Source organism: Pelovirga sp. C15f (assembly GCF_057178085.1).
On record NZ_JBXUCV010000001.1, the window covers coordinates 1 to 230,686 of the forward strand.

At 52.1% G+C, this 230,686-nt stretch carries 218 protein-coding genes, 1 tRNA gene, 1 rRNA gene, 2 pseudogenes, 1 riboswitch and 1 other annotated feature (1 of these 224 cut by a window edge); of the genes and pseudogenes, 173 read left to right on the forward strand and 49 right to left on the reverse strand.

All coding sequences use genetic code 11. The annotated features are described in order from the left end of the window. Positions 1-86: ribosomal RNA gene (gene rrf, locus AC1931_RS00005) — 5S ribosomal RNA — on the forward strand; the annotation flags it as partial. Positions 87-148: 62 nt separating this feature from the next. Here rrf and AC1931_RS00010 read toward each other — a convergent pair. The 12 genes from AC1931_RS00010 to AC1931_RS00065 all read right to left on the reverse strand — a co-directional run bounded on the left by AC1931_RS00010 (position 149) and on the right by AC1931_RS00065 (position 13,643). Next, complete coding sequence (locus tag AC1931_RS00010) at positions 149-1,513, reverse strand: sigma-54-dependent transcriptional regulator (RefSeq protein ID WP_483875175.1); 1,365 nt, start codon at positions 1,511-1,513, stop codon at positions 149-151. 26 nt (positions 1,514-1,539) lie between these two features. Then, entirely contained in the window at positions 1,540-3,777 is a 2,238-nt protein-coding gene (locus tag AC1931_RS00015; RefSeq protein ID WP_483875176.1) for a sensor histidine kinase, read from the reverse strand. 152 nt (positions 3,778-3,929) lie between these two features. Beyond that, positions 3,930-4,859 (reverse strand): UDP-3-O-acyl-N-acetylglucosamine deacetylase, encoded by a 930-nt coding sequence (gene lpxC / locus AC1931_RS00020; RefSeq protein ID WP_483875177.1) that lies wholly within the window; start codon positions 4,857-4,859, stop codon positions 3,930-3,932. A gap of 201 nt (positions 4,860-5,060) precedes the next feature. Next, positions 5,061-6,749, reverse strand: coding sequence for an ABC1 kinase family protein (locus AC1931_RS00025; protein ID WP_483875178.1), 1,689 nt, complete (start codon positions 6,747-6,749; stop codon positions 5,061-5,063). A 20-nt stretch (positions 6,750-6,769) separates the two neighbouring features. Then, entirely contained in the window at positions 6,770-7,117 is a 348-nt protein-coding gene (locus AC1931_RS00030) for a phasin family protein (RefSeq protein WP_483875179.1), read from the reverse strand. Between the two features lie 90 nt (positions 7,118-7,207). Next, complete coding sequence (locus AC1931_RS00035) at positions 7,208-7,735, reverse strand: epoxyqueuosine reductase QueH (RefSeq protein ID WP_483875180.1); 528 nt, start codon at positions 7,733-7,735, stop codon at positions 7,208-7,210. A 55-nt stretch (positions 7,736-7,790) separates the two neighbouring features. Beyond that, positions 7,791-9,785, reverse strand: a complete 1,995-nt coding sequence (locus AC1931_RS00040; RefSeq protein ID WP_483875181.1) for a hypothetical protein — start codon at positions 9,783-9,785, stop codon at positions 7,791-7,793. A gap of 10 nt (positions 9,786-9,795) precedes the next feature. Continuing rightward, complete coding sequence (gene ruvB, locus AC1931_RS00045) at positions 9,796-10,821, reverse strand: Holliday junction branch migration DNA helicase RuvB (protein ID WP_483875182.1); 1,026 nt, start codon at positions 10,819-10,821, stop codon at positions 9,796-9,798. A gap of 19 nt (positions 10,822-10,840) precedes the next feature. Then, a complete protein-coding gene (gene ruvA, locus AC1931_RS00050; RefSeq protein ID WP_483875183.1) occupies positions 10,841-11,440 on the reverse strand; it encodes a Holliday junction branch migration protein RuvA in 600 nt (199 codons plus the stop codon). Then, positions 11,440-11,958, reverse strand: a complete 519-nt coding sequence (gene ruvC / locus AC1931_RS00055; protein WP_483875184.1) for a crossover junction endodeoxyribonuclease RuvC — start codon at positions 11,956-11,958, stop codon at positions 11,440-11,442. Before ruvC ends, ruvA begins: the two co-directional genes overlap by 1 nt. 28 nt (positions 11,959-11,986) lie before the next feature. Continuing rightward, the gene (locus AC1931_RS00060) at positions 11,987-12,733 is read right to left on the reverse strand and encodes a YebC/PmpR family DNA-binding transcriptional regulator (protein ID WP_483875185.1); all 747 of its coding nucleotides are present in this window, start codon (positions 12,731-12,733) and stop codon (positions 11,987-11,989) included. A 103-nt stretch (positions 12,734-12,836) separates the two neighbouring features. Continuing rightward, on the reverse strand, positions 12,837-13,643 hold the full coding sequence (locus AC1931_RS00065) for a cytidylate kinase family protein (RefSeq protein ID WP_483875186.1): 807 nt from the start codon (positions 13,641-13,643) through the stop codon (positions 12,837-12,839). A gap of 274 nt (positions 13,644-13,917) precedes the next feature. Here AC1931_RS00065 and AC1931_RS00070 point away from each other — a divergent pair, with 274 nt between their 5' ends. Beyond that, complete coding sequence (locus AC1931_RS00070; RefSeq protein WP_483875187.1) at positions 13,918-15,096, forward strand: class I SAM-dependent methyltransferase; 1,179 nt, start codon at positions 13,918-13,920, stop codon at positions 15,094-15,096. Positions 15,097-15,163: 67 nt separating this feature from the next. Beyond that, positions 15,164-15,388 carry a NifU family protein gene (locus AC1931_RS00075; RefSeq protein WP_483875188.1) on the forward strand — a complete coding sequence of 75 codons (225 nt, stop codon included), beginning with the start codon at positions 15,164-15,166 and terminating at the stop codon, positions 15,386-15,388. 87 nt (positions 15,389-15,475) lie between these two features. On the opposite strand, the gene AC1931_RS00080 is transcribed toward AC1931_RS00075, so the two are convergent. Then, positions 15,476-16,531, reverse strand: a complete 1,056-nt coding sequence (locus AC1931_RS00080) for a DUF362 domain-containing protein (RefSeq protein ID WP_483875189.1) — start codon at positions 16,529-16,531, stop codon at positions 15,476-15,478. 159 nt (positions 16,532-16,690) lie between these two features. Continuing rightward, positions 16,691-17,533, reverse strand: coding sequence for an esterase/lipase family protein (locus AC1931_RS00085; RefSeq protein WP_483875190.1), 843 nt, complete (start codon positions 17,531-17,533; stop codon positions 16,691-16,693). 157 nt (positions 17,534-17,690) lie between these two features. Here AC1931_RS00085 and xerC point away from each other — a divergent pair, with 157 nt between their 5' ends. After that, positions 17,691-18,590 carry a tyrosine recombinase XerC gene (gene xerC, locus AC1931_RS00090; protein WP_483875191.1) on the forward strand — a complete coding sequence of 300 codons (900 nt, stop codon included), beginning with the start codon at positions 17,691-17,693 and terminating at the stop codon, positions 18,588-18,590. 100 nt (positions 18,591-18,690) lie between these two features. Next, positions 18,691-19,293: a peroxiredoxin gene (locus tag AC1931_RS00095; protein WP_483875192.1), complete on the forward strand. Its 603-nt coding sequence runs from the start codon at positions 18,691-18,693 to the stop codon at positions 19,291-19,293. 142 nt (positions 19,294-19,435) lie between these two features. On the opposite strand, the gene AC1931_RS00100 is transcribed toward AC1931_RS00095, so the two are convergent. Further along, a complete protein-coding gene (locus AC1931_RS00100; RefSeq protein WP_483875193.1) occupies positions 19,436-19,645 on the reverse strand; it encodes a hypothetical protein in 210 nt (69 codons plus the stop codon). On the opposite strand from AC1931_RS00100, the gene pilM reads away from it, so the two are divergent. The 17 genes from pilM to AC1931_RS00185 all read left to right on the forward strand — a co-directional run bounded on the left by pilM (position 19,646) and on the right by AC1931_RS00185 (position 37,971). Next, positions 19,646-20,371, forward strand: a complete 726-nt coding sequence (gene pilM, locus AC1931_RS00105) for a type IV pilus biogenesis protein PilM (RefSeq protein WP_483875194.1) — start codon at positions 19,646-19,648, stop codon at positions 20,369-20,371. Further along, positions 20,368-20,976, forward strand: a complete 609-nt coding sequence (locus AC1931_RS00110) for a PilN domain-containing protein (protein ID WP_483875195.1) — start codon at positions 20,368-20,370, stop codon at positions 20,974-20,976. Before pilM ends, AC1931_RS00110 begins: the two co-directional genes overlap by 4 nt. Continuing rightward, positions 20,976-21,626 carry a type II secretion system protein GspM gene (gene gspM / locus AC1931_RS00115; protein ID WP_483875196.1) on the forward strand — a complete coding sequence of 217 codons (651 nt, stop codon included), beginning with the start codon at positions 20,976-20,978 and terminating at the stop codon, positions 21,624-21,626. The genes AC1931_RS00110 and gspM overlap by 1 nt, the downstream gene beginning before the upstream one ends. A 1-nt stretch (position 21,627) precedes the next feature. Continuing rightward, positions 21,628-21,996, forward strand: a complete 369-nt coding sequence (locus AC1931_RS00120; protein ID WP_483875197.1) for a hypothetical protein — start codon at positions 21,628-21,630, stop codon at positions 21,994-21,996. A gap of 25 nt (positions 21,997-22,021) precedes the next feature. Continuing rightward, positions 22,022-23,716 carry a pilus (MSHA type) biogenesis protein MshL gene (gene mshL / locus AC1931_RS00125; RefSeq protein WP_483875198.1) on the forward strand — a complete coding sequence of 565 codons (1,695 nt, stop codon included), beginning with the start codon at positions 22,022-22,024 and terminating at the stop codon, positions 23,714-23,716. Between the two features lie 56 nt (positions 23,717-23,772). After that, the gene (locus AC1931_RS00130; protein WP_483875199.1) at positions 23,773-24,681 is read left to right on the forward strand and encodes an ExeA family protein; all 909 of its coding nucleotides are present in this window, start codon (positions 23,773-23,775) and stop codon (positions 24,679-24,681) included. Continuing rightward, positions 24,678-26,027, forward strand: coding sequence for a tetratricopeptide repeat protein (locus AC1931_RS00135; RefSeq protein ID WP_483875200.1), 1,350 nt, complete (start codon positions 24,678-24,680; stop codon positions 26,025-26,027). The genes AC1931_RS00130 and AC1931_RS00135 overlap by 4 nt, the downstream gene beginning before the upstream one ends. Before the next feature lie 20 nt (positions 26,028-26,047). Further along, positions 26,048-27,859 carry a GspE/PulE family protein gene (locus tag AC1931_RS00140; protein ID WP_483875201.1) on the forward strand — a complete coding sequence of 604 codons (1,812 nt, stop codon included), beginning with the start codon at positions 26,048-26,050 and terminating at the stop codon, positions 27,857-27,859. Beyond that, complete coding sequence (locus AC1931_RS00145; RefSeq protein ID WP_483875202.1) at positions 27,859-29,082, forward strand: type II secretion system F family protein; 1,224 nt, start codon at positions 27,859-27,861, stop codon at positions 29,080-29,082. Before AC1931_RS00140 ends, AC1931_RS00145 begins: the two co-directional genes overlap by 1 nt. A 73-nt stretch (positions 29,083-29,155) precedes the next feature. Further along, entirely contained in the window at positions 29,156-29,701 is a 546-nt protein-coding gene (locus AC1931_RS00150; protein WP_483875203.1) for a type II secretion system protein, read from the forward strand. A gap of 70 nt (positions 29,702-29,771) precedes the next feature. Continuing rightward, positions 29,772-30,185: a prepilin-type N-terminal cleavage/methylation domain-containing protein gene (locus tag AC1931_RS00155; protein ID WP_483875204.1), complete on the forward strand. Its 414-nt coding sequence runs from the start codon at positions 29,772-29,774 to the stop codon at positions 30,183-30,185. A gap of 71 nt (positions 30,186-30,256) precedes the next feature. Further along, a complete protein-coding gene (locus AC1931_RS00160) occupies positions 30,257-32,164 on the forward strand; it encodes an O-antigen ligase family protein (protein WP_483875205.1) in 1,908 nt (635 codons plus the stop codon). Positions 32,165-32,216: 52 nt separating this feature from the next. Further along, positions 32,217-32,666 carry a GspH/FimT family pseudopilin gene (locus AC1931_RS00165; protein ID WP_483875206.1) on the forward strand — a complete coding sequence of 150 codons (450 nt, stop codon included), beginning with the start codon at positions 32,217-32,219 and terminating at the stop codon, positions 32,664-32,666. Beyond that, positions 32,663-33,127, forward strand: a complete 465-nt coding sequence (locus tag AC1931_RS00170) for a type IV pilus modification PilV family protein (protein WP_483875207.1) — start codon at positions 32,663-32,665, stop codon at positions 33,125-33,127. Before AC1931_RS00165 ends, AC1931_RS00170 begins: the two co-directional genes overlap by 4 nt. A gap of 1 nt (position 33,128) precedes the next feature. Then, on the forward strand, positions 33,129-33,962 hold the full coding sequence (locus tag AC1931_RS00175) for a prepilin-type N-terminal cleavage/methylation domain-containing protein (RefSeq protein WP_483875208.1): 834 nt from the start codon (positions 33,129-33,131) through the stop codon (positions 33,960-33,962). Next, positions 33,959-34,345, forward strand: coding sequence for a hypothetical protein (locus AC1931_RS00180; protein ID WP_483875209.1), 387 nt, complete (start codon positions 33,959-33,961; stop codon positions 34,343-34,345). Before AC1931_RS00175 ends, AC1931_RS00180 begins: the two co-directional genes overlap by 4 nt. Then, positions 34,342-37,971: a DUF6701 domain-containing protein gene (locus tag AC1931_RS00185; protein ID WP_483875210.1), complete on the forward strand. Its 3,630-nt coding sequence runs from the start codon at positions 34,342-34,344 to the stop codon at positions 37,969-37,971. Before AC1931_RS00180 ends, AC1931_RS00185 begins: the two co-directional genes overlap by 4 nt. 135 nt (positions 37,972-38,106) lie before the next feature. Here AC1931_RS00185 and scpC read toward each other — a convergent pair whose 3' ends face one another. Further along, positions 38,107-39,693 carry a succinyl-CoA:acetate CoA-transferase ScpC gene (gene scpC, locus AC1931_RS00190; protein ID WP_483875211.1) on the reverse strand — a complete coding sequence of 529 codons (1,587 nt, stop codon included), beginning with the start codon at positions 39,691-39,693 and terminating at the stop codon, positions 38,107-38,109. Between the two features lie 326 nt (positions 39,694-40,019). Then, positions 40,020-40,766, reverse strand: a complete 747-nt coding sequence (locus AC1931_RS00195; protein WP_483875212.1) for an outer membrane protein assembly factor BamD — start codon at positions 40,764-40,766, stop codon at positions 40,020-40,022. 190 nt (positions 40,767-40,956) lie between these two features. Between AC1931_RS00195 and crcB the strand changes: the two genes are divergently transcribed. The 4 genes from crcB to AC1931_RS00215 are packed head-to-tail and all read left to right on the forward strand — an operon-like array spanning position 40,957 to position 43,490. Next, positions 40,957-41,331, forward strand: coding sequence for a fluoride efflux transporter CrcB (gene crcB, locus AC1931_RS00200; protein WP_483875213.1), 375 nt, complete (start codon positions 40,957-40,959; stop codon positions 41,329-41,331). Positions 41,332-41,353: 22 nt separating this feature from the next. Continuing rightward, a complete protein-coding gene (mnmM, locus tag AC1931_RS00205; RefSeq protein ID WP_483875214.1) occupies positions 41,354-41,995 on the forward strand; it encodes a tRNA 5-(aminomethyl)-2-thiouridylate-methyltransferase MnmM in 642 nt (213 codons plus the stop codon). Next, positions 41,992-42,909, forward strand: a complete 918-nt coding sequence (locus AC1931_RS00210; RefSeq protein WP_483875215.1) for an MlaA family lipoprotein — start codon at positions 41,992-41,994, stop codon at positions 42,907-42,909. Before mnmM ends, AC1931_RS00210 begins: the two co-directional genes overlap by 4 nt. Further along, a complete protein-coding gene (locus tag AC1931_RS00215) occupies positions 42,900-43,490 on the forward strand; it encodes an MlaC/ttg2D family ABC transporter substrate-binding protein (protein ID WP_483875216.1) in 591 nt (196 codons plus the stop codon). Before AC1931_RS00210 ends, AC1931_RS00215 begins: the two co-directional genes overlap by 10 nt. A 156-nt stretch (positions 43,491-43,646) precedes the next feature. Here AC1931_RS00215 and AC1931_RS00220 read toward each other — a convergent pair. Further along, positions 43,647-43,723: transfer RNA gene (locus tag AC1931_RS00220), tRNA-Pro, on the reverse strand. A 344-nt stretch (positions 43,724-44,067) separates the two neighbouring features. Continuing rightward, a complete protein-coding gene (locus AC1931_RS00225) occupies positions 44,068-44,421 on the reverse strand; it encodes a c-type cytochrome (protein WP_483875217.1) in 354 nt (117 codons plus the stop codon). 242 nt (positions 44,422-44,663) lie between these two features. On the opposite strand from AC1931_RS00225, the gene AC1931_RS00230 reads away from it, so the two are divergent. From AC1931_RS00230 to AC1931_RS00250, 5 genes are all read left to right on the forward strand, one after another. Further along, positions 44,664-47,615 (forward strand): insulinase family protein, encoded by a 2,952-nt coding sequence (locus AC1931_RS00230; protein ID WP_483875218.1) that lies wholly within the window; start codon positions 44,664-44,666, stop codon positions 47,613-47,615. An 87-nt stretch (positions 47,616-47,702) separates the two neighbouring features. Then, positions 47,703-49,874 (forward strand): bifunctional 23S rRNA (guanine(2069)-N(7))-methyltransferase RlmK/23S rRNA (guanine(2445)-N(2))-methyltransferase RlmL, encoded by a 2,172-nt coding sequence (gene rlmKL / locus AC1931_RS00235; RefSeq protein WP_483875219.1) that lies wholly within the window; start codon positions 47,703-47,705, stop codon positions 49,872-49,874. Positions 49,875-49,895: 21 nt separating this feature from the next. Next, the gene (locus tag AC1931_RS00240; RefSeq protein ID WP_483875220.1) at positions 49,896-50,318 is read left to right on the forward strand and encodes an HIT domain-containing protein; all 423 of its coding nucleotides are present in this window, start codon (positions 49,896-49,898) and stop codon (positions 50,316-50,318) included. Then, positions 50,315-50,920: a penicillin-binding protein activator LpoB gene (locus AC1931_RS00245; RefSeq protein ID WP_483875221.1), complete on the forward strand. Its 606-nt coding sequence runs from the start codon at positions 50,315-50,317 to the stop codon at positions 50,918-50,920. The genes AC1931_RS00240 and AC1931_RS00245 overlap by 4 nt, the downstream gene beginning before the upstream one ends. Before the next feature lie 17 nt (positions 50,921-50,937). After that, on the forward strand, positions 50,938-52,176 hold the full coding sequence (locus tag AC1931_RS00250) for a COG3014 family protein (protein WP_483875222.1): 1,239 nt from the start codon (positions 50,938-50,940) through the stop codon (positions 52,174-52,176). 120 nt (positions 52,177-52,296) lie between these two features. On the opposite strand, the gene ettA is transcribed toward AC1931_RS00250, so the two are convergent. From ettA to AC1931_RS00275, 5 genes are all read right to left on the reverse strand, one after another. Next, positions 52,297-53,973: an energy-dependent translational throttle protein EttA gene (ettA, locus tag AC1931_RS00255; protein WP_483875223.1), complete on the reverse strand. Its 1,677-nt coding sequence runs from the start codon at positions 53,971-53,973 to the stop codon at positions 52,297-52,299. Positions 53,974-54,118: 145 nt separating this feature from the next. Further along, the gene (locus tag AC1931_RS00260) at positions 54,119-55,252 is read right to left on the reverse strand and encodes an HD-GYP domain-containing protein (protein ID WP_483875224.1); all 1,134 of its coding nucleotides are present in this window, start codon (positions 55,250-55,252) and stop codon (positions 54,119-54,121) included. Further along, complete coding sequence (locus AC1931_RS00265) at positions 55,249-57,396, reverse strand: hypothetical protein (protein WP_483875225.1); 2,148 nt, start codon at positions 57,394-57,396, stop codon at positions 55,249-55,251. Before AC1931_RS00265 ends, AC1931_RS00260 begins: the two co-directional genes overlap by 4 nt. A 121-nt stretch (positions 57,397-57,517) precedes the next feature. After that, the gene (locus tag AC1931_RS00270; RefSeq protein ID WP_483875226.1) at positions 57,518-58,657 is read right to left on the reverse strand and encodes an HD-GYP domain-containing protein; all 1,140 of its coding nucleotides are present in this window, start codon (positions 58,655-58,657) and stop codon (positions 57,518-57,520) included. After that, entirely contained in the window at positions 58,654-60,810 is a 2,157-nt protein-coding gene (locus AC1931_RS00275; protein ID WP_483875227.1) for a HEAT repeat domain-containing protein, read from the reverse strand. Before AC1931_RS00275 ends, AC1931_RS00270 begins: the two co-directional genes overlap by 4 nt. 164 nt (positions 60,811-60,974) lie before the next feature. On the opposite strand from AC1931_RS00275, the gene AC1931_RS00280 reads away from it, so the two are divergent. The 25 genes from AC1931_RS00280 to metK all read left to right on the forward strand — a co-directional run bounded on the left by AC1931_RS00280 (position 60,975) and on the right by metK (position 84,382). Continuing rightward, a complete protein-coding gene (locus tag AC1931_RS00280; RefSeq protein ID WP_483875228.1) occupies positions 60,975-61,988 on the forward strand; it encodes a PhoH family protein in 1,014 nt (337 codons plus the stop codon). Positions 61,989-61,999: 11 nt separating this feature from the next. Next, on the forward strand, positions 62,000-64,408 hold the full coding sequence (locus tag AC1931_RS00285; protein WP_483875229.1) for an HD family phosphohydrolase: 2,409 nt from the start codon (positions 62,000-62,002) through the stop codon (positions 64,406-64,408). After that, on the forward strand, positions 64,350-64,772 hold the full coding sequence (ybeY, locus tag AC1931_RS00290; RefSeq protein ID WP_483875230.1) for an rRNA maturation RNase YbeY: 423 nt from the start codon (positions 64,350-64,352) through the stop codon (positions 64,770-64,772). Before AC1931_RS00285 ends, ybeY begins: the two co-directional genes overlap by 59 nt. A 42-nt stretch (positions 64,773-64,814) precedes the next feature. Then, complete coding sequence (locus tag AC1931_RS00295) at positions 64,815-65,678, forward strand: hemolysin family protein (RefSeq protein WP_483875231.1); 864 nt, start codon at positions 64,815-64,817, stop codon at positions 65,676-65,678. Further along, on the forward strand, positions 65,671-67,191 hold the full coding sequence (lnt, locus tag AC1931_RS00300) for an apolipoprotein N-acyltransferase (RefSeq protein ID WP_483875232.1): 1,521 nt from the start codon (positions 65,671-65,673) through the stop codon (positions 67,189-67,191). Before AC1931_RS00295 ends, lnt begins: the two co-directional genes overlap by 8 nt. A gap of 13 nt (positions 67,192-67,204) precedes the next feature. Further along, a complete protein-coding gene (gene kdsB, locus AC1931_RS00305) occupies positions 67,205-67,969 on the forward strand; it encodes a 3-deoxy-manno-octulosonate cytidylyltransferase (RefSeq protein ID WP_483875233.1) in 765 nt (254 codons plus the stop codon). A 135-nt stretch (positions 67,970-68,104) separates the two neighbouring features. Continuing rightward, positions 68,105-69,706: a CTP synthase gene (locus tag AC1931_RS00310; RefSeq protein WP_483875234.1), complete on the forward strand. Its 1,602-nt coding sequence runs from the start codon at positions 68,105-68,107 to the stop codon at positions 69,704-69,706. Between the two features lie 4 nt (positions 69,707-69,710). Next, complete coding sequence (kdsA, locus tag AC1931_RS00315) at positions 69,711-70,550, forward strand: 3-deoxy-8-phosphooctulonate synthase (RefSeq protein ID WP_483875235.1); 840 nt, start codon at positions 69,711-69,713, stop codon at positions 70,548-70,550. Then, positions 70,551-71,513 carry a KpsF/GutQ family sugar-phosphate isomerase gene (locus AC1931_RS00320; RefSeq protein ID WP_483875236.1) on the forward strand — a complete coding sequence of 321 codons (963 nt, stop codon included), beginning with the start codon at positions 70,551-70,553 and terminating at the stop codon, positions 71,511-71,513. Next, the gene (locus AC1931_RS00325; protein ID WP_483875237.1) at positions 71,513-72,043 is read left to right on the forward strand and encodes a KdsC family phosphatase; all 531 of its coding nucleotides are present in this window, start codon (positions 71,513-71,515) and stop codon (positions 72,041-72,043) included. Before AC1931_RS00320 ends, AC1931_RS00325 begins: the two co-directional genes overlap by 1 nt. A 37-nt stretch (positions 72,044-72,080) precedes the next feature. Beyond that, positions 72,081-72,659 carry an LPS export ABC transporter periplasmic protein LptC gene (gene lptC / locus AC1931_RS00330; protein WP_483875238.1) on the forward strand — a complete coding sequence of 193 codons (579 nt, stop codon included), beginning with the start codon at positions 72,081-72,083 and terminating at the stop codon, positions 72,657-72,659. Further along, positions 72,649-73,149, forward strand: coding sequence for a lipopolysaccharide transport periplasmic protein LptA (lptA, locus tag AC1931_RS00335; protein WP_483875239.1), 501 nt, complete (start codon positions 72,649-72,651; stop codon positions 73,147-73,149). Before lptC ends, lptA begins: the two co-directional genes overlap by 11 nt. Continuing rightward, positions 73,146-73,871, forward strand: a complete 726-nt coding sequence (gene lptB / locus AC1931_RS00340) for an LPS export ABC transporter ATP-binding protein (RefSeq protein ID WP_483875240.1) — start codon at positions 73,146-73,148, stop codon at positions 73,869-73,871. Before lptA ends, lptB begins: the two co-directional genes overlap by 4 nt. Positions 73,872-74,105: 234 nt before the next feature. Continuing rightward, the gene (rpoN, locus tag AC1931_RS00345; protein ID WP_483875241.1) at positions 74,106-75,569 is read left to right on the forward strand and encodes an RNA polymerase factor sigma-54; all 1,464 of its coding nucleotides are present in this window, start codon (positions 74,106-74,108) and stop codon (positions 75,567-75,569) included. Positions 75,570-75,682: 113 nt separating this feature from the next. Beyond that, positions 75,683-76,231 carry a ribosome hibernation-promoting factor, HPF/YfiA family gene (gene hpf, locus AC1931_RS00350; protein WP_483875242.1) on the forward strand — a complete coding sequence of 183 codons (549 nt, stop codon included), beginning with the start codon at positions 75,683-75,685 and terminating at the stop codon, positions 76,229-76,231. Positions 76,232-76,310: 79 nt separating this feature from the next. After that, entirely contained in the window at positions 76,311-76,772 is a 462-nt protein-coding gene (locus AC1931_RS00355; RefSeq protein ID WP_483875243.1) for a PTS sugar transporter subunit IIA, read from the forward strand. Positions 76,773-76,850: 78 nt separating this feature from the next. Continuing rightward, complete coding sequence (hprK, locus tag AC1931_RS00360) at positions 76,851-77,825, forward strand: HPr(Ser) kinase/phosphatase (RefSeq protein ID WP_483875244.1); 975 nt, start codon at positions 76,851-76,853, stop codon at positions 77,823-77,825. Next, positions 77,822-78,682 carry an RNase adapter RapZ gene (gene rapZ / locus AC1931_RS00365; RefSeq protein ID WP_483875245.1) on the forward strand — a complete coding sequence of 287 codons (861 nt, stop codon included), beginning with the start codon at positions 77,822-77,824 and terminating at the stop codon, positions 78,680-78,682. The genes hprK and rapZ overlap by 4 nt, the downstream gene beginning before the upstream one ends. A 3-nt stretch (positions 78,683-78,685) precedes the next feature. Then, complete coding sequence (locus AC1931_RS00370; protein ID WP_483875246.1) at positions 78,686-79,084, forward strand: PTS sugar transporter subunit IIA; 399 nt, start codon at positions 78,686-78,688, stop codon at positions 79,082-79,084. Positions 79,085-79,112: 28 nt separating this feature from the next. Then, entirely contained in the window at positions 79,113-79,607 is a 495-nt protein-coding gene (locus tag AC1931_RS00375; RefSeq protein WP_483875247.1) for a PTS sugar transporter subunit IIB, read from the forward strand. Further along, the gene (locus AC1931_RS00380; RefSeq protein ID WP_483875248.1) at positions 79,607-80,302 is read left to right on the forward strand and encodes a PTS sugar transporter subunit IIC; all 696 of its coding nucleotides are present in this window, start codon (positions 79,607-79,609) and stop codon (positions 80,300-80,302) included. Before AC1931_RS00375 ends, AC1931_RS00380 begins: the two co-directional genes overlap by 1 nt. After that, on the forward strand, positions 80,299-81,072 hold the full coding sequence (locus AC1931_RS00385) for a PTS system mannose/fructose/sorbose family transporter subunit IID (protein WP_483875249.1): 774 nt from the start codon (positions 80,299-80,301) through the stop codon (positions 81,070-81,072). Before AC1931_RS00380 ends, AC1931_RS00385 begins: the two co-directional genes overlap by 4 nt. Positions 81,073-81,085: 13 nt before the next feature. Beyond that, positions 81,086-81,352 (forward strand): HPr family phosphocarrier protein, encoded by a 267-nt coding sequence (locus AC1931_RS00390; RefSeq protein ID WP_483875250.1) that lies wholly within the window; start codon positions 81,086-81,088, stop codon positions 81,350-81,352. After that, complete coding sequence (gene ptsP, locus AC1931_RS00395; protein ID WP_483875251.1) at positions 81,333-83,114, forward strand: phosphoenolpyruvate--protein phosphotransferase; 1,782 nt, start codon at positions 81,333-81,335, stop codon at positions 83,112-83,114. Before AC1931_RS00390 ends, ptsP begins: the two co-directional genes overlap by 20 nt. Before the next feature lie 98 nt (positions 83,115-83,212). After that, entirely contained in the window at positions 83,213-84,382 is a 1,170-nt protein-coding gene (metK, locus tag AC1931_RS00400) for a methionine adenosyltransferase (protein WP_483875252.1), read from the forward strand. 37 nt (positions 84,383-84,419) lie between these two features. Here metK and AC1931_RS00405 read toward each other — a convergent pair whose 3' ends face one another. The 5 genes from AC1931_RS00405 to AC1931_RS00425 form a co-directional block, all read right to left on the reverse strand. After that, the gene (locus AC1931_RS00405) at positions 84,420-85,199 is read right to left on the reverse strand and encodes an alpha/beta hydrolase (RefSeq protein ID WP_483875253.1); all 780 of its coding nucleotides are present in this window, start codon (positions 85,197-85,199) and stop codon (positions 84,420-84,422) included. After that, positions 85,196-86,362 (reverse strand): ATP-grasp domain-containing protein, encoded by a 1,167-nt coding sequence (locus tag AC1931_RS00410; protein ID WP_483875254.1) that lies wholly within the window; start codon positions 86,360-86,362, stop codon positions 85,196-85,198. Before AC1931_RS00410 ends, AC1931_RS00405 begins: the two co-directional genes overlap by 4 nt. 197 nt (positions 86,363-86,559) lie before the next feature. Further along, positions 86,560-87,444, reverse strand: coding sequence for a carbon-nitrogen hydrolase (locus tag AC1931_RS00415; protein WP_483875255.1), 885 nt, complete (start codon positions 87,442-87,444; stop codon positions 86,560-86,562). Further along, positions 87,441-88,481, reverse strand: coding sequence for an agmatine deiminase family protein (locus tag AC1931_RS00420; RefSeq protein ID WP_483875256.1), 1,041 nt, complete (start codon positions 88,479-88,481; stop codon positions 87,441-87,443). The genes AC1931_RS00415 and AC1931_RS00420 overlap by 4 nt, the downstream gene beginning before the upstream one ends. Positions 88,482-88,489: 8 nt before the next feature. Then, positions 88,490-89,056: a manganese efflux pump MntP gene (locus AC1931_RS00425; protein WP_483875257.1), complete on the reverse strand. Its 567-nt coding sequence runs from the start codon at positions 89,054-89,056 to the stop codon at positions 88,490-88,492. 524 nt (positions 89,057-89,580) lie between these two features. On the opposite strand from AC1931_RS00425, the pseudogene AC1931_RS00430 reads away from it, so the two are divergent. Both AC1931_RS00430 and AC1931_RS00435 read left to right on the forward strand, forming a co-directional pair. Next, positions 89,581-89,686 (forward strand): annotated as a pseudogene (locus AC1931_RS00430) (prepilin-type N-terminal cleavage/methylation domain-containing protein); the annotation flags it as partial. Between the two features lie 121 nt (positions 89,687-89,807). Beyond that, positions 89,808-90,185: a hypothetical protein gene (locus tag AC1931_RS00435; RefSeq protein ID WP_483875258.1), complete on the forward strand. Its 378-nt coding sequence runs from the start codon at positions 89,808-89,810 to the stop codon at positions 90,183-90,185. 110 nt (positions 90,186-90,295) lie between these two features. Here AC1931_RS00435 and AC1931_RS00440 read toward each other — a convergent pair whose 3' ends face one another. Next, positions 90,296-90,454, reverse strand: a complete 159-nt coding sequence (locus AC1931_RS00440; protein ID WP_483875259.1) for a hypothetical protein — start codon at positions 90,452-90,454, stop codon at positions 90,296-90,298. A 58-nt stretch (positions 90,455-90,512) separates the two neighbouring features. On the opposite strand from AC1931_RS00440, the gene AC1931_RS00445 reads away from it, so the two are divergent. The 5 genes from AC1931_RS00445 (at position 90,513) to AC1931_RS00465 (ending at position 95,653) form a co-directional block, all read left to right on the forward strand. Continuing rightward, entirely contained in the window at positions 90,513-92,111 is a 1,599-nt protein-coding gene (locus tag AC1931_RS00445) for an O-antigen ligase family protein (protein ID WP_483875260.1), read from the forward strand. Positions 92,112-92,269: 158 nt separating this feature from the next. Beyond that, positions 92,270-93,193, forward strand: a complete 924-nt coding sequence (locus AC1931_RS00450; RefSeq protein ID WP_483875261.1) for an ABC transporter ATP-binding protein — start codon at positions 92,270-92,272, stop codon at positions 93,191-93,193. Further along, the gene (locus tag AC1931_RS00455) at positions 93,190-94,005 is read left to right on the forward strand and encodes an ABC transporter permease (protein ID WP_483875262.1); all 816 of its coding nucleotides are present in this window, start codon (positions 93,190-93,192) and stop codon (positions 94,003-94,005) included. Before AC1931_RS00450 ends, AC1931_RS00455 begins: the two co-directional genes overlap by 4 nt. Continuing rightward, a complete protein-coding gene (locus AC1931_RS00460) occupies positions 94,005-94,880 on the forward strand; it encodes a tetratricopeptide repeat protein (protein ID WP_483875263.1) in 876 nt (291 codons plus the stop codon). Before AC1931_RS00455 ends, AC1931_RS00460 begins: the two co-directional genes overlap by 1 nt. Before the next feature lie 116 nt (positions 94,881-94,996). Next, positions 94,997-95,653 carry a putative Ig domain-containing protein gene (locus AC1931_RS00465; RefSeq protein ID WP_483875264.1) on the forward strand — a complete coding sequence of 219 codons (657 nt, stop codon included), beginning with the start codon at positions 94,997-94,999 and terminating at the stop codon, positions 95,651-95,653. 88 nt (positions 95,654-95,741) lie between these two features. Here AC1931_RS00465 and AC1931_RS00470 read toward each other — a convergent pair whose 3' ends face one another. Both AC1931_RS00470 and AC1931_RS00475 read right to left on the reverse strand, forming a co-directional pair. After that, positions 95,742-96,869, reverse strand: coding sequence for an NAD(P)/FAD-dependent oxidoreductase (locus AC1931_RS00470; RefSeq protein ID WP_483875265.1), 1,128 nt, complete (start codon positions 96,867-96,869; stop codon positions 95,742-95,744). A 48-nt stretch (positions 96,870-96,917) separates the two neighbouring features. Further along, positions 96,918-97,163, reverse strand: coding sequence for a hypothetical protein (locus AC1931_RS00475; RefSeq protein ID WP_483875266.1), 246 nt, complete (start codon positions 97,161-97,163; stop codon positions 96,918-96,920). A 301-nt stretch (positions 97,164-97,464) separates the two neighbouring features. Here AC1931_RS00475 and pyrC point away from each other — a divergent pair, with 301 nt between their 5' ends. The 11 genes from pyrC (at position 97,465) to AC1931_RS00530 (ending at position 106,050) form a co-directional block, all read left to right on the forward strand. Continuing rightward, positions 97,465-98,499, forward strand: coding sequence for a dihydroorotase (gene pyrC, locus AC1931_RS00480; protein WP_483875267.1), 1,035 nt, complete (start codon positions 97,465-97,467; stop codon positions 98,497-98,499). 132 nt (positions 98,500-98,631) lie between these two features. Continuing rightward, positions 98,632-99,513 carry a glutathione-dependent disulfide-bond oxidoreductase gene (gene yghU, locus AC1931_RS00485; protein ID WP_483875268.1) on the forward strand — a complete coding sequence of 294 codons (882 nt, stop codon included), beginning with the start codon at positions 98,632-98,634 and terminating at the stop codon, positions 99,511-99,513. 73 nt (positions 99,514-99,586) lie between these two features. Further along, positions 99,587-99,829 carry a hypothetical protein gene (locus AC1931_RS00490; protein ID WP_483875269.1) on the forward strand — a complete coding sequence of 81 codons (243 nt, stop codon included), beginning with the start codon at positions 99,587-99,589 and terminating at the stop codon, positions 99,827-99,829. Positions 99,830-99,922: 93 nt separating this feature from the next. After that, positions 99,923-100,171, forward strand: a complete 249-nt coding sequence (locus AC1931_RS00495; RefSeq protein WP_483875270.1) for a MoaD/ThiS family protein — start codon at positions 99,923-99,925, stop codon at positions 100,169-100,171. 35 nt (positions 100,172-100,206) lie between these two features. After that, positions 100,207-102,063, forward strand: a complete 1,857-nt coding sequence (locus AC1931_RS00500) for an aldehyde ferredoxin oxidoreductase C-terminal domain-containing protein (protein WP_483875271.1) — start codon at positions 100,207-100,209, stop codon at positions 102,061-102,063. Positions 102,064-102,180: 117 nt separating this feature from the next. Continuing rightward, positions 102,181-102,360: a Rho termination factor N-terminal domain-containing protein gene (locus tag AC1931_RS00505; protein WP_483875272.1), complete on the forward strand. Its 180-nt coding sequence runs from the start codon at positions 102,181-102,183 to the stop codon at positions 102,358-102,360. Between the two features lies 1 nt (position 102,361). Next, entirely contained in the window at positions 102,362-102,838 is a 477-nt protein-coding gene (locus AC1931_RS00510) for a nitrous oxide reductase accessory protein NosL (RefSeq protein WP_483875273.1), read from the forward strand. Beyond that, on the forward strand, positions 102,835-103,164 hold the full coding sequence (locus tag AC1931_RS00515) for a hypothetical protein (RefSeq protein WP_483875274.1): 330 nt from the start codon (positions 102,835-102,837) through the stop codon (positions 103,162-103,164). Before AC1931_RS00510 ends, AC1931_RS00515 begins: the two co-directional genes overlap by 4 nt. Then, the gene (locus tag AC1931_RS00520; RefSeq protein WP_483875275.1) at positions 103,161-104,318 is read left to right on the forward strand and encodes an ABC transporter permease; all 1,158 of its coding nucleotides are present in this window, start codon (positions 103,161-103,163) and stop codon (positions 104,316-104,318) included. The genes AC1931_RS00515 and AC1931_RS00520 overlap by 4 nt, the downstream gene beginning before the upstream one ends. A gap of 2 nt (positions 104,319-104,320) precedes the next feature. Further along, positions 104,321-105,046 carry an ABC transporter ATP-binding protein gene (locus AC1931_RS00525; protein WP_483875276.1) on the forward strand — a complete coding sequence of 242 codons (726 nt, stop codon included), beginning with the start codon at positions 104,321-104,323 and terminating at the stop codon, positions 105,044-105,046. Next, positions 105,043-106,050 (forward strand): hypothetical protein, encoded by a 1,008-nt coding sequence (locus tag AC1931_RS00530; protein ID WP_483875277.1) that lies wholly within the window; start codon positions 105,043-105,045, stop codon positions 106,048-106,050. Before AC1931_RS00525 ends, AC1931_RS00530 begins: the two co-directional genes overlap by 4 nt. Positions 106,051-106,053: 3 nt before the next feature. On the opposite strand, the gene AC1931_RS00535 is transcribed toward AC1931_RS00530, so the two are convergent. The 3 genes from AC1931_RS00535 to ilvC form a co-directional block, all read right to left on the reverse strand. Beyond that, on the reverse strand, positions 106,054-106,428 hold the full coding sequence (locus AC1931_RS00535; RefSeq protein WP_483875278.1) for a YajD family HNH nuclease: 375 nt from the start codon (positions 106,426-106,428) through the stop codon (positions 106,054-106,056). Further along, positions 106,425-107,960 carry an acyl-CoA dehydrogenase family protein gene (locus tag AC1931_RS00540; RefSeq protein ID WP_483875279.1) on the reverse strand — a complete coding sequence of 512 codons (1,536 nt, stop codon included), beginning with the start codon at positions 107,958-107,960 and terminating at the stop codon, positions 106,425-106,427. Before AC1931_RS00540 ends, AC1931_RS00535 begins: the two co-directional genes overlap by 4 nt. 265 nt (positions 107,961-108,225) lie before the next feature. Further along, positions 108,226-109,698 (reverse strand): ketol-acid reductoisomerase, encoded by a 1,473-nt coding sequence (gene ilvC, locus AC1931_RS00545; protein WP_483875280.1) that lies wholly within the window; start codon positions 109,696-109,698, stop codon positions 108,226-108,228. A gap of 181 nt (positions 109,699-109,879) precedes the next feature. Between ilvC and ilvY the strand changes: the two genes are divergently transcribed. Continuing rightward, positions 109,880-110,773 (forward strand): HTH-type transcriptional activator IlvY, encoded by an 894-nt coding sequence (ilvY, locus tag AC1931_RS00550; RefSeq protein WP_483875281.1) that lies wholly within the window; start codon positions 109,880-109,882, stop codon positions 110,771-110,773. A gap of 166 nt (positions 110,774-110,939) precedes the next feature. Here ilvY and AC1931_RS00555 read toward each other — a convergent pair. Both AC1931_RS00555 and AC1931_RS00560 read right to left on the reverse strand, forming a co-directional pair. Beyond that, positions 110,940-111,122: pseudogene (locus AC1931_RS00555) on the reverse strand (SelT/SelW/SelH family protein); the annotation flags it as partial. Between the two features lie 56 nt (positions 111,123-111,178). Next, positions 111,179-111,850, reverse strand: a complete 672-nt coding sequence (locus AC1931_RS00560; RefSeq protein ID WP_483875282.1) for a 3'-5' exonuclease — start codon at positions 111,848-111,850, stop codon at positions 111,179-111,181. A 172-nt stretch (positions 111,851-112,022) separates the two neighbouring features. On the opposite strand from AC1931_RS00560, the gene AC1931_RS00565 reads away from it, so the two are divergent. From AC1931_RS00565 to AC1931_RS00580, 4 genes are all read left to right on the forward strand, one after another. After that, entirely contained in the window at positions 112,023-113,057 is a 1,035-nt protein-coding gene (locus AC1931_RS00565) for a helix-turn-helix transcriptional regulator (RefSeq protein WP_483875283.1), read from the forward strand. Next, positions 113,054-113,662: a Maf family protein gene (locus AC1931_RS00570; protein WP_483875284.1), complete on the forward strand. Its 609-nt coding sequence runs from the start codon at positions 113,054-113,056 to the stop codon at positions 113,660-113,662. The genes AC1931_RS00565 and AC1931_RS00570 overlap by 4 nt, the downstream gene beginning before the upstream one ends. Before the next feature lie 73 nt (positions 113,663-113,735). After that, a riboswitch (cyclic di-GMP riboswitch) is annotated at positions 113,736-113,815 on the forward strand. Positions 113,816-114,098: 283 nt separating this feature from the next. After that, positions 114,099-116,768, forward strand: a complete 2,670-nt coding sequence (locus AC1931_RS00575; protein WP_483875285.1) for a fibronectin type III domain-containing protein — start codon at positions 114,099-114,101, stop codon at positions 116,766-116,768. A gap of 12 nt (positions 116,769-116,780) precedes the next feature. After that, on the forward strand, positions 116,781-118,028 hold the full coding sequence (locus AC1931_RS00580) for an Ig-like domain-containing domain (RefSeq protein ID WP_483875286.1): 1,248 nt from the start codon (positions 116,781-116,783) through the stop codon (positions 118,026-118,028). 38 nt (positions 118,029-118,066) lie between these two features. On the opposite strand, the gene AC1931_RS00585 is transcribed toward AC1931_RS00580, so the two are convergent. Together AC1931_RS00585 and AC1931_RS00590 are read right to left on the reverse strand one after the other, a co-directional pair. Next, positions 118,067-119,389, reverse strand: a complete 1,323-nt coding sequence (locus AC1931_RS00585; RefSeq protein ID WP_483875287.1) for a DUF3422 family protein — start codon at positions 119,387-119,389, stop codon at positions 118,067-118,069. A 78-nt stretch (positions 119,390-119,467) separates the two neighbouring features. Next, positions 119,468-120,505, reverse strand: a complete 1,038-nt coding sequence (locus AC1931_RS00590; protein ID WP_483875288.1) for a GMP reductase — start codon at positions 120,503-120,505, stop codon at positions 119,468-119,470. A 154-nt stretch (positions 120,506-120,659) separates the two neighbouring features. Between AC1931_RS00590 and dnaE the strand changes: the two genes are divergently transcribed. The 9 genes from dnaE to AC1931_RS00635 all read left to right on the forward strand — a co-directional run bounded on the left by dnaE (position 120,660) and on the right by AC1931_RS00635 (position 132,208). Next, a complete protein-coding gene (gene dnaE / locus AC1931_RS00595; RefSeq protein ID WP_483875289.1) occupies positions 120,660-124,130 on the forward strand; it encodes a DNA polymerase III subunit alpha in 3,471 nt (1,156 codons plus the stop codon). A 184-nt stretch (positions 124,131-124,314) separates the two neighbouring features. Then, complete coding sequence (gene accA / locus AC1931_RS00600) at positions 124,315-125,271, forward strand: acetyl-CoA carboxylase carboxyl transferase subunit alpha (protein WP_483875290.1); 957 nt, start codon at positions 124,315-124,317, stop codon at positions 125,269-125,271. A gap of 18 nt (positions 125,272-125,289) precedes the next feature. Next, the gene (locus tag AC1931_RS00605) at positions 125,290-126,045 is read left to right on the forward strand and encodes a septal ring lytic transglycosylase RlpA family protein (protein WP_483875291.1); all 756 of its coding nucleotides are present in this window, start codon (positions 125,290-125,292) and stop codon (positions 126,043-126,045) included. A gap of 132 nt (positions 126,046-126,177) precedes the next feature. Beyond that, complete coding sequence (locus AC1931_RS00610; protein WP_483875292.1) at positions 126,178-127,119, forward strand: AAA family ATPase; 942 nt, start codon at positions 126,178-126,180, stop codon at positions 127,117-127,119. A 101-nt stretch (positions 127,120-127,220) separates the two neighbouring features. After that, positions 127,221-127,973, forward strand: coding sequence for a DUF58 domain-containing protein (locus AC1931_RS00615; protein WP_483875293.1), 753 nt, complete (start codon positions 127,221-127,223; stop codon positions 127,971-127,973). Beyond that, the gene (locus AC1931_RS00620; protein WP_483875294.1) at positions 127,966-129,918 is read left to right on the forward strand and encodes a transglutaminase TgpA family protein; all 1,953 of its coding nucleotides are present in this window, start codon (positions 127,966-127,968) and stop codon (positions 129,916-129,918) included. The genes AC1931_RS00615 and AC1931_RS00620 overlap by 8 nt, the downstream gene beginning before the upstream one ends. A gap of 31 nt (positions 129,919-129,949) precedes the next feature. Then, positions 129,950-130,171, forward strand: a complete 222-nt coding sequence (locus tag AC1931_RS00625; RefSeq protein ID WP_483875295.1) for a tautomerase family protein — start codon at positions 129,950-129,952, stop codon at positions 130,169-130,171. 13 nt (positions 130,172-130,184) lie between these two features. Beyond that, positions 130,185-130,406 (forward strand): hypothetical protein, encoded by a 222-nt coding sequence (locus tag AC1931_RS00630; RefSeq protein WP_483875296.1) that lies wholly within the window; start codon positions 130,185-130,187, stop codon positions 130,404-130,406. Positions 130,407-130,798: 392 nt separating this feature from the next. Further along, the gene (locus AC1931_RS00635; protein WP_483875297.1) at positions 130,799-132,208 is read left to right on the forward strand and encodes a dihydrolipoyl dehydrogenase family protein; all 1,410 of its coding nucleotides are present in this window, start codon (positions 130,799-130,801) and stop codon (positions 132,206-132,208) included. 107 nt (positions 132,209-132,315) lie between these two features. Here the strand turns inward: AC1931_RS00635 and tgt (AC1931_RS00640) are convergent, their stop codons facing one another. Further along, positions 132,316-133,431, reverse strand: a complete 1,116-nt coding sequence (gene tgt, locus AC1931_RS00640) for a tRNA guanosine(34) transglycosylase Tgt (RefSeq protein ID WP_483875298.1) — start codon at positions 133,429-133,431, stop codon at positions 132,316-132,318. A gap of 91 nt (positions 133,432-133,522) precedes the next feature. Here tgt (AC1931_RS00640) and cas6 point away from each other — a divergent pair, with 91 nt between their 5' ends. Both cas6 and AC1931_RS00650 read left to right on the forward strand, forming a co-directional pair. After that, positions 133,523-134,416, forward strand: a complete 894-nt coding sequence (gene cas6 / locus AC1931_RS00645; protein WP_483875299.1) for a CRISPR system precrRNA processing endoribonuclease RAMP protein Cas6 — start codon at positions 133,523-133,525, stop codon at positions 134,414-134,416. Positions 134,417-134,545: 129 nt separating this feature from the next. Beyond that, positions 134,546-134,938 carry a hypothetical protein gene (locus AC1931_RS00650; protein WP_483875300.1) on the forward strand — a complete coding sequence of 131 codons (393 nt, stop codon included), beginning with the start codon at positions 134,546-134,548 and terminating at the stop codon, positions 134,936-134,938. Positions 134,939-134,991: 53 nt separating this feature from the next. Here AC1931_RS00650 and eno read toward each other — a convergent pair whose 3' ends face one another. Then, a complete protein-coding gene (gene eno, locus AC1931_RS00655) occupies positions 134,992-136,284 on the reverse strand; it encodes a phosphopyruvate hydratase (RefSeq protein WP_483875301.1) in 1,293 nt (430 codons plus the stop codon). 143 nt (positions 136,285-136,427) lie between these two features. Here eno and AC1931_RS00660 point away from each other — a divergent pair, with 143 nt between their 5' ends. Both AC1931_RS00660 and ahcY read left to right on the forward strand, forming a co-directional pair. Continuing rightward, positions 136,428-137,492 carry a TIGR04283 family arsenosugar biosynthesis glycosyltransferase gene (locus AC1931_RS00660; RefSeq protein WP_483875302.1) on the forward strand — a complete coding sequence of 355 codons (1,065 nt, stop codon included), beginning with the start codon at positions 136,428-136,430 and terminating at the stop codon, positions 137,490-137,492. 142 nt (positions 137,493-137,634) lie between these two features. Continuing rightward, positions 137,635-139,107, forward strand: a complete 1,473-nt coding sequence (gene ahcY, locus AC1931_RS00665; RefSeq protein ID WP_483876147.1) for an adenosylhomocysteinase — start codon at positions 137,635-137,637, stop codon at positions 139,105-139,107. 172 nt (positions 139,108-139,279) lie between these two features. Here the strand turns inward: ahcY and lptG are convergent, their stop codons facing one another. Both lptG and lptF read right to left on the reverse strand, forming a co-directional pair. Continuing rightward, positions 139,280-140,362 carry an LPS export ABC transporter permease LptG gene (gene lptG / locus AC1931_RS00670; RefSeq protein WP_483875303.1) on the reverse strand — a complete coding sequence of 361 codons (1,083 nt, stop codon included), beginning with the start codon at positions 140,360-140,362 and terminating at the stop codon, positions 139,280-139,282. Beyond that, positions 140,359-141,543, reverse strand: coding sequence for an LPS export ABC transporter permease LptF (gene lptF / locus AC1931_RS00675; RefSeq protein ID WP_483875304.1), 1,185 nt, complete (start codon positions 141,541-141,543; stop codon positions 140,359-140,361). Before lptF ends, lptG begins: the two co-directional genes overlap by 4 nt. Before the next feature lie 272 nt (positions 141,544-141,815). Between lptF and rpsB the strand changes: the two genes are divergently transcribed. The 19 genes from rpsB to leuD all read left to right on the forward strand — a co-directional run bounded on the left by rpsB (position 141,816) and on the right by leuD (position 159,990). Next, complete coding sequence (gene rpsB, locus AC1931_RS00680) at positions 141,816-142,619, forward strand: 30S ribosomal protein S2 (protein ID WP_483875305.1); 804 nt, start codon at positions 141,816-141,818, stop codon at positions 142,617-142,619. 123 nt (positions 142,620-142,742) lie between these two features. Continuing rightward, complete coding sequence (gene tsf / locus AC1931_RS00685) at positions 142,743-143,651, forward strand: translation elongation factor Ts (RefSeq protein WP_483875306.1); 909 nt, start codon at positions 142,743-142,745, stop codon at positions 143,649-143,651. Positions 143,652-143,677: 26 nt separating this feature from the next. Continuing rightward, a complete protein-coding gene (pyrH, locus tag AC1931_RS00690) occupies positions 143,678-144,409 on the forward strand; it encodes a UMP kinase (RefSeq protein ID WP_483875307.1) in 732 nt (243 codons plus the stop codon). Beyond that, positions 144,402-144,959 (forward strand): ribosome recycling factor, encoded by a 558-nt coding sequence (frr, locus tag AC1931_RS00695; protein ID WP_483875308.1) that lies wholly within the window; start codon positions 144,402-144,404, stop codon positions 144,957-144,959. Before pyrH ends, frr begins: the two co-directional genes overlap by 8 nt. Positions 144,960-144,991: 32 nt before the next feature. Beyond that, positions 144,992-145,159, forward strand: a complete 168-nt coding sequence (locus AC1931_RS00700) for a DUF362 domain-containing protein (RefSeq protein ID WP_483875309.1) — start codon at positions 144,992-144,994, stop codon at positions 145,157-145,159. A gap of 164 nt (positions 145,160-145,323) precedes the next feature. Further along, positions 145,324-146,067, forward strand: a complete 744-nt coding sequence (locus AC1931_RS00705) for an isoprenyl transferase (protein ID WP_483876148.1) — start codon at positions 145,324-145,326, stop codon at positions 146,065-146,067. Positions 146,068-146,105: 38 nt separating this feature from the next. Then, on the forward strand, positions 146,106-146,891 hold the full coding sequence (locus AC1931_RS00710) for a phosphatidate cytidylyltransferase (protein WP_483875310.1): 786 nt from the start codon (positions 146,106-146,108) through the stop codon (positions 146,889-146,891). Positions 146,892-146,900: 9 nt separating this feature from the next. Then, positions 146,901-148,061, forward strand: coding sequence for a 1-deoxy-D-xylulose-5-phosphate reductoisomerase (locus tag AC1931_RS00715; RefSeq protein WP_483875311.1), 1,161 nt, complete (start codon positions 146,901-146,903; stop codon positions 148,059-148,061). Then, a complete protein-coding gene (rseP, locus tag AC1931_RS00720; protein WP_483875312.1) occupies positions 148,058-149,377 on the forward strand; it encodes an RIP metalloprotease RseP in 1,320 nt (439 codons plus the stop codon). The genes AC1931_RS00715 and rseP overlap by 4 nt, the downstream gene beginning before the upstream one ends. Before the next feature lie 4 nt (positions 149,378-149,381). Beyond that, on the forward strand, positions 149,382-150,110 hold the full coding sequence (tsaB, locus tag AC1931_RS00725; RefSeq protein ID WP_483875313.1) for a tRNA (adenosine(37)-N6)-threonylcarbamoyltransferase complex dimerization subunit type 1 TsaB: 729 nt from the start codon (positions 149,382-149,384) through the stop codon (positions 150,108-150,110). 71 nt (positions 150,111-150,181) lie between these two features. Next, complete coding sequence (locus AC1931_RS00730; RefSeq protein ID WP_483875314.1) at positions 150,182-150,400, forward strand: DUF465 domain-containing protein; 219 nt, start codon at positions 150,182-150,184, stop codon at positions 150,398-150,400. Between the two features lie 138 nt (positions 150,401-150,538). Next, a complete protein-coding gene (ilvD, locus tag AC1931_RS00735; protein ID WP_483875315.1) occupies positions 150,539-152,206 on the forward strand; it encodes a dihydroxy-acid dehydratase in 1,668 nt (555 codons plus the stop codon). A gap of 199 nt (positions 152,207-152,405) precedes the next feature. After that, entirely contained in the window at positions 152,406-154,103 is a 1,698-nt protein-coding gene (ilvB, locus tag AC1931_RS00740; protein WP_483875316.1) for a biosynthetic-type acetolactate synthase large subunit, read from the forward strand. A 50-nt stretch (positions 154,104-154,153) separates the two neighbouring features. Beyond that, complete coding sequence (gene ilvN, locus AC1931_RS00745) at positions 154,154-154,645, forward strand: acetolactate synthase small subunit (protein ID WP_483875317.1); 492 nt, start codon at positions 154,154-154,156, stop codon at positions 154,643-154,645. Positions 154,646-154,679: 34 nt separating this feature from the next. Next, entirely contained in the window at positions 154,680-155,324 is a 645-nt protein-coding gene (locus tag AC1931_RS00750; protein WP_483875318.1) for a phosphatidylserine decarboxylase family protein, read from the forward strand. Then, positions 155,324-156,091, forward strand: coding sequence for a CDP-diacylglycerol--serine O-phosphatidyltransferase (gene pssA, locus AC1931_RS00755; RefSeq protein WP_483875319.1), 768 nt, complete (start codon positions 155,324-155,326; stop codon positions 156,089-156,091). The genes AC1931_RS00750 and pssA overlap by 1 nt, the downstream gene beginning before the upstream one ends. Before the next feature lie 97 nt (positions 156,092-156,188). Continuing rightward, positions 156,189-156,412: a binding site (T-box leader), on the forward strand. A 170-nt stretch (positions 156,413-156,582) separates the two neighbouring features. Continuing rightward, on the forward strand, positions 156,583-158,124 hold the full coding sequence (locus AC1931_RS00760) for a 2-isopropylmalate synthase (protein ID WP_483875320.1): 1,542 nt from the start codon (positions 156,583-156,585) through the stop codon (positions 158,122-158,124). Between the two features lie 35 nt (positions 158,125-158,159). After that, on the forward strand, positions 158,160-159,440 hold the full coding sequence (locus AC1931_RS00765; RefSeq protein ID WP_483875321.1) for a 3-isopropylmalate dehydratase large subunit: 1,281 nt from the start codon (positions 158,160-158,162) through the stop codon (positions 159,438-159,440). Between the two features lie 19 nt (positions 159,441-159,459). Beyond that, positions 159,460-159,990 carry a 3-isopropylmalate dehydratase small subunit gene (gene leuD, locus AC1931_RS00770; RefSeq protein WP_483875322.1) on the forward strand — a complete coding sequence of 177 codons (531 nt, stop codon included), beginning with the start codon at positions 159,460-159,462 and terminating at the stop codon, positions 159,988-159,990. 108 nt (positions 159,991-160,098) lie between these two features. Here leuD and AC1931_RS00775 read toward each other — a convergent pair whose 3' ends face one another. Next, positions 160,099-160,848, reverse strand: a complete 750-nt coding sequence (locus AC1931_RS00775) for a DsbC family protein (protein ID WP_483875323.1) — start codon at positions 160,846-160,848, stop codon at positions 160,099-160,101. Between the two features lie 215 nt (positions 160,849-161,063). On the opposite strand from AC1931_RS00775, the gene leuB reads away from it, so the two are divergent. The 19 genes from leuB to AC1931_RS00870 all read left to right on the forward strand — a co-directional run bounded on the left by leuB (position 161,064) and on the right by AC1931_RS00870 (position 181,810). Then, a complete protein-coding gene (gene leuB, locus AC1931_RS00780) occupies positions 161,064-162,155 on the forward strand; it encodes a 3-isopropylmalate dehydrogenase (RefSeq protein WP_483875324.1) in 1,092 nt (363 codons plus the stop codon). Positions 162,156-162,176: 21 nt separating this feature from the next. Beyond that, positions 162,177-162,932, forward strand: coding sequence for a tRNA pseudouridine(38-40) synthase TruA (truA, locus tag AC1931_RS00785; RefSeq protein ID WP_483875325.1), 756 nt, complete (start codon positions 162,177-162,179; stop codon positions 162,930-162,932). A gap of 109 nt (positions 162,933-163,041) precedes the next feature. Continuing rightward, the gene (rplM, locus tag AC1931_RS00790; RefSeq protein WP_483875326.1) at positions 163,042-163,488 is read left to right on the forward strand and encodes a 50S ribosomal protein L13; all 447 of its coding nucleotides are present in this window, start codon (positions 163,042-163,044) and stop codon (positions 163,486-163,488) included. Position 163,489: 1 nt separating this feature from the next. Then, positions 163,490-163,882 (forward strand): 30S ribosomal protein S9, encoded by a 393-nt coding sequence (gene rpsI / locus AC1931_RS00795; RefSeq protein WP_191156051.1) that lies wholly within the window; start codon positions 163,490-163,492, stop codon positions 163,880-163,882. Positions 163,883-164,102: 220 nt separating this feature from the next. Beyond that, complete coding sequence (gene argC / locus AC1931_RS00800; RefSeq protein WP_483875327.1) at positions 164,103-165,140, forward strand: N-acetyl-gamma-glutamyl-phosphate reductase; 1,038 nt, start codon at positions 164,103-164,105, stop codon at positions 165,138-165,140. A gap of 114 nt (positions 165,141-165,254) precedes the next feature. After that, a complete protein-coding gene (locus AC1931_RS00805; protein WP_483875328.1) occupies positions 165,255-167,372 on the forward strand; it encodes a serine/threonine protein kinase in 2,118 nt (705 codons plus the stop codon). Beyond that, on the forward strand, positions 167,372-168,709 hold the full coding sequence (locus AC1931_RS00810; protein ID WP_483875329.1) for a L,D-transpeptidase family protein: 1,338 nt from the start codon (positions 167,372-167,374) through the stop codon (positions 168,707-168,709). Before AC1931_RS00805 ends, AC1931_RS00810 begins: the two co-directional genes overlap by 1 nt. A 203-nt stretch (positions 168,710-168,912) precedes the next feature. Then, a complete protein-coding gene (queA, locus tag AC1931_RS00815; RefSeq protein ID WP_483875330.1) occupies positions 168,913-169,950 on the forward strand; it encodes a tRNA preQ1(34) S-adenosylmethionine ribosyltransferase-isomerase QueA in 1,038 nt (345 codons plus the stop codon). Positions 169,951-169,966: 16 nt separating this feature from the next. Beyond that, positions 169,967-171,088, forward strand: a complete 1,122-nt coding sequence (gene tgt / locus AC1931_RS00820) for a tRNA guanosine(34) transglycosylase Tgt (protein ID WP_483875331.1) — start codon at positions 169,967-169,969, stop codon at positions 171,086-171,088. A gap of 67 nt (positions 171,089-171,155) precedes the next feature. Continuing rightward, positions 171,156-171,458 carry a preprotein translocase subunit YajC gene (yajC, locus tag AC1931_RS00825; RefSeq protein ID WP_483875332.1) on the forward strand — a complete coding sequence of 101 codons (303 nt, stop codon included), beginning with the start codon at positions 171,156-171,158 and terminating at the stop codon, positions 171,456-171,458. A gap of 102 nt (positions 171,459-171,560) precedes the next feature. After that, positions 171,561-173,159: a protein translocase subunit SecD gene (gene secD / locus AC1931_RS00830; protein ID WP_483875333.1), complete on the forward strand. Its 1,599-nt coding sequence runs from the start codon at positions 171,561-171,563 to the stop codon at positions 173,157-173,159. Positions 173,160-173,172: 13 nt separating this feature from the next. Next, complete coding sequence (gene secF / locus AC1931_RS00835; protein ID WP_483875334.1) at positions 173,173-174,078, forward strand: protein translocase subunit SecF; 906 nt, start codon at positions 173,173-173,175, stop codon at positions 174,076-174,078. Between the two features lie 32 nt (positions 174,079-174,110). Next, positions 174,111-174,698, forward strand: a complete 588-nt coding sequence (locus tag AC1931_RS00840; RefSeq protein ID WP_483875335.1) for a tetratricopeptide repeat protein — start codon at positions 174,111-174,113, stop codon at positions 174,696-174,698. A gap of 71 nt (positions 174,699-174,769) precedes the next feature. Continuing rightward, the gene (gene recJ, locus AC1931_RS00845; protein WP_483875336.1) at positions 174,770-176,497 is read left to right on the forward strand and encodes a single-stranded-DNA-specific exonuclease RecJ; all 1,728 of its coding nucleotides are present in this window, start codon (positions 174,770-174,772) and stop codon (positions 176,495-176,497) included. After that, positions 176,497-177,480, forward strand: a complete 984-nt coding sequence (gene murB / locus AC1931_RS00850; RefSeq protein WP_483875337.1) for a UDP-N-acetylmuramate dehydrogenase — start codon at positions 176,497-176,499, stop codon at positions 177,478-177,480. The genes recJ and murB overlap by 1 nt, the downstream gene beginning before the upstream one ends. A 680-nt stretch (positions 177,481-178,160) precedes the next feature. After that, positions 178,161-179,192, forward strand: a complete 1,032-nt coding sequence (locus AC1931_RS00855) for a hypothetical protein (RefSeq protein WP_483875338.1) — start codon at positions 178,161-178,163, stop codon at positions 179,190-179,192. Between the two features lie 150 nt (positions 179,193-179,342). After that, complete coding sequence (locus AC1931_RS00860; protein ID WP_483875339.1) at positions 179,343-179,921, forward strand: flavodoxin family protein; 579 nt, start codon at positions 179,343-179,345, stop codon at positions 179,919-179,921. Positions 179,922-180,005: 84 nt separating this feature from the next. Beyond that, positions 180,006-180,461, forward strand: a complete 456-nt coding sequence (locus AC1931_RS00865; protein WP_483875340.1) for a DsrE family protein — start codon at positions 180,006-180,008, stop codon at positions 180,459-180,461. A gap of 746 nt (positions 180,462-181,207) precedes the next feature. Next, on the forward strand, positions 181,208-181,810 hold the full coding sequence (locus AC1931_RS00870; RefSeq protein ID WP_483875341.1) for a superoxide dismutase: 603 nt from the start codon (positions 181,208-181,210) through the stop codon (positions 181,808-181,810). A 175-nt stretch (positions 181,811-181,985) separates the two neighbouring features. On the opposite strand, the gene AC1931_RS00875 is transcribed toward AC1931_RS00870, so the two are convergent. Next, a complete protein-coding gene (locus AC1931_RS00875; RefSeq protein WP_483875342.1) occupies positions 181,986-183,176 on the reverse strand; it encodes a pyridoxal phosphate-dependent aminotransferase in 1,191 nt (396 codons plus the stop codon). Positions 183,177-183,377: 201 nt separating this feature from the next. Between AC1931_RS00875 and pheA the strand changes: the two genes are divergently transcribed. The 10 genes from pheA (at position 183,378) to AC1931_RS00925 (ending at position 193,269) form a co-directional block, all read left to right on the forward strand. Further along, positions 183,378-184,481: a prephenate dehydratase gene (pheA, locus tag AC1931_RS00880; RefSeq protein WP_483876149.1), complete on the forward strand. Its 1,104-nt coding sequence runs from the start codon at positions 183,378-183,380 to the stop codon at positions 184,479-184,481. Continuing rightward, positions 184,481-185,350: a prephenate dehydrogenase gene (locus tag AC1931_RS00885; protein ID WP_483875343.1), complete on the forward strand. Its 870-nt coding sequence runs from the start codon at positions 184,481-184,483 to the stop codon at positions 185,348-185,350. Before pheA ends, AC1931_RS00885 begins: the two co-directional genes overlap by 1 nt. Before the next feature lie 90 nt (positions 185,351-185,440). Beyond that, complete coding sequence (aroA, locus tag AC1931_RS00890; protein WP_483876150.1) at positions 185,441-186,733, forward strand: 3-phosphoshikimate 1-carboxyvinyltransferase; 1,293 nt, start codon at positions 185,441-185,443, stop codon at positions 186,731-186,733. 4 nt (positions 186,734-186,737) lie between these two features. Next, positions 186,738-187,457, forward strand: coding sequence for a (d)CMP kinase (gene cmk, locus AC1931_RS00895; RefSeq protein ID WP_483875344.1), 720 nt, complete (start codon positions 186,738-186,740; stop codon positions 187,455-187,457). Between the two features lie 129 nt (positions 187,458-187,586). Beyond that, a complete protein-coding gene (locus AC1931_RS00900; RefSeq protein ID WP_483875345.1) occupies positions 187,587-189,305 on the forward strand; it encodes a 30S ribosomal protein S1 in 1,719 nt (572 codons plus the stop codon). Between the two features lie 60 nt (positions 189,306-189,365). After that, the gene (gene sppA / locus AC1931_RS00905; protein ID WP_483875346.1) at positions 189,366-190,256 is read left to right on the forward strand and encodes a signal peptide peptidase SppA; all 891 of its coding nucleotides are present in this window, start codon (positions 189,366-189,368) and stop codon (positions 190,254-190,256) included. Positions 190,257-190,292: 36 nt separating this feature from the next. Then, positions 190,293-190,574 carry an integration host factor subunit beta gene (locus AC1931_RS00910; protein WP_483875347.1) on the forward strand — a complete coding sequence of 94 codons (282 nt, stop codon included), beginning with the start codon at positions 190,293-190,295 and terminating at the stop codon, positions 190,572-190,574. A gap of 331 nt (positions 190,575-190,905) precedes the next feature. Next, positions 190,906-191,847: an RluA family pseudouridine synthase gene (locus AC1931_RS00915; RefSeq protein WP_483875348.1), complete on the forward strand. Its 942-nt coding sequence runs from the start codon at positions 190,906-190,908 to the stop codon at positions 191,845-191,847. Further along, positions 191,844-192,632, forward strand: a complete 789-nt coding sequence (gene lgt, locus AC1931_RS00920) for a prolipoprotein diacylglyceryl transferase (RefSeq protein ID WP_483875349.1) — start codon at positions 191,844-191,846, stop codon at positions 192,630-192,632. Before AC1931_RS00915 ends, lgt begins: the two co-directional genes overlap by 4 nt. Continuing rightward, positions 192,619-193,269 (forward strand): HAD family hydrolase, encoded by a 651-nt coding sequence (locus AC1931_RS00925; protein ID WP_483875350.1) that lies wholly within the window; start codon positions 192,619-192,621, stop codon positions 193,267-193,269. The genes lgt and AC1931_RS00925 overlap by 14 nt, the downstream gene beginning before the upstream one ends. On the opposite strand, the gene AC1931_RS00930 is transcribed toward AC1931_RS00925, so the two are convergent. From AC1931_RS00930 to AC1931_RS00945, 4 genes are all read right to left on the reverse strand, one after another. Continuing rightward, complete coding sequence (locus tag AC1931_RS00930) at positions 193,263-193,685, reverse strand: ATP-binding protein (protein ID WP_483875351.1); 423 nt, start codon at positions 193,683-193,685, stop codon at positions 193,263-193,265. The genes AC1931_RS00925 and AC1931_RS00930 overlap by 7 nt on opposite strands. A gap of 35 nt (positions 193,686-193,720) precedes the next feature. After that, entirely contained in the window at positions 193,721-194,059 is a 339-nt protein-coding gene (locus AC1931_RS00935) for an STAS domain-containing protein (RefSeq protein ID WP_483875352.1), read from the reverse strand. Between the two features lie 95 nt (positions 194,060-194,154). After that, positions 194,155-197,379 (reverse strand): sodium:solute symporter family transporter, encoded by a 3,225-nt coding sequence (locus tag AC1931_RS00940; protein WP_483875353.1) that lies wholly within the window; start codon positions 197,377-197,379, stop codon positions 194,155-194,157. A gap of 28 nt (positions 197,380-197,407) precedes the next feature. Beyond that, on the reverse strand, positions 197,408-197,668 hold the full coding sequence (locus AC1931_RS00945; protein WP_483875354.1) for a hypothetical protein: 261 nt from the start codon (positions 197,666-197,668) through the stop codon (positions 197,408-197,410). 253 nt (positions 197,669-197,921) lie between these two features. On the opposite strand from AC1931_RS00945, the gene AC1931_RS00950 reads away from it, so the two are divergent. The 33 genes from AC1931_RS00950 to AC1931_RS01110 all read left to right on the forward strand — a co-directional run. Next, positions 197,922-199,673 (forward strand): tetratricopeptide repeat protein, encoded by a 1,752-nt coding sequence (locus tag AC1931_RS00950; RefSeq protein WP_483875355.1) that lies wholly within the window; start codon positions 197,922-197,924, stop codon positions 199,671-199,673. Beyond that, positions 199,670-200,425 (forward strand): hypothetical protein, encoded by a 756-nt coding sequence (locus AC1931_RS00955; protein ID WP_483875356.1) that lies wholly within the window; start codon positions 199,670-199,672, stop codon positions 200,423-200,425. Before AC1931_RS00950 ends, AC1931_RS00955 begins: the two co-directional genes overlap by 4 nt. A 20-nt stretch (positions 200,426-200,445) precedes the next feature. Beyond that, positions 200,446-202,074: a peptide-binding protein gene (locus AC1931_RS00960; RefSeq protein WP_483875357.1), complete on the forward strand. Its 1,629-nt coding sequence runs from the start codon at positions 200,446-200,448 to the stop codon at positions 202,072-202,074. A 6-nt stretch (positions 202,075-202,080) separates the two neighbouring features. Beyond that, positions 202,081-203,076 carry an ABC transporter permease gene (locus AC1931_RS00965; RefSeq protein ID WP_483875358.1) on the forward strand — a complete coding sequence of 332 codons (996 nt, stop codon included), beginning with the start codon at positions 202,081-202,083 and terminating at the stop codon, positions 203,074-203,076. A gap of 27 nt (positions 203,077-203,103) precedes the next feature. After that, entirely contained in the window at positions 203,104-203,712 is a 609-nt protein-coding gene (locus tag AC1931_RS00970; protein ID WP_483875359.1) for a GspE/PulE/PilB domain-containing protein, read from the forward strand. Continuing rightward, on the forward strand, positions 203,712-204,569 hold the full coding sequence (locus AC1931_RS00975) for an ABC transporter permease (protein WP_483875360.1): 858 nt from the start codon (positions 203,712-203,714) through the stop codon (positions 204,567-204,569). The genes AC1931_RS00970 and AC1931_RS00975 overlap by 1 nt, the downstream gene beginning before the upstream one ends. Further along, positions 204,566-204,985, forward strand: a complete 420-nt coding sequence (locus AC1931_RS00980) for a hypothetical protein (RefSeq protein WP_483875361.1) — start codon at positions 204,566-204,568, stop codon at positions 204,983-204,985. Before AC1931_RS00975 ends, AC1931_RS00980 begins: the two co-directional genes overlap by 4 nt. Before the next feature lie 2 nt (positions 204,986-204,987). Then, a complete protein-coding gene (gene mutM, locus AC1931_RS00985; protein ID WP_483875362.1) occupies positions 204,988-205,803 on the forward strand; it encodes a bifunctional DNA-formamidopyrimidine glycosylase/DNA-(apurinic or apyrimidinic site) lyase in 816 nt (271 codons plus the stop codon). Between the two features lie 5 nt (positions 205,804-205,808). Beyond that, a complete protein-coding gene (locus AC1931_RS00990; RefSeq protein ID WP_483875363.1) occupies positions 205,809-206,222 on the forward strand; it encodes an acyl-CoA thioesterase in 414 nt (137 codons plus the stop codon). Positions 206,223-206,337: 115 nt separating this feature from the next. After that, complete coding sequence (lysS, locus tag AC1931_RS00995; protein ID WP_483875364.1) at positions 206,338-207,825, forward strand: lysine--tRNA ligase; 1,488 nt, start codon at positions 206,338-206,340, stop codon at positions 207,823-207,825. Positions 207,826-207,838: 13 nt separating this feature from the next. Then, positions 207,839-209,086: a lipoprotein-releasing ABC transporter permease subunit gene (locus AC1931_RS01000; protein ID WP_483875365.1), complete on the forward strand. Its 1,248-nt coding sequence runs from the start codon at positions 207,839-207,841 to the stop codon at positions 209,084-209,086. Further along, positions 209,079-209,771, forward strand: coding sequence for an ABC transporter ATP-binding protein (locus tag AC1931_RS01005; protein WP_483875366.1), 693 nt, complete (start codon positions 209,079-209,081; stop codon positions 209,769-209,771). The genes AC1931_RS01000 and AC1931_RS01005 overlap by 8 nt, the downstream gene beginning before the upstream one ends. A gap of 59 nt (positions 209,772-209,830) precedes the next feature. Continuing rightward, positions 209,831-212,071, forward strand: coding sequence for an outer membrane protein assembly factor BamA (bamA, locus tag AC1931_RS01010; RefSeq protein WP_483875367.1), 2,241 nt, complete (start codon positions 209,831-209,833; stop codon positions 212,069-212,071). A 19-nt stretch (positions 212,072-212,090) separates the two neighbouring features. Then, the gene (locus tag AC1931_RS01015; RefSeq protein ID WP_483875368.1) at positions 212,091-212,594 is read left to right on the forward strand and encodes an OmpH/Skp family outer membrane protein; all 504 of its coding nucleotides are present in this window, start codon (positions 212,091-212,093) and stop codon (positions 212,592-212,594) included. 28 nt (positions 212,595-212,622) lie between these two features. Next, entirely contained in the window at positions 212,623-213,666 is a 1,044-nt protein-coding gene (lpxD, locus tag AC1931_RS01020) for a UDP-3-O-(3-hydroxymyristoyl)glucosamine N-acyltransferase (protein ID WP_483875369.1), read from the forward strand. Further along, positions 213,659-214,096: a 3-hydroxyacyl-ACP dehydratase FabZ gene (fabZ, locus tag AC1931_RS01025; protein ID WP_483875370.1), complete on the forward strand. Its 438-nt coding sequence runs from the start codon at positions 213,659-213,661 to the stop codon at positions 214,094-214,096. Before lpxD ends, fabZ begins: the two co-directional genes overlap by 8 nt. Positions 214,097-214,115: 19 nt before the next feature. Beyond that, positions 214,116-214,889 carry an acyl-ACP--UDP-N-acetylglucosamine O-acyltransferase gene (gene lpxA, locus AC1931_RS01030; RefSeq protein WP_483875371.1) on the forward strand — a complete coding sequence of 258 codons (774 nt, stop codon included), beginning with the start codon at positions 214,116-214,118 and terminating at the stop codon, positions 214,887-214,889. Positions 214,890-214,969: 80 nt separating this feature from the next. After that, positions 214,970-216,148, forward strand: coding sequence for a lipid-A-disaccharide synthase (gene lpxB, locus AC1931_RS01035; RefSeq protein ID WP_483875372.1), 1,179 nt, complete (start codon positions 214,970-214,972; stop codon positions 216,146-216,148). A 4-nt stretch (positions 216,149-216,152) separates the two neighbouring features. Beyond that, entirely contained in the window at positions 216,153-217,883 is a 1,731-nt protein-coding gene (gene msbA / locus AC1931_RS01040) for a lipid A export permease/ATP-binding protein MsbA (protein WP_483875373.1), read from the forward strand. A gap of 5 nt (positions 217,884-217,888) precedes the next feature. Then, the gene (locus AC1931_RS01045; RefSeq protein WP_483875374.1) at positions 217,889-218,554 is read left to right on the forward strand and encodes a lysophospholipid acyltransferase family protein; all 666 of its coding nucleotides are present in this window, start codon (positions 217,889-217,891) and stop codon (positions 218,552-218,554) included. Continuing rightward, complete coding sequence (locus AC1931_RS01050; protein WP_483875375.1) at positions 218,538-219,833, forward strand: 3-deoxy-D-manno-octulosonic acid transferase; 1,296 nt, start codon at positions 218,538-218,540, stop codon at positions 219,831-219,833. The genes AC1931_RS01045 and AC1931_RS01050 overlap by 17 nt, the downstream gene beginning before the upstream one ends. Further along, positions 219,830-220,897 (forward strand): tetraacyldisaccharide 4'-kinase, encoded by a 1,068-nt coding sequence (gene lpxK / locus AC1931_RS01055; protein ID WP_483875376.1) that lies wholly within the window; start codon positions 219,830-219,832, stop codon positions 220,895-220,897. Before AC1931_RS01050 ends, lpxK begins: the two co-directional genes overlap by 4 nt. Before the next feature lie 3 nt (positions 220,898-220,900). Next, positions 220,901-221,083 carry a Trm112 family protein gene (locus tag AC1931_RS01060; RefSeq protein ID WP_483875377.1) on the forward strand — a complete coding sequence of 61 codons (183 nt, stop codon included), beginning with the start codon at positions 220,901-220,903 and terminating at the stop codon, positions 221,081-221,083. Positions 221,084-221,087: 4 nt separating this feature from the next. Next, entirely contained in the window at positions 221,088-222,038 is a 951-nt protein-coding gene (locus tag AC1931_RS01065; RefSeq protein WP_483875378.1) for an ELM1/GtrOC1 family putative glycosyltransferase, read from the forward strand. After that, complete coding sequence (locus AC1931_RS01070; protein ID WP_483875379.1) at positions 222,038-223,156, forward strand: glycosyltransferase family 4 protein; 1,119 nt, start codon at positions 222,038-222,040, stop codon at positions 223,154-223,156. Before AC1931_RS01065 ends, AC1931_RS01070 begins: the two co-directional genes overlap by 1 nt. Before the next feature lie 65 nt (positions 223,157-223,221). Then, positions 223,222-224,262: a glycosyltransferase family protein gene (locus tag AC1931_RS01075; protein WP_483875380.1), complete on the forward strand. Its 1,041-nt coding sequence runs from the start codon at positions 223,222-223,224 to the stop codon at positions 224,260-224,262. After that, positions 224,259-224,963: a YrbL family protein gene (locus tag AC1931_RS01080; protein WP_483875381.1), complete on the forward strand. Its 705-nt coding sequence runs from the start codon at positions 224,259-224,261 to the stop codon at positions 224,961-224,963. Before AC1931_RS01075 ends, AC1931_RS01080 begins: the two co-directional genes overlap by 4 nt. Then, positions 224,960-226,000, forward strand: coding sequence for a glycosyltransferase (locus AC1931_RS01085; RefSeq protein ID WP_483875382.1), 1,041 nt, complete (start codon positions 224,960-224,962; stop codon positions 225,998-226,000). Before AC1931_RS01080 ends, AC1931_RS01085 begins: the two co-directional genes overlap by 4 nt. A 12-nt stretch (positions 226,001-226,012) precedes the next feature. Beyond that, positions 226,013-226,819, forward strand: a complete 807-nt coding sequence (locus AC1931_RS01090) for a glycosyltransferase family 25 protein (protein ID WP_483875383.1) — start codon at positions 226,013-226,015, stop codon at positions 226,817-226,819. A gap of 15 nt (positions 226,820-226,834) precedes the next feature. Then, the gene (locus AC1931_RS01095; protein WP_483875384.1) at positions 226,835-227,941 is read left to right on the forward strand and encodes a glycosyltransferase family 4 protein; all 1,107 of its coding nucleotides are present in this window, start codon (positions 226,835-226,837) and stop codon (positions 227,939-227,941) included. After that, positions 227,919-229,349 carry an O-antigen ligase family protein gene (locus tag AC1931_RS01100; RefSeq protein ID WP_483875385.1) on the forward strand — a complete coding sequence of 477 codons (1,431 nt, stop codon included), beginning with the start codon at positions 227,919-227,921 and terminating at the stop codon, positions 229,347-229,349. Before AC1931_RS01095 ends, AC1931_RS01100 begins: the two co-directional genes overlap by 23 nt. Positions 229,350-229,542: 193 nt before the next feature. Next, a complete protein-coding gene (locus AC1931_RS01105) occupies positions 229,543-230,454 on the forward strand; it encodes a lysophospholipid acyltransferase family protein (protein ID WP_483875386.1) in 912 nt (303 codons plus the stop codon). 117 nt (positions 230,455-230,571) lie between these two features. Further along, positions 230,572-230,686, forward strand: partial view of a ComEA family DNA-binding protein gene (locus AC1931_RS01110; protein WP_483875387.1) — the beginning only. The gene runs 164 nt beyond the window's last position; the window shows 115 of its 279 coding nt (coding positions 1-115); its start codon is at positions 230,572-230,574; the stop codon falls past the right edge of the window.

A 230,686-nucleotide genomic window follows, 5' to 3' on the forward strand; every position in this document is an offset into this window, starting at 1 on the left:
TTCCCATCCCGAACACAGAAGTTAAGTCCTACCGCGCCGATGATACTGCATTGGAAACGATGTGGGAAAGTAGGTCGCCGCCGAAATTATACCCCAAAAAGCCCTCCAGTTACTGGAGGGCTTTTTTTTTATCTTTATTTCTGGCTACTTAGTCGGGGTTAAGTTGATAGTATTTGATTTTTCTGTGAAGGTTGGAGCGCTCCAGACCGATTTCTTCGGCGGTACGCGAAATGTTCCAGCTGTTCTTTTTTAATTTTTCAATCAGAAACTGTTCCTCAAAAATTTCTTTTGCTTCCTTATATGAGTCCGGCAGGTCTTCCACAAGTGTTGCAGTCAGAGTGTCAGAAGGCCTTAAGTGGCTGATATCCTGTGGTAAATCAGAGGGTTTTATCTCTGTTCCCGGGGTCATTATCACCAAGCGTTCAATCAGGTTTTTTAACTCTCTGACATTTCCAGGCCAATCGTAAGCCATCATGCATTGCAGGGCATCATCGCTGATCGTTTTATTTTCCCGGCTTTCTTTACTGCAGAAAAAATGCAAAAAGTGGTTGCACAAAAGGGGAATATCTTCTTTGCGATGGCTTAGTGATGGCACCACAAAAGGGAGAACATTGAGGCGGAAATATAGATCTTCACGGAAGTTTCCACTTTTTATCTCCTGCGGCAGGATCTTATTGGTTGCCGCAATCACCCGCACATCAACCACGATAGTACGGTTGCCACCAACCCGCTCAAACTTGTGTTCCTGCAGGATCCGCAGAATTTTTGCCTGGGTTTTCAGGCTCATGTCACCTATTTCATCAAGAAACAAGGTGCCGCCGTTGGCCTGATCAAACTTTCCACGTCGCGCCGCTGTTGCTCCGGTAAAGGCGCCTTTTTCATGCCCAAATAATTCAGACTCAATCAGCTCTTCCGGAATCGCAGCACAATTAACTTCTACAAAAGGCTTGTCACTCCGGCCGGACTGTTGATGAATGGCACGTGCCACCAGTTCTTTGCCGGTACCATTTTCACCGGTAATCAATACCCAGCCGGAACTGGGTGCCGCGACCTTGATTTGAGCTTTAAGTTTTCTGATCGCCTGGCTTTCTCCAATCATCTGATAATCGCGCGCCAATTTTTCTTTAAGGGCCGTGTTTTCAGCAACTAATTGTCCGATCTTCAAGGCATTTTCAATGGATAACAGGACTTTTTCCAACGACAGGGGTTTTTCAATAAAATCGAAGGCTCCAAGGCGGGTTGCCTTGATGGCGGTTTCAATTGTTCCGTGGCCGCTCATCATGACAACCAGTTGCTGTGACCTGGTCTGTTTGATTCTTTTCAGGGTTTCAAGTCCGTCAATTCCGGGCATCCAGATGTCGAGAAGAATCAGGTCGGGATCTTCAGCATTCATCATCTGCAGGCATTGTTCGCCATTGGCCGCAAAGGTGGTTTTAAAGCCTTCATCTTTTAGTATTCCTTCAAGGCTTTGACGTATACTCTCTTCATCATCAACGATAAGGATATGTTTCATCAGTAGGTATTCCTGTCGGTCAGTGCTCAGACGCTATCGTCTGCCGGTAATTCGATAATAAACTGGGTGCCCTGAGGCTCGTTATCTTTGACCCGGATATAACCGTTGTGGTCGGCAACGACGGTAGAAACAATCGCAAGGCCGAGACCTGTGCCGGTTTTTTTAGTGGAAAAGTAGGGTTCAAACAGGCGCGGCTTGTTTTGCACCGGAATGCCGCAGCCGGTGTCTGAAACTGTCAGGGTAATAATATTGATCTCCTGATTAAAGCTGGAACCCAGTGTGATCGACCCATTGGCGGGGGTAGCACTGACAGCATTTTCCAGCAAATTGATCAGTACCCGTTTGATCTGCTCACGGTCAAATTTACTGTTGGGCAGATTGTTGTCAAGGAGTGTATCAAACCTGATATCCTTATGGGCCTGACGATAGAGGGTCAGACATTCGAGGATAACGTCATTCAGGTTATTCAGGGTAGGATTGGTGGCCGGCATGCGGGCAAAGTTGGAAAACTCGTTAACCAGATTCTTCAACTCATCAACCTGTTTGCTGATCATGCTGGTACACTCGTCAAAGACATCGTCCTCGGCATTGAAGCGATCAAGATAGCGGCGGCGTAGACGCTGTGCGGAGAGCTGGATGGGGGTTAACGGATTTTTGATTTCGTGGGCAATGCGGCGTGCCACCTCTCGCCATGCGGCCATGCGCTGAGCCTTGTATAGTTGCGTAAGATCATCAAAAACAACAACAGTTCCCATAAAATTATTTTCATTGTCCCGCAGCGTGGTCAGGTTGATCATCAAGGTGTATTTTTCAGCACCTATGGGAATGGTCATGTGCTGACGCACCGTGCCTTTTTCTGAATAGAAGAGATCTTTTAGCAGAGTCATGATCTGAGGCATATATACATTGGGGATAACTTCTCTGAAGTCCCTGCCAAGGACCTTGTCTGCTTTCATGTGCAGGAGGTTTTCCGCCGATTTGTTTACCGTGGTCAAGCAGCCATGGCGATCAATGGAAATAACCCCGGCAGTAACGTTCGCCAGAACAATTTCCATGTAGTTGCGGCGCCGGTCAAGTTCGAGATTGGAGCGCTTGAGTTCCAGGTTGGCGGCGTTTATTTCCTGGCGACCATAACGTAAATCGCCGGTCATTTTGTTGAATGCCTGTACCAGGGCACCAATTTCGTCGGTACTGGTGGTTTCCAGCTGAATGTCAAGATCTCCCGATGCTACCCGTGTTGTTGCGCTTACCAACTCCTGGATCGGGACGGTAATGCCGCGGGCCAGGTGGAAGCCGAACCAGGTGGCCAGAAACATGATGATCAGTGCGATCAGCAGCAAAACAATGACGTAGCTCTGCTGAATCTGTCCCTTGATGGATCGAGTGGTTTTATACTGTTCGACCGAAGAGGCAATCTCCTTCATTTTGACAATGAGGGAGTAGGGAACGTAATAGTTGACAACCACAACACCGACGATGTCCCTGGAATCCCAGTTTGATTGTACCGGAACAATACCACGGATCAAATCGGCCTGGCCGACCGTTGTAATCTGCGAAAATCGTATTCCCTGCAGACCTTCTCGCACCGGGTCTGAAGTAGCCGGCGTAATGTCGAAAATTGGCAGCTTCGGGTTGGCAACCCGCACCAGTTCTTCATGGGTTGCCGAGAAAACTTCAACGATGCCTAAATTGTATTCCTCCTGCTTTTCCTTGATGAGTTCGCGCAGTTGTGGAAGATTTTCCTCATTGAGAAGGCGCTCGCGGCGGATTCGTTGACTCAATTGGTCAGCATAATACAGGGCGTTGGCTTCTGAATTACGGTAGTAGGTTTGCGCAACCTCAAGGGATTCATCCAGAGCCATCTCGACCTGGGTGCTGAACCAGTTGTCAATACTGTTGCGAATAAAGCCGGCCGATACCAAAAAAAGCAACAGGGTAGGAATCAGGGATAGCGCAATGAATGCTCCAACCAGCTTACTGCGGAGCTTGGCGCCGGGGACACCACGGCGGCGTTCCAGCAGCAGTTTGAACAGGTTGCGAAAAATCAGGAACAAAAACAGCAGGATCAGCAGGATATTCAGATTGATCACAGCCAGGGCGATGATGCTGTTGCTGATCGGTAGTTGTGATGTCAGATCTACCAGATGTACTTCAAGTTGGGGAATGAGCAGAAGCAGTATGAGCGCTAAAAGAATCGCGAACCAATCACGACTTTTACGCCGAGGCTTGGATGTTTCGTCAGAATGTGAGTCGGTAGTTGTCATGCAAGCCTGCCTCGCTGGAACATTATCGCTGCGCTTGCTGATTTTAGAGAATGCGTGCCGACAACACAAGCATGATAGGTGGTTTCTTCCGGATAAAAAAAGAGCAGCCGGATACGGGCCGCTCTTTTGTGGATCTGCGAAGGCTTATTGTTTTATGCTTTGTTGAAAACAAGTTCAGTAGCACGGGCACCGGAAAAAACGCGCTGGGCCTCGCGCAAGGCTTCTTCAGTGAAATCGACATAGACCCAGTGGTCAGGATGATTTTCAATCAGCCTGACCATTTTGGCGTTAAGATCATGGCCGGCTTTGAATGCGCGGATATGGCCGAGCAGCGGCGCCCCCAGCAGACTGAAGTCGCCCACAGCGTCAAGGATCTTATGGCGCACAAACTCGTTATGGTAGCGTAATCCTTCGGGATTCATCACCCCGTTGTCGTCGATCACCACGGCGTTTTCGAGGGAACCACCACGGGCCAGACCGTTAGCTTTGAGGTATTCTACCTCATGAAGAAAGCCAAAGGTGCGGGATGAGGCAATCTCTTTGCAGAAGCTTTCGGTGTCAAACTTGAAGCTGTGATTCTGCACTGAAATAGCCGGATGATCAAAGGCGATATCAAAAGTGATTCTGAAAAAGCGTGAGGGGATAAGGCTGATCCGTTTTTCCCCTTCAATGATTTCCAGCGGTTTGCGAATCGCTATGAATTTGCGTGGTTCGCCCAGCGTGGTAAATCCCACCTGTTGAAATTCGCGCACAAAATGAGCAGCGCTGCCATCCAGCACCGGTACTTCCGGGCCGTCGATGTCGATATGCAGATTGTCGATAGAAAAAGCTGCTAGTGCAGCCATCAGGTGTTCAATGGTCGACACGGTGACACCATTGTGCCCGATCACGGTCGCCATGCGGGTATCGACAACATTTTTTGAACAGGCCTTGATGCTGACGTTCGTGTCACCATCAGTGCGATGAAAAATAATACCGGTATTGGCTGTAGCCGGGCGCATGCGCATATTAATGCGCGCACCGCTATGCAGGCCGATTCCGGAAATGTTGATGTTTTTAGAGAGCGTGCGCTGAAAAATCATTGAGATTCCGATCTGCTGGATATTTATAGCATTTAACCTGATCCTAACATTAAGCAAAAGTTGTGCCATCTGCTAGATGTCTTAAACTGCTGAATTTATTGAAGGCAGATGTCTGGATTTTTTTAGAGTGTGGCGGGTTCGTGATGGAATCAGAAATTTGCTGTGGTGATTATGCCACAGTTACATGCCGTCACCAGCCTGTTACAGTCGGCCGGATCTGAGAATGGCGATGGCCAGACCAAAGCCGAGAAAGCCGGCAACCGAATATCCAAATAAACCAATAACAGGGAATCCCATCAGGCTTGGACCTTTATCGATTTGCATAACGACAGAGGAACCGATAATCAGCGCAGCAATCACCATGCTGAAGGAAATCCGGTTGGTCGATTTTTCCAGGTCAGTAACCAGCCGCTCCAGACCACGGTGTTCCAGATCTATTTTGAACTGATTACGATTGATACGATTGATGAATTCTTTGATGTCTTTTGGCAGGCTTTTGCTCAGAGCGTGGTATTCGCGGATGGTACCGGCAATATCCCTGGTCATGTTACCGGGAGAGTAGCGTTTTTTGACTATCTCCTCAGCAAAAGGTCGCAGTTGCTCAACCATGTTGAAGTGTGGATCGAGCTGTCTGCCAATGCCCTCCATGGCAATCAGTGAGCGTGACAGCAGCATCAGATTGGAAGGAAACTTGATCTGGTAGTGCGAAAGGATCTGGATAAAATCAAACAGCAGCTTGCCGACCTTGATGTCCTGCAGCAGGGTGTCGTAATAGTCTTCAATAAATTCAGAAAGTTCATGGCGCAGACTTTTACGGTTTGACTCGTCGTTAAGATCCCCTGAGTATAATAACTGTGTGATGATGTGGTCGGCATCACGGCGCAATACGGCCAGGAGCAGTTCAGTGAGATGAAGTTTGAGTTCATCGTCCAGTCGCCCGACCATGCCGAAGTCGAAGATACAGATGACATCATCTTCCAGAATGTGCAGATTACCGGGATGAGGATCTGCATGAAACAGTCCGAATTGAAAAACCTGCTTAAGAAAGCTGTTTGCTCCGCGCCGGGCGATCAGTTTAAGATCATGTCCGGCACGGTTTAATTCTTCAAAGTTGGAGATCTTGATACCGGATACGTATTCCATAGTCAGGACCGTGTGCCCGGTATACTCCCAATAGACGGCGGGAATATGAACCGTTTCGTCCTCCTCAAAATTTTTCCGAAAACGATCAATGGTTCGTCCTTCTCGGGAGAAATCGAGTTCGCGTTGAATCGATCGACGAAATTCCTTGACGATGCCCACCGGGTCGTACATGTCGGCCCCCGGCAGGTGCTTGTTGGCCAGGTAGGCGAGCCCCATCATAATATCTACGTCGGTAGTGATTAACGCCTCGATCCCTGGGCGGCGAATCTTGCAGACAACCTTGGTGCCGTCTTTCAACGTTGCCCGGTGAACCTGGGCCATGCTCGCGGTAGCCAGGGGAATGGTCTCAAAGGAGGTAAAGAGGTCTTCTGCCGGATATCCGAGCTCGGAATGGATCTGTGCCTGGACTTCATCAAGGGGCACTGCCGGAAGGTGGTCCTGAAGTTTTTTGAGTTCGTTGATGATATCTTCGGGAACCAGATCGGGGCGGGTGGATAGTAACTGCCCAAGTTTGATGAAGGTCGGCCCCAGTTCTTCGAGAGCCAGACGAAAACGCGCGCCGTGGGGAAGTCGTTGCAGGTCCCGCGAGGTTGACCCGAAAGTAACCGCGCGTTTGCCGAGTTGAATATAATAATCGATATTGAGCTGTTCGATGATATGGCCGAAGCCATACTTGAACAGCACAGAAAGTACCTGACGGTAGCGCTTAAGCGACCGGACATTGCGGTTGAATCGATTAAAAGGCAAAATTGTGTCCTGCCGGCAACCTATTGCTCAATTGCTTTGAGTTTTTTTTCCAGGGCATCCACCTTTTTCTCGAGGGTATCCGCCTTTTTCTCCAGGGCCGTCGCCTTTTTCTCCAGGGCATGAAATTCTTCTTCTGTTACGACGCCCATCCGTTCAAGGGCTTTTTTGACCTCTTCCTGTGCTACTGACTCCAGCTTGCGCTGGTTTTCCTTGGCTGTTTGTTGCAACTTGTCCAACAGCTTTTTGCCTTCTTCTTCACTTAAGTTAAGACGTTCCTTGAGGTCGCACACTAACTCTTCTGCTTTTTTTTGTGACATGGACAGAGCCCCAAGACCGGTAAGTAATGTTTTTTCGATGATTTCAATCATAATAAACTCCTTGCGACTGTTTGAAGTGACCTGTCGTTGCGTTTGATTATAACAGTTGGGCTGGATGCTTCAACCATGAACAGAGGGGGATCATCCGGCGTAGCGATCCCGCTCAGAATAAATGCAGCCACAGTATTGCTGGCGGTAGAGACCCAGCTGCTTGGAAATTCTGATCCCTTCGTTCCAGCCGCGACGATAATCCTCGTAAAAAAAAGTTAACCGGAATTCTGCCGCCAGCTGCCGACCATAATCAACAATTGCATCATGCTGCTGGTAACGTGAATAGAGCAGGGTCGTGGTGAACGCTTCAGCACCTGTCTTGTGCGCCTGCTCGGCCGCTACGCGCAAGCGCGACTGATAGCAATATTTGCAGCGTTGTTCGGGCTTCTGGGCAACATGTGCGAGAAACTCATCGAGAAGATAGTTGTCATTAACCACCAGCGGCAGTTTGACCTGATTGGCGTACTCACGAGTGGTAGCCAGGCGTTTACGAAATTCCTGATAGGGATGGATATTGTGATTGTAGAAAAAGCCTGTTACCTCGTGCTCTTGCTGACGCAGCATGGTGACCGGGTAAATGGCGCAGTTGGCGCAGCAGATGTGGAGTAGAATGTTCATAGCTTCCGTTTTTTTCTAGGGATGTTAACCATGTTGAGTCATCTGCAGGCCGCTGTCAATTTTTAAACCAGTCCGGATCGGGCAGTTCAAGTTTTTTCCAGATATTGCGGACCAGATTGCGCGCCGCCTGTGGCTTTTCCATCTGTCTGTAGCTTAAGTCGCTCAACAGTTGATGCAGGTTGTCGAGATCCTTGCGGTAGCGTTGCAGGATCTGCTCCAGCTGCTTGCGATCGCTGGGCAGATCGAAAGCCGTTTTGCCCAGGCGGGAGCAGATCAGCAACGCCTGCTCAAGCTCTTCCCCGTAACCGTTTAAGGGCCGACCTTCTCCATCGACCATATCGAATTGACCAAGGAGCTTGGAAACGACTTTAAGGGGCGGAGTGATGACATAGTTTAGCATGTCGGGATGGTCAAGAAAATACAGGTACTGATCCGGAAAATTGGGAATGCCGTGGGCTTGTAGTTGTTCGATGATCTGCTGTTTGACGTTTTTTGATGCTTGAACGGTAGTTTTGCCGGCAGGTGCTTCTTTGTCTGTTTTGGGCTCAGGTAACCGCAGGGCACTGATTAATTGCTGGCGAAATTGCTCCGGTTCAGTAAAAACAAGGGACACTTCAGCCTTGTCGGCGGCGGCCTTAATTAGTGTCGGCTCGGTATTCAGCGGGGAGCGAGAAAGTGATAAGCACAAGCTGAGCTCACTCTTGACGATTTCACGCAGATGGAAATGTTCACACAAAAGTGACCACAGGGGATCATCAGCAGCGGTCTCGACCAGGTCAACAGGGCATTCAATCTGCAGGTGTTGTTGCGGCTGAGAAATACCGAGGAGGTGGATCAATTGCCATTTCCAACGTGGTTGATCGGTCAGGATCTTGAAATTGCGATGTGGCCACGATGTGCGCAGTCGGGCACTAAACAGGGCTCTTTCGTTGCGGGAGATGGGGATCGGGCTCAGTAACCAGGCCGAAAGATTGCCGCGACAGATAGTTTCCGGGGTTAATGACATCAATGAGTCGTAGTAGAATGTCGGCAGTGGCAGGCTGGCAAGCTCGCGCGTAATAGCGGTGCCGGCCAACAGTAAGGGCGAATCAGACAGAACCGCACGCAGGTTGGGACTAACGGCCGGGGTGCGGGGGTACACTAATATGTTGGCCTCTTCCATCGGGCAATTGCCACTCTCCGGATACCAGAGATCAAGAAGATTGCGCAAGCTTTGCTCCATGCGCTGGGTCGGTGTCGTCCAGCATAACTGTTGCAGGCGCAAAAGCAGGTGATGATAGCAGACGGCAGTTTCGTTGGGCAGAGACAGGGGCGCCGCATCCCAGCGGTAGACCAGGCTGGTATTAAAAGGCTCGGGCGCTCGTTCCAAAGCTGTCGTGATAACTTCACCGAGATCTTCAGGAAGCAGGATGTCAGGTAGCAGACCAAATCTCAATGCAGTGAGAAGTTGGAGCAGGAACAGGCGGTTGGCCTCGAGGGCGCGCTGATCGACATCAAAGGCAATTCCCTCAAATTCCTCGGCCCGCTGGCTACGAAAGGCATCGGTCAGGGCGGGCAAAGCAAGTTCTTCGGCAATATTAAACAGGTTGTGAAAGTAATGGTGTGAGAGTTGGCCCCGGGGGATGGCGCCGGTGACCGCAGGAATTTTCAATGCGTCAATAAGATCACGAAGTAGGTGACGAAAAAAATCAGGGTGATCAGTTCCCGGCAAAGGGAAACGTTTCTCTTCACTGATATCACCGTCGCTGATTCGCCATAAACGAACCTGTTCAGTTTCCCAGGTGACAAAGTGACCAAGACCTAAGGCCTCGGTACAGTGTCTGCCCCGTTCCAGTTCTTCAGCCAGATTTTTTTCAGGTAGAAGGACTATCCCGCCGGCCATCATGCTCTGGCGATTGATCCAGAATATCAGTGGTGGTCGAACAACGCCGGCTTCAGTAACGATAGCCGGCAGGCAATCGACGCGGCGAAAAGGCGTGCGCCCATGGTCAATAATATCTTGTGCCCAATTTTTAAGCTGCAGGGCAAACTGTTCGAGATGCTTGGTCATGAACAGATAATCAGTCCTTGAACAGGGAGTCGCTGACAGGGTGTGGCTTTTCGCGATGAAAATGCTGCAGGCAGCTTTCTGTTGCCACGCGCCCACGTGGCGTACGGTTTAAAAAGCCCTTTTGAATCAGATAGGGCTCAATCACTTCTTCAATCGTATCACGCTCCTCGCCGATGGCAGCTGCCAGAGTATCAAGGCCGACGGGACCGCCACCAAACTTGTCGATCATGGTGAGCAGCAACAGCCGGTCCATGTGATCGAGTCCTTGCTGATCAACCTCCAGTCGGCCAAGAGAACGATCAGCTAATTTCTGGCTGATGACACCGTCACCTTCAATTTCAGCAAAATCCCGTACCCGTCGTAACAAACGATTGACAATGCGCGGGGTACCACGACTGCGACGGGCAATCTCCCAGGCCCCTTTTTCGTCAACCGGGATATTCAGGATGCCGGCACTGCGTTTAACGATAGTGGTCAACTCTTCGGTTGAATAAAATTCCAGTCGACAAATAACCCCGAAGCGATCACGCAAGGGGGAAGACAGCAGCCCGGCGCGGGTTGTGGCCCCGACCAGGGTAAACCGCGGGATGTCGAGTTTAATGGTGCGCGCAGAAGGTCCCTGCCCAATGAGGATATCAAGCTGGTAGTCTTCCATTGCCGGGTAGAGGATCTCTTCAACGACTGGCGAGAGGCGGTGGATTTCGTCAATAAAAAGGACGTCACCTTCTTCGAGATTGGTCAGTACCGCAGCCAGATCGCCGGTTTTTTCGATGACCGGCCCCGAAGTGCTCTTGATATTGACCCCCATTTCATGGGCAATAATATTGGCCAGGGTGGTTTTGCCAAGGCCCGGTGGTCCATAGAAAAGGACATGATCGAGGGCTTCGCGGCGGTTACGGGCCGCATCGATGAAAACCTGAAGGTTGCCCCGGGCTTTGGCCTGACCGACATAATCTTTAAGAGAACGGGGGCGCAGCGACAGATCAAGTTGATCTTCTGCCGGCTGACCGGCGGGGTTAATCAGGCGATCATCCATGGACTCTCCGTCAATGCGATTATTTCAGCAGAATCTGCAGCGCTGCTTTAAGAATCTGCTCCAGCGGTGCTCCCGGTGCTGACTTAAGGTTTTTCAGGGCCTGTTTAGCCAGAGACTCTTTATACCCCAGGTTAATCAATGCCGAGAGGGCATCCTGATGGTGTGAGTCGGTCGTATCGGTGTCGGTGTGCGGGACGCTGATAGATGCAGAAATTGCATAAGTGCTGGCTTTGTCCTGTAATTCGAGGACCAGGCGTTCGGCACTTTTCTTGCCGATCCCCGGAATGGCGATCAGGCGGTTGACGTCCCCCTGGCTTAAGGCCAGAGCCAGTTCGGCTGGAGCAATGTGCGAGAGGATGGTGATGCCCAGCTTGGGACCGACACCGGAAACAGATATCAACAGGGTGAATAGATCTTTTTCCGCAACGGTAAAAAACCCGAACAGGGTAATGGCATCCTCCCTGACGTTGGTATGAACCTGCAAACGCACCGATCCGGTTTCCGGCAGACGATAAAAGGTCGACAAAGGAATATGCAGTTGATAGCCGACGCCGCCAACATCAACAATGATATGATCGGGGGCGCGATGAGCCAGTTGGCCGCTAAGCAGGGCAATCATCAGGAGGGTCTCCGTTGTAGCTTGTGCTGGTCCGGTTTTATCTTGTTGTTCAGGTGATGACTATGGGCATGACAAATAGCGACCGCCAGGGCATCGGCGGCATCTTCCTGGGCAATTTCAGGGAGGTTTAGCAGGACCTTGGTCATCTGCTGTACCTGGTTCTTGCCGGCCCGACCATAGCCGACGACCGCTGATTTCACCTGCAGCGCGGAATATTCAAAGACCGGCAAACCGGCATTGACCCCCGCCAGCAGGGCGATGCCACGGGCATGACCAAGCTTGAGCGCCGATGCCGGGTTACGTGCCATGAAGACCTGTTCAACCGCAACCGCATCGGGGTGGTAGCAGGCGATCAAACGACAGATTTCGCTGTAGATGCGGTGCAATCGTAGCGCCAGTTCGGTCTTGCTGTCGGTAAAAATGGCCCCGTTGTCGAGATGGCGCAGGTTGTTACCGCGTTGTTCAATAAAACCGTAGCCGGTGGTTTTGCTCCCCGGATCTATTCCCAGTATGCGCATGCTTCTCGTCAATTCGTGGCTGAATAGCTCAGCCCATAAGTTTTTCCATCTCGTCGTCGTCAATATCGAAGTTGGCGTGGATGTTCTGAACATCATCGTTATCTTCCAGAACGTCAATCATCTTCATCAGGGACTCAGCCTGACTCCCGGTAACTGCTGTCATCGTTTGTGGAATCATGGTGACTTCAGCCGACAGGTAGGTCAGGCCCCGGGCACTTAAGTGATTGCGTACCGCTTCATAGCCAGCTGGTTCAACAATCACTTCAATACAGTCGCCATCATCCTTGACATCCTCTGCGCCGGCTTCAAGTGCAGCTTCAAAGATGGTGTCAAAGTCGTTGCTCTTGTCAAAAATAATCTGTCCCTTGCGGTCAAACATAAAAGCCACTGAGCCACTGACCCCCAGGCTGCCACCGTATTTATTAAAGGCGTGGCGCACCTCTGCTACCGTACGGGTGCGATTGTCGGTCATGAATTCGACCATTACTGCAACGCCGCCAGGACCATAGCCCTCGAACGTGCCCTCTTCGTAGGTGACACCGTCAAGGTCGCCGGTCCCTTTTTTGATTGCCCGCTCGATATTGTCTTTGGGCATGTTGGCTTGTTTGGCTTTGTCAACGGCCAGACGCAGACGCGCGTTCGCTTCCAGGTCCGCTCCGCCGATACGCGCGGATATGGTAATTTCCTTAATCAGTTTGGTGAATATTTTGCCGCGTTTTGCGTCCTGAGCGCCTTTGCGGTGTTTAATGTTTGCCCATTTGCTATGGCCGGCCATCGATCATGCTCCTTGAAACAATTGTGGTAAGGAAAGAAAACGCCGGCAATGCCGGCGTTTGATCTGACAATAAATATGGCACCGGAGCCTGTGACACCGATGATCAGTAGTGAACCACCTTCAGTTTGTCAACAACACTTTTGACCCCTTCGACCTGTTTGGCATTTTCGAGGGCCGCCTGGCGTTCTGCATCGCTGTGGATGTGGCCGGAAAGGACCACTTTGCCGTCGCTTACGTCGATATTAAACCAGATGTCATCAATGCGCTCATCCGCCAGGCGGACAATCTGAATCTTTTTCTGGATGATCAGATCTTTGATGGTCTTTTCGCACAGATGCTGCATTTCTAACAAGTAAGGATCCTCAACCGCGGTTTTGATCAGTTTGACCGCGCAGTCGTTGGTCATGCGTACAGTATTGATGACCAGATCATAGTCGAGGGGGTTTTCCCAGTCACGATCAAAGTAATACTTGATAAATCCGGCGCGCTGCTGGTCACTTCTGCGCACCAGGAAGCGGGCGAGATCCGGATCAATCCACTCCCGTTCGGCCCAACGCCCAACCCGCTCCTCAAAAGGAGCAATGACACGAACCCGCAGGACACTTTGAATGCCTGGGAGCAGATCCTGCCCGCCACGCCCGTAGATGATGACATTCCCCTGCAATGCCCGTTCAAGCACAAAGAGTTGGATGCGGTGAACACTCAGATCAATTTGACGATCGAGGGCGTCGACGAATGCCGGTGGCTTCTCATCGGCCTGTTGCAGTGCAGCTTCGGTCAGGTCATAGGCTGATGCGGCTTCTCTGAGTGCGTCACCATCGACCAGCTCGTAACCGATTTCTTCAGCCAGTTGCTGAGCGATAGGAATCCCTCCGCTGCCCATTTCTCTGGAAAAGGTAATGATTGCCATTTGTTCAATCTCTCCATCATTGGTGAAATCTGTGGTTGCCGGAACCTGTTTTTGTTCCGGAGCTTGTCAGGCGCCCAATATTCGCATGATTTTTCTCATAATTCAATAGCCGTGATAGGGTTGCGGGGGCTTATATGACGTGACCGGTGAGCCGCCGGGTGGTAGCAGCCACTTGACGCCCCTGACTTGCCTTGGAGACATTAAGGGTTGTAATTGGCAAAGCGGGATGGAATAATCCGCGTCTTTAATAAATAATCGGGCCTGGATAACAACGATGACAGTAACATCAGTAGAAGAAAAACCGGAATTTGTCACCTGGTTGCGTCGGCAGATCGAAGCACAACAGGGGATAACCTTTGCGCGCTTCATGGAACTGGCACTCTACCATCCTGACTATGGTTACTATACCTCGGCGCGCACCCGTATCGGTAAACAGGGTGACTTTTTTACCTCTTCCAGTGTGCATCCCGGTTTCGGCCGTTTGATTGCGCGCCAGTTGGAGCAGATGTGGCAACTGCTCGGTCGTGGTAATTTTGTTGTTGCTGAGCAGGGCGCCGGTGAGGGGCATCTGGCAATTGATGTGCTGGATGCCATCAAGGAAGATTTCCCCTCCTGCTACCAATCATTAGCCTATCGCATTGTCGAGATCAGCCCTGATGCCCGCCGACGCCAGCAGGCAACCCTGCACCAGCATGTCGCCGCCGGCCTCGTTGAATGGTGCGCTCTTGACGATCTGGCGGGAATGCGCGGCTGTCTGTTGAGTAATGAACTGGTCGATGCTTTCCCCGTTCATCTGGTTCAGACCGTTGATGGTAAACTGCAGGAAGTTTTTGTGGTGAGCCAACAAGGGGCCTTCGCCGAAGAATTGCGTGCGCCGTCGACTCGGCAGCTGGTGGAATATTTTGAGCAGATCGGTATTGCCCCGGCAGAAGGCAACCGCTGCGAGGTTAATCTGGCGGCGCGTGACTGGATGACGGAGGTCGCCGGCGTCCTTGCCGAAGGTTTTGTGCTGACCATCGACTACGGTTACCTGGCCAAGGACCTTTATGCACCGGAACGCCACGCTGGCACCTTGCTCTGTTATCATAAGCATCAGACCAACGAAGACCCTTATCGGCATATCGGCTGTCAGGACATGACCGCCCACGTCGATTTTACTGCCTTGCAACAGGTCGGGAAAGAAAATGGACTTGAACCCCTTTATTTTGGTCACCAGTACCAATTCCTTATGGGGTTAGGTTTTCTTGAGCTGTTGATGCAGATGCAGAGCCGTGAAACCGATGCCCTTAAAGCGCAAGCGCTGCGCATGAGCATGAAACGCCTGATTCTACCTGAGGCCGGGATGGGGGAAAGTTTCAAGGTGTTGATTCAGGGAAAAAATGTCGGCCATCCTGACTTGCTGTGTGGCCGGCGGATCCAGGATATCCCGTTGCCGGTAACCGGTTTGATCTGATACTTGCACTGGAAATTTGAACGCGTCTATAATGGACTATACAACAACCAAGGGAGGATATAAGCAGATGAAACAACGTGTACAAGATGTGTTGGATATGATTCGCCCGGCACTCCAGGCTGATGGTGGTGATGTCGAGCTGGTGGATGTTTCGGACGAAGGGGTTGTCAGTGTCAAACTGACCGGTGCCTGTGGTTCTTGTCCCATGTCAACCATGACCCTGAAAATGGGTATTGAGAAAAACCTGATGGAGCAGATTCCGGAAGTTAAAGAGGTTGTCCAGGTTCGCTAGGTACTCCCGGACAGCATCCTCATAACAACAGAAGGCCCGTGCACAATGCACGGGCCTTCTGTTGTTAAAACGTCAATTGCCATCCTTTTATGTGCGGCTTGATCGGCGCAGACGACTTGATAACCGTAACAGCAATCCCTGGTGGGTTGTCAGGGCGGCATGAGGGCACAGCTCCTGACAGCAGAAGCAGCGGATGCACAGATCGTAATCAATGTTGAGGCAGTTTTCCTCTATAGCCATGGCCTGGGGCGGGCAATGTTTAACGCAGGCATGGCAACGAACGCAGCGTTGATGATCAACCTGCGGATGTGCGGTCAGCAGATGTTTGAGGCGCCGACCGAAATAGCCGGGGATGCCGAAGTTAACATCGGTCATTTTAGCGGCACGAAAGTGATCGATCTGCAGTTCAACCAGGGGTGTGCCGACCAGTTCAAGCTCGGTCAGATTTGCCAGCGGGCGCCCGCTGGCCAGCGCCTGTTGTTGGGTGAACACCTGCTCCGGCCGCATTTTAACCAGCGCGGTCGCAACCGTATCAACCGCCTGGGCCGAGGTGCCGGCGAGTAGTGCGCCGATCTTTACCGGATCACCGCTGCCCGGGCCTTCCCCCTCCATGCCGATGACTGCGTCAACAATGTTCAGGGTCGGGGGCAGGGCCTCACAGATCTCCAGCAGCATGCGGGCAAACAGATTTTTGTCAGCACCGGCCTGCAGATGCATGCCCGGCTTGCGCATCCCGACTAGAGCACCGAACATGTTTTTAACGGCGCAGGTTAATCCCATCATCTGGTGGGTTTTGAGCTTTGGTACGTTGATGACGACATCGGCATCAAGGATGTCTTTTGCGACTTCAAGCTGGTTAAGAGTTTTACCCTTCGGGTGGACGATGACTGATTCGGAAAAAGGGGCAAACTGGGCTCCGGTTTCTTCAATCACCTCAAAGATCCCGGTTTTGCGGGCCACTGCAGCCGGGCTGCCAATCCCCGGAGAATCTCCGACCGAGACCTGGCCGCCGGCAGCAATGGCCTGTCTGATGATAGCGCGGACGACCTGCGGGTGGGTGGTTACTGCCCGTGCCGGGTCCTTTCCTGACAACATGTTGGGTTTGATGAGGACCCTCTGCCCCGGTTTGATAAAGTTTTTCATGCCACCCAAAGGGGCTAGTAATGTCCGTACAGCATCATCAACTGAGGCAGAATCGTAGTTATCTAGAGCTGTCAGGCTGACCCGGTTTCGTGGTGGAGGGGCGCTTGTGCTCAGATATTGATGCCGGGCTGGTGCGGGAGTAAGCGGCGTAGCCACTATTTAAGCCGCAGGATTTACATTAAGGGCAGTAGCGGTCGCATCAATGGCGGCGGCACGATAGATCAGGGAGGTGTGTCCCATGTCATCGAGTTCAACCTGACTTCCCCAGGTCAGCTGTGCCGAGGTGTTAGGCAGAACCATGTTGTCCTTGCGCGTATAGATATTAACTGTCTGCACCCCGGCAGGTGCAGGCTCGCTGTTCAGCCGACTGAGGAACTCAGATCCGGGCATCAGCAGTTTGCCCAGGGGCATAAAAGAAAAGGGGGTGAGCTTTGAACCCTGATGGGGGGTGCCGAGAAAGATCAGGCGGTCAACCTTGTCCTGCCCGCCGCGGCGCTGGACGTAGTTGCGAGCGATGATTCCACCCATGGAATGGCCAACCAGGTTGACTTTATTAACTCCCAGGCGATGGCGCAGCTCATCAATCTTTTTGGACAACAGCTCTGTCAGAACCTCTTCACTGTGAAAGCCTGACAGGTTGATGGTAACAATATTTTCACAGCCATGACGTTTTAGACGTGATCTGAACCAGAACCAGCAGGCGCGGTTGACAAAGAGGCCATGAAGCAGCAGGGTCGGAGTTACTCCGCGTTTAAGCTGAGGACGGCCCGCAGAGAAAATGCCAAAAGGCACCGTGAGCAAGGTAGTGAAATTGTAAAAAAACTCTGGAAAGAGTAATCGCGGAATGCGCCGCAGATTCTCGCTGCTACAGCGATTTTTTACCAACTCCGGATGGGCATTGGCATATTCATACCAGAGGATACTGAAACTTAGCAGCACAACCAGAAGGTCAAAAAACAGCAGCAGAAACAGCAGAAAAATCAGCACATACAGCAGGCTCATGGTGTTACCTTTTTTATGACGGTGAGCTGAACATCCCGGGCCGGGTTGGTGGGCCGAATAATCCTCGACGGCAACCAGTGTAACGGCTTAAGATGATGGGATTATGCCATGCTCCAGGTCAATCGTCAATCAGCCTCCAGGATGAAAAGGCCCATCAATGGAACATTACCTGACCCTGTTTCAACGGCATCTGGAGGTCGAGCGTAACCTCTCTCCCCATACGGTCAATGCCTACCTGCGCGATCTTCAGCAGTTTTGTAATTTTATAGAAAAGGCCCATGGTGCGCCGGTCGATGCAGACAGCCTTGCCCGCGTTGATGTGTTACTTCTTCGCCGTTTTCTGGCAAATCTGCAAAAAAGCTGTCAGCGTTCCAGCATCGTGCGCAAGCTCTCCTCACTCAAAACCTTTTATCGTTATCTCGAGCGTCGGGGGGTGATCGACTCCTCGCCCATCGCTGCGGTCATGGCGCCACGGCGTCAGCGTTATCTGCCCCGCGTTCTCAGTGCTGAGCAGACCGGTGCCCTGCTTGACACCCCGGTCGATATCTATCCGCAACTGGTCCGCGATCTGGCCATCTGCGAACTTCTCTATTCTTGTGGTTTGCGGGTAAGTGAATTGGCGAGTCTGGATCTTGGTTCCATCGATTTTGAACAACGTCAGGTGCGGGTGGTGGGAAAGGGCAACAAGGAGCGCATTCTACCGGTGGGGCGGACTGCCTGTCACGCTCTTCAACTTTATCTGGAGCAGCGCCCGATGGGGGAAGAAAGAGGGCTGTTTCTCAACTATCGCGGCGGTCGTCTCACCACCCGCAGTATCCAGCGCCTGCTCAAGCGGCGCTTGCTGCAGTTGAATCTGCCAACCGATGTAACCCCTCATGCGTTGCGTCATTCCTTTGCTACTCATCTACTTGATGCCGGCGCTGATTTGCGGGTGATTCAGGAGTTGTTGGGACATGCCTCTCTATCGACCACCCAGCGCTATACCAGTGTCAGCTTTGCTCATCTGACCAGTGTCTATGACCGGGCACATCCGCGCAGTCGAAAAAATAAACCATAATGGTCATCTTTGTTCTTGACTCGCAGGGGAGGATCACTAGAATGACGTCTGATGTCTTTGGTCAACTATTTGTCGTCAATAAAAACAAGGAGTTTTTTCAATGAGCGTGCTTGTAGGAAAGAAAGCCCCGGAAATTAACGCCCCCGCCGTTATGGCCGATGGTTCCATCAATGAGTCATTTTCCCTGTCGGATTATCATGGCAAATACATTGTGTTGTTTTTCTACCCCCTCGATTTTACTTTTGTCTGCCCCACCGAGTTGATTGCCTTCAGTCATCGTATCGCCGAGTTTGAAAAACGGGATGTTCAGGTTCTTGGTTGTTCCATCGATTCCCAGTTTACCCATCTGGCCTGGCGCAATACCCCCGTAGATAATGGTGGTATCGGACCGGTAAAGTATCCGTTGATCGCCGATATCAAACATCAGATCTGCCGTGACTATGATGTTGAACTGGATCCGGCCGGTGTGGCACTGCGTGGTTCGTTTCTTATTGACCGCGAAGGGGTTGTCCGTCACCAGGTCGTCAACGATCTACCCCTGGGACGCAATATCGATGAAATGTTACGCATGGTTGATGCGCTGCAGTTCCATGAAAAACATGGTGAAGTCTGTCCGGCGGGTTGGAAAAAAGGTGATCAGGGGATGGTCGCTGATGGCGATGGTGTTGCCTCCTATCTGGCAGAACAGGCAACAAAATTATAAAGGCTTTTATAGATTTTGTTACTTCTCAATAAAAAAAGGTGGCTTTTGCCACCTTTTTTTATTGATTACCAAACTATAATAAGGTTTAATTTGCCGTATTATTAACAGTTACAAAAAATATCAACAGGAGGATGGTCTGGGCTTAACGTTCAAGCGACGTCAAAAAGGGGGTGCAGCTGTCGGGATCTGCCTGGAGGCGGATGCCTTTACTGTTGCTGGTGTATCCTGTGGGATCGCCGGTCGTCCCCAGCTGACCTTTGCTGACCGGACGGAGGTTACTGACATTCAGCAACGCAAAACCCAGCTTGAAGAGCTTCTGCGCCGCGGCAAGCTCCAGGGCAGGCCTTCTCATGTGATTCTTCCCCTTAACAGTTATCAGACCATGCAGCTCGATTTACCCGATGTTCCCCTGGACGAGGCTCGTCAGGCAGTACGTTGGCAGATCGGTGAGCGTATTGATTACCCGGCAGAGCAGGCACAGATCGATCTTTATCAGATTGCCCCCTTTGCTGGTGAACGGCGCGCGCAGAATTATGCGGTTGCGGCACGGCGTCAGGTGTTGCGTGAGCAGATTGATGTCATTGATGCGGCTGGCCAGCAGTTGCAGACCATTGATATCCCCGAATTTGCCTTGCGCAACGTCTGTGAACTGTTTGTTGATGACCCGCGTGGGGTGGCCTTGCTGTTGCTGCTTGAGCAATCCGGACTTTTTGTTGTGATGCGGGATGGGGTCCTTTATTTGAGTCGACAGTTACCGATGGGAATGAACAGTCTGCTGGCTTATGACCCGGATGATTCAGCCATGATCAGCATGTTCGATACCATTGTCCTGGATATTCAGCGATCCTTCGATTATTGCGAGAGCACCTTTCAGCTGCCGACGGTATCACGCTTGCTGGTTGCCCAGACCCAACAGGAGATTCCGGCGCTGGCCAATTACCTGAGTGACTATCTGACTACGCGGGTTGAGCCGTTACAGCTTGCTGACGTGATGGATATTCCCGATCAAATTAATCAACTGACACTGAATCATTATCTGCTGGCGATTGGTGGTGCCCTGCGCCAGGGAGATAAATGATGCGGCAACAGATCAATCTTTATCAGCCGGGGCTGATTGACCGTCCCGCCCCGCTCTTAAGCCACCAGGCCGGACTTCTGCTCCTGCTGAGCCTGTTGTTGACACTTGTTCTTGGCGGTTACGGATATTGGCGCGGAGTCGCACTGGAACCACAGCGTGCTGAATTGGCACTGCGCCAGGAGCAGATGCGTGTCCGCATTGCCGACCTTGAGCAACAATTTCCCGTCCGCCAGTCGTCACCTTTGTTACAGCAGCGGGTAGCGCGCCTGGAGCAGGAGCGTAAAGCTCTTGGGCAGACCCTTGACGATGTTCTCCAGCGGGAGCAGGGACGCAATGCCGAGGTGCTGGCTGCGCTGGAAGGATTGGCACAGCGCCAACATAACGGGCTCTGGCTTAACCGGATTCGCCTGTCCCGTCAGGGACAGGAGGTGGAATTGTCTGGTCGCGCTTTTACCCCCGAACTGGTGCCCGATTACCTGCAGTGGTTAAGCGACGAAGGCGTTTTTTCCGGTCAGACCTTTTCCCGTTTGCGGCTGTCGCGCCTGCAGGAATTCCCTGGTCATGTTGATTTCAATATTGGTTCCAGTGCTTTAGGAGCACGTTGATGGGCAAGCAGTGGACAGCATTGGTTCAGTGGTTTGATCAGCGCGCTCTACGCGAACGGGCGATCCTGCTGTTGTGTGTGGTTGTGGTGATGGTGACCACGGTCTATCTGTTGGTGCTCGAGCCGGCTACCAAAAATAGAACCCTGGCTCGTCAGCAAATCGAACAGATGATGGTCGAAATCGGTCAGCTGGAAAAGACGGAAACACTGATTAAAGAGCGCTCGCAGGTTGACCCCGATCGGGAGCTGCGTGAACGGCATGATCAACTGGTGGAAGAACTGGCCGAACAACGCCAACAGTTGCATCAGGGCGTGTCACATCTGGTCACGCCGGCAGAAATGCCGGAATTGTTGAAACAGATGCTCACTCAGGGCGATCTTCATTTGATTTCTCTGGAAAATCTGCCGCCGGAACTGATCTCTTCCGACAAAGAGCCCAGCGACCAGTCTTTGCGCCTTTATCGTCACCCAGTGCAACTGGAGTTGCGTGGAGATTATCTGGGCCTGCTGAGCTATCTGCGCCTGCTCGAGCAGTTGCCGCGCTTGCTGGTATGGGAAGAAATAGCTTTGGAGACCCAGGAATATCCGGCCACGAAGATCCGTCTCCGGGTTTATACTCTCGGGCTGTCTGATGAGTGGTTGGGTGGCTGACATGAATGAAAAGTTGATTCTCCTCTTCCTGTTGATCGCTACCCCCGGCCTGGTCTCGGCCCAGTCGTCAGTAAAGTTCGTCGACCCCATGCGGCCATCTTACTACCGATCGCAGCCACAGGCTGAGATGCAGTTAGACCCGCAGCAGGTCCAAAGGTTGCGCGATCAGTTGCAATTAACCGTCATATTGACATCCGCCGAGCGTACCATGGCGGTGATTAATGGCAGACCGTTGCAGGTCGATCAGACCATCAGCGGATTTCGTCTGACCAGGATCGGTACTGACTACGTTGTCCTGCGCAAGGGGGAGCAAACACTGATCCTGCATCGAACAATCAGTGGTGTGAAAAAATCATCTGCCAAAAAGTAGTGACATAGCGTAACAAGGAGTTGTTGTGACCAAGTTGATGGCAAAAAGGATGTATAAAGGAAGAATTAGTTGCCTGTGTTTGCTGCTGGCAGTCGGGTGTGCCCCTTTGTCGCGCACCAATGCCCCGGCGACGGCTATTGAACAAGTCCTGCAACCGCCTGCTGTCAGCGAATCGGTGCCGGCGCCCGTGCCACCGGCCGAAGTACGCTCAGCGCTTATCCCCCCTCCGCCGGCGCCAGGTCGTGCGGTTACTGTTGCAGAAGTCGAACGCTTTGACATCAATGCCCATCAGGTAGAAGCCCGTGATTTTTTCATGGGGCTGGTTGAAGGCAGTCGTAGCAACATGGTTGTGCATCCTGATGTTACCGGGTTGATCAGTCTGAATCTGAAAAATACCACCATCGATGAAGTGATGCGCGTGGTTTATAACGTTTATGGTTACCCATACAGCAAAAATGACACCATCTATCAGGTGATGCCGGTCGGATTGCAAAGCCGGACATTCCAGGTGAACTATCTCAACCTGATGCGTAGCGGTTCATCCCAGACGCGAATCAGCTCCGGTCAGGTGACGCAGGGTAATCTGGGCGAAGACAGCCAAGCCTCACGCGACAGCAGCTTGTCCGGCAGTCGTATCGACACTCAATCTTTGACCGATTTCTGGACCGAACTGACCACTGCAGTTGAGGGGTTGATCGGCAGCGCCGACGGCCGCAAGGTGGTCGTTCAGCCACAGGCCGGCTTGATCGTCGTTGTCGCCCTGCCCAAGGAGTTACGTCAGGTCGATGACTATCTGCAGAGCGTGCAGCGCAACATGCTGCGGCAGGTAGTGATCGAAGCCAAGATTATCGAGGTGACCCTGGGTGACGGTTTTCAGTCCGGTATTAACTGGGCAGCTCTGGCTACGACCAGCAGTGGTCGTGGCGCCCTGATTGGACAGACGGCAGAAGGCATTGGCCTCTCTCCCGGTATCAGTAGTGGGGGGTTGTCGATCAGAGAACCAGGTGCACAGGTTCCCTTTTTAGAGGCCCTTGCTGCTGAAGCTCTTGGTGGCGGTTTTACCGCAGCCCTGAACTTTAAAGATTTTCAGGGTTTTATCGAGTTGCTTGAAACCCAGGGGGATGTTCAGGTCCTCTCCAGTCCGCGCATTTCGACAGTGAACAACCAGAAGGCGGTGATCAAGGTTGGTTCGGACGAGTTCTTTGTCACCGATATCTCTTCCGATACCACCACCGGCACCACGACCAACAGTACCACTGATATAACCTTGACCCCCTTCTTTTCCGGGATTGCCCTGGATGTAATGCCGCAGATTGATGAAAACGACGCCATTATTCTGCATATTCATCCGACCGTCAGTGAGGTCGTCGATCAACAGAAGCAGATCAAACTGTTCGGTGTAGATCAATCCCTGCCCCTGGCTTTCAGTACGGTCCGTGAGTCGGATAGCGTGGTTCGCGCCGAGAGCGGTCAACTGGTGGTCATTGGTGGTCTGATGCAGGAGAAAACCGTCAACAATCGCGATGGGGTACCATTGCTCGGGCGGATTCCCGGTATTGGCGGATTATTCCGTAACACGCGCATGTCTTCGAGTAAAAGTGAGCTGGTGATTCTCCTGCGCCCCCAGGTGATCCGCACGGCTGCTGACTGGCAGCGCGATATCGATTCCAGCCGAGAACGGGTGCAGCAGATGACACCGCAGATGCACCATGGCTGGTAGTATGTGCCCTGTGCAAACCAAGTGGTAATCAGGCCGCAGGACAACAGGTTCAAACTATGTATGAAACCTTCTACGGTCTTCAGGAAAAACCCTTTTCCCTGACCCCCGACCCCGGTTTTTTCTACCGCTATGCCGGTCATCAGGAAGCCCTCAATGTGCTGCTGATCGCCCTGCAGAACGGCGAAGGATTCATTCAGGTCACCGGTGAAGTAGGAACCGGAAAGACCCTGTTGTGCCGGCGACTGTTGCAGTTGCTCCAGGATCCCTGCGCTACCGCCTATCTGCCCAACCCCCTTCTGTCACCAGCGGAACTCTACCGTGCCATTGCCGAAGATCTCCAGCTTGAGGTGCCGGCCGCGGCAACCCTGCAGCAGCTGGTGCAGCTGATCTTCCGTGAGTTGGCACGTCTGAAGCAGCAGCAACGGTCACTGGTAATTCTGATCGATGAGGCCCAGGCCATGTCCCACCGCAGTCTGGAGGCCCTACGGCTGCTCAGTAATCTTGAAACAGAGAAGGAAAAACTGCTGCATATTGTCCTGTTTGCCCAGCCCGAATTGAAAGAACGTCTCGCTGCCGATGATTTGCGCCAGTTACGCCAACGCATCACCTTTACCTGCGAACTTGAGCCCATGGGTGCCGCAGAAGTTGGAGCCTATATCCATCACCGCTTGCAGGTGGCCGGTTTGAATGGCGAGAACCTTTTCTCACCAGCAGCGGTTAATTGTCTTGCCCGTGCCAGTCGTGGCGTGCCGCGCCTGGTTAATCTCCTGGCTCATAAGGCGTTATTAGCGAGCTATGGCAAGGGAGCGAGAACCGTTGGTCGGCGCCATGCTCAAGCCGCGGTGCGCGACAGTGTCGCAGCTCTGACATTTCCACGCCGTTTTATTGCCCCTTATCTGTTGGAATCCGGACTGGTCGTGCTGATTGGCGTTGTCCTGCTGTTTGCCTGGAGGGTGTTGCGATGAGTCTGATTAATGACATGCTGCGTGATCTGGAGCGGCGTCGCAAACAGGAGCCGCAGCAGGGGCCTGCTTCCGCGCCAACCCCGGTCAACAGCACAGCGCGCAATCAACGGTTGCTGCTGACGTTCGGCGCTCTGGCGTTATTGTTGCTGCTGGTTGCAGGCTGGGCCTTTTATCTGCCAAAACCGGCTGCGCCTGACGCAAATCTGGCGGTATCCGGTTTACAAGAAGAACTGAGCCCGTTACCACCTGAGCTGGCTGCGCCAGCAACGTCAGCTTTAAAGCGCGATCCCGCACCGCTTATTGATCCTCTTTTAACCTCGGTAAGCCTTGCTGAAGAAGACCGGCAGCTGCAGCTTGAGCTGACTTTTGATCAGTTGCCGGCGCGCGCCGAAATCCGGGCGTTACCGCAGGAAGGACAGGTGCTGATCCGTTTGCCTGATACCCGTCTGCATCAGGGTCTGGTTATTCCGCAGCCGCAGCATGAACAGATCAAGAATATCAGCCTGGTACCGACCGCTACCGGCCTTGATGTGATTATAGCTGTCGCAGCAGGACAGCTGATCGCGACCTCACAGCATCTTGAACCCCTTGGTTCGATACTGTTTATCGGACTTGAATTTCCTGTGGAAGCGCTTTCAGCAGTCGAAACCGGAGCAGAGGTCATAGACAGCGTCCCGGCGACGGCAGTTGCGCTACCAGGGTCCCCAGTCGCAATGGCGAATTCTGCACCGGCAGTCTCATCGGCGGTTTCGCCGGCGTTGATCCGTACTAAACCCCTGGCGGAAACCGCCGAACAGCTATATCAGCGCGGACTGCAGCAGGTGCGCCAGGGCAATCTTCGCGCCGCCCGGGACAACCTCTCCGCGGCCTTGCGAATTAATCCTGAGCTTTTGGCGGCGCGCCTTGAACTGATTGGAGTGTTGCAGCAACTGACCGATGAACAGCAGACTCTGGCGGTCATTGAGGATGGGCTGAGATTGCATCCGGCCCAACCGGAGTTACGCAAACTGATTGCCCATTACCTGCTCTCTTTGCAGCAGTACCAGGCTGCCCTGACCCGGTTAGAGGCTGATCCGGTTCCCGTGGTCGCGGCTGATCCCGACTATCATGCCCTGCGTGCTGCTATCTACCAGGAACTTGGCGAGTATTCCCAGTCTGCGCAACTCTATGCCCGGCTATTGGAACAGCGCCCACGTGAGTCCCTGTGGTGGCTGGGGCTGGCTATCGCTCTTGAACAGCAGGGTCTGGCGACCGGCGCGCGGGATGCCTATCGCACCGCCCTGGATGTGAGTGACTTGCGCCCCGATCTGGAAAGATTTGTGCACGAACGTCTGCAACACCTGTAGTACAAGGTAAGGAGTCCATGATGTCCAATGACAAACCCGCCGGAGGGCGGCAGAAAATCCGGATAGGAGACCTGCTGGTGAAGCACGGCGTTATCAGCGAAGAACAGCTGATGACGGCGCTGGCACGGCAGAAAAAGACCGGGACCAAACTCGGGAACACCCTGGTGGAGATGAGTCTGGTCAGTGCCCAGCAATTCCATGAGTTCCTCGCCGATCAACTCAATCTGCCCTTTATCGATCTGAAACACTACAGTTACGATGCTGAAACCGTGCGCCTGTTACCGGAAACCGCCGCCCGCCGTTTTCGTGCGATTGTCCTCAGTCACGATGGAGAGCAGCTGCTGGTAGGTCTTGCTGATGCTACCGATCTGCACGCTTATGACGAGCTGAGTCGCATCCTGAAAAAACCCTTGCGTCTGGCGGTAGTGTATGAGTCGGAGTTGCTGCGGATCCTCGACATCGTTTACCGGCGTACCCAGGAGATTGTCTCCCTGGCGGAAGAACTCGGAGAAGAACTGTCCCAGGGGGACAGCAACCTTCAACAACTGCTGACCACCGCCGACGTCGAGGATGCACCGGTGGTACGTCTGTTGCGTTCCCTTTTTGAAGACGCCATTCAGGTCGGCGCTTCCGATATTCATATTGAGCCGGATGAAAAGGTTCTGCGGATACGTCAGCGGATTGATGGAGTGCTGCATGAGCAGGTGATGAAGGAAAAGCGCATCGGCACTGCGCTGGTTTCACGTTTGAAGCTGGTTTGCGGTCTCGATATTTCGGAACGGCGTTTGCCTCAGGATGGTCGTTTTAACGTCAGGGTCAAGGGTCACAGCGTTGATATCCGCCTGTCCACGATGCCACTGCAGTATGGTGAATCGGTGGTTATGCGTCTGCTCGATCAGTCCGGCGGTTTGCTCGACTTAAGTCACATCGGCATGGATGAAGATATCCTTCAGCGTTTTCGCGCCCAGCTCAGTCAGCCCCACGGGCTGGTGCTGGTTACCGGGCCGACCGGCAGCGGTAAAACCACAACCCTCTATGGTGCGCTGAATCAACTCAACACCTTTGAGAAGAAAATTATCACGGTTGAAGATCCGGTCGAATATCGTCTGCCGCGCATCAATCAGGTGCAGGTCCATCCAAAAATCGGCCTTGATTTTGCCCGGGTGTTACGCGCTGGTCTGCGCCAGGATCCTGATGTTGTCATGGTCGGCGAGATGCGTGACAAGGAAACCGCCGACATCGCCCTGCGTGCCGCCATGACCGGTCACCTGGTGCTCTCGACCCTGCACACCAACGACTCCGTCAGTACGGCTCTGCGATTGATCGAAATGGGCGCCGCCGGCTACGTGGTCGCCAGTTCCCTGCGGTCGGTCCTGGCTCAACGCCTGGTGCGCCGCATCTGTGACGGCTGCGTGACCAGTGATCCGCTGGGGCCGGGAGAACGGGCCTGGCTCAAGGGCTACCGAGGCAAGGTAAAGCGCCCGGAAGGGACCTTGAATTTCAAAAAAGGGCAGGGGTGCCCCTCCTGCAACAATACCGGATACAAAGGGCGGATTGGTATTTTTGAACTGCTCGAGATTGACTTTGAGCTGGCTGATGCTTTGCGGCGCAACGATAGTGCTGCTTTTGCTGTGGCCGTGCGTCGTTTACCGCACTTTGTAAGCCTTGGTGACAGCGCGCTGAAACTGGCGCTGGAAGGGGTGACCACCATGGAAGAGGTGTTGCGTATCGCCGGTCAGGTGGCAGAAAACCCTCTGGCCGAACGAATCAGTGTTAATACCTCTGCGGCAACGCCGACAACCCATCAACAATCTTCTGGAGATGATCACTGATGCCACAGTATCGCTACAGGATCAGGGACGCACAGGGCAATACCCATCAGGGGGAAAGTGAGGCTTCTTCTGCGGAAAGCCTGGCATCCCTGTTCCAGGCGCAGCAGGCGATCCCCATCGATATTGTCGAAATACCGGTCAAAGCATTCCTGTCACTAAAGAAGCTTGTCAGGTTCCGTCTCGATACCAGTGTCACTCTGGATGATCTCAACCTCTACTGTCGTCAGATGTATACCCTGATCAACGCCGGGGTGCCGCTGATCAAGGCCCTGCGGGGCCTGGTGGCTACCAGCCGTAATCCGTCCCTGGGCAAAGCCTTGAATGAGGTGGTGGAGGATCTGGAATCGGGCATGGAACTGTCAGGCTGTTACAGTCGCCATCCCAAGGTGTTTCCTGCACTGTTGTGCCATATGGTGCAGGTCGGCGAGGTGACCGGTAAGCTGGATCAGGTATTTATCCAGTTGGCGGTCTATTTTGAGCGGGAAAAAGAAACAATCAATCGGGTCAAGTCGGCATTACGCTATCCGACATTTGTCATCATCGCCATCTTGTTTGCGGTAATTTTTGTCAGTTTATTTGTTATCCCGGCATTTGAAAAAGTGTTTGCTTCTGCCGGTTCCAATTTGCCGTTGGCAACGCGGATTCTGATGGGGCTTTCAGCTTTTATGCAAAATTACTGGCATCTCTTGCTGGTAGCCGTCGTGGTCCTGCTTTTTGTCGTTCGTCACGCCCTTAAAACCACCAGAGGGCGCTATTTGTGGGACCAATACAAATTGCGGCTGCCACTGGTTGGCAGTATTATTCTGCGGGCCACCCTGGCGCGTTTTTCACGTGGTTTTAATATGAGTTACACCGCTGGTGTTCCCTTGTCTCAGGCTCTGGGTTTAACCGCCCGGGCGGTGAATAACACCTACGTGGGAGGGAAGATTGAAATGATCCGCAACGGCATCGAACGTGGAGAATCCCTGACCCGTAGCGCCACCAAAACCGGCATGTTCACCCCGCTGGTATTGCAGATGCTGGCCGTTGGTGAAGAGTCCGGTTCCGTCGATACGATGCTCGAAGATGTAGCTGAGTTCTACGAGCGCGAGGTCGATTACGATCTGAAGAACCTCTCCAGCGCCATCGAGCCGATCATGATCGTCATCATTGGTGCCATGGTGCTGGTCCTGGCCCTGGGCGTCTTTTTGCCCATGTGGAATCTGGCAAGTATTGCACGGTAGGTGCCGGTTTTTTACTAAAAAAGAACTCTTTAATCTTGACATGCATAACATGATGAGAGATATTACATAAATTATGGCTAATTATTGGCCGAAGTCGCACAGTCATCACCAGCGTGGCCTTACCCTGCTTGAGCTGGCCGTGGTCATTCTGGTGATCAGTATCGTCGGTCTGGTCGCCCTGCATTATTATTTAAAATTGCTGGTGGATATTGAGCGCACCAGCATGGAACGCGATGTGAGTGCCATGCGCAGCGCCATCGGCCTGCAGATCGCCGCTCACTATGCCGGCGGCAGAATGGCTGAACTGGAAGGCTGGACGGGTGGTAACCCCATGGCGTTACTGGTGGAGCCGCCCGAAAACTATCTGGGTGTTATTGAACAGGTCAATTTAGAGTTAAAGAACGGCAGCTGGTATTTCGATAAGAGCAGGGGGGTTCTGATTTACCTGGTCCGCAACCGGCTCTATTTTGAATCGCAACTGGACAATCCGGCACGTGCGGAATTTCGCTTGGAAGCCCGGTTTACAGAACGGCAGAGTGGAGAATCAATTTACCAGCAAGTCACTGGAATAGAACTGAAAATAATCCACCCCTATCGCTGGGTGTCGCCCTGGGAGTGAAGTGGATTTGAAGTTGGTTTCACAGGCGCAACACAATGAACTCATTACGATTGTAAAGGAGCACAAGAACATGAAAAATCAGCAAGGTTTTACCCTGATTGAACTGGTTGTCGTTATCGTTATCCTTGGAATTCTCGCGGCGGTGGCAGTGCCGAAGTTTATTGATATTCAAGAGGATGCTCGTGTTTCCACTTTGGAGGGGATGCAGGGAGCGCTCAGTAGCGCCGCATCACTGGCGCGTGCCCAGCAGCTTGTCAAAGGTTTGGCAAGTGACGGCGCTATTGATATTCCCGGAGCAACCGGCGTTGCGATGGCAAACGGTTATCCAACTACTGCCAGCATCGGATCTCTCGTAGAAACCAAGGGATTTGATACAGCAACAGCTGGAACTTTCGCCCTGCGCACTAATTGTAGCGTGACATATGCGAATAGCGTTGGTGGCGCCTTTCCCGCGATTACTATTACCTCCAGTAATTGCAACTGATTAAACGCTCTGATAATACCACCGGCGCGGGATGGCTCTCCGCACCGGTGGTTGTCTGACCGGGGTGTCCAATGACAGGTGATCTTTCATGTCGTGCCGGTCGTTTCAAGCTGTTTAACCTGACCCTGCTGGTGGCAGGGCTGACCTCAGGTTTATTTTTTACCGGAGTTGAGGGCACCCTGTTTTTTGTTTCCTGCGGGCTGCTGTGGTTGTATTTTTTCGGGGCGCTCATTGCCGCCGGCAACACTCTGAAGCTGCCCTGGAACCTTTCCAGCAATCTGCTGTTGATTCTTTTTTTCCTCATGGTTCTGACCCTTTTCTGGACGCCGGTGCCAGGCTATACCCAGGTGATGCTCTGGCGTCAGGGGGTTTTGCCGCTGGTTTTTATCGCTCTTGTCCTAGGTGCCGACGAGGATCAATGGCAGCTGTTGCAATGGGTGCTCATGTTGCTGGCGCTGGTTGCCCTGACAGCGGCGGCGGCGCAGTTTTTTTCCGGACAGCAACCACGAGCGACATTTCTTAACAAGAATTCTTTTGCCGGATTTCTCCTTCCCCTTGTTTTCTGGAGTTTTGTTGCAAAGGGGCGGCGATTTTCTGCTGCTTTGGCACCATTGGTGTTGCTGTGCAGCGGATTTATCCTGGGGTTGATTGGCAGCCGCGGAGTGTTTCTGGCCATAATCCTTGGCGGACTGACGGTGCAGATGTTGGCGTTGGCAGCGGGAGTCAGCCTGGCCTCGTGGTGGCGTCGTGGGCTGGCATTATGTATCGGGTTTGCAGCCAGTCTGATTGGTACCGGACTTGATCTTGGCCGGGGGTTGGGGCGGATGGCGACATTGGGAAATCCCTGGAGCGCCGGTACTGACCGCTTTGTCATCTGGCAAGCGTCGTGGGATATGCTCAAAGAGGCGCCATGGCACGGACTCGGTGTCGGTATCTATGCCCTGGCTTATCCTCCTTATCGAAATGCGGCGGATCGCTCTGCCGGACACTTTGTCCATAACGACCTGCTGCAACTGGTGATTGAAAGTGGCTGGCTTGCCGGCGCTGTTGCCCTGGCAACGGCTGTTGCTTTTTTGCTGCTGGTCCGGCGAGGTATCTGCTGTTCTGAGATATCAGTTAACTCGCGTTTGGAAATCCTGGCACTGAGCGGGGGGGTGATCGCCATCGGTTTTCACAGTATGTTCACCTTCAACTTTTATGTCTACCCGGCGTTGATTCTGGTCGGCATCGTGCTGGCACGTATCCATTACCTTCTGCCGGATTCGGTTGGCGCAACCCGAACGATAGTATTGTCCGGCCGGCGGCGGATATGGCGGATGGTACTGATTCTTTTGCCGCTCTTTCCCCTCTTGCTGCTAGCAACCGGAACCATGTCGCAGATAGCCACACAAAAGGCCCTTGCTGCGGTGGAAAGTGATACCAACAGCGAGGTGTTCCGTTATCTGGCGCAGGCAAAGAAATTATGGCCGACCAATGATTTCAACTGGTATATGGAAGCGGAAGTCATCCGCATGAATCTGGCTACAGCTGATCAACTTGCCTATGGTGAATATCAGCAGTTACTGGACTATGCCGCGGAGTTGTATCGGCGTACCTTGGAGTTGAATCCACTGCGGGCAGCGGTACCTCACCAATATGGCAACCTGCTGGCAGCGGTACCTGGTTCATTGACAGGGGCTTCAGTCGATAAGATTATTGCTTTATACCGACATGCCTTGATTATTGATCCGGGCTACTATCCGGCTCGAGTCGATCTCGCCCGGCTTTACGCACAACAAGGTGATATGACATCCGCACACCAAGTTTTAGAGCAGGGTTTCAATCACTTTTTTCGCCGGGTTCCCGAAGCTCTTCCATATCTGGAGATGACGCAGCAGTTTCGCCGGTTAGTCAGCGATCAGCAAGGTGTTGACCAGTTAAAAGAAGAAATAGAACAAATAAAATCCACCTGGAAAAGCCGCGTGGATTCAAAAATCTGAAGAACCGGGCGTGCAGGTCACGTCATGTTCCTACGGGAAAAAGTAGAACGCTATGTGCATTCAAAAACACACATCTTGTGCCCGCGGTTTCACCCTGATCGAACTGGTGGTGGTCATGGTGATCCTCGGCATTCTGGCGGCGGTTGCTGCGCCGGTGTTCTTTGACCTGGGCACCTACAAGGAGCGGGCGGCTTATGATGAGGTGGCGAGTGCTCTGCGCTATGCGCAGAAAATGGCGGTGGCGAGTGGTTGCGAGGTGCGGGTTGAGGTGACCGCCGGGGGCTATACACTCCAACAGCGGGCCAGTGACTGTCATACCGGAACTTTTACCGCTATCAGCGGCCATCCGGTAACCAGCGGAAGTGTTTCCGGTGTCAGTATCAACCCGGCGAGCACCATCGTTTTTGATGCTATGGGGCGCAGTGTTTCTGGTACGACGATCAACGTCGGTGCTCAACCCATTTCTATTATCGCCGAAACCGGCTACGTGGATGCACCATGAAAAGAAACCAGCAGGGCTTGACCCTGATTGAACTGATTGTGGTGATGATCGTATTATCCGTGGCGCTGGTTGGGTTGATGTCGGTAATTAACTATACCACCCGCTACTCTGCCGATCCGGTTCTACGCCATCAGGCCATTGCCATAGCTGAAGCCTATATGGAAGAGATTACTCTAAAAGAGTTTCGTGATCCGGATACTGGTGATATCTGTCCGGTATCGGAAGCGGGGCGCGCTCTTTATGATAACGTCTGTGATTACAATGGATTGATAAATGGTGGTGCGCGCAACCAGAATGATCAGACGATCCCCGGATTGGAAAACTACCGGGTCAACGTTAGCGTTGCGCAGGAGGTTTTTGGTCCATCAGGGGCTACGGTCAACGGGTTGCGTATTGATGTTGATGTGACCGATCCCTCCGGGCAGTCATTGCAGCTGAGTTCCTATCGGGCGGATTACTGATATGAGCAAATCTGGAATCAATATGGATGCCCGCGGCTTCACTCTGATTGAGCTGATCGTGGTGATCGTTGTTGTCGGTATTCTGTCAGCGTTGGGAGGACAGTTTATTGTTGCTCCTGTAACCGGCTATGTCGACCTGTCACGGCGGGCGAGGCTGGTGGATCAGGCGGAAATGTCCTTTCGTCGAATGCAGCGGGATATCCGGCATGCCTTGCCGAACAGTATCCGGATGACAGGATCTTATCCTGCCGTTTATATAGAAATGCTGCTAACGGAGGATGGTGGTCGCTATCGTCGTTATCCAGACCCGGATCCTGATCCAACAATTGGCAAAGATATCCTGGATTTTTCTGTCGCGGATACCAGTTTCGATGTGCTGGGTTCCTTAAGCCGCCTGCCCGCTGCCGGGCAGCACCTGGTAGTTTACAATGTAACGGCGGCTGGACCCTCCGGAAATGCCTATGCTGCTGGAGCTGATAACCGCGCAGCAATAGCGGCTACCAGTATAACTCAGAGGATTGATCTGGTGTCACCGGGATTTCAGTTTGCCAACGCATCTCCAACCCAGCGTTTTTTTGTTGTCGCCGGACCGGTGACTTATGCGTGCGAGAATGGTCAATTGAATCGCTATGACGGATACGCAATCTCACCGGCGCAGCCGACATCCGGCATGGGAACAGCCGCTCTGGTCACGCGCGGAATCAGTGGCTGTAACTTCAGCTATGACCCCGGTGCCACCATGCGTGCGGGCCTGGTGACAATGGAATTGACGTTGGAAGAAGAAGGGGAAGAAATTACCCTGTTGCATCAAGTGCATGTGGTGAATGCACCATGAACAAAACTAATCAAAAAGGCTTCACTCTGGTGCAGGCAATATTTATTCTTGTTGTTCTCGGGCTGCTGGGAGTGGTGATGGTGCGCCTGATCGGCGTACAGACCTCGACCGGGGTCATGGCCCTGCAGGGTGCCCGTGCCTACCATGCCGCCCGCAGCGGGCTGGAATGGGGCGCGGCGCGAGCGAATGCCGGCCAGTCTTGTGACGGCAGTATGATGATTAATAATTTCAATGTGGCCGTGAATTGCAGCAGCGATAGCTTTAGCGAGGGTCCAATTGGTCCCTATTCCATTCACCGGATACATTCCGTCGCTGAGTATGGAAGCTATGGCTCAGGTGATTACGTTTCACGCCGGGCGGAGATGAAGGTAGGTTTGCCATGACTTGGCCCCAAAAAAAATACATATTTTCTCTATTTTTTTCGCTCTTGCTGGTTTTAGTTACAACTTCCTTCACCTTCGCGGCCTGTTCCCCGTACATTGGCCAAGTGAGTATTAATGAGGTGAACGTACATAGTCAGGGCAATAATGCAGGCTTTTATTATGTAGAAATAAAAGCTTTAAACAATCAAATTCTCACCAGTAGTCCGCCCCTTTGGCAAAATTGGACACTGGATATCTGCTCTGAAAACGGTAGGCTCGATGGAACTCCATGTAAATCAGATATTCCGATTATTGCCGGTGATCTGGAAGGCAGCTGGTTGGTAATAGATCAGGAAAATATTCAGTGGGCATATCTGGATCTTAACGATGGCAATAATCACGGTATGGAGATCGTTCTGCGCGATGAGAATGATGCAGTTGTCGATTACCTGTCTGTAGACAGCTACAGCATCTCTGGTTCGGCGGGCTGCAACTTCTTTTATGACACAACCTTTGCCGGCGGCAACAATTTCAATATCCAGCGGCAGCCCGATGGTGTCGGAGAATGGGATTCAACGGGAGGCGGTAACTCTGGCGATGAGACCGAAAACAATACTAACGATACGGTGCCAGATGGTAGCCCTAATGTGAGTGTCGCAAATTCTACCTCCGCTGCTGGGACGAGTATGGTCTTTACTGTGCAGCTCAACGCTCCGCATGATGCACCTGTCAGGATTCAATATTCAACTCGTAATGGAAGCGCCATCGCAGGAAGCGATTATCTAGCGGCAAGCGGTACGGTAACGATCCAGGCAGGTCAGACATTGGCAGAGATTTCGGTCGTAACCTTGCCTGCAGCTACAGATGGGGCCCTTTTCTTTTTGGAGCTGACAGCGGTCCTATCAGACAATGCTGTCATTGTTAATAATCTCGCGTCGGGTACAATATTAAGACTTGGAAATGCGGTTACCCATTTTCGGATGGATGAGCCGGTTGGTTCCTGGAACGGTTCTTATGGTGAGGTCATCGACAGTGGCGGAACGGTACTCAATGGGCGTTGGGGCAGTGCCGGCGGAGCCAGTGCACCAATCGATCCGGTCCCTTCTATCGCTGCACAGCATCCGTCTGTTATTGGCAGCTTTTGCAATGCAGCGACTTTTGATGGCAGCTCGGTTATCGAGGTTGCAGACAGCCCTTTGTTCGATTATACGTCGCAGTTGTCAGCGACGGCCTGGATTTATCCGACCGCGTATCCAGGCAGTGGCTTGTATTCGATCTTATCGAATGATGTCAACTATGAATTTCACCTCAATAATGTCGGCAGGCTCAACTGGTGGTGGGGGGGGGGTGCCAGAGAGCTAACTTCAAATGCAATAATTCCCCTTAATCAATGGACCCATGTGGCGATTACCCTGGACTCTTCCTCCGGGGTCAGGCGGCAGCGGATTTATATCAATGGCGTGCCAGATGTGAATACTAACAACTGGCAGGGGACTCTGTCGACAAACAACTGCAGGGTACATATTGGGGGAGATGTCGATACCGGAAATTGCTCAATCATCCCGGCGCGAAACTTTCGTGGCATGATTGATGAAGTCAAGTTGTATGATTTCGAACTGACACCGGAACAGGTGCGCATCGATAGGACCATAGGGCGGTCGTGTTCCGGAGCTTTTGATCACTTAAGGATTGAACACAACGGCACAGCGTCAGTCTGTTCACCAGAAACAGTGACGATCAAAGCCTGCCTCGATTCCGCTTGCGCGGCACTCTATCCCGGTTCTGTGACAGTTAATCTTACCCCTATTGGCTGGGCAGGTGGCGGAAGTTTCACTTTTTCTGGGGGCGTATCTACGCGTCAATTAAGTGTCACGACTCCAGGACTCGTGATACTCGGAACTTCCAGTGTTACGCCGACGCCGGCAGTCTTAACGCGCTGTTTCAATGGCGCAAGTGAGACTTGTCAGCTTGAATTTGTCCAGGCTTCGTGTGCCTTTGATGCGGTTGAACCAGGGATGGGGCCGCAGTCGCCAATTTACACCAAACTCTCCGGTGTCCCCTTTACAATCGACGTCCTTGCTTTAGATGATCCCGTTACCATCAATACAAAATACAAGGGAACTGTCGCAGTCGATCTGGTTGATTCCACGACCTCGGCCTGTCCGAGTGGTCCGGGGTTGAACGCTAAAGCCAATTTATCTTTCAAGAATCCAGATAACGGTCGGATGTCCGTAACATTCAATTACCCTCAAGCTGCCCGAAATGTGCGTGTGCGAGCTATCGTCGGCACATCTTTACCAGCTTGTTCGGCAGACAACTTTGCCATCCGTCCCCAATCATTGGAGGTGTCTTCGCCAAATGCAAACAATCAAATACTCACGGGGCTTCCAGTGGTTGCAGCGGGAGATCCTTTCAGCTTAAGGGCCACCGCACTGGCTGGTTACGATGGTACACCAAAGTTGAACTCAGGGCTGGTGGAGGGTACTCCGCTGGCAGGGACCATGATTGGAGGTTTTTCCGCGGCCAATCCCGCTACTGGAATAGCAACAGGTGCGGATTTCAGGTATTTGGAGGTCGGACATTTCGGTTTGGGTTTGCATGCTGTTTATGATGATAGTTTTACCCAGATAGATGCCGTAAAGGGCGAATGCATAAGTAGTTTTTCCAATAGCCTGGTTGGAGGAATGTACGGTTGTTCCTTCGGGTCTCCGTCAATTCCCTTTATCGCAGGTACGAGCGGTTTCGGCCGCTTTATACCGGCCCGTTTTACTGTTGCAGCCAACACTCCGTCGTTTGCCTCGGCATGTAATAGCTTTACTTATCAGGGACAGGAGTTTGACTATTTAACTGAGCCTCAATTGACGTTGACAGCATTGAACAGAAACGGCGGGGTCACCAGAAACTACGGAGGCACATATTGGAAGCTTAACTCTCTTTTCTTTGGTCGAAGCTACGCAAACAATGCTGCCGCAACGTCATCTGCTGTGTTTCTTTCCACGGCAGGAACCATAACCTGGAGCGGCACCGGAGACACTGATGGCGTCGGGATCGCCGAAGTCGGTGGAGACCGATTGACCTACAGCAAATCTTTAATCCCGGAAGGACCATTCGACGCTGATGTGGATTTGACTTTTACGTCGTTTGACCTGACTGATACCGATGGTGTCTGCTATGATCCTGAAAACGACGGTGGCTGCAATAGCTACACAATTGGCGGAATCAGCGGCACGGAATTACGTTATGGTCGCATGTTGTTGCAAAATGCCCATGGTCCCGAGACGCAGCCATTGATAATTCCTGTGCGGACGGAATACTACAACGGCTCTGCTTTTACCTTGAATGTAGCAGACAATTGCACAGCTTATGCTTCCGGTAGTTTGTCATTGACGATGAATCTGGCCGATAGTGGAACAACAACGGCCTCAGGCAGTGGCACGCTGGTTTCCGGTTTAGGCACTAATCTGAGTTTGAGCGCCCCAGGGGTTGGTCATGAAGGCAGCGTTGATCTGGAGCTGGATTTGTCGCAGGCAACAGGTTTAAATCTTGAGTGGCTGCAACCGGATGGCAACAACCCCACCGCCAAAGCCACCTTCGGCATCTTCAAAGGCAACCCCCGCCTGATCTATATGCGTGAGTCGGTTTGGTAAATGTAGGGACAGGGTTCTTCCGTCCTGGGCGCTCCGTTCTGCGTTAAAAATTTTCCTGATTTTTTGATTAAAAAAAGACCCCGCCGGAATCGATCCAGCGGGGTCATCACATTAAAGCTTAAAACAGCTATCTAACTATTCACACAGGTCAATCTTGATGTCCCAGTTCTTGATGCGCATGGTGCCGTTCTGGGCCAGATTTTGCTGCATCTTGAAAGCCCGGTCAAACAGTTGTGGCTCATGGCCGACACCTTTGGCCAGACATTCTTTCGTTGCCATTTCCAGATAGTCATTAAGGATCGGCTTATACTCGGGGTGCGCACATTTTTCAATGATGAGTTTGGCGCGCTCTTTTGGTGCCACGCCACGCAGGTCAGCCAGGCCCTGCTCGGTGACCAGAACATCAAGGTCGTGCTCGGTGTGGTCGATGTGAGGAGCCTTGGGAACAACGCAGGTGATACCCAATGGATCAGTCTTGCTTGGGCGTACTGACGGGCTGTGCATCATCTTGATGTAGCCGTTACGCAGGAAGTCACCGGAACCGCCAAGGCCGTTGATCATGCGGGTGCCGCCGACCAGGGTAGAATTGGCGTGGGCATAGATATCAAACTCGACCGGAGTATTCATAGCGATAACCCCAAGACGGCGAATTGGCTCCGGAGCATTGGAGATCGACAAGGGCCGCAGAACGATCTTGTTGACGTATTTGTCCCAGTTATCAAAGAAACGCGGGAACCCCGGATTTTCTGACAGAGACAGAGAACAGGCCGAAGCAAAATTCAGGTTGCCGCCGTCAAAGAAATCGAGCATGGTGTCTTGCAGAACTTCCGTATAAACCGACAGGTTGGAAAAAGGACCTTTAGCCAGACCACCTACAACAGCGTTGGCGATGGAGCCGACACCGGACTGCAGGGGGAGGAGATTCTCGGGTAAACGACCCATTTTTACTTCGTGGGCGAAGAACTCCATGATGTGACCGGCAATCGCTTCGGAGGTGTCATCCATGTCAGCGAAGGCACGGCCTTTGTCACGGCGCTTGGATTCAACTACGGCAATAATCCGGTCAGGGTCACAAGGAACATAGGGGGTGCCGATGCGGGTGTGCGCCTGGGTAATCAGGAAGGGCGCACGGTTTGGTGGCTTCTGCTGCATGTGAATGTCGTGCATCCCTTCGAAAGAGGGCTGCCCGGTGTTGACTTCGATAATGATTTTATCGCACAGATGGAGGGCTTCGGCGACGATACCGCAGGAGGAGGTCAGGGCCAGACTGCAGTCTTCAGTAATAGCGGAGACTTCAACAATACCGATGTCGTAACGGCCGTTTTTAGTGTAGAAGCCATAACCGGCATCCTGAGCAAAGAGACCAAGGTGCTTGTCACCCATGCGGATGCGCCCTTCGTTGATCCCCTTGGCGATGTTTTTACCGGTCTGGTACGGCCAGCGACGATCAATCATGTCGAGGGTTGCCCAGCGATCTTCCGTTTCAGCACCAACTGACGCCCCGATAAACAGGTTGAACTTCCACTTGCCCTGGAGATTATTGGCTTCGACATGGTCAGCAAGGGCAATTGGCACGGCTTTAGGGTAGCCGGCGGGGGTAAATCCGGACCACAGCAGGTTTTGGCCTGGTGTGAAAAACTCGATACATTCTTCTGGGGTCCTTACTTTGCTGAGCAGGGACTTGCGGCGTACACGATCCTCAAGTGTTCCGAATTCGGACATTCTCTCTCCTCCTGTAACGGGAATCAGTGGTGCGGCATGCACCAGTTAAAGCGCTGTTAAAACAGTGCTATGCTCAATTATATGCGACCTAAGAAGCTGATTTAAAATGATAAATTATATGACGAAACGGATTTTTTTCATCTTTTGTGAAATCAGGAGTCCGGCTCGAAAATAACAGCGTTTCTTATATACTGGTGAAGTTCGGCAAGTCAAGGGGAAATCTGGAGGTTAAGTGTTAAATTATCATTTCTGGTAAAAAAATACCCGGGCCGCTTGGACGGCTCCGGGCAGATAATCCTTAATTAATAGTAATATGAAATCAGGGTTCAGCTTATATCCCCTAGCAGCTTAGAGGCTTTTTCATGATAGCTGCTGGCTGGAAACTCTTTAATCAGCTGGCTGAGAATCTGCTTTGCATCATGGGTTTGTCCGGCAGCCAGATAGGCGCGCCCAAGAAAAAAGAAAGCCTCGTCACGATAATAATAATCAGGAAATTGGGCCAGGATATTCTCAAGGCGTTTAATTGCCGGCTGGTAGTGTTTGCGTTGCAGGTAAAACCGACCAACATACACTTCATGGTCAGCCAGTCGGGTTCTGGCACGTATCACCAACTGTTCGGCCTGGGTGGCGTTGGGGTCGTTGGGATATTTACGCAAAAATTCTTCGAACGTGTTGAGCGCGTTGCGGGTGTTGGTCTGGTCACGATCACGCGAAAGAATCTGGCGATAGTAGCTCTGACCGAGACGAAATAAAACAGTTGATGCCCGAAAGTCATCAGGGTAGCGGCGCAGAAATTCTTTGTAACTGGTCGCCGCTTCAGGATAGCGTTCCGCCAGGTAGTAGGTATCGGCAATCTTGAGTTCCGCCAGCATGCTCAGTTCAGGGGTATAATAGGCATCACGTACCTGTTCCCAGGCGGTGAGGGCATCGTCCCACAGGCCGCGTTCAAGAAGGCGTTCTGCGGATTGAAACAGCTTCTCCGCGTTCTGCTCCGGCGTCGGTCGGGAACTGCTGCAGGCGGCAGTGAGGATAATGATCAATATCAGGATAGAAAATTTAAAAAAACCGGTCATGCGGTTAAACTCCTTGGGTAATCGGACAACGAGCACTGCAGCAACCTACGGAATCCGCAGCTTTTTGTCAATGATCTTGGTCTTTGATGTTTGCTGATAAGCAATGCATCCATCCCCTTGTTGACAGGGTCTGCCTACTTATTGATAATGACGCCACCTTTTCAACGACTGCCGGAATGGCTGATTGCTTATGAAGATACTCTATATCGGGCTGTTTGGTGGCCTTGGTTGTATCGCACGTTATCTGTTGACCCTCTGGACACAGCAATTGGCGGGGCGTGACTTTCCGTACGGAACAATGCTGGTTAATGTGTTGGGGTCGTTTCTGCTCGGGGTGCTGCTCACTCTGGGGGTGCGTCAGTTTCCTGTTTCCCCGGATGTACGTCTGGGTTTGGCGATCGGTTTCCTTGGTGGTTTCACTACCTTTTCAACCTTCTCCTACCAGACCTTGATGTTGCTGGAGGAGGGGAGCCACTGGCCGGCTGTTGCCAGCGTTCTGTTTAATGTGACCTTGAGCCTCGCCGGTGCCTTCGCCGGGGTGCTAGTCGCCCGCCAATTGGCCTGAGATCGGGAGCTTGTCCTTACTGATGAAACGGACTGCAAGTCATCATGGCCGTTTGAGCCGAATTATCCCCTGGGGTCATGAACTTCTTGCCGAGGTCGTTTCTCCCGGTGATCTCGCTGTTGACCTGACCGCCGGTCGCGGTCAGGATACCCTGGCCTTATGGCGAATGGTTGGGGAGCAGGGGCAGGTTATTGCTTTTGATGTGCAACAGGACGCGCTTATCCAGACGCGGCAACGTTTATTGGCAAGCGGCGCGACGGTGCGAATGGATGATCAGGACACCCAACCGTTGACCAATCAGCCCGGCGTAGATCTGCTTCATTGCTGCCATAGTTGCTACGCCGCCCTGGTTGTTAACGCTCCAACCGCCATTATTGCCAATCTCGGCTATTTGCCCGGCAGCAATCAGCAAAAGATTACCCGGTCTGAAACCACCCTGGCAGCACTTCATCAGGCTCTTGCCGGCCTTGCTAACGGCGGGAGAATAGCGGTTGTGTTTTATCCCGGGCATGCTGGTGGGGCAGAAGAGGCGACTTGCGTCGACCGCTTTTTTTCTGACCTCGATAGCAATAGTTACGATGTCTTGAACGTTCATCTACCAAACCGCTTACAGGCTCCCGGCCTGTTTGTCGCGGAAAAAAGAAACGAAATCAGGAGGGGATGATGTTGATCCGTTTGCTGCTGCTGATTGTTATCGGCACCTTCAGTTTAACTGGTTGCGCTGCGACCCAGGCGGGGCTACCCCAGACAGATGCTGATCCGGTAGTGTCTACCCGCACGGAGGGTTCAACCAATCAAAGAAGTGACGACGATTTTTTAAATGCACAATCAAACAGTGACCCTGATGATTTTGACGCCAGCTTTGATAATTGGGATGCCCCGGCGACGCTGATTGCCGATCCATTTGAGCCGATCAATCGGGGGGTATTCTGGATCAACGACAAACTCTATTTTTATCTGTTCAAACCACTGGCTCGCGGCTACGGAGTAATCGTTCCTCGTCCGGCCCGGGTTTCGGTAAGTAATTTTTTCAGTAATGTGTCTACCCCGGTGCGCGTAGCCAACGCGTTATTGCAACTCAACCTGACTAATGTCGGCACCGAAACCTATCGCTTTATCGTTAACAGCACCATCGGTATTGCTGGATTGTTTGACCCGGCCACCAGTGTCGCAGAGGTACGCCGGGCTCCTGCCGATTTCGGCCAGACCCTGGGCAGATATGGTTTCGGACATGGATTTTATCTGGTGTTGCCCATCGTGGGGCCATCCAGCTTGCGCGATGGTACCGGTACGTTTGTGGACTCTTATGCCGACCCTGTCCGCTATGCCGGGCTTGCCACCGAAGATCTCATTCTTATCCGGTTGCTTGATTCAACCAACCGGTTGTCACTGGATCGGGATACTTACGAGGGGATAAAACGTGATGCGCTGGATCCGTATCTGTTTATCCGGACAGCCTACGCCCAGCGCCGACTGGCACAAATCGGTGATCCGGTTTATAATCTCAATATTCTCCAGGCCCCAGTTTTTGATAATGAATTTTTCAACCCTTTGGAATGGTTTAATTTATGGCAATAATGAAAAAAATCATAGTTATTATGCTGCTGGTTTTGCCGGCAGCCCCGGTTTTTGCCCAGCCCGATCCCCTCAATGCCGTCGAGTCAATGGTCAACTCGGTTCTGGAGGTTCTAGATCATCCTGACATGAGCCTGGCAGAAAAAAAGCAACAGGTAAGCGGCCGGGCCCGGGGATTTCTCAGTATCGATTCCATGTCACAACGCACCCTTGGCAATTATTGGAGCAGTGCCACCCCGGAACAGCGTGAGCATTTTACCTATTTATTTACCCGGATACTGGAAGAAACCTATCTCAACCGCATTGATGATTATAGTGGTGGAACCGTCAGGTATCTGCAACAGCGGGTCAAGGATGATCGCGCCATTGTTGATACTCTGATTGTTGTCGATGAACTCGAACTGCCGGTACAGTACCGAATGGTTTACGAACAGCAGAACTGGCGGGTATTTGATATTGTGATTGATGGCGTGAGTCTGGTCATGAACTACCGCGCCAGCTATGGCGAGATCATCCGCAGCCAGGGTTATGACGGTCTCTTCCGCCTCATGGAAGAGCGGGTCGCAGGTATGTCGGCAAGCTGAACCGGCGAGAATCAACGCTTATGGATCTCAACAGAAGGCACAACCCAAAGAGTGGGATTGTGCCTTCTGTTGTTTTCTCTGCAGCTTGCTACGCTTCGAATCCTCATTGATGCTATAAAAAAAAACGCCGACCGGATGGCCGACGTAATTTTTAATTGGTCGGAGCGAGAGGATTCGAACCTCCGACATCCTGGTCCCAAACCAGGCGCGCTACCAGACTGCGCTACGCTCCGAGGGCGATACAGGTACCACGGTGGAAACAATAATTCAATCTTTTTTTGCTGATTGACCTGTGATGGTTTTTTTCTGGTTGCGCAGCAGAAAAAGGATAACCTCTAATGTATCGACAGTATCTCTTATTCCCTGTCATTGGAAGCCGGACATCCTCATCCGCTATTTATCCGGGAGGTCCTGCCATGTTCGACAAGAACGACCTTTTCCAGTGTTCTCTCACGGTTTGACATTATCCTGATTTATGGCTGTTGGCCCGTTATGGCTAAGTCGAGCTTATATTGAATTATGTCTCACACATCATGGCCGTCTGCTGCTTCCGTCTTCGGTTCTATTCGCTTTTACCTTATCGGGGTGACACCATATATTCAACAACGGAACGGATTTCATCATCTGTAAGAAAAGCTGCATGACCTCGTGCCGGCATCTTGCCGATACCGTTGATGGCGTTCTCTACCAAGGTGTCGATGTCCTTGAGAAGGTAGGGCGTGCCGGGTTTTGGCGCCCCCATGATACCGTGGTCATGACAGGACGAACAATTTTTTTGGTAGATGGTAGCGGCCGGATTGCCGGCTCCGTCATCATTTCGCTCGATCTCCGATTGCGCGTGGAGCAAATGAATCAGGTTGGTGTTGAAAACCGGAAATCCACAAAAAGACAGGTACAGCATAAGCACGCAAGTGTAGAGTATTTTTTTCATTAAGGCTCCATGGATTGATGTAAGCGGTCATCTTGACACATAATGCAAACAATGTTGAATCGTTTCTTGTCATATTTGAACGATGCTGATACACACGTTGGCACCTTTCTGCCGCTAAATCTGTTAACTTTAAGGAAAACCTGCACGCACAAAGTGTTCTGACGTTTTCATTCATGCGTCTATTTAATCTTGTCTGAGCTTCCAATCTCAGGCTGAAACCATCAAAAAAGAGGTAGTTTTTTATGCAACAACACGATTTTACCCCCGGCCAGAAATTTCATGGATTTATCGTCGACCAGGTCGATGATTTGCCGGATGTTAATGCGACGATGGTGCGCTTGAGCCATGAAAAAACCGGCGCGCGGTTTATGCATCTGCTGCGTGATGATGATAACAAGCTTTTTGGTGTTGGTTTCCGCACCCCGCCGGATGATTCCACTGGCGTGGCGCATATTCTGGAACACACGGTTTTGTGTGGGTCGGAGCGCTTTCCGGTGCGCGATCCTTTTTTCTCCATGCTCAAGCGCAGCCTCAACAGTTTCATGAACGCCATGACCGCCAGCGACTGGACCCTGTACCCCTTCTCCAGTATGAATCATAAGGATTTTCATAACCTCCTGGACATTTACCTGGATGCAGCCTTTTTCCCGCGTTTACTCGAGCGTGATTTTCGCCAGGAGGGGCATCGTCTAGAATTTGCCGAAATGGAGGATACCAGCTCAGCGCTGGAATACAAAGGAGTGGTCTACAACGAGATGAAAGGGGCTATGTCCGACCCCTCGTCCCTGTTGGGGCGGCGGCTGACCCGCCATCTCTATCCAACCACCACCTATCGTCACAATTCCGGTGGTGAGCCGGAGGATATTCCCACCCTGACCTGGAAACAGTTACGAGATTTTCACGCGCGCTATTATCATCCGAGCAATGCCTGGTTTTTCAGCTATGGCAATCTGGACCTGGTTGAACTCCTCGGTATTGTCGAGGACCGGGTTTTGCGCCGGTTTGAACGGATTGATCCTGACAGCGAGGTACCCCTGGAGCAGCAGCTGCCTGCGCCCCTCTCGGTAAGCGAGGCCTACCCACTTGATCCGGGTGAGCCTCTGGAAAAGCGCTCGATGGTGCAGCTGGCATGGCTGACGGCCGATATCAATGACAGTTATGAGCGCTTGTCCTTGAATCTGTTGTCAACACTGTTGCTGGGAACACCGGCGGCACCACTGTACCAGGTGCTGCTTGATTCCGGACTGGGTGCCAATTTGACCCCGGCCACCGGTTATCATGATGATTATCGCAATACCTTTTTTTCGGTCGGTTTGCAGGGGACTGACCCCCAGCATTGTCAGGCTATTGAAAAACTGGTGATTGATACCCTGGAAGAGGTCGCACGGACCGGGTTTTCCAGCGACCGGATAGAAGCGGCTATCCACCGCCTTGAGTTTTCTACCCGTGAGGTAAGCGGCGATTCCTACCCTTATGCTCTCTTACTGTTGATGCGTCTGTTCGGCCCCTGGTTGCATGGGGGCGATCCACTGGATGTGCTGAATTTTTCGGAGCAATTAGTGCGGTTGCGTAAGGATGTTGAACAGGGTGGTTTTTTCGAGGGGCTGACCCGCAAATGGCTGCTTGATAATCCTCACCGCGTCACCTTGTTGTTACAGCCGGATGCGGAGATGGGAGTCCGTCAGGCGGCAGCGATCCGGGCCACCCTTGATGCCAGACAGCAGCAGCTTGACGAACAGCAACGCCAACGCCTGGTGGAAGAGGCAAAACAGCTGAAACGCGCGCAGGAGGCGCCGGAAGATCTGTCCTGCTTGCCCACCCTGTCCCTTGGCGACATCCCCCCGGATGAGACGCCGGTCGCAGTGAAACAGGTTGACCATGGACAGGTCGCTAGCTACTGGTTTAATCAGCCAACCAATGGTATCGGCTATGTAACCCTGAATTTTTCTATCGACACCCTGACTGCTGAACAGTTGAATTATCTGCCGGTGTTCAGCAGTCTGCTCACTCAGGTCGGTGCCGGTGGACGCACTTATCTGGAGATGGCTGAAGCGATGGAGGCGGTTACCGGCGGGATTTCCGCGCGCACCTCACTGCTGGATGACCCTGCCGATCTAGACCAGTTCGATGCCGGATTTGAACTCAAAGGCAAAGCGCTGGTGCGTAATAGCGTTGCACTGACGGAACTATTGCAGGATTTTATCCTGACTCCTGACTTTTCTGACGTTAATCGTCTGCATAAGGTGCTTGGTCAGATGCAGGTATCCATGGAAAACTCGGTTCCGCAATCCGGGCATACCTATGCCGCGCGCATGGCAGCAGCGGGGTTTTCCCCAGCAGCGCAACTGCGAGAACAGTGGTCGGGACTGTCGCAGATCGCTCTGGTGCGTGAGTTGGCTGCCAAATCGGTTGATGACCTGGGCGAGCTGGCGGCAATGCTGACCTCGATCGCCCAATCCCTGTTTGCCCGGGCGCAGCTGGAGGTTGCCGTTGCCGTCGAAGAACAGCACTTTCCGTCTTTCGAAGGAGCTCTGGCGACCCTGCTAGAAAGTCTGGATTGCGCTGCGCAGGTAACTCCTGCGGCACCACAACCATTCGATGCCCAGCCGAGACGACACGGCCTGGTCTGGTCGCTGCCGGTTCAATATGTTACCCGTGTCTTTAAAACCGTGCCCTACAATGATCCTGATAGTGCTCCTTTGACGGTGCTGGCGCGTTTGTTGCGGGCGGAGTTCCTTCATCGGGAAATCCGTGAGAAGGGTGGAGCTTATGGCGGCATGGCCGGTCACAACAGTGGTGCCGGGCTGTTCAGCATGTTGTCGTATCGTGATCCACATCTGGAGCGTACCCTGCAGGTGTTTGATGATGCCATAGCGTGGATTGTCAGTGGTCAATTCGAGGCGGTTTCGGTTGAAGAGGCGATTCTGGCAGTGTTCAGTGATCTCGACAAGCCCCTGTCGCCGGCCGGTCTGGCTGCTCACGAGTTTGCCTGTTTGCGCCGTGGAATTACGCTGGAAATGCGTAATGACTTCCGCAGGCAGCTGCTCAAGGTTGGCGCCTCGGCCCTGATCCGGGTTGCCAAACGCTACCTGCAGGACGGCGAGAGCGCCGTGGCGGTATTGGCTGGTGAGTCGGCATTGAAACGGGCGAATGAGAATTTAGGTGAAAATGGGCTGGAAATCCGGCGGATTTGAATGAAGATGCGGTATTAAAGAAATCTGAATGTGTGTGCCTGATGATTGCTATGGATTACAATATTTCTTCCTGTGGATTTTAAAAACATGAACAACAGCAAACAGCCATTATTTATCACTGCCGCCCTTGGGTTGGAGCCGCTGCTGGTTGAAGAGTTGATCAGTCTTGGGCTGGTGGAGGTCAAGCAGACCCGTGCCGGGGCCGGTTGTCACGGTAGCCTGGCCGATGCCTATCGGATCTGCATGTGGTCGCGCCTGGCTAGTAGGGTTTTGTTGCCGCTGGCACAGTTTTCAGCGGCTGATCCTGATCAGCTGTATGCCGGGGTTCAGAGTATCGACTGGTCGCAACACATGGATGCAGATTCGACCCTGGCTATCGATTGTGCCACCAGTAAATCGCAGATAAACCACTCGCGCTATGCTGAACAGAAAACCAAGGACGCCATCGTCGATCAGTTCAGGGTCCGCACGGGAGAACGTCCATCTGTGAGCCTTGAGCGTCCAGACATTCGTCTGAATCTCTATCTGTATCAGGATCAGGCGAGCTTGAGTCTTGACCTGTCAGGCGAAAGTCTGCACCGCCGGGGTTACCGCATTGATGGGGTTCATGCTCCACTGAAGGAAAATCTTGCCGCCGGGATGTTGTTGCGCTGTGATTGGCCGCGGATTTGTGCATCTGGTGGCGGACTGGTTGATCCCCTCTGTGGCTCCGGTACCCTGCCGTTGGAAGCAGCGCTGATGGCCACCAACACGGCTCCAGGATTGTTGCGCACCTACTACGGGTTCCTGGGATGGAAACAGCATCAGGACTCCATCTGGCAGGAGGTACGGCAGGCTGCCGACGAGACACACCATTGTGGGGTCGCGGCGTTAAAGTCGCCGATCATTGGTTACGACGCTGACCCACGGGCTATTCGCGCAGCCTGGGATCATGCCCGGCAGGCGGGGATGGACAAGCTGATTCATTTTGAACGACGCCGCCTGGATGAGTTTGTTCCCCCTTCCGGCGTGCCTACCGGCCTGTTGATGGCCAACCCCCCCTACGGTGAGCGTCTCGGCAGCAGCCAGGACTTAGCCCCCCTGTATAATCAGCTTGGTCAGATTATGGCACAGCAGTGTCAGGGGTGGCACGCCGGGGTTATTACCAGCGAAAGGGAGTTGGGGCGTGCCATCGGACTGCGTGCCGAGAAGATCAATGTGCTTTATAACGGTGCGCTGAAATGTCAGCTCTTGCAATTTGTTTTAAGTGCCGACAATCACTGGCAATCTCTGTCCGAAAAAGCCCAGCGGGTAGCGCAAAAGCCGTTGTCTGCCGGTGCCGAGATGTTTGCCAACCGCTTGCGTAAAAACCTGAAAAAATTCGGCAAATGGGTTCAGCGTGAAGGGGTCGATTGTTATCGTTTGTATGATGCCGATCTGCCGGAATACGCGGTGGCGGTGGATCTGTATGGTGATGAGGCTCATCTGCAGGAATATCGCGCTCCAAGCAGTATCGATCCCGACAAGGCCTCCGAACGCATCAGCGACGTTCTTGCCGCCCTGCCGCGGGTGCTGCAGATGTCGCCGGACCAGATTCATCTGAAGGTTCGGCAGCAGCAAAAGGGTTCCGATCAGTATGAAAAGCACGCACGCCGCGGGATATTGAAAGAGGTGCATGAAGGCAATTGCCGGTTTCTGGTCAATCTGACCGATTACCTCGATACCGGCCTGTTTCTGGATCATCGCCAGACGCGCCGGAAAATTCAGTCAATGGCGGCAGGCCGGCGTTTCCTTAACCTGTTTGGCTATACCGGTGCTGCGACGGTGCATGCCCTCAAGGGCGGAGCCGCTGCGACAACAACTGTTGATATGTCACGTACCTATCTCGACTGGGCACGCAGGAACGTCGAGCTGAACGGGTTTGACAGCAAACGTCAGGAATTTGTCCAGGGTGACTGCCTGTCCTGGCTTGAGCAGGCCCGGGCTCGACACGCTGGAGGCTTTGATCTGATCTTTCTTGATCCACCGTCCTTCTCCAACTCAAAGTCGATGGAGACGACCTTCGATGTGCAGCGTGACCATGTTGACCTGTTGCGCAACACCATGAGTCTGCTTGCTGATGAGGGGCAGCTGATTTTTTCCACCAACCTGCGGACCTTCCAGATGGCGGTCACGGCCTTTGATGATCTGTGCCTGGAAAACATCACAGCGCAGACGTTGCCACCGGATTTCGCCCGTAGTCCACGCATTCACCAGTGCTGGTTGATAAAGCGGTTGTAAACGATACCGGGAAGGCTTTCCATGTTTAAACTTGATGAACGTTTGCAGCACGATACGTTTTTGTTAGCGAGCCTGCCCTTGTGCGAGCTGTTGTTATTGAACAATGCCCATTATCCCTGGTTGATCCTGGTACCCAGGCGGAAGGGAGTCACCGAGATTTACCAGCTTGCGCAGACTGATCGTGACCAGTTATGGCGCGAAAGTCATCGGTTGTCAGTGTGGATGGCCGACTACTTTCAGTTTGACAAGCTGAATATCGGCGCGCTGGGAAATGTGGTTAGTCAGTTGCATCTCCATCATGTCGGCCGCAGGCGAAATGATCCCGCCTGGCCGGGACCGGTGTGGGGACAGCATCCATCACAAGCCTACGTTACTGAAGCGATTGAAAAGATCAAACACCAGGTCAGTATCGATCTGACCACATATTCGGGAGCCGAAAAATGAAAAAATCTCTATTGTTCTGGAGTGGATTGATGATGCTGGTAGTACTCTGCGGTTGTAGTGTGACAACCCGCGAAGTGGCATCGGACGAAAAAGTCATTTACGATGAGGGATATCACTTCTCCGACAAGAAGGCGATCGTCGCCGACATGGTGGCGTCTTTGTTGACCAAGCCACCTCTGGTCACCTCGACTGAGCGCCCGGTAGTGATCGTTTATGGTATCGCCAACCGGACCAGCGAGCATATTTCGACTTCCGCGATCACTGATGATATGCGTCAGGCGCTGCTGGAGAGCGGACGAGTGCGGTTTGTCAACGAGACCCAACGCAAGAATATTGAAGCGGAAACCAGTTATCAATATGGGGGCAGTGTCGCCGCTGAGACCCGGGTGGAGAGGGCCCGGCAGGTTGGTGCCAGCTACATGCTGACCGGCACCCTGCGCTCAATCGAGAAAAAACAGCCGCGCCAATGGCGACTGACGAAAAAAGTTTTGATGTATTACAGCCTGAATCTTGAACTGACCGATATTAAGACCGGCCTGATCGAGTGGGCCGACAGCACCGAAGTGATCCGTGAGTCTTCCAGTCCCTTTATCGGCTGGTAACGCGGGCGGTTTTTTTCATGGTGCTTCCTCTGCAGGCTGGACTGACGGCTCGCTGTCGGTCCGGTTTCCATATTCTTGTCCTGCTTCTGTTGACCCTGTTGGTCAGCGGCTGTGCCGGGCGGCTTAACAAAGCCGGCGAGCTGTTTTACGCCGACCGGCCGGAAGAGTCGCTGGTCGTGCTGGAAAAGGGGGACTGGGCCGGCCAGCGTAACCAACTGTTGTTTTTTATGGAGCAGGGGCTGGTGCTACATCAGCTGGGGCAGTTCCAACGCAGCGCTGATATCCTGTTGCAGGCTGGAGCGCTGATTCGTAAACTTGAGCTGCTCAGTCTCCATGAACAGGCGGCCAGTCTGGTGACCAATGAATGGCTGCTGCGCTACAAAGGCGAATATAGTGAGCGGCTCTGGGTTCATAGCTACCTGATGATGAATTTTCTGCTGCTGGCCGAGTATGACAGCGCCCTGGTTGAGGCGAAGCAGGCGTTGGATATTATTGGCCGATATCCTGAGACACTGAACGGAGATTATTTCAGCCGTGCCCTGATCGCTCTTTGTTTCGCCAATGTCGGCGAAGACAACGACGCTTATCTTGTTTACCGCCGACTGGCCGAGGATCTGCCCAGCCCGACGCCGGTGGCTGCCGATCTGGTGGCGATCAGCAGTCGCCTGGGTCAGCTCGACGAGGTTGAGCATTTTCGTAAATATCTGCCGGCGCAGGTTCCCTCAGGTGCTGGGGAGCTGGTGCTGTTTATCAGCAATGGGCGGATCGCTACTAAAAAGCCGGGTAATGTCTTGCTGCCGCCTCTAATCCGTTTTTCCTTCCCCTACTACGACGAGGTTCGGACACCGGCTGTTCAGGTGGACCTTCAGCCCGCCCGGTCAACTCTTCCGCCCCTGTCGACTGATCTGGGCGCGCTTGCCAAGCGTGCCCTCGAAGAACGTAAACTGGCGATTATCATGAAAGAGACCGCCAGGGTTGCCGCCAAGGAGACCATCTCCCAGAACGTTGGCAATGAGCATGGTCCTGCAGCTGAAGCGCTGGTGCGCATCTCTTTGCTGTTGCTGGAAGAGCCGGACACACGCTCCTGGCAGACCCTGCCCGGCCGTCTGACGCTGGTGCGCGTGCCGTTGGCGGCCGGAACCCATAAGCTGCGGTTGAACTTGCATGGTGCCGGTCTGCGGCGCCCTCCGGAAGTCGATCTGCCGGCATTTGAATTACGTCCGGGACAGAGAGTTTTTCGTGCGCTGCGATTTTAAGGATCTGGGGCTATCCGCCGGGCAGCCAGGGGCTGTTTTTATCTGAACCGGCGATGGAAAAAGAAAAGAGGCGTACCCTGACTACCGGGTTACGCCTCTTTTATCTGTCATCGTTAAGTTTTACTGCCGAGTCAAACTACGATACCTGATCCGGTGCGGCTGATCCGCTTCTTTCCCAAGGCGACGTTTGCGGTCGGCTTCGTAATCGGAATAGTTCCCCTCAAACCACACCACCTGTGAGTCTCCTTCAAACGCGAGAATATGGGTGGCGATGCGGTCCAAAAACCAGCGGTCGTGACTGATAATGACCGCACAGCCGGCAAAGTTCTCGAGTCCTTCTTCCAATGCCCGCAGGGTGTTGACATCGAGATCGTTGGTCGGTTCGTCGAGCAGCAGAAGGTTGGCTTCTTCGCGCAGCATCTTGGCAAGATGAACACGATTGCGCTCACCGCCGGAGAGTACACCGACCTTTTTCTGCTGGTCTGAACCGGAGAAGTTAAAGCGGGCGACATAGGCGCGGGAATTGACGGAAACCCCGCCCATCTGGATAACATCCTGGCCATCGCAGATTTCTTCCCAGATGGTTTTGGCAGCATTCAGCTCCCGGTTCTGATCGACATAGCCCAGGCGCACCGATTCCCCCACCTTGATGCTGCCACTGTCGGGCTTTTCCTCGCCGACGATCATTTTGAACAAGGTCGACTTGCCGGCGCCATTGGGGCCGATAACCCCAACAATACCGCCGGGAGGGAGGCGGAAGCTTAAATTGTCGATGAGCAGGCGTTTGTCGTAGCCCTTGCTGATCTGCTGTGCATCAACAACCATATCACCAAGGCGAGGTCCCGCCGGAATGTAAAGTTCCAGCTGCTTTTCTTTCTCCAGGGCGGTGTTGCCGAGAAGTTTTTCGTAGGAGGTGATGCGCGCCTTGGACTTTGCCTGACGCCCTTTCGGGGACATGCGGATCCACTCGAGTTCGCGCTGCAGCGTCTGCTGGCGTTTGCTTTCAGATTTTTCCTCGCGGCGCAGGCGTTCCTGCTTCTGCTCCAGCCAGCTCGAGTAGTTGCCTTTCCACGGAATGCCGTGGCCGCGGTCAAGCTCGAGGATCCAGCCGGCAACATTATCAAGAAAATAACGGTCGTGAGTGACAGCGATAACCGTTCCCTGGTAGCGTTGCAGGTGTTGCTCCAGCCAGTTGACGGTTTCTGCATCGAGGTGGTTGGTCGGTTCGTCCAGCAGCAGAATATCAGGCTTTTGCAACAGCAGGCGGCACAGGGCGACGCGGCGCTTTTCCCCGCCCGACAGCACCTTGATCCGGGTCTCGGGGGGTGGACAGCGCAGGGCTTCCTCCGCGAGTTCCAGGCGCGAATCCAGTTCCCAGGCATCGGCGGCATCAAGTTGATCCTGTACCTTGGCCTGGCGTTCCAGCAGCTTGTCCATGTCGCAGTCGGGATCAGCAAAAGCGTTGTTGATTTCTTCAAACTCCGCCAGCAGATCAACAATCTCCTGCACCCCTTCCTGAACGATTTCACGCACGGTCTTGCTCTCATCCAGTTGTGGTTCCTGCTCCAGATAGCCAACGGAGTAGCCGGGGGAGAGGGCCACTTCGCCGTTGAATTCCTTGTCGACGCCGGCCATGATGCGTAGCAGGGTTGATTTGCCCGAACCGTTCAGGCCCAGTACCCCGATTTTGGCACCGTAGTAATAGGAGAGGGAAATATCCTTGATAATCGGTTGCTTGTTGTGGTTTTTACTGACGCGCATCATCGAATAGATGATTTTTTTTGTATCTTCACTCATGGCCTGTTCCTTTTGATCTTTTTAAATGCCGGAAATTGACGGAGCCTGGACACCTATCAGGTGTCGGGGTGGAAGAAATGTATAACACCCTAGCAGCACTGGTCGCAAGCGGATCCAAGTGAATTGTCTCAGGAAATATTTTCATTCATGGCTGTTGTTGCTCGAGTTGAGACAGTGCGGTTAGAAAGGAGTGCGTCAATTCAGGATGAAGTGCCTTACCGGCACTTTCGCTCATGATAATTTTAATCTGATCGAAAGACAAAGGCTCTTTATAGGTTCGCCGGGTTCGCAAGGCATCGTAGATATCGGATATGGATGTCATGTAACTGCAGGGATTCAGTTTGCGAAAACTCGCAGGGTAGCCGGTCCCGTCATAACCGATGTGGTGTTCGTACGCGGTCACTACTGCCAGACGCGGAATACCAGGACAATTCAGCAGGTATTGTGCACCAAGACGCGGATGGTCGCGCATCAGTTCCCATTCCCTGTCATCCAGTTTTCCCTGTTTATTGAGCACCTCGGAAGGGATAAACATCTTGCCGGCATCGTGCAGCATGGCGGCAATGCCGATATCGTTGAGCATTTGTCCTTCGATGCCGAGCAGCCGGGCCTGGGCGAGATTGAGCAGGCAGATATTGGTGGAGTGGGTGTAAAGGTATTCGTCCATCGAACGAATCGGTGCCAGCGCCAGCATGACATCCTGTTGATCATGAAAAACCGAAATAAACCGCTGAACAATTTCTTCAAGTCCGGTGGCGTGGATTTTTTTTCCATGACCGATGTTACGGTAGATATCCATGAATTTGTCGAGATTTTCATCGACAACGTCCTGAAAACAAGAGACGTCGACAGAAAGTTTTTCCGGTGACTGAGAGCGAACACTCACATTGCCGTAAATAATCGTGTTATTGACATCAGAATGTTGTGCTGTCGGATGGCGAGGATCACGGCTGAGCTTTTCGGCCATCTGCAGCAGATCTTCCAGGCAGATTGTTGCATCAAACTTGATGAAGCTCAGATCATGAGTCTGCATGGCGCGGATCAGTCGTTCAACGGACAGGTTTTCGGTGAGCTTTTCATCCTGAAATACCAGACTGTTGTTGATGAGCTTCAACGTCACCTTGCCCGTGCCGGCAGATTGTTGGCACAGCTGCTCCAGTGCCTGCCGGCACAGATTCAGCACCTGCGGATGATCCGCGTCATAAAGGCGGATGGTGGCAAGTGCGGTGGTAAAGCTGCGGACAAACTGTTGCGCCGGATGTTCTGTTGCCGTTTTCATGACGACTGTTCCGTTGTGGATGAATGCGGGGAAGACAAGATGTCCTGGATGGTCGCCCGTTGTTTTTCCTCAACATGGTGCAGCAGGGAAGTAACCTGTTTGCGAGGATAGACTCTCAGGGTATCGCTTGCCGCCGATTTCAGCTGCTTGCGAAGACGATTGACAAAGAATTCCCTTCTGGATACCAGGCGCATAATGGGCAGCAGGCAGTCAGGTTGCGGCGCGGTCGCCAGCCCTGCCAGAATACTCAATTTAATTTCCAAGTTTTCCTCGGTCAGGGGTTCTGCTTCGAGTAGCTTGTTTAAGCGGCTGAAAACTTTATCATTATGGCTCATCGCAGTAAGTGGGATCAGAATTCTCAAGGTTCGAGGATTTGTACCTTCCAGTTCTTTTAGCAGCAATCGATTGGCTGTGGAGGGATTGACTCGAAACATAATGCCCAGCGCTTCGCAGCGGACCTCAGGATGGGAATGTTTACACAATCTCATCAGGGTCTTTGGTGGAATAACCCCTTTTTGCTGTCTCATGATCATCAGCAGATTGCGGACCAGATACCAGCGCCCATCCTCCAGGGCCCCCAGAATGGCGGGATGGGCCGTGTTTTTGAATTCGAGCAGCAGCGTCAACCAGGTCTTGCGCAACGCCTTGTCTTTTTCCTCACCAAGGCGTTCGATCAGCGGTGCGACATAGGGTTCCCCGACTTCAACCAGGTAATCGCTGATTTCGGCATATTTTTCATTGTGCCAGACCGGAACGGAATTCAAGACATCAGTAATAAATAAGGGTTGCAGCTGTGAATTGAAAAATTTTTCTGTCAGTAAATTTATTTTTGACCGACCACTGTTCATAAACGAGGTCCAGCGAGACAAGGTCTTATGCAATGTCTCGAAGTCGCCGGTATCGAGAAAAAAACGGGATAGATCGATCAGGTTATTTTGCAGAATGTCCTGCATTTCAATATCCGTATCCGTTTCCAGCAGATCGAAGATAATTTCGCAACATTGATGTTCAATCATCTGTTCGACCAGGTTGTCCCGATACTGCCGGGCGACGGCTTCCGGCAGGTTGCCCTGAATTTGTCCGGCAAGAATTTTCTGTAATGCCTGCTGATAATTACCAGGAAGGTAGTCATTGTGACGATCTTCCAGCAGCAACAATTCAATCTGTGATTGCAGCTCTTCTGTCGTGCGGGTGCGCTCGGATTGTATCGTCGGGCGCCGATCATCTCCCGGGGTGGATACGGCAAAGGTCCTCAGAAGATCAGTAAGTCGGCTTGAAAGCTGTAGTTCCGTGTTGCTATGGGAGAGCAGGGCCGCGCTGATAAAATCAGCAGGCAAGCTTGAAATGATTTTACTTGCTTCGTGAGGCCGCTGCTCCAGAGCGTGCAGAGTATCCTCATGGAATCTCTGCCGAACTTGCGGATGAAGTTTCTTGCTGAATTCATAAAGTTGGCTGCCAATGCCGTCGACAGACCCGCGACACTGCTCCAGAAGGCGATGAACCAGCCGGCTGGTCAAAGCCGTACCAGCATCATCGTCAGCAGCTGAATGATTCAGCATTTGCGCCAACTGGTCAGCAGGGTTGGTGCCGGCAGCGATATCCTTATCCTTGTTCATGGGGATCAAGGTCTGGATAAAGTCTGTCCAGACATCGGTCTCTGTCGGCAGCGGCGCGGAACCGACAGTCTCACCAGTGAAAGAGCTGTAATCAGTGATAGTAGTGCTGATATGTAATATCTGATGATCCTTGAGGGCCAGATCCAGTGCTGTTGACAGTTTGCCGGTTATTCTGGTGGAGAGCAATTGCCAGAACTCGATCAGTTCTGCTGTGCTCAAACCCGGATGAAAGGTGATAACAGCAATATCCAATCGGGAAAAAAAAGATCCAAGATCGCGACAACTGGGATTGTCAGCGTCAAGAAAGGTGCCGTTGAACATGAGGTTGTCAGGGGTAATGCCAAGGCTGATGTTTTGACTGTGATGACTGAGCTTGTTTAGCTCAATCAGTATTTTGTTGGCACCGGCCAGCGTCTTCGGGTGAGCAGGAGGATAGAGCATCACCTGGCGCCTGAAGACGTTCAGTTCATGAACGAAATGACTCAGATGGTGGTCAGTAGATTCTCTTAATTGATCTGCGGTATTCACGATAATGTTATCCCCCAAAGAGCCTGACCCTATTATATGATTTTTCTAATCCTTGTCAAACCATTTAATAGACTTAATGGAGGGCAGTGGTGCGCAAACCGGGGAAGTGTGATCGCGATTGTCATGCATCGGGATTGGAGTGCAGACCGGACAACTCAAGCCGGTGCAGTATGTCGATAAAATTACGGGTCAATTGTGGGTGCAGCTTGGTTCCGGCGAGGTTCAGCATGATGTCGGTTATCTGCTCGAGATCCATGGGTGCATCGTAGGTTCGGTGCGTTCTCATGGCATCATAGGTATCGGAGATAGCGGTCATGTGGGAGCCGAGATGCAAAGTCCAGGGTTGATGACAGCGTGGATAACCGTTGCCGTCATAACGCATGTGGTGCTCGTAGGCAATTACGACAGCCAGGTGTGGAATGCCGGGGGTTTTGAGGAGATAATCGGCACCGAGAACCGGATGCTGCTGCATGATATCCCACTCATCTTCACTCAGCTGCCCTGCCTTGGCGAGGATGTCATGGGGAATAAACATTTTACCAACATCGTGAAGCATGGCCGCAAGTCCAATATCGGTCAGCATTTTGCCTTCAATACCGAGGCTTTGGGCCTGGGCAATGTTGAGAATGCAGATATTGGTGGAATGGGTGTAAGTATATTCGTCCATGGCGCGCAATGGAGCAAGGGCCATAAAAGCGTTCTTCTGCTGATGAAAGGAAGCAATAAAACCATCGACAATATGATGCATCGTGGTCAGATCAAGGGACTCCCCGGCGCGAACAGCATCATATATTTCCAGCAGGTGATCAGCTTCCCGGGCAGCGATTTTCTCTAACCCCCAGTCGTGAGATGGTGATCTCCGGCGCACCTCCAGCTGACCGAAATGCAGGTGTTCACTACTACTGACCGCCGCAGGACGATCCGAACCTTTACTGAGGATATTGATCAGTTCCAGCAATTCTTCATTGTAAATCCCCGGGGTAATGCGCAAAAAATTAATACTGTGCCTTTTTAGCGCATCAATAAAACGTCTGATGGGTGGCGTCTCTGGTACCGGATGGTTATTGTATACCAGCAGATTGTCAATAATCTTGAGGCTGATTTCGCCAGCGGTAGCAAACAGCGCCTGTACCTGTTCCATCGCCTGTTTGTTGAGGCGCAGAACCTGCAGGTGCTGCAGGTTGTACAGGGCCGCGTTGGCAGCAGCTGTGGAGAGCAGATGCAGCAGCTTGTGCAGTCGGTCTTTGCTGTTAAGACTCATGGTTGCTCCCGGCGCTTGGCCATGGCTGTAGCGGTGTCATGGCTGAATTTTCCAGTTGTCAACTCTGCCAGCAGTTTGTCAGCGGCAGGGTGCCTGAAATCGGCCAGTGCCGCAATGATATCGCGTTGCAATTGCCGGGTGCGACGATGGACCAGCAACCCTCCGCGGAAGATGAGTCGGCGCAGGATGATAAGGCTTTCCTTTTCTCCGCGAAGGCACAGGCTTCTAACAATGGCCCTTGAAAGAGCCAGATCGCCATCGCTGTCCGGCTCTTTCTCGAGTAGCCGGTGCAGGAATGCCAGAACTTCCTGGTCACGGCTTAAGTGAGCTATATCGATCGCCGCCAGGCGGGCTTCTTCATCATCGTTTTGGAGTTCTGCCAGCAACAGGCGGTTGGCGGTGGCGTGATTGCAGGAAAAAAGCACCCGGATTGTTTCTGCCCGAACCTGTGGATGTGGATGCTGATACAGGGGTTGAATAGCTTTAACAATCGCCGGGGTCGGCTCGGCGCCGAGGATCATTACCAGGTTGCGCACCAGGTACCAGCGCTCATCGCTCAAAAAGGAGATCATTGTCTGCTGGGCATTGCCACTGATGCGGGTCAGCAGATCAATCCAGCGCTTACGCTCCGGGTAGCGGTGTGCCAGCCCCAGCCGCTCAACGACCGGTTCACAGTAGGGGGTGCCAACCAGGACAATATAGTCGATTAGTTCCTGGTGTTTGTCGGCTTCCCAGAGGTCAAATCCGTCAAGCACCTCAGTCATGAAAGAGGCCTGGTTGTGATAGGCTATGAGTTTTTCGGACAGCAGTTCGATGGGGTTTTCACTCTGATTGATAAATCTGATCCAATACTGGTAAGTAGAGTGCAGACCAGCATAATTTCCTGCTTCGAGAAATATGCGCGATAAATCCACCAGATGGTTCTGGTATGCCCTTGCCAGTTGGGCGTTCGGTTGTGCGGACAGGCGCTCAAAAATGATCCGTGCCGTCTGTTCCTCTACAGATTGACTGCTGATCAGTTCATTCAGGGCTTTCCGGTCTTCCGGAGACAGTGTCCCGGAGCTCTTGGTAGTGGTTGCGGTATGAAGAGCTTGTTGATAGCCGGTCGGCATGTAAAGGTTCTCCTGTTCTTCCTTGAACAGGGTCCCCAGTCGACTCCGGGTTTCTTCAGCGGAAAAACCGCTGGCGGCGACGGATGTTTCAGGAGCGATATCGACAGCAAGCGAGTTGATCAGATTGAGCAGACGCGGGGAAAGGGCGCTGTTGGATCGACTCGCGTGTGTCACCATGGCTTCAAGAAAGCCTGGAGATATCCGCGTCAAGGCCGGTTGGAGATTTGACCGTTCATGATCCTCAAGATGTTTCAGCCCTTTACTAAGGAAATCACTCCTTGTTTCTGGTGTAAGCCTTTCCAGCAGCATGTTGAGGTTTTTATTGTAATGGTTCAAGGCGGCGCGCGGTTGCCGGCCGGAATGACCAATAGACAAAAGCCGGCCGATACCTTTTGCCGCCTGCTCCCGTTCGGTCGGGGTGCCGGACAGCTTATGGCTGAAGACTGCAGCTGCTTCATCCTGATGGTCGGGCGCGATGTAGGCGGCCGTTTCCAGATCCCCTTCGTCTAGTCTCTGGAGAAAGTCTTCCCAGAGCTTGTCGACCCTGCCCGGTCCGCTTGTGCCCTCCGCTCTTTCATGAAAGGCTGCATAATCAATCATCTCGACGCTGATGTTGGAAATTTTCTCTTTTTCCAGGAGTACGGCAAAGGTTGTATCCCTGATGGCAGGATCACCTTGCTCCTGAAACAGCCGCTGGAAGCGAATCAGTTCCTGGGCGTCGAGTCCCTTGTGAAAGCTGATGGACGCGACGCCGGCATGGAAAAAAAAACGGGCAAACTCACGGTAAATCGGGTCCTGATGATCAATGCGACGGTTATTGACAAAGATTGATGTCGGTGTAATACCCAGGGTCAACAGCCGATTTTCGCCCCAGAAGTGATTAAGGATAGTCAGGGTTCGACTGATACTGGTGCGAATCTGCGGGTGATCAGACGGATAGAGACCGACCATGCGGCGGGTAATATTCAGTTGTTTCAGCAGCGCTTCAATGGTAAAAGAGCTGCTTTTCCGGTCTATAAGAGTGGAAGAGTCAGAGTCCACGGTTTATCCTTGGCAGCTGATGACACAAGATAAAAAATTATACCATGATCCCGGTCACTGGTGGAATGTCGGAGGTTCATGTTGCGCCTCTTGCATTGTGGATTCATTTGGTGCTAAATTCTCGGCGTGATTACTCAATATTTTGATTTATCAATATACCACATATGACTCCCCACCAGTCCTTTGATGTCGGCAATGCTGCTCTGGCAGCCCAGCTGTTCGGTCAGCAGAATCAACATCTCAAGCTGATAGAGAAGAAACTCGGGATTCGCCTCGGAAGTCAGGGGACGGTATTGCAGTTGTCCGGCAACCCGGCGCAGGTTCAGGTTGGTTACCGCCTGCTCGAAGAGCTCTGTGCATTGCTGCGCGATGATATGCCCCTGTATCCCACCGATATCGACTATGCTATCCGCATCCTGTCGACCGACTCTTCAACCAATCTGCGTGATATTTTTTATGATACGGTTTTTGTTTCGGCGCGCAACAAGCTGATTACTCCGAAAAGTCTGGCACAAAAAAGCTATATCGACCAGATCCGCAGCAAGACAGTTGTGTTCGGTATCGGGCCAGCTGGAACCGGCAAAACTTATCTGGCCATGGCCATGGGGGTAGCCGCTCTCATGCGCAAGGAGGTCAGCCGCATTATGCTGGTGCGCCCGGCGGTTGAGGCGGGGGAAAAGCTTGGCTTTCTGCCCGGGGATCTGGCTGAGAAGGTCAACCCATATCTGCGGCCGCTCTATGATGCCCTGTATGATATGCTTGAGCTCGATAAGGCCCGTGGGCTGGTTGATACCGGCGTGGTTGAGGTGGCACCACTGGCCTTTATGCGCGGTCGCACCCTCAATGATGCCTTCGTCATTCTTGATGAAGCACAGAACACCACGGCGGAGCAGATGAAAATGTTTTTGACGCGCATCGGCTTCGGCAGTCGCGCGGTGATTACCGGTGATGTCACCCAGATTGATCTGCCGCGCGGAACCGGTTCGGGACTGTTGCATGCCACCGACGTGTTACGTGATGTGCCCGATATTGCTTTTACCTACTTCAGTGATCTTGATGTTGTTCGTCATCCCATTGTTCAGGCGATCGTGCAGGCTTATCAGCGTGCTGAGCACAAGCCCTCCCCAAAAACCGAGGAGCTTCCACCTCGCCCTGCCAGAATCAACGCGCCTGACTGATCCGAGGATTCATGACTAAAGATAAAAAACCCAAAACCGTAGGGCGTAGTCGTTCCCGCTCCTGGCAGGAATGGCGGTTCTGGCATAGTCCGGTACAGTTGCGCAAATGGGTACTGCTCGCAGTGGCACTGTTGCTGGCAGTCATCATTGTTCCCAAGGGTGGGTTGATTCCCGCATCTTTTTCACCAGGGGATATCGCCCCGCGGGACATCAAATCGCCCCGCGACATGCTGGTCGAAGATGTTGAATTAACGCGTGCCAAACGTGATGCTGCTTCGCGTGCTGTGCCCCTGGTCTATCGCTACGACCCGAGTGCCGGTGTTCAGGCAATGAAACGGCTGGAACGCGGATTGGTTTTTCTGTCCCAGCGCCGGCAAGATGTTGGACTTTATCCTGACCAGGATCTGTTGCCGCGCCTCGAAGCTGATTTTGGCGTTCCCCTTACCAGCGATGATTATCGGCTGCTGCTTGATCTTCCCCTTGACCGGGAGCTGGTCGGACAGATCATTACTCTGCTTAAACCGCTGTTCGAGCGTCCGGTTAGCGCCAGCCTGCAGAGTTTTCTGGATGACTGGCAGTCAGGGATCGTTCTGCTTGAGCGTGATCAGGAGAGTTTGCCATCCCCCCAATGGTCTGAGCGGGTTGTTGGTCTCAATCATGTCCTTCAGGAAGCTGAAGGCCATTTTGCCGGCCTTGATATACTGAACACTGCCCAACGGCAGATGCTGCTCAAGCTGGTGCAGCAGCAGTTGCGTCCCAACCTGGTGCTGGACCAACAGGAAACCCGCCAGCGCCGTCTGCTCGCATCCAGTCAGGTGACACCGGTACTCTTCCAGATCAAAAAGGGGGAGATGGTGGTGCGTGAAGGGGAGCGTATCAGCGCCGATCAGATTCTCAAGCTGCAATCGTTGCGTGATTCAGGCCGCAGCAGCCATACCTTCCAGAGCGCCGTCGGTTTGCTGATCTGTATCATGCTGCTGATTTTTGTCGGTTTTGTTTTTGCGCAAGACAATATCAGTAAATTTAATCCGGACCGCCGTGACCTGTTGTTTTTGGGGACGGTGCTGATTGCCCACTTTGTTCTTATCAAGGTGTCGATTTTTGTTTCTGCCGGCATGGGAACGGTGCTGTCTTCGATTGATGCCATCACCTACTACTACGCTATTCCTTTTGCTCTGGCCGCCATGCTGGTGCGCATTGTGCTGAACTCGGAAACGGCTTTTATCGTGGCCATCTGTTCTGCCGTGCTGGCCGGGGTGTTGTTCGGTAATAGCTTGCTGGTGGCTTTTTATGCCCTCGTCGGCAGTATTGTCGGTGCTCATGGGGTGCGTCATTGCCAGCAACGAACTACTCTTTATCGTGCCGGTTTGTGGATCGGCCTGACCAATATGGCGATGTTGATCGGACTGCATCTGCTCACCGGGCGGGCAGCGGATATGCAGCTGCTGTATCGAATCGGCTTCGGTTTTGCCGGTGGGATGATCAGTGCGATCATTGTTAACGGGACAATCCCGCTGGTTGAGTCGGTATTCAAATATACGACGGATATCAAGCTACTTGAGCTGGCCAATATGAATGCTCCGGTTCTCCGTCAGTTGATGGTTCAGGCTCCTGGCACCTATCACCATTCGATCCTGGTGGGCAACCTGGCCGAATCAGCAGCCGAATCGATTCGTGCCAATCCACTGCTGGCGCGGGTGGCAGCCTACTACCACGATATCGGCAAGATCCGTAAGCCTCTTTATTTTATCGAAAATACCGGTGGTCAACGCAATAAGCACGACAAACTGGCACCTTCCATGAGTGCCCTGATTCTGACCTCCCATGTCAAAGACGGCGTCGATCTGGCGCGGGAGAACAAGCTGGGCTCAGAGCTGATCGATATCATCAAGCAGCATCATGGCACGGCGCTGATCAAATTTTTCTACGACCGTGCCAAGTCTCTCGCCGATCCCGGGGTCCAGCAAGTCGACGAGCGCGATTACCGCTATCATGGGCCCAAGCCCCAGACCCGTGAAGCTGCACTGATTATGCTCGCCGATGCGGTGGAGGCCGCCAGTCGTACCCTCGCCGATCCTACTCCGGCACGGATTCAGGGAATGGTGAAGAAGTTGATCAACAACATCTTTATTGATGGTCAGCTCAACGAGTGCGATCTGACCTTGCGCGACCTCAACGAAATTGCCAAGAGTTTTACTCGTGTCCTGTCAAGCTCCTTCCATCACCGGGTTGATTATCCGGAGCCGGTTCACATTGTCAAAGCCAAAACGGATGGCAATGACAACCCCGCCACGAGGGATAAGGGAAATAAGGTCAGTAATGCGAATACAGATCGAAAATCGCCAGCGCCGACACCGGATTTTGAAGCGGTCGCTGCGCAAGATAGCTCAGCAGATCTTAAATATCTGCGCGAAGCCTGATGCTGAACTGTCGATTCTGATCGTCGACAATACCGCTATTCAGCAGATTAATCGCGAGTTTCTACAGCGCGATCATCCGACCAACGTCATCTCCTTTGCCATGCAGGAAGGGCCGGGGGCCGGGGTGCAGCCACAGTTACTTGGTGATGTGGTTATTTCCGCCGAACGTGCCGCCAGTGACGCCGCCGCTGCCGGGATTCCTTTTGAACATGAACTGTGGTTTCTGCTGGTGCATGGAATTTTGCATCTGTTGGGTTACGATCATGAACGCGGCAGCGCTTTGCAGGCCCAGCAGATGGAACAATACGAACGGGAAATTTTTAGCCAGTTGATTGAACGTTTCCCCTTAACAGCGGACAGATAAACGGAATATTCAAGCAAAAACAACAAGGAGATTGAATTAACGGTGGACACAGGCGATGAAAAAGGACGACAGGGGCTGCTGCAACGCCTTCTGAGTCGTTTGAGCAGGCGCGCTTCGGCGGGCAGCGAAGAGGAGTTGCAGCAGCTGATTGATGAATCGGAACAGCGCGGTATCATTGATGAAGAAGAGGGGGATATGCTTCAGTCGATCCTGGAGCTTGATGAAACCTACCTGCGCGAAATTATGGTGCCACGTACCGACATGGTCTGCGTCGATGCCGCAGCTCCCTTGACCCAGGTGCTTGAGGCTATTCTGCAGTCAGGACACTCACGTATTCCCATCTACAAGGGAAATATCGATAACATCATCGGCCTGGTTTATGCCAAGGATCTTCTTCACTACTGGGGACAGTCACTCGCTACCATCCCGTTGGAAAACGTTCTGCGTCAGCCATTTCTGGTTCCTGAGTCGAAACAGGTCAGTGTGTTGCTGCGGGAGTTTCGTGAAACGCGGGTGCATATTGCTATTGTTATCGATGAGTATGGCGGTACCGCCGGCTTGATTACGATTGAGGATCTGATTGAGGAGATTGTCGGAGATATCCAGGATGAATACGATCTGGAAGAAGAATGGTTGATCGAGGATCCCGATGGTACTGTGGTGGTCAATGGCCGGCTCAATATTGAAGAGTTCGAAGAGTTTTTTGACGTTGTGGTGGAGCGAGAAAAGTTTGACACGATCAGCGGTTACGTCATTGAGAGGTTTGGCCAGGTGCCGGCGGTGGGTGAAAAAGTTCGTGTTGGCCAGTTTGACATGCTGATTGAAAAGGGGGATCAACGCTCGATTCAGCAGATCCGCATTTTTCCGTTGCGGGCAGATATGGGTGATGATGGCGCGGATGGATAGGAGTCTGCTGCCGGCAGCTTTTTCCGGTGGGCTTTTAGCTCTGTCATTTCCCCGGCCCGACCTTTATCCCCTGGCCTGGGTGGCGCTGGTGCCACTGCTGCTGGTCATGGAAAAACGACCGTTTGCCAGCGGTTTTGCGGCCGGGATGACCTTTTTTGCAGCCGTTCTCTATTGGCTGAATATCGTTATGACCAGCTTCGGAGGCCTTGATCCTTTCTCTTCGCTGGTCGCCTATCTATTACTAATCACTTATCTGGCGTTATTTTTCGGTTCTGCAACATGGCTCGCCTGGCGCATTAAAAAACGCCTGGGTCTCCCCATTCTGCTCAGTCTGCCGGTCATCTGGGTGGCCCTGGAATTTGTACGTGGTTGGCTGTTGACCGGTTTTCCCTGGGCCTTGATCGGATACTCTCAGCAGAATTTCAGCCTGGCTATCCAGAGTGCCGATGTGACCGGCGTTTACGGGGTGGGTCTCATGCTGGTCACCGTTAATGCTCTGATTGCCCAACTTGTTTTGCAGCCTAAGCAGCTGTTTAGTCGTTGGGCGGTTGTCGGGGTTGCGCTGTTGCTGGGTAGCCATTTCGGCTACGGGGTCTGGCGCTCGGAGCAATTATCCGACGAGCGCCCGGAGCAGTTAGCGGTGGCCCTGGTCCAGGGTAATTTTGAGCAGTCACAAAAATGGGATCCGGCGTTGCAGCAGGAGACGATCGCCCGCTATCTGTCGCTGTCACAGCAGGCGTTGCTCGGTTCTCCCGATCTATTGATCTGGCCCGAAGCGGCGACCCCTTTTTATCTCCAGGATCCTTCACTGCTGGCGGCCCAGGTTCACGATCTGCCGAGGCGCAGCGGTGTGCCGCTGCTGGTTGGTAGCCCGGCCTATCAGTTGGCGCCAAATGGAGATTACCAATACTTAAACAGCGCTTTTTTGATCGGCAGTGATGGGCTCCGGCAGGCACGCTCTGACAAGGTTCACCTGGTACCTTTTGGTGAATATGTGCCGCTGGGTCGTTTGCTTTCCTTCGTCGACAAACTGGTGGTGGGGGTTGGCGACTTCATCCCCGGCACGATTGTTCCTTTGCCGCTGGGGGATCATCATTTGGGAGTGCTGGTGTGCTACGAAGTTATTTTTCCCTATCTGGCGCGTCAGCATGTGCAGCAGGGCGCCGACCTGTTGGTTAATATCACTAATGATGCCTGGTTCGGACGCTCGTCCGCCCCCTATCAGCACCTGGCAATGGCGCGCTTTCGCGCTATCGAAAACCGCATCTGGCTGGCACGCTCCGCCAATACCGGAATCTCCGCTTTGATTGCGCCCAGCGGTGAGGTTGTGCAGTCCGGGCCGATTTTCGAGACCTTACAGATCTCCGGCAAGGTTGGCCTTGGCGCCGAGCTTACCTTCTACACGCGCTTTGGCGACCTGTTTGCCCTTACTTGCCTGTTGCTGACTGTTCTGCTGATTTTGGCTCAGGCTTTCGTTCCCCGTCTGCGCGCTAGATTAATCTCTCCATCCTAAGGATTGCTCCCTGATGAAAAAAGTGACTGCGATTATTCCCGCTCGTTATGCTTCAACGCGCTTTCCCGGCAAACCGCTGGCCATGCTCCAGGGACTGCCGATGATTCAGCACGTCTGTCGGCAGGTAGCCGCTGCAGAGCTTGTTGATCGTGTTATTGTTGCCACCGATGATCAACGTATTCTGGACTGTGTGCAAGGGTTCGGTGGCGAAGCCATGTTGACACGTGCGGATCACCCGACTGGTACTGATCGCCTGGCAGAGGTTGCCGGCACCCTCGACAGTGACCTGATCGTTAATGTGCAAGGGGACGAGCCCCTGATTCAACCGCAGATGATTGATCAGGCGATACGGCCAATGCTTGACAATGCCGACATCGAGATGGGAACCCTGGCAGCACGATTGACGCGAACCGAAGATTTTCATAACCCGAATGTAGTCAAGGTGGTCAGGGATATGGGCGGCTTTGCTCTGTATTTTTCCCGTGCTCCGATCCCCTGGCCGCGTGATTTGAAGAAGGAGGAGTTTGCTGCACAGTTGTCGCATCTTGCTGTGTGGCGGCATATTGGTCTGTATGTGTATCGGCGTGCGCTGCTGATTGATTACCCGCGCTGGCCCGAAACCCCGCTTGAACAACTGGAACGCCTCGAGCAGTTGCGGGCACTGGAACGGGGGGTGCGCCTCTATGTTGCCGAGACCGAGTGGGATAGTCACGGGGTGGATACCCCGGCTGATCTTGAGCGGGTTGAGCTGCTGATGACTAATAAAAAAAACAATTAAAACAGTTGCTTACTTTTTACGTCAGAGCAGATTCATTTTTACAGTTCAGGGTTTCTTTCGGTTCTGTTTGTGTGTAGAATCACGCCTTTGGTGTGAAGCAGAAAATTAACTAGATATCGGGGAAAAATTTTCCACATGAAGACAAAATTTATATTTGTAACCGGCGGGGTTGTTTCTTCCCTGGGCAAGGGGCTGTCAGCCGCCTCGATAGGCGCCTTGATGGAGGCTCGGGGGTTAAAGGTCTCGATGCAGAAGATGGATCCCTATATTAATGTTGACCCCGGTACCATGAGTCCGTTTCAACACGGTGAGGTCTTTGTGACCGACGATGGCGCAGAAACTGATCTTGATCTGGGGCACTACGAGCGTTACACCACTGCAACTTTGTCACGTAAGTCCAACTTTACCACCGGCCAGGTCTACGATTCAGTTATCCGCAAGGAACGTCGTGGCGATTATCTGGGCGGAACGGTGCAGGTTATTCCGCACATCACCAATGAGATCAAACAGAAAATTCTCGACAACGCCAAAGGGGTCGATCTGGCCATTGTTGAGGTTGGTGGCACGGTAGGGGATATCGAATCCCTGCCTTTTCTTGAGGCGATTCGTCAGTTCCGCGTTGATCGTGGGCGCGAAAACGTTCTCTATATCCACCTGACCCTGGTGCCTTACATTGCGACCGCCGGCGAACTGAAAACCAAGCCGACCCAGCACAGTGTCAAGGATCTGCGTGAGATCGGTATTCAGCCTGATATCCTGCTGTGTCGCTGTGATCGTGAAATCCCCCGCGATATGAAAGCCAAAATTGCCCTTTTCTGCAATGTGCCCGAAGAGGCGGTCATTACTGCCCGCGACGTGGAGACCATCTACGAAGTGCCGACCGCTTTTCATGATCAGGGGCTTGACGAGCGGATCATCAATTATCTGAACATCTGGACCAAGTCGCCCGACCTGTCCGACTGGGAGCGGATTGTTGAGCGGGTCAAGCGCCCCTCCGAGAGTATTACCATCGCTATCGTCGGCAAGTATGTCGACCTGACCGAAAGCTACAAGTCGCTGGCCGAAGCCCTGATTCATGGTGGCATCGCAAACGACTGTCGCGTCAATCTGAAATATGTTGATTCCGAAGCTCTGGAACGCCACGGCATTAATGGCATGTTCAGCGACATCGACGGCATCCTCGTGCCCGGAGGCTTTGGCGAGCGTGGCAGCGAGGGCAAGATTTCAGCGATTCACTTTGCGCGGACCAATAAAGTCCCTTTTTTCGGGATCTGTCTGGGGATGCAGATGGCGGTTGTCGAGTTTTCTCGTCATGTTTGCGAAATCGACGACGCGCACTCATCAGAATTTCATGAACAGGCGGCTAATCCGGTCATCCACATCATGGAAGACCAGAAAAAGGTCAAAGGCAAGGGCGGTACGATGCGCCTTGGGGCTTATCCCTGTGCGCTTGAAAAAGATACTCTGGCGCGGCGTATCTACGGCCTTGAGCAGATCTCTGAACGCCATCGTCACCGTTATGAATTTAATAATAACTATCTGGAAAAACTCAAGGGGTGCGGACTGGTCTGTTCGGGAATCAATCCCGAGTCCAATCTGGTTGAGATTATCGAACTCAAGGATCACCCCTGGTTCTTGGGGTGTCAGTTTCACCCTGAGTTCAAGTCACGACCCATGGCGCCGCATCCCCTGTTTGAATCTTTTATAGGTGCCTGTTTAAAGGTGCGACAGGAGTAACAGTATGGAACAAGTTGCAGTAGGTAGCGCGCGCTTTGGCGGTAATAAATCCCTGGTACTGATTGCCGGCCCCTGTGCCATTGAGGACGAAGGTCTTACTTTACGTATTGCCGAGGGATTAAAAGAGATCACCAGTCGGCTCGGTTGTGAACTGGTGTTCAAGGCCTCTTACGACAAGGCCAATCGCACCTCGGTGACATCGTTTCGTGGTTTGGGGATGGAAACCGGTTTGCGGATTCTGGAGCGGGTCAAGAAGGAATTTGACCTGCCGATCCTGTCGGATATCCATGATATCAGCCAGATTGACGCAGCGGCCGAGGTCCTTGATGTGCTGCAGATTCCGGCCTTTTTGTGCCGTCAGACTGACCTGCTGGTAGCAGCAGGGCAGACGGGCAAGCCGATCAATATCAAAAAGGGGCAGTTCCTTGCGCCCTGGGATATGGAACATGGTGTCAACAAGGTTGTCTCAACCGGGAATCGGCAGATTCTACTGACCGAGCGGGGTGCGACCTTTGGCTACAACAATCTGGTCACCGACATGCGTGCTCTGGTGATCATGCGTCAATTGGGCTATCCGGTGATTTTTGATGCAACCCACTCGGTGCAGTTACCCGGTGGTGCCGGTGGCTCCTCCGGTGGTCAGCGGCAGTTCGTTGGTGCTTTGTCGCGGGCAGCGGTAGCTACCGGTATTGACGGACTGTTCTGGGAGGTTCATGAAAATCCTGACCAGGCCCTGTGCGATGGTGCCAATTCTCTGCCGCTGGCGCAGGTGAAAACAATGTTAAAGCAGATATTGACCATCGATCATGTGGTCAAGGACTCTCTTAATCAAGGTGATAAATAAATGCTGGAAATAGCCCGTCAGGTATTGCAGATCGAGGCCGATGCGGTCCATGCCCTAAAAGACCGGTTGAACGAAGATTTTGTCAAAGCGATCAAGATTCTTCTGGCCTGCGAGGGCAAGGTCGTCGTTACCGGTATGGGAAAGTCGGGCCTGATCTGTCACAAGATTGCCGCAACGATGGCTTCAACCGGTACGCCAACCTTTTTCCTTCACCCGGCCGAGGGTATCCATGGTGACCTGGGGATGCTGTCTCGCGGCGATGTGGTGATTGCGGTTTCTTATTCCGGCGAAACCGAGGAGATCTGTCGTATTCTGCCGGTGATCAAGCGCATGGGTCTGCCCCTGATTGCCATGTCGGGCAGGCCGACCAGCACCTTGGGTATTGCCGGTGATGTCCATCTGGATATCAGTGTTGCCGAAGAAGCCTGCCCCTTAGGATTGGCTCCGACAGCGAGCACCACTGCCACCCTGGCGATGGGGGATGCCCTGGCGGTCGCATTGCTCAATGAGCGTGGATTCAGGGCCGAAGATTTTGCCATGTTCCACCCTGGTGGTGCCCTGGGCAAAAAACTGCTGTTGCGGGTTGAGGATCTGATGCACAAGGGCGCCGACATCCCCCTGGTGTCACCGGATACCTTGTTGCGCGACGCCCTGTTTGAGATTACCAGCAAAAAACTCGGGGTGACCGGGGTTATTGATGCGGCTGGATTATTGCTCGGGGTGTTTACCGACGGTGATCTGCGGCGGATGATGGAACGCGGACTGGAAACCCTGCAGTTACCTATTGCCGATGCGATGTCGACTTCACCAAAACGGATTTTACGACGCAATCTGGCGGCCAAGGCGCTGCAGATCATGGAACAGCATGCGATTACCTCTCTCTTTGTCTTTGAGGACGAGCAGAGTCAGGTTCCGATCGGTATTATTCATCTGCACGATCTGCTGCGTGCCGGGGTGGTGTAATGAAGGTCGAGATAAATGAAAAGCTCGCCGCCATCAAACTTTTGTTACTGGATGTCGATGGCGTCATGACGGATGGGCGCATCATTTATGATCAGCAGGGAAATGAGCTAAAAGCCTTTGATGTCAAGGATGGTCATGGCTTGAAGATGTTGCAGCGGGCCGGGTTCCAGGTTGGAATTATCACCGGGCGGACATCCACTATCGTCAATCGCCGTGCCCAGGAATTGGGGATTACTATTCTCTACCAGGGAGCGAAGATCAAGCTCGAGCCCTATCTGGAGATTCTCAAGCGGACCGGCTTTGCGGATCATCAGGTTGCCTATGTCGGCGATGATCTGGTTGATCTGCCGATTCTTTGTCGTGTCGGTTTCAGCGCTACCGTTGCTGACGCCGTACCGCAAATGGCTGAGCGGGTTGATTATGTCACCCTGCGGTGCGGAGGTCGCGGCGCGGTCAGGGAGATCTGCGACCTTCTGCTGCAGGGTAGTGGCCACTGGCCCGAACAGACGACGCGTTATTTTTCCCCGTGAGTCAGTCTGTGTGCCATAATCAGCGTGTGGCGCAGCCATGTTGAATGTGCGCCGAATTCTGGCATTGCTTACGCTGCTGGTCGTTATTATGCTTGGCCTCGTGGTGTGGCGCCATGTTCAGCAGGCGCCGGTGCAGGAAGTCCTTGAGGCCCTGTCTCCGGAGATTGATCTGGCGTTGGATAATCTCAACTACACAGAAACCCAGGATGGGCATAAACGCTGGACCCTGGTAGCTGATCGCGCCGAGTATCTGCGCGGTAATAATCTGGTGAGGTTGACGCCGGTACAACTGACTTTTTATGAGGCTGGAGCTTTTGGGAATCTGAGCCTGACCGCTGAGCATGGCGAACTGCAGGAAGATACCCGTCAGGTTGATGTCTGGGGTAAGGTAGTCATTGTCGGTGAAGGGGACGAACGGCTGCAGACCGAATCGCTACGCTATAAAGATCAGCAGCGGCAACTGTCAACCGCTGCGCCGATCCATTATCAGGCACCACGGATGGAACTGACCGGCGTTGGCCTGTTGGTTGATCTCGAAAAAAACATCATGCTGGTAGAAAAAGATGTCAGAATGCTGCTGTGGCCGGAACTAAAGGAGAACCCTGGTGAGAATTGATCTGGTCCTTAAATATCTGCTGCTGTTGTTCTTTACCTGGACACTGAACGCCGGCGCGATTGATTTTTTTGGGACGGCGGATTCTGATCAGCCGCTGGAGATCACCTCAAGCCGGCTCGAGGTTTTTCAGGAAGAGCAGAAATCGATATTCAGCGGCGACGTTGTAGCCCAGCAGGGAGATAAGACCCTCTATACCGATCAGCTGACGGTGATCTTTGATGACCAGAATGACGTCAGTCGCGTTGAAGCCGCGGGTAACGTGCGCATTGAAGAGCCATTGCGCAACGCGCGTGGCAACCATGCTGTTTTTGATCGGCAGGCGGACACCTTGATTCTGTCCGGCAATGCCGAGGTGGTTCAGGGTGAAAATCGCATTGCCGGCGATGAAATTACCCTGTTTATTGGTCAGAACCGCAGCGTTGTCAAAAGTCACGATACGGGGCGGGTGCGGGCGGTGATCCTGCCGGAAAAGAAACCGGAGTCACCGTGAACCGAACGCTGCGCGCCACTGGCCTGCATAAATCCTACGCTGGTCGTGAAGTGGTTGCCGGGGTCGACCTGGAAGTCAGCTCCGGTGAAGTGATTGGTCTGCTCGGGCCTAATGGTGCCGGTAAAACAACCAGCTTTTACATGGTGGTCGGACTGGCGACACCGGATCAGGGAAAGGTTGTTCTCGATCAGACCGAGCTGACTGCCATGCCCATGTATCAGCGGGCGCGGTCGGGGATCTCCTATCTGCCACAGGAGCCTTCGGTTTTTCGTAAACTCACCGTTGCTGAAAATCTGCTGGCGATTATTGAAACCCTGCGGCTGAGCAGGTCTGAGCAGCAGCAGCGTTTAGAGCAGTTGCTGGCCGATCTGAATATTGCCCACATCCGTGACTCAAAAGGTTATGCTCTGTCCGGTGGCGAGCGCCGGCGGGTTGAAATTGCCCGGTCGCTGGTTCTGAAACCGGCTTTTTTGCTTCTTGATGAGCCTTTTGCCGGCATTGACCCCATCGCGGTTATCGATATCCAGAATATTGTTTCGGATCTCAAGGGGCGCGGGATCGGCATTCTTATATCGGATCATAACGTGCGCGAGACCCTCGGTGTTTGCGATCGCGGCTATATTCTCAACCGGGGGCGGGTGCTGGAGTACGGAACACCCGAGCAGATTGCGGCGAGTCCGGTGGCTCGTGAGATTTATCTGGGAGACAAATTCAAACTCTGATGGCGTCGCAAAAACTCGCCGACTGCTGCGCCCATACTGGGACAGTCGCAACCGTCTCGCTGCTTCGACGTACATAAGTACGCCTCATTGCTCGACATTTGTGCGCCTTGCATTTGACGCTTTTTGCTTAGCCATCTGCTTTGAAGCTTTTTTGCGATTGTATCAAAGGCTGACCTGCTTCGGCGTTGCCGCAGCGGATTTACAAAACCATCAGTTTTGGACTACAAAGGAACCATGGCACTCGATCTTCGACTTCAGGTAAAACTCAGCCAGCAACTGGTGATGACCCCCCAGCTGCAGCAGGCTATTAAACTGCTGCAGCTGTCGCGAATGGAATTGGTGGAAGCGATTTCTGAGGAACTTGCTGAAAATCCGGTTCTTGAAGAGGGCATGGATCATCAGGAGGAGAAGGAAGAAGAGCTTCGTACCGGGGTCGAGGATGACGCCACACCAAACCAGGAGTCATCGCCGGAACAAGAACTTTCCGGTGAGATGGATGGGGTCGGTGATATCGACTGGCAAACTTATCTGGAAGGTTACAGTCTCAACAGTAGCAGCAATGATGCCCGAGACAACTACGAAGAGCAGGAAGATCGTCCTTCGTTTGAAAGCCTCATGACCCAACCACGCCGCCTCAGCGACCACTTGCTGTGGCAGCTCGGACTGTCAACTGTCCCCGCGCCGGAACATCATGCAGCTGTTGATATTATCGGCAACCTTGATGATGCCGGGTACCTGCAAACTTCGATTGAAGAACTCGCTGAGCAAGTTGGTGCTGACCTGGGTGTTTATCAAGCAGCTCTGCAACGGGTACAGGCTTATGACCCACCAGGTGTCGCCTGCCGTAATCTGCAGGAGTGTCTGTTATTGCAACTTCATCGCCTCGAGCTTTCAGACTCGCTGGCGGCGGTGTTGCTGCGTGATTTTATCGATGAGCTTGAGACACGTAAGTATCCCCAGATTGCCAAGGCGCTGAAGCTTCCGGTTGAGGAAATCTTTGCCGCAACCAAGCTGATTTCTGAGCTTGACCCGCGCCCCGGCAGTGCTTATAACGACGAAGAAGCACACTATATTGTGCCCGACATCTATATTCACAAACTGGGTGAGGATTATGTCGTTACTCAGAATGACGAAGGTCTGCCGAATCTACGTATCAGCGCCTTCTATCGCAATGCTCTGATGGAATCGAAGGGTATTGATAAGCAAACCGGAGACTATATTCAGGATAAGATGCGCAGTGCCGTGTGGCTGATAAAGAGTATCCATCAACGCCAGCGCACTATTTATAAAGTCACCCAGAGCATCGTCAAATTTCAACGAGACTTTTTCGATAAAGGCATTGAGTATCTCAAGCCCATGGTGTTGCGTGATGTGGCCGAAGATATACAGATGCATGAGTCTACGGTCAGTCGGGTGACGACCAATAAGTATGTCCAGACCCCTCAGGGGCTGTTCGAATTGAAATTTTTCTTTAACAGCGGCATCAACACCAGCGATGGTGATGCGGTGGCCTCGGAAAGTGTCAAAAGCAAGATCCGGGAAATTGTCGCTGATGAGAATCCGAAAAAACCCCTGTCGGATCAGAAGATCGTCGATCTGCTGAAGGAACAGGAGATCGATATTGCCCGACGGACAGTGACCAAGTATCGTGAAATGCTTGGTATCGGCTCGTCAACCGAACGCAAACGTCTGTTTTAACGCAGCGCCGGATGCCCACTGGCAGACAATTTCAGCGCGATTATCATAATTGCGCTATAATCTGGTGAAAACGAGGCTCTATGGAAGGGCCCTCGGCAATGAGGAGGTTCTTTATGCAAATCGCGGTGACTTTTAGACACATGGAGAGCAGTGATCCCCTGCGTGATTATGTGGAAGAGAAACTGGCGCGGGTAAAAAAGTACATCGATGAGCCGATTGATGCCCAGGTGGTTCTTTCGGTTCAAAAAAAGATTAATCAGCGCGCTGAGGTGACAATGGTTGCCAAAGGGCTGACGATGAAGAGTGTCGAAGAAAAAGAAGATATGTATGCTGCCATCGATCTGATGGTTGACAAGATTGAGCGTCAGCTTAAACGCTACAAGGAAAAGCTTAAAAATCATAAGGGTAGCGAAGGGGTTCAGCGGCGCATTGAAAAAACCGTTTATTCCGCACCAAGTTTTGATGAAGGCCGGGATGAGCCCGAAATCATCCGCAGTAATTCATTTTTTATCAAGCCGATGTCGGTTGAAGAGGCAGTCATGCAGATGGACCTGCTCGGCAAAGAGTTTCTGGTCTTCACCGATGACCGTTCCGAAGAAATGAATGTTGTATATCGGCGTAAAGATGGTAATTATGGTCTGATTGTTCCACACGGAAAATAGCATGATCGCGGGGTTGGTGCTCGATAGAGTGCATCAGCCCCGACGGTTCATCTTCTTTTGAGCGATAAAGATAAGAGTTATGAAAATTTCGGAACTGTTGAATCCACATGCCATTATCAGCGAACTTAGCGCTACCGATAAAAAGGAGGTTCTTGCGGAGTTGACCGATACCCTGATAACACTGGTGCCGGAACTGGAACGCGGCAGGGTTCTTGAGGTGCTTCATGAGCGCGAAAAGCTCGGCAGCACCGGTATTGGTGATGGTGTCGCTATTCCCCACGGAAAAATTGCCAACCTGGAGGCGCTGCAGCTGGTTTTTGCCCGTAGCAGCAAAGGGGTCGATTTTGAGTCGATGGATGGTCAACTGGCCCAGCTGTTTTTTTTGTTGATTGCCCCGGAAGGTGCTGTTGGAGTTCATCTTAAAACCCTGGCGCGGATTTCAAAGCTCTTAAAAGATATCCATGTGCGTGAGCAGTTACTCGCCGCCGATGACGCTGCAGCGATTTATCAGATTATCCTTGCCAACGAAAGTACCCCGTAGCTCCTGGGATCCGTCACGCTTCAATGCCGGATCCTGTGATGGCGCCAGCCACAGCGCCGCTGATCAGGTGTTGATTCCATGCAAACATTAAGCATCAGGGATATCCTCGAAGAAAAAGAAGCCGGGCTCGATCTGGAGTTGCTGGCCGGTGAGTCAGGTTTGGACAACCTGATCTCTCTGCCGCGGATCCAGAAACCGGGACTGGCCCTGGCTGGGTTTGGCAACAGCCTGCATCCTGACCGCATCCAGGTGCTGGGATCGACGGAGCTGAGCTTTTTGGCCAATATGCCGGCTGATGAAGCCGAAAAGCGCATGCGTGAATTATGTCAGCGGCGTGTCTGTTGCCTGATTGTCACGAAAAACCAGAAGGTCCCCGAATTTCTTGTTCAGCAGGCCGAAAGCTATGGAACGCCCCTGTTAAGAACCCGGCTGCTCAGTTCCGATTTTATCTCTTTGTTGACACGTTTTCTGGAAGAACGTCTGCTGCCAACCTCAACCCTGCATGGTGTACTGGTTGATGTCCTCGGTATTGGTGTGCTGATTCAGGGCAAGAGTGGCATCGGCAAAAGCGAGTGTGCGCTCGAACTGGTATTGCGCGGTTATCGGCTGGTGGCCGATGATGTGATCCGCGTGCGCTTCAAGTTGCCGTCTGTGATTTTCGGCGAGGGGATGGATCTGCTCCACTACCACATGGAGATCCGTGGCCTGGGTATCCTGAATATCAAGCACCTGTTTGGGGTCTCTTCAGTGCGCGAACGAAAAAAAATTGATCTGGTCGTGGAATTGGTCAAATGGGGGGATGATAAAGATTATGATCGCCACGGACTTGATGAAACTACCTATCAACTCCATGGCGTGGAATTACCCTATGTGCGGATTCCGGTAGCTCCCGGCCGCAATATAGGTACTATCGTAGAGGTGGCAGCACGCAACCAGCTGCTCAAAGAGATGGGTTATCATAGTGCGCGCGAGTTTCAGGGGTTGCTGGAGAAGCGGATGGCAGAAGCTGCCCATCTGCATGCTCACACCATTATCGGCGAGAACCTCGAATGAACAATCGCCTGGTTATTATCACCGGTATTTCAGGATCGGGCAAATCTACCGCGGCGCGGGCGTTAGAGGATCAGGGTTTCTTTGTCGTTGATAATCTGCCGCTGGTAATGCTCCCGGATTTTATGGCACGGGCACGCCAGGAGCTTTATCAGCAAACCGATATCGCTGTTGTTGTTGATGTACGGAATCGCACTTTTCTTATCGATCATGCCGGAACCTTCGAACAATTGCGCAGTGCTGGTCATCAGGTCGAGATTCTTTTTTTTGAAGCAGACGATGATGAGCTGTTGCGGCGCTATTCGGAAACCCGCCGCGCTCATCCCCTGGCCCAGGCCGGCTCGGTGCTGGAAGGGGTTGAAAGAGAGCGACGTCAACTGAAACTGCTGCGCGATGCCGCCACCCGGGTGATCGACAGCAGTAACCTCAATGTCCGTCAGTTGCGTGAACTGGTACTGGAATATATCGGCACCGATCATGATGCGCGCCTGATTGTCAACATTGAATCCTTCGGCTATCGCTACGGGTTGCCTCTGGCAGCCGACCTGGTTTTTGATGTGCGTTTTTTGCCTAACCCGCATTATATTCCTGAATTACAACCGTTAACCGGTTTGGATAAACGGGTGCGTGATTATGTCCTGTCCCAGCCGGAATCCCGGGATTTTCGTTGTCACCTCGATCAGATGCTGATGTTTTTGCTGCCTCACTATCGCAAGGAAGGGAAAAGTTATCTGACCATCGGGATCGGCTGCACCGGGGGGCGCCATCGTAGTGTGTCAATAGTAGAAGATCTGTGTCAGCAGTTCCCCGTTGCCGATGTGACGGTTCAGAAAAGTCATCGCGATGTCGCCAAGGGGTAATAAATGATTGGTATCCTGATCGTCACCCATTCTCGCATGGCCGCCGAACTAGGTCGGGCTGCAGAGATGATTTTAGGGCCGCTGGATGCCCTGGCGACAGTGAATATTGAACCTGAAACTGCTGTTGATACGGCCCGTGATCAGCTCTTTGAGGCTTTCAGGCTGGTGGGCAGTGATGGTGATGGGGTATTAATATTGACCGATCTTTTTGGTGGAACGCCGACTAACATCAGCGTTGAACTGCTCCAGGAAAATAAGGTTGAAATCCTCACCGGGGTCAACCTGCCGATGCTGATCAAGGGGGCAGGTCTGCGCTTAACCTGCGACATCAATGATCTTGCTGCTGAGCTTGCTGAATACGCCCGTACAGCGATCATTCGCCCCAGCGAGCTATTGCGTTAGCCCTCAGGGGTTAACGGGTGGATAAAATATGACTCTGGTATTGACCCGCATTGATAATCGCCTTATTCACGGGCAGGTTCTGGAAGCCTGGGTTCCCCATGTGCTGGCTAATTGTATTGTTGTCGCCAATGATGTTCTTGCTGCCAATTCCCTGAAAAAATTGATGATGAAGGCCTCGGTCCCCAGTCGCATGCGGGTTGAAATAGCCCCGGTCGCCGACGCCGTTGAGCTGTTATTGGCCAACGCCCTTGAAGACTACCGCGTGCTGCTGCTGTTTGGTACCCCGGCTGATGCATTGCGGGCCTACCGCCTGGGCTTGAACTACCAGCAGCTAAACCTCGGCAATCTTCACGCTGATGCCGGCAAAGCGCGCTTTAGTTGTACGGTTTTTCTTGCTCTGGAAGACCTCGATGATCTGAAATCGCTGGAAGAGGCAGGGGTCACCATCACCGCTCGTTGTGTTCCTGCCGATACTGAACGCCCCTGGCGTCAGTTGATTCCCGGCCCGCGGGAGGCTGACTGATGGTGATTGAGCTGTTAATCGGTGGGCTGGTCGCGCTGGTCTGTGGTCTCGATCGGGTGGCGATTTTGCAGATTCTTATATCGCGGCCGATTGTTGCAGCCCCTCTGGCGGGTCTGCTGTTGGGAGAACCGCTGATCGGCCTGCAGATCGGGGTGATGGTTGAATTGCTGTGGCTGGCGCGCTTGCCGGTTGGCGCTTCAGTGCCTCCCGATGATACCCAGGTGGCGGTTGCCGCTACGGTCTTAAGCATTGCCCTGGGGCGACAACTGGATGCCGTGACTGTCGAGTTGATGCTCCTGTGCCTGTTGATCGCTCTGCCGGTCGGCAAAATCGGGCAGTACTTCGAACACCGCGCGCGCAATTTCAACAGCATTCTGCTTGTCCGAACCGATCAGGCTCTGCAAGGCGGGCTTTTTGGTCAGGTGCAGTTGCTGCATCTGCGCGGTCTGCTGAGCTTTGCCGCCTCATCATTGTTGACCTATTTCACTATTGTCATCTGTGGCCTGCTGCTGATTCCGCCGATCTGGCCCTGGCTGCAGATTTCCATGTCGTATTCTGCCGGGTTGCTGCAACTGGCACTGCCGTTAATCGGGGTGGCGGTCATTCTTGGTACCATTAATGTCAGCCGCTCTATCACCCTGTTTTGTGCCTCCTTTGGGATGGCTTTTTTACTGATGTGGCTGGTGCACCCATGAAAATTGGTTGGCTAACACGTTTTCATGTCTGGTGTCGTCTGCTGTTTTTACAAGCGAGCTGGAATTATCAGCGGATGCAGGGGCTTGGTTTTCTGTTTGCCATTATGCCCGGACTACAAAAAATCTATCCCGAAGAAAAAATGCGTGAAGTATCAATCCGCCACGCCGGCTATTTCAATACCCATCCATATCTGGCGCCACTGGTCGCAGGTGCGGTCCTGAAACTGGAAGAAGAACGGGCCCTTTACGGTGAAGACCGCAGTATCGATATTGATGATTTCAAAGAGATTGTCGCTGCACCTTATGCGGCCATCGGAGACGCCCTGTTCTGGGGAGGATTGAGACCACTGGCAGCGGGGGTTGCTCTGTTTTTTGCCGTCAAGGGGATTATCTGGGCACCACTGATATTTTTGGTTTTGTTCAATCTTCTGCCTTTCTGGTTCCGGATTGTTTTTTTCGAATACGGCTATCGCCATGGCATTGGGTCGGTAGATTTTATCCAGCAACATAATCTCCCGGACTGGGCGATACGCACCAAAGAGGCTGCTGTGGTCATTCTTGGCGGTCTTTGTGCCTTTCTGGTTTTTTCACACCTGGTTGACCATCAGCTGCCAAGCTGGCTGGGGCTGTTGACCCTGGTACCGATGATTCTGCTGGGTTTGGGGGCGCGACGCGGGATGTCGACCCTGCTGCTTATTTTCATCACCTGTGCCGGCATCATTGTCGCTGGAATCTTTTGGGTCGATGTGGTCACCTTTTTGAAATGGTAGGGATGCTCTGATTATGCAGACACGCAACTTCACGATTGTTAACCGCCTCGGCCTGCACGCCCGGGCCGCCGCACTTCTGGTTAAGACGGCCAGCCGCTTCTCCTCTGAGATAACCATTAAAAAAGAGGATATGGAGGTCAACGGCAAAAGTATTATGGGGATTCTGCTTCTGGCAGCACCAAAGGGGAGCGACATCCTGCTGATGATTGATGGACCAGACGAAGAACTGGCGATGCAGCAACTTGCCGAACTGATTGAGGATGGTTTTGGAGAAGAATAGGTCAACAGAAGATATCTATCTGGTTGGGATTGGTGTATCCCCCGGCATCGCCATCGGCCAGGTGAACCTGCTGGATCATCGTTATCCGGTTTACGAGTTTTATATCGAACCGGATGGGATACCTGGTGAAATTGAGCGCTTTCAGGAGGCCGTAGCACTGGCTAAGGCTCAACTTCAGCGCATCAAGGAGCGGGTGTCAGGACAGGTTCATCTGCGCGAGCATCTGTATATTCTTGATACCCATATGCTGATTCTTGAGGACGAGATGCTGGTTGGCGCGACCGAGGCCGCCATTCGTGCTCAGCACAATGCGGAAAGCGCCCTGCGTCAGGTATTGAAAAATCTGCGGAGTCTTTTTGATAATATTGAAGATGAATATTTACGTGAACGGCGCAGTGATGTTGATGCCGTTGGTGAGCGCTTGTTGCGCATTCTGTGTGGCGCCGCCGAGCAACTGACCAGTCGGTTGGAAAAGGAATCAATTATTGTTGCTCACGAACTGTCGCCGGCAGAGACCATGCAGGTCGATCGTTCGCGGGTGCTCGGCTTTCTCACTGACAAAGGCGGACGTACCTCCCATACCGCGATTCTCGCCCGCTCCCTCGATATCCCGGCCGTGGTTGGTCTGGAGACCATTACCTCCCAGGTCAAAGACCGCCAGACCATTATAGTCGATGGCGAGAGCGGCATTGTAGTCCTTAACCCCTCTTCCGCGACGATCAATGAATATCAGGACCGCAAGAAACATTTTGAACACCTTGCACAGGAACTCGAAGATTATCGTAACCTAGAATCAGTAACCACCGACGGAGTCCGAATTTCATTGTGTGGTAATCTGGAAATGGAGAGCGAGTTCAAGCTGGCTCACAAACACGGGGTTGAAGGCATTGGACTGTATCGCACTGAGTTTCTTTACCTGGGGCGTCAGCAGCCGCCCACAGAAGAGGAGCAACTTGATGCCTATTGCAGTGCCCTGGAAAAGATGGATGGTCAACCGATTACCATTCGTACTCTCGATATCGGGGGTGACAAGTTTGTTGCCGGATTAAATCTGGATGATGAGGCAAATCCTGCCATGGGATTGCGAGCTGTCCGTTTTTCTTTGCAGGAGGAGACCCTTTTCCGGGTTCAGTTGCGGGCGATTCTGCGGGCGTCCGGCCAGGGCCCGGTGAGAATCATGTTTCCGATGATCAGTGGCGTTGCTGAAATCCGCGCCTGTAAACGGATTCTGCGTGAGGTAACAACGGAATTGGTAAACGAGGGAATTGCTTGTAATCCTGATATTCCGGTCGGCATCATGATCGAAACCCCATCAGCGGTCATGATTGCCCCTTTTCTGGCGCAGGAAGTCGATTTTTTCTCCATCGGCACCAATGACCTCATTCAATACTTTCTTGCCGTTGATCGTGGCAATCAACATGTCGCCTATCTTTATGACCCCTTTCATCCGACTATTTTGCGCGCGCTGAAAATGACCTGTGATGCTGCCCATGCTGCCGGCATCAGCGTATGTATTTGCGGCGAGATGGCCGGTGAGCCTTTGTACACCCTGGTGTTGATCGGCCTCGGCCTCGATGGACTGTCGATGAATCCTTCCTGTGTTCCACGCGTCAAGCGCGTGCTGCGTCATGTGTCAAAAAAACAGGGGGAGGAGTTGGTGGACAAATTACTGAGGTTGCCGACCAGTAAAGAGGTGTCGGCTACAATTGATCAACAGATGCGATCTCTATTGCCTGATTTGTTTGCCCGTCCATTGCTGTGATATCGAGAAAAATGCAATAATTACAGTTGACGTGTACATCCTACCAGCCTATCTTGTTGAATTCAAAAAAGTTAATTATTTCAGGAGGAATAAAACCGATGGCCATGACCGATTTTCTGTTTACTTCAGAATCTGTGAGTGAGGGGCACCCGGACAAGGTTGCTGATCAGATTTCCGATGCTGTTCTCGATGCGATCCTCGCTCAGGATCCTAAGGCTCGGGTTGCCTGCGAAACCCTGGTGACCACCGGGATGGCGATGATTGCCGGTGAGATCACTACGACCGCTTATGCTGACCTGCCGACCATCGTGCGTCAAACCATCAAGGAAATCGGTTACTGTGATTCCGCCATGGGGTTTGACTATGAAACCTGTGCGGTCTTGACCTCCATCGACCAGCAGTCGCCGGATATCTCCCAGGGGGTAAGCGAAGGGGAGGGTTTGTTCAAGGACCAGGGCGCCGGTGACCAGGGGCTGATGTTCGGTTTTGCCTGTGATGAAACCCCCGAGCTGATGCCGATGCCGATCATGTTTGCCCACCGTCTTACCCGCAAGCTGGCCGATGCGCGCAAAAGCGGTCAGTTACCATTTTTACGCCCCGACAGCAAATCGCAGGTGTCGATCCAGTATGTTGATGATCGACCAACACGCATCGACACGGTGGTGCTCTCCTCACAACATATGCCTGATGTGACCTATGATCACCTGAAGGAAGCGATTTTGGAAGAGGTTGTAAAACCCAACCTGCCCGCAGAGCTGCTTGACAGTAAAACCCGCTACCTGATCAACCCCACTGGCCGTTTTGTGATTGGCGGTCCCATGGGCGATTGCGGCCTGACCGGGCGCAAAATCATTGTTGATACCTATGGTGGTCACGGTTCCCATGGCGGTGGCGCCTTCAGCGGTAAAGATCCGAGCAAGGTCGATCGCAGTGCCTCTTACATGGCACGTTACGTAGCAAAAAATCTGGTTGCTGCGGGTCTGGCGCGCAAATGTGAAGTACAGATAGCCTACGCTATCGGGGTGGCTGATCCGGTTTCGGTCATGATCAATACCTTCGGCACCGGCAAGATTCCCTCCAACCATATTGCTGAAATTGTCCAGGCCGAGTTCGATATGCGTCCGGCAGCGATTATTAAACAACTCGATCTGCTGCGCCCCATCTATCGGCAGACGGCGGCATATGGTCACTTCGGCCGCGAGTTGCCGGATTTTACCTGGGAGCGGACGGATCGGGTTGAGTCATTAAAATCCAGAGCAGGTCTCTAGCCGCAAGCAACAAGTAGGGGCACGGCGCGCCGTGCCCCTACCGTTTATCCCCAAATAAAAATTTCAACGGCAAATGCACCCGGTTGCGCCAGGCAGTCTCCGAGTGGTCGGCACCAGGGTCAAGGTAGTAGCGAAACATCTCCTCGTCATTTTCACTGAGCTGCGCAATATCTGCGGCAATCCCCTCAACGTCATCGCCATAGCGTCCTTCGCGTCCTCCGATATCGAACCAGATTTTTAACCGGGACAATGCGTTTTGATCATGTCGCAGATCAGCTTTTAGTCTGTCCGGGTTCCACCAGCATGAGGGTGAGAGGGCAGCGATGGCGCGAAACTGGTGGCTGCGGCGTAATCCGATGTTGAGACTGACCAGCCCACCCATGGAGGAGCCCATCAGGGCGTTTGCATGAGGCTCGGGGTGGGTGCGAAAGAGGTGGTCGATATGGGGTTTGAGTTCGACCGCAAGAAACTCTTCGTAAAGGTGGCCTCGCGCGGTAATTGTCTGACCGTCGTGGCTGCGGTCCTGATGGGCAAATTCAGCCAGACGTCCGCTGCCGGCGTGATCGATGGCCACCAGAATCAGCGGCTCAATCTGCCCCCGGTCGATCAGATCAGAAATGATACGATCAAGGTGCCAGGCCTGCCCCGAAAAGGATTCGCTATCGGCAAAGAGATTCTGGCCATCGTGGGCATAGAGGACCGGATAACGCCGTGTTGACGTTGCCTGATAGTCGCGGGGCAGCAGGATGCGAATTCTCCTGGTGCATTGTAGAGCGCGTGAGTGGAAGGCCTCGAGGGTCAGCAGATTACTGTTCACGGATTGTTGAAGCGGTGAATATCGGCGACAACTGTCTGTCCTTCTTCTATGGTCGCCGTACGCAGGATGAAGCCGTAATTGCCGATGGCGGCACTGAAGATGGAATCGATCGGCTGGTGGTGAGCTATCGCTGTGCCATGGCGAGAGAGAATCTCATCAACACTATAGGTGTAAGGCTTGCCGTATTTACGGCCGGCGTAATGACAGACGTATTTACGTGAAATGGCGGAACTGAAAGGGCGGCCCAGAACGATGTTGCAGTACTCGCTGTAAATATCGATGTCGTTGGCATAGTTGAACATATCAACGGTCAGCCCGCCGGGGGGCCGGATATTGATTTCCAGGCCGATCAGCTGGTTTTGCGGGGTGCGGAAATACTCAATGTGAAAAAAACGTTCACGAATCCCGAAGGCCTTAACCGTTGCCAGCCCGGCCTTCACCAGGTCTTCAGGCAGGACGCGGGGGATATGGTAGTGGAGGTCAACTTCGTTGTTGACACTTTCCATCACGCCGCTTCCATAGACCAGTGACGAAGAAAAAACCACTTGTCCGGCTGCATCGACCAGTCCATCAAAGGTTTCAATCCCTCCCACGACAAAGGGTTCCATAAAATAATCAACCGGGGGTTTACGGACAAAAAACTGCTTAAGCTCTTCATCACTATTAAGTCGCCAGGTGTCGGCAGCACCAACACCGTTATCCGGTTTGACGATCACCGGATAACCGTGTCTGGCGATAAAAGCGAGACCCTCTGTCAGGTCATTGACAATGGTCCCTTCGACCACCTCTACCCGGGCTTTTTTAAAAGCTTTTTTCATGCGCGATTTCAGCTTCATGTCCATGATCTCATCATGTTTGATGCCGGAGACATTGAAGTCGCTACGCAAGGCTGCTTCGAGCTCCAGCCAGTGTTCGTTGTGGGATTCAATCCGGTCGATCTTGCCGTAACGGTGGGTAAAATAGCCACAGGCACGGATTACTTCACCATAATCATTCAGGTTTTCGACCCGATAATATTCGGTCATCGCCTGCTGCAGTTCGCGCGGGAGCAAGTGGTAGGGTTCCTCGGCAATACCCAGAACACGAATGCCGGATGCTGCCATTCGGGTCCAGAAGCTGACAAAGTTCGGGGGGAAGTGGGGAGAAATGCAGACAAAGTTCATGACATGCTCCAAGGGTATTAGTGTTTGTAGTTTGTATCCTGTCAGCACCGGATCGGGGATCCTATGCCAAAGGACGCTTTACGCCATCCATGGCCGCTTGACTGTCGCCGTCCATGGCGACAGACACCCTTGTCATAGGACCCCCGACCCTGCGCAAGGACGGAGTATTATCAGTATGATAGCTTCCCCATATCCAACTAACGGATGAATCTTTTGGTCAGATCAGCGTAAGCATCGATGCGTCGGTCACGCAGAAAAGGCCAGATGCGCCGTACCTCTTCGGTGCGCTGCAGAGCCAGTGAAACGCACAGGACTTCGTCTTTCTCGGCTGACGCCTGGGCAAGGATTTCTCCCTGGCAGCCGGCAACGAAACTGCTTCCCCAGAACTGCGCGCCGGCGGTAGCACTGGATGTGTCAGCCTCAAAACCGCTGCGATTAACCGCCACCACCGGCAGGCCATTGGCAATCGCATGGCTGCGCTGGATGGTGATCCAGGCGTCGCGCTGGCGTTGTTGCTCCTGCGCCGTATCATCGGGGTCGAAACCGATGGCGGTGGGATAAATTAACAGATCCGCCCCGCCCAGAGCCATCAGCCGTGCTGCTTCAGGGTACCACTGATCCCAGCAGACCAGCACCCCGAGGGTGCCAACGGAAGTTGCTATCGGGGCAAAACCGGAATCGCCGGGGGTGAAATAGAATTTTTCATAATAGCCGGGATCGTCAGGGATGTGCATTTTACGATAGCAACCGGCAATGCTTCCGTCCTTTTCCAGTACCACCGCGGTATTGTGGTAGAGCCCCGCTGCGCGTTTTTCAAACAGGGAGAGGACCACAACAATACCCAGTTCCCGCGCCAGTTGACCGAAGGTTTCGGTGCTGGGTCCGGGGATCGTTTCTCCCAAATCAAAATGGGCGGTATTTTCGGTCTGGCAGAAGTAAAGGCCGGTATGCAGCTCCTGCAACACCACCAGAGTGGCCCCTTGTGCGGCAGCCTCGCGGATGCCTTTTATGCTGCGGGCAACATTCTCGTCGCGATCTGCCGTACAGGGGTGCTGAACCAGTCCCACTTTTAAAGTCTTCATGATAATACTCCGGCCGGCAACTGCATGGTAACGCAGTGCAGTGAGCCATGCTGTTTGATCAGTGGGCGGCAGTCGATCCCGATGATCTCCCGATCAGGAAAGCATGCACCTATCGTTTCAAGGGCTTTTTTGTCAGCGGCATCCTGGTAGCAGGGCACCAGCACCGCTCCATTGATGATCAGAAAATTGGCGTAGGTCGCCGGCAGACGTCGTTCACCTTCATATTGGGCCAGTGGCCAGGGCAGGGGTACCAAGTTGAAAGGGGTCCCGGTGGTTGTGGTGAAGGTGCGCAGTTGCTGTTCCATGCGCTGGAACTCGGCATGGTGCTCATCCTGCGGATCGTCGCAACTGACATAAAGGATCGTATCGTCAGGGCAGAGACGGGCAAGAGTATCGATGTGGGCATCGGTATCATCGCCGGCAAGCCGGCCGTAATCAAGCCAGAGAACATGCTGACTGCCAAACCGGGACCGCAGTTCTGTCTCCAGTTGCGCTCTGGTCAGGTGCGGATTGCGGTTCGGATTGAGCAGGCAATTCGAGGTCGTCAGCAGCGTGCCGTTGCCGTCTGACTCAATACTGCCCCCCTCGAGGATCAGTCCAACGGTTTGTGCCGGTATGCCGGAAAAAAGCGCAGAGCAGGCAAGTTGGCGCGTTACCAGATTGTCCATGTCGGCAGCGAACTTCAACCCCCAGCCGTTAAAGCCAAAATCGAGCAGGTGGGGCTGACCATTGGAGAAAACAGTGATCGGTCCGAAGTCGCGAATCCAGGTGTCGTTGGTATCAATATCCACTAAATGAATTCGGTCACTGATAATATCGGCACAGCTCAGTTGTGCGCGCATAACGTCCGGCTCCGGAGTAATAATGATCACCCGCTCAAAACGACTGATCTGCCGCACCAGCTCGAGGTAGACAGGCGACACCTCATCAAGGATATCGACCCAGTCGCTGTTCTGATGCGGCCAGGCCAGCAGCACCGCGTCCTGCAGTTCCCATTCCGCCGGCAGGCGGCATGATGTCGCTGATGTTTGTTGCATGGGGGGGCTCACTTAAACAAGGTGTTTTCCAGTAATATTTTGACGCCGATGACAATCAACAACAGCCCGCCGGCACATTCGATCTTGCTGCTCCACAGGGTCCCAATCCGTTGACCAAGGAGCATGCCGCCCAACGTGAAAATGGAAGCGGTCGCGCCGATGACCAGGGCCGGCATCCAGATCGACACCCCGAGCAGTGCCAGGCTGAAGCCGACCGCCAGGGCATCGATGCTGGTAGCAATCGACAGCATCACCAGCGAGATGCCACGGGTCGGATCTTTAGGTTCAGCATCTTCATCACCGTCCGTCAGGGCATCGTGCAGCATCTTGATGCCGACAAGGAATAGTAGCACAAAAGCCAGCCAGTGGCTGAAAGCTTCCATATAGTGGCGCAATCCCACGCCCGCCATCCATCCCAGCACCGGCATCAATCCCTGAAACAGACCAAAGTGAAAACCAAAACGGAACAGGTGGCGGTAGGTTACCGTTGTCAGGGTCAGTCCCGCCACCAGGGCCACAGCAAAAGCGTCCATGGCCAGGGCGATAGCAATACCGATCAGGGTGGGAGTGTCCATTGGTACTGAAGTCCTTCATGTGAAAATTGGGTGGTTTTATAGCATGTTTCGTGGGCAGACAAAACCCTTACTTCTCCACCCCTTCAGCACCGTATCCAGCGTTATTATCGGATTGCATTTGTTGTTTAAATCCGTTAGCCGGAATGATGGAATCAGGGTCTCGCGCTACTGCCAATTTTTGTCACCCGCCGCTGACAAGAATTGACCGCTAATCATGAAATTTCACACATATTTGACTGTTGGAGGGGGCGCTTTCAGGAGTATCTGGGTTTTATTTATCATAGTAATCGTAAAACCCAGGTTTTTTTCACTTTTAGTTTCTTAAAATAAATTGAATAAATCCAGAAAGGTAGAACCCCCTAATAAGTAAAGTCCACTTTTTAAACCCATATTGTTTCTTTGTTTTAAGCCTGCAGATTATTGTTGGCACTTACCTTGCTGTTACCCAAAGCGCAATCAACAACAAGACGCGCCGGCAACATTGCCGGCAAATAATCAACATTCTAAAAAAGGAGAATGAAATGATGTTGAAGAAGACAAAGAATCAAAAGGGTTTTACCCTGATCGAGCTGCTGATCGTTGTTGCGATCATCGGCATCCTGGCGGCGATTGCTATTCCGCAGTTTGCGAGCTATCGGCAGAAGGCCTACAATGCCGCATCTCAGAGTGATTTGAAGACGATGAAAACTGAGCTCGAAGGCTATTTTACCGATAATTTTGAATATCCCCAAGCATAATCGAGGAGATCGATATGAAAAAACTGTTAATTTTATTGGCAATCGTGATGTTGGTTCCGACAATCTCTTTCGCGGGTACAACCAACAATGCTGACCCCGGTGCAAGGCTTGAATTAACTACTTCTGATCCTGATCTGAATATCGCTTCTTCGCCGGGTGTTTTTATGTATTACGGTGATGATAGCACTGGGACTCCTCAGTGGTATGTCATCGGCACTGTTCATCAAGGGGGCACAAGGTTTTACGGCACCTCACAAAATTCCACTTCTATATTCTTTCAAGAGGCAACCGGGCCAAAAGTCATTGGCGATTTGACTGGTTTGACCTGGCCAACTAGTGTGGCTGATACCGCCTCAGAAACCTGGTGGTCTACCTCAGGCTGGACTCGCTGATTAGTTGTATGAAACGTGCTTTCCTCCCCTTCCCCTTTGCTAGAAGGGGAGGGGGAGGCTGGCTTTGTGTTATTGAAAAGGTATTACATTTACATACTGGTTCTTTTTTCTCAGTTTTTCTTTTTTCCACTTTTCCTAAATTTTAATTCTTCTGCAAAATTTTTCCTTATAGCTTTATCGCTTTCGATCTTTATTTTGTTCATTGATTTTAGTGGTATGAAGAGCAAATTGCCACTAGCTCCAGTAGTTTTTTCATTCTTCCTGCTCATGCTTTCCACCGTAAATGCGTATCATCTACCCACATCTTTGGTGTCAGTCGGGATTCTGATGCTTTTGCTGATATTTGGGCTGTATGTTGTTCCAAATGTCTTTCCAAGAGGATTGACTCTTACTTTTTATTCGACTTTCCTTGTTTTTATTCAATTGGTTTCAGCTTTGGGGCTTTATCAATATTTTTCATATATTGCCATTGGGAAAACACATGTCCCATTGATTCCTTACCTTCTCCCCCCCAACAATGGATCTCGTGTATCAGGTATATACGGTCAACCGAACTTGTTTGCCCTCTTGCTCATTATTGGAATTATTGTTTTTCTATATATGCATTTGCACGGCGAAAGAGTTTTTAAAGTTCACAGTAATGTTTTAAAACAAGCTTATTATCTGCCGATGATAATGACATGCTTTACTTTTTTTCTTACCGGCTCGCGAGCGGGTATAATAGCTTTGCTCTTATCTCTTATATTCGCTCTTAACTACTTTTATAATAAGGGGTTTTTATCAAAAAAATCGCTATATAGACCTAGAGTAATTAAAATACTGTCATCACTTCTGGCTGCTTATCTCCTTTATCTTTTTGTAGACATGTACGTTGCCGTTTTGCCTGGACGCAGCTTTACTGATGTTGGAATGTCTGCGGATGCACGTTTTGTTTTCTGGGTAGCTGCTTTTTTGATGTTTTTAGATCATCCCTGGTTGGGAGTTGGTCTTGATAACTTTAAATTTTATCTTCCTAAGTATACGAATGCAGCTCATGATGTATTAGGCTTTGTTGAATATGAAGCCATGGGCTATACAAAGTGGGCTCATAATGAATTTTTGCAACTGCTCTGTGAAACAGGCCTGGCTGGGGTTTTTATATATGGCCCTTTATTGATTTATCTGTTCTTTTTTTGGAGTATAATACGTAATAAAAAGGGAGTTCCTTTACGCCGGTTTTTTGCGTATTTGTTACTTGTTCCCTTTGTTATACAGTCGATGTTTTCATGGCCTCTCCGCCACCCCTCATTGTTAATATTATTTTTTCTGTTGATAGGTTCTTTACTGGCTTTTCTTCCTGGAAGGAAGGGCGATCTTTCAAGATGGGGAGTGGTTTCCATTCGTTCTTTTGTATTAGTTTGTCTACTAGGTATTCTCTGGACTGGTTACAGCGAAGTGCAAATGGGTAAATTATTTCATAATTATTCAAAGGAAAATCTACAAAAGAGCTTACCAGAGTTCGAGAGGCTTATAAAAAACAAATATCTGGAATATTCTTTGCTTATGGAAGCAACTCCAAGCTACGTCCGTATCGCGACTAAGGATAGGGATGTTGAGTTTGGTAAAGAAATTCAACCGTATGTTCAGAGGTTGGCAGATATGCACGGGGCGCATTGGCAATGGTTTAATTTAGGACTTCTTTCGCTTTTACTTGATAGTAGAGAGGAAGCTAAGGTTGCCGTCAACAGGGCCATATTTTTGCGACCTATGGAACAAAAATATTGGTCATTCCAACATTATTTGAATATGCTAGATGCCTCTGAAAAAACAGGACGACCCCTCGAAGAGTTTCTGCCGATCCCTCCCGGAGGAACAACTGATGATTTAAAGGGATTTTTTAGTTTTGATGAGCGCATTGAAAAAGGAAAAACGTACGTTCCAAAATAACCAACTTGGTGTACCGCTCTCCATTGCTATGGTACGTTCAGCGAGCATAAAGTCTTCAAGGAGCTGTAGCATGTGATGGTTTGAGTTATGTTGTTGATATCTTATATGGATATTGGTTTGGTGTATGATCTATAGGATCTATAGGAAAAAATTATCAAATGAGCGAAATTCAACTGAAAAATATCTCTAAAACCTACAATCCCGGTCTGTTTAAAAAAAAAGTCGAAGCGGTCCGCGATTTGTCGTTCGAGGTGCGCCAGGGGGAGGTGTTCGGCCTTATCGGTCCAAACGGCGCGGGTAAAAGCACCACCATCCGCATGCTGCTGGGCTTGATTCGCCCTGGGGGCGGCACCATCCACTTTCGCGGCCAGCCACTTTCGGCGGCTGAGATGCAGCGTCATACCGGTTACCTGCCGGAAAATCCCTATCTGTATGATCATCTGAATCTGCGCGAGCTGCTGATCTTCTGTGGTAGCACCTCGGGTCTGGAACCGGATGCTGCGGCGCAGCGCAGTGAACTGCTGCTGACCAAACTGAATCTGATCGAGGCCCAGAAGCGTCCTTTGCGGACATTTTCCAAAGGGATGCTGCAACGGGCCGGGATCTGTTTCGCGTTGCTGCACGACCCTTCAGTGGTGATTCTCGACGAGCCGATGTCTGGTCTTGATCCCATCGGTCGCAAGATGGTGTTTGATCTGGTGATGGAACTCAAAGCTGAGGGCAAGACTATTTTTTTCTGTTCCCATATTCTTAACGATGTTGAACGCTTGTGTGACCGTATCGGCTTAATTCATCGAGGTCGGTTGCTGCGGTTGTTTGAGCGTCAGGACTTTGTTCAGCATGAGGGGATGAATGTGTTTTTGCTTCTGCAGGGGATAACCACTGGACAGCAACAGGAACTCGAGCTACGCGGTGGAAAAATCCGTTCAGACGCTGATGGCTGGCTGCTGGCAGTCCCGGAGCAGAGATACCATGACATTAATAGCTATCTTGAACAGCAGCAACTTGTTGTGAGTGGTTGCCGTTCTGAATGGGTGTCGCTGGAAGAGTTGTTTATGCAAATCATCGAGGAGTCGGCATGAGATCCGTCCTGGCGCTGTCACTGATAACCTTTAAAGAGGGGATACGCAATCGAGCTCTATTCGGCATCGCCCTGGTGGCACTGTTTCTGTTCGGGTTGAATATGACCGTTGCCGGATTTTTCATGCGAGATATCGGCAAGGTTACGGTGGATATGAATCTATCAGCACTGACCGTCTCCGGATTGCTGTTGGTGTTTTTTGTCGGTGTCAACCTGATGGCCAAGGATATCGACCGTAAAACCATACATCTGGTGCTCTCAAAGCCGGTAAGTCGGGCGCAGTATATCTGGGGGAAATATCTTGGGATTCAGCTGTTTGTCACGGCCTCGTTGTTGCTGCTGGCAGGGTTTTCGTGCGTGACAGTGTTATTGCTTAAGTCAATGTACCCTGCTTATTTTGGTGGTTTTTCATGGTGGGTCTTTTTTGTGGCGATCGTCTTTGTGCTGGTTAAGTTCTGGGTGCTGGGTGCCGTCGTTATTTTTTTCAGCGCCCTGACCACCAGTTCACTGATTACCCTGATCTTTTCTTTGGGGACGTATCTTGCCGGTGTGACTATTGAAGAGGTGGTGTTTTATCTCAAAACCGAGATGGCCGCGCAGGAGCAGTTGATCTCGGAATCCCTGAAGAATTTTATTGAAGTGATCACCTGGATTTTGCCAAATTTTGCTGCTTTCGATTTTTCTCTGGCGGCCGCTCATGGCCTGGCCCTTGATTCAGCACGATTATTTGGTGCTCTTGGTTATGGAGTGCTCTACAGCACCATTCTACTGTTGCTGGCATCCATGTTTTTTTCGCGGCGCGAGTTTAACTGATGCGGCAGTATTGGCCAGTTCCCGGACTTCTTGTAGCTGTTGTTCTTTACAGTCTGGTCGTGCCGGGCATGTGGAGCCAACGGGAACGGGTACGTTCAGAAGTCCCCGCCGATTATATTATACCCTCAAAGTTCAGCCGGATTCTGTCCTTCGGCCACCAAGGTGTCCTGTCCGATTATTTGTTTTTGAAAACAACCACTTTTGTTGGCGGCCGCAGTAGCGCCGCTCAGCCCATGTCAGATGAAGACTGGCAATATGTCATCAGAAGTCTGGAAGTGGTAACCGATCTTGATCCCTATTTCTCGGACCCTTATGTTCTGGCCGAAGGATTATTAGCCTGGGACGCCAGCATGCTGGAAGAAGCAAATCGTTTATTGAAAAAAGGGATTGAATACCGTACTTGGGACTGGCGTCTGCAGTTTTTTATTGGCTTTAATTATTTTTATTTTCTTCAGGATTATGCTACTGCGTCTGAACACATCATGGCCGCAGCAGAAATGCCAGGCAGCCCGGCCTACCTTAAAACCCTGGGGGCACGGCTGGCGTATTACGGCGGTAAATCCCGAACAGCGTTGTTGTTTCTTGAGCAGATGCTTGAAGAGGCGTCTGATCCGATGCTGCAACAACGTCTGAGAAAACGACATCTGGCGTTACAGCGGGCCGTTATTATCGAAGACGCTCTCGAGCTTTTTAAAGAGCGGGAAGGTCGCGTACCAGAGTTTGGTGAACTGGTCGAATTTGGCTTCCTCCAAGAGCTTCCTGTGGACCCTTATGACGGTGAATGGGTCCTGCTGCCTAACGGGCGGGTATTCAGTACCAGCAAGTTTGCCGATGCTCCGTCGAAAAGCAAACAGTCTCAGCCGAAAAAACCTTGATGTGTAGCTGTCTGCCAACAATACATTCTAGTAGTCTGGCGCCGGTGGCGCTGGTTCCGCACGCTTATTATCGATGATGAAAATTAATATTCCAGTTATTATAGCATTCAGTTAGAATGTCCGACAATCCGCTCCAAAACCACCGACAGGATATGCAAATGAAACCAACCGGTGTAAAATTTTTTTTGCTGGTGGGCGTTATGTTGTTTGTAATGTCACTCCAAACCTTGGCGGCTGTTGAGTCTTTGCGCTTCGACCCGTTTCCATTCAATTCGACAACCGGTGTAACTGTGGAGGTAGTAACCGCTGAGAACAGGCCGGATGTGTCGCTAGAATATCGCTGGTACATTAATGATAATGAACAGTTTTTCGAGAAAACAACCCACTTGCCCGGTCATCTGTTCAGGCGCGGTGACCAAATTGTTGTCGAAGTAATTCCTGTTACCTATGTTGGTGAGCGGCTGACACCGATTATTTCACGACCTATTGAGGCAACCAACGCGCCGCCGGAAATCCTCTCGGAGCCTCCTGAAGACCTGACTGAATCCGGATTTCGTTACCAGGTTGTAGTCGTTGATCCTGATGGTGACGCCGTGACATTCCGCCTCGAAGATGCACCCGAACAGATGACTATCAACGCGACCAGCGGGCAGATCCTGTGGCCCTTTGACACCATGCCGGAAGGTGTTTTCCCGATCAGAATGATTGTGGAAGATGGCCAAGGCGGGCAGGCTGAGCAATCCTTTGAACTCCACATGGCGTTCGAGAAATAGCTACCTGAGTCTTTTCAGCATGTTGACGGGCCTGAGAACCTCAAGGATGACTGTTATCAATGCGACTTTAACGGTCCCTGGCTTGAGGTTACGGACAGCCGATGTAGGTATCAACCCCATCTAAAAACAGGTCAAACTGGCTTTCCATCGCTTCTTTCAGGACATTGGCAGGAAATCCCCTGGCGAGGTTGCCGCGCAGGCCGACCCAGCCGATGGCGTCGATCGGGCCGAGGCTCATCAGGTAGCCTTTTTCCTGATAGTGGTATGGGCGCAGCCTGCGACCGGCGTGCAGATTAGTGATATTGTGCGCAACCAGTTTGCCTTTACGTATCGCCGCCTGGGCGGTGAGCTGATTCAGGCCGTTGCCGGCGTAATCGGAACAGTCACCGGCACTGAAGATATCCGGCAGCAGATCTCCTTCGATCTCGATCTGTCCGAAAGTATTGGTCGGCAAGCTCAGTGGCGCTCGCGTAACCCCGGCAAACAATAATGTCGCCCCCGAGTCCAGTTGATATTCCCTTCCACTATCGCATTCTTTAAGCACAATGCTGGTGTCGGTTTGTTCCAGATATTCCGTTTCCGGCAGATAGTCGATTTTATCCCGACGTAATTTACGAACAACATAGCGATGAGCCCCTTCGGGCATCATCGGCAGGGTGCGATTGTTCATGTCGATGAGCCGCAACCCGGCATCTATTCTTTGTTGACGAAGCAGTGCTTTTAATTCGAATAATATCTGCAGCCCGGTTGCGCCGCCACCGACAAATGAAATAGTCAGTCGTTGTGATTCAGCACGGGTCCGCCATTCTTCCAGCAGGGCCGGACCACGACCCGCCATCAGGTGTTCCAGGCCGTAGACCAGGCGTCCTCGGGGTGAAACCAGCGCAGCGGCACCGGTGCTGACAATCAGCCAGTCAAAATCGAGCTCACCTTCATCCAGGGGAACTTTTTTCTGCTGTTGCCAGTGGTTTAAGCTGTTTTTGTCAATTTGGAGTCGTTGCTGATGGAAAGCGAACCCGAAACGCTTTGCCAGTTGGGCATACGGAAGTTTGAAATCCGCAACCTGCCTGGCAAAGGTCTTGTGTAAATTGGTGATCTTACAATATTCCAGGTTAGCATCGATCAGGTGCAGTTGCAGTGCCGGCATTTTTTTCGCCAGACTGATGAGAGTGGCCAGACCGGCATAGCCGCCACCAATGACAACCACTTGAGCCATAAAAGAGTTCCTTCCTGATTGAGGCGCGACCTTCCGGTTTTTAACCTGTCAGCGTGGATATTTCTCAAGGTTAAAGTTATCGGCACCATCTCCCAATTGACCCATTTCGGGCAGTTGAATCGGATCACAGCAGTTTTCTGCGAGACGAGCTTTTTGCCCACACTGACCACATTTATAACTAGCCGGTTCAGAAAGACAGGCCACCATCTGCTTGCGCCCCTCAACCGTCAAGCTGCAGAGATGAATATGATGGTCTTCAGTATGTTTGCAGAAACTATTCAATTCATGCGTCATTTTAAGCTCCTTTAAATTGGCAATCTTTTCTCAAATAGTAACTTATCGATTTGTCCAAGACAACAGGGGTGGTCGTTTTTTGCCAGCCGGCTGTGCCGGAGGCAAGAAAAGGCTTTAAAAAGCAGATTTTTTGTGATCTTTTCAGTCTAATATGTCTGTTATCATAGGTAGCACCAGCAGGTGAACATCCATGGGACAGTTGTCCTGATCATGGCAATTTTGATCCTGAGCTGAAAGAATATCGTTTTTTTTGATAAGGGCAAGACAGGGTGATCGAAAATTAACGATCAAGGAGTGCGGTGTGCCAAAAACACTGACGATTACAAAGCCTGACGACTGGCATATTCATTTTCGTGATAACGCTATGCTGGCTGCCGTTGTGCCTGCCACTGCCCGTGTCTTCGCACGTGCCATCGCCATGCCGAATCTGCAACCACCGGTGATCACCCCGGCGGCGGCCAAAGACTATTATCAGCGGATCAAGGCGGCAGCCCCGGCAGCCAGTTCCTTTGAACCCCTGATGACGTTGTACCTCACCGACCACACGACGCCGGAGATGATCCGTGACGCGGCAAGGCAGGGACTGGTGAAAGCGTGTAAGCTCTATCCGGCCAACGCCACTACCAATTCGTCCCACGGTGTGACCAACCTGACAGCCCTGGATGCGACCTTTGCGACGATGGCTGAAACCGGTCTGTTGCTACTGGTACACGGCGAAGTCACCGCCGAGGACATTGATGTTTATGACCGCGAAAAAGCTTTTATTGATCAGCAACTGGTACCGATTGTCGCGAAATATCCGCAGCTCAAGGTGGTGTTTGAGCATATCACTACCAGCGATGCCGCAGAGTTTGTACTGGCCAGCGGTCCAAATGTCGCCGCCACCATGACCCCCCAGCACCTGATGTACAACCGCAATCACTTGCTGGTCGGCGGCATCAAACCCCACAACTACTGTCTGCCGGTGTTGAAGCGTAATACTCATCAGCAGGCGTTGCAAGCCGCAATCGCCGGCGGTTCTCCGAAGTTTTTCCTGGGCACTGATTCAGCTCCACACTTGCAGCAGGACAAAGAAAACGCTTGCGGCTGTGCCGGTTGTTACAGCGCCCCGGCGGCCCTGGAGCTTTATGCTGAGATCTTCGAACAGTTGGGTGTTCTGGACAGATTCGAAGCGTTTGCCAGTTTCAACGGGCCGGACTTTTACGGTCTGCCGCGTAACACTGACACTGTCACCCTTGTCCGCAAACCGTGGCAGGTCCCGGCTACGGTCAATGTCGCCGGGCAACCCATGGTGCCGTTCTACGCCGGTGAAACCCTGCAGTGGCAAGTACTTTAAGATCCCCGTTAGTTGCTGTATCGCCCCCGACTTTCATAACCTTACCCTGCTGTTTGAACGCACCTGCGTAGAGATGGTAGACTCAAATCACCCAGACAACTCTTCCAATGATCTCTGCAGGAGCCTGTGTTTATGACCGACAACAACAAATTCCCCCCGGAAAAAAATCAGCCTGCCGGCTATGCGCCCTCGAAGATCTGGAGGCCAGAACGTGAATCGGGTGGGGTTTTTGCCGACATCAATCGTCCGACTGCCGGAGCTCGGCACGACAGTGAACTTCCGGTTGGCCAGCATCCCCATCAGCTTTATTCCCTTGGAACTCCCAATGGCATGAAGGTCAGTATCATGTTTGAGGAGTTGCTTGAGGCGGGATTTGCCGGGGCAGAATACGACGCCTGGTTCATCGATATCGGCAGGGGTGATCAGTTCGGTAGTGGTTTTGTGGAGGTTAATCCCAACTCCAAAATTCCGGCACTGGTTGACCGGCAACCCCAGCTTGATTCCGGCGGACAGATTGAACCCGTACGGGTTTTTGAAAGTGGTTCAATTCTGCTTTACCTGGCGGAAAAATTTGGCGCGTTTTTGCCTCAGGGTGCGCCTGAACGGAGTGAAACCCTCAACTGGCTGATGTGGCAGATGGGTGCCGGGCCGCTGTTGGGAGGCGGCTTCGGTCATTTTTATGCCTATGCACCACTTAAGATCGAATATGCTATAGATCGCTTTGCCATGGAGGTAAAACGTCAGCTCGATGTTCTTGACCGGCATCTGGCAACCCATCATTATATGGCCGGTGATAGCTATACGATTGCCGATATGGCGATCTGGCCCTGGTATGGTCGACTGGCGCTGCACCAGATTTATGATGATGCTGGCACCTTTTTGTCCGTGGATGAGTATCAGCATGTACAGCGCTGGGCTAGATTAATTGCCACGCGTCCGGCGATCAAACGCGGCATTCTGGTTAACCGTAAGGATGGGGTGAAAGAACGTCATTCGCCGGCTGACTTCAGGTAATTTATGTGTCGGACACTACCTATCTGTCCATCTGTCGTAGTTGATAACAATTCACTGTGGAGTCTGGAGAACTATGAACAGTCGTGACTGTATCAACGTTGTCACTGAGAACGATCAGGTTCTCAATGTCGATGTTACCAGCTACAAGGAAGATGCCATCTGGATTCTGGTTGGGAAGGGAGAGCACAGCGTCAAATGCAAGCTGATGCCGAGTCGCAACGAACTGGTCTATGTTGGCTCGGTCATGGGGCGGGAACTGATCTATAAACGCAGTGTAAAGCAGGTCCGTGAAGATTTACGGCAGACGGGAAGGTAGTTTGTCACCGATGATACCGGCAACATGTTGATGAAAATATCGATGTTTGCTGATATGTTTTAACGGTTCCTGATTAAACTCAGAAGTTGCGGAATGGGTATGGCAACAGGCAAACAAATCACCCTGACGATCAAACTGTACGGTGTGTTTCGTATCGACCGTTTCAAGGAAAAACAGCTTGAGTTTGCTGCCGGAGTTTGTGCTGATGAGGTGGTGGAACAGCTGCAGTTGAACCGCCAGCTGTTAGGCATTATTATGATCAATGATCAGCACGCTAATATCAACAGCACGCTGGCCGACGGCGATACCCTGGCGTTACTGCCGCTCCTTGAAGGCGGGTAGTTTTTTTAATTGTATTAAAGAGGAGGAGAGGGCGCATGAAGATTCTTACCACTGATCCCGTGAAGGACCCATCAAACATTCTCTACCGGCGCTGTGTCCTGGATCTGCAAAGTGGTGAGCAGACATTTACCGATGTTCCCTGTGCTAATTTCGAGGAGGTGCTAGGGGGCTTCGGGCGCTCCTTTCAGCAATTGGCACAACGTCCGGTTAAGCAAGCCTATTGCGATGAAAATCCCCTGATCATCAACACCGGTCTACTCACCGGTAGTAGCGCCATGACCGGCTTGCGCACCTACTTCTCCGCTTACAGCCCGTTGAAACAGTCGCTTAAAGGGTTGCCGGCGGCGATCTGGTCGGCGGGCAGTGGAAAGTTCGGAGCCAAGTTCAAGTGGACAGGGCTCGATGAACTGATTCTCGAAAATCGTTCCAGCAAACCGGTCTACCTGGTCATCCGCCACACACATCAGGGACCACGGATTGAGGTGATGTCGGCGGAGCATCTGTGTGGTCTCACAACCCATGAAAAGATCATGACTTTGCAGCGGCAGTATGAGGATGCCCACTTTGCGGCAGTCGGGCCGGCCGGTGAGAACTGGCAACAGGTGCTCATGGGCTCGATTGCCTTGTCGACGGAAAACCAGTTGCGCAGTGGCGAGGATAAGCAGCGGTTTGCCGGACGTGGTGGTATGGGCAGCCTGATGGGGTACAAGAACGTACTGGCGCTGGTGGCACAGGCCCCAGACCAGAAAAGCCCCCTGACTGACGCGGTAAAAAAGGTCAATTTAAATGTCGTTAAGGGTGGTGGTGCTGCCCGACTGCAGCCGATCAAACGAGGTGGTGGCGGCGGCACCTGGGCCGCCTATGATGTGATGCAACCATTCCATGCAGTGCCGCTCAACAACTTTCGCCCCCAGGGCAACGATCTGCCCGAGCGGATGCTGCGCGAGAATGTCGAAAAGGACTACGATCTGGAGTCTTCGGCCTGCTGGCGCTGCGGGATCACCTGTCACAATTATGTCTATGAAAAGAAGAAAGATGGTTCACGCGGTGAGTTTCTCGCCAAGTTCGATTATGAGCCCCTCAACCTGCTCAGCACCAATATCGGGATTCACGACCCCGGTCAGGGGGCGCGGCTGATCCAGGCCTGTGATCTGATGGGGTTGGACGCTATCAGTTTGGGCGTGACCCTGTCATACCTGCTGGCCTGGAATGAGCGCCATCCGGACAAATCTTTGTGTGGTGGAGTGAATTTCGGAGATTATGAGAAGATTCGTGAATTGATTTTAGAGACCGGCAGGGGACACTGTTCCGATATCGGCATCGGTTCCATGCGTCTGTCGCAGAAGACCGGCGAAACTGACTACGCCTATCATGTCAAGGGACTTGAGATTGCCGCCTACCAGCCGGAAACCAATCCGGGCTACATCTGGGCGATTGCCGGTGGCCATATGACCATGGGCACCTACGGCATGCTGATTCGCGAAGGCAAGACCGATTTCGATTCCTGGGTTGATGCCATCACCCGTGACAAACTGCAGATTGTCGGCTTCGACATGATCGGTCTGTGCAAGTTTTTTGATATCACCAAGGGGATCGGCACGCAGATGGTAGTTGATTGCCTTAAGAGCGATTTCAATCTTGAGGTGACGCAGGACGATCTGCAGGCGGCGGTACGGCGGGCCTTTGTCCTGGGGCTGATTCTCGAGAAAATACAGGGATATACCGCGGCAGAATACACCCTGCCGGCGGAAGTGGCCAAGAAACCCAACCTCCACATCAAGGTTCCGTCAATCAGCAGCCTTGATTATATCGAGCAACTCAGCCAGCGTGTCTGGTCGGTGTTTGAGCCGGAGATGGAAACAGTTGCGAAAGAACTACAGCTGAACCGATAAATTGTATTTCGCGAGATCTGCAGAATCTGTGATAAACTGTGAAGCAGTTGTCGCAGTTCCGGTTGAGACAGCAGTGATAGGTTGATTGATTGTTTGTCATCCAGGAGGAGGTTCCCAATGAACATGAAAGAAATTAAAAAAATTGCTGCTGAACGCGGGGTTGTGCCGGGCAAACTGAAAAAAGCCGAACTCGTCAGGGCTATCCAGAGGGCGGAGAATAACCCCGAATGCTTCATGATCGGTATGCTCGATCAATGTGTTGAATACGACTGTCTGTGGCGTGACGACTGCTGTTGAGATGCGCTTATTGACCGTAAAGCTCTTCTTTGTTGTTGTCGTACTCGGTGTCCTGATCACTCCGGTTCTGGCTTTTGAACCGAAGATACCGGGACCGAGGGAACGCTGCCCGGTTTGCGGCATGTTTGTTGCCCCTTATCCTGATTGGATTGCTACTATTGTCCTAAAAAATGGCGAGCAGATTTTTTTTGATGGTGCCAAGGACATGTTCCGCTATTATTTTGCTCTGCCCGCGGGGAAGGTAACGCGCGAGGATATCCAGAGTATCTATGTCACCGAATACTACAGTGCCCGTTACGCCCCGGTTGATGAGGTGTTTTTTGTGCTGGGTACCGATGTTTACGGACCTATGGGGGCGGAACTGATTCCGGTGCGGGGACGCCGGCACGCCGAAACCTTTATGAAGGATTACAGCGGCAAACAGATTGTGGTTTTCGATGAGGTTACCCCTGACATGTTGCCGCCGGATTATCGATGACGCGCAGTTTACTCTGCTTGTCAGTTTTGCTGGCCGGAGCGACTCTTCTGCTTAGTCTGCTGCTCCCGGGGCATCAGCGCTTTCAGGATGATGCCGCCCTGTGGCAGGCGAAACGTGATCTGGTCGCCGCTGTGGCGATTACCGATCTGTCACTGAGCAGTGAGGCGCGCTATACTCGCCATGTCACTCAGGCCGATCTGTTTTCCGCTTTTCAGGACTTCCCAGCAGCATTTGAGCATTTCCCCACCGGCTCTATGATTCCGCCACGCCCTGTCGGTTACAGCGGGCGGGTGTTTTTTGAATCCCATCGGCAGGTCCAACCGTGATCCACAATGTCAAGCTGCTTGAATACAGTCTGTCCAGTTTATGGCGGCGTAAGGAAAAAAACCTTGCCCTGGTCGTCGTCTACGCTCTGGTGATTGCAACCCTGGGGTCGGTGTTGCTGCTGACCCATGCATTGAAAACTGAAGCGGTGATGACCCTGACTGCGGCGCCGGAAATTGTCGTTCAACGTACGCAAGGGGGCAGGCACGAGCTGATTCCCGTCAACGATGCCCAAACCATCAGGCAATTTCCCGGGGTGGGCAAGGTTACGCCGCGGGTCTGGGGCTATTACTATGATTCTCTGGTCAAGGCCAACCTGACCCTGATCGGCCTTGATGGATATCACGAGCAGCTCGAACTGCTTGACGGACGTTTCCCCCAAACGCCCGATGAGTGCGTCATCGGTGCCGGGGTGGCGGACGCCTTTGGTCCGCAGATCGGCGATCTGTTGGTGCTGGAGGACAGCAGTAAGCGGCGTACGGAATTCCGTGTCAGTGGTGTCTTTCGTACCGCCTCGAATCTGCTCACCAACGATCTGGTGGTATTGCAGGATGCCGCACTGCGCGAATTTTTTGGTATTCCAGGTGAATTGGCTACCGATCTGACGGTGCAGGTCTACAACCCGAGAGAAGTCAGTACCGTCGCTAAAAAAATTGCCTATTTTCTGCCCGGCAGTCGCCCGATCACCCGCGATGAACTGCTTCACACCTACGATTCCCTGTTTAACTGGCGCAGTGGCATGATGCTGGCGGTGTTTGTATCGGCACTGATGGCTTTTCTGATTCTGGCCTGGGACCGGGCGACCGGCATCAGTGCCGAGGAAAAACGCGAAATCGGCATTTTAAAAGCGCTTGGGTGGGAAACCTCTCATGTCCTCGGTACCAGATTACGCGAAGCCCTGTTGATTTCTCTGGCGGCGTTCATTGCCGGGCTGCTGCTGGCCTGGCTGCATGTGTTCGTCCTTGGAGCCCCTTTACTGATGCCGCTGTTAAAAGGCTGGTCCGTGCTCTTTCCGGAGTTTGATTTGCCCCGGGTGGTTGACCTGTACCAGCTGGCAGTGCTGGGCTGTGTGACAATCCTTCCTTATCTGGCCTGCACCCTGGTCCCTGCCTGGAAAGCTGCAAGCAGGGATCCGGATGATGTGATGCGGGGGTGAAAGTGGGTTCAGGTATCGATAACAGCGCGCCGCTGATCCGCATCGATGAAGTCAGCAAAATTTATCATCATGGTAAACCCGATGAAGTGCGTGCTTTGCAGAATATATCGCTGGAGCTTTTTCAGGGGGAGGTGATCGCCCTGACCGGACCGAGTGGTTCAGGCAAGTCGACATTGTTGTCCCTGATCGGCTGTATGTCACGCCCAACCCAGGGAACTGTCTATCTTGAAGAGCGCCGCGTCAGTCGCCTGCCGGAAGCTTTTCTGGCACGGATCCGTCGCGAAACCTATGGCTTTGTCTTCCAGCAGTATCATCTGCTGCGCGATGTCTCTGTCCTCGATAACCTGATGTTTCCCCTTTACCCGGCTGCAATTCCCTTCAAAACCATGTGTGAACGTGCACGGGTGTTGCTCGAAAGATTTTCGCTGATAGACAAACAGAAAACAAAAGTCCGTCAACTCTCCGGGGGCGAACAGCAGCGGGTGGCTTTGGCACGAGCGCTGATGGCCGATCCCCCGATTATCATCGCTGACGAACCAACAGCCCATCTCGATGCTGAATTGACGTCCGAACTGCTGACCATGCTGACTGAACTTCACTCCGACGGGCGCACGATCATTATCGCGACCCACGACCCGGTTGTTTATCAGTCGTCCTTGATCGGCCGCAGGCTTGCTTTGCGCCATGGTAAACTGGCTGACGAAGTACCGGTGGGGACCGCGCAGTGATTCTCCACCCGGGCATTCTCGCTCTGCTGTTCAGTTCAGCCCTGATTCTGTTGCTGCTGCTGGTAGCCGGTGGGGTGGCACTGCGGATTGCCCGCCACTGGAATTCCGACAGTGGCTCTGCGACTCAGTTGCAACTGGAGCGCCAGACCTGGCTGGTGTCGAGCCTGCTTAAATATGCCTTCGGTTTTCAGATCGTTACCCTGTTTCTCTTTCTTTTTACCCTCGAAGAAATCCACCCCCTGTTCGTTGGTGCCATGTGCGCGACCGGGTCGCTTAACGCCAACCTTGTCGGTTGGCTGGTGTTACTGGTAAAGGTCGGACTGGTTTTTGCCGCTGCGGTGTGGCTGGCTTTGAATTATCTCGATCAGCGCACCGAAGATACGCCGCTGGTTCGCCTCAAATATCGGTTGTTGCTACTGCTGATCCCGGCGGTTGCCCTGGATCTGTGGTTACAATGGGAATACTTCAGGGGGTTGCGGCCGCAGATGATCACCTCCTGTTGTGGATCGCTTTTTTCTGCCGAAGGAGAAGGGGTGATCAGTACCCTTGCCGGGCTGCCGGTCGAGCAGGGAATGCCCCTGTTTTTTGCCGTGGTTGCTGTGTATGCTGTGCTCTTGCTGGCGAGTTTGCGCTGGCGGGCTATATTGCTGCGAAATTTGCTGGTTGTTAGTGCGGTACTGCTGTTTTTTACATCCCTGACGGCGCTGGTATCCTTTCTTTCCCTCTACATTTACCAGTTGCCCAGCCACCAGTGTCCCTTCGATATGCTCCAGGCCAACTATTATTATATCGGCTATCCCGTTTATGTCGGATTATTTATGGCGACTCTTTTCGCCATGCTGCCGGGACTCTGCCAGCCATTGGCAACAACAGACAGCCTGCAGCAGGAACTTAAGCGCTGTGAACCCTTCTGGCTACGTCTGGCCCTGTCCGGGCTGATTCTTTTTGTCGTGACCAGTTGTTGGCAAATGGTTTTTGGGCCGCTGAAATTGCTGGGTTATTAAATATTATTTTTTCAGGTTGGCCAGGGCGGCGAAGGGCGAGTGGGACAGGGAGGGTTTGGTTGAGGTTAAACCTGTCTCCCCGTCGCGGGCCTCCTGCACCCCGCGGGTGTGTTCATGGTCGTGGCAGTAAACGCAGAGCAGTTCCCAGTTGCTGCCATCAGGCGGGTTGTTGTCGTGATTGTGGTCCTTGTGGTGAACGGTAAGTTCACGGATTTTTTTCCCTTCCAACTCTCGGGTGCAGCGGGCACAGACATGGGGAAAGAGTTTCAGGGCCTGCTCACGATAACCAGACTGCCGCTGGCGATGCTCGTCGCGCATGGCTTCCAGCCGTTGTTCCAGTTCTTCAGGACTTAAGGTTTTTTTTTGTTTGTTGCTCATCTGTTGCGATTCTCCTGTTGGTAAAAACAATCAAGCCAGCCGCTGTGTTTATCCACTTCATGGTAGTTGTTGCTGCCCAAGGCCCGAAAGCCGCTGACTTCGGCTGCTATGCGCTGGATCAGTTGCTCACGACAGTTGGCGATCAGTACCGGGTGATAGCCTGAATCACCCAGTTCCTCGACCAGCTGCAGAGCAATAATACGGCTGATCAGCTGACCAAAGGCATTAAGCCGGCGTTGCGACAGGGGCAAGATCAGATCAATATTCAGGTGAGCCTTAAGGTAAGCTGCCGTTCTGCTGGTCAGCTCGAACACGCTGACAAAAGCCAGGAGATTGTTGATTTTCCGGCGGTGCATCAGCTTTTGAATGGCTTCTGCAATCTGAATATAAAGAATATCGTTGGAACCTTCAAAAATCTGGAAGGGACGGCTGTCGACCAGGGCGCGACCGGCGATATGGTCAAGTCGGTAGCCTTTGGCTCCAACCAGTTGCAGCAGTGACTGGGCTGAATCCTGCATCAGATCGGTGACAACTGTTTTGACGGCATTGGCTTCGAGTCCGGCACCGGACAGGTCATTTCTGGTGCCGGCTTTCTTGCTGCTGTTAAGGCACATGGCCGTTGCTATCGTGACGTTGGCCTGCAGGGCTGAAAGACGCTGTTGGACCTGATCGTAGCTGAACAGGTTTTTTCCTCCTACCTGGCGCTGACGGCAATGGCTCACGGCTTCGTCTTCCAGGCGCTGGAGAAAGCCCAAAGCCATGCCGGGGAACTGCATGCGGCTGCGGTGAAGCAGGTCGAGCATCATTTTAATGCCGGTGCTGTGGGGTTCGAGTTTCTGCAGTTTCGGTATCTTGACGTCAATGCAGTTACGGCCGTAGGGGAGCAGGTAGATACCCAGATTTTCAAAAAACTCCTCAACGATGATGGTCTGGTTCTCAGCCGAGGAATCACAGATAAAGAAATCAACATCGCGCCCGAGCTGGCCGGATTCATTTTTGCGGCGCGCCGTCAGCAGCCAGTAATCGGCCCAGCCGGTCAGCCCCGCCCAGTGCTTAAGGCCCTGAAGGTGAAAATGGTCACCCTTGTGCTGGTAATGGCTCTGCATATGCAGGGCATCACTGCCATAGTCGGGCTCGGTGATCATCAGCCCACCCATCTTCTGCTGGTGAATAAAACCGTCAAAAATTGGTTGTTTGACTGGTTCCTGGGCATATTTAGCAACCGGTTGCAGAAAAAGAGCCCAGTTGATGCCGAAGCCCAGGGACAGGGGCAGGGATTCATAGCTTGCCGTCGAGAGGAGCGCCAGGCCTTCGTGAATATGACCGCCGCGACCGCCGTATTGCTGCGGGATAAAGGTCGCCAGCGGTTGCGCCGCGAGAATATCGCGGAGGATGAAGGGGGGAATGCCGCGCTTGACGCTGAGCTTGTCAATGTCACTGCGCACGTGCAGCAAGTGCTTTAACCGGTCTTTGAAGCTTGTCAGGAAAGTATTGAAATCGTTTGCCGGTTGTTGTTCCGAGAAGGACATCATCAAAGGACTCCGCTACGCTGAATGAACGTTTACTGCTGGTGAGTCTCCGATATTACATGAAAAAAGGGCCCCGACAAAGTAGTCAGAGCCCTTTTTATGGTCAGATGTATTGATAGTTTAAGATCTTCAGTCCCAATTACAGCGTTGCAGCAACATTCGACTGTGGCGGTTCAGAGACGATCATTTGTCTACCTCCCTCTGCTGTATGTTTGACTTCAATCTATCACATGATCCTGCCGGAATTCAAGGTCCGCACGGATATTTTTTAGACGATTGCCTTCATGCCCTGCATGGCGGCTCGCAAGTGCTCGCCTACTTCCTCGATCAGATGGCTGCGGATGTCTGCATTGATGACCACCAGAATCTGATTGTCGACATAGTTGTCTTTGATCTCAAGTCCTTTGCCGATCACATCGGTATCAACGCCGGCCATGAAATCTTTGAGCAATGGTACACAAGCGTGGGAGAAAAGATAGCAGCCATACTCGGCGGTATCGGAAATGATCCGGTTCATTTCATAGAGTTTTTTACGGGCGATGGTGTTGGCAATCAGCGGGGTTTCATGCAGCGACTCATAGTAGGCTGATTCCGGCTCAATGCCTGCAGAAACCATCACTTCAAAGGCAAGCTCAACACCGGCCTTAACCATGGCAACCATCAGGATGCCTTTGTCATAAAACTCCTGCTCGGTGATCTCGCCGGCGCCTTCGGTTTGCTCGAAGGCAGTTTTTCCGGTTTGTTCACGCCAGGTCAGCAGTTTCTTGTCATCGTTGGCCCAGTCTTCCATCATGGTGCGGGAGAATTCACCAGAGAGAACATCGTCCATGTGTTTTTCAAAAAGTGGTTCCAGAATGTCTTTTAACTCTTCGGCGAGGGCAAAAGCTTTAAATTTTGCCGGATTGGAGAGCCTGTCCATCATCAGGGTGATGCCACCATGTTTGAGGGATTCGGTGATAACTTCCCAACCCTTTTGAATCAGTTTAACCGCGTAAGGGGCGTTGACCCCACCTGCAACCATCTTATCAAAACAGAGCAGAGAGCCGGCCTGGAGCATCCCGCAGAGAATGGTCTGCTCACCCATCAGGTCAGATTTGACCTCAGCAATAAAAGAGGACTCAAGAACCCCGGCGCGGTCACCACCCTGAGCTGAACAGAGTGCTTTGGCGATCTCAAGACCGTCGCCGTTGGGATCGTTCTCGCCATGAACAGCGACCAGGGTTGGTACGCCGAAACCGCGTTTGTACTCCTCGCGTACTTCACTGCCGGGACATTTAGGGGCGACCATGATGACGGTGAGATCGTCCCGGATTTTAGTCCCTTCTTCAACAATATTGAAGCCGTGAGCGTAGCAGAAGGTCGCACCTTTTTTCATCAGCGGGACCACGGTATTGACAACATCGGTGTGTTGCTTGTCCGGCGCGAGGTTCATGACGATATCTGCCGTCGGTAACATCTTTTCATAAGAGTCGACGCTAAAGCCATTGTCTGTGGCGTTTTTCCAGGATTGACGTTTCTGTTCTATCGCTTCCTTGCGCAGGGTGTAAGCGACATCCAGACCACTGTCGCGCATGTTCAGTCCCTGGTTAAGGCCCTGGGCGCCACAGCCGACGATGACGATTTTTTTGTCCTTGGCGTAATGGCAGCCGTTGGTAAATTCCTCGGCGTCCATGAACCTGCAGGTTGCAAGCTCCTGAAGTTGGCGACGAAACGGCAGAGAATTGAAGTAGTTTTGACCCATGGTTGTTCTCCTGAGGTGGTTGGTTAACAATTGGTTGACGAACTCTTAGATCGATCAGCTAGCAGCGTCGTCGGAAAAATATCACTTGAACGTATAACTTTATAACATATTGATGCGTTGCGTAAATTGATTTATTGTGCACGTAGTGTTGCGATATGGAAAATAGTTGCTGGAGGTGGTGGTGGATATCAAAGAGCTGGAAATTTTTCTGGTGGTCGCAGACCAGCTGCATTTTGGTCGTGCCGGACACATCTGTCATTTAAGCCCCTCAGCCGTGACCCGTACCATTCAACGCTTGGAAGAAGAGATCGGTTCTGCCCTGTTTATCCGTGATAATCGCACGGTGGAACTGTCTTATGCGGGGGGGCGTTTTCGCCGTTATGCCCGGCAGGCATTGGTCGATTATCAGCAGTTTAAAAACGAATTATCGCTGTTACCTCAGGTGGCCGGAACCTTGACTCTGTACGCATCAATCACGGCTGTTTATACAGTGTTGCCGGATCTGCTCGAAGCATTTCGCCAAAGGCATCCAAAAATCCAGCTGGAACTTCATACCGGTGCCGCTGAGCAGGCGGTTGCCCAGGTTGAAGCGGGGGAGAAGGATGTCGCGGTAGCAGCGATTCCCGAGCGTGGTCGCGGGGATATCCTCTACCTGCCGATCATGACCACCGCCCTGGTATTTATTGCTGCCCGCGCGCGCGCTCAGATGTACGCAGCAATGATTAAAAATGAGCGGGATCTGGCACAGATCCCGCTCATTCTGCCGCGCAGCGGTCTATCTCGACGGCGCATCGACAGCTGGTTCAAGCAGCGCCGAATTGTTCCCGATATCGCTTCAGAGGTGAGTGGCAACGAAGCGATTATTCCCATGGTTCACCTGGGTGCCGGTGTTGGCGTGGTACCGCAACTGGTGCTGGAGCGTAGTCCCTTTCGTGAGGAGGTGGTGGTGCTCTCAGGCGCTCCTGACCTTGAAGCTTATGTCGTCGGCTTATGTACCAGTCGTCGCAATCTGAATAAACCTGCGGTCGGGGCTTTCTGGCAGCTGGCAGAGGAGCAGAGCAGGAGTCTTCTGTGAAAAACTAGTAATTATTCAGCTCTGTTCAGCGCGGGATCTTCGGATCCTATTTCAAGGGCCGCTTTTCGTCATCTTTGAGCGCTTGTTGTCGCCGTCCATGGCGACAAGCACCCTTGCCACAGGAACCCCGACCCTGCGCAAGGACAGTGCTGATCAGATACAAAAACTATTTCAGCATCTGTTGTAGCTGCTCAACTATGTTGAATTCCGGTGGAAACTCGCCCGTGGCTTTTTTAGAATAAATGAGGGTGTCATTCACGGTGATTTCAAAAACTCCACCGCTTGAGGGAATCATTTCCACCTGTACCGGCATTTTATCTTCAATTTTTGCCGCCAGACTGACAGCACGTGGTCGGTAGCCTCAGGAATTGCAATATTCGATGCTGATGTTCATATTTATCTCCTTCAACCGAACAGATTGCCGGTGGTGTCAAGTTGGTTGTGATGCGCGTCTGTGGCCGCTTTTCGTAACAGCTCTGCTACGTGTTCCTTGCTGGTGAGAGACACTTTTTTCAGTAAATCGAAGGGCAGGAAGGTGAACCCGTAATCCTGAATGATATCGTTATTGATAGCCAGCCACAGTTGTGCTGTCATCTCGGCATCAGCCAGGGCGCGGTGAAATCTAGTTGCCGGCTGAAGTTTTTTGTACTGTACCAGGGTTCCCAGTTTATAATTGATCGGATCGGAGTAGATGCGTCGTGCCAGCTGAAGGGTGCAGTTGAAATTCGTCGGCCGGGGTTTTCCGTACAGTGAGAGTTCCGAATCAATAAACTTCTGGTCGAAAGCGGCATTATGAGCAACAAAAGGATAACTGCCGATAAAGTCGACAAAGTCGCTCATTACTTGACGGCAGTCAGGCGCGCTCTGAAGCATGCTGTTGGTTATCCCGGTCAGGCCTTCAATCTCACGCGCTACCAGAAAGTCCGGACGGATCAGGCTATCAAAGCGCTCAATTATCTGGTCACCGCGCATTTTGATAGCGCCAATTTCAATGACCCGGTCACCTTTTTCAGGTAGCATACCGGTGGTTTCGACATCGATGACAATGACGGTTTCCTGCTGATGGGATGCTGGCATTGATCAATACCTCGTAGTGAATAGGATCAATTTCTTTTTTCTTGATTGTTGCTGAACCGCCCGGAGCTTGTCAAACTCACCTGTGTCATTAGTGTTTTTTATGATGATGGCAGGATCTTTATTCCGTTGGTGGTTACAGCATGTTATAGACCTATTGCACAGGAAAGATATCATGATGGATTCCCCTCGCCAGCGTGGCCGCAGACCCAAAAAATACAGCCAGGCCGCGCGCCTTCACGACCTGATCCGTATTCTTGAAATGCGTTATGGGGCAACTGTAGCGGAACTGGTCGAAGAATGCCAGGTCACCCGTCGGACAATTTACCGTGACCTGCAGGCGCTGATGGACGCGGGCTATCCGCTGGTCAGCGAGCGTCAGGCAGATGGTCATATGGTGTACCGGTTTGTTACCGGATTCAGCAAAATTCCGCCCCTGACCCTGTCCCTGGATGAACTGATGACCCTGTACCTGTGTCGTGGACAGTTGGAATTTCTTCAGGGAACCCCGTTTTCCGAGGATCTCGAGGCGATTTTTGGCCGCCTGCGGTCAATGTTGCCGCCTCGCAGCATCGCTCATCTGGAGCGGATTGCCGAAGCCTTTTCCCCGCGCTTTCAGGGGTATAAGGATTATTCGTCGCAGCGTCAGATCCTGATGGATTTGCGCCAGGCACTGCTTAAGCAGCAACGTTGTCGCATCGATTATCGACCGGCGCAGCGCTCCAGCCACTCTTACCTGATTGATCCCTATACCCTGCTTTTTTACAATAACGCCCTTTATGTCGGTGCGTATGCCCATAATCGCAAAGGTATTCGCCTGTTTGCCATCGATCGTATTGAGGCTGTAAGTCTTGAATCCCAGCGCTTCGAGGTGCTCGATGAATACCACCCGGGACTGTTGACCGGCAGAGCCTTTGGCCTGATTGATGATGGACCCGGGTATGAGTTGGAGTTAGAGTTCGATGCCCGGATAGCCCACCTGATCCGCGAGCGCATATGGCATCCACTCCAGCAAATTGAAGAACGCCAGGATGGTTCCCTGAGCTTGCGTTTTTTCGCCAGCGGCGATAAAGAGATCCTGGCCTGGCTCTACTCTTACATACCCCATGTCAGTATTGTCCGTCCGGAGTCATTGCGGCACAAATTTATGGAAGGGCTGCAGATGGCGCTGGCAGCACAATTGAAGAAAAATAACGAAGGAAGATCATGAGAAAAATTGTCCTGGCCTCAACCAGTCCGTATCGCCAACAACTGCTTAAACAGTTGCAGATTCCTTTCGTGACGGCAGCGCCTGATTTTACCGAGGTGATCGATCCCCATGTAGCACCGGCTCTGCAGGTTCGTCACCTCGCCGCCGGGAAGGCTCAGAGTCTCGCCGATCTGTATCCTGATGCGGTCATTATCGGTTCTGATCAGCTATTTGTTGATCAACGTGGCAGAACCCTGGGTAAAGCCGGTGAGGAACACGGAGCTTTTAATCAGCTGCGTCAGATGGCCGGCAGAACGCACAGTTTTTATACCGGCCTGGCGCTGCTGGATTGCCGCACTGCGACAATGCAGACCGACTATGCAGCCTTTTGTGTTACCTTGCGTGAACTCACTGATGAGCAGATTAAAGACTATCTTAGGCGTGAACGCCCCTTCGACTGCGCGGGTTCGTTTAAAGTTGAAGGGCTGGGAATTGCGCTGATCGAAAAGATGGCCGGAGAGGATTATAACGCCCTGATCGGTCTGCCATTAATCAAGCTGGTGACCATGCTGGAGCAGGTTGGAGTCAATGTCTTGCATAAGTCCGGAGAGGGAGATTGGAGATAATTCACTTTTTTATTGATCTGGGTTTTTTTATTTGCTAGTATCCCCGTAAATTAGATAAACAGCAATAAGCTGTCAACCGAAAGGGCAAAACCAGAGTAATCTGGTGACGCAAAGCCACGGATCCCGTTAGAATGGGACCGCCGGGTTGCCGAAGCGGACGCAACGCTTTCCCGCCCTTTATAGTATAACGGCTGAGAGGCGCCCACTTCGGATGATTTGAAGTGGGCGCCTTTTTTCGTGACTCCTGCTTACGTCAAGAGGCTGGTGTCAGGAAAAGTCGGTATCTGTCGATTGATCATTGTACCTTTTTGCCCTTCACAGCTTTGTTCAGTTTTTGAGGTGAATATATAACAGTGTGGAGTTTTCACGCAGTCAACAAGCTCCAATCGCCTGTACCCATGCCTTAACCCGGCTGGCTACACTCCGGAGGTTGCAAATGAAAAGAATGCTCGGTTTTTACGTGTTGCTGGTCTTATTTCTGGTCATTGGATTCAGTTCAGTCGCCTGGGCTAAAACCGTCGCCCTTGCCTGGGATCCAAGCCCAAGTGCTGTAACCGGTTATAAGATTTATTACCGGGCGGGCTCAGATAATCTGTCGCAAACCGGGGGCGAGGGGACGGTCGTTGTTGATGTGGGCAGTGTGCTGACCTACAGTCTGTCTAATCTCAACGACGCCGAGGATTACTACTTTGCGGTGACCGCTTATGATGTCAACGGTCAGGAAAGTGATTTCTCCAACCGGGTTCACAGCCCGGCTGTGGTTGCAGTCAATCAGCCCCCGGTTTTAGCGCCGATCGGCGCCAAAAGCATCAATGAAGGGCAGAGCCTGGCTTTTACCATTCTGGCAACGGACGCTGACAGCGATCCTTTAACCTATGGCGCATCTAACTTGCCCGCCGGTGCTACATTTAATCCGACAACGCGTCAGTTTGTTTGGACCCCGAATTATAGTGGCTCGGCCAATATCCGGGTTTTTTCGGTGACATTCAGTGTCAGCGATGGTTTTGCCGAAGATACGGAACAGGTCACCATCAATGTCAATCCGGTCAATCGTTCCCCGGTACTGGAGCCGATCGGGGCCCAGGAGCTGGTTGCCGGAGACAATTATAATCTGATTATCAATGCCACCGATCCTGATGTTGCTCTTGGCCAGCATCTTACCTACAGTGCCGTCAATGTTCCTGCCGGCGCGGTGTTTGCTCCATCCACGCGTTCTTTCAGCTGGCTTCCAGGCAATCCGCAGGCTGGGTCCCACAACGTGACTTTTGTCGTTAGTGACGGGAGTTCGCAGGACAGTGAAGTTGTTCCATTTACCGTTGTCCGTGCTGACGAACCGCCGGTTCTTGCCGCCATTGGTGCGCACTCTGTTCAAGAAAACGATCTGTTGCAATTCAATGTGTCGGCGACAACAGAGAATGATAATTTTGTGTTCAGTGTTGCCGGACTGCCGGCTGGCGCATCTTTTGATGCCACATCAAGAACCTTCAGCTGGTCACCCGGCTATGATCAGGCCGGCAGTTTTACGGTGACCTTTGCTGTAACCGATGGTGCCGAAACCGATTCTGACGAGGTCACCATCACGGTTTATAATAGCAACCGCCCACCAGTGATTTCCGGTAATCCGGGCACAACTGCCATTGTCGATCAGGCCTATGTGTTTGCCCCTGCGGCAAGTGATCCCGACGGCGATGATCTGGATTATTCCATCAGTGGTCTGCCGTTCTGGGCTAACTTTAATCGTCAGACGGGCGTTTTAAGTGGCACGCCGATCTCTAGGGATGTCGGGATCAGTGCAAATATTGTGATTACTGTCGATGACGGCTCTATGACGACAGCTCTGCCGGCTTTTTCCCTAGAGGTCATGGCCGCTACGGAAGAATCTGAGCCGAGCTATGTTGACGGCGAAATCGACTCGGACAGAGATGGTATCCCCGATGTGCGTGACGGCTTTCCCTTTGATCCGAACCGTACTGACTGGCTGATTTACGCCAGCTCCGGACCCGGCGGTTATATCGATCCCGCCGGAGAGGTCTCCGTTCTTTACGGTAGCAGTCAACGCTTCGAGCTCATTCCGATGGCGGGGTATTACCTCAATGACCTGCAGGTTAATGGTGTATCGGTTGCTTTGCTGGATAACTATGAATTTGTCGATGTTGATTCACATAATACCATTGAAGCAGTTTTTTCAGAGATCCCTTCCGGTTTGAGTCAGAACCCTCTTGAACCGGGGTTAATAGGTGTCGAGCGTGTTGATGGCGGGGATGACTTTAATAATCTGGTAGATGGTAAACCCAGGCTCGACCTTGATTATCGTTTCCACGTTACGTTGCGCGAAGAGGGTTCGCTGGATCAATACCGGGTTTTTGCAGTGATCAATGGTTATCGCTATCCGCTGCAGCGGGATGCCGGCGTACTGGCAAGTGGCGCGCGTTTCAGTATGACCACAAGACTCGGCCCGTTGCCTGCCCAGCGTTATTATTTTTTCGCAGAAAATGCAGGCGGTGTGCAGTTATGGCGCTATCCGGCAGTGGGAGATCTGCCGGGTCCCGTTATTGAACTTCTGTCCGGCCATAACATGGTGGGACTGGTTGGCAACCTTAACCCCTACGGGTTGACAACGACACAGACCCTTGGGGTCAGGCAGGTTTATCGTTGGTCACCCTCAGCTAAAAAAGATGGTACTTATGTCATGGTAGACAGCGGTGCGCCGGTTGCGTCGGGTGAAGGGTACCAATTGCGCCGGGCGACCAGTGCAACTTTACCGGATTTAAGCGCTTACGGAGAAGTAAGTACCGACTTCTATGAGTTTGATGTTTTCGCGGGCTGGAATTTGATTGCCAATCCCTACGCTGGCAATGTGCCTCTGGAGCGGCTGCGGGTTCGTTCCGGCGATGCTGCGCCCTTGGAATGGCGTGATGCTGCAACGCAAGGTGTCGTCGTCGATAGCCTGTATTCGTATCTTGGTGATGACTGGGGTGGCGGCAACGAGGTCACAACTGCCGCCGGGACCAACAGGGCGATTCTCGTGCCGGGGATCGGCTACTGGATGTATGTTAACCCTGTGAATCAGCCGGTTTCGCTGCTGATCCCCAGACCTTTGCGCTAACAGGAGTTGACGATGAAATGGACACTAAATATTTGCTGCTGGTTGTTTTGTTGTGCTCTGCTCTTGTTGCTGACAGCCTGCGAGGGCGGTGGCGGTGGCGATTCCAGTTCGGGAACCAGCGTGCCGTCTGAACCCTCGGAAACTACAGTATCAACACTGAGTGGTACCGTGGCAGACGGCTACTTGACAGGGGCCCAGGTGTTTCTTGACCGCAATGGTAACCGTGTCTACGATAGTGGTGAGCCGATGGCAATGTCCTCTGCTGGGGGTACTTTTACCTTATCGATCAATCCCGGCGAAGGGATGAAGTATCCGGTTGTCGCTGTGGTTGCTGAAGGGGAAACGATCGACGAGGATGATGGCCAGCCAGTGTCCGCTAGCTACCTGATGGAAGCTCCTGTCGGGCGCTGGCAGTTTGTCTCGCCTTTGACCACTCTGGTTCATCTGGAAATGCAGAAAAATCCTACCATGACGATCCAGGGGGCGGAGCTGAACGTTAAGCAAAAGCTCTTGGGGGTTATTCATGAATTTTCCCTTTTTGATGATTATATCGCCTTGAAATCGGATCCACTAAAAAGCGAGGAAGCTAAGCGAACTCATCGGGCAGCGCAGGTGGTTGCGTCCCTGATGGGCACGCTGCGCAGTGGTATTGCGGCAAACCTTGGGGGGCAGATAGCACAGGACGACCAGCGCCCGATAGCTTATCTTGTCAGTGACGAGATTTTGCGCCGTGGCGACAAGATCGAAGAGGCGCTGAATCAGCAACCTGATTCTGACCCGGCCGTCAATATTTTAAGTATTGTGTCTGCGGTTGAAGAACAAATAGAAACTCAGGCTCTGAATCGCGAAAGACTCGATTTATATGCTCGTGCCATCGCCCTGAACCTCGAAGTTTGGGATATGGAACCACCCCGTATCGAACAGCGGAACATTGAACATGGTGCCATTGTTTCGGTAGATACAGAGGTGAGGGTGACCTTTGATAAAGAGATTGATCCGACAACCATTTCTGCAGGAGCCATCTCGTTGCTTCGCTCCGGCGCATATGCTTCCGGGGTTGTGGACTATGATGCTGAATTAAAGGAACTGAGGTTTACGCCAGACCTGATGCTCTTCCCGAACAGCGACTACACAGTGGTTGTGAGTGGCCAGCTGGCGGATCATTCCGGTAACAAGATAGGCAGCGATCTGGACTGGCAGTTTTCGACCCTGTTCGACTTGACGCCGCCACCCCTGGCGGAAATCGGTCTGGAACCGTAAATCCTGTCGCTTACCCTCAGCGAAGACTTGACAACTGATCAGTCTTCGCTGGGTTTATCCTGATCCAGGATCAGCCGGCGTTTAATGCGACGGGTGATGAGCCAGACACTGGCCAGAACTACTGGAATACTCACCGCCAGCAGCAGATTCTTGTTGAGACCCCATTCTTCCAGTGGGAATCCTCCGAACAGATAGCCCAGCAGGCCCACTGCATAGTAGCTGATGGCGGCGATGGAGAGCCCTTCAACGGTTTCCTGCAAGCGGAATTGAAGTTTGCTGCGGCGATTCATGGCGGCCAGTTGCAGGCGGTTCTGCTCCTGCAGGGTCAGGTTGGCACGGGTACGCATCAGTACGCTGGCGCGTTCAATACGTTTCGACAGATCATCCATCCACTCCTTGACCGATTCGCAGGTACGTGACGCCGGGTTAAGGCGGCGGGTAATAAATTCGCCCATAGACAGTTGGCCTTCGATGCCCTTTTCGCCAATCCCCTCAAGACGATCCCTGACCAGCTGATGGTATGCCTTGGTCGCCGAAAAGCGCTGGTTGGTCTCAGCGCGATAGGCCTCCAGTGTTGCTTCAATCCGGGTCAGTTTTTCCAGCAATTCACGTTCACTGCTGGTAGTTTCTTCGTTCGTGACGACAGTCAGGATGTCCCCCAGTTGCTTATCCATATCAACCAGTTGCGGAGCAATTTTTTTAGCCAGTGGCAAGGCCATTAACGCCAGCAGCCGATAGGTTTCCATATCGGTCAGGCGGCGTACCAGTTGACCGAGCTGGGTGTCGTTGAGGTGATCATTTTTGACGATAAAACGTGAGAAGCCATCGCCGTGAAGTTTAAAGGCGGTATAGATGCGGGCGTTGTCACCATAGGCGCTGCTGATCATCAGCGGATGCCCCTCGAAACAGCGGGTCAAGGCCTTGTGCTCATAGTCTAGATGTTGTTGATCAATAATCAGATGAAAAGCGGCAATCATTTGCCCCGGCAGTTGTTTCAGCCAGTCGGCAGGCAACAGATCAATGGCCGTGTGAGCAAAGGGGGAGTCAGGGTCGGGAACCGTTCCCTGCATGATGGTCAAAGAATAGAATTCGGCGTGACGCTCCCAATGGATAACGAAATTGCCGACACTCTCATGGTAGGAGACTGTGCCGTTTGTGGGTGAATTGATATCGTAGCGGCGACATAGATCACACAGCAGATCATAGGCCTGCTCCAACTCCTCCTGGCGCTCACAACAGGCAGCCAGGTGTGTTATCAGTTGTGGAGATTCGAGGGTGTAGAATGGACGGATGTGCAGCTCGTTATAAAGGACTTCCCGCAGGGGATGAAAATTGTATTCGACGGTGGAGCCGATGGGCATGGTTGTTTCCCTTGTAGGATGACTTTTGTGCTTTTATAAAAACTATCAGCAGGATGAACTGGTTTTATTAGTATCAGGTCAGGAATAGGTTTGATTTTCCTGTTCCTGGACGCGAATAAAGGTCGTGCGTTTGGTCAGTTCACGCAGAGCCGTGGCTCCGACATAGGTGCAAGTGGAACGTACGCCACCAAGAATGTCCCGGATTGTCTCTGCAACCGGACCGCGATAGGGAACTTCGACGGTTTTCCCTTCTGAGGCACGGTATTCTGCAACACCGCCGACATATTTTTCCATGGCAGTCGTCGAGCTCATGCCGTAAAAGAGTTTGTACTGCCGCCCGTTTCGCTCCACCAGTTCGCCACCGCTTTCATCATGACCGGCAAACATACCACCGATCATGACAAAATCGGCACCGCCACCAAAAGCTTTGGCGACATCGCCGGCACTGATACAGCCGCCATCAGAGATAATCCGACCGCCGAGACCATGGGCAGCGTCTGCGCATTCGATCACCGCGGACAGTTGCGGGTAGCCGACCCCGGTTTTAACCCGGGTGGTACAGACGGAGCCGGGACCGATGCCGACCTTGACAATGTCGGCGCCGGAAAGGATCAACTCTTCGACCATTTCTCCGGTGACGACATTGCCGGCGGTAATGGTTTTATCGGGGAAGGTGTCACGGCAGCGGCGGACAAAATCAACAAATGCTTCGGCATAACCGTTGGCGACATCAATGCAGATAAATTTGAGTTGCGGATACTGCTCGATAATGGAACGTAGTTGCTCCATGTCCTGGTCGGAGGTACCGGTGCTGATCATGATATGCTCGACCACTGAGGCTGTCTGCTGGGCCAGAAAATCTCCCCACTGTCCGGGATGATAGTGCTTGTGGATAGCGGTGATCAGACCATGACGGGCTAGCTCTGCGGCCAGTTCAAAGGTGCCGACGGTGTCCATGTTGGCAGCAATAATTGGCGTGCCAACCCAGCGATGACGACTGTGGAGAAAAGTAAATTCGCGCTCAAGACTGACCTGGGCGCGGCTTTTAATGGTTGAACGTTTCGGGCGGATCAGTACATCCTTGAAGCCAAGTTTGATATCTGTTTCGATGCGCATGATGGTATCCTTATTTTCGATTCAAAAATTCATGTTAGGTGCCACAGTATAACAAGGATGTTCGAGCGATGTCTGTTGTAATCTCCTTGTCGACTGTGGCAATCTATCACCCTGCTCTGGTCAGTCAATAATATCTTTTCAGGAACAGTCACCCATGGAACACTCCAACTTTGTTCATCTACACCTGCACAGTCAGTACAGCCTGCTGGACGGGGCCATCAAACTTGACGAACTGGTTGCCAAAGCCAAGGAGTTTCGCATGCCGGCAGTGGCGGTGACCGATCATGGCAATATGTTTGGTGCCATTGAGTTTTACAGCAAGGCGCTGGCCGCCGGTATCAAGCCGATCCTTGGTTGTGAGGTTTACGTTGCGCCGGGATCACGTTTTCATAAAACCAACGCCCGTGGTTCTTCCGAAGCATCCTACCATCTGGTGTTATTATGCATGAATCTGACCGGTTACCGGAATATCTGTCGCTTGATTTCCGCCGCCTACCGCGAGGGATTCTACTATAAGCCACGTATCGACTGGGATCTTCTTGCTCAGCATAACCAGGGGCTGATCGCCATGTCTGCGTGCCTTGGCGGTGAATTGCCGACCCTGATTAATCTGAATCAGACGTCAGAGGCTCATGCCCGTGCTGCTCAGATGGCAGAAATTTTTGATGACGGGCGTTTTTACCTGGAGTTACAGGAGAATTTTCTGCCTGAACAGAAAAAAGCCAATGCCGGACTGATTTCTCTGGCAGAGGAGCTGAAGCTGCCCCTGGTCGCTACCAATGACTGCCATTATCTGGCGCGCGAAGATGCTTTTGCCCATGAAGTGCTGCTGTGTATCCAGACCGGCAAAACCATGGACGACCCGAACCGCATGCGTTTTCCCAATGAGGAGTTTTATTTCAAGTCCGCCGAGGAGATGACAGGACTTTTTAGCGAGCATCCCGAAGCGCTCGCCAATACCATCCGCATCGCTGAGCGCTGCAATCTGGACCTTGATTTTAATACCTATCATTTTCCCCAGTACCAAAAGCCGGCGGACCAAACCCTTGACGAGGTTCTTGCAGCGCAAAGCCGGATTGGCCTGCAGGAAAGGCTGGCGGAGATCCGCCAGGTGCGTCCGATCACTGATGAGATGGTGCGCACCTATGAAGAACGCCTTCAGGTCGAGCTTGACTGCATCAAACAGATGGGTTTTCCAGGTTATTTTCTGATTGTCGCCGACTTTATCAACTGGGGAAAAGATAACGGCATCCCGGTCGGTCCCGGGCGGGGTTCGGCGGCAGGCAGCCTGGTGGCATTTGCGATCCGCATAACCGATATCGATCCGATTCCCTACAACCTGCTGTTTGAGCGCTTTTTGAATCCCGAACGGATATCGATGCCGGATATCGATGTCGATTTCTGTATCTACGGGCGTGAGCGGGTCATCGACTATGTGCGGGAAAAATATGGCGCAGAGAATGTCGCCCAGATCATCACCTTTGGTACCATGCTTGCCAAGGGGGTGTTGCGTGATGTCGGGCGGGCACTGAATATTCCCTATGGTGAAGTCGACAAGATCGCCAAAATGGTGCCGACGGTGCTTGGAATTACCTTAAAACAGGCGATTGGGCAGGAGCCCCAGTTAAAAGCCCTGATTGATAAGGAACCCAAGATCAAGGAGCTGGTTAAGATTGCTCTGGCGCTGGAAGGGTTGACGCGTCATGCCTCTACCCATGCAGCCGGGGTGGTGGTGACGCCGCAGCCATTGCCGGAATATCTTCCCCTCTATGTTGATCCTAAATCTGGGGGCCAGGTGACCCAGTACCCGATGAGCTATGTGGAAAAGATCGGTCTGGTCAAGTTTGACTTTCTCGGGCTGAAAACCCTCACCGTGCTGGAAAACGCGATACGACTGGTGCGCGCCGGCAAGGATGAGAGTTTTGATCTCAAACTGATTCCCGATGATGATAAAAAAACCTTTGAACTGCTCTCCCATGGCGAAACCACCGGGGTCTTTCAGCTCGAATCGAGCGGGATGAAGGAATATCTGGTCAAGCTCAAACCCAGTTGCTTTGAAGACCTGATCGCTATGGTGGCGCTCTATCGTCCCGGGCCGCTGGGTTCCGGCATGGTCGACTCATTTATCAAGCGTAAGCACGGTCTGGAAAAGTTTCAATTCGATTTCCCCCAGCTTGAGCCGATTCTCAAAGATACTTACGGGGTTATCGTCTATCAGGAACAGGTTATGCTGATTGCCCAGATTCTTGGCAATTATAGTCTTGGAGCGGCAGATCTGCTGCGCCGGGCCATGGGCAAGAAAAAAGCCGACGAGATGGCTCAACAGAAAAAACAGTTTCTTATCGGCGCCCAGGAAAACAAGCTCAACCCCAAAAAAGCTGAAGCGGTATTTGATCTGATGGAGAAGTTTGCTGCCTACGGCTTCAATAAATCCCATTCCGCCGCCTATGCCCTGATCGCCTATCAGACCGCCTATCTCAAGGCCCATTATCCGGTCGAATTCATGGCGGCCCTGCTGACCGAAGATATGGAGAACACTGATAAAGTCATTAAAAATATCAGTGAAGTTCGAAGTATGGGCGTTTCTATTCTGCCGCCTGACATCAATGCGTCGGAACGCTCGTTTACTGTAGATAAGGAAGCGATGCGTTTTGGTCTTGGCGCTGTCAAAGGGGTCGGTTCTGCTGCCCTTGATGCTATTTTTAACGTGCGCGAGGAAAAACCCTTCAGCTCTCTGCAGGATTTCTGTGAGCGCGTTGATCTGCGCAAGGTCAACAAAAAGGTCGTTGAAGCATTGATCAAATGTGGTGCCTTTGATTCGTTGGGCGGCAAAAGGTCACAGTTCCTCTCCGCTTTTGAGGAATGTATGGATATCGGCCAGCGCCTGCAGCGCGAACAGGATTCGGGGCAGGACTCGCTGTTCGGCAGCAACGAGATTGTCTCTGTCGGTGGTAATGGTTACGGTCAACTGCCGCAGATCGAGGAATGGGATGAAAAAACCCTCCTGAGTCATGAGAAGGAGGCCCTGGGTTTCTATGTGACCGGCCACCCCTTGGCGCGTCATGCTGATGCCATCAAAAGTTTTGCTACCTGTGAAATCAGTGCCCTGAATGAACGTACTGATAAGGAGCAGGTACGCATTTGCGGAATTGTCTCCGGGGTCAAGGAACTGGTCACCAAAAAGGGTGACCGGATGGCCTTTGTCACTCTTGAAGACCTCACTGGATCGCTGGAACTTGTTGTTTTTCCAGAGGTATATGCAGCTGCGATGGAGCTGATCAAAGGTGAGGAGCCGATCATTGTCAGCGGTGAGCTCGATGTTGGTGAAGAGGCCTGCAAGCTGCTCGCCGGCGATATTGCTCTGTTGCGTGAGGTGCGTAAAACCATGGCCAGACGGGTCCGTATTCGTTTGACGACGCCGGGTTTGCAGGAAAACCAGTTGCGCCAGCTCAAAAGTATTGTGCAGCGTTACCGGGGTGACTGCGATGTACTGCTGCAGGTGGTTATTCCCAACCGTAGTGAAACCCTGATCAAGTTGCCTGAACAGTTGAAGATGGCCGCAGCGGAAGAAGCGATGGCGGAAGTGGAGGCTCTGTTTGGTTACAGTGTGATGCATTTTGAGTGATTGTGACGTCTGGCTGCAGGCTAATGCTTGACCTGGTTCGGTACCCGTTTTATTGTTACATCTTAAGTTTTAAAAAAGTGTAGGGGTGTTTTGGGCTATTGAGGTGTCACTTTTTGCCTGATCCAAAAAGAACCTTTAAGACCGTCAACGGTGATTTAGATTCACCCGTCGCAGGGAGATTTAAATGAGTCAGTATCTCGATTTTGAAAAGCCTATTGCCGAACTGCATAATAAGATCAGTGAGTTGAGAGAATACTCGACTGACAATGTTGATTTTACCAGCGAAATCCAGAAGTTTGAAAAAAAGGCAGAACGCCTGAAAAAAGAGATCTATTCCAACTTAACCCGCTGGCAGCGCACCCAGTTGGCGCGGCATGGGGAACGTCCCTATACGCTGGATTATATTGAACGCATCTTTACCGACTGGTTTGAAATCCATGGTGACCGCAACTACCGTGATGATCCGGCCCTGGTCTGCGGTTTTGCCCGCATTGACGGTCAGCCTTGCTGCGTTATCGGCCATCAGAAAGGGCGCAATACCAAGGAAAAGGTGCACCGCAATTTTGGTATGCCCAACCCTGAAGGCTACCGCAAAGCTTTGCGGGTGATGCAGCTGGCTGAGCAGTTTCGTCTGCCGATTTTCACCTTTGTTGATACCCCCGGGGCTTTTCCAGGTATCGGCGCCGAGGAACGAGGTCAGGCCGAAGCTATTGCCAGAAATTTGCGTGAGATGGCCACCCTGACAGTACCGGTGATTGTTACGGTGACCGGCGAAGGAGGCTCGGGTGGTGCGTTGGCGATTGCCGTGGGAAATCGTGTTTTGATGATGCAGTACTCAGTTTATGCGGTTATTTCCCCCGAAGGATGTGCTGCTATCCTCTGGAGTGATGGCAGCAAGGGCGCCCAGGCTGCTGAGGCACTGAAATTAACGGCGCAGGATGTTGATAGTTTGAAAACGGTGATTGACGATATTGTTCCGGAGCCTTCAGGTGGTGCTCATCAGAACCCGGTTGAAGCTGCAGCCACTTTGAAACAATACCTCTTGAAGCATCTGCGTGAGCTCCTCGAATATTCGCCGGAAGGCCTGGTGGAACAACGCTATCAACGCTTCCGGGCGATGACTGAGATCGAGGAAGACTAACTTATAAACGGTAATTTTATGGTATCTGCATGGCGCTTTGCTCTGTTTTTCCTCTGTCTGACGCTGGTGTTTCTGCTCTCTGCCTGCGGTGGTCACAGAGCTCCGGTTGTCAGGGTCATCGATACCCCGGAAGCGCGCGAATTGCCGGGCTGGCAACGCCCTTATGAGGTAAACGGCATCCGTTACTCGCCGTTGCGGGATCACCAGGGGTATCGTGAACGGGGCATTGCCAGTTGGTATGGTAGCGAATTTCATGGCCTGAAAACCAGCAACGGTGAAATTTATGACATGTACGGCGTCAGTGCCGCACATAAAACCCTGCCGATGGGAACACTGGTGCAGGTGACCCATCTGGGTACGGGTAAGCAGATCGAGGTCCGCATTAATGACCGTGGACCCTTTGCCACCGGGCGGATTATTGATCTTTCCTATGGTGCCGCGCGCCGGTTGGGTACGGTGGAGGCGGGGTTGGCGGAGGTGGAGGTTGTTGCCGTAGGTGGTTCTTATGCTCCCGCGTTGCGCTCCGTGGCAGCGGTCAATCACAGTTACGCGATTCAAGTTGCCGCCTTCGGTGTGGCGGACAATGCCCACCAGCTGGCAAACCGGATGCGTGAGCGTTTCGGTCATGCCCAGGTGGCAACCGCACTGTTCAACGGGCAGGCAGTTCATCGCGTACGGGTGGGTGATTTTAATACCCTCGAGAGTGCCGAACAGCTGACCAGCCAGCTCATTGCCGAAGGCTACAGCGGCAGTTTTGTCGTTGTGTTCGAGTAATTCTTTTGGTATATGCCGTTCAGTAAGGGCAAGGGCTCCATGGCTTCCATGGGGCTTTTTTTGTCAGACAGGCAAAGACTCGCCCATTTATAGTAGGATGAATAACAATGGCTGCTAACGCAGGGAGTCCGCATGGAACTGCTTCATCGTCAACTGATGTTAGGCGTCATCGATACCCTTTCAAGTCGTTATCTCCAGGGGAAGGTTAAGGCCCTGCGTACAGCGATGATCAGCCTGCTGTCGGGGGGGCATCTTCTGATCGAGGATATCCCGGGCCTGGGTAAAACCAGCCTGGCATTGGGTCTGACGGCCGCTCTCGGGCTTGATTTCGGGCGCATCCAGTGTACTGGTGATTTGCTCCCGAGTGATATTACCGGTGTTTCCATTTTTCACCGTGAGGAGAACCGTTTTCATTTCGTTAAGGGGCCGATTTTCAATCACCTTCTTCTGGTTGACGAAATCAATCGTACCCTGCCGAAAACCCAGAGTGCGTTGCTCGAAGCAATGGAGGAGCACCGTGTGACCCTCGAAGGGATAACCTATCAGCTGCCGGAACCTTTTATGGTAATCGCAACCCAGAACCCTCTGGATCATGTCGGTACCTTCCCCTTGCCGGAATCCCAGCTTGACCGCTTTTTAATGACCACGGATATCGGTTATCCGCCACCTGCCCTGGAAAAACAGATCATCCGTCAGGGTAGTGTGCGCGAGGATCTTGCTCGCATCAAACCTCTGTTGACTCGTGAGCAGATCATCGAAACGCGTCGGTTTGTCCGTGAAGAAGTCACCTTGCAAGAAAAGGTTGCAGACTATATCCACGAACTTCTACAGCGCAGCCGAGATCACGGGTCCTTCATCAATGGGATTTCAACTCGAGGCGGCATCAGTCTGGCCGCTGCCGCCCGTGCCCAGGCCTATCTGCAGGGACGTAATTTCGTCGTGCCGGAAGATGTTCAGGTGGTGGCGCTGGCGGTAATATCTCACCGCCTTGAACTGCGCCCCGAACAGGATCATCTCAATAAAAAAGAGGTGTTGCGATCGCTACTCAAAGATCTGCCGGTGCCCGTCGCTTAAGGCTGACCCGTGCCGGTGCTTTTTATATTATCCTGACCCTGCTTTTTGGATTTGCTGCGGTCAATACCGGCAACAATCTGCTCTATCTGCTGGTTTCAGCATTGCTCGGTTTTATGGCGGTTACCGGGCTCTGTGGCCACCTTAATCTGCATCGCCTTGAATTACGTCTGCTCCCTTCTGATGATCTGTTTGCCGCAACACCCGGAACCTTGAGGATCCGTATCAATAATCGCCAGCGCTATATTCCGGTGTATTTACTCGAAATTCGTATTGCCAAGAACAAGGTCGTGATACCGGCGATCGCCGCCGGTTGCAGTGAGGTGGTTGATATCCCTCTGACAATGCAGCGGCGTGGCATGTATCCGGCCCCCGGGATTGATGTCTCATCCTGCTTTCCGGTCAATTTTTTTGTCCGCTCATATCAATATGATCCATCCCGGACACTCCTGGTGTATCCGCGCCCGCTGGCAACTTCAATGCCTGCATATCAGGACGCTCGGCGCACCGCAAATGAAGAACAGATCACCAGACCCGGCGGTGATGGCGACCTGCACAGTATTGAAGATTATCGTCCCGGAGATTCGCCCCGGGCGATTCACTGGAAGCTGTCGGCACGTCACGATGTCTTAAAAACCAAGCTGCTGAACCGTCAGGCGGAAGTAACCAGAATCATTGATCCAGAGCAGTTTGACGGCCCTCTGGAAGAGCGTCTGGGGCGTTGTGTCCATCTGGTCAATCGCTGCTTTCATCAGCAGTGTCCGGTTGGGCTTGTCATCGGAGCTAGGCGCATTGCTCCTGCTCTGGGGCGCAGCCATCAGTTACGCCTGCTCAAGGAGTTGGCCCTGTATGAGTAACCTGCAGCGGTTATTGAACTGGCTTCTGTACGGTGCGGCTCTGCTGGCGATTCTGCCGGTTCTCCCTTTTGTTGCGCTGTGGGTGCAGATCTTTCTTGGTGCTGGTCTGATTGCCGGCTTGTTGCGTTCACGTATGACATGGACCAGGGCGGCCAGCCGTCTTGCCGCCCTGGTCACGATTGTTGCGACGGTGGTCAGTGGTCTGCAGTTAAGTATGACCGAGGTGGCGCTGCCATTAATACAGGTACTGTGCATCCTGCTGGCGGCGCGATTGGCGAGTGAAAAAACGTCACGCAATATGCTCCAGTCCTTTGTCCTGGCGCTGACGCTTCTGGCCGCTTCGTCACTGCTGACTCTGGATATGACCTATCTGATCTATCTGGGTCTGATGGTTCTGTTGTTGAGCGCCGGCCTTGTGTTACTGAGCTTTGTTTATGTTGATCCTGCTATTCAATTATCGGTCAAGGCGCTTAAAGGGTTATTATTTTTTCTATTGGTGATTCCCGTGGCAACGCTGGTACTGATGACGGCATTTTTCTTTGTTTTGCCACGTACTCCGACCCCGTTATGGAATATCGTTGGCCAGGAAAGAATTGCCGCTGCCGGCATGAGTGATCAAGTGCGCCCCGGGAGCTTTTCCGATCTGGCCAGTAGCGGAGATATCGCTTTTCGTGCTGAAACCACAGAACTGGGGGCGCAGCTGCTCTACTGGCGCGGCATTGTCCTTGATCAGGTCGATGGTCCAGTCTGGCGGCGTAGTAATCGTCAACCGGAAGAACAGTTCAGGCCAGGAACGAGCAGCAGGCATGACGTGGTTATTTACGCCGAACCGAAGGCAGACACTTACCTGGTCGCTCTCGATCGTAGTGATCGTCTCCAGGGCGTGCCCCATCGTCTTCACGACGATGGGGTTTTTGTCCGCCAGCGCCATGATTACAAGCGCACCGCCTATCGCGCAGTGGGGTGGCCACAGGGGATTGCCAGCTTAAGCGGTCCTGCCGATTTTTATCTTCGGGTGCCGGAAACACTCTCCCCGCAAGTGCGGCAGGCGGCTGCCGCGATCAATATCGAAACCCTCGGATTTGCCGAGCGGGTTGCCGGGCTCGAGGCGTTTTTTCTGCGGCAGCAACTCAGCTATGCTGCTAACAACCTGCCAGAAACAGAAACCCCAGTGGCGACCTTTCTGTTTGATTCACGGCGCGGCTACTGTGAACATTTTGCCTCGGCTTTTGCTGTCATGTTGCGCCTGATGGATGTCCCGGCGCGTCTGGTCGGTGGTTACCTGGGGGGGACCTACAACCGTTTCGGCGAATTTTATCTGGTGACAGAGGATCGTGCCCATGTCTGGGTTGAGGCCTTAAATGATCAGGGGGAGTGGGTGCGGATTGATCCCAGCCGTCTTGCGGCAAACGCCGATCAGGCTTTTTCTGCCGCAGTGGCTGAGCATGGCACTCTGCAAAGTCTAACGGATGCCCTTTTTCATATGTGGACCCGGCGCATTCTTAACTACGATGTCCAGCAACAGTTCCAGTTGCTGCGGGAAGTCTCTACCAGGCTCGCTCTGTTACGCCAAATCAATTTTTTCCGACTGGCTGGAGTGCTGCTGCTGATATCACTTGGTTGTGTCATTGCCATCGTCTGGAAACGACGATGGGGGATAAAAAACAAGGGTTTGTTGCACTCTTACCTGCGCCAGGTTGCCCGTTGTGCAGGGCTAAGATACCTTCCTCCCGAGTTAGGATTGTATCAGTTAGCAAGTCTCAGTGGCCATCCCTTGTGCCGGGAGTTTGCCGAAAGTTATGGTGCTGCTCTCTATGGTGGAAAAAAGCTTGATCCTGCCCAGTGCCAACGATTAAGAGATGTTGTGCGGCAGCTGAAAAAGGAACGATTTGTTATTGAGGTTGCATTGCCGCAATGCCTTGGAGATAATGGGCGGTCTGAATAATCTATTGAAACAACACTGAAAGGATATCACCATGCCCTACATAGAGGTCAATGTCACCAGAGGTGCGACCAATGAACAAAAAGCCCAGCTTGTTGAAGGAATTACCGATTTGATGGTCAAGGTAATGAATAAAAATCCCTATTCGACCCACGTGGTGATCAAAGAGGTTGAAACCGAAAGTTGGGGGATTTCCGGAAAATCAGTCAAGCGTCTGCGCGCCGAAGGCAATACCGCAAATATTTCCAAGGTCTGATGGCGGAGGCTGTATGTCAAATCCTGGTGAATTTCTCCAGGCCTGCGCCGCCGGCAAAATCTGGGTTTATTGTGCCTCGTGCGAGGATGCCAAAAATCTCAATCTGGTGGAGCATCTCGACTGCATAGCCAACCAATCCTATTGGGGCAGCGAGCCCTGGTGGCACGATACCCGCGTGTTTAATTGCCCGGATTGTGGAACGAAGCAGCAATCTCAGATCGAGTATCATCCTTGATGGATATCTGCTTCGCACCTGAACGTCGGATTTAGTGCCATGGGACGCGATGGCTCCCGGTGGTTCCTGCGTGCCCGCTTGTCAGCTGCCTCTGTGGCGGCAGTTAACTTAGTCGCCGCCCCTACCCGAACCTGTGGCATGGATGAGCGCTGAATAGTCACATTGATTCTTTTTTGCCTTTGCAACAACCGCCCGCTGCCAGTGGGCTTTTTTTTATGGTTTTTTGGTTAAAGATGAGGTGCGTTGTTCATGCCGGTTCTTGAAATTCGGCACATAATGACTAGACTGATAGACACCACGAATTTTCTTTACATTACTTAAATCATATATATAATAAAATGAATTAAGCGCCACCTGTGAAATGGTTATTTGCGAAAAAGGAGAGAAACCATATGACAAATTATGAATACGATATCATTACCATCGGCATCGGACCGGCGGGAATGGTGGTTTCGGCCATGGGTTCGGAAATGGGGCTGAAGGTCTGTGCCATAGAAAAGGACAAGGTCGGTGGCGAATGTATGAACGTCGGTTGTATTCCAAGTAAGGCCTTGTTACGTATGGCAAAAACCCGCCATGCGGTGACCAAGTTTCCGGCGATGCAGATGGAAGAAATGCGAATGCCGGAGGTCAAGGATCCTTTTTCCCTGATTCAGGAACAGCTTAAAACGGTTATCGCCAAGTACGATAAAAAACTCGGCAAGGTTGATATGGTTAAGGGGGAAGCACGTTTTATTGATTCTCACACTGTCGTGGTTGACGGGCGGCAGATCAGTGCCAGGCGGATTTTCATCTGTACCGGTACACGTCCGGCCAAACCACCGATACCAGGGCTTGATACCATCGATGATCTGTTGACCAATGAAAACCTGTTTCACCTCGATGCCATGCCCAAAAGTATGCTGATTATCGGTGGTGGTGCCATTGGTGCTGAGATGGCTCAGGCTTTTTCGCGTATGGGATGCCAGACAACGATCGTACAGATGGATCCCCATCTGCTTCCCTTTACTGATCGTTTTGCCGGTGAGCTGCTTGAGGAGTGCTTCAAAAAAGAGGGAATTAGTGTTTACAACAGCCGCTCCATCAGTTCCGTTGTCAAAAATGACGAGGGCAATGTCGTTCTGACCACCAAGGAGGGCGAAACCCTCGAAGCGGAGCGTTTGCTGTTGGCTGCCGGTCGGGCACCGGTAATTGATCAACTCGATCTCGAAAAAGCGGGGGTTCAGTATACTCCCAAAGGGATACCGGTAAATGCCAACCTGCAGACCAATGTTCCCCATGTATTTGCGGTGGGTGACTGCAACGGAAATTATCTTTTTTCCCATGCGGCCATGCACCAGGGAATGATCGCCCTGATGAATATTATGCGTCCCTGGCCATTCAAAAAGGACTTCAAAAAGTATGTTGTGCCATGGACGGTATTTACCGAGCCCCAGGTGTCTTCAGTCGGGATGCGTGAAGCCGATCTGATTGCTGCCGGGATTAAATACGAGGTGATTGAAGCCAGACACGCTGACTACGGCGCGGCGATTGCCGAGCAGGTCACCACCGGATCGGTGCGGGTGCTGGCAAGCAAATATGGCAAGATCTATGGGGCTTCAGTGATCGGCGAAGGCTCTGCGGAAATGATCAACGAATGGGCCCTGGCGATCCAGAAAAAAATCCGCCTGGTCGATATCATGCTGCTTCAGCATTCGTTCCCGAGCATGTCGTTCATGAATAAATCGATCGGTGAAATGTGGATGATGGGGATGCTGAAGAACAAGACAATGAAGAAGATGATGACAAAGATGCTGAAATAGCCATCAATTCAAGGGGTAGTTTCAACCCTCAAGCTTTTGCTTTAAGATGCGGGCAGACAATCGAATCGATTGTCTGCCCGCCGTATTTTTGGGTGTTTTTTTTGGTTTTATTTCCCTGAAGAGAAATATTCCTGCAGAAAATCAGCCTTAAAGGCAGCAAAGTCGCCCGCCTCAATGGCTGTGCGTGCCTGCGCTACCATGTTCAGATAAAATCGCACATTGTGAATGGCCGAAAGGGTTGCTGATAAGATCTCGTTGGCATTGAACAGGTGATGCAGATAAGCGCGGCTGAAATTGGTACAACAATAGCAATCGCAGGAAGGATCGACGGGGAAAAAGTCGCGGCGGAAATTGCGATTGGTCAGGCGGATTTTCCCACGTCTGGTAAAAAGGGTTGCGCTGCGGGCATAGCGGGTTGGAATGACGCAATCAAACATATCCATGCCACGTTCAATCGATTCAAGAATATCCTCCGGCAGCCCAACCCCCATCAGGTAGCGCGGCTTGTGTTGCGGCATGTGGGGTTCGGTGTCATCAACCACCTTTTTAAGCAGTTCCAACCCCTCACCAACGCTGACGCCGCCGATCGCGTAGCCGGGAAAATCAAGAGCCCCAAGTTGCTCGGCACACTCGCGCCTAAGATCCGGGTAGACGCTGCCTTGAACGATGCCGAAAAGGGCTTGCTCGGCAGGACGTTGGTGATGTTGCAGACAGCTTTGCGCCCAGCGCAGGGTTTTTTTTATCGATTTGGCCGAATAGTCATAAGTGGCTGGATAGGGGATGCACTCATCAAAAGCCATCATGATATCAGAGCCCAGATCGTTCTGAATCTGCATGGCCTCTTTGGGCCCGAGAAAAATTTCATCACCGGTTCCCTCGTGACGAAAATGTACCCCATCTTCACCAATCTTTTTGTTGGGCAGGGAAAAAACCTGAAAGCCTCCGCTGTCGGTAAGGATCGGTCGTTTCCAGTTCATGAAACGGTGCAAACCGCCGGCTTTCTTGATTAATGCTTCACCAGGTTTCAGATGCAGATGGTAGGTATTGGAGAGGATAATCTGCGCCTGCGTTTCTTCAACCTGGGCCGGCGTCATGGCTTTAAGGGCCCCATGGGTGCCGACCGGCATGAAAATTGGGGTTTCGATAGTGCCGTGAAGGGTTTCAAGTCGACCGCGGCGGGCACGGGTTTGCGGATCTTGCGCTAGCAAGGTAAAGTGGAACATCTGATTTTTCTCCAGTTCAGGCTTTATTGCCGGTTGACGCGACTGACGTATAACAAAATCCCCGTCGGCTTGCAATCACAACGGAGGTTAAATGCTCCAGTCTGTCACTCCACCATCCTGGCTGGATCGCCTCGATTGCGCACAGGTAACCTTTGAGCTGACCCTGAAGGAAGAGGTTGAACTGCCGGCGCTGGCGTTGTTGCAACTGCGGCGTGAACTTTCTTCGGTGCTGGCAGGATTAGAAGAACAGTGCGGGGGCCAGATTGCAGGATTGGTGAGTCATCTGTTGTTTCCAGTCCCGGCGACTGATCCGAGCGTTCGGCGCCAGGTGCAGAAACCACCCGCTGCGGTTGTTTTATCTCCTCCGGCGGTAAAGCCGGGGGTTTTTACCTATGGGCATCAATTCAAACTTTCCACACTGTTTATCGGGGAGGGGGTTGTCGGGATTGAAGCCTTTACCCTGTTACTGCAGGCGCTTGGTCAACATGGCATCTATAAAGGGCAGGGGCGTTTTGGTGTCTCTGCAAATTGTTCCCCCCCTAATATAGTTCCACTGTCCTGGATATTGATGCAGCAGCCCTTTTCATTTAATAAAGTGCAACTGGACATAATTACACCAATGAGGCTGGTAAATAACGGAAAACCATTATTTAAATTTGACTTTAACAGCTTTTTTTCAGTGTTGCAGCGGAGGGTCAATCATCTGGCTATTGCTCATGGGGATGCTATTATTGATAGCGATGATGAACTGAAAAGGCTGGCTGCAACCATTCTGTGTTGCAACAAATCCCTGCACTGGCATGATTGGCGGCGACTTGAGCAGGGGCGCAAAGGGCAGGGGATCGGCGGGTTAACGGGGACATTAACCCTGTCTGGGGATGCCCTTGCAGAAGTGTGGTGGTTGCTGGAATTAGGGGCGTTGCTCCATGTTGGTAAAGGAGCTTCCTACGGTTTTGGCCGTTACCGGTTAGTGCAATGTGCGTAGACCCTTACAATCTTTTTTCGTAGAATAGCTCCATGTTTTTTCTATTTTTATCTTCAGTTTTGCTTTTTGGCACCGGATCCCTGATCCGGTGCCGCACAGATACCTTGATACTGCCGATGGAGGTGAAATATGTTTTGGTTTGTGCTGTTGCTGATTCTGCTGGGTGGAGGTTTTTATTTCTATCAGCGCCTGGTTGCCCTGGAGCAGGAAATCCGTGCCGAGCAGGAGCGGGAAAAAGAACTGCAGGCGCAGCTGGTGAATCAAGAAGCTGACGATGCGGTGACCCATGAGAAGAAATCAGCACCGGCGGATGCCGCAGCTGGCAAACCTGTCGCCGAGGTAGTGGAAAATCCGATTTTGCGGCTTGTTTGTGCGCACCCCGGAGTTGTCCAGGCCGATCTCTATGTCGATGTGCCCCAGCTGAATAAAAAGCAAGCGCAGCAGATGATCAGGGAACTGGTCGATGCGGGAAAGATTCGCCGCGAGCGGATGGGCAGTTCGTTCAAGCTGTATCTGGCATAAACTGTCAGCGGGGGAACCGTGATATCACGATTCCCCCGACGTGAAACAGGTCTTCACCGCTTTTTCAGATTATAAAAAACCTCTTTGCCACGGAAGATAGCGGTATCTTCAAGTTCATCTTCGATCCGCAACAGTTGATTGTATTTGCATACCCGGTCGGTGCGGCATAACGAACCGGTTTTGATCTGTCCGGCATTGGTGGCGACCGCCAGATCGGCAATGGTGGTATCCTCGGTTTCGCCGCTGCGGTGGGAGACAACCGCCGTGTAGCCGGCGCGTTTAGCCATTTCGATGGCATCCAGGGTTTCCGTTAAGGTGCCGATCTGGTTAACCTTGATGAGGATGGAATTGGCTATTCCTTTGTCAATCCCTTCTTTAAGAATTTTGGTATTGGTGACAAACAGGTCATCGCCGACAATCTGGATTTTATTCCCCAGTTTTTCTGTCATCAGTTTCCAGCCGTCCCAATCATTTTCAGCCATGCCGTCTTCAATGGAGACAATGGGATAGCGCTCGACCAGATCCTCATAGAAAGCCACCAGTTCGGCAGCGGTTTTTATTGGCTGTTTTTCGTTGGCAAGGTTGTATTTGCCGTCTTTGTAAAGTTCCGAGGCGGCGACATCAAGGGCAAGCAGGATATCTTCACCCGGTTTGTAGCCGGCAGCGGTGATCGCTTCAACGATGACTTCAAGGGCTTCTTCGTTGCTCTTCAAGTCAGGGGCAAAACCACCTTCATCTCCCACGGCGGTATTATAGCCCTTGCTTTTCAGAACTTTTTTCAGGGCATGGAAAATCTCGGCGCCCATGCGCAGCGCCTCTTTAAAGCTGTCGGCACCTGTCGGCATGATCATGAATTCCTGAATGTCGACATTGTTGTCGGCATGTTCGCCACCGTTGATGATGTTCATCATCGGCAGGGGAAGCTCCTTGGCATTGCAACCGCCGATGTACTGATAGAGGGGGAGGCCGGCATCTTCTGCTGCGGCTTTGGCGCAGGCCATGGAAACGCCAAGCAGAGCATTGGCGCCGAGCTTGCTTTTGAAATCGGTACCATCGAGTTCCAGCAGTTTGCGATCAATACCAATCTGATCGCTGGCCTCCCACCCCTGCAATTCAACCGCAATGATTTCGTTGACGTGCTCAACCGCTTTGAGCACACCTTTGCCGAGGTAGCGGCTCTTGTCGCCATCACGCAGTTCGAGGGCTTCGCGCTCACCGGTCGATGCGCCACTGGGTACTGCCGCTCTGGCGATCACGCCGGTTTCGAGGGCGACCTCAACCTCAACGGTCGGATTGCCGCGGGAATCGAGAATTTCGCGGGCATAGATATCAATGATTTCGCTCATTTTTGTCCCCTTGTCAGGTATGCTGTAAAAAGATATTGTCCGGTCGATCTGCATTGACGACTCGGATCGAAAACCTAAATTTGAACCTGACTATTTATAGCACAGGATCTGTATTCGTTGAGGTCTTTTTATCAGGAAAGAAGATGGAAAAGAAGATTACCCCGGCCGTTGAGTTAAGCGTTATTGTTCCGGTAGTCAATGAAGCGACAGAATTGCCTGCTTTTCTTGCTGATCTGCGCCGTCAACGCCAGGTGCATTACGAATTAATCATGGTTGACGGGGGCTCGACTGACGCAACACGGGAACTGTTGCAGTCAGTGCCGGTCCGGGTGATCACCAGTCCGCGTGGTCGCGGTCAGCAGTTAAATGCCGGTGCAGCAGAAGCCCTTGGTGCCTGGCTGCTGTTTCTGCATGCCGACAGCCGTTTTGATGACCCCCTGGCCTGGCGTAAGGGGATTGATTTCTTGTCTCGTAGCAGCGACCGACGAATCGCCGGGCATTTTTCCTTGAGTTTTCTGACCGGTGAACAGAAAAAAAACAAAGGGTACGATTTTTTCGAGCGCAAGGCCCGGTCATCAAAACCTGAAACCATCCATGGCGATCAGGGATTTCTACTCCATCGTCAGCTTAAGCAGCAGGTTGGCAGCTTTCGCACTGATCTGCCGGTAATGGAAGATACTGATTTTGCCGACCGGCTGCGTGTTGTCGGCCAGTGGCAATTATTGCCGCCAGTGATCACGACATCCACCCGGCGTTTTGATTCCGAAGGCTTGTGGCAACGCCAACTGCTTGGCGCTTTGATGATGTGTTTTCGCAGTATTGGCTGGTACGAGTTTTTTGAACGGGCTCCAGCAGTTTACCGTCTCCAGACAGATACCGGGCGCTTGCGTCTGGGTCCTTTTTTTGATCTGATTGCTGAACTGCTGGCGGCTCGTTCACCACGACAGCGCTGGAAATTATGGCTGGCCAGCGGCAGTTATGTGCGTCACCATGGCTGGCAGCTGTTTTTTGCCGCTGATTGCCGTCGGGCTTATCGGCAAGGGCGGCCAACGACGGAAACTCCCGCGGTCTGGCAGTTCTGGTGTCTCCCGGTCTATGAAGTACTAACCGACAATCTGCCCGCGCGTTCTCTGGCGGGATTATTGCTGCGTTTGTGGTTTGCAGTCATGCGCCTCTGGTTGCGCCGAAAAGAAGGGGCTGGACCCTGATGATGGCGCTGTTGTTGTTTCAATTGTTGCCGGCTTCTTGTCCCTGATGTGGCGAATGTGCTAAACAGTCAGAACAATCGTTAGACAAGCAGTTGCTTTGTAGCAGCAGTTGCGACCCAGCATGAGAAATGGGTGAGCCGGGCTGCGAGGAACTCAAAAAAAGGAGAAATCAACGGTGTCAGCTTTTAGTGATTTTAAAGTCAAAGACCTCAGCCTGGCTGAATGGGGGCGCAAGGAAATTCTCCTGGCCCAGGAAGAAATGCCGGGGCTGATGGCCCTGCGTGATGAATACCAGGGGCAGTTGCCACTTAAAGGGGCGCGGATTACCGGTTCTTTGCACATGACGATTCAAACCGCCGTACTGATCGAAACCCTGATTGATCTGGGTGCCAGTGTGCGTTGGTGTTCGTGCAATATTTTTTCCACTCAGGATCATGCCGCGGCAGCCGTGGCCGTTGGTCGTGAGGGGACGGTTGCCGAGCCGGCCGGTGTTCCTGTCTTCGCCTGGAAAGGCGAAAGCCTGGCAGAATACTGGTGGTGTACTGAGCAGGCTCTTGCCTGGCCTGACGACGAGGTTCCCAATATGATTCTTGATGATGGTGGTGACGCTACTCTCTATGTTCTTAAAGGGAGCGAGTGGGAGCGGGCCGGCTGTCCGGATGTCAGTAGTGAAGACCCGGAAGACTGGTGCGAGCTGGTATCTTCTTTGCGTGAATCGATCACCACTCACCCCGACAAATGGAGTCGTACTGCTGCGGCTATCAAGGGGGTTACCGAAGAAACCACCACCGGTGTCCATCGCCTCCACCAGATGGCGGAAGAAGGTGTGCTGCAATTCCCCGCGATGAACGTTAACGATTCTGTGACCAAGTCCAAATTTGACAACGTCTACGGCTGTCGTCATTCCCTGGTGGATGGGATCATGCGGGCGACGGATGTCATGCTGTCCGGGAAGGTGGCGGTGATCTGTGGCTATGGCGATGTCGGCAAGGGGTGCTGCCAGTCACTGCGTGGCCAAGGAGCCCGGGTGATCGTGACCGAGATCGACCCTATCTGCGCCCTGCAGGCGTTAATGGAGGGTTACGAGGTCAAGCGGGTAGAAGACGTCCTTGATTTTGCTGATCTTTATATCACTACCACCGGCAACAAAAACGTGATTACCCTGGAACATATGCGGCAGATGAAGAACAACGCAATTGTCGGCAATATCGGTCACTTTGATAATGAAATCGAGATGAGTGCCATCGAAAAAGACCCGACGGTAACGCGACAGAGAATCAAACCTCAGGTTGATCGCTGGGAGTTTGAGGATGGTCATGGTGTGATCGTCCTGGCAGAGGGGCGCCTCCTGAATCTGGGTTGTGCAACCGGACATCCAAGCTTTGTCATGTCTTGTTCATTCACCAATCAGGTGATGGCACAGATCGAACTGTTTACCAACACTGATGCCTATGCCAACAAGGTGTACGTGCTTCCCAAATTGCTGGATGAGAAAGTGGCGCGCTTGCACCTTGATAAGCTTGGAGCCAAGCTGACCGTTCTCTCTGATGAACAGTCACGCTATCTGGGGATTCCGGCTGCCGGGCCCTATAAGCCTGATACGTATCGCTACTGAGTTTTATGCCCGAAAAACTGCTCTTTTCACAATTTCTTAGTCAATCTGAGTGGTTAGGTTGTGCGGAGAAAGGTATTAATAGTTTTTAGTCAGAAGCGTTCCAGTAAGTTTTCGGATGACGCTTTATCGTACGCTGAAAAACGGCGGCCTCAATCTTTGATGCCGCCGTTTTTTATTGTTTGACGCCGAGAAACAGCCAGACCGCAAGCAGGGTGAAGATCAGATTGGCGGTCCAGGCGGCGAGCAGCGGGGGCAGGGCACCGGCATAGCCAAAGGAGATGACAGCGGATTGAATAATAAAATAGGCGGCACCGATAGCAAGGCTTGCACCAACCCCCAGGGCCAGATTGCTCTGACGTCCCCGTTGCAGGGCAAAGGGGATTCCCAGCAAGCCCATGACCAGACCGGTAAAGGGTGCCGCCAGTCGTGCCTGCAGGTCAACTCGCTGGCGGGTAGCGTCATAACCTTCCTGTTCCAGTCGCGCCGCCAGCTGCGCCAGCTTTCGTGCGCCCAGTTCAGCATTGACATCCTCGTCCCGGGCGAAATCATTAATCAAACGGTCAAGGGCTAATGGCTGATTTTCCAGCTGACGGGTTTGCTGCAATGTGCCCGACTTAGGATCAAAGGTGCGCTCGATCAGGGTTGGTGCCAGCCATTGCTGATCGCGGAACGCCGCCTCATTGGCGTCGATGCGTCGAACGATGGTGGTTCCCTGGCCGATCTCAAAGATGGTGACTCCCTTGAGTTTCTGCTCGCGGGTCTGGACCAGATCGATATTGATGATCTGGTTGGCGCTGCGATACCAGATTTTACTGTGGGTCAGACGGACTTGCTCACGGCCGCGCAGCTTGACCTCCACCAGTTCATTCAGGGTGCGCACATTCCACGGGACGAGATATTCATGCACCAGTAGTTGCAGGCCGCACAGCAGTACAATGATGACGAGCAGCGGCCGGGTAATGCGCCCAAGGCTGATGCCGCAGGCACGTAATGCCGTCATTTCATTGGTGCGGCCAAGACCGCCCAGGGTTAGAACCATGCTGGTCAAAATGGCCAGGGGGAGGACCTGTACAAAAATATGGGGGATGCTGTGCCCCAGATAGGTCAGGTATTCACTGAGTCCGGCACCGTAATCGATGAAGCGGTCAACCTTTTCAAAAAAATCCACCAGCAGGTAAATACCGATGAAGGCGCCGCAACACAGGCCCAGAATCCTGAAAAAATAAGCGACAACCAGGCGACTGACAATGCTCATGGTCGGCCTCCTCGGCGGCGATGCAACAGCAGGCGTCGCAGGGTGTTCCACAGTTGCAGGTGAATCAGTACCGGGCGTTCACTGGCAGCGCGGTGAAGAAAGAATGAGCCGCCACCGAGAAACACCAGGTTCGGTAACCAGAGGATCAGGGCTGCCGGCAGTATTCCCTTGTCGGCAAGGGTGCCGGCGAAACTTAAGAGCACGTAATAAACCAGAAAAACCACCAAGGCCAGGGCAAACCCCGCCCCCTTGCCGGAGCGCTGTGATTGCAGGCCGAGGGGGATGCCGATCAAAATCAGTACCAGGGGGGCAAAGGCAATAACAATGCGTTCATGTAGCTCTGCTTCGAGGCGATAGCGCTGCTTGCCGGGGTTAGCTGACGTTATTGCCTGGTTTAATTCTGTCCACGACATCTCGCCACGGGAACGGCTGCGTTGACCCTGGCTGATCTGATCGGAAAAATCGAGATTAATATCGTAGTTGTTAAAACTGATGGTCTGGTAGGTGTCCTGCGCGGTGCCGGCAGGTTGCCGGTGAATTTCGCCGTTACGCAGCCGCAAGGTCAGGATCAGGCTTTCCGGATTACTGATAAATAACCCTTCACTGGCGGTGATGGTTGTCGCTTCGGCGTTGTTGCGTTCATCGGAGATAAAGACATCCCGCATGATTCCCTGGCGTTCGTCAACGCCCTGGGCGTAAAGCACGATACCGGGTACGTCATCATTGAAAACCCCGGGCTTGACGCTGACATTAAGGCTGGTTGACGCAATTTCAAAAACTTTGCTGCGCAGGGCGCTCTTGCTGGCCGGTTCGATCAACAGGGTAATGGCAGCAGTCAACAAGGTAAACACAAGAGCCAGACAAACGACCGGTTTGACCATGGAATAGAGGCTGATTCCAGAAGCTTTCATGGCGATATATTCGCTGTCCGCCGAAAATCGACCAAAGGCAAGAAGAATGCCGAGGAGAAATGACAAAGGAACGGTAACGCTCAAGAAGGTGGGCATTAAAAACGCGAACAAGGCAATGATATCCCGTGCCGGAACCCCCTTGCTGATGATCATCTCGGTCAGGCGCGGGATGCGTCCGAGGAGAACAACAAAAGAGAAAATCAGCAGACTCATGGTCGTAGGGACACTGATTTCCCGCAGAATATAACGATGGATTCGTTGCTGTGACATGGGCGGCGATGTTATTACAGTGGTGGGTCTGTGTAAATACATCAAAATCAATCTCTGCCGGTCGTTATCATTTTCATCCTTCCATGTGGCAACAAAAGGGTCTTTCTCTCTCGCTCTGTTTTTTCTTGCCTGGATCCGGGCTGAAATGCTATATGTCTGCACTTGTCCAAATACGCACGTCTCGTGATTCAGACAGGGTGGTTCCCTTTGGGTCCTGCTGGAACAGATCGGGGCGGAGGATTAAAAACCAGACGAACAAGGAGAACAGAACAATGGCACAGATTTCCATGAAACAAATGCTCGAAGCCGGTGTCCACTTCGGCCACCAGACCAAACGCTGGAACCCGAAAATGAAGCCCTATATTTTTGGTGCTCGTAACGGGATCTATATCATCGATCTGCAAAAGACAGTGCGTTATTTCCGCACCGCCTGTCAGTTCATTCAGGATACTGTTGCCGCCGGCGACAAGGTTCTGTTTGTCGGTACCAAGAAACAGGCTCAGGACGCTATCAAGGAAGAGTCGCTGCGCGCCGGTCAGTATTTTGTCAACAATCGCTGGCTGGGTGGGATGTTGACCAACTTCACCACCATCAAGGCCAGTATTGATCGCCTCAAGAAAATTGAGGCCATGGCGGCCGATGGCACCCTCGACCAGTACACCAAAAAAGAAGCCCTTCAGCTGGATCGTGAGCGTGAAAAACTCGAAAAAAACCTTGGGGGGATCAAGCACATGAACAAGCTTCCCGGTGCTATCTTTGTTATTGACCCGAAAAAGGAAGCCATTGCCGTGCAGGAAGCCAAAAAGCTTGGTATCCCGGTGGTTGCTGTGGTTGATACCAACTGTGACCCGGACAATATTGATTACATTATTCCCGGCAATGATGATGCCATTCGCGCCATCCGTCTCTTCGCCAACTTGATTTCAGAGTCTTGTGTTGAAGGTGCCGAGCGGCAAAAAGTTAAAAAACAGACCGAAGCCGAAGGCAAGGATGAGGTTGTCGCGGCGGAAGAAAAGTCCGAAAAGATTGTCGCTGCTGAGAACATGGAAACGGCAGAGCCGGCCGCAACCGAATAAACGGCATCTGTAAAATTATTATCGCAGGCCCAGCGGCCGGGCTGACAGGTCCGGCCGTTCTTTTGGTTATTACATCAGTTGCAGGTTGTTTAAGCCTGCTTTAAAAAAAACAGGGAGGATACAGTGAGCATTACAGCAGCCATGGTTTCTGAGTTGCGCAAGGCAACCGGAGCGGGAATGATGGATTGTAAAAAAGCCTTGACCGAAACCGCCGGCAACATGGAAGAAGCCATCGATTTTCTGCGCAAAAAGGGGCTTTCCGCAGCCGCCAAGAAGTCCGGTCGCGTTGCTTCTGAAGGGGTTGTCGCGGCTGAATCGAAAGGTTCGATCGGTGCGATTGTCGAGATTAATGCAGAAACGGATTTTGTCGCCAAAAATGATGCCTTTCAGGAATTCGTCAACGGCGTCCGGGACCTTGTCCTGACGAATCCGGTTGCTGACGTAGAGGCCCTTCATGGGATGTCCTATCCCGGCAGTGGTCGTACTGTCGCTGAGGAACTGACCCACCAGATCGCGACCATTGGCGAAAATATGAGCATTCGCCGCCTGGCGCGTATCGATGCCGGTGAAGGCGTGGTGACTTCCTATGTTCACGGTGCCGGTAAGATCGGTGTGCTGGTTGAGCTGAAAACCACCGCGAAGGATGAGCGCGTTAATGAGCTTGGTAGGCAGATTGCAATGCATGTCGCGGCTGCGGCGCCGCAATATCTGAACCGTGATGAGGTGCCGACCGAGATCGTCGAAAAAGAAAAAGAAATTATGCGGGTCAAGGCGCTGGAAAGTGGCAAACCTGAGAATATCGTCGAGAAAATCATCGCCGGTCAGATCAACAAGTTTTTTGGGGATGTCTGTCTGGTAGAGCAGGCCTTTGTCATCGATCCTGATCAAAGTGTGCAGAAGGTTGTCGCTGCCTGCGCCAAGGAACTTGGTAGCCCGATAGTGCTCAACGGTTATGTCCGTTTCCAGCTGGGCGAGGGAATAGAAAAGAAGGTCGATGATTTCGCGGCCGAAGTTGCAGCAATGAGTAAATAAGGGAGAATTACTAACAGGAGCAGCTTGTGGCAACCATCAAATATAAAAGAGTACTGTTAAAACTCAGTGGTGAAGCACTGGCCGGCGAGCAGGGATATGGCATCGATCCGGCTGTTATTAACGGCATTGCTGCCGAGATCAAGGAGGTTGTCGGTCTCGGCGTTGAGGTTGCCCTGGTGATTGGAGGGGGTAATATTTTCCGGGGTGTGGCGGCCTCTTCCAAGGGGATGGATCGTGCCAGCGCCGATTATATGGGGATGCTGGCAACCGTGATGAACAGTCTGGCGATGCAGGACGCGCTCGAAAAACAGGGGGTTGATACCCGCGTACAGTCGGCGATTGATATGCAGCAGATCGCTGAGCCCTATATTCGCCGCCGGGCGGTCAGACATCTGGAAAAGGGGCGCGTGGTCATCTTCAGTGCCGGTACCGGAAACCCGTATTTTACCACTGACACCGCCGCGAGTTTACGCGCCATGGAGATTCACGCCGATGTCATTCTCAAGGCCACCAAGGTCGACGGTATCTATTCTGCAGATCCCAATAAAGACAAAGATGCCATCAAATTACCGACCCTGACCTACCTGGAGGTATTGCAGAAGGGCTTGCAGGTGATGGATGCGACCGCAACGTCCCTGTGCATGGACAACAATCTGCCGATGATCATTTTTGACATGACCAGCCGTGACAACATAAAAAAGGTTGTTCTTGGTGAGCGGATCGGCACCATTGTCAGAGGAGGTAACAGCCATGATTGATGAGGTTCTCAGCGAAGCACGCAGCGGCATGGACAAGGCGATTAAGGCCCTGAAAAAGGAAATGACCAAGGTGCGTACCGGTCGGGCAAGCACGGCCCTGCTCGATGATGTCAAGGTCGAGTATTATGGTGTTCCAACTCCGTTAAGCCAGGTTGCAACCTTGTCGGCGCCGGAGGCGCGATTGATAACCGTCCAGCCCTGGGAAAAAAACCTGTTACCGGCTATTGAAAAGGCGATCTTCAAGGCCGATATCGGCCTGACCCCTTCTTCTGATGGTCAGTTGATCCGTTTGCCGGTACCGGCGCTGACCGAAGAGCGGCGGCAGGAAATGGTCAAGTTGATTAAACGCATGGCGGAGGACGCACGAATCTCCGTGCGCAATGCCCGGCGGGATGCCAATGAAAATCTGAAAATGCTGGAAAAAGAAAAAGAGATCACCGAAGATGAACAGAAACGCGGTGAAAAGGATGTGCAGCAGTTGACAGATGAGTACATCGGTAACATCGAGGTGGTGATACAGAGTAAGGAACGGGAGTTACTGGAAATCTGATGATGGCTGTTCTCTTACGCCAAAGGAGAGAAATGATGGCATTCAAAATTACTGAAGACTGCATCGGTTGCGGTACCTGCGTTGACAAGTGCCCGGTAGGTGCTATTGTCGAGTCCGGGGAAATTTTTACAATTACTGATGATTGTAACGAATGTGGTGCCTGCGTTGACTCATGCCCGGTCGATGCGATCGTTGAGTGAACATCTCCTGAGAAGGATGATGCAAAGAGCGTTTTTAACGCTCTTTTTTTTTGGCAGCAGGCAGTTTATTCTGTCATCTTGATGCAAGTTGAGTTGTCGCTTGTTAACTTGTCATGTTACTTTGCCCTGCAACTAAAGAACCGGTGGGGAATTGATCAGCAATGATGCAACACTCCTTAGAATCAGAAATTAACAACGTCCCTGCCCATGTTGCCATTATTATGGATGGCAACGGACGTTGGGCTCGGCAGCGTGGTTTGCCCCGGATTGCCGGTCATCAGCAGGGGGTTGAGGCTGTGACTGAGGTGGTTGATGCCTGCGCCCGCAACGCTGTACGCTATTTAAGTTTGTTCGCTTTCAGTTCGGAAAACTGGGGCCGTCCGCGGCAGGAAGTCGATGCACTGATGTTATTGCTCCTCGACTACCTGGCCTCGCAGCGGCAAAAAATGCTCGATAACGGAATTCGTCTGCGAGTTATTGGTGATCTTTCGCGCATGAGCGCAGCGGTCCAGCAAGCCATCGCCGAGGCGGTCCAGTCAACCTCTGCCGGCACTGGACTGACTCTGGTCCTGGCCCTGTCCTATGGCGGTCGTGATGAAATTTTACGCGCGGTCAAGCGGGTTGTCGCACAGGTACAAGCCGGTGATCTGGATCCTGATCAACTCAATGCTGCTACCTTTGCCGCCTGTCTTGATCTTGCCGACATGCCGCCGGCGGATCTGATGATCCGCACCAGTGGTGAAATGCGCCTCAGTAACTTTCTGCTCTGGCAGTCCGCTTATACCGAACTCTATTTTACCGATGTCTTGTGGCCGGATTTTAATCTGGAAGAACTGAATAAAGCGTTTGCTGACTATTATCAGCGTCGCCGACGCTTTGGTTTGACCGACGACCAGCTACAGCTTTGATGCCGCAGTAAAGGAGACCGACCATCAAACAACGTCTGATGACTGCCGCAATTGCGCTGCCGCTGCTGATCTTGCTGTTGGGGTTTGCCCCGCCGGTAATTTTTTCGCTCTTTGTTACCCTGATTGTTTTTCTGGCGTTGTTTGAATTCAATCGGATGGGCATGAAACAGGAGCAGGTTGTTGTCCAGTGGCTCGCAGCGGCCCTCGGCGCCGCTGTTGTACCCCTGTTTTTTTTCAATCAACCGGCATGGCTGTCCGTTTTTTTGACGGGCGTTTTTCTGGTTCTGGCCCTGTTTTTTCTGTTGCGCCCGGGAACTCTCACGCGCGTCCATCATCATTTTGGCTGGATCTGCCTGGGCCTTATCTATATCGCTTTACTACTAAGTCATCTGGTGCCGTTGCGCCTGCTCGTCGATGGCCGCCAATGGATTTTTTTTACTCTGGTTGTTGTCATGTGCTGTGATACCAGCGCCTATATTGTCGGCAGTCGTATCGGCAAACGCAAGCTGTATGCCCGGATCAGCCCCAATAAAAGTGTTGAGGGGGCTGTCGGAGGCGTTGTCGGGGCAGTTTTGGGGGCGCTGATATCAAAATTCGTATTTCTTCCCGCCATCGGTTTATGGCCCGTTCTTGCCGTGGGTCTGATGTTAGGTGTTGTCGGCCAGATCGGGGATCTGTTTGAGTCGATGCTGAAACGGGCTTGTGAGGTGAAGGATTCAGGGAATATGATCCCTGGCCACGGCGGCTTGCTTGATCGTCTTGACAGTCTGCTGTTTGCTTTTCCCCTGGTTTATTATGTTGTCCGCGGCTATTTGGGTGGTTAAGGGAGCCAGATGAAAAAAATCGCAGTTTTGGGGTCGACTGGCTCCATCGGGGTCAGTACTTTGCAAATTGTTGAGGAATTCCCCGATGCCTACCAGGTTGTTGCCTTGACGGCCGGCTCCAACCTCGATCTGCTATGTTTACAGGCGAGAAAGTTCCGGCCTGTCATGGTGGCGGTGATCAACAGTCAGGATGCCAACAGAGTCAGGCAACGCTTAAGTGACCTGAACATCGAGGTCTGCTGTGGTGTCGAGGGGCTGATCCAGTGTGCCACCCTTGATCAGGCCGATATGGTGGTTGCCGCCGTGGTGGGGGCGGCCGGACTGGTGCCGACCATGGCAGCCATTCAGGCCGGTAAGGATATCGCCCTGGCAAACAAAGAAACCCTGGTGATGGCAGGTGGCCTGATCATGGAAGCGGTGAGGCAGCAGGGGATAAAATTACTGCCGGTCGACAGCGAACACTCGGCCATTTTTCAGGCCCTGGCAGGCCACCATCACGGAGATATCCGGCGCCTGATTTTAACTGCCTCGGGCGGTCCTTTTCGTGAGCGCCCGGCCGCCGGGTTCAGTCAGATTACCCCGGCTGATGCCCTGGCTCATCCCAACTGGAGGATGGGGAAAAAAATCACCATCGATTCTGCCACCCTGATGAATAAAGGCCTGGAAGTTATTGAGGCGCACTGGTTGTTCGCTGTTCCGGCAACCATGATCGATGTTCATATCCATCCGGAAAGTATTATTCATTCCATGGTAGAATACATTGATGGCTCTGTCATTGCCCAACTTGGTGTGCCGGACATGAAAACCCCCATCGCTTATGCCCTGTCGTGGCCGCAGCGCTTGCCATTGAACCAGCCTGGTCTTGATCTGTGCCAGTTGGGAAAGCTGAACTTTTCTGCTCCCGATATCCAGCGTTTTCCCTGCCTGGGGCTGGCTTACCAGGCCCTTGAGTCGGGAGGAACATTGCCGGCGGTGCTGAATGCTGCCAACGAGGTAGCGGTGGCGGCGTTTCTTAACGAGCAGATCTTATTCACCGGTATTCATGAGTTGATTGAGCGGGTGATGGCTTGTCACGCGCCGGAAGAGGTTACCACGGTCGAACGGGTATTGCAGGCAGATCGGTGGGCGCGTGGCCGTGCCCGTGAATTTATTGCTGGAGGTTTGATATGACAACCATTGTTGCCGGCATCTTGATGCTCGGCTTTCTGGTTTTTGTTCATGAGCTCGGTCATTTTGCCGTTGCTAAAATGTGTGGGGTCAAGGTCCTGAAGTTCTCCATTGGCTTTGGACCCAAACTGGTATCCTATCGCTACGGCGAAACAGAATATCTGATCTGTGTGGTTCCCCTGGGAGGCTATGTGCAGATGCTGGGTGAAGGGTCGGGCTCAGAAGGTGAGGCGAGCCTTGAGGCGGAGGGCGATCATGACCGATCCTTCGCTGCCAAACCGGTGTCGCGACGCTTGGCGATTGTTGGCGCCGGGCCCTTGATGAACCTGGTATTGCCGTTGCTGATCCTGCCGATTTCTTTCATGGTCGGTGTGCAGATGCCGGCCTATGTTGAGCAGCCGGCCTGTATCGGTTATGTCCTGCCTGATTCCGATGCCGAGCGTGGTGGATTTAATCCCGGCGATTGTTTGCTGTCTGTTAATGGTACACCAATCGAACACTGGAATGCGGCAAACCTGCGCTTTGTCAGCGAGGCTGGATCGCCCCTGGTGTTTGATGTCAATCGTGAGGGCCGTCAGGTACAGGTGCTGTTGCCGGCCAGCAATAACAGTCTGGAAGGAATGCAGGGGCTGGGGCTGATGCCCGATCTGGCCGCCCGTATTGGTGGAATGGCACCAGGGATGGCAGCAGATCAGGCCGGCTTGCAGGTTGGTGATCTGATTCTGCGCATTGATGGGCAAGCTGTTCATTCCTGGTACGATTTGCGTGAACTGATTCAACAGACTCAAGGAACACCCGTTGATGTCCTGGTTGAACGCGACAGTCGTGAATTTTCAGTCGTCATGACTCCGGAGCAGCGTGAGGGCGATGGTGATTATCTGCTCGGTGTTGCGCCGCTGCACGAGCTCGAACTTAAGCGTTTTGGGCCTGTTGCTGCCTTTCGTGAAGGAGCAGCCAAGACAGGCGAGCTGATCGAGCTGACCATCGTGTTCATTCAAAAGCTCTTTACCGGAAATGTCTCCGCAAAAAATATCGGTGGACCCATCACTGTGGTTCAGGTTGCCGGACAGGCCGCACAGACCGATATTGCAGCAATTTTGACGGTGCTGGCGTTTATTTCCATCCAGTTGGGGATATTGAACCTGTTACCGATTCCAATCCTCGATGGTGGCCACATCCTGTTCTATCTCTATGAGTTGATCGCGCGACGGCCGGTTTCCTTGCGCGCCCGTGAGATGGCTCAACAGGTTGGCCTGGCGATGCTGCTGATGTTGATGGTGCTGGCGTTCTACAACGATATTAGCCGTCTTTGGGGTTGAGCAGATGATGGTCGGTACCCCCCGGATTCTGGCGCTGGATACCTCGTCGCAGGTGAGTAGCGTCGCGTTGTGTAAAGCCGAAGCACTGGTGGCAGAATCTGTCCTGAATCTGCGCAGTACCCATAGCCAGAGTCTGCTGGCCCAGATCGATGATCTGCTCAACGCAGCCGGTTGGGGATTGGCTGACCTGGATCTGCTGGCCGTGGTTACAGGTCCCGGAGCCTTTACCGGTGTGCGCATCGGCGTGGCAACCGTAAAAGGGCTGGCCCAGGTGCTCAATTTACCGGTTGTCTGTGTCTCCTCCCTGGCAGCGGTGGCAATGAATCTACCGCTGTTAGCGCAGCCGGTATGCGTGATGATTGATGCCAGAAAAAAGGAAGTCTATACCCAGCAGTTCCAACTGCAGGATGGGTTTCCCCGACCCTTTAATCCGGCGCGGGTGATTGCTCCTTCCGGGGTTCTGGCTGATCTCCCGAAGGATAGCTGTTTTGTTGGTGATGGCGTTGCCGTTTACCGTGATCTCATCTTGCAGCATGGCTTTGAACCGCGCGTCCTGGCACCGGCCTGCTGTCATCCTATCCAGGCCTCCAGGGTCGCCGCTCTGGCCCTGCGGGACTTTTTCAAGGGCTTGAGCCAGCGGCCTGAACAGGTTGTGCCGACCTATATCAGGCCATCGGATGCTGAGCTCAACAGGCAGAGCAATAATGTTGGTGAGAGCCGGGTTAGGTGTTGACTTTTTACAACCGATCTGGTTAATTTCAAACAGGTAAAAAGCCCCTAAACGTCAACAACGTGGAGGTTCCTATGGACATTGATCAATCCCTTTTGCAGAGCCTTATTGATAACAACCCAAGGTTCCGCATGCTCTACGAAAATCACAGCCTGCTTGAAAAACAACTCCAGGAATTTGAAAAACGTCCCTTTCTTTCCGCAGACGAAGAAATCGAAAAAAACAAGGTCAAAAAATTAAAGCTGATCGGCAAGGATGAAATGGAGACCATCGTTCAGTCCGTGACCGTTTGATCGAGCTTCAAGATTGCGAATTGTTTTAATATGGCAAAGGGTTTAAGCGAGCGCTTAAGCCCTTTGCTGTATTTGAGGGGCAGGTTGTACCAAGTTTAATTTCTAATCTTTTGTATGTGACATAAAACAGGTGAAAAAATGACCAAACGAAGTGATGCCATTACCAAAGGGTTTGAACGCACGCCTCACCGTGCGCTGTTAAAAAGTACCGGTGTGCCAAACGATCAGATGGATCGTCCTTTCATCGGGATCGCCTCTTCCTTTACCGATCTGATTCCCGGGCATACCGGAATGCGCGACCTTGAGCGTTTTATCGAAAAGGGAGTTCATACCGGCGGTGGCTATTCCTTTATCTTCGGGATTCCCGGTGTCTGCGATGGCATTGCCATGGGTCACAAAGGGATGCACTATTCGTTGCCGACACGTGAATTGATCGCTGATATGGTTGAGTCGATTGCCGAGGCCCATCGTCTTGATGGTCTGGTCCTGCTGACCAATTGTGACAAGATCACACCGGGGATGCTGATGGCTGCTGCACGTCTCGATATCCCCTGTATTGTTGTTACCGCCGGCCCTTCCCTGACCGGAGCCGGTCGCAACGGCCGGCGTTTTTCCTTTGTTACTGACACCTTTGAGGCGATGGGGCAGTACAAAGCCGGGGTGATTGATGAAAAACAGCTGTTCGAATGTGAAGAGAGCGCCTGCCCGACTGCAGGCTCCTGCCAGGGGATGTTTACCGCCAACACCATGGCGGTGCTGACTGAAACCCTTGGCATGAGCTTACCGCGTTGCGGCACGGCCAGTGCGGTATCATCGCTGAAGCGGCGTATCGCTTTTGCATCAGGTGAGCGCATCGTCGGACTGGTGCGCGATCAGGTAACTCCACGTCAGATTCTTACCCGTGCAGCTTTTGAAAACGCGATTCGGGTGGACCTGGCCCTCGGTGGTTCGAGCAATACGGTTCTGCATCTGCTCGCCATCGCCCATGAGGCCAAGATCCCTCTGCCATTGGAGCTGTTTGACGAACTTGGCAGAACAACCCCGCAATTGGCGCACATGAACCCGGGAGGACCGAACTTTATGGAGGACCTTGACACTGCCGGGGGGGTTCTGGCAGTACTTTATCAGTTGCGGGAGCAGATCAGTGATAACCCCACCCTGTTAGGCCCGAACCTTGCGCAGTTGATTGCCTCGGTCGCTGAAGTTGACGAGGATATCGTGCGTCCTGTATCGTCGCCGATCCGCCCGGAAGGAGGGTTAGCGGTTCTGAAAGGCAACCTGGCGCCGGAGGGGGCGATTGTCAAGCAGTCCGGGGTATCGGACAAGATGATGACGTTCTCCGGGCATGCTCGCTGCTACGATTCAGAAGAGGATGCCATGGCGGCACTGCTGGCTGGTGAAATTGTTGCCGGGGATGTTGTCGTCATTCGCTATGAAGGGCCCAAAGGCGGGCCGGGGATGCGTGAAATGCTTGCTCCGACAGCAACTCTCATGGGTTTAGGGCTAGGTGACAGTGTTGCTCTGATTACCGACGGACGTTTTTCCGGCGGCACCCGGGGCCCCTGTGTCGGCCATATCTCACCCGAGGCGGCCCAGGGAGGCCCGATCGCCCTGGTGCGCGATGGCGATACCATTGAGCTCGATATCCCTGCCCGTTCCCTCGAACTCAAGGTCACAACCGCCGAACTCGAGCAGCGCCGCAGTGAATGGCGGGCGCCGGAACCCAAGATCAAGACCGGTTGGTTGGCACGTTATGCCAAGGTCGTCACCAATGCGGCAACCGGAGCCGTCTGTAATGTTGACTGAAAATGGACAGCATGCTTAATGCGTTGCCTGTCAGGGTCTCCAGGAGACAGAATCCAGCTTTCTGAAAGGAAACCCGTCAGAGCAACAAGCGTGCTTCTTCGTTCTAACTTCTGAATTCTATATTTTATGTTCTGTATTCTGGTACCCCGCTGCTTGCGGCGGGGTCGTTCATTCGACGTCACATTGAGGAGACAAAACAATGAAGCTGACCGGGTCACAGATTTTGCTCGAGTCGTTAAAATGTGAGGGAGTTGATACGGTTTTTGGCTATCCCGGTGGTGCGGTCATCAATATTTATGATGATCTCTACGATTCCTCCATTAACCACATTCTTACCCGGCATGAACAGGCAGCGGTTCATGCCGCTGACGGTTATGCCCGTTGTACCGGACGGGTCGGCGTTGTCATTGCCACCAGCGGGCCCGGCGCGACCAATACGGTGACCGGAATTGCCACCGCTTACATGGACTCCATTCCCCTGGTTGTTATCACCGGTCAGGTACCCACCCCGCTGATCGGCAACGATGCTTTTCAGGAAGCTGATATTTGTGGAATTACCCGGCCCTGCACCAAGCACAATTTTCTCGTCAAGAATATCCGCGATCTTGCCAGAACTGTAAAGGAAGCTTTTTACATCGCCCGCACCGGACGTCCCGGACCGGTATTGGTTGACCTCCCCAAGGATATTCAGGTGGCTACGCTGGAGTTCAACTATCCGGAAACCGTTGAGCTGCGTGGCTACAAACCCACCTACTCCGGGAATTTCCGGCAGATTGAAAAAGCCGCTAAAATGATCCTGGAAGCGCGGCGGCCGGTGCTGTATGTCGGCGGCGGCATTAATCTGTCCGGTGCCAACGCCGAGCTCCTGGCGCTGGCTGAATTGACCCGGATTCCGGTTACCACCACCCTGATGGCGATGTCGGCATTTCCTCAGCATCATCCGTTAGCTCTGGGAATGCTGGGAATGCACGGAACCTTCTGTGCCAACATGTCGGTGACCGAGTGTGATCTGCTGATTGCTATCGGCTCTCGTTTTGATGATCGAGTGACCGGCCGTATCGACAGTTTTGCCGAGAAGGCAAAAATTATCCATGTCGATATTGATCCCACTTCGATTAAGAAAAACGTTGCTGTTGATCTGCCGATTGTGGGTGATTTGCTCGATGTGCTGAGTAAACTGAAAGATTCCCTTGACCAGAAGACCGAACAGCTCGGGGTGTTCCGTGAGCAGTTGCGGGAGTGGCAATCGCACATCGCAACATGGCGCGAACGTCACCCCATGGCTTACCAGTCATCCAATACGGTGATCAAGCCACAGTACGTGATTCAGAAGTTGCGGGAACTCTCTAATGACGATGCGATCATTACCACGGAAGTCGGCCAGCATCAGATGTGGACGGCGCAGTTTTTCAGTTTCACTCAGCCTCGTACCTTTTTGACCTCTGGTGGCCTGGGGACCATGGGATTTGGACTTCCGGCAGCATTAGGAGCCCAGGTCGCCTTCCCTGAGCGGCAGGTGATTGATATTTCCGGTGATGGATCATTTCAGATGAATTCGCAGGAGCTGGCAACCCTGGTGCAGTACCAGTTGCCGGTAAAAATCGTCATTTTGAACAATAACTATCTTGGGATGGTACGCCAGTGGCAGCAGATGTTTTTTAACAAGCGTTACAGTCAGACCGTGATGGAGCTGCCGATCGATTTCGTCAAGCTGGCGGAAGCCTATGGCGCGGTCGGATTTAATGCCACCCAGGTCGATGAAGTAGAAACGGTTATCCAGAAAGCATTCGCAACCCCGGGTCCGGTGTTGATGAACTTCAAAATATCGCGTGAAGAAAATGTGTTGCCGATGGTTCCGGCCGGCAAGGCGATCCACGAAATGGTGCTGGCTTCATGATCTATTATTTGATGATATGAGTTGAACGCCCCAGAGGAGAGTGGACGAGAATGAAACATACAATTTCTGTGCTGGTTGAGAATGAATTTGGAGTGCTTTCGCGCGTATCCGGGCTTTTTTCCGGGCGGGGGTTTAATATTGAAAGCCTTTCTGTTGCCCCGACCCTTGAACCCGATACCTCGCGGATGACTATTGTCACCACTGGTGACGATCGCATCCTCGAGCAGATTACCAAGCAACTGAACAAACTGATTTCAACCATCAAGGTGGTCGATTTTACCAGTAAAGACTTTATCGCCAGAGAGCTGGCGCTGATCAAGGTAGCGACAGAAGCAGATACCCGAGCCGAAGCGCTACGAATCGTCGATATCTTTCGCGCCAAGGTCATTGACGTCACTCCCAAAACCTATACCATCGAAATAACCGGTGCGCCCGCTAAGATCAATGGTATATTGGAGCTGTTGCGGCCCATGGGAATCAAGGAGGTTGTGCGGTCCGGGCCGGTTGTCATTGGCCGTGGAGCCAAGGGTGTCAGCGGCTGATAGCCATTAACATTGTTTTTTTATAGGGAGTTTTATGTATAAAGCAGACCAGTTTATCGCACGCGAAGGCTATCCCTTCATCGCCCTGTTTGGTTTTGTGACCCTTGTTTTTGCCCTGTTGGACTGGACCTTTGTCACCCTGATCCTGTTATTTTTGACCCTTTTTACTGCTTATTTTTTTAGAGATCCAGTCCGGGTTGTTCCGCTAGAAGAGGGTGTCCTGGTGGCTCCCGCCGATGGCAAGGTGATTTTTGTCGGTGAGGTTGATGAGGAGCGGTTCTTTAATGCCCGGGTTACCAAGGTCAGCATCTTTATGTCGGTGTTTGATGTCCATATCAATCGGGCACCCTGTGACGGCAAGGTTGTTGACATGTTTTACAACAAGGGGGAATTCGTCAACGCCTCTTACGATAAAGCCAGTGAATGCAACGAGCAGTCCGGAATTCTGCTTGAAACCAGCGCCGGCCCCACCATTCTTTTTGTCCAGATTGCCGGCTTGATTGCGCGCCGGATTATCACTTATCCGGTTATCGGTGATATGCTTGAACGCGGTGCCCGCTATGGTCTGATCCGTTTTGGTTCACGGGTGGATCTCTATCTGCCCAGCCGGATTGATGTCAGCATCACCCTGGGCGAGCGGACGGTAGCAGGAGAAACTATTTTAGGACGTTTTAACTGATGGAAGAAGAAAAGTTGCGAAGCGAAAAGCGTGAGAACCTGCGTAAAGGGGTTTATCTTTTGCCGAACCTGATCACTGCGGCAGGGATCTTTGCCGGTTTCTATGTCATTATTTCGACCATTGACGGTAATTATAGTCGCGCTGCCTGGTTTATCCTGCTGGCTGCCATTTTTGATGGCCTTGATGGCAAGGTTGCGCGCCTGACCGGAACGACCAGCAAGTTTGGCGTCGAACTTGATTCTCTCGCCGATGTTATCTCTTTTGGTGTTGCTCCGGCGGTTCTGCTCTACGACTGGGCGCTGCGGCCCTATGGTAAGTTGGGATGGCTGGCGGCGTTTCTTTTTGTTATCTGCGGGGCTTTGCGTCTGGCGCGTTTTAATGTCCAGGTGACCACGGTCGAATCGCGACGTTTTGTTGGTTTGCCGATTCCGGCGGCTGCCTGTATTGTGGCTACCTGCGTACTGTTGTTTTATCAGCTCGGTGGAACCGGTACCATCCGTATGGTTTCGATGGTGCTGCTGGTATTTGTGCTGGCATTTCTTATGGTCAGCAATGTTCCCTATGTTTCCTTCAAGGATCCGGAACTCTTCAAGCGTCAACCCTTTCGGATGCTGGTTTTGTCGATCATGCTGCTGATCGTGATTATTGCCAAACCTGAAGTAATGCTGTTTTTGATCGGCATGGTTTACCTCGCCTCGGGACCGGTCGGTTATTATTCCTCCCGCCGTAACAGGCATCATGATCCGCCCTCTGCAGTTGAATCTTGACTGTAGTGGGCAAAAAACGGATAAAGATAGAACCGGATTATAAAACTTCTTGACTTGGCAACAACTTTTAGGTTGAATCGAATCATTAGAAATTAAGGTAACAGCGATGAAGAGGAGTAGTAGGCGTCGCATCCGTTCGTGAGAGCCGGTGGTGCTGAGAACCGGTACGGAGAAACGCTGAACTCGCCTTGGAGCTGCAGGGATGAATGATCAATAGTCTCTGCCGTGACCCTGCGTAAAGGGGAAAACAAGGTCTGTCCGGCAACATCGACAGACGAATCAGGGTGGTACCGCGAAGCTTTTTTGGCTCTCGCCCCTGTAGGTTACGGGGGGAGAGCTTTTTTTATGCCTGATTTAATTGAAAAGGGGGTGGTTCCGGCGTGGAATTGGACCTGGGTGAGCTAGCGCTGAAGAGATTTCCTGAACGAAGTGAAACATTTATGAACCGTCCCGCAGGTCTCTGCAGGATCGATACTGACAAGGAGTAGGCAATGGCACAGGCAGATAGAATCATTATTTTCGACACAACCTTGCGTGATGGCGAACAGTCCCCTGGCGCGAGCATGAACATTGAAGAAAAAATCCGGATTGCCCAGCAGCTTGAACGACTCAATGTCGACGTCATGGAGGCGGGATTTCCGATTGCTTCTGATGGCGATTTTGAGGCGGTAAAAAAGGTTGCCCAGACAGTTAAAAAGGCTCAGGTCGCAGGGCTGTCACGGGCCAACAATATGGATATTGATCGCGCCTGGGAGGCGCTCAAATACGCCGGTGACAGGGGGCGGATTCATACCTTTATTGCGACCAGTGATATCCATATGCAGTACAAACTCAAGATGAGTGAGCAGCAGGTGCTTGATACTGCAGTAGCTGCCGTCAAGCGTGCTGGCGGCTATACACCCAACGTTGAGTTTTCGGCTGAAGACGCTGTGCGTACTCGCCTGCCGTTTCTCGCCAAAGTCATCAAGGCGGTGATAGAGGCTGGAGCAACGACCGTGAATATTCCGGACACGGTTGGTTACACCATTCCTTCTGAATATTCGGAAATCATTCACTATTTAAAGAAACATGTCAGCAATATCGAAAAAGCCATTATTTCGGTTCACTGCCATAACGACCTCGGACTGGCGGTTGCTAACTCCCTTGCGGCGGTGCAGGCCGGTGCCCGCCAGGTTGAGTGTACCATCAATGGAATCGGTGAGCGAGCCGGTAACTGTTCGCTGGAAGAGGTCGTTATGACCCTCAAGACCCGCCAGGATATTCTGCCCTATCAGACGGACGTGACCACCGAGCAGATTACTCCGACAAGCAAGTTGTTGTCGAATATTACCGGTATTCTGGTGCAGCCCAACAAGGCGATTGTCGGTGCCAATGCCTTTGCCCACGAGGCCGGCATTCATCAGCATGGGGTGTTGATGGAAAAAACCACCTATGAAATCATGACGCCGGAATCGGTTGGCTTGAATCAGAACAAGCTGGTGCTTGGAAAACACTCCGGCCGTCACGCCTTTATCGATCGCCTCAAGCAGTTAGGGCATGATCTGACGCGAGAGGAAATCGAAAAGGCATTTGTACGCTTTAAAACCCTCGCTGATATGAAAAAAGAAATTTTTGACGAGGATCTTGATGCCATTATTGCGGATGAGGTGTTACGTGTGCCGGAAATCTTCGTGTTGCAGCAGATGAATGTCAGCTCGGGTTCTTTTGCCGCGCCCACGGCAACCGTTGAGCTGGTGATTAATGGCAAGGCGAAAAAGACTGCGGTCATGGGTGATGGGCCGGTTGATGCAACCTTCAAGGCGATCAAGAAATTAACCAAAAGCAATGCTCCGCTTTTGAGCTTCTCTGTCGGTGCCATTACCGGAGGTACCGATGCTCAAGGCGAGTGTACCGTGCGTCTGCAGACCGAAGACGGGCGTGAGGTGCTGGGGCAGGGGGCTCATCCGGATATCATTGTTGCCAGTGCCAAAGCCTACTTGAATGCGCTGAACAAAATTGCCAGTCATACCAAAAGGACTCAGTTCGCTCTTTAGGGTGGAGCGACTATTAGTGGAACAGAGGAGTGTACATGGGTAAGACCTTAGCAGAAAAAATATTTGACAGTCACTTGCGCGACGAGCCTTTTCCCGGGACCAAGGTGCTTAACATTGACCGGGTTCTCTGCCACGAGATTACCACGCCAGTTGCTATAGCTGATCTGGTCTGGCGTGACAAGGATCGGGTGTTTGACCGTACCAGGATCAAGGCGGTCATTGATCATGTCACCCCGGCCAAGGACAGCAAGACCGCAACCCAGGCGAAGATGTTGCGCGACTGGGCGCGGCGACATGACCTCCCCGACTTTTTTGATGTCGGCCACAATGGCGTCTGTCACGCCCTCTTTCCGGAAAAAGGCTTCATCCATCCAGGCCATACCGTCATCATGGGTGACAGCCACACCTGTACCCACGGTGCCTTTGGCGCCTTTGCCGCCGGTGTCGGCACCACTGACCTCGAAGTGGGTATCCTTAAAGGGGTCTGTGCTTTTCGGGAACCGGCAACGATCCGTGTCAATCTTGACGGTGTCTTGCCGACCGGGGTCTTTGCCAAGGATGTTATCCTCTACGTCATCTCCCGTCTGGGGGTGAATGGAGCGACGGATAAAGTTATTGAGTTTCGTGGTTCAGTGGTTAACCGGATGAGCATGGAAGCGCGGATGACCCTGTGCAATATGGCAATAGAGGCCGGTGGTACTTCCGGCGTCTGCATGCCCGATCAGGTCACGGTCGATTATCTCTGGCCGTTCATCAACGAGGATTTTCCCAGCAAGGAAGCGGCACTAGCGGAGTTCGGTCAGTGGTGCTCGGATGAGGACGCCCGTTACGTCGAGGTGCTGGATATTGATGTGTCGACCCTCGTGCCACAGGTAACCTACGGTTACAAGCCCGATTGTGTTAAGCCGGTCAACGAAATGGCCGGGACACCTGTTGATCAGGTTTATATCGGCACCTGTACCAATGGGCGGATAGAGGACTTGCGTCAGGCTGCCGAGGTATTGCGTGGTCGTCAGGTCGCTACGACGGTGCGCGGGATCGTGTCCCCGGCTACCCCGAAAATATACAATGATGCGTTGGCCGAAGGGATTATTGAGATTTTCATGGCCGCCGGTTTCTGTGTGACTAACCCGACCTGTGGCGCGTGCCTGGGCATGAGTAATGGCGTTCTGGCCGATGGAGAGGTTTGTGCTTCTACCAGTAACCGAAACTTTAATGGTCGCATGGGTAAGGGTGGTATGGTTCATCTGATGAGCCCGGCCACGGCCGCAGCGACCGCCGTCACAGGTGTTATCACCGACGCCAGAACCCTTTAGCCCGGCAGGAGATTATCTGATGCAGAAAAAATTTGGCGGTCGCGCTATCGTGCTTGACCGTTCTGATATTAATACCGATGAGATTATTCCGGCTAAATACCTGACCGAAGTGACCAAGGAAGCGCTCAAACCATACCTGTTGGAGGATCTTAAACTGGAAGGTTTTGACCCCAATGGGGACGCACTGGCCAATGCAACGGTTGTTATCTCGCGCGAAAACTTCGGGTGCGGTTCGTCGCGTGAACATGCCCCCTGGGTTTTCGAGGTGAACGGTATTCATACCATCATTGCCCAAAGTTACGCGCGCATCTTCCGCCAGAATATGTTTAACTGCGGCATGCTGGCGGTTGAACTGCCTCAGGAATCCATTGATGCCCTGATTGCTCTGGCTGCAAAAGCACCGCTGGAGGTAACAGTTGACTTAGAAGGGCAAAAAATGACGGCTTCAGCTGCCGGTCAGACCTTGAACTATGATTTTGACATCAGCTCTTTTGATAAGGCCCTGGTTGTCGCCGGCGGCTGGGTTGAGTTTGCTGACGCCCGTTATTAACAAGAGCATCTTGCCCTGTCCACGGACAACAAAAAAAGCCGTCACCTGATTGCCAGGTGCCGGCTTTTCTTTGTGGTTCGGGTTGGAGTCTTGCCCGCCGACTGGCGATCAGTTCACCGCCGGCGCCGAATTATCTTTAATCAGTTGCAGCAGGTCGTCGACGGGGCGATAACCGGCATGGATCTGGCCATTAGGCAGAACCAGGGTTGGTGTGCCGGTGATTTGCAGCGACTGAGCTGTTTCCTGGTTTTTGCGCAGGACGTCCGTGTCGCAACTTGGTTCAGGCAGGGCTGTGCCGGCAAAGGCCTGTTCCAATTGCTCCATCGACTTGTTACAGATAATGGTTTGCGAGATGCGCTGAGAGTTAGGTTGCATGGGCAGCAGGACAATCTGGAAAAGCAGATCAGGATCTTTTTCAAGGGCCTGATATAATACAGAATGAAGCTGGCTGCAGTAGGGGCACAGGGGGTCGGTGAAAACAATCACCTGCTGTTGCGCCTGCGGGTTGCCAAGAGGCAGGGCATCTTCAAGGGGGATCGCTGTCACATCAACCGGGTTGAGACGGCGGAACAGGTCTTCTGTGAGGTTGCGGCGCTGCTTTAAGTCAATGACATTCCCGGAGAACATGTAGGTACCGGTGGCATCAAGGTAAAGAGGAATGTTCCGGCCCTGCATCTTTACGCTGACCAGATACAGGCCGGGGATTTCGGAAGGAGAGACAGCCAGAACCTCACCTTGAATCTCCTGCAGGGCTGCGATAGCGGCTTCTTTGGTCAGAGTGGGCTGTGTTGCGGCAGCCAGTGTGGTCATGCCGGTCAGTAACAACAGCACCAACACTGTTAATGATAGTTTGTGCACGTTTTTGCTCCTGTCATGGGTATGGGTTGGTTTGAGTGTTTGACTGTTACTTATAGCATGAACCCCCTGTGTTTGTCAGGCACTGCGATGGCGCGTTGGATTAAGAGAAATAATTTGACAAATCCGCGCCCCCTTTTTATAGTCCCAGCGACTTTGATGCCCTTAATTCTGAGGGCTTTTTTATTGATGTAAGAATAAATCAGGAGACATGAACAATGGCCAAAATTTTTAAGGTAGCCGTGTTGCCGGGCGATGGAATCGGCCCTGAGGTGATGACAGAGGCATTGAAGGTGCTTGAAGCGATCGGACGTCGCTACGATGTTCACTTTGAGCGGATGCCGGCCAATGTCGGCGGTGCGGGTATCGATCTTGAGGGCAAAGCGTTACCTGAGACGACGGTTGCCATCTGCAAGTCTGCTGATGCGATTCTTTTCGGCAGTGTCGGAGGTCCCAAGTGGGAATCTCTGCCGCCTAACGAGCAGCCCGAGCGTGCGGCATTGCTCCCGTTGCGCAAAATTTTTGGTCTTTTCTGCAACCTGCGCCCGGCAATTATTTTCCCGGCGCTGACCGGAGCTTCCAGTCTGAAGCAGGAAATTATTGATGGTGGTTTCGATCTTCTTGTCGTGCGTGAACTGACAGGTGGTATCTATTTTGCTGAGCCCAAAGGGATTGAAGGAGAAGGCCCTGCGCGCACCGGCTTTGATACCATGAAATATTCTGAGGCCGAGATTGAGCGGATCTCCCATGTCGCCTTCGCCGCGGCACGCAAGCGAAATAAAAAGGTCTGCTCCATTGACAAGGCCAACGTTTTGTCTACTTCAGTGGTCTGGCGCGAAGTGGTTGAACGGATCGGCAAGGAATACCCGGATGTCGAACTGAGCCACATGTATGTTGATAACGCAGCCATGCAGCTGGTGCGCTGGCCAAAGCAGTTTGATGTAATGCTGTGCGGCAATATGTTCGGCGATATTATCTCAGATGAAGCAGCCATGTTGACCGGTTCATTGGGGATGTTGCCCTCGGCCTCCCTTTCTGAGGGGACCTTCGGTATGTACGAACCTTCCGGTGGCAGTGCGCCGGATATTGCCGGTAGGGGAATTGCCAATCCGATAGCTCAGATTCTATCGGCATCAATGATGTTGCGTTATTCCTTTGCCATGATCGATGCGGCAGATGCGGTTGATGCTGCGGTAGAAAAGGTTCTGAACGACGGGTACCGGACTGCCGATATTTATCAGGGACATGCGGGCGAAAAGAAAGTCGACACCGCAACCATCGGAGACGCCATCGTCGCCGCTATCGGCTAGGGTCGAGAGGAACCCGGGCTGATGCCGGAAAGAATCAAGCTTACTGTCGCCTTCGACGGCAGCGCATACGTCGGCTGGCAGCTGCAGCCCAACGGCATATCGATTCAGCAGTGTCTGGAACAGGCATTGTTGCAGCTGACCGGTCACCAGATCCGGGTGCATTCTTCCGGTCGCACCGATGCCGGGGTTCATGCCCGCGGCATGGTTTGTCACCTTGATAGCGAACGGATGCTGCCGCTGTCTGCCTGGCGCGATGGATTGAATCGGTTCCTGCCGGAAGATATAGCTGTACGCGCGGCAGAAAAAGTGGCTGCTGATTTTCATGCACGCTATTGTGCCACCGGCAAACATTACCGCTATACCCTGTTGCGTGACCCTGTCCGCTCCCCACTGGAGCGGCGCACCAGCTGGCGGGTCAAGGCTCCTCTTGATCTCGATGTGATGAAGCTGGCCTGCGCAACCTTGACGGGAGTCCATGATTTCGCGGCGTTTCGCAGCGCCGGTTGCACCTCCGCGGTAACCCGAAAAGAAATTTACTCCGTCAACCTGGGCATTGCTGATCCGCTGATTTTCATTGACGTTCATGGCAGCGGTTTTTTACGCCACATGGTGCGGATGATGGTGGGTACTTTGGTTGAAGTCGGACGTGGTCGCCGCACCCTTGAAACCCTGAAGTTGATGCTGGTGGATCCTGCCGGCGCACCTGCGGCGATTACCGCCCCGCCCCAGGGATTGTGCCTGATGTCCGTCGATTATGGTGCTTGTGAGCCGGTTTGACAAAGTCTAGGCGAAAATTACCTTGACAGGGGTGTTTTACTCGGATAAATTTACCGCTTTGTGAGCCCAACAACCCTTTTAATAAGTCAGATGTTCAGAGAGGAACGCGATGAGTACTGCAATCGCTAAAGAGCAGGATATCAATAGAGCCTGGTATGTCGTTGATCTGGAAGATGTTGTTCTGGGTCGCGCTGCTACAGAAATTGCCCGTATATTGCGCGGCAAGCACAAGCCGATCTATACGCCCAGTGTTGATACCGGTGATTTTGTCATTGTGCTGAACGCCGACAAGATCAAGTTGACCGGGAATAAGCTGGCCGATAAGAAGTATTATCGTCATACCGGTTATCCGGGAGGAATCAGAGAAATCAATGCCGAAAAACTGCTTGCCAAAAAGCCGGAGATGCTGGTTCAGGCCGCGGTAAAAGGAATGTTGCCGAAAAATCCGCTGGGACGCAAGATGTTCACCAAGATGAAGGTCTATTCCGGCAGCGAACATCCTCACATGGCGCAGCAACCCAAAGAATTGAAGATCGCATCAAGGGAGAATAGCTAACATGGCAGAGCAGAAGTATTATGCAACCGGCAAAAGAAAAACCTCTATTGCCCGTGTCTGGTTGACTCCAGGCAGCGGTGTTATTACTGTCAACAAGCGTCCTCTGGATGTTTTTTTCGGGCGCGAAACATCCAAAATGGTAATTCGTCAACCGTTGGAGCTGACAGATAATCTCGGTAAATTTGATGTTTCTGTGAATGTTGTCGGTGGCGGCATTTCCGGTCAGGCTGGTGCCATCAAGCATGGTATTACCAAGGCATTGCTTGAGGTTGACCCTGCGTTGCGTGGGCTTTTGAAAAAAGCCGGTTTTATCACCCGCGACAGTCGCATCAAGGAACGGAAAAAATACGGCCGTGCTGCCGCTCGCCGGAGCTTCCAGTTCTCCAAGCGTTAATTACGTTTTTTGCTTTTATTTTTATTACCAACAAAAAGGGAAGCCCGCTTATGGGTTTCCCTTTTTTTCTGAAGCTGGCAGTTTGTCCCCATGTTGGCGTAAGATGGGCTATATTTAAGCAGCTCGGGTTGTCTGTACGTTAGCTGAACAAGGACCCAACAGATATGCCATGCTTGATCTGTCATGATGTTTCTCCCTTCCCCTGTCGATGGAGTGTGACATGGTAAAAGTTGCTGTTGCCGGTGCCAGCGGATATACCGGGGTTGAGTTGCTGCGGTTGCTGGTCGGCCATCCCCATGTTGAAATCTGTGCGATTACCTCGCGCCAGCACGAAGGGGTGCCCGTCAATAAAGTTTTTCCTTCACTGAACGGTTTTTGTGACCTGGTGTGCGAGGGTCTGGATGTTGCTACCATTGCGGAAAAGGTTGATCTGGTTTTCACCGCCCTGCCACATAAATCAGCAATGGATGTCGTGCCCGGGTTCCTGGCTGCTGGCTGTCGGGTTGTAGATCTGTCTGCCGACTACCGCCTTAACGATCAAGCCACCTATGAACACTGGTATCAGTCCCATAACAGCCCGGAACTTTTGTCAGAGGCGGTTTATGGTCTGCCTGAGCGCTACCGGGAGCGGATAAAAAAGGCTCGGATTGTCGCTAACCCAGGTTGCTATCCAACCAGCGTTATTCTTGCCCTGACACCACTGCTTGAACAGCAACTGGTTGATACCCGCAGTCTGATCATCGACAGCAAGTCCGGCACCAGCGGCGCCGGCCGCAGTCTTAAGGAGGGGTCGTTGTTTTGCGAGGTTAATGAGGGCTTCAAGGCTTACGCTGTCGGTAGCCACCGTCACACCCCGGAGATTGAGCAGGAGTTGAGTCAGTTGACCGGGTTTGCGGTGTGCATCAACTTTACTCCGCACCTGTTGCCGGTTAACCGCGGCATTCTGTCGACCTGTTATGCGTCGTTGCTCGAGACTCGGTCGACGGCTGAACTGCTGGCTTTTTATCAGCAGCGGTATAGCGATGAACCCTTTGTCCGGGTTCTGCCGGAAGGTGAATTGCCTAATATTGCCCATGTTCGCGGCACCAACTTTTGTGATATCGGCCTGGTTGCTGATTCACGCACCGGTCGGGTGATTGTGGTTTCCGTCATTGATAATCTGGTCAAGGGGGCCGCGGGACAGGCGCTGCATAATATGAATCTGATGTATGGATTCAGCGAGACACAAGGATTGGGAATCGTTCCGGTTTTCCCGTGAGTTGCGACTTGTTTTTGTTGTTTATGATATTTTCTGGTATTGGTCTCGCTCAGGGTCGGTGATCCTGTGACCAGGGTGAGGCGCAAGAGTTACGCTTTTTGAGCAGGTGATGTCATGTTGGATCAAGGACAAATCATTGCTGATTGCACGGTGATCCGTCAACTGGCACAGTTTGATTCGCATCTTGAGTATCTGGTGACGACCGGATCGGGTGAAGAAAAGCTGATACAGTTCATCGCTTCGCCGGACTGGAGTCGTGCGCAGCGTCAGGCCTTTTATGATCAGATCAAAGCCCTGTGTGCGTTAAAGATTCCTGCCGTAGGCGTACCGATCCGGATCATCGAACAGGAAGGAGAGCTTTTTTGCCTGTACCCGCTCCCGCCCGGTGAGCCACTGCAGAAGACCTTGATCGATAAACGTTCGGTACGATCATCACTGGAGCTGATCCACGCACTCTCCAAGCTCCTCGAACCAGCTCACCAGCAGCAGCTATATCATGGTGCCCTGTCGCCCTATAGCCTTTATCTTGACAAAGGTAAACCCTACCTAGCTGATTTTTCTCTGGCTTCTCTGGTGGCTTTTGATTATCGCACGGCGGTTGAAACAGAGTATGCCAGTCCGGAACAGATACGTGGTGAGGCTCCCGGAACGGCCGCAGACATTTACAGCATCGGCTGTCTATTTTATGCATTGATGATGGGACACCCGCCTTTTTTGGGGAATGATGCATTTACGGTCGGGATGCAGCATCTTAATGACAGTTTTCCGGAGTTACCTGAACCCCTTTACTTTTGCGCCGAATTGTTAATGGGGATGACGGCAAAGTCGTCTGCAGAGCGCCTGTCTCTTGCCCAGGTCAGGGCACAATGTGAGGTATTGCTGAGTCTTGAGATTGTGGATCAGACTCCCAGCCGTGTTGATATCCCTGCCTCTGCGTCTGATGAAGAAGTCAGGATCCAGCAAGATGCGATGGCGATGGTGGCCCGCATTGAGGATCAGTTGCGTGATATAGAAGCTGATACGACCGAGTCCGGAACGACACAACATCAGGCGGATGAGGAGCTTTCACTTTCTTTATCAGCGGCGCCGACATCGAAAGTCTCGTCACCGCGCCGGTTTTTTACCTTGCTTATCGGCGTGGTTGTCGGTTTTTGCCTGGGCGCGCTGTTTTTTGATTATTTTCTGGCTCGTCCCGCTGACGCGCCGTCTCCAACTGTGTTTACTGTTGAAACAGTGGCCCCCGATTATACGAATAGTACCCGATTGTGGCTTGAGGGGGATCCGGAAGGGGCCGGGCGTGAGCTGAACCGGCTGCTGGAAAATTTTCCTGATCATCCCCAGATCCATAATAACCTGGCAGCTGTCGCTGCTGTTCGTGGTGACATCGAAACCGCTCGCGAGTGGCTGGAACAGGCGATTATCCTCGATGCCCAAACGGCAACTATTTATCGCAATCTGGGATCGGTCTATGCTGAGATAGCACGGGACTCTTATGGACGTGCTCTGCAGTTTGAATATGAGCAGACGCCACTACAGTTGGATTTCTTCACTAACCAGGGGGTTGTTTCTTTGCCTTCAGGGACCGACACCGTGATCGCCCGGGTGACACCAGCCGCTGATGAAGGCACTGCCATGCCAGAGGAGGGCAAGCCTTCTGTGCTCCTGCCTGCGGAGCCCCGGCCTGGTGAATCCACGGAAATTACTCCAACCACCGCAGACGTTCCTGCTGGCGATGATAACGTCGGCATGGATAAGGAAAATCCCTCGGCTATCTTAAGTCAGGAGGCCGAAGGTGATGCCGTTGCTGTTACTGAACCACAACCGGGGCCGGTCGGCGAGCAAGTCGTTCCTGCGGTTGCCGTTAGTCCTGCAGCCGCTGTTGCGCCGGAAGCTCCTGCCGAAGTTCTGGAGCGCTGGGCTGCCGCCTGGTCAGCGCAGGATATCGAGGGGTATCTTGCCTTTTACAGTAACGAGTTTGAACCCGCCGGTGGCCTTGATTATGACGAATGGATCAGGCAACGGCGTCAGCGCCTGCAGCAGCCCGAGGAAATTCTGGTGACGCTCGGAACGATTGAGTTGCGTCGTGAAACTGAGGGGTTTGTCCAACTCGAGGTGATTCAGGACTATCAAAGTGAACGTTATTCTGACCGTACCCGCAAGCTGTTCGATCTCCGGCGCCAGGATGGCCTTTGGATGATTGAGCGTGAGCGTGCTCTGGAGCTGATGTATTGATGATCAGAATCACTGTTACCGCTCTGTTTCTTGTCCTGCTGATTGCTGCCACCGTGGTTCGGGTCGTTGCCCTGTGGCCGCAACCTCTTTCGGATGTTACGCAGCCGGAACGCCAACCTGATCTTGTTCTTGCCAGGGCCGAGTCACTTTCAGTTCAGCCGCCATCAGGATTTTTTGAGCATCTGCAGGGGCGTTTTAATGACACAAATAGTCACTATGAAACACTCCTGCTGCAAGGTCTGTTGTTGTTTCAACGCGGCAACATCGACCAGTCGATCACCCAGATCGAGCTGTTGACCCGGCTGGCACCACGTTTTGAACTTGCCCATCTGGTACTTGGTGACCTGTTGCTGGCACGTTTCACCCCGCTACAAACCATCGGCGGTGCTGTGCCGGAAGTTGAGGGCCGGCACTATCATCAGCGTCTGGATGAATTGCGCAGTGAGGCGCGGGCTCGCCTGCATGGCTATTTATCGCGTCTGAATGATCATCAGAGTCCTCGTGCATTGATTGCCCTGGGAGAAAAAACCCCCTATGCCCTGGTGATTGACAAAAGTAAAAACCGCCTCTATGTGTTTCGCAATCAGGGCGACGGTCTGCCGCCAAAGCTTGTTGATGATTTCTATATTGTTCTCGGGCAACAGCTAGGTGACAAAATGGTCGAGGGAGATCTTAAGACCCCAACCGGAACCTATTTCGTTACCAGCTATATTGACTCTGAAAATCTTCCACCCCTGTACGGTAGCGGTGCTTTTCCCATTAATTATCCTAACGAATACGACCGTCGCCGCAATAAAAGCGGTTTCGGTATCTGGTTGCACGGAACCGACCGTTCGCTATTCAGTCGCCCCCCACTGGATAGTGAAGGCTGTGTCGTGTTGACCAACGAAGAGTTTGAACATATTCGTGCCTATGTTGAGACTGGCCGGACCCCGGTTATCATCACTGAAGGACTTGAGTGGCTGCCTCATGGCGACTGGCAGAGACAGAAACGGGACGTTATAGGTTTTATCGAAGAGTGGCGACAACAGTGGGAAGAGGGTGATCTGCAAGCGTATCTAGACATGTATGCAGAAGATTTCTGGTCAGCCCAGCACGATTATCGTAGCTGGAGCCATTATAAGCAGCAGGTGTTTTCATCCAAAACCTATCAGCAGATTGCCGTGAGTGATCTGTCACTGTATGAATATCCACGCAAAGGTAATGAACCGGCAATGATTGTTGCCAATTTTATTCAGCACTATCGATCCAATAATTTCAACGGCGATATGCGTAAGCGCCTGTACCTGGTAAAACAGCATAATCAGTGGCGTGTATTGTATGAAGGCGGACAATAACGCAAAGCGATAGAGGTAGGACCGATAGCTTCCCCTGCCTGTGGTTTGACCGCTACATATGAAAAACGGTTTTTGCTTTATTTCGTTACAGCTACGGCAAAAATTCATCTGTCAGATGCCCGGCCTGTTCCGCGAAAGCGATTGACAACAGGGGTCAACTATGATTTTCTTAGCCGCTATTTGAACAATTCTGGATTGGTTTGATGTGGTTATCTGATTTTGATTTTACCCTGCCGGAGGAGTTGATCGCTCAGGCACCCGCTGCCCGCCGCGACGCTTCCCGGTTGTTATCTGTAGAGCGTCAGACAGGTGCCGTTGCCTCTCGACAGTTTGCCGATATAGTTGATAGCTTTTCCCCCGGAGATGTACTGGTTATCAATGATACCCAGGTTATCCCGGCGCGTTTGTTTGCTAACAAGACCAGTGGTGGTCAGGTTGAGGTGCTGCTGGTGCGGCAGTGCCCGGAATCTACCGGGGAGATAGACTGGTTGTGCATGACCAGGAGCTCCAAGCCCCTGGCAGTTGGTACGCGACTGATCTTTGATGAGCGTCTGTCAGCCGAGGTGTTGCAGGCCGGAGATGACTACCTGCGTCACATCCGTTTTGATTGTCAGGGGGATTTCTGGCAAATCATTGACGAGATTGGGCATCTACCCCTGCCTCCTTACATCAAACGTGCTGATACGTTGGCTGACCGTTCTCGCTATCAGACTGTTTTCGCGCGGGCAAGAGGCGCAGTGGCAGCCCCCACAGCTGGACTGCACTTTACCGCGGAAATTCTCGAGCAGATACGTGCCAAAGGCGTAGAAATCTGTGTTCTGACCTTGCACGTCGGCCCTGGCACTTTTTTGCCGGTCAGGGTTGAGGACATCCGCCAACACAAGATGCACGCGGAATACTATTCCATCCCAGCTGCTACTGCACAGACCATTAATCAGGCGCGTGCACATGGCGGGCGGATTTTTGCGGTAGGTACGACCGTTACCAGGGCACTTGAAACCGCAGCCGGTGAAGACGGGTTGCTCAAAGCCGGAGATGGTGACAGTGAGATTTTTATTGTTCCCGGTTACCGATTCAAGATTGTTGATGCCTTGATCACCAATTTTCATCTGCCCAAATCAACGCTGTTGATGCTGGTAAGTGCTTTTGCCGGCCGTGAACTGATGTTGCGCGCCTATGACCGGGCTGTTAGTGAAAAGTACCGTTTTTTCAGTTACGGTGATTGCATGTTGATCTTATGATAGTGTCGATAGCAAGATGAAGGTAGATTTTGGCTTTGACCTGCTGGCGCAGGATCAGGCAACCCAGGCCCGGCGCGGACGTATTCAGACTGTGCGTGGCGCCATCGAAACACCGATCTTTATGCCCGTTGGCACCCTGGGAACGGTTAAGGGGATGTTGCCGGAAGTGCTCAAAGAGATAGGCGCGCAGGTTATACTGGCCAACACCTATCATCTTTACTTGCGTCCCGGCCATCGTCTGGTGGAACAACTCGGGGGTTTGCACCGTTTTATGAACTGGGATCGGCCGATCCTCACGGATAGCGGTGGTTTTCAGGTTTTCAGCCTCGGAGAGCTACGCAAAATCACCGAGGAGGGTGCTCAGTTTCAGTCACATCTGGATGGCAGTCGCCACCAGTTGACGCCGGAACTGTCGATGGAGATTCAACTGGCACTGGGTTCCGACATCATCATGGTGTTTGATGAATGTATCCCTCATCCGGCTGAACACTCTTATGTTCTGGCTTCTACCGAACGTTCGGCGCGCTGGGCGAAACGTTGCCGTGACGTGATTCCTCCAGGCTCCGGGGCAGCACTTTTCGGCATTGTTCAGGGTGGGATGGATCTGCAGTTGCGGCAGCGCAGCGTTGCACAACTGCTCGATATCGGTTTTGAAGGCTATGCATTAGGTGGGCTGTCGGTCGGCGAAGAGACCTCCTTGATGTATGACATGATGGAATACACCCTGCCTCTGCTGCCGGCCGGCGTACCGCGCTACGTGATGGGTGTTGGTACCCCGGAAAATCTGATCGAAGGGGTGGCGCGTGGCTGTGATATGTTCGATTGTGTCATGCCGACCCGTAACGGACGTAACGGGGTTCTTTTTACCCGCTTTGGCAAAGTGGTCATCAAGCAGGCGCGGTACCGTGACGATGCCGGGCCGATTGACCCTGATTGTCGCTGCTATGTCTGTCAGAACTACAGTCGTGCGTATTTAAGTCATCTGTACCGCTGTAACGAGGTGCTTGCGGCAGTGCTTAACACGCACCACAATCTTCATTATTATCTGCAGTTGATGAGCGAAATACGGGATGCCATCGCTGCCGGATGTTTTGCCGATTACCGACGTTCATTTTATGCCCGGCGGGATCTATCCTAACGCCAGATCCCGTATCCCTTTTTTTAAGGAAGAAATCTTTCTACTCAACAAAAGCAAGGAGAACAACATGACATCAAATGCATACGCAATGGCCGAAGGCGCCGCTCAGCAAGGCAACCCATACTCCGGCATCATTATGCTGGTCGCTATGTTTGCCATCTTTTATTTTCTGCTCATCCGTCCGCAGCAGAAGCGCGCCAAGCAGCACCGTGAACTGATTTCCAACTTGAAATCTGGAGAATCTGTGGTCACGGCCGGCGGCATCCATGGCAAGATTACTGCCGTTGAAGATGCAGTCGTTACCCTTGAGATTGCCAACGGCGTTAAAATTAAATTGAACCGTGGGTCTATTACCGAGGTACGCCAGTAACTCGTGCGCTTTTAAAAAAAAGAGTTGCGCCTCCATTTGCGATTCAGATGGATGAAATAGTGAGTATTTAAGTTGTAATTACTCAAGGGAGATACGACACAGATGTCTAATAGTCTTAATACACGAGGCCTGGTGATTATATTCTGCCTGCTTCTGTCACTGTTTGCACTTGTCCCAACACTGTTGCGCGGCGATGTGCCGTCATGGTGGCCGGAAACTTTCGGGCCGATACAGCTGGGATTGGATCTGCAGGGGGGGATGCATCTGGTGCTTGGTGTCGATGTTGACAAGGCCGTTGAAAGCCGCGTTGATACGATCATCGACCAGACCGATATCCGTTTGAAAGAAGAAGATATCATCTACAAACGGATAGAGCGCAGACAGGGGGATCGGCTGGTTGTCCAGGTCTACGATGAAGATGAAGGACGCAAGGTTGAGACTCTGATGATGAGCGAGTTTCCGGCACTGGAACCTGCTACCATCACCGGCGCTGGTGGATACATCGAAAAGCATTTTCGCTTGAGTGATGAAGAAATTGAAAGTATCAAGGATTATGCGGTTCGCCAGGCCCTGGAAACCATGCGTAACCGGGTTGACCAATTTGGCGTCAGCGAGCCGACGTTGCAGCGTCAGACCGGAAACCGGATTCTTATCCAGTTGCCGGGGGTCGCCGAACCTGACCGCGCGATTTCCCTGTTGGGTAAAACCGCGCGCCTTGAATTCAAAATGGTCGATGAAACAGCCAATATCCAGGATGCTGTGGCTGGTCGAGTGCCGGAAGGCGGGCAACTGCTGTATGAGCGCAGCACCAACCGGGCTACCGGGGTAGAGACGGAAATCCCCCTGGTGGTGTCGAAGCAGACGGTTCTCACCGGCGATCTGCTGGCTGACGCCAATGTGCGGATTGACTCACGTTTTAATGAGCCCTATGTGTCGATCGATTTTAACGCCGTCGGCGCACGTCGCTTCGATCAGATCACCGCTGCCAACGTTGGCCGTCGCATGGCCATTGTGCTTGACGATACGGTCTATTCGGCGCCGGTGATCCGTGAGCGGATTTCCGGCGGCAGCGCCCAGATTTCCGGTTCTTTTACCTCCCAGCAGGCGACCGATCTGGCCATCGTCCTGCGTGCAGGATCGCTGCCGGCACCGGTTGAAATTCTTGAAAATCGTACCGTCGGGCCTTCTTTGGGACAGGATTCCATCGATAGCGGAATCAAATCGATCTGGGTTGGCGCACTGCTGGTGCTGGTGGTGGTCATCGTCTATTATCAGCTGTCCGGTTTGATCGCTATCAGCGCTCTGGTAATGAACCTGTTTTTTATCGCCGCCCTGTTGTCCATGTTCGGCGCAACCCTGACGCTGCCTGGATTGGCCGGCATTGTCCTGACTGTAGGTATGGCGGTAGATGCCAATGTGCTGATCTTTGAGCGTATCCGCGAGGAGTTGGCGCTGGGGAGAGCTCCCAAACTGGCCGTTGAATCAGGCTACAGCAAAGCTTTTTCAACCATTATCGACGCCAACCTGACGACCCTGCTGGCCGCCCTGGTACTCTTCCAGTTTGGTACCGGTCCGGTGCGTGGATTTGCCGTTACTCTCTCGATCGGGATTATCGCTTCGTTGTTCACGGCGATTTTTGTTTCCCGTTTCATCTTTGATTTTTACTTGAAAAACCGCAACATCAAGCGGTTGAGTATATAAGGAGAAAGACGGCATGCAACTCATTAAGCCGGACATCAATATCGATTTTATCGGCAAACGCAAGTTGGCATTAATTATCTCACTGGTGCTTATCCTGGCCGGTTTTGCATCCCTAATTCGCCACGGCGGTCCCCATTACGGGATCGATTTTGCCGGTGGTACCCTGGTTCAGGTGCAGTTCGAGCGCCCGACCGATGCAGCAGAAATCAACGATGCTCTCGGCAGTGTTGATCTGGGCGATCCGGTTGTTCAACGCTTTGGTGAAGGCAGCAATGAATTTCTTGTTCGTGTTGAGCGGTCAAGCGGTGAATTGCAGGGAATTTCAGTATTGATTACGGAAACCCTCGAACAATCATACGGTGCCGGACAGGTGGAGGTGCGCCGGGTGGAGATGGTTGGTCCTCAGGTTGGCAAGGATCTACGTAACAAGGGAATGTGGGCTATCTTCTATGCCATGATCGGTATTCTGGCGTACATCTCCTGGCGCTTTGAATTTCGTTTTGCGGTTGGTGCCATAGTTGCGTTGCTGCATGATGTGGTGATTACCCTGGGCATGTTCAGTATCTTCGCCAAGGAGATCGATCTGCCCATTATTGCTGCATTCCTGGCGATTATCGGTTATTCCCTGAACGACACGATCATTGTCTATGACCGTATTCGTGAGAATCTCGGTAAACACAACAAGGAAAGCTTCACCTTTATCCTCAATCGCAGTATCAATGAAACCCTTTCCCGTACCATTATCACGTCAGGAACAACCCTGTTGGTGGTCCTGTCGTTGTTTGTCCTGGGTGGCGGGGTTATTCATAACTTTGCCTTCGCCATGCTTGTCGGTATTTTGGTAGGTACTTACTCCTCCATCTTTGTCGCCAGCCCGTTGCTGCTGTTGTGGCAGAAAAAAGCGGCTAAGCGGGCCTGATTTTTGCGCAGTCACTAGCAAGTGGAGCAGCAATGAAGAAAGAAACCATTGTTTTTATCGTTATAGCGTTGATTATTGGAGTATTTGGCGGGGTAATCTATTCGAACTGGCAACGTGACACGTCACAACCTGCAGCCGCCGGCGGAGCACCTCCCTCTGCAGCGGGGGTTCCAGTGGTGAATTATCAGCAGCAGATTACCACCCTTGAAGGAATTGTTGCGCGTGATCCTGAAAACCGCAACGCCTGGGTGCAGCTTGGAAACAATTATTTCGGGGCAGATCAGCCGATTAAAGCCATAGAGGCTTATGATAAGGCCCTTGGACTTGGCCCTGATGACCCTAATGTGTTAACCGATCAGGGTACCATGTTTCGTCGCGTCGGTTGGTATGATCGCGCCGTCAGTAATTTTCAGCGCGCCGCCGAGCTTGATCCAAATCATGTGCAAAGCCGCTATAACCTGGGAGTGGTTTACCGCTATGATCTGCAGGATTTCCCCAAAGCGATCGCGGCATGGGAGAGTTTTCTAGAGTTGAATCCCGGTGGTAATGTTGAACAGATTCGCACGGAAGTCGATTTCATGAAGAATCATCCGCCGATGCCTGAGGCGCCGCGTTCCTAGATTCCCTCCAGCTTTGTAAAGTCCCCGATCCGTTGTGCGCGGAGCGGGGACTAACTTTTCTAAGGTTCGTTATGCAGCCTGTCCGCCAACGCCGTTGGATATCACGGGCCACTCCCCCCGATCCACTGATGGTGCAGCCATTGGCTGAGTCGTTACAGGTCAGCACCCTGCTCGCAACTATCCTCTGTCAGCGCGGTTATGTCACCGCTGCTGAGGCACACCTGTTTTTGCACCCGGTGCTGGCAGCGCTGCCAGATCCCGAGCTGTTGCCGGACCTCGACAAGGCCTCTCGACGCCTGGAGATTGCCCTTAAATCCGGTGAAAAAATCAGTATACATGGCGATTACGATGTCGATGGCATCAGCGGTTGTGCGTTGCTGGTGGAAGTGCTTCGCGCTTTTGGCGGCCAGGTCGATTATCATATCCCCTTACGTTTAAAGGATGGCTATGGTTTATCTGCCGATGCCATTCGTCAGATCGCCAGGGACGGCTGTCGACTGATGGTATCCGTCGATTGCGGTATCAGTGCCCACAACGAAGCGCTGCTGGCTCAGGATCTGGGAATTGACCTGATTATTACCGATCACCATCAACCGGGCGATACCCTGCCGCCGGCGATTGCTGTGGTTAATCCGCAATTACCGGCAAATCGTTATCCTTATATCCAACTGGCCGGCGTTGGGGTCGCTTTTATGCTGCTGATCGCTCTGCGCAAACGTTTGCGCGCCGGCGGTTATTTTGATAATCAAGCCGAACCTGATCTGCGCCATTCTCTTGACCTGGTAGCGCTGGGGACAATTGCCGATATCGCGCCCTTGACCGGAGTCAATCGCATTCTGGTCAGAACCGGGTTGCGGTTGCTTGAACAGGGAGAGCGTCGCGGCGTTGCTGCTTTAAAAGAGGTTTCCGGCGTTACGACAGTCACCAGCGGAAGTGTCGGCTTTCAGTTGGCTCCACGGCTTAATGCGGCAGGGCGTCTGGAAGATGCTGCCCTTGGAGTGAAATTACTGCTCGGCGAGGCGGGCACAGATGCTCAAACCGTAGCGCATCAGCTGGATCAATTCAACCGGGAGCGCCAGGCCCTTGAAAAGAAGGTGCTGGCAGATGCCATTGTCCGTGTCGAAGCCGATCCGCAGGATCGTCGATCCATTGTGCTGGCCGACAGCGACTGGCATTCGGGAGTGATCGGGATTGTCGCCAGCCGTCTGGTGGAACGCTACCACCGTCCGACCTTTCTGATTGCGCTGGAAAACGGGGTGGGGAAGGGCTCTGGCCGCTCCATCAAGGGTTTTGATCTCTACCGGGCGCTTAAAGGCTGTGGTGACTTGCTGGAGGGCTTTGGCGGACATACCATGGCGGCTGGCTTGACCATCGCGGAACAGCAGGTTGCGGATTTTTCCCAGCGTTTTGAGCAGGTGGCACAGGCACAGTTGACGGATGAAACCTGTACTCCCTCCATTGACTATGATGGAGAATACCGCCTTGATCAGTGGAGCGTTGCTGCGGTCGCGGAACTTAAAGCGTTGGAGCCCTTTGGGGTTGGTAACCCGCAACCGCTTTTTTTAAGCTGTCGCTGTACTGTAAAAAATTGCACCCTGGTTGCCGAAAAACACCTCAAGTTTGACGTTGAACAACAAGGGTTCAGAGTGAGCGCCATTGCTTTTGGTTGTGGTGAGCGTTTAGCTGAATGTGCCGGAGAACTGGATATTCTCTATCGGCCACAACTGAATGAGTGGCGGGGCAATACCAAGGTCCAATTACAGGTTGTTGATTTTTGTCGGGCCGGAGGTCAGGGATAATGTCACCACACCAGGCCGTTAGATTTCAGGAACTGCTGGCAGCAGGTGCCGGGCAGGTCGCTGTTGACGAGCCACTGTCACGTCATAACAGCTGGCAGATCGGTGGGCTGGCGGATCTGTTTGTCGAGCCGGAAAATTCGAATCAGGTGGTAGCCGTCATCCGCTTTGTGCGGGAACACCACCTGCCGTTGGTGGTGATCGGGCAGGGGACGAATCTGTTGTTTGATGATGTCGGTGTTCGTGGAGTGGTGATGAAAATCGGCGCGCACATGGATCACATTGATATTGCCGGAACGCGTATTGTCGCCGGTGGAGGGGCCTGGGTGCCGCAGCTGGCACGCCTTGCCATGCGGGCCGGACTGAGCGGGCTTGAACATTGTATCGGCATTCCGGGAACCCTGGGGGGGCTGGTCCTGATGAACGGCGGCAGCCACCGGCGTGGCATCGGTGAACATATCGTCCGGGTCACTGTCGTTGACCGGGACGCGAGCATCCATCAGTTAAGTGCGGCTGAATGTCAGTTTGATTATCGTCACAGCGCCCTGCAGAAGCGAGGCGCGGTAGTTGTTGAGGTTGAACTGGAATGCCCTGCGGGACATCTTGCGGATATCCGCCGGGAGATGCTGGTTGACCTGCGCGAACGCCGGCGCAAGTTTCCGCGCAAACTGCCCAACTGCGGTTCGGTATTTTTAAGCACCAGTGCCATGCATGCCAGTGTCGGGCCGCCGGGGAAGATCATTGAAGAGGCGGGTCTGAAAGGGTTGCGTTGCGGTGCTGCCGAGGTGTCGCGACAACATGCCAACTTCATTGTCAACCAGGGTGGAGCTTCCTCGGCCGATGTGCTCAGGCTGATCTCCCGGATTCGTGCAGAAATCCGTGAGCAGATCGGCTTTGATCTATGTTGTGAAGTGCGTTATGTCAGTCCGAGCGGGGAGATCTGTCCGGCAGATCAGGTGGCGGATCGAATGTTCTCCGAACGCTAGGGGCGACGCATCCGCCGCCTGATTGTTTGAGATCAACACCAACACCAAGGTCGCGGGATCGTGGTCCCGCACGCCGCCATACTTTTGGCAAACGCTCAAAAGAGCTTTCCTCTGGCGTGGGGCGACTTGTGGTGCGCACAGGGCGGTGTCTTTCTCATCGACAGATGAAAGTGGCAGGTCACTGCCTTTTTTCACGAAAGGCAAAAAGCGCCCCCTCTCGCTACCGCTCGCCAGGAGATTTGGCTTGTTGACTCGGTGATAAAGGCCCGGAACGTAGTACCGTGACGGTTATTTTTACTTCACCGGATAAATCGTCGCTGTGTCACAACGGGGAGGAAGGTCAACGGCAGCAAGAATTGACATCCTCTGACTGATAAGGTATCAAATCATAGTTGCATTTTCAGGGGGGCTGAGGATGAGGATAACATCACACTGAAGATCAAACGCTACCGTGTCGGCAGTATGCCGGTCGGTGGCGTTTTTTGTTTCAGGCATTGGTGATTTGTGAGAGGGCCCGACCTGCGGTCGGAGTGAACGTGGTGGCCTGTGAGCCGTTCGGCTAGTCCGTCCGCAGGCGGACGAACCAGCCTTTGGAGACCGATGCCCTTCGGGCACGGCTCCAAGGCCACTCCGTTATGATTCTATAAATCATAAATACCGATGATCTTTTGTGGGGAAAAATGAAATTATCAAAGAAAAAACTTGAATTAGCCGTAGCGGAAGAAATCATTTCTCAAAAGCAGGCTGACAACCTTTTCAATTTTTTCAAATCACTTCCTGCCTCTGGACCAAGTTTCGATTTTACTCATGTCCTTTATTACATGGGCGGGTTGATTGCAATTGGTGCAATGACCCTATTTATGAATCTAGGTTGGGAAAAATTTGGAGGTTGGGGGATTTTCTTCATCTCTCTTCTTTACGCAGGGGTTGGCATAAAACTCACTGAAAACTTCAAGAAAAAAGGGCACATAATACCGGCAGGCATTTGTGCAACCTTCCTGGTGGCACTGACGCCATTAGCGATATATGGTCTACAACAAGCAATGGGTTGGTGGCCTGATGATTCTACTTATCGTGAGTATCATCGATACATAAAATGGCACTGGATCTTTTTAGAATTTGGAACTTTGGCTGTTGGGGTTACCATTGCCTGGGTTTACCGGTATCCATTTCTACTAATGCCTATAGCAGTGACACTTTGGTATATGTCCATGGATATTGCTGTAATGTTAGTGGGTGACAGGCCAGACTTTGAATTCCGTGCACTAGTTTCAATGTATTTCGGTCTAGCAATGACTCTTTTAGCCTTTTGGGTAGATATCCGGTCATCAAAATCAGGTGATTATGCTTTTTGGCTCTATTTATTTGGAGTCATGACTTTTTGGGGGGGAATGACATCCCAGCATTCTGACTCTGAACTTTCAAAATTTATATTTTTTTGCATAAATCTGATGCTTGTCGGAGTTGGAGTGGCAATTGTTCGCAGGGTTTTCGTTGTTTTCGGCGCTATTGGTTGCTCAGTTTATTTAGGTCACCTCGCCGATGAGGTATTTAAGGACAGTTGGTTATTTCCGATCGCCTTAACGGCCATTGGTTTATCAATAATTTACCTTGGTATATTTTGGCAAAAAAACGAAAAAAGAATAAATAAAAAAGTTAGAAGCTATCTTCCTCTACCCTTACGAGAGTTACTGGAAAGTAGATCTGTTTAAAAAGGCATAACAACTTAATTGCTTTAGGCTTTTACTCAACCGGACAGCAATCGCGAAGTGTCTTCTCCAAAAACAAAACAAAATTGCGGTGGATAACGCAAGTTCGCGTCGCCGCCGGTTATCATGAACCGCTGGAAGAAAGAATAAAAAATGAACATATTAGTGCTGAACGGCAGCTATCGGGAGAGTGGAACGGTCGCTTCGCTCCTTGAATATGTAACCGAGCCTTTATCAGGCGAACATAAAGTTGAATGGATTGATGTATCTAAACTCAATATGACATATTGCACAACCTGTATGGTCTGCCGAGAGAAAGATACATGCATTTTGCCTGAAGATGATGCGCACATCGTGGGAAATAAAATTCAAGAAGCTGATGTCTTGATCATTGGAACTCCGACACACTGGGGTAACATGAGTGCACCGCTGAAACTTCTTTTTGACCGTAATGTTCCGGTATTTATGGGAGAAAGCCCAGGGGGCGTACCACAGCCCAGGCAGAAAGGGAAGCGGGCCGTAGTTGTGACAGCATGTACGACCCCCTGGCCCTTCAATTTCATTCTTGCCGAGAGCAGGGGAGCCATAAGAGCGGTCAGGGAGGTGCTGCACTACGGGGGGTACAAGATAGTGGGAACAATAGCTAAACCGGGAACCAGAAAGTCAAAAGAGATTTCGTCACCCTTAAAGGCAAAGGCAAAAAGATTAGGGGAGAAGTTGATACAGAGATGATGTGGAGCGTTGGCGCAAACGACGCCGAAACTTCCCATCAAATCCCAACAGTGCTGAACGCACCATTTCCAAAAGAGAGGAAACATGAAAACTATGAAATCGGCAGTGAAGGCTCTTGTCCTGGTTTTTGCGGTAATGTCTATTTCCGTGGCTCACGCTGATGAGTCAAAAGGTGGGCTATTCGTCAATCTGACGACTGATGACACCTGGGCAGCAGCAAAGGCCATTATGTTCGCTCACGAGAAAGTGCTGAAACGTGGCCATAAGCCCGTAGCTATTTGGCTCAATGTCCGGGGTATCTATTTGGCCGATAAAAAGCGTCCTTCTCACGTTCATGGGTTAATGAGGGAAAGTGATCAGTCTATTCAGGATATGATCACTGCCTTTATCAAGGACGGTGGCACCGTGATTGCTTGCGCAGCATGTTCGCAGGCGGCAGGACTTACATCTGATGATTTCATCGATGGGGTGGAAATGGGTAGCCCCGACCTTGTAATGGGGTTGTTGTTTGATCCTTCGGTCAAAACCCTGTCTTGGTGAATGCGCTGAAAATAGCTCCAGCGGACCCCAGACACTGCGTGGCCTTTTGCGCATGCTGCGTGCTTGGGCCCACTGAACATTGGCATTAGCCAGCAAAACCGAGGGGACATTGTCTCGGTTGTCCCGCGGGTTCACTTGAGCAGATATTTGAAATAAAGAAGAAAATTGCCATTTTTCGCAGTAAAAAATAGTCTATAGGGCGATTTTTGAGGGTAAAAATCGCCCTATATATTTTGGTAGACCATTGTTTTTGTCCTCCTGGAGGGGGAGATCCTGCCGAGAGCGAAGTGCCATTTTCTGCCGGGACACGTCTGTCAAATCCCGCTCGGCTTTTTACTACCATCCCACCAAACACAAAATCCAGCTCCCCTACTTACATCTGCAAACCAGAATAGAGTAGAATTTACTTATGGCGCAAGCCATATACGGAGAAGGTCTCGCTGACCGGTACCACCTGATGGGCGGTGGACAGCCACGAAAGGAGATCTTCGGCATTATGGATTTAATTGTCAGCTCCCTGAGGTGGCGGCAGCGCTGCCGCAGCTGGAGATATTTACAGACCACCAGATGTCGAAGATCCAACCTTGTTCTGGTGCAGACCGGGCGGCAGGCCAGCGCGTTGCCTGCGACCCCCGAAGGGCACGACAGGCGGCGCCGTAACCGCAAACACGGAGTTGGCGGGTCGGCTGCGTCGACCGCATCGGCCTGGAAAAACAGCTCTGCTTCGCATTTAAGAGGAGTCGTTTATGTCTTACACTTTACCCGAACTTCCTTACAGCTATACAGCCCTGGAACCGCACATCGATGGCCGAACCATGGAAATCCACCATACCAAACATCACCAGGCCTACATCACCAATGTCAACAAGGCGCTGGAAGGCTCATCGTTGGCCGATCTGCCGGTCAATGATCTGATCACGCGCCTGGACGATGTGCCCGAAAACGTCCGGACCGCCGTGCGCAACAACGGCGGCGGTCACGCGAATCACAGCCTGTTCTGGACACTGCTCAGCCCGGATGGCGGCGGCAAGCCGGGAGGCGCCCTGGACGCCGCCATCGCCCAGGAACTGGGTGGTTTCGACAAGTTCAAAGAGGCCTTCAGCCAGGCGGCGATGACCCGTTTCGGCAGTGGCTGGGCCTGGCTGAGTCGCAACCCACAGGGGAAACTGGTTATTGAAAGTACACCGAACCAGGATAGCCCGCTGATGAGCGGCAATAAACCGATCCTGGGTCTGGATGTCTGGGAGCATGCCTATTATCTGCACTACCAGAACCGGCGGGCTGATTACGTCAGCGCCTTCTTCAACGTCATCAATTGGGCGGAGGTCGAGCGATTATATCAGGCGTGATCAGACAGCCGGTCGCTACTCAATACACAAAAACCACCCTGGAACGGGGTGGTTTTTGTTATGCAACCGCGGCGTTGTTTTCAGGGTTTCGGTAGCATCGGTACGCTAGCGCTAATGCCTGAGCTTGTTATGCATTAAGTTGTGCATTAGCGCCGGCTGTACCGTTTCAACTTCGTCAGCCGGTAACCATCCCCAATTCAGACGCCAGTTTTTCCCAGGCCGGCAGGCTGCGCTTGATCATGTCATTCTCAACACAATAAGCGATGCGGAAAAAGCCGGGCGCGCCAAAGCCGCTGCCGGGAACCAGCAGAATACCGTGCTGTTGGGCACGGCGGATAAATTCGATCTCATCGGGCAGGGGTGAGCGGGGAAACAGGTAAAAGCCGCCGCCGGGCTTGACCACCTCAAAGCCCAGCTCGATGAGTTTGTTGTAGAGCAGGTCGCGCTTGATCCGGTATTGCTCAACATCAACGCTGACCCGCTGCAGACGGGTGACCAGCCGCTGCATCAGCGCCGGGGCGTTGACAAAGCCCAGGACGCGGTTGGCAAAAATCGCGCCCTGCATAAACAGGTTGACATCTTTCAGGGTCGGTGACGCGGCCAGATAACCGATACGATCACCCGGCAGGGCCAGATCCTTGGAGTGGGAAGTAACGATAACGGCATTGGTGATGGCCGCAAAGATGCAGGGAACCTCTTCACCGAAACTGATGCGGGCATAGGGTTCATCGGAAACAGCGACAATAGTGGTACCGAGTTCCTGTTCTTTGTCAGCCAGCAGTTGGCCGATTTCTTTTAGAACCGCCAAGGGATAAATAACCCCGGTCGGATTGTTGGGGGAGTTGATAATGATGGCTTTGGTGCGTGCGGTGATGGCTGCGGAGATGGCGTTCACATCCGGTTGGAAGTCGGGGAGGGTGGGTACCACGACTGGAACACCACCATGGTTGTCGATGTAAAAATTGTACTCGACAAAATAGGGGCTTAAGATGATAACCTCATCTCCGGGATTCAGTAGGGTCTTCATAACGACGTTCAGTGCCGCTCCCGCGCCGCAGGTCATGACAATGTGGGCTGCGCTTACCGGTAGTGCGCATTTTTCCGCGATGACCTCAGCCACTGCTGCCCGCGTTTCTTCATAACCGGCATTGTTCATGTAACGGTGCATGCCGGGGATCGGCGTAGCGGCAATTTTCTGCAGTTCCTGATGCAGTTCCTGCGGTGGTTCCATGGTCGGGTTGCCGAGGGTGAAATCAAAAATATTCTCCGCTCCACGTTCTTTACGCAAGCGATCACCTTCCTCGAACATCTTGCGGATCCAGGAAGAACCTTCCAGGCATTTTTTTACTTTGGCGGCAACGGGCATGGTGAGTATCCTTTGTCTTGTTGCTTAAAAAGGGTTGCTGTTTTTTTGACTGCCGGAGTGTAACTGCACGGAAGCGCCTGGTCAAGATGGATCCGCCTTCACTTTCTGGTTGCGGTAAATTGATTTCCAGCGATCTTTGGGCTACATTGCAGCTCCCGTGTTTAAGCTTAACTGTGCTGACCAGCGTAAATGGATTGAATGATGACCAGAGCTGACAAACTTCAAAAACTCAGGGAACAGATTGACCGGATCGACGATCAGCTGCTTGAATTGCTCAATCAGCGTGCCGGGGTTGTTCTTGATGTCGGACACCTCAAGGAACGCAACGATGACCTTTTTTATGTGCCCAGCCGGGAAAAGAAAATTTACGAGCGCCTGACCGGGGGGAATCCGGGGCCCTTCCCGAATGACGCGGTACGTAAGGTCTTTCGTGAGATTATTTCTGCCTCGCTGAATATGGAAATGCCTCTGCAGGTGGCTTTCCTGGGGCCCCAGACAACATTTACCCATCAGGCGGCGATGCAGCAATTCGGTTTGTCGGCGGCGCTGGTGCCGCTTAAGAGTATTCCCGCTGTGTTTGAAGAGGTTGAGCGTGGGCGGGCCCATTACGGGGTCATCCCGGTTGAAAATTCCACCGAGGGGGTGGTTAACCATACCCTGGATATGTTCATCAATTCGGAGTTGAAAATTATCGCCGAAATCATGCTGGAGATATCCCATCATCTGTTATCGAAGTCAGGGAGTATCGAGCAGATTACCAAGATTATTTCCCACCCTCAGCCCCTGGCCCAATGTCGTCACTGGCTGGAAACCAATCTGCCGGATGTTCCCCTGGTGGATGTATCGAGCACTGCCGCTGCGGCGCAGATGGTGGCCGAGGATGAGAGTGCAGCCGCGATTGCCAGCTCGGCTGCCGCTGCGCATTATGGACTGCAGGTGGTTAAGGCCAGGATTGAGGATAATCCGCATAACTTCACCCGTTTTCTTGTCGTCGGAAAAAAATCGCCGGGCAAGGGCGGGGATGACAAGACCTCGATCATGTTCAGTATCAAGGATGAACCGGGGATTTTGTACCGGATGCTTGAGCCTTTCAGCAAGCGCCAGATCAATCTGACCAAGATCGAAAGTCGTCCGATGAAACAAAAGGCCTGGGAATATGTCTTCTTCCTCGACCTGATGGGACACTGTGATGATGAACAGATCGCAGCAGCTATCGAGGAATTGCGCCCTCACTGTCACTTTCTCAAGATTCTCGGTTCCTATCCGCAGGCTCATATTGGTGCCGCGCAGTCGGAGATTGGCTGATGTCTGGGTCCTTGCTGTTTCCGCGCATGGCGATCATGGGGGTTGGTCTGATTGGTGGCTCATTGGCGTTGGCGTTAAAAAAAGCCGGTGTTGTCGGTGAGGTGACTGGCTGTGGTCGCGGCAAACCAAATCTCGAAAAAGCATTGGAACTCGGAATTATTGATCGTTATACCCGCGATCCGCTAGAAGCGGTTGCAGATGCCGACCTGATCTTTCTTGCGACACCGGTGAAAACCCTGGCAACGGTCATTGCGCAATGCCTGCCGGCTATCAAGCCGGGGGCTGTTATTACTGATGGCGGCAGTGTCAAGGCTGAGGTTGTGCGCAGTATCGAACCGCTGTTGCCTGATTCTATCCATTTCGTTCCCGGCCATCCCATTGCCGGTACCGAACAGAGTGGAGCTGAAGCAGCATTTTCAAGCCTCTACCATGGCAAGCGTTGTATTTTGACACCAACGCCAAAAACCGATCCGCAGGCTCTTGATCTGGTTGAGCGGATGTGGCAGCTGGCCGGAAGTACCGTTGTTAAGATGCCGATGGACAAGCACGATCGGATTCTGGCAGCGATCAGCCATCTGCCGCACATGGTCGCTTATTCCCTGGTCAACGCGGTTGGCTCTTATGATCATTACGAGGAGAACATTCTTGAATATTCTGCCGGGGGCTTTCGTGACTTTACCCGCATTGCCTCCTCTGATCCGACCATGTGGCGTGATATTGCCGAGACCAATCGGGATGCGTTATTAGAGATGATGGAGCAATTCGAGGTGTTTTTTGCCGAACTCAAAGCCGATGTAGCTGCGGGTGACGGCGACAAACTGTATGAATTCTTTCAGCGCTCCAAGCAGATGCGCGACGCTATACTCTAGTCGTCGTTACTATCTGTTCAGCGCCCCCGACCCGGTGGCAATGACGGACTGGATGGTTACCTGTAACGAAGGAAGATCGACATGGAGAAACTGGAAAAAAGAACCCTGACGGCAACCATGGGCTTACGAGGAGAGGTTCGGGTGCCGGGGGACAAGTCAATTTCACACCGGGCGTTGATGTTCTCCTCCCTGGCGCGCGGCCGGAGCCGGATCAGCGGCCTGTTGCAGGGGGAAGATTGCCACGCCACCCTGAACGCTTTTCGTGCTCTGGGGGTGCAGATTGATGACCGCGACAGTACCTGTCTGTGTGTCAATGGGGTCGGGCTGGGCGGACTTCAAGAGCCCGCCAATGTGATTGATTGCGGCAATTCCGGTACCACCATGCGCCTGATCAGCGGGATCCTTGCCGCGCAGCCGTTTTTTTCGGTGCTGACCGGTGATCAGTATCTGCGCAAGCGCCCGATGCGTCGCATCGTTGAACCTTTAACCCTGATGGGCGCCCACATCTACGGACGCGATCAGCATAACCGTGCCCCCCTGGCGATTGTCGGCGGTGCTCTGAAGCCGATTGACTATTCTTCTGCGATTGCCAGTGCCCAGGTGAAATCGGCAGTGTTGCTGGCTGGAATGCAGGCACCGGGCACAACCACAGTATTTGAACCTCACCTGTCACGTGATCACAGTGAGCGCATGCTGCGTTATTTCGGGGTCCCCCTGGAGTCTTTCCACGGCGGCGCGCGGGTCACGGGACCAGTCGAGCTTGAGGGGCGCGACCTGGTCGTGCCCGGAGATATTTCTTCGGCGGCCTTTTTTCTGGTTGCCGGCCTGATCGTTCCTGACTCCGAACTGTTTCTGAAGAATGTCGGGATCAACCCGACCCGCAGCGGCATTATCGATATTTTACGCCTGATGGGTGGATCGATTGAACTGCTCAACGAACGTGAGGATTGTGGTGAGCCGGTAGCCGACCTGCTGGTCAAAACCAGCTCCTTAACCGGGGTAGAAATCAGCGGTGAGCTGGTGCCGCGGGCGATCGATGAGTTTCCAGTGATCAGCGTTGCAGCAACCTTTGCCGCCGGCGTGACAGTGATTCGTGATGCTGCTGAGTTGCGCGTCAAGGAAACCGACCGCATCGAGGCGGTCTGCAGCTGTATGAATCAACTCGGTGGACGATTAGAGCCCTTGTCTGACGGCATGCGGATTGTCGGTACCGGTCATTTGAATGGTGGCGAGGTGACCTCCTATGGAGACCACCGCATCGCCATGAGCATGGCGATTGCGTCACTGGTCGCTGCCGGGACGGTGACAATTGAAGGCACTGCCTGCACTGAAACGTCCTTTCCGGGATTTTGGGATCTGCTCAACCAGATCCGTCAGGACTGATAAGATGGCGCTCGAGAACCGACCCAGTGCATCCACAACCCGAGGTCTGGTGGTGGCGATCGATGGCCCTGCCGGTGCGGGTAAGAGCACGATCAGTACCCGCCTGGCCGAGAATTTGGGGTATCTTTATATCGATACCGGCGCCATGTACCGTGCTGTTGCCTACCTGGTGGCGCAGCGCGGGCTCAACCCTGATGATGAAGAAACATTAAAAAATCTATGCAGCGATTTGCGTATCGACCTGGTTGCAGCTGGTTCGGGATTGAAAGTTTATGCCATGGGTGAGGAGGTAACGCGCCAGATCCGTACCCCGGAGATCAGTAAATTAACGCCCCTGGTTGCCGCGTCACCGGCCGTAAGAGCAGCCATGTTGTTGATGCAAAGAAAATTAGGTGAGTCGGGAGGGGTTGTTCTGGAAGGGCGCGACATCGGTACCGTCGTTTTTCCCGAGGCGCAGGTAAAATTCTTTCTTTCTGCCTCGGCCGAAGAACGTGGGCGACGGCGCTACGCCGAACTTCAGCAAAAAGGGATCAAAGCCGATCTGCACGAGACGATAGCTGCCGTGCATGAGCGTGATCAGGCCGATATGAATCGCACCCAGGCACCCCTGAAACAGGCAGCTGATGCGGTTGTCATTGATTCAACCAGGATGACTATTGGCGAAGTTCTGGCACAGATGGAAGATTTAGTCAGGCAGCGTGAAAGAAAACATGGGAACCCCTGAAAAATAAGAATAACTGCCTGAAAAATATTGGTTTGTTTTTTTTTAAATGCTGTGCTAACTTGCGCACTCTCAAAATTTGAGTCCGCCGTCGAAAGGCGTCGGAAAATTCACAAGGGGGTAACATCTCCAATGGTAGAAGACAAAGACATGTTTGAAGAAAATGAAATGCAGGATCTGGAAGGTGAGGAGAATTTCGAAGAACTGCTCAAGGATTATGAGCAGGGAGGCTTCGAACTGAAGCGTAACGACGTTGTTCAAGGAACGATTGTCCAGGTAACACCTGATGCGGTTGTTGTGGATGTCGGTTACAAGTCAGAAGGGATGATTCCCTTGCGTGAATTTGCTGACGAAAAAGGGGAGATTAACGTCAAGGTTGGCGACGTTTACGATGTTCTCTTTGGTGGCGGCGAGAGCGACAGTGGTCTGATTGTGCTCTCCAAAGAAAAAGCCGATCGTCAGAAAATCTGGAATTCACTCGAAGAAGGGGCTGTGGTTGAAGGCCGTATCGTCAGCCGCATCAAGGGCGGCCTGTCGGTTGATATTGGCGTCAACGCCTTTTTGCCTGGTTCACAGGTTGATCTGCGCCCGGTACGAAATCTTGACAAGGTGATCGGCCAGAATTTCGATTTCAAGATTATCAAGCTGAACAAGCGCCGGGGCAATATTGTCCTGTCTCGTCGGGTTCTGCTTGAAAATGAGCGTGAGTCACAGCGTGGCGAAACCCTCAAAACCCTCGAAGAGAACCAGGTGGTTGAGGGTATTGTTAAAAACCTTACCGATTACGGAGCATTTATTGATCTGGGCGGTATTGACGGTTTGCTCCACATTACCGATATGTCCTGGGGACGCGTCAAGCATCCGTCGGATATCCTCGCTGTCGGCGACAAGATCAATGTCAAGGTGCTCAAGTTTGATCGTGATAAAGAGCGGGTATCCTTGGGTCTCAAGCAGATTGCTCCTGATCCGTGGCTCGATGTCGCGGCAAAGTACCCGATCGAATCCAAGGTCGTCGGCAAGGTTGTCAGCCTGACCGATTACGGAGCATTTATAGAGCTTGAAGAGGGTGTTGAAGGTCTGATCCATGTCTCGGAAATGAGCTGGACCAAACGCATCAAGCATCCGAATAAAGTTTTGAATATCGGTGACGAAGTTGAGTCAGTGGTGCTTGCCCTTGATTCAGAGAATCGCCGGATTTCTCTGGGCCTCAAACAGATTGAACCCAATCCCTGGGAAGTGATCGGCGAGAAATTCCCGATCGGTACCATTATCGAAGGTCAGGTCAAAAATATCACTGACTTTGGGGTGTTTGTCGGGGTTGATGAAGGGATTGACGGTCTGGTTCATATCTCTGATCTGTCCTGGACCAAGCGTATCAAGCATCCTTCAGATGCCTTTAAAAAGGGTGATCTGGTAAAGGCTGTGGTACTTAATATCGATCGTGAAAACGAGCGTTTTTCCTTGGGGATCAAGCAATTAAATTCTGACCCATGGGAATCGGTACCGGTACGCTATGCCCGTGGCACGATTGTCAAAGGCAAGGTGACGTCGGTTACCGATTTCGGCATCTTTATTGAGCTTGAAGAAGGTATTGAAGGACTGATCCATGTTTCTGAGCTGAGCAAGGAAAAGATCGACAATCCGAAAGACTTCGCTGAGGTCGGGACTGTTCTTGAAGCGGCCGTCCTTCAAGTTGATACCGTTGATCGCAAGATTGCCCTGTCGGTTAAAAACATTGATGAACAGAAAGAAAAAGCTGAAGTCAATGAATTTATGGGGGCGCAGAAGCAGGCGACATCAAGCCTTGGTGCATTGCTTCAGGGAGCGATGGGCCGTAAAAACGACGACTGATTCATATTTAACTTAAAAAAAGGGCCCAGCCTGTACTGGGCCTTTTTTTATGGGCAAGAAATGAAAAAACGTCCCTTTTTTCTCGCATCCATGCTGATCGGCGGAATCTTTTTGTTTTTTCTGCTGGTATTTTTCGCGGCTGGATATTTCCGTAGTGGCTCGCTCCTTCCGACCTCATCCAGTCGGATTGGTGTCCTGGAAATTTCCGGCATGGTCAGCAATGAGCGGTTGATCATCAAACAGATAGATAATTTCAGGGACGATAAGTCGGTTAAGGCGATAGTCCTGCGTATCGACTCACCAGGTGGTGCGGTTGGACCTTCTCAGGAAATTCATCACGAACTGAAGAAACTGGCGCGGGAAAAGCCTGTCATTGTTTCTTTTGGCTCGGTAGCTGCTTCCGGCGGATATTATCTGGCGATGGCGGGGGAGCGGATTTTTGCAAATCCCGGCACGATTACCGGCAGTATCGGTGTTGTGATGAGTTTTCCTGATTATCAGGAGTTGATGGGTAAGGTCGGTATCAAATCTGAGGTTATCAAGAGCGGTCCGTACAAAGATCTGGGTTCTGCATCACGCGACATGACAGATGATGAACGCTCCTTGCTGCAAGAGCTGATCGGTGATGTTCATCTTCAGTTTGTTGCGGCTGTCAGTGAAGGGCGCAATATTCCTGTTGCCGAACTTGCTCCTTATGTCGACGGGCGTATTTTTACCGGCCGCCAGGCTCTGGAAATCGGCCTGATTGACGAACTTGGCAGCTTTAATGACGCCGTTGACCATGCTGCGATGCTTGTCGGGCTTGAAGGCGAGCCTGACCTTGTTTATCCCCCACCGGAAAGACAGGAGTTTTTACAGCGCTATTTAAATGTTCTGTTGAATCGTTTTGGTGGAGTCGACATGGCTTTAAAAGATACTATGGGACCTAAGTATCTATGGACTGGACCGTAAACAGTAGATAGGATTTACCTATGTGGAAGGTGGATTATGACTAAAAGTGAGTTGATTGAAAAGCTTTCGGAAAAGCACGAATTGTTGAGCAAAAAAGAGTCAGAAGCTGTTATCAACGTCATCTTTGATGGGATAGGTTCGGCTCTGGCTCAAGGTGATCGGGTTGAAATTCGCGGTTTTGGTTCTTTTTCTGTGCGTGAGCGCAGTGCCCGTGAGGCCAGAAACCCAAAGAGCGGTGAGGTGGTGGAGATTGCCTCACGCAAAACACCTTTCTTTAAAACCGGCAAAGAGTTGAGAGAGCGGGTGGATTCTCTTTGAAACGCTTCTGTTCTTGTCCCATGAACGGGAAAAAGCCCTGAATCAGCGATTCAGGGCTTTTTATCTGATGGGTTCCAGGATGGCGGGTTGGTGCCGGGCTATGACCTTCAGTAAGCTTTGTCTGCGGTGGTTACTTCAGGCTTCCGGCTTGAGAGTCGGCTTGCTCACCATATCCACACGAACAGAGTAAGGTCATCAGTAAACGTTGGTCAAAGAGTCGGCACGCTTCCCGCGCATCCCAGAAAACGTCAATGCGCTATTTGATCTTTATACTACCATTGACGAATATTCTGTCAATAGATTTAATCTTTCTCGTAGATGTTCAAATCAAATGAATAGCGTAACCAAAAAATGGGATATTTATCGTCTGAAGGTTGATTCCTTACAGGCCGGAATGCGCCTCGATCAGTTTTTGCCGCTGGTAACTACTACCTTGTCGCGCTCCCTGGTCCGTAAGATCATTGACATCGGCGGGGTCCATATTAACGGTCAGCGCATCCGGACGGTTTCAAGAATGCTTGCCGCTGGTGATCTGGTAGAACTGTATCTTGATCATCTCCCCCTGATCCCCTGGCGGATCAGCGCGCAGGATGTGGTTTTTCAGGATAAATATCTGATTGTTGTCAATAAACCGGCAATGATTGAAACCCAACCGACCCATGCCCGCTACAAGGGCACCCTCTTTGAAGCCTTGCAGGTATACTTACAGGATTCTTTTCGTCCCCACCTGAAGCCGGTGATCGGTATGGTTCAGCGCCTCGATCGCACGACATCCGGTCTTATCGCCTTCTCCATTCATCCCCAGTCCCATAAAAAAATGACAGAGCTGTTTAAAACCGGCAACATCGATAAAACCTACCTGGCGCTGGTGTCCGGACGCCCTGATGCTGACAATGGCGAAATCCGTTCGTTGCTGGCGCGCTCGCGGCGTGAAAACCGCGTTCATTCCGTAGCCGCAGGTGGTAAGCTGGCGATTACGCGCTACCAGATTGAATCCCGGCTCAGTAGCAGTTCGATGCTGGAGGTGCAGATATTGACCGGACGTTCTCACCAGATCCGTGCCCACATGTCTGAGTTGGGGTGCCCATTGCTTGGGGATCAGCGCTATGGCGGCCCCATGGCGCTCGATGGTATTCTTTTAAACCGACCCCTGCTGCACGCGCACCGGCTCAAGTTTTTACACCCGCTAACAGCGCAGTTATTGGATTTTTCCGTGCCGATGCCGGCAGACATGCATCAGGCCATGCAATTGCTGAAAGAGGTTAACAGATGATAGCTGGTCAAATTGATCCGATCATTTTTACCATTGGTCCACTGGCTGTGCGTTGGTACGGAATGATGTACCTGCTGAGTTTTGTCGGCGGGTATTTCATGATGGTGCATATCTGCAGTCTGCGCCGTTATCCGCTCAATCGAGAGGCGGTCGCCGATTTGTTGTTTTATGCGGTCATCGGAGTGGTTGCCGGCGGTCGGCTGGGATATACACTTTTTTACCAGCCGGCATACTATTTTGAGCACCCCTACGAAATATTTTATATCTGGCAAGGGGGAATGAGCTTCCATGGTGGCTTAATTGGTGTCTTTATCGTCCTGTTCTGGTTTGCCAGGCGCCGCGACATGCGGCTGCTGCAACTTGGTGACCTGACTGTTGCTGCCGTACCCATCGGCTTAGGGCTGGGGCGGATAGGCAACTTTATCAATGGTGAATTGTGGGGGCGGCCTACAGATCATCCCTGGGGGATGATTTTTCCTGCCGCCGGCCCACAACCTCGTCATCCCAGCCAACTTTATGAAGCCTTCCTCGAAGGACTGGTCCTGTTGCTGATCATTTATGGTCTCCACCGTCTTGGCGTAAGGCGCGGAGTTCCCGTAGCCGTTTTTTTGCTGGGCTATGGCCTTGCCCGTTTCAGCGTTGAGTTTTTTCGTCAGCCTGATGCGCACCTGGGTTTTCTGTGGGGTGGTGCCACCATGGGACAGCTGCTGTCCCTGCCGATGATGGTCGTCGGTGGCACGATGTTATTATGGCTGTTAAAAGGGCAGAACGATGAAAGAAATTGAAGCGATTATCTATGATTGCGACGGGGTCCTGTTTGAAAGTCACGCTGCCAACCTGGCCTATTACAATCAGATTTTTGCAGCTTTTGGTTATCCACCGGTAACCCTTGAGCAGCAAGAGGAAGCCTACCTGTGCCATACCGCCAGTTCGCCCCAGGTTCTTGCGGTTTTGATGCGCGCAGAGGATGTGGCTGCCGCGCTCAGCTTTGCTGCAGAAATTGATTATCGGAATTTTATTCCGTTCATGAAGCCGATGCCTCATCTGCATCAGGTTCTTGAGATTGTCGCAAGCCGCTATCCGCTGGCAATTGCTACCAACCGTGGTTCCAGTGTTGTACCGATTTTAGAGCATTTTGGTCTCGACCATTTCTTTTCTGCAGTAGTGACCAGCCGTGATGTGAAAAAGCCCAAGCCGGCACCGGATATGCTCCTGTTGGCGGCCCGTCAACTTGGCTGCCGGCCTCACGCCTGTCTTTTTATTGGAGATTCAGAGGTTGATCAAGCTGCAGCCGAGGCCGGGTCATTTCATTTTGCCGGGTATGGAGAGCGGTTTGTGCGGGAAAAAAGTGTTGCCAAGGTGTTAGGCCATCATCTGGATCTGCTCCAGCATTTGGATCTGCCGTCGTCTTTTGATCAATGAAGAAATTTCGTCATTTCAAGCACATTAACCCCGTTTTCTTTTAAATATTTCACCTTATCCATCAATTTCAGGATAATGTTGATACCACGCCCACCCTCATCACAGGGGTGGGCTTTTGTTTTACGGCGAGCGCTGATATCAAAACCCGGCCCCTGATCATAGATTCTGATGACCAGATCATCATCGGAGGCCGAGATGTTGATGTGAACATCCTTATCCGGGTCGGAGTTGTTGCCGTGGCAGATGGCATTGGTCAGTCCCTCTGTCAAACAGAGGTTAAGATGATAAGCCAGTTCGCGCCTGTTACCCTGGTAGTTATTCAAGGAGAAAGCCAGGCTCTCACCAATCTGGCCTATCAGGGCGAGATAGCGTGTCTGGCTGGGTACCTTGATGTTAAATTCTACCCGCTTAGGCATAAAAACCTTCTTTACAACAGGGTTGTGGCGTTATCTCAGGACTGGCTTTCAAGCGCTTCTTCCAGGGTCGAAAAAATTTCAAAAACGCGATGCAGGCGGGTCAATTCAAACATGGATCGAACCTGTGGCTGAAGACAGCAGAGTTTGAGACTGCCCTCGCGGGCACTGGCATTTTTGAAGCCGGAAACCAGGGCTCCGAGACCGGAGGAGTCGATAAAGCGGACGGCCGTCAGATCGATTACCAGCTGGTATTTACCCTCATCAAAAAGTTGCAGCATCCGTTCTTTGAGACTGCCGCTGTTGTGCGCGTCCATCCGTTCATCTTCCACAGTGATAATAACGGTTTCTTCTTGTTCATTGATTTTTAATTGCATTGCACAGACTCCTTTTTGGCCGGTTGCGATAGGGGCGGATATTGATAGATGTCACATTATACATCAGTTTGTGTCATGACTGGTGACCCGTGGTGTCATTTCAGTATTTTCATCGCCAACAATGTAACATCATCGTTGAAGTGGCGATAGCCTGTGAAAAGTCTGACCTGAGTGAGTATCTGATCAATCAGTTCCTGTGGCGTTGACTGCTCCTCTTCACTCAGTACTTTCTGCAGACGTTCCTGACCAAACAGGTTCTGCTGGTTGTCTTCGGCTTCGATAATGCCGTCAGTGTAAAGAAGCAGGATGTCGCCAGGTTCCAGTTGGGTGCTTTTTTGTTCGAAATTAACCTTTTTGTGGATGCCGAAAATCAACCCTTCAGCGTCCAGTGGTTCGATCTGCTGTAACTGGTGACGCCAGAGTAGCGGTGGATTGTGGCCGGCATTACTGTAAATCAGTTGGCGGCTGTCCAGATTGTACTGCAGATAAAACATGGTGACAAACAGGTCAGAGCGATCAAGATCTCTAAGAAAATAATCGTTGAGCGCGTGGAGCATGGCGGCAGGATTGTCGATACCATCAACCCGGGAATGGATAAAGGTGCGTGTCTCCGCCATGATCAGCGCTGAGCCGATGTTGTGTCCGGAAACATCGGCGATGACAACATCATAACGACCATCCTTGCGCAGAATAAAATCGTAATAATCGCCGCCGACCTGATGGGCGGGTACGCAGAGACCAGCGACCTGGATCTCATCCAGGGTCGGCAAGGACGCAGGCAAAAGTGCCATCTGAATATCCTTGGCAATCTGCATTTCCCGTTCCTGTTCACGGACCAGCAACAGTCGCCCGATCTGTTGTTCATTACGCCAGGCGATACCAATCTGTCCGGCAATATTTTCCAGCAAGGCAATGAACTCGGCGGTAAATATTCCCTTGCCGGAACGTGAAAAAGCGGACAGAACGCCAACCGGTTCCCCTTCAAGGGCAATCGGCTGATGCGCAAAGCAGGTAATGCCTTCGGCCTGAATAATTGCTGCCGATGCGGGTTTTTCCAGCTCATCTGAATCATTGACAACCATGGTAACGTTGGAAAGGAAGGCCTGGCCGATATAGGTTTCAGTTGAGAGGTTGCGCTCGGATTTGCCGAAATGATTGAAGGTTTCACCAACCAGACTTTTGACCAGCAGAGTACGGGTTTTAGGTTCAAGAAAGCGGATAACACAGAGATCAAACTTGAACTGCTCTACCAGCAGTTCGAGAATGCGGTCGAGTTTGGATTGAAAACTGTCGCCACTGGAAACCAGCTGCGAAACATCATAGAGGACGCTTAAGTGTTCACGGCTGATGGCCCCATCGATGGTGACGGAGCCGAAGATGTCAAAAATATTTTCCATTTCACTGCCCCGCGCCGCGAGGTAGTTTTCCAGGATGATACGGGCAGACCCGGCTCCGACGTGACCGGCCAGAGTTCGTTCGGTAAAAGTTTTCAGACTGAAAATGTCCTGATCATTGAGACTGCCGCGATGGTCGATTTCCTTATCGGCCAGAAAAGCTGAAATGGCCGTTTGCGCCGGTTTTTCGCCGATGAATTTTGACATCAGATCAACAAATTCAACAATCGTCGGGGCCTTGCTGATACGTGTCAAGCGTTCGTCCGGCTGCTCCTGGTCAACAAATACATCAACAAACATGAGCGCCCGTTTTTTTTCCGCATCGCTTTGCCTGGTCAAAATCGATACCATGCAATAAACACCGAGATTGAGCATCAGACTCCAGAACAGGGTGTGGGTGTACATATCAAAGCCACTTAAACCAAACAGCTCAAGGGGTTTGAGCAGCGCGATACCAAAGGGCCCCTGTTCCAGCAGATCGGAGCTGATCCAGCCTGAACGGGCAAAAGAGGGAATAAGCAGGGTATAAACCCAGATGACAAAACCCATACTGATCGACCAGATGGCGGCATATTTGTTGGCGCGTTTCCAGTAGATGGCACCAATCATGGCAGGAGCAAACTGGGCAGCGGCCATGAACGAGATCAGACCGATATTGACCAGAGCGTAGGAATCGCCAATGACAATGAAGTACATGTAGCCCAAAAGAACGACACCAACGATTCCGAGGCGTTTGATGTTGATCAGGATGCCGGAAAGATCCTGAGCCCGCAGTTTTAACTTAAGAATAACCGGCATGACCAGGTGGTTGAGGATCATCGTGGCAAGGGTCACCGAAGAAACCATGACCATGCCGGCGGCGGCTGAGAGTCCTCCGATAAAGACCAGTAATGCCAACCAGGGCTGGTTGGCGGCTAGGGGCAGGGTAAGGACAAAATAATCGGCCTGGGCTGTGTCACCATGATTAAGCAGCAAGCCGCCCATGGCGATCGGCAGGACAAACAGGTTGATCAGAAACATATAAGCGGGAAAGCGCCACATGGCTTTTTTGATATGTTCCTCGTTGGCATTTTCCGTCACCATGATATGAAACTGGCGCGGCAAAAACATGATCGCCGCCATGGAAATAATGATCAGGGTGAACCATTTGGTGTACGGAACCTCGGCGGTGCCGACAGCAAAGAGATAGCTGCGATCAGGGAAGCGTTGATAGAATTGCTGGAACAGATCGATAAAACCGTCGAACAGCCCGTAGGTGACAAAGATGCCAACGGTCACAAAGGCCACCAGCTTGACCAGCGACTCCAGCGCCACCGCAACTACCAACCCTTCATGACGTTCTGAGGAGTCGAGGTGACGAGCCCCGAAAAGGATACCGAAGAGTCCCAGTAGCAGCGTGATGATAAGGGCTGAGTCGGTTTGCCCCGGCAGGTAAGGGATAAGGCTGGAGGTTGGTTCCGCCAGGTTTTTCAATGGTAAAAAGAGAATTTCCAGGGTTTGCGCGATCGCCTTGAGCTGCAGGGCAATATAGGGAGTGATCCCGAAGACCGCAAAGAGGGTCACAATGGCGCCAAGTACTGCTGAGCGGTCATAACGGCTGGCAAGAAAATCAGCAAGGCTGGTAATGTTCTGTTCCTTGCTGACGCGCACCATTTTGCGTAACAGGAACCACCAGCCAAAAGCAATCAAGGTCGGCCCCAGGTAGATCGGCAGATAATCAAGACCGGAGGTCGCGGCTTTGCCAACGCTGCCGTAAAAGGTCCAGCTGGTGCAGTAGATGGCGATTGACAGGGTATAGATATGGGGGTTGGAAAGCAGGCTGCGCCCGACCTTGCGGCGCCGGTCGGCGTAGTAGGCAACAAAAAAAATCAGGACGAAGTAGCACAGGGAGACGACAATGATTTTTTCTGCTGAAATAACCGTCATGGTTTCCATCGCCTGGCTATTATGAATGTCAGCGGGTGACCGCGTCGTTACTGTTGTTGTGTTGCTGCTGTGCCTGACTCTCCTGTTCAAGGCGGCGGACGAACAGCCAGATAACAACAATAGAAGCGGGCCAGCCGTACATAAAATAGAGAACCAGTCTGGGAATGCCCAACAGGGACATGTCGCCATCAAATATATGGATAAAGGGGAAATTAATCATAATCATCCCGAGGATCATAAACAGGATCCAGGCTTCGCGCAGGGTGTTGTCAGGACGATATTGTTTCATAGTGACGCCTTTTTTCGATCAAACGGTGCTAGCCCGGCAATCTTCTTTAGTAGGACGCAGCTTTTGATCATACAGACTAAACTTCCCCATCTATAATTACAACCGGCAATAGCAGGGGTCAGTTCATTTGGTCCGGGTTATCCATTCCTGATTGCCGGTTTTCCCTTCGACACTTCTTTTGTAATCTTTGGGCATGTGGTATGAATATGGATACGAAAATCTTTGCCAGTAACAGTTATTGAGGGATTGCCACTTGAACGCTCGACCGCTTCCCGGATTTGTTTATTTTACCACGATGTTGCTTGTGTTTCTGGTGCCCTTAGCCGGCTGTGGTGCCGCTTTGTCGACGTCCGCTAACAACAGTCAACCTGCTGTGGGGGCAATGGATCAACACGCCGTCGCCGATTTGTCAAGGAGTCCCGGTCCGCAGGCGCTTTTGGACTTTGCCCGGTTTCGTCTAGATGGTGCCGCCGGCGACTGGGAGTCGGCTCTCGGTGACCTGGAACGCGCTCTAGCTACTGACCCGCAATCTGCTTATTTACAACTACTGCTGGCGCGTGTCTACCTCCATCTGGAGCGCCCTGATGCTGCCGTTGGATTACTGACTCAGCTGACCAATGAGCCTCCAGTTGTCCCTGAAACACACTTGTTGCTTGGTGATATTTACCTGATGCAGCAACGAGGGCTCGATGCCATCGCTCACTTTAATAAGGCACTGGAGCTAGCCCCGGATAATGAATCCCTGCATTTGCGCCTTGCCATGGCTTTTGTCCAGCTGGAGCGCGTCGATGAAGCCCTGAGAACCCTGGAAGAATTAATACGGAAGCGACCGGATGCCGATCAGGCTATGCTGTCTCTGGCCCGCATTTATCGTGACAGTCAGCAGCCGGATGCAGCAATCCGGGTGTATCGCCGCTATCTTGAGGCATATCCGGGGCGGTTGCCGGTGGTGTTGGAGTTAGGACAGGTGTTGGAAGAGTATGACCCGGTCAGGGCCGTTGATCTTTATCTGGAAACTCTTGAACGGACGCCTTTTGCGCCATCAGTTCGGCAACAGCTGGCGCAGCTCTATCTTGTCCGGCAGCAGCTGCAGCTGGCTCTCGAGCAGCTGTTAATTGTTCGCGAGCAGTTGCCATCGCTGCCGGGAGGCAATCAGATTGGTCTGCTCTATTTGCACCTGAACCAGTGGCAGCAAGCAGGCGAGGAGTTTCGCCGGCTGATCGACAAGGGGGAAGCGGTCGGCAGGAACCGTTATTTTCTTGCCCTTGCCCTGATCGGTCAATCGCGTTATCCGGCGGCGATGTTACAGCTGCAGCAGGTGACACCCGAAGCCCCCACCTATCGCGATGCCATGCTGCAATTGGCCTACCTGCAGCTGCAGGAGGGGTTGGTGGAAGAAGGTACGCAGTTATTACAAGACCTGCTGGAACAGGGAATCGATGACAGCGAGGTTTATTACTATCTGGTTGCCTTTTATCAGGATCGGCAGGATCTGGCTTCGGCACTTAACTTTGCCATAGAAGGGGTGTCACTCCATCCGCAAGATACGCGTTTGTTATATCAGCAGGGCCTTGTTTTCGAGGCCCTGGACAATCATCAGGCAGCTCTGGAGGTCATGGAGAAGGTTTTGCTGATTGATGCTGAGCATGTCGATGCCCTGAATTTTCTGGCCTATTTCCAGGCAGAAGCCGGCCTTGATCTCGACCTGGCCTTGCAGCGGGCAAAACTGGCACTGCAGTTAAAGCCTGCCGGTTATATTGAGGACACCGTAGGTTGGGTCTATTTTAAACTTGGCGAATATTCCCGGAGTCGTATTCACCTCGAACGCGCCCTCGCTATGCTGCCGGATGATCAGGTTATCCTTGAGCATTTGGGGGATCTCTATCAGGTAATGGGGCTTCACGCTGAAGCTATCCAGGCGTATGGTGATGCCCTGGTGATCGACCCCGACGCCAAAGGGGTGCAGGAAAAGCTCGACAGGCTCCGGCGGGAGCTTAAACAATGAGATGGCTACTGTTGCTACTGTTGTTGTTGCTCAATGCCTGTGCCCGCCCACCTGCGCCGCTCTGGACCGATGTTCCGGCAGCAACCGAGCTGGTTGAGATTCTTCGCGCCCGGACCGGTACCAACCGCCGACTTGACAGTGCGGCTTCGGTCTCGATTACTACCCAGGGCAAGTATTTTTCCAGCCAGCAGTTTATTCTGGCAGAGCAGCCTGATCGTGTTCGCGTCGACGCGCTAACCGGATTCGGGCAGCTGATCATGCAACTTACCAGCGATGGTGCTGTTCTGTCTGTTCTGCTGAATACGACCAATCCGCCGCGTTTTTATCGGGGCAGTGCCACGGAAGAAAATTTTTCCCGATTTGTCGGACTACCGCTGTCACCGGAGTTGCTGGTGGCCATGCTGCTCTATGAACCGCCGATTTTTGATTATCAACAAGCGCAGGTGCACCAGCGGGGCGATCTGCTTGAGTTGCTGCTGGTGAGTGGAACTTTCACCCAGACCTTCTATTTCGATGGTCAGTTGCAGCTGACCGGCGGTGAATATGCGAATAATCAACAGACCCAGCTGGCTGTTGATTATTCGCGTTTTGCATCGTCTGACGGGTTTCCCCGGCGTATCGCATTGCAGATGCCCCAGGACGATGTGAAGGTGGCGATGAACATCACCGAGCTAACCCTTAATAGCGATATCCCGGCGGAGCGATTTTATTTACGGGCCCCCGAGAACATCGTTATTGAGCCAATTCCCTGACAACCTCCAAGAGGCTTTACATGTTGCATATTTTATTCAGATTAGCGATCGCTACGGCACTACTGCTGCTGGGGGCGTGTGAGCGCCAACCGGAACCGTCGCTCCCGGGGATGTCAGAAGCGCTGGTGCCGGAATATGGTGATACCTTTATAGAGGCGTCCATTGGTGATGCCAGCAATCTGCTGCCGGTCCTCTCTTCGGATTCTGCTTCCAGCGCCATCAACAGTCTCGTCTACAACGGCTTGCTGCGCTACAATGGTCAACTTGAACTGGAAGGGGAGTTGGCGGAACGCTGGGAAGTGTCAGCGGATAACCGTATCCTGACCTTTCATCTGCGCCGCGATGTCAGCTGGCACGACGGCAGCCCTTTTACCTCTGCCGATGTCAAGTTTACCTATGAACTCTATATTGACCCTGAGATCCCGACCGCCTATGCCGAGTCGTTCAGTCAGGTGACTCGGGTCGAAACCCCTGATCCCTATACCTTTGTCGCCCATTACGATACCCCTTACGCGCCGGCACTCTTGAGTTGGGCGACGGCTATTCATCCGCGCCACCTGCTTGAAGGAACCGATGTTTTACGCAGTCCCCTGTCGCGCAGCCCCGTCGGCACCGGTCCATATCGTTTCGGTGAGTGGGTCAGTGGCGAGAAGATTGTGCTGGAGGCCAACCCGGACTATTTCGAAGGGCCGCCCTATATCCGCCGGGTGGTTTATCGGATTATTCCCGATGTGTCGACCCAGTTCCTTGAATTGCAGACCGGCAGCCTTGACTTTATGGGTTTGACGCCACTGCAGTTTGATCGCCAGACCGATACCCCGGCTTTCCGCAGAAATTACAACAAATATCAGTATTTAAGCTTTGGTTATACCTACCTTGGCTATAACCTGCGACGACCGTTGTTCGCCGATATACGCGTGCGTCAGGCCCTGGCGTACGCTATTGATAAACAGGAGTTGATTGATGGCGTGCTGCTCGGCTATGGTGTTGCTGCTACCGGACCCTACAAACCCGATACCTGGGTTTATAACCCGGCGGTAAGGCACTATCATTATGATCCTGAAAAAGCGCGGCAACTGCTGGCAGAGGCCGGCTGGCAGGATTTAAGCGGCGACGGTATTCTCGAGAAAGATGGTAAGCCTCTGTCCTTTACTATTGTTACCAATCAGGGGAATGATCTGCGCATCAAAACCGGTGAAATAATTCAGCGACGCTTTCGCGAAATAGGTGTCGATGTGCGCCTGCGGGTGATCGAATGGGCGACATTCCTTAAAGATTTTATCAACCCGGGAAATTTTGATGCGACCATCCTCGGGTGGAGCGGTGGCCCGGAGCCGGATCAGTACAATATCTGGCATTCCAGTAAGACCGCACCAGGCCAATTGAATTTTATCGGCTTTGAACATCCCGGAGTTGATGAGCTGCTGGAGCGCGGGCGCCGGGTGTTCGACCAGGAACAGCGCAAACACTATTATGATCGCCTCCAGGAAATTCTTGCTGAGGAGCAACCCTACACTTTTTTGTATGTCTCCGAGGCCCTGCCGGCAGTATCCCGGCGCTTTCGTGGTGTTGAGCCGGCACCGGCCGGGATCCGCTACAACTTCCAGCACTGGTTTGTGCCTCAGGCCGAACAGAAATACACACGCTAGGATACGATGTTACCTTATCTCGCCAGACGTCTGTTGCTGCTGATTCCGCTGCTCTTGGGAATTACCCTGATTTCCTTTGTCGTGATTCATCTGGCACCGGGTGAGCCGACCGACCTGCAGACGCAGATGAACCCCCAGGCCAGTGCCGAATTGCAAGAGCGTTTACGCCGCCAATATGGCCTTGACCAGCCGTTATATATTCAATATGGACAGTGGCTTGGGCGTCTGGTGGTGCTCGATTTTGGAGAGTCCTTTGCGGGCGACCGCCGTCCGGTGATTGACAAGATTCTCGAACGCCTGCCGGTTACTATTCTTATCAATCTGCTGTCGATCGCTTTTATTCTGGTGGTTTCCGTCCCCTTGGGGATTGTTTCGGCAGTTCGGCGCAACTCCCTGTTTGATCGCTCCACGACTATTCTGGTGTTTACCGGCTTTGCCATGCCGTCGTTCTGGTTGGCACTGCTGTTAATGGACTGGTTTGGTGTGCGCCTGGGTCTGCTGCCGATATCCGGGCTTAAGTCCCTGGGTTATGAATATCTGAGTTTTTCCGGACAGGTTCTTGATCGTATCAGTCACCTGATTCTGCCGGTTTTTGTTTCTGCCATCGGCGGGCTTGCCGGATTTTCTCGTTATATGCGCTCGAACATGCTGGAGGTTATCCGTCAGGATTATATTCTCACTGCGCGCGCCAAGGGGTTGTCGGAGTCTGTGGTGATCTACAAGCACGCCTTGCGCAACGCTCTGTTACCGGTCATTACAATTCTCGGCTTGTCGGTTCCGGGGCTCATCGGCGGCAGTGTGATTTTTGAAACAATTTTTGCTATTCCCGGCATGGGGAAACTTTTTTTTGATGGCGTGATGATGCGTGACTATCCCCTGATCATGGGGGTTCTGGTTATGGGGGCAGTGTTGACCCTGCTCGGGAATTTGCTCGCTGATATCTGTTATGCCCTGGCTGATCCGCGCATCCGTCATGGCCAACAGATTGCTGGAAAGGGCTAATGAAATACTTTCAAACACGGGAGCACTATGGATATTAAATCGAATATGCTGGGTGATTTGCTGCTTGAGGCGGGACTGATCGATCAATTTCAGCTTGATTCGGCCCTTTCTTATCAGCGCAATCTCGGAGGCCAGATCGGCGCCGCGCTGGTTAAACTAGGATACCTGCCACAAGAAACGATTGCCGAGTTTCTCGAAGCACAACAACTCTATTCGCGTGTCGGTCTTGATGAATTAACAATCGATCCGGTATTGATGGAACTGTTGCCGCTAAAACGGATGGAACAGCTAAAGGTTTTTCCGGTTCAGTTGCGCTCCCAGGGGAATGAAAAAGTCTTGCGGGTGGCAATGACCGACCCGACCGATCTGCGGTTGATTGAGAATCTGCAATTTATAACCGGTTGTCGTGTTCTGCCGTTGGTGGCAACGGAGGATGATATCCTCCATGCCATCCGGATGAACACCGATGATGACCTGCAGCTGCAGGGTTTGGATTCAGGGTTGGAGGAGCTTATGGGTGGGACCCTGGCTGATTTAACTCCGGAAGTTGAGGTTCGGTTTGAGCGCCTGTTGCAGATACTTAAAGAAAAAGGGCTCTTGACCAAGGCCGATACTGAAAGGATCAATGGTGTCTGATGCGATCCCTGCCCCGTAGCAGTTTTTTGCGAGACGTTGTCTGGCGGCGCTTTCTCAATAATCGCATGGCGCTGGTGGGTGCTGCTATTGTGTTGTTTATGTTTCTCATGGCAGCGGCGGCCAGTTTTACCAGTGTCGATCCGGCGGCCATTGATGTCAGCAAGAGCTTGCAACCACCCAGCTGGGAACATCCATTAGGGACGGATGATCTGGGACGTGAAGTGCTGGTACGGATGCTCTACGGCGCTCGTATTTCCCTGCTGGTTGGTTTTGTTGCGGTGGGTATATCAACCCTGATCGGCATCCTTTGCGGGGCTCTGGCCGGTTACTACGGCGGCTGGGTCGATGCCGTGGTGATGCGCTTTGTTGATATCATGCTGTGTTTCCCCACTTTTTTTCTGATTCTCGCGGTGATTGCCTTTCTTGATCCGTCAATCTGGAACATTATGATCGTTATCGGGTTGACCAGCTGGATGGGGGTCGCCCGTCTGGTTCGCGCTGAATTTTTGAGTCTGAGACAGCGCGATTTTGTCCTTGCCGCCCAGGTCCTGGGCGCCTCGGATGCGCGCCTGATTTTTCGCCACATCCTGCCCAATGCCCTGTCACCGGTACTGGTTTCTGCGACCCTGGGAGTTGCCGGCGCTATTCTTACCGAGAGTGCCCTGTCGTTTCTGGGGATCGGTGTCCAGCCGCCAACACCTTCCTGGGGAAATATGCTGATTATCGGGAAACAGACCCTTGGCAGCGCCTGGTGGTTGTCAGTTTTTCCGGGAGTGGCAATTCTGATCACGGTACTTGGTTACAATCTCTTGGGTGAAGGGATTCGTGACGCCCTTGACCCGCGGATTAAAGAATGACCTCTGCCATGACACCGAGCGATTGCCTGCGTCAGCGCTTTGAGGCTCATCGTCAAGGTAATTTCGCTGCAGTCTACGCGAGTTATCATCCCCAGGCACCTGTGCGCCAGCAATTTTCTGATCTGCCCAGCTACTTGGTCTTTGCCCACGAACAGCTTGCTGATATCAAGCTTGTCGCGTGGCGATGCACCCTGGAGCGCCGCCTTGATGCCGATCAGGTCGAGTGCCTGCAAATTATTGAATTTTCTCATGGGGGAACGATCAGACGTATGGTCGAACTGGTGTTGTTGATCGCAACCAGTGACGGGTGGTGTTATCATTCGGCCCAGAAGCTGGATGCGCAGGAGTTGTCAGTGCCTGCCGAGCTGGCCGACTTCAGGTGCTTTGATGAAGCCCCTCATAAGGTGCGTTTCTAACGATGCCCGAACTGCCGGAAGTGGAAACCGTCTGCCGTGGCATCACCCCCCATGTCAGCGGCAAGACCATTCAGGAATTGATTCTACGCGCCCCCACATTGCGTCTGCCGCTGGATCCGCAGCTCTGCCGTACGCTGCCGGGTCAGACCGTGCGCAGGATATCGCGGCGTGCGAAATACCTGGTGCTGGACACTGACCACGGAGGCCTGTTGATCCACCTCGGCATGTCCGGGGTTCTGCGTATCCTGCCGGCAGGGGCCACCGAGAACAAGCACGATCATGTAGATCTGGTTTTTACCGATGGGGTCTGTCTGCGTTTCACCGATCCACGCCGTTTTGGGGTCTTTGTTTATTCTCCAGACAATCCATTAGATCATCCTCTTCTTAAAAACCTCGGTCCGGAACCGCTGGACAACAGCTTTCAAGGGGAGACGCTCTATCGTCTGTCACGCAGGAAGCTTAAGCCGGTAAAGACTTTTATTATGGATCAGAAGATAGTTGTCGGGGTAGGTAATATCTATGCCAATGAAGCCCTGTTTCGTGCCGGCATTCATCCCGCCCGCGCGGCCGGACGGATTGGTCAGCGACGCTATCAGTGCCTGGCGCTTGCTATCAAAGAGGTGCTGACGGCAGCTATTAGAGCTGGTGGTACCACGATCAACGACTTTGCTGACAGCGAAGGACGTCCCGGTTATTTTCGCCAGGAGCTGTTGGTGTATGGGCGCGCTTCTGGTCCCTGTCGGCACTGTGGCCGCGCCCTCCACTGCTGTCGTATCGGACAGCGTTCGACCTTTTATTGCAGTAATTGCCAGAGATAACAGTCATGACAGAGTCTTTTTTTACCCTTTCCTATCGAGTCAGCATCGGTGACATCAACTATGGGGGCCATGTCAGTAACGCGGCGGTTCTGACCATGTTTCAGGATGCCAGATTGGCTTTTCTGGCACAGCTGGGGCCTTTTTCAGAGACCGAGGTAGGCGGCTGTGGGCTGATCATTCCGGAGGCTCATCTTTATTATCGCCAGGAAATGTTCCATGGCGATCAGTTGCAGATTGAGGTTCGGATTGCAAATCTCAAGCGTTCCGCTTTCACCCTTGAATATCGCATTAGCCGTGCCGGTGTGGTCACAGCAGAAGGCTCCACTGTTATGGTTTGTTTCGATTATAAACAGCGCAAACCCTGCCGGATGCCACCACAGTTTCGTTCTGCATTGGAAAACACTCCCCCTGCCGGTTGAATGTGATCTGGTGGGCGTGACCCGGATTTCTGATCCGGTTTCCTGCTTGACGCACCTGCTGTACAAGCGCTATTGTTCGTCTCTTAATTTTTTCGATCAGTTGAGGGTGATAAGCATGGAAGAGGTAAACGATCTGCTGCAACAGCGCAGAACGAAAATTGATACTTTGATCAGTGCCGGTGTTAATCCCTTTGCCAATGATTTCAAGGTACTGCACAACGCCGGCGAGATTGGTGATAATCACCTGCAGGATTCGCGCGAGGATCTGGAAGGGTCCACTGCGGAATATCGTTTTGCCGGGCGCATCATGGCGCGCCGTGATTTCGGCAAGGCCGCTTTTCTCCAGTTGCAGGACGGCAGCGGCCGGATTCAGGTCTATGTTGCCAAAAAAGAGATTGGCGACGATGCCTTTGATCATTTTAAAAAGTTTGATATTGGTGACATTGTCGGGGTTTGCGGCGTTCCGTTTCGTACTCAGACCGACGAGCTTTCGATCCGCGCCGCTGCTGTCAAGCTTCTGACCAAATCACTGCTGCCTCTGCCGGAAAAATGGCACGGTCTGACTGACGTCGAAACCCGTTATCGCCAGCGCTATCTGGATCTGATGGTGAATCCCGAGGTGCGTGATGTTTTTCGCAAGCGCAGTCGCATCGTCAACCTGATTCGTGACTTCATGCTTGCGCACGATTATCTCGAAGTCGAGACCCCGATGATGCATCAGATTGCCGGCGGGGCAACGGCCAAGCCTTTCGTGACTCGTCACAACACTCTGAAAATGGACCTGTTTCTGCGGATTGCCCCGGAACTGTATCTGAAGCGACTGGTGGTTGGCGGTTTTGACCGGGTGTTTGAAATCAATCGTAATTTTCGCAATGAAGGGATATCGATTCAGCATAACCCCGAATTTACCATGATGGAATTCTACCAGGCCTATGCCACCTACGATGATCTGATGGATTTTTCCGAAAAACTGATCTGCCATGTGACGCAACAGGTGTGCGGTTCGCTGGTGATCCCCTATGGTGAAAAGATGGTTGATCTGACCCCGCCCTGGGAGCGTCTGACCCTTAAGGACGCTATCGTCAAATATGGCGACGTCAGGCTGGAGTTGCTCAATGACCGTGATCGTTCTCTGGCGTATGCCAACGACACGTTGGGACTGGAGCTTGACGGCGGCATTGGTCATGGCAAGCTGCTGGCAGAGATCTTTGACGAGGTGGTGGAGCCGAAGCTGTGGAATCCGGTGTTTATTACCCAGTACCCTACCGAGATTTCCCCGCTCTCGCGCAAAAACGATGAGAATCCAGATGTTGTTGATCGTTTTGAGCTGTTTATCGTTGGACGTGAGCTGGCCAATGCCTTCTCCGAATTGAACAATCCCATGGACCAGAAACAGAGATTTCTTGATCAACTTAAAGAAAAGGCGGCGGGGGACGAAGAAGCTCACGCCATGGATGAGGATTATATCCGCGCACTGGAGTACGGCTTGCCACCAGCTGCAGGTGAAGGGATCGGTATTGACCGCCTGGTGATGCTGCTGACAAACTCCGCAAGTATTCGCGATGTCATTCTCTTTCCCCAAATGCGCCCAGAGGCAGGATAAGGCCTAACATTTCATGTCCTATGAGTGGTTTATCAGCTTGCGCTATTTGCGTGCCAAGCGCAAGCAGACCTTTATTTCAGTCATTTCCTTTATTTCAATCGCCGGTGTTACCTTGGGTGTTGCCGCGTTGATTCTGGTACAGGCAGTGATGACCGGGTTTACAGATGGTGTGCGCCAGCAGATTCTGGGCAATGTGCCTCATGTGCTGATCCAGCGCTATGGTGAAGGTATTGATAATCCGCGGGAACTGGTTAATGCCGCTAGACAGATTCCTCATGTGGTTTCGGCGACCCCCTTTGTGTCCCGGGAGGCCATGTTACTGGCTGGTGGCAATGTTGCAGCCGTCAGTGTTAAAGGAGTTGACGAAGACCACAAAATCCTCACTCAGTCCCTGCGAACCTGGGACGGCAATAAGATCAACCAGCTGTTTTTTGACATGGAAGATCGCCCCGGCATTATTATCGGAATGGATACGGCGACAACCCTTGGAGTGGATGTGGGCGGGCTGGTTAACGTTATCCCCCCATTATTTAACGTGACACCTTTTGGCATGATGCCGAAAATGAAGCCATTTCGGGTGGTTGCTGTTTTTGACAAGCAAAGCAGCCTGATCGACAGTTTTTATGCTTATATACCCTTGACCCAGGCGCAGTCTTTTTTTGAGACTCCGGGTCGTGTCAGTGGCATTGAGATTGAGGTTGATCTGTTCGAACGTGCACCTTTTGTCGCCGAGCAGCTTTCCGATCAGTTTGACTTCCCTACGGTTGTACGTCCCTGGCAGAGCCTGTACGGTTCCTTTTTGTCGGCACTCAAGCTGGAAAAACTCGGGCTTTTTATTGTTCTGGCGATTATTGTCCTGGTCGCTGCTTTTAATATTGCCACCACCTTGATCATGGTTGTCATGGAAAAAACCCGTGACATTGCCATCCTGCGGGCCATGGGCGCCAACGCGCGCAGCATTATGAAAATCTTTTTGTTTGAGGGGCTGATTATCGGCACCATGGGAACCCTGCTGGGCACAGGGTTGGGTGTGACCCTGGCCTATTATGCCGATGCCCTGATCAAGGGAATTGAAAATATTTTCGGTATCCAGATCTTTGATCAGGCAGTCTACGGCATGGAACACTTCCCTTCAGAGATCGTTGTGGTCGAGGTTGTGGCGGTGGTGGTGATGGCTATGACCATTTCCCTGCTGGCTACCATTTACCCCGCCTGGCGCGCATCGCGCATGGATCCTGCTGAGGCGCTGCGTTATGACTGATGATCTTATGGTTGCGGTACATCAGCTGCACAAATCCTTTCATACTCCGGGTGGAGTTATTGAAGTGCTCAGGGGTATTGATCTGCAGATCAAACGCAATGAACGGGTAGCGGTGGTCGGAACCTCCGGTGCCGGCAAAACCACTCTGATGCATATTCTCGGCGGGCTTGATGCGCCAACTACTGGAGAGGTCAGAGTCGAGGGTGAGAGGTTATTTGCCCTGCGCGGGCATGCCCTTGATGCATTTCGCAATCGTACGGTCGGATTTGTTTTTCAATTTCACCAGCTGTTGCCGGAATTCAGTGCGCTGGAAAATGTGATGATGCCGCGCCTGATTGCCGGTGAGAGCCGCAAGTCGGCAAACGAAAAAGCTGCAGATATCCTCTCCGAGGTCGGACTGGCTCATCGTTTGACCCATAAACCCGGTGCCCTGTCCGGTGGGGAACAGCAGCGCGTGGCTATCGCTCGCGCTCTGGTCAATGACCCCCAATTGCTGTTGGCCGATGAGCCTACCGGCAATCTGGATACCGGCACCTCAGATGAAATCGTTGCCCTGCTGAATCGCATGCACGCCACAAAAGGGCTTACCATGGTGATTGTGACCCACAACCTGCCCCTGGCCGCCGGTCTTGATCGTATCTTAAGGATCGAGGACGGGGTACTGGCGGGAGATGTTTTGAATTGAAGTTGATACCACTCTCTTTTATAATCGACCATTTATTCCCAACCCAGTTGAGGTTTTTGATGTCTAGATCACTTTTTGTTGCGCTGTTTCTGGTCTTTGCAGCGACCTTTTCGGTAGCGGCTGAAGAATTCAGGGTAGCGCAGGTTCAGATTGAGGGGAACCGCCGGGTGGCGACGGCAGCTATCCGCGGAGCTATTTCAATCAACCCCGGTGATGAGGTCACTTATGCTCAGGTGGATGAAAATTTACGAAATATCTTTGCTCTGGGTGGTTTTCATGATGTAGCCGCCCGCGTCGATGAGGTTCAGGGGAGCGCAATTCTGGTTTTTGAATTGGAAGAACAACCCCTGGTCAGAACGCTGGAGTTCCGTGAAAATAAAAAACTTTCCGATCAAAAGCTGCGTGAAAATACGACGTTGAAACCGCCGTTTATTTTTGATCATAACCGTGTTCGCAGTAGCGTCGAGGAACTGAAAAATGCCTACATCAAAGACGCTTATCACGCTGTTGAAATAACCACCCAGCTGATTACGGACAACCGTGGTGAAGCAACACTGATTTACCTGATCGACGAAGGTCGCAAAATCCGCATCAAGGACATTAATTTTGTCGGGAACAAGGTCTTAAAAAAACGGGAATTGCTTAAAAGTATCGAGACCAGGGAGAGCTGGTTTCTGTCCTGGCTGACGGGTCGTGGAGTCTATCTTGAAGAGGTGATGGAGATAGATGTCGAGCGCATCAAAATGGCTTATTACGATATCGGTTATCAGGACGTCATTGTTCAGCAGCCGCAAGTGACCCTGGTGGATGACAAATATCTGAATATTGACATCGAGATCGACGAAGGTCCGCGATATCGGGTTGGGGCCCTAAGTGTCAGCGGCGATCTGCTATTTCCAGAGGATCAGTTGTTGGATCAGGTGCAACTCAAAGAAGGGGAGGTGTTCAGCCGTCTCCAGTTGCGTGACAGTATTCTTGCTCTGACCGACCTCTACGCCGATCAGGGTTACGCCTACGTTAATGTCGTCCCGTTGACCACCAAAAAAGCTGATCAGCTTCTTTTCGACATCGAACTGGAGATCGAACAGGGGGTGCAGGTCACGGTTGAGCGGATTGATATCAGCGGCAATGTCCGCACCCGGGACAAGGTGATCCGGCGCGAAATTCCGGTGATTGAAGGTGAACTGTACAGTTCCAGTAAAATCAAGGAGGCCAACCGGAGGGTGCGCAATCTCGGCTTTTTTGAAACGGTCGAGGTCACGGATCGTGCCGGTTCTGCAGAAGATTTGAGTGTTGTTGAAGTAGCCGTTGAGGAACGACTGACTGGAACCTTTTCTATCGGGCTGGGCTATTCGTCGGTGGATAAATTGATGGCTCAGGGGTCGATTTCTCAGGAAAACTTTCTCGGCCGGGGGTTAACTCTTAATTTGAGTGGATCTGTCGGTACCACGAGCAATACATACTCCCTGGCAATTACCGACCCTTATTTTCTTGACACTGACTGGACTCTCGGCGGCGAAGTTTACCGTTCAATGCGTGAATATAATGATTATGATGATGAGCGAACCGGCGGTGCGATTCGCGCCGGCCATCCGGTCAGCCGTAACTCACGAGCATTTCTTACCTATCGCTATGAACAGAAGGAAATTACCAACCTGAGTCCCACTGCACTGGACAACGCCTTTATTGTTGATCAGGAAGGCAAGTCAACCCTGTCATCCGTCACTGCCCAGTGGGTGCGAAACACTACCGACTTTTACGAGGATCCCAGCCGTGGTGGGGTTACGCGTATCAGCCTTGAATATGCAGGTCTGGGCGGCACTGAGCACTTCTTAAGACCGATCGCCTCGCATCGCCACTTTTTCCCTCTGTTCTGGGGAACGGTATTCTCAGTTCATGGCGAGGTAGGGTACATCACATCGACTCGCGACGAGGAAGTTTCACTGAGTGAGAGATTTTTTCTAGGTGGCATCAGGACAATCCGCGGCTTTAAAACACGGGAAGTCGGCCCCAAGGAAGGTGACGTTTTTGTCGGTGGTGAAAAAATGGGTTACTTCAATATCGAGTATCTCTTCCCTATTTATCGCTCCCTTGGTCTGCAGGGAGTCCTTTTTTACGACACAGGTAATGTCTGGCGTGATGACGATGAATATTTTTCCGATATGCGTCACAGTGCCGGCGCCGGAATTCGCTGGCGCAGCCCCCTGGGCCCCTTGCGTTTTGAGTGGGGTTATAACCTTGAACCGCGCGATGATGAAAAACAAAGTGTTTTTGAATTCACTATTGGACGACCCTTTTAAACGATAACAAGGAGATACTATGAAAAAAATTAGTGTATTAGTTATTGCCCTGATGCTTCTGGCATTGCCCGCCTTCGCCCAGAAAATTGGTTATGTTGACCTGCAGCGGGCCCTGAATCTCTCTAAGGCCGGTGTTGCTGCAAAGCAGCAGATGACTGAAGAGGTGAAGAAGTACGAGGGGGAATTCAAGGCAAAACAGGATGAAGTACTGAAGATGAAGACTGATCTGGAGAAGCAGGCGGCCCTGTTGTCCGATAATGCACGTGCCGAGCGTGAGCGTGAATATCAGCGTCGGGTGACCGATCTGCAGCGTTTCCAGCAGGATATCCAGGAAGACCTGCAACGCAAAGATGCCGAGTTTACTGGAAGGATCATCAATGAATTGTTTGACATAATGCAGGCGGTGGGTTCAGAGGCCGGCTATACCATGATTATCGAGAAAAACGAAGGTGCGATTGTTTATGCAGATCCTGAATTCGATCTGACTGATGCGCTGATCAAAGCGTACGATGCGAAGAACTAACAGCGCTTAAGTGACGGGAGGGCAAATAATGGCAACCTTGGCGGAATTGGCGAAGCTGGTTCAGGGGCAGGTCCAGGGGGATCCGACAATCGAGGTTGTACGGGTTGTTCCGATCGACCGGGCCGCAGAGGGTGATATTACCTTTGTGGCAAACCCCAGGTACCTTCCGCGCTTAAAGGAGTGTCGTGCCTCAGCGGTGATCGTCGCTCCGGGTGTTGAAGTTGCTGATCGACATGTTATCGTTGTCGCCAACCCGTACCTGGCTTTTGCCAAGGTTCTGACCTATCTGCATCCAGGCATTAAAACAGCCGCAGGGATAAACCCCGGGGCACAGGTAGCGGCCAGTGCCCAGATCGACGCAACTGCGACGATTTCTGCCGGTTGTGTCGTGGGGGAACGGGTTGTCGTTGGCGCCGGGTCGGTACTGCATCCCGGCGTTTGCCTCTATGATGGCGTTATTGTCGGTGCTGATTGCTGTCTTCATGCTCAAACGGTAGTGCGCGAAGGCTGTCGACTGGGAGACCGGGTTATTCTGCAGCCCGGTGCAGTGATTGGTTCCGACGGTTTTGGTTTTGCTCCCGATGGTTCGGGATATTTCAAAATTCCTCAGGTTGGGATTGTCGTGCTCGAAGACGATGTCGAAATCGGAGCCAACTCCTGTGTTGACCGTGGGACCCTTGGTGAAACCCGCGTCCGGCGCGGCACAAAAGTCGATAATCTGGTACAGATTGGCCACAATGTCGATATGGGTGAAGACTGCATCATTGTTGCCCAGACGGGTTTTGCCGGCAGTACCCGTATTGGTAACCATTGTACTTTTGGCGGCCAGTCAGCTGTTGCCGGGCACTTAAAAGTCGGCAACAACATTACAATCGGCGGCCGTGGCGGTATCAGTGGCGATGTTGAAGCCCCGCACCAGGTGTTGTCAGGTCTTCCCCTGATGCCTCACAAAGAGTGGCTACGTTCGACCATGACATTGCCTAAGCTGCCGGAAATGCGTAAAGATTTACACAAATTAAAAAAACGATTAGCAGAGTTGGAAGCATTGTTGAAGGAGGATGGGTGTGCTTGAATTGAATATACAGCAGATTATGGAAATTCTTCCTCATCGTTATCCGTTTCTGCTGGTGGATCGGATTGAAGAAATAGAACCCGGGAACAAGGTCAATGGTTACAAAAACGTGACTATCAATGAGCCCTTTTTTCAGGGGCATTTTCCCGGTCATCCGATCATGCCGGGGGTACTGATCCTCGAAGCGATGGCGCAGGTGGGTGGCGCTTATGTTACGGTAGTCGATAAAATCGAAAAAGACCGCGTCACCTACTTTGTCGGCATCGACAAGGCCCGTTTCCGTAAGCCGGTCATGCCTGGTGATGTCCTGCGTTTGGAACTGGATCTGCTGTCACGTCGTCGCGGTATTTATCAGTTTCAGGGAAATGCCTATGTCGGCGATACCCTGGTCGCAGAAGCGGAACTGAAAGCAACTTTCGCCAAAAAATAATTATGAATTGGAGCCATCCATGATTCATCCCACTGCCATCATCGCCCCGGGAGCAAAGCTCCATCAAAGTGTTACCGTCGGTCCTTATTCGATTATTGGTGAGCACGTCTGCATTGGTGAAGGAACAACGGTCGCTGCGCATGTAGTTATCGAAGGACGAACCGAGATCGGATGTTCTAACCAGATTTTTCAGTTTGCATCGATTGGTGCTGTCCCCCAGGACCTGAAATTCAAAGGCGAGGAATCTACCCTGAAGATTGGTGACCGCAACCGCATCAGGGAATTTACTACCATCCATCTGGGCACAGAGGATGGCGGCAGCGTGACCACTATCGGCAACGACTGTCTGTTGATGGCCTATTCCCATGTGGCTCATGATTGTGTCGTTGGCAACCACGTGATCCTGGCTAATGCCGCAACCTTGGCCGGCCATGTGCAGGTTGATGATTATGCTATTCTCGGCGGGCTTTCTGCTGTTCATCAATTCACCCGGGTAGGCTGCCACGTGATGGCCAGCGGGGGGTCAATGATTGCCCAGGATGTGGCGCCATTCTCAATTGTTCAAGGTGACCGGGCAAAAACCGTAGGGCTTAATACGACCGGCCTCAAGCGTCGCGGCTACAGTGATGACGCCCTGGTAACCATCAAGAAGCTTTACAAACTGGTTTTTCGCTCCAGTCTGAAACTGGAAGAGGCAATTAAAACTATCGAAACTGAGTTTGATCTGAATGCTTCTGAGGTTGCTGTTTATCTGGACTTTCTGAAATCGAGTGAGCGTGGCCTGGCCCGTTAAATGATCCATTTTTTTTAAAACAGAAGTTGTGAGAACTGGTTTCAGGTTCTTGCCTTCTGTTTTTTTGTTGGATGTAAGCGTTGCATACCCAATCAGACAAAAAACGCGTCATGATTGTCGCCGGAGAATCTTCCGGAGATCTCCATGGCGGCAACTTGCTCAAATCCGCCGCATCTGGATATCCTGATATCAGTTTTTTTGGGGTTGGGGGACGCCGTATGGGGGCAAATGGCTGTGACATCCTGATTCCCTCAGAGGAACTTTCAGTGATGGGAGTGACTGAAGTCTTGAGTCGCTTACCGGGCATTATTGAGCGCTTTCGTCGTTTAGCGGCGATCCTGAAATCAGCCCAGCCGCCTGATCTGTTGGTGCTGATCGATTTCCCTGACTTTAACCTGCGTCTGGCCAAGGTGGCAAAGCAAGTAGGGGTGCCGGTTCTTTACTACATCAGCCCCAAGGTCTGGGCCTGGCGATCGGGGCGGGCGCGCATCATTGCTGAGCGTGTGGATTGTCTGGCGCTGATTTTCCCTTTTGAGCCGGAAATTTACGCGCCCTTTAATGTCCGTGCCGAGTATGTCGGAAATCCGCTGCTGGATGAATTTGCCGCACGTCCCCAGGGGGCGCACGTCAGAGAGCAGTTGCAATTGTCTGCCGATGTGAAGGTTATCGGTATTTTTCCAGGTAGCCGTCAGGGTGAACTCAACTATATTTTCGCTACCTTGTTGGCGACCGCAAAAAAACTGTATGAGGAAGATCCGCGCATTGTATTTATTGTGCCGGTCGCGCCTTCATTGCAGCGTAGCGAACTGGAAAACCGTATTAAGGATCTTGGAGTTCTGTTGCCGATCTATCTGGTTGAAGAAGATATTTATGCGGTTGCCGCTGCCTGTCAGGCGGTGATGACCGTGTCGGGTACGGTGACCTTGCAACTGGCCCTGGCTGGTACGCCCATGGCGATTGTTTATAAGGTTGCGCCTTTGAGCTATGCCATTGGCCGCAGATTGATCAAGATACCATTCGCCGGCCTGCCCAATATTATTGCCGGGCGTGAAATTGTCCGTGAATTTATACAGGGTGACGCGCAGCCAGAAGCGCTGAAAACAGAACTGTTACGGTTACTGAATGATGCTGCCTACAGAAAACAGGTTCAAGATGATCTGATCCATGTGCAGAAACAACTCGGTGGGCCGGGTTGTTCCCGGCGGGTTGCCGATATGGTTGCTGACATGGTTGGTTTGAAGCACAGAAGGGGTGCGTAAGGGCATGGAAAAAGCAAGAAACATCTATTCCAGGATTGTTTCCTATGCGGCACCCTACAAATGGGTCATCGCCCTGTCGATGCTGGCCTCCCTGGGGGTGGCCGGCACCAATGCGCTGATTGCCTACATCGTCAAGCCATTTGTCGATGACCTCCTGATTGCCGGCGACATGGGTATGGCGCAGATCCTCCCATTTCTGGTGGTGGGGATTACGGTCCTTAAGGGCCTATCGGAATATGTCCAGGAATATTGTATCCGGATTGCCGGGCAGCGGGCCATTCAGGATATCCGCAACCAGGTTTTCGATCACACTATGCAGCTTTCTATGCGTTACTATGTTACCAGATCCTCGGGCAATCTGATGTCGCGCATACTTAATGATATTAGTCTCATGCAGTCGGTCTTTGGTGAAGTTCTGGTGACCCTGCTGCGTGAGTCTGTAACCTTTGTCGTGTTGATTGGTTATGCCCTTTATCTCGACTGGAAAATGACCATCGTCGCTTTTTTGGTTATTCCGGCTGTCGTCCTGCCGGCAGCAGCGATCGGTAAGCAGATCAAGAAGTATTCGCGCCGCGGCCAGGCTGCCATGGGGGATCTGACTGCGGCCCTGGAACAGAGTTTTTCCGGTATCAAGGTGGTAAAGGCCTTTGGCTGCGAGAAACAGGAAACCAGTAGGTTTGCGCGTGTAAATGCCGGCTATTTTTCTTTTATCCGCAAAACTATTCGCTATTCAGCTGCGACCTCACCTCTGCTTGAAATTCTGTCCTCCGTCGGGGTTGCATTCATTCTCTGGTATGGTTTGAACCGGGTCATGACGGGTGTAATTACCCAGGGGGAAATGGTCTCGCTGTTAACGGCTATTATCCTGCTCTACAAGCCGCTCAAAAAACTTGCCAAAGTGAATAATGAAATACAAAAGGCGACCGGGGCGGCGGAGCGGGTGTTTGAAGTGCTCGATAGCGTTCCGGAGGTTGTTGATGCCCCGGATGCGGTTGATTTGGTTGGATGCCGGGGGCACGTGACTTTTGACAGGGTGACGTTCGCCTACGAAGAAGAACCGGTGCTTGCTGATTTCTCTGTTTCTGCGGCACCGGGTGAGGTGATTGCCCTGGTTGGTCCCAGTGGTGCCGGCAAAAGTACCTTTATTGGTCTGCTCAATCGTTACTACGATCCACAGCAGGGCAGCGTGCTGATTGATGGCAGGGATCTGCGCACCCTGACCCAGAAAAGCCTGCATCAGCATCTGGCCCTGGTTGATCAGGAAACCTTTCTATTCAATGATACCCTGGCCAACAATATCCGTTATGGTTCTCCTGATGTCGATATGGATATGGTGAAAGAAGCGGCCAGGAAGGCCTATGCTACTGACTTTATAGATGAACTTCCCGAGGGCTATGATACCATGATCGGTGATCGCGGCGTCCGGCTTTCCGGTGGGCAACGTCAGCGTATCTGCATAGCCCGGGCGATTTTGCGGGCAGCACCGATTCTGCTTCTTGACGAAGCAACCAGCGCCCTTGATACTGAAAGTGAGGCCATGGTTCAGCAGGCCCTAACCAACCTGATGAAGAATCGTACCACCTTTGTGATCGCTCATCGCCTGTCAACGATAATGTATGCAGACCGGATTCTCGTTCTTGAGCGTGGCCGCATCGTTGAAGAGGGAACGCATCAGGAACTTCTGGGCTACAATGGACTCTATGCGCGGCTTTATGAAGCACAATTCAGGAAATGATTCGGATGAAAATCAAGGATAGACTCCTTTTAGCCCTTGTCCCCTGGTTGGGGGCCAAACTGATTCGTTTTATCTTCCTGACTCAGAAAGTTATGATCTATGGTGAGGAGCCGTTGCGGACAGAGTGGAATTCAGGACGGCATCTGATTATCTCTTTTTGGCATGATCAGCTCCTGTTAATGATTAAGGGCTATCGTGGACCGGGCATCAAAAACCTTATCAGTCCTTCCATGGATGGTGAGTTACTCGCCCGCACAATGGAATATTTTGGACAGGGTGCTGTTCGCGGTTCATCCTCTCGGGGAGGACGGCAGGCTTTTCGCGAGATGATCGCCTTGACCGCTGAGAACGTTGATCTGGTTGTAACCCCGGATGGACCCAAAGGGCCAAGGCACCAACTCAAGGATGGCGTGGTCCAGCTGGCACGCATCAGTGGCCGTCCCGTTGTCCCGCTGGCGTATGTCTGCAGCAGGGGTTATCGTTTTCGCTCCTGGGATCGTTTTCTTTTGCCTTATCCCTTTGCGCGTGGGGTTTATCGCTACGGTTCACCGCTGTTTTTTTCGCGCGACCAACCGCTGGAAGAATGCCGTCGTCGCTTGCAACTGGCGATGGAAGAAAACCAGCAACGGGCTGAGGCCTATTTGGAGTCTTACGGTGTTTCTGCTGTATAACCTGTTTCTATTTATCTCAGGTCTGGTGCTCGTACCCTATTACTTGCTTCGCGGCTTTCGCTATGGGAAAAGTCGGCGTGGTATTCGCGAGCGCCTGGGTTACTACACCGCTGAACAATTACAACGATTGCGGGATAACCAGGTCATCTGGATTCATGCTGTCTCCGTTGGTGAAACCCGTGCCGCCATGCCTTTAATCAGCGCCCTGCGGCAACGCTATCCCGAGCATCTGATTCTGGTAACCAACGTCACTGAAACCGGCCATGCTGTCGCCCTCGAAAACTCAGAGGTTGATCTGTGTCTATTTTTCCCCTTTGACTTCAGTTGGGTCGTGCGTAAGTCGCTGGAACTGATTCGACCACAGATTATTCTGATTGTTGAAACCGAGATCTGGCCTAATTTTGTGCGCCAGGCCAATACTCTGGCTATCCCCTTGATGCTGGTCAATGGCCGTTTGTCAGATCGGTCGTTTCCGCGTTATCGCATGATTCGTTTTTTGCTGCGCCCGATTTTGCAGTGCTTCAACTTCTTCTGCATGCAGTCCCAGGTTGATGCCGAGCGGATTACTGCTCTGGGTGCAGCGTCAGAGCGGGTCGAAAATTGTGGCAATCTCAAGTTTGATCATCAGGTTCTGAATCTGTCCGCAGAAGACATTGCAGACGTAAAAGCCCGCTACCGTATCCCTGAAAAAACCCTTGTGCTGGTTGCCGGCAGCACGCATGAAGGGGAAGAGCGGCAACTGCTCGAAGCCTACCAGGCCGTGGGTATGGCTATCCCGCAACCCTTGTTGCTGGTGCTGGTGCCGCGCCACCCTGAGCGCCGTCGTGATCTTCAATCGTTGCTTAAGGAGATGGGAATTCGAGGGCGCTTGCGCAGCGAATTTTCCGACGCCGATGCCTTGTTCACAGCGGGAGAAGTGCTGATTGGCGATACCCTTGGTGAGGTTTTACCTTTATACAGCGCTGCCGACCTGGTTTTTGTCGGGGGCAGTCTTGTGCCGGTCGGCGGCCATAATCTCCTGGAGGCCGCGCTGGCATCAAAACCGGTGGTGTTTGGACCCCATGTCCATAATTTCAAGGAAATTTCCGCCAAACTGATTCATGCCGGAGCCGGGATCAAGGTCGAAGACGCAGAACAGCTGATTCAGGTATTGGTCACCATGCTGGGCGATCCTGCGCGCTGCCGTGCCATGGGTGAAGCGGGGCGCGCCCTGATTGCCGAGAATATCGGGGCAACAGAACGCACCCTGCATCATGTTGAACGGATCGTCAAAAAGTGAATGAAGCGCTTGTTCGTTGGCATCGACAAATCAGCAGTAACCAAAAAAAGCCCTGGCGGTTAAAATTGTTGCAACTGTTGCTGATCCCGCCGAGCTGGTGCTATGGCTTGATTGGACAGCTGCGTAACTGGGGGTTCGATCGACAGATATTACAATGTTACCGGTCGTCTTTGCCGATCATATCGGTTGGTAATCTTGCTGCCGGTGGTACCGGTAAAACTCCGACGGTGGATTGGCTGATTAAGGGTTTAAGCGCTATGGGTAAAAAACCGGCGATTGTCAGCCGGGGCTATGGCGGCTGTTATCGCCAGCGGGCCGCGCTTGTCTCTGATGGACGACAACTGCTGATGACCGCCGACCAATGTGGCGATGAGCCATTGCTGCTAGCTCGCAGAAACCCGACCTGCCCTCTGGTTGTCGCGCGTCGGCGTGCAGATGGTGCGCGTTATATTGAAGCCAAGATATCTGCCGATGTGATAGTTCTCGATGATGGATTCCAACATCGACAGTTGGCCCGAGATGTTGATCTGGTGCTTCTGGACGCACAAGACCCTTTTGGTAATGGTTGGACCCTGCCTGCCGGCAAACTGCGGGAAACTAAGGGTGCGCTGAAACGGGCTGATGTTATACTGTTAACTCGGGCAACTGAAGCTTCCACCTTGCCAATGAGCGGGGTGACATCCTACTATAGTCATCACCGCTTATCGGAGAAGGCGACGCGTCTGGATGGGAGTTGCTGTGATGTCAGAGAAATGAATAGCAAGAAGGTTTTTGCTTTTGCCGGTCTTGCCGATAATCAACAATTTTTTCAGGCCCTCGGCACCCTGGGTATCCTCCCGGCCGGAACCATGTCATTGCCGGATCATGTTGACTATACTACCGAACTTCGACAGATTATTGCGGCCGGGGCAACTGGCTGCGACCTGTTGCTGACCACAGAAAAAGACGCTGTCAAACTGGCGGGCAATATGTTTGAATTGCCATGCTATTATATTGGTCTTGATCTTGATATTGTTAATGGACAGGAGTTGCTGCGGTTAATCAGTAACATGCTGTGGAGGTAAAAAGTGCCAATTTCTGATTCACTGCTTCATCTTCTCGTTTGCCCTCAATGCCATCAGACCCTGGAGACCGGTCAGAACCTGGATGTACTGAGCTGTATCTCCTGTTCATTAGAGTATCCTGTACGTGATGGTATTCCAATTATGCTGGTTGATGAGGCCGGGCCTCATTCGGATCAGAAACAGTAATTCCATGGTGAATGAGAACTCCCTGCCACGCGCGTTGATTTTAAGCGATGGCAAACCGGGACACCGTAACCAGGCCATAGCGTTGGCCCGTCATTTGAGTTTGCCCTTTGATACGGTCGAAGTCCACTTTCGCCAGCGCCTCTCTAAAGTTATTTCATACCCGTTGGATCATTTGCATCTCTATTGTTCTGGACTTTTTTCCCTGTCGTCATCAGTTGATGCAGTTTATTGTCTCCTGATTGCCGCTGGTTCTGAATCCTACTACGCCGCTAAGACGATAGGCAAGGCTCGTGATATTCCTGTTGTGGCGGTGATGTTGCCAAAGGGATACCGTTATGGTGATTTTGAACTGATTGTCGCTCAGAATCATGATCACCCTCCGCAACGGGATAATATTCTGACGTTGCCGATCAACTTGTCCTATGTTGATCCACAAGGACATATTACCCGACAACCGGGACAACATTATGTGGCATTTATCATTGGTGGAGATAGTCCCCATGGTGTATTGGATACGCGGCAACTGATAATCCAGATCGAGAGAATCATGGCCGAATTACCCGGGCATAAATTCTGGTTGACGACATCGCGCCGAACGTCGAAAGAGCTTGAGAACTCCCTCAAAAATATGCCATTCGATCACGCAATATATTATTCAGAAAGTCCGGTAAATCCGATCGCGGATTTCTTGAAATTCAGTGATTATGTGTTTATTACAGCCGACTCGACCTCAATGATTAGCGAAGCCGTGAGTTATGGTGAGGCAAAGGTTGAAGTTCTTCCTTTACATCGTAGCAATTCCTCTAACACTAAGGCAGATAAATTGATTTCGACTCTGGCAGAACACTCATGTCTGCACATTTACGATGGACAAGTGGGTAAGGCGAACGCAAAGATTGATATCGGAGATTTTATAAGTAAAGCTGCGTTAAAGTGTGGATTGAGAGCTGCCTGATGAAAGTATTGCAAGTGACGGCAGCCCTTGAACAGGGGGGCGTTGAACGCGGCACTGTTGAAATGGCCGCTTATATAGTTGTCCAGGGTGACCAGAGCTATGTTGCTTCTCAGGGCGGCCGCATGGTTGCAGACCTGGTTAACCAGGGATCAAAGCATGTACAGTTGCCGTTGACACGAAGAAATCCGCTCTTCATCCTATACTGTGCCTTCATGCTCGTCAGGTTGATCCGTCAAGAAGGAATCGATCTGGTTCATGCCCGTTCCAGAGCTCCCGCCTGGGCGGCTTTTATCGCTACGCGCATGACAAAGACAAAATTCATTACCACGTTCCATGGAACGCATCGTATTCAAAATCGCTTTAAAAAATTCTACAACAGCTCAATGGTACGTGGTGAACGGGTTATTGCGATCAGTCAGTTTATAAAAAAACACATAATGGATAATTATGGTGTTCCTGAGGAGCAGATTGACGTTGCTCCACGTGGATTTAACCCAAGGATATTCGATAGCAGACGGATTCCCCCTGAGCGCCTCAAATTGCTGAAATCGGAGTTTTCTTTACAGGAAAACATCCCGGTGATAAATCTTCCTGGCCGATTGACTCGCTGGAAAGGACAAGAATTATTTTTACGTGCCCTGGTTGAAATTAAAGACCTGTCCTGGCAGGCAATTCTGATCGGAAGTGCAACAAAAAAAAGCCAATATGTCGAGCAATTAAAGGAAATTGTTCGAACTGAAGGCCTGACCGACAGGGTTACTTTTGTCGGCAACCGAACCGATATTGAATCTTTCTATGCCCTTTCTGATATAGTTGTCTCTGCTTCACTGGAACCTGAGGCTTTTGGCCGGATCGCAGTAGAAGCTCAAGCCATGGGAGTGCCTGTCGTTGCGTCAGCCCACGGAGGTTCCTTGGAAACGATTCGAGACGGTCAGAGCGGGTGGCTGTTTACGCCGGGCGATGTTAAAGATCTGGCAGCCAAGCTTAGAGTCGCTTTAAAGTCACCTGGTTTAACAGAAATGGGTAAAGCCGCACAACAATTTACATGGGAAAGATATACTGTAGATAAAATGTGTGCAGCAGAATGGCGAACGTATCAAGCTGTGCTTGATCATTAGGTTTTTTTTGTAAAACTGACCGTTTTTGTTGTCCAGATATTATTGAATTGAACGGGTAATAAACAATGCGCGTGCTACATATTGCTTATCAGCAGTTAAGACGTTATGGCAAAACCCGGGTTAGCTGGGCACAAAAGTTGACCCATGGCCTGATTAAAAATGATCATTTTGTGCAGCTGTTCAGTGATCGGGACATTGCGGCCTTCGAAGCTCCGCTGGGCCTTAGAGATTTAGGTGTCGGCAAGGCGAACAAAAGGCTGCTGGAAACAGTTGAGGCCTTTGATCCTGATCTGGTGATCGCCGGCCACTGCGATATTATCAAGAACGAGACATTAACCCGGATACGACAGGTAAAGCCTGGTGTGATCATTGTCCACTGCAACAATGATCCGTTGTTTGTTCCTGAAAATATCGAAAAAATTAAGCATCGGACCCAGGTCGTTGACGCAATTTTTGTATCGACCGGAAGGCGGGAACTGACTATTTTTGAAGGGCTGGGATCCCGCATTTATCATATGCCCAACCCGGTCGACCCGGCTGTGGAAAATCTGGACAATTCCCACAAGACCGATCTGCCGATTGACCTGCTTTTCTGCAGTAACAGTAATGAACACACACAACGCCTGGAAATGGTCAGGGGATTAAAAGAGGCCCTGGCCGCTGAGCTGGCCTTCAAAACCTTCGGCAGTTTTGGCGACCCACCTGTCTGGGGGCGTGACTATGACCGGGCGTTAGCCCAGACAAAAATGGGTCTGAACCTGAATCGGCAGGAAGGGCATTATTGGTATTCTTCAGCGCGCATGGCGCAACTGGCCGGGAATGGAATTTTGCAGTTCACCCATAGTGGACCACGTTTCGATGAATTGCTGCCGGCGGAGACGATTGCCTATTTTACCGATAGCGATGATTTGCTGGCGAAAATCAGAGAGTTTCAGCATGACGATGAGAAACGGCAGAGCTGGGCAGCTGCAGCCAGAAGCTTTTTCCATGCGGAAATTAATAACAAATTATATGCCCAGTATATTTTGGAAGCTTCACTGCAGATGCCTTTCTCCCATGACTATGTCTGGGCTCGGGATATCCGTCTTGATGGTAGCATGATATGAGTCTGCTTTTGTCCCAGCTCAAACCCTTCGCTCAAGGCGGAAACAGACTTTGTTATGTTCACCCTGAAGATTCGACATTGTGCGTTAAGGTCAGGCGCCCCGACTTTACTTTGGCAGACCGTCGCCGGAAAAAGGGCTTTCTCAAGAAATTTAGACCTTTGTCGTCGTTTGACGACAACCTTGAGGAGTTCAAGGTAATGGGTGAATTGCAAAGACATTATGCCGAAACCATTTTTCAACATATCAGCCGTTGTTACGGTTTTGTTGAAACCGACATGGGGAAGGGGCTGGTGTCGGAATTGATCAAAAACACAGATGACCGGATTTCCCAAACTTTAAAAAAATACATTTGGGAATCTGGTGTTACTGATTCTTTAAAAACGGCGATAGAGCTTTTATTGGAGGTCTGGAAACGCGAGCTTGTCCCGTCGCGGGACCTTCTTCTGCATAATATTGTTGTTCAGCAGGATTCTGAAAAGATCATTCGTCTGGTTGTTATAGACGGGTTGGGGAATACCGGATTGATACCACTGCGTTATTTGCCAAGATCCTGGCAATTGCAAAAAATCGAACGGAAAATAGTAAATTTCTATGAACGAATAGAGCTATTATTGAATCAACGCGGAGAAGTTGAATTCCCCGGCTATCATGGAGAATTACTGCATGATGGCGTCTCTGATGTTTCTCAGGAAATTCGATGATCAAAGTCGCCCAAGTTTTAGCCGGAGCTGCCCAGGGAGGGGCTGAAAACTTTTTTGTCCGCCTGGTTGCAGGTCTCCATGCTGACGGACAGCTTCAGCAAAAGGCGTTTATTCGTAACCACGAGCAGCGCATAGGCACCTTAAAAAAACAAAATGTTGATGTGGAGGGCTTTCGTTTCGGGGGTATCGTGAATTTTTTGGATCGCCGCAGATACCTCAAGGCCCTCGACGAATTTAGCCCTGACATTGTCATGACATGGATGAATCGTGCCAGTGGCCTTACCCCGAGGGGCCCCTATAAACTGGTCTGTCGTTTGGGGCATTATTATAATCTCAAGTACTATCGTCATGCAGACTACTGGATCGGTATTTCCAAAGGGATATGTAGTCATCTTATTCAGGGTGGAATGCCTGCAGATCGTGTATTTCATATTCCAAACTTTGCTGATGAGACCGAAGTTACACCTTTACCACGCGACAGTTTTGATACGCCGGCAAGTGCACCGTTGTTGTTAGCCGCTGGTCGTCTGCACGTCAATAAGGGTTTTGATATTCTTTTGCAGGCGATGACATCAATCCCGGATGTCATTTTATGGCTGGCCGGAGGGGGGCCTGAAGAAAAAAATCTGAAGAAGCTCTGTCACGACCTTGGGCTTGACGAAAGAGTCCGTTTCCTCGGTTGGCGCGATGATGTTACAGCATTGATGAGAACCGCTGATGTTTTTATCTGCCCATCACGACATGAAGGGTTGGGGTCAATTGTTATGGAATCCTGGGCTCATCATTGTCCAATTGTTGCGACCGCTTCACAGGGGCCTGGAGAAGTTATAACAGACGGTGAAACCGGCCTGCTGGTTCCCGTTGATGATGTTTTTTTGCTCTCCAGGTCGATAAAAGCAGTGCTGGCCAACAGCGCAATGAAAGATAAAATAGTCGCCGCTGCTTTTGACCGCTATCAACACTTTTACAGCAAGCAGATCATTATTTCGCAATATAACCGGTTCTATGCAGACATTGCAGAAAAAGCACGACATTAAAAAGGATTTGATATGGCATTATTCCCCTGCTGGATTATTACCTTAAATCCTGAACATGATCACGTTGTTTATCTTTTAAAGCAGCTTCGCGACTGGGGATTTGATCCGGAATTGTTTCCAGGTGTTGATGGTCGTAAGCAGATGCCTTCCCTTTTACCCGATGAGCAAGTCGCTCAGGAGATTACCCGAAGTCGCCATTTATGTGAATTGACAAGCTCAGAAGTTGGCGGCTATCTGTCTCATTTGCGTGCGATCAAGAAAGCTCATTCTCAAGGATTTGAAAGGGTCTGTATTCTTGAAGACGATGTCGGATTAGAGCCCTCCTTTGAATCCGTAGTAAAAGAAGTGTTCGGTTTGCCGGAAAAAGTCGAGATGGTTCGGCTGATGGCTTTGAAGGTTAGAAAAAGGAAGGTTGTACAATACTTCTCAAGCGGACAACACCAACTTGTTCGCCCGGAGCGTGGCTGGTGTGGTGGCCAGGGGTATGTGTTAAATCGTCGGGGGATGGAAAAAATCATCAAAGCGGGTTCTTTGATATTTGAACCGATCGATAAATTTTATGATCATTTCTGGGAGTACGATCTTCGGTTGTACGGGGTTGAACCACATCTGATCTGGGAGATGTCACGTCCATCGAACATCTTAAAGTCTAATGTTGCCCGGTCCCGGGTTTCCTGGTGGTTGTACTGGATGCACCCATTAAATAAGCTATGGCGAAGTTTGAAACGGCATGCTTATCTAATTCAACATAAATCCGAGTTTTATCCGGCAGAGCTGCCACAAGAAAAACCTGGAAAAACTAAGCGCATGAAATTTTAGCAGAAATGGCTATCGATGAATATTCTGATGCTAAGTAATGAGTTTCCTCCAAGTATAGGTGGGATACAAACGCACGTTGAAGAATTATCTTTGGCATTGGCTCGACTTGGGCATCAGGTTGATGTTGTCACCCGTCTTAAAGATAAAAAAAATGTCCAGTATGAAGAATGTGAAGGGGTCAATATCCATCGAATTCCACTTGCTGCCAATCATCTTGTTTACGACTGGCAAATTTCAAGAAAGATACGTTCGCTGATGAATATCAGGGCGGTGGATATAGTTCATGTTCATGGAATGCGCCCTTTAGCCGCCTGCAAAAATTTAAACCTGCCGGTTGTTTTTACGAACCACACTTCTTCATTTCTTAAGCGCGTTGATCTTGGTCCAACTAAGCAAAAAAAAATGTTGAAATTGCTGCGAACTGCTTCTTTAGTGATCGCTCCAAGCCAGATACTGGTTGATAAGACCATTGAAATTGGATACAGAAAACCTGTTCATTTCGTGTCAAATGGGGTGGATGTTGATAAATTTTCTCCAGGGAAATCTTCACTTAGAAAGAATCTTGGTTTATTAGAAACAGATTTCATCATTTTATTTTCAGGTCGGTTGCATAAGGTAAAAGGTATCGATTGTCTCGCTGAGGCGACAAAATATATAGAGCTGCCATGTTTGCACCTTGTTGTGGCTGGGGATGGTCATGAGCGTGAAAATTTAAAAAAAATCGTAACACAGAATATTGGTTCAGCTCATCTTCATATGCTTGGAGCCGTTCCCAACTCAGAGATGCCGGATATCTATCGCGGCTCTAATGTGGCGGTTCTTCCTTCTAAGATGGAAGCAACAAGTATTGCCGGACTCGAGGCGATGGCATGTGGGTTACCCCTTATTGCCAGTAGAGTTGGCGGCCTTCCTTATATCATTGATGAAGGAATTAGTGGATTGTTGATTGAACCCGGCGCTCCACGGGAATTGGGGCTTGCCATAAAGGCATTGTACGAAGACCATGCAAGAACGCAAAAGATGGGCGAGAAGAGTCGGCAGAGGGCGGTTGAAATATTCTCGTGGGAGAAGGTCGCTCTGAAAACCATAGATTTTTACCGTGACCTGTTGGCTACGCATTGAAGTGCTTCAGTCTTCTCCAGAAGGCCTCCTTGATAATAATATGTTAATGTCAAGACTCTCTTTTCTTAGGTTTGGATTAATATTAAGACCTTTGTGTCTTAAAAATAATTTAGTTAACCCTCCACTTTGGCTGCTCTACTTAACTACTGTCGCTCTATTTTTTTTCTCCGTATTCGGGATGATTAACGATCCGGTTAGCACATATTCTCTGCGATTAGTTGGTCTTGGTGGATTTGTTATCTGGTTTTTTTATGGCGCACACCTTAGAAAATCCCTGTTAACTTGTCTTCTCGGGGTAGCAATACTTATCCCGCTTGTTTCTTGGGGGGTGACTTATATCGATTACCCTCTGCTGGCAGAGTCTTCACCAAAGATACATCGTTTGACAAACTGGTTTCTGTTTATTCCAATTGCGGTCATTTTTGGGGGACAGACAAAAAATGTTATGATCACTTTTTTGTTGGTCCTTTGTGGAGCCCTTAGTGCTAGCTTTGTGACGGGATCAGGTTGTCAGGACTGGGTTTTGGGCTTTAAAGGTATAAGAACAGATTTCGGTCTGCATAATGCCCAACATGCAGCTTTATTGTATGGGACATGCCTTCTCGGTTTAGTGTCTTTCGCCGGAAGATTTATCGGGACGAAGAATCGTTGGCGTTTGATTAGATTCGTCATCTGGCTTGCGGCATTGTTGTTATGTAGTTTTGCGGTTATTTTTTCTCAAAGTCGAGGGATCTGGCTCGGGTTGATAGGGGCAAGTGCGCTTTATATTCCTTTTGCTCTATTTTACAGCCAACTAAGAAAACAAAATTCAAAACTTTTTTGGTTGATTTTAGTTCTTTGTGTTTTGACAGGTTTTTCTCTTGTCTGGTCACTTGATTCTATGAATTCAATTGTTACCAATCGGCTAGCTACGGAGAGTGGGAACTTTCAACGTTTTTTTTCGGATGATAAAAGTGGACTGGAATCAACCAGTATAGGAGTTCGTTTGATTTCCTGGTCCACCGCCTGGCCATGGATTAAGGAGAGTCCACTTATTGGATGGGGTGGCGAAGGTCGGCAACTTGTTATGGAAGACTCCGGAATCCCAAGAGATTATGGTCATTTGCACAGTAGTTATCTTGATCTGCTGGTCAGCTACGGTCTGTCAGGAGGTTTGTTGTTTTTCTTCTTAATCTGGTGGCTGCTGAAGAAATCATTACAGGTTTGGAAAGAGGGGGGGGGGCCGAACGATCTTCTATTATTTTTCTGGCTTTTTATGATCTTCTGGTTGATCGTCAATTTTTTTGAATCATATATGTTTTTTTCGAGTGGTATCTACATCTTCAATATTGTCTGTGGAGCAATTTTGACCCATATCTGGCAACACGATTGTCATCATAATAAGGTTGATTTCCGATTCACAAAGTAAGTATTGATTGACAGGACAAGCGCCGGAAACGATAACAATGCTGTTTTAGATAAATTTTTTTAAGTTTCGTTCTCTTCGCCCTTTTGTTGCGTTTTTCCTCCCCGATTTACTTGTTTTATGGTTCTGCCTGCCCTCATAACATAAGTAACCAGGCAATAAATGGACAGGGGCTCTACTTGTATGAGGAAGGTCCATGAAAAAAAAATCCAAACAACGCCCGGTTGTGGGTGTTTTGTTTCAGGCCGCCATGCATTTCTTTTCCTGGCTACCTTTAAAGTGGAGTCACAGTTGTGGTGTCCTTTTAGGGGAGCTGTTATGGCTGATTCCTAATCCCCTTAAAAATATCAGTTCAGAGAATATTACCATTGCCTTTCCGCAAATGTCGGTACAACAACGTAAGCAATTGCTTAAAGAAAGCCTGAAAGAACTGGGTAAGAGTTTCTGTGAGTTGGGACCCCTCTGGTGTTGGCCGCGTGAGAAACTATTGCCCCTTGTTCATGATGATGGAGGGGTTGATACGATAAGTGAGGCATTGAAACGAGGCAGAGGAGTTATCGTTTTATCTCCACATCTAGGCGCCTGGGAGCTGATCGGCTGGTATTGGTCGCTCCATTTTCCTATTACCAGCCTTTATCGCCCGCCGCGGGTCAGATCGATGGCTGATTTCATGCGAAAGGCGCGTGAGCGTGAAGGAGCTAATCTGGTGCCGACGGACGTCAGTGGCATAAAAGCCCTGTTCAGAGCACTGAAGAACAATGAGGTTGTGGGTATCCTGCCCGATCAGGATCCGGGTAAAAGAGGCGGGGTGTTGGTACCATTTTTCAGTCATCCAGCCAACACGATCACCCTGATATCGAAACTGATCCAGAAAACCGCTGCGCCGGTGTTCTTCACCTTTGCTGAAAGACTGCCACACGGAGCGGGTTTTAAGATTCATGTGATCGAAGCTGGTAAGGGGCTCGACGCAAGCGATGAGCAGGAGGCCGCCGGAATATTGAACCAGCAGATTGAACAATGTGTTCAGTTGGTGCCGGTACAGTATCTGTGGTCTTACGGGCGCTATCGCAAGGTAAAAAAACACTTGAAAAGGCAGCAACTGCAGTAATTTCTCATCAGCGAAAAAAAATATTCCATGTTTTAGTCGAAAATGCTAACGTTCCAACGTTGCGGAGGGGGGTCTTCCTGTGGCATCCAATCATTTTTTCAATTCAGGAGAGCTATCATGGTCAACGTAAAAAAGGTGTTTGTTGTTTGCCTGGTTGTATTTACTCTGTGTGTTTTCGGCCAGCCGGCGTTCAGTCTGGAAAAAATCAATATCAACACGGCGAGTGTAGAAC

What these genes read in the sequence shown, in the direction of transcription:
- AC1931_RS00010 (WP_483875175.1), bottom strand. Translation starts at nt 1,513, where the DNA reads ATGAAACATATCCTTATCGTTGATGATGAAGAGAGTATACGTCAAAGC.
- AC1931_RS00015 (WP_483875176.1), bottom strand. Translation starts at nt 3,777, where the DNA reads ATGACAACTACCGACTCACATTCTGACGAAACATCCAAGCCTCGGCGT.
- lpxC (WP_483875177.1), bottom strand. Translation starts at nt 4,859, where the DNA reads ATGATTTTTCAGCGCACGCTCTCTAAAAACATCAACATTTCCGGAATC.
- AC1931_RS00030 (WP_483875179.1), bottom strand. Translation starts at nt 7,117, where the DNA reads ATGATTGAAATCATCGAAAAAACATTACTTACCGGTCTTGGGGCTCTG.
- AC1931_RS00035 (WP_483875180.1), bottom strand. Translation starts at nt 7,735, where the DNA reads ATGAACATTCTACTCCACATCTGCTGCGCCAACTGCGCCATTTACCCG.
- AC1931_RS00040 (WP_483875181.1), bottom strand. Translation starts at nt 9,785, where the DNA reads ATGACCAAGCATCTCGAACAGTTTGCCCTGCAGCTTAAAAATTGGGCA.
- ruvB (WP_483875182.1), bottom strand. Translation starts at nt 10,821, where the DNA reads ATGGATGATCGCCTGATTAACCCCGCCGGTCAGCCGGCAGAAGATCAA.
- ruvA (WP_483875183.1), bottom strand. Translation starts at nt 11,440, where the DNA reads ATGATTGCCCTGCTTAGCGGCCAACTGGCTCATCGCGCCCCCGATCAT.
- ruvC (WP_483875184.1), bottom strand. Translation starts at nt 11,958, where the DNA reads ATGCGCATACTGGGAATAGATCCGGGGAGCAAAACCACCGGCTACGGT.
- AC1931_RS00060 (WP_483875185.1), bottom strand. Translation starts at nt 12,733, where the DNA reads ATGGCCGGCCATAGCAAATGGGCAAACATTAAACACCGCAAAGGCGCT.
- AC1931_RS00065 (WP_483875186.1), bottom strand. Translation starts at nt 13,643, where the DNA reads ATGGCAATCATTACCTTTTCCAGAGAAATGGGCAGCGGAGGGATTCCT.
- AC1931_RS00070 (WP_483875187.1), top strand. Translation starts at nt 13,918, where the DNA reads ATGACAGTAACATCAGTAGAAGAAAAACCGGAATTTGTCACCTGGTTG.
- AC1931_RS00075 (WP_483875188.1), top strand. Translation starts at nt 15,164, where the DNA reads ATGAAACAACGTGTACAAGATGTGTTGGATATGATTCGCCCGGCACTC.
- AC1931_RS00080 (WP_483875189.1), bottom strand. Translation starts at nt 16,531, where the DNA reads ATGAAAAACTTTATCAAACCGGGGCAGAGGGTCCTCATCAAACCCAAC.
- AC1931_RS00085 (WP_483875190.1), bottom strand. Translation starts at nt 17,533, where the DNA reads ATGAGCCTGCTGTATGTGCTGATTTTTCTGCTGTTTCTGCTGCTGTTT.
- xerC (WP_483875191.1), top strand. Translation starts at nt 17,691, where the DNA reads ATGGAACATTACCTGACCCTGTTTCAACGGCATCTGGAGGTCGAGCGT.
- AC1931_RS00095 (WP_483875192.1), top strand. Translation starts at nt 18,691, where the DNA reads ATGAGCGTGCTTGTAGGAAAGAAAGCCCCGGAAATTAACGCCCCCGCC.
- AC1931_RS00100 (WP_483875193.1), bottom strand. Translation starts at nt 19,645, where the DNA reads ATGAGAAGGCCTGCCCTGGAGCTTGCCGCGGCGCAGAAGCTCTTCAAG.
- AC1931_RS00110 (WP_483875195.1), top strand. Translation starts at nt 20,368, where the DNA reads ATGATGCGGCAACAGATCAATCTTTATCAGCCGGGGCTGATTGACCGT.
- gspM (WP_483875196.1), top strand. Translation starts at nt 20,976, where the DNA reads ATGGGCAAGCAGTGGACAGCATTGGTTCAGTGGTTTGATCAGCGCGCT.
- AC1931_RS00120 (WP_483875197.1), top strand. Translation starts at nt 21,628, where the DNA reads ATGAATGAAAAGTTGATTCTCCTCTTCCTGTTGATCGCTACCCCCGGC.
- AC1931_RS00130 (WP_483875199.1), top strand. Translation starts at nt 23,773, where the DNA reads ATGTATGAAACCTTCTACGGTCTTCAGGAAAAACCCTTTTCCCTGACC.
- AC1931_RS00135 (WP_483875200.1), top strand. Translation starts at nt 24,678, where the DNA reads ATGAGTCTGATTAATGACATGCTGCGTGATCTGGAGCGGCGTCGCAAA.
- AC1931_RS00140 (WP_483875201.1), top strand. Translation starts at nt 26,048, where the DNA reads ATGTCCAATGACAAACCCGCCGGAGGGCGGCAGAAAATCCGGATAGGA.
- AC1931_RS00145 (WP_483875202.1), top strand. Translation starts at nt 27,859, where the DNA reads ATGCCACAGTATCGCTACAGGATCAGGGACGCACAGGGCAATACCCAT.
- AC1931_RS00150 (WP_483875203.1), top strand. Translation starts at nt 29,156, where the DNA reads ATGGCTAATTATTGGCCGAAGTCGCACAGTCATCACCAGCGTGGCCTT.
- AC1931_RS00155 (WP_483875204.1), top strand. Translation starts at nt 29,772, where the DNA reads ATGAAAAATCAGCAAGGTTTTACCCTGATTGAACTGGTTGTCGTTATC.
- AC1931_RS00160 (WP_483875205.1), top strand. Translation starts at nt 30,257, where the DNA reads ATGACAGGTGATCTTTCATGTCGTGCCGGTCGTTTCAAGCTGTTTAAC.
- AC1931_RS00165 (WP_483875206.1), top strand. Translation starts at nt 32,217, where the DNA reads ATGTGCATTCAAAAACACACATCTTGTGCCCGCGGTTTCACCCTGATC.
- AC1931_RS00170 (WP_483875207.1), top strand. Translation starts at nt 32,663, where the DNA reads ATGAAAAGAAACCAGCAGGGCTTGACCCTGATTGAACTGATTGTGGTG.
- AC1931_RS00175 (WP_483875208.1), top strand. Translation starts at nt 33,129, where the DNA reads ATGAGCAAATCTGGAATCAATATGGATGCCCGCGGCTTCACTCTGATT.
- AC1931_RS00180 (WP_483875209.1), top strand. Translation starts at nt 33,959, where the DNA reads ATGAACAAAACTAATCAAAAAGGCTTCACTCTGGTGCAGGCAATATTT.
- AC1931_RS00185 (WP_483875210.1), top strand. Translation starts at nt 34,342, where the DNA reads ATGACTTGGCCCCAAAAAAAATACATATTTTCTCTATTTTTTTCGCTC.
- scpC (WP_483875211.1), bottom strand. Translation starts at nt 39,693, where the DNA reads ATGTCCGAATTCGGAACACTTGAGGATCGTGTACGCCGCAAGTCCCTG.
- AC1931_RS00195 (WP_483875212.1), bottom strand. Translation starts at nt 40,766, where the DNA reads ATGACCGGTTTTTTTAAATTTTCTATCCTGATATTGATCATTATCCTC.
- crcB (WP_483875213.1), top strand. Translation starts at nt 40,957, where the DNA reads ATGAAGATACTCTATATCGGGCTGTTTGGTGGCCTTGGTTGTATCGCA.
- mnmM (WP_483875214.1), top strand. Translation starts at nt 41,354, where the DNA reads ATGAAACGGACTGCAAGTCATCATGGCCGTTTGAGCCGAATTATCCCC.
- AC1931_RS00210 (WP_483875215.1), top strand. Translation starts at nt 41,992, where the DNA reads ATGATGTTGATCCGTTTGCTGCTGCTGATTGTTATCGGCACCTTCAGT.
- AC1931_RS00215 (WP_483875216.1), top strand. Translation starts at nt 42,900, where the DNA reads ATGGCAATAATGAAAAAAATCATAGTTATTATGCTGCTGGTTTTGCCG.
- AC1931_RS00225 (WP_483875217.1), bottom strand. Translation starts at nt 44,421, where the DNA reads ATGAAAAAAATACTCTACACTTGCGTGCTTATGCTGTACCTGTCTTTT.
- AC1931_RS00230 (WP_483875218.1), top strand. Translation starts at nt 44,664, where the DNA reads ATGCAACAACACGATTTTACCCCCGGCCAGAAATTTCATGGATTTATC.
- rlmKL (WP_483875219.1), top strand. Translation starts at nt 47,703, where the DNA reads ATGAACAACAGCAAACAGCCATTATTTATCACTGCCGCCCTTGGGTTG.
- AC1931_RS00240 (WP_483875220.1), top strand. Translation starts at nt 49,896, where the DNA reads ATGTTTAAACTTGATGAACGTTTGCAGCACGATACGTTTTTGTTAGCG.
- AC1931_RS00245 (WP_483875221.1), top strand. Translation starts at nt 50,315, where the DNA reads ATGAAAAAATCTCTATTGTTCTGGAGTGGATTGATGATGCTGGTAGTA.
- AC1931_RS00250 (WP_483875222.1), top strand. Translation starts at nt 50,938, where the DNA reads ATGGTGCTTCCTCTGCAGGCTGGACTGACGGCTCGCTGTCGGTCCGGT.
- ettA (WP_483875223.1), bottom strand. Translation starts at nt 53,973, where the DNA reads ATGAGTGAAGATACAAAAAAAATCATCTATTCGATGATGCGCGTCAGT.
- AC1931_RS00260 (WP_483875224.1), bottom strand. Translation starts at nt 55,252, where the DNA reads ATGAAAACGGCAACAGAACATCCGGCGCAACAGTTTGTCCGCAGCTTT.
- AC1931_RS00270 (WP_483875226.1), bottom strand. Translation starts at nt 58,657, where the DNA reads ATGAGTCTTAACAGCAAAGACCGACTGCACAAGCTGCTGCATCTGCTC.
- AC1931_RS00280 (WP_483875228.1), top strand. Translation starts at nt 60,975, where the DNA reads ATGACTCCCCACCAGTCCTTTGATGTCGGCAATGCTGCTCTGGCAGCC.
- AC1931_RS00285 (WP_483875229.1), top strand. Translation starts at nt 62,000, where the DNA reads ATGACTAAAGATAAAAAACCCAAAACCGTAGGGCGTAGTCGTTCCCGC.
- lnt (WP_483875232.1), top strand. Translation starts at nt 65,671, where the DNA reads ATGGATAGGAGTCTGCTGCCGGCAGCTTTTTCCGGTGGGCTTTTAGCT.
- kdsB (WP_483875233.1), top strand. Translation starts at nt 67,205, where the DNA reads ATGAAAAAAGTGACTGCGATTATTCCCGCTCGTTATGCTTCAACGCGC.
- AC1931_RS00310 (WP_483875234.1), top strand. Translation starts at nt 68,105, where the DNA reads ATGAAGACAAAATTTATATTTGTAACCGGCGGGGTTGTTTCTTCCCTG.
- kdsA (WP_483875235.1), top strand. Translation starts at nt 69,711, where the DNA reads ATGGAACAAGTTGCAGTAGGTAGCGCGCGCTTTGGCGGTAATAAATCC.
- AC1931_RS00320 (WP_483875236.1), top strand. Translation starts at nt 70,551, where the DNA reads ATGCTGGAAATAGCCCGTCAGGTATTGCAGATCGAGGCCGATGCGGTC.
- AC1931_RS00325 (WP_483875237.1), top strand. Translation starts at nt 71,513, where the DNA reads ATGAAGGTCGAGATAAATGAAAAGCTCGCCGCCATCAAACTTTTGTTA.
- lptC (WP_483875238.1), top strand. Translation starts at nt 72,081, where the DNA reads ATGTTGAATGTGCGCCGAATTCTGGCATTGCTTACGCTGCTGGTCGTT.
- rpoN (WP_483875241.1), top strand. Translation starts at nt 74,106, where the DNA reads ATGGCACTCGATCTTCGACTTCAGGTAAAACTCAGCCAGCAACTGGTG.
- hpf (WP_483875242.1), top strand. Translation starts at nt 75,683, where the DNA reads ATGCAAATCGCGGTGACTTTTAGACACATGGAGAGCAGTGATCCCCTG.
- AC1931_RS00355 (WP_483875243.1), top strand. Translation starts at nt 76,311, where the DNA reads ATGAAAATTTCGGAACTGTTGAATCCACATGCCATTATCAGCGAACTT.
- hprK (WP_483875244.1), top strand. Translation starts at nt 76,851, where the DNA reads ATGCAAACATTAAGCATCAGGGATATCCTCGAAGAAAAAGAAGCCGGG.
- rapZ (WP_483875245.1), top strand. Translation starts at nt 77,822, where the DNA reads ATGAACAATCGCCTGGTTATTATCACCGGTATTTCAGGATCGGGCAAA.
- AC1931_RS00370 (WP_483875246.1), top strand. Translation starts at nt 78,686, where the DNA reads ATGATTGGTATCCTGATCGTCACCCATTCTCGCATGGCCGCCGAACTA.
- AC1931_RS00375 (WP_483875247.1), top strand. Translation starts at nt 79,113, where the DNA reads ATGACTCTGGTATTGACCCGCATTGATAATCGCCTTATTCACGGGCAG.
- AC1931_RS00380 (WP_483875248.1), top strand. Translation starts at nt 79,607, where the DNA reads ATGGTGATTGAGCTGTTAATCGGTGGGCTGGTCGCGCTGGTCTGTGGT.
- AC1931_RS00385 (WP_483875249.1), top strand. Translation starts at nt 80,299, where the DNA reads ATGAAAATTGGTTGGCTAACACGTTTTCATGTCTGGTGTCGTCTGCTG.
- AC1931_RS00390 (WP_483875250.1), top strand. Translation starts at nt 81,086, where the DNA reads ATGCAGACACGCAACTTCACGATTGTTAACCGCCTCGGCCTGCACGCC.
- ptsP (WP_483875251.1), top strand. Translation starts at nt 81,333, where the DNA reads ATGGTTTTGGAGAAGAATAGGTCAACAGAAGATATCTATCTGGTTGGG.
- metK (WP_483875252.1), top strand. Translation starts at nt 83,213, where the DNA reads ATGGCCATGACCGATTTTCTGTTTACTTCAGAATCTGTGAGTGAGGGG.
- AC1931_RS00410 (WP_483875254.1), bottom strand. Translation starts at nt 86,362, where the DNA reads ATGAACTTTGTCTGCATTTCTCCCCACTTCCCCCCGAACTTTGTCAGC.
- AC1931_RS00415 (WP_483875255.1), bottom strand. Translation starts at nt 87,444, where the DNA reads ATGAAGACTTTAAAAGTGGGACTGGTTCAGCACCCCTGTACGGCAGAT.
- AC1931_RS00420 (WP_483875256.1), bottom strand. Translation starts at nt 88,481, where the DNA reads ATGCAACAAACATCAGCGACATCATGCCGCCTGCCGGCGGAATGGGAA.
- AC1931_RS00425 (WP_483875257.1), bottom strand. Translation starts at nt 89,056, where the DNA reads ATGGACACTCCCACCCTGATCGGTATTGCTATCGCCCTGGCCATGGAC.
- AC1931_RS00435 (WP_483875258.1), top strand. Translation starts at nt 89,808, where the DNA reads ATGAAAAAACTGTTAATTTTATTGGCAATCGTGATGTTGGTTCCGACA.
- AC1931_RS00440 (WP_483875259.1), bottom strand. Translation starts at nt 90,454, where the DNA reads ATGAGCAGGAAGAATGAAAAAACTACTGGAGCTAGTGGCAATTTGCTC.
- AC1931_RS00445 (WP_483875260.1), top strand. Translation starts at nt 90,513, where the DNA reads ATGCTTTTGCTGATATTTGGGCTGTATGTTGTTCCAAATGTCTTTCCA.
- AC1931_RS00450 (WP_483875261.1), top strand. Translation starts at nt 92,270, where the DNA reads ATGAGCGAAATTCAACTGAAAAATATCTCTAAAACCTACAATCCCGGT.
- AC1931_RS00455 (WP_483875262.1), top strand. Translation starts at nt 93,190, where the DNA reads ATGAGATCCGTCCTGGCGCTGTCACTGATAACCTTTAAAGAGGGGATA.
- AC1931_RS00460 (WP_483875263.1), top strand. Translation starts at nt 94,005, where the DNA reads ATGCGGCAGTATTGGCCAGTTCCCGGACTTCTTGTAGCTGTTGTTCTT.
- AC1931_RS00465 (WP_483875264.1), top strand. Translation starts at nt 94,997, where the DNA reads ATGTCCGACAATCCGCTCCAAAACCACCGACAGGATATGCAAATGAAA.
- AC1931_RS00470 (WP_483875265.1), bottom strand. Translation starts at nt 96,869, where the DNA reads ATGGCTCAAGTGGTTGTCATTGGTGGCGGCTATGCCGGTCTGGCCACT.
- AC1931_RS00475 (WP_483875266.1), bottom strand. Translation starts at nt 97,163, where the DNA reads ATGACGCATGAATTGAATAGTTTCTGCAAACATACTGAAGACCATCAT.
- yghU (WP_483875268.1), top strand. Translation starts at nt 98,632, where the DNA reads ATGACCGACAACAACAAATTCCCCCCGGAAAAAAATCAGCCTGCCGGC.
- AC1931_RS00490 (WP_483875269.1), top strand. Translation starts at nt 99,587, where the DNA reads ATGAACAGTCGTGACTGTATCAACGTTGTCACTGAGAACGATCAGGTT.
- AC1931_RS00495 (WP_483875270.1), top strand. Translation starts at nt 99,923, where the DNA reads ATGGGTATGGCAACAGGCAAACAAATCACCCTGACGATCAAACTGTAC.
- AC1931_RS00500 (WP_483875271.1), top strand. Translation starts at nt 100,207, where the DNA reads ATGAAGATTCTTACCACTGATCCCGTGAAGGACCCATCAAACATTCTC.
- AC1931_RS00505 (WP_483875272.1), top strand. Translation starts at nt 102,181, where the DNA reads ATGAACATGAAAGAAATTAAAAAAATTGCTGCTGAACGCGGGGTTGTG.
- AC1931_RS00510 (WP_483875273.1), top strand. Translation starts at nt 102,362, where the DNA reads ATGCGCTTATTGACCGTAAAGCTCTTCTTTGTTGTTGTCGTACTCGGT.
- AC1931_RS00515 (WP_483875274.1), top strand. Translation starts at nt 102,835, where the DNA reads ATGACGCGCAGTTTACTCTGCTTGTCAGTTTTGCTGGCCGGAGCGACT.
- AC1931_RS00535 (WP_483875278.1), bottom strand. Translation starts at nt 106,428, where the DNA reads ATGAGCAACAAACAAAAAAAAACCTTAAGTCCTGAAGAACTGGAACAA.
- AC1931_RS00540 (WP_483875279.1), bottom strand. Translation starts at nt 107,960, where the DNA reads ATGATGTCCTTCTCGGAACAACAACCGGCAAACGATTTCAATACTTTC.
- ilvC (WP_483875280.1), bottom strand. Translation starts at nt 109,698, where the DNA reads ATGGGTCAAAACTACTTCAATTCTCTGCCGTTTCGTCGCCAACTTCAG.
- AC1931_RS00560 (WP_483875282.1), bottom strand. Translation starts at nt 111,850, where the DNA reads ATGCCAGCATCCCATCAGCAGGAAACCGTCATTGTCATCGATGTCGAA.
- AC1931_RS00565 (WP_483875283.1), top strand. Translation starts at nt 112,023, where the DNA reads ATGATGGATTCCCCTCGCCAGCGTGGCCGCAGACCCAAAAAATACAGC.
- AC1931_RS00570 (WP_483875284.1), top strand. Translation starts at nt 113,054, where the DNA reads ATGAGAAAAATTGTCCTGGCCTCAACCAGTCCGTATCGCCAACAACTG.
- AC1931_RS00575 (WP_483875285.1), top strand. Translation starts at nt 114,099, where the DNA reads ATGAAAAGAATGCTCGGTTTTTACGTGTTGCTGGTCTTATTTCTGGTC.
- AC1931_RS00580 (WP_483875286.1), top strand. Translation starts at nt 116,781, where the DNA reads ATGAAATGGACACTAAATATTTGCTGCTGGTTGTTTTGTTGTGCTCTG.
- AC1931_RS00585 (WP_483875287.1), bottom strand. Translation starts at nt 119,389, where the DNA reads ATGCCCATCGGCTCCACCGTCGAATACAATTTTCATCCCCTGCGGGAA.
- AC1931_RS00590 (WP_483875288.1), bottom strand. Translation starts at nt 120,505, where the DNA reads ATGCGCATCGAAACAGATATCAAACTTGGCTTCAAGGATGTACTGATC.
- dnaE (WP_483875289.1), top strand. Translation starts at nt 120,660, where the DNA reads ATGGAACACTCCAACTTTGTTCATCTACACCTGCACAGTCAGTACAGC.
- accA (WP_483875290.1), top strand. Translation starts at nt 124,315, where the DNA reads ATGAGTCAGTATCTCGATTTTGAAAAGCCTATTGCCGAACTGCATAAT.
- AC1931_RS00605 (WP_483875291.1), top strand. Translation starts at nt 125,290, where the DNA reads ATGGTATCTGCATGGCGCTTTGCTCTGTTTTTCCTCTGTCTGACGCTG.
- AC1931_RS00610 (WP_483875292.1), top strand. Translation starts at nt 126,178, where the DNA reads ATGGAACTGCTTCATCGTCAACTGATGTTAGGCGTCATCGATACCCTT.
- AC1931_RS00620 (WP_483875294.1), top strand. Translation starts at nt 127,966, where the DNA reads ATGAGTAACCTGCAGCGGTTATTGAACTGGCTTCTGTACGGTGCGGCT.
- AC1931_RS00625 (WP_483875295.1), top strand. Translation starts at nt 129,950, where the DNA reads ATGCCCTACATAGAGGTCAATGTCACCAGAGGTGCGACCAATGAACAA.
- AC1931_RS00630 (WP_483875296.1), top strand. Translation starts at nt 130,185, where the DNA reads ATGTCAAATCCTGGTGAATTTCTCCAGGCCTGCGCCGCCGGCAAAATC.
- AC1931_RS00635 (WP_483875297.1), top strand. Translation starts at nt 130,799, where the DNA reads ATGACAAATTATGAATACGATATCATTACCATCGGCATCGGACCGGCG.
- tgt (WP_483875298.1), bottom strand. Translation starts at nt 133,431, where the DNA reads ATGTTCCACTTTACCTTGCTAGCGCAAGATCCGCAAACCCGTGCCCGC.
- cas6 (WP_483875299.1), top strand. Translation starts at nt 133,523, where the DNA reads ATGCTCCAGTCTGTCACTCCACCATCCTGGCTGGATCGCCTCGATTGC.
- AC1931_RS00650 (WP_483875300.1), top strand. Translation starts at nt 134,546, where the DNA reads ATGTTTTGGTTTGTGCTGTTGCTGATTCTGCTGGGTGGAGGTTTTTAT.
- eno (WP_483875301.1), bottom strand. Translation starts at nt 136,284, where the DNA reads ATGAGCGAAATCATTGATATCTATGCCCGCGAAATTCTCGATTCCCGC.
- AC1931_RS00660 (WP_483875302.1), top strand. Translation starts at nt 136,428, where the DNA reads ATGGAAAAGAAGATTACCCCGGCCGTTGAGTTAAGCGTTATTGTTCCG.
- lptG (WP_483875303.1), bottom strand. Translation starts at nt 140,362, where the DNA reads ATGAGCATTGTCAGTCGCCTGGTTGTCGCTTATTTTTTCAGGATTCTG.
- lptF (WP_483875304.1), bottom strand. Translation starts at nt 141,543, where the DNA reads ATGTCACAGCAACGAATCCATCGTTATATTCTGCGGGAAATCAGTGTC.
- rpsB (WP_483875305.1), top strand. Translation starts at nt 141,816, where the DNA reads ATGGCACAGATTTCCATGAAACAAATGCTCGAAGCCGGTGTCCACTTC.
- frr (WP_483875308.1), top strand. Translation starts at nt 144,402, where the DNA reads ATGATTGATGAGGTTCTCAGCGAAGCACGCAGCGGCATGGACAAGGCG.
- AC1931_RS00700 (WP_483875309.1), top strand. Translation starts at nt 144,992, where the DNA reads ATGATGGCATTCAAAATTACTGAAGACTGCATCGGTTGCGGTACCTGC.
- AC1931_RS00705 (WP_483876148.1), top strand. Translation starts at nt 145,324, where the DNA reads ATGCAACACTCCTTAGAATCAGAAATTAACAACGTCCCTGCCCATGTT.
- AC1931_RS00710 (WP_483875310.1), top strand. Translation starts at nt 146,106, where the DNA reads ATGACTGCCGCAATTGCGCTGCCGCTGCTGATCTTGCTGTTGGGGTTT.
- AC1931_RS00715 (WP_483875311.1), top strand. Translation starts at nt 146,901, where the DNA reads ATGAAAAAAATCGCAGTTTTGGGGTCGACTGGCTCCATCGGGGTCAGT.
- rseP (WP_483875312.1), top strand. Translation starts at nt 148,058, where the DNA reads ATGACAACCATTGTTGCCGGCATCTTGATGCTCGGCTTTCTGGTTTTT.
- tsaB (WP_483875313.1), top strand. Translation starts at nt 149,382, where the DNA reads ATGATGGTCGGTACCCCCCGGATTCTGGCGCTGGATACCTCGTCGCAG.
- AC1931_RS00730 (WP_483875314.1), top strand. Translation starts at nt 150,182, where the DNA reads ATGGACATTGATCAATCCCTTTTGCAGAGCCTTATTGATAACAACCCA.
- ilvD (WP_483875315.1), top strand. Translation starts at nt 150,539, where the DNA reads ATGACCAAACGAAGTGATGCCATTACCAAAGGGTTTGAACGCACGCCT.
- ilvB (WP_483875316.1), top strand. Translation starts at nt 152,406, where the DNA reads ATGAAGCTGACCGGGTCACAGATTTTGCTCGAGTCGTTAAAATGTGAG.
- ilvN (WP_483875317.1), top strand. Translation starts at nt 154,154, where the DNA reads ATGAAACATACAATTTCTGTGCTGGTTGAGAATGAATTTGGAGTGCTT.
- AC1931_RS00750 (WP_483875318.1), top strand. Translation starts at nt 154,680, where the DNA reads ATGTATAAAGCAGACCAGTTTATCGCACGCGAAGGCTATCCCTTCATC.
- pssA (WP_483875319.1), top strand. Translation starts at nt 155,324, where the DNA reads ATGGAAGAAGAAAAGTTGCGAAGCGAAAAGCGTGAGAACCTGCGTAAA.
- AC1931_RS00760 (WP_483875320.1), top strand. Translation starts at nt 156,583, where the DNA reads ATGGCACAGGCAGATAGAATCATTATTTTCGACACAACCTTGCGTGAT.
- AC1931_RS00765 (WP_483875321.1), top strand. Translation starts at nt 158,160, where the DNA reads ATGGGTAAGACCTTAGCAGAAAAAATATTTGACAGTCACTTGCGCGAC.
- leuD (WP_483875322.1), top strand. Translation starts at nt 159,460, where the DNA reads ATGCAGAAAAAATTTGGCGGTCGCGCTATCGTGCTTGACCGTTCTGAT.
- leuB (WP_483875324.1), top strand. Translation starts at nt 161,064, where the DNA reads ATGGCCAAAATTTTTAAGGTAGCCGTGTTGCCGGGCGATGGAATCGGC.
- truA (WP_483875325.1), top strand. Translation starts at nt 162,177, where the DNA reads ATGCCGGAAAGAATCAAGCTTACTGTCGCCTTCGACGGCAGCGCATAC.
- rplM (WP_483875326.1), top strand. Translation starts at nt 163,042, where the DNA reads ATGAGTACTGCAATCGCTAAAGAGCAGGATATCAATAGAGCCTGGTAT.
- rpsI (WP_191156051.1), top strand. Translation starts at nt 163,490, where the DNA reads ATGGCAGAGCAGAAGTATTATGCAACCGGCAAAAGAAAAACCTCTATT.
- argC (WP_483875327.1), top strand. Translation starts at nt 164,103, where the DNA reads ATGGTAAAAGTTGCTGTTGCCGGTGCCAGCGGATATACCGGGGTTGAG.
- AC1931_RS00805 (WP_483875328.1), top strand. Translation starts at nt 165,255, where the DNA reads ATGTTGGATCAAGGACAAATCATTGCTGATTGCACGGTGATCCGTCAA.
- AC1931_RS00810 (WP_483875329.1), top strand. Translation starts at nt 167,372, where the DNA reads ATGATCAGAATCACTGTTACCGCTCTGTTTCTTGTCCTGCTGATTGCT.
- queA (WP_483875330.1), top strand. Translation starts at nt 168,913, where the DNA reads ATGTGGTTATCTGATTTTGATTTTACCCTGCCGGAGGAGTTGATCGCT.
- tgt (WP_483875331.1), top strand. Translation starts at nt 169,967, where the DNA reads ATGAAGGTAGATTTTGGCTTTGACCTGCTGGCGCAGGATCAGGCAACC.
- yajC (WP_483875332.1), top strand. Translation starts at nt 171,156, where the DNA reads ATGACATCAAATGCATACGCAATGGCCGAAGGCGCCGCTCAGCAAGGC.
- secD (WP_483875333.1), top strand. Translation starts at nt 171,561, where the DNA reads ATGTCTAATAGTCTTAATACACGAGGCCTGGTGATTATATTCTGCCTG.
- secF (WP_483875334.1), top strand. Translation starts at nt 173,173, where the DNA reads ATGCAACTCATTAAGCCGGACATCAATATCGATTTTATCGGCAAACGC.
- AC1931_RS00840 (WP_483875335.1), top strand. Translation starts at nt 174,111, where the DNA reads ATGAAGAAAGAAACCATTGTTTTTATCGTTATAGCGTTGATTATTGGA.
- recJ (WP_483875336.1), top strand. Translation starts at nt 174,770, where the DNA reads ATGCAGCCTGTCCGCCAACGCCGTTGGATATCACGGGCCACTCCCCCC.
- murB (WP_483875337.1), top strand. Translation starts at nt 176,497, where the DNA reads ATGTCACCACACCAGGCCGTTAGATTTCAGGAACTGCTGGCAGCAGGT.
- AC1931_RS00855 (WP_483875338.1), top strand. Translation starts at nt 178,161, where the DNA reads ATGAAATTATCAAAGAAAAAACTTGAATTAGCCGTAGCGGAAGAAATC.
- AC1931_RS00860 (WP_483875339.1), top strand. Translation starts at nt 179,343, where the DNA reads ATGAACATATTAGTGCTGAACGGCAGCTATCGGGAGAGTGGAACGGTC.
- AC1931_RS00865 (WP_483875340.1), top strand. Translation starts at nt 180,006, where the DNA reads ATGAAAACTATGAAATCGGCAGTGAAGGCTCTTGTCCTGGTTTTTGCG.
- AC1931_RS00870 (WP_483875341.1), top strand. Translation starts at nt 181,208, where the DNA reads ATGTCTTACACTTTACCCGAACTTCCTTACAGCTATACAGCCCTGGAA.
- AC1931_RS00875 (WP_483875342.1), bottom strand. Translation starts at nt 183,176, where the DNA reads ATGCCCGTTGCCGCCAAAGTAAAAAAATGCCTGGAAGGTTCTTCCTGG.
- pheA (WP_483876149.1), top strand. Translation starts at nt 183,378, where the DNA reads ATGACCAGAGCTGACAAACTTCAAAAACTCAGGGAACAGATTGACCGG.
- AC1931_RS00885 (WP_483875343.1), top strand. Translation starts at nt 184,481, where the DNA reads ATGTCTGGGTCCTTGCTGTTTCCGCGCATGGCGATCATGGGGGTTGGT.
- cmk (WP_483875344.1), top strand. Translation starts at nt 186,738, where the DNA reads ATGGCGCTCGAGAACCGACCCAGTGCATCCACAACCCGAGGTCTGGTG.
- AC1931_RS00900 (WP_483875345.1), top strand. Translation starts at nt 187,587, where the DNA reads ATGGTAGAAGACAAAGACATGTTTGAAGAAAATGAAATGCAGGATCTG.
- sppA (WP_483875346.1), top strand. Translation starts at nt 189,366, where the DNA reads ATGAAAAAACGTCCCTTTTTTCTCGCATCCATGCTGATCGGCGGAATC.
- AC1931_RS00910 (WP_483875347.1), top strand. Translation starts at nt 190,293, where the DNA reads ATGACTAAAAGTGAGTTGATTGAAAAGCTTTCGGAAAAGCACGAATTG.
- AC1931_RS00915 (WP_483875348.1), top strand. Translation starts at nt 190,906, where the DNA reads ATGAATAGCGTAACCAAAAAATGGGATATTTATCGTCTGAAGGTTGAT.
- lgt (WP_483875349.1), top strand. Translation starts at nt 191,844, where the DNA reads ATGATAGCTGGTCAAATTGATCCGATCATTTTTACCATTGGTCCACTG.
- AC1931_RS00925 (WP_483875350.1), top strand. Translation starts at nt 192,619, where the DNA reads ATGAAAGAAATTGAAGCGATTATCTATGATTGCGACGGGGTCCTGTTT.
- AC1931_RS00930 (WP_483875351.1), bottom strand. Translation starts at nt 193,685, where the DNA reads ATGCCTAAGCGGGTAGAATTTAACATCAAGGTACCCAGCCAGACACGC.
- AC1931_RS00935 (WP_483875352.1), bottom strand. Translation starts at nt 194,059, where the DNA reads ATGCAATTAAAAATCAATGAACAAGAAGAAACCGTTATTATCACTGTG.
- AC1931_RS00940 (WP_483875353.1), bottom strand. Translation starts at nt 197,379, where the DNA reads ATGACGGTTATTTCAGCAGAAAAAATCATTGTCGTCTCCCTGTGCTAC.
- AC1931_RS00945 (WP_483875354.1), bottom strand. Translation starts at nt 197,668, where the DNA reads ATGAAACAATATCGTCCTGACAACACCCTGCGCGAAGCCTGGATCCTG.
- AC1931_RS00955 (WP_483875356.1), top strand. Translation starts at nt 199,670, where the DNA reads ATGAGATGGCTACTGTTGCTACTGTTGTTGTTGCTCAATGCCTGTGCC.
- AC1931_RS00960 (WP_483875357.1), top strand. Translation starts at nt 200,446, where the DNA reads ATGTTGCATATTTTATTCAGATTAGCGATCGCTACGGCACTACTGCTG.
- AC1931_RS00965 (WP_483875358.1), top strand. Translation starts at nt 202,081, where the DNA reads ATGTTACCTTATCTCGCCAGACGTCTGTTGCTGCTGATTCCGCTGCTC.
- AC1931_RS00970 (WP_483875359.1), top strand. Translation starts at nt 203,104, where the DNA reads ATGGATATTAAATCGAATATGCTGGGTGATTTGCTGCTTGAGGCGGGA.
- AC1931_RS00975 (WP_483875360.1), top strand. Translation starts at nt 203,712, where the DNA reads ATGCGATCCCTGCCCCGTAGCAGTTTTTTGCGAGACGTTGTCTGGCGG.
- AC1931_RS00980 (WP_483875361.1), top strand. Translation starts at nt 204,566, where the DNA reads ATGACCTCTGCCATGACACCGAGCGATTGCCTGCGTCAGCGCTTTGAG.
- mutM (WP_483875362.1), top strand. Translation starts at nt 204,988, where the DNA reads ATGCCCGAACTGCCGGAAGTGGAAACCGTCTGCCGTGGCATCACCCCC.
- AC1931_RS00990 (WP_483875363.1), top strand. Translation starts at nt 205,809, where the DNA reads ATGACAGAGTCTTTTTTTACCCTTTCCTATCGAGTCAGCATCGGTGAC.
- lysS (WP_483875364.1), top strand. Translation starts at nt 206,338, where the DNA reads ATGGAAGAGGTAAACGATCTGCTGCAACAGCGCAGAACGAAAATTGAT.
- AC1931_RS01000 (WP_483875365.1), top strand. Translation starts at nt 207,839, where the DNA reads ATGTCCTATGAGTGGTTTATCAGCTTGCGCTATTTGCGTGCCAAGCGC.
- AC1931_RS01005 (WP_483875366.1), top strand. Translation starts at nt 209,079, where the DNA reads ATGACTGATGATCTTATGGTTGCGGTACATCAGCTGCACAAATCCTTT.
- bamA (WP_483875367.1), top strand. Translation starts at nt 209,831, where the DNA reads ATGTCTAGATCACTTTTTGTTGCGCTGTTTCTGGTCTTTGCAGCGACC.
- AC1931_RS01015 (WP_483875368.1), top strand. Translation starts at nt 212,091, where the DNA reads ATGAAAAAAATTAGTGTATTAGTTATTGCCCTGATGCTTCTGGCATTG.
- lpxD (WP_483875369.1), top strand. Translation starts at nt 212,623, where the DNA reads ATGGCAACCTTGGCGGAATTGGCGAAGCTGGTTCAGGGGCAGGTCCAG.
- lpxA (WP_483875371.1), top strand. Translation starts at nt 214,116, where the DNA reads ATGATTCATCCCACTGCCATCATCGCCCCGGGAGCAAAGCTCCATCAA.
- msbA (WP_483875373.1), top strand. Translation starts at nt 216,153, where the DNA reads ATGGAAAAAGCAAGAAACATCTATTCCAGGATTGTTTCCTATGCGGCA.
- AC1931_RS01045 (WP_483875374.1), top strand. Translation starts at nt 217,889, where the DNA reads ATGAAAATCAAGGATAGACTCCTTTTAGCCCTTGTCCCCTGGTTGGGG.
- AC1931_RS01065 (WP_483875378.1), top strand. Translation starts at nt 221,088, where the DNA reads ATGGTGAATGAGAACTCCCTGCCACGCGCGTTGATTTTAAGCGATGGC.
- AC1931_RS01070 (WP_483875379.1), top strand. Translation starts at nt 222,038, where the DNA reads ATGAAAGTATTGCAAGTGACGGCAGCCCTTGAACAGGGGGGCGTTGAA.
- AC1931_RS01075 (WP_483875380.1), top strand. Translation starts at nt 223,222, where the DNA reads ATGCGCGTGCTACATATTGCTTATCAGCAGTTAAGACGTTATGGCAAA.
- AC1931_RS01080 (WP_483875381.1), top strand. Translation starts at nt 224,259, where the DNA reads ATGAGTCTGCTTTTGTCCCAGCTCAAACCCTTCGCTCAAGGCGGAAAC.
- AC1931_RS01085 (WP_483875382.1), top strand. Translation starts at nt 224,960, where the DNA reads ATGATCAAAGTCGCCCAAGTTTTAGCCGGAGCTGCCCAGGGAGGGGCT.
- AC1931_RS01090 (WP_483875383.1), top strand. Translation starts at nt 226,013, where the DNA reads ATGGCATTATTCCCCTGCTGGATTATTACCTTAAATCCTGAACATGAT.
- AC1931_RS01095 (WP_483875384.1), top strand. Translation starts at nt 226,835, where the DNA reads ATGAATATTCTGATGCTAAGTAATGAGTTTCCTCCAAGTATAGGTGGG.
- AC1931_RS01105 (WP_483875386.1), top strand. Translation starts at nt 229,543, where the DNA reads ATGAAAAAAAAATCCAAACAACGCCCGGTTGTGGGTGTTTTGTTTCAG.